Source organism: Enterobacter sp. A103 (genome assembly GCF_034427535.1).
Classification (GTDB): domain Bacteria; phylum Pseudomonadota; class Gammaproteobacteria; order Enterobacterales; family Enterobacteriaceae; genus Enterobacter; species Enterobacter asburiae_B.
On the sequence record NZ_JAXQPQ010000002.1, the window covers coordinates 624456 to 855141 of the forward strand.

General features: G+C 56.9%; 217 protein-coding genes, 5 tRNA genes, 1 other RNA gene, 4 pseudogenes and 1 other annotated feature (1 of these 228 running past the window's edge). Of the genes and pseudogenes, 135 read left to right on the forward strand and 92 right to left on the reverse strand.

Translation table 11 applies throughout. The annotated features are described in order from the left end of the window. From nagB to SPH27_RS08610, 9 genes are all read left to right on the forward strand, one after another. Window positions 1-580, forward strand: partial view of a glucosamine-6-phosphate deaminase gene (gene nagB, locus SPH27_RS08570; protein ID WP_023310765.1) — the 3' portion only. 221 nt of this gene lie to the left of the window's left edge; the window shows 580 of its 801 coding nt (coding positions 222-801); its start codon lies off the left edge, out of view; its stop codon occupies window positions 578-580. A gap of 55 nt (window positions 581-635) precedes the next feature. Further along, window positions 636-1784: an N-acetylglucosamine-6-phosphate deacetylase gene (gene nagA / locus SPH27_RS08575; RefSeq protein WP_029740146.1), complete on the forward strand. Its 1149-nt coding sequence runs from the start codon at window positions 636-638 to the stop codon at window positions 1782-1784. An 8-nt stretch (window positions 1785-1792) separates the two neighbouring features. Next, entirely contained in the window at window positions 1793-3013 is a 1221-nt protein-coding gene (gene nagC / locus SPH27_RS08580) for a DNA-binding transcriptional regulator NagC (protein WP_021242995.1), read from the forward strand. A gap of 45 nt (window positions 3014-3058) precedes the next feature. After that, a complete protein-coding gene (nagD, locus tag SPH27_RS08585) occupies window positions 3059-3811 on the forward strand; it encodes a ribonucleotide monophosphatase NagD (RefSeq protein WP_023310763.1) in 753 nt (250 codons plus the stop codon). Window positions 3812-4060: 249 nt separating this feature from the next. Then, window positions 4061-5725, forward strand: a complete 1665-nt coding sequence (gene asnB / locus SPH27_RS08590) for an asparagine synthase B (RefSeq protein ID WP_023310762.1) — start codon at window positions 4061-4063, stop codon at window positions 5723-5725. Between the two features lie 226 nt (window positions 5726-5951). Then, window positions 5952-6028 (forward strand) — tRNA-Met (locus tag SPH27_RS08595). An 8-nt stretch (window positions 6029-6036) separates the two neighbouring features. Further along, a tRNA-Leu gene (locus SPH27_RS08600) sits at window positions 6037-6121 on the forward strand. Between the two features lie 23 nt (window positions 6122-6144). Next, window positions 6145-6219 (forward strand) — tRNA-Gln (locus SPH27_RS08605). A gap of 32 nt (window positions 6220-6251) precedes the next feature. Further along, window positions 6252-6326, forward strand: a tRNA-Gln gene (locus tag SPH27_RS08610). Window positions 6327-6436: 110 nt separating this feature from the next. Here SPH27_RS08610 and ubiF read toward each other — a convergent pair. Next, complete coding sequence (gene ubiF, locus SPH27_RS08615; RefSeq protein WP_182072427.1) at window positions 6437-7612, reverse strand: 3-demethoxyubiquinol 3-hydroxylase; 1176 nt, start codon at window positions 7610-7612, stop codon at window positions 6437-6439. 135 nt (window positions 7613-7747) lie between these two features. On the opposite strand from ubiF, the gene miaB reads away from it, so the two are divergent. The 10 genes from miaB (at window position 7748) to rihA (ending at window position 17973) form a co-directional block, all read left to right on the forward strand. Then, entirely contained in the window at window positions 7748-9172 is a 1425-nt protein-coding gene (gene miaB / locus SPH27_RS08620) for a tRNA (N6-isopentenyl adenosine(37)-C2)-methylthiotransferase MiaB (RefSeq protein WP_033144935.1), read from the forward strand. 163 nt (window positions 9173-9335) lie between these two features. Then, window positions 9336-10382, forward strand: a complete 1047-nt coding sequence (locus SPH27_RS08625) for a PhoH family protein (RefSeq protein WP_008501053.1) — start codon at window positions 9336-9338, stop codon at window positions 10380-10382. Next, window positions 10379-10846 (forward strand): rRNA maturation RNase YbeY, encoded by a 468-nt coding sequence (gene ybeY, locus SPH27_RS08630; RefSeq protein WP_008501052.1) that lies wholly within the window; start codon window positions 10379-10381, stop codon window positions 10844-10846. Before SPH27_RS08625 ends, ybeY begins: the two co-directional genes overlap by 4 nt. A gap of 89 nt (window positions 10847-10935) precedes the next feature. Next, window positions 10936-11814, forward strand: a complete 879-nt coding sequence (gene corC, locus SPH27_RS08635; RefSeq protein ID WP_021242574.1) for a CNNM family magnesium/cobalt transport protein CorC — start codon at window positions 10936-10938, stop codon at window positions 11812-11814. Between the two features lie 5 nt (window positions 11815-11819). Then, window positions 11820-13358 (forward strand): apolipoprotein N-acyltransferase, encoded by a 1539-nt coding sequence (lnt, locus tag SPH27_RS08640; RefSeq protein ID WP_182072425.1) that lies wholly within the window; start codon window positions 11820-11822, stop codon window positions 13356-13358. Window positions 13359-13710: 352 nt separating this feature from the next. Further along, on the forward strand, window positions 13711-14616 hold the full coding sequence (locus tag SPH27_RS08645) for an amino acid ABC transporter substrate-binding protein (protein ID WP_008501049.1): 906 nt from the start codon (window positions 13711-13713) through the stop codon (window positions 14614-14616). Window positions 14617-14771: 155 nt separating this feature from the next. Then, complete coding sequence (locus SPH27_RS08650) at window positions 14772-15512, forward strand: amino acid ABC transporter permease (protein WP_023310756.1); 741 nt, start codon at window positions 14772-14774, stop codon at window positions 15510-15512. Continuing rightward, on the forward strand, window positions 15512-16186 hold the full coding sequence (gene gltK / locus SPH27_RS08655) for a glutamate/aspartate ABC transporter permease GltK (protein ID WP_014883002.1): 675 nt from the start codon (window positions 15512-15514) through the stop codon (window positions 16184-16186). Before SPH27_RS08650 ends, gltK begins: the two co-directional genes overlap by 1 nt. Further along, complete coding sequence (locus SPH27_RS08660) at window positions 16186-16911, forward strand: amino acid ABC transporter ATP-binding protein (RefSeq protein ID WP_014883001.1); 726 nt, start codon at window positions 16186-16188, stop codon at window positions 16909-16911. Before gltK ends, SPH27_RS08660 begins: the two co-directional genes overlap by 1 nt. Before the next feature lie 120 nt (window positions 16912-17031). Next, entirely contained in the window at window positions 17032-17973 is a 942-nt protein-coding gene (rihA, locus tag SPH27_RS08665; protein WP_045887719.1) for a pyrimidine-specific ribonucleoside hydrolase RihA, read from the forward strand. A gap of 55 nt (window positions 17974-18028) precedes the next feature. On the opposite strand, the gene SPH27_RS08670 is transcribed toward rihA, so the two are convergent. Further along, window positions 18029-18511: a zinc ribbon-containing protein gene (locus SPH27_RS08670; protein WP_032661386.1), complete on the reverse strand. Its 483-nt coding sequence runs from the start codon at window positions 18509-18511 to the stop codon at window positions 18029-18031. A 214-nt stretch (window positions 18512-18725) separates the two neighbouring features. On the opposite strand from SPH27_RS08670, the gene leuS reads away from it, so the two are divergent. The 14 genes from leuS to lipA all read left to right on the forward strand — a co-directional run bounded on the left by leuS (window position 18726) and on the right by lipA (window position 33688). Further along, window positions 18726-21308, forward strand: coding sequence for a leucine--tRNA ligase (leuS, locus tag SPH27_RS08675; RefSeq protein WP_033144930.1), 2583 nt, complete (start codon window positions 18726-18728; stop codon window positions 21306-21308). A gap of 14 nt (window positions 21309-21322) precedes the next feature. Beyond that, entirely contained in the window at window positions 21323-21892 is a 570-nt protein-coding gene (gene lptE, locus SPH27_RS08680; protein WP_039261260.1) for an LPS assembly lipoprotein LptE, read from the forward strand. Further along, window positions 21892-22923: a DNA polymerase III subunit delta gene (holA, locus tag SPH27_RS08685; RefSeq protein ID WP_182072433.1), complete on the forward strand. Its 1032-nt coding sequence runs from the start codon at window positions 21892-21894 to the stop codon at window positions 22921-22923. Before lptE ends, holA begins: the two co-directional genes overlap by 1 nt. Continuing rightward, window positions 22916-23581, forward strand: a complete 666-nt coding sequence (nadD, locus tag SPH27_RS08690; protein ID WP_029740134.1) for a nicotinate-nucleotide adenylyltransferase — start codon at window positions 22916-22918, stop codon at window positions 23579-23581. Before holA ends, nadD begins: the two co-directional genes overlap by 8 nt. Window positions 23582-23850: 269 nt before the next feature. Further along, on the forward strand, window positions 23851-24168 hold the full coding sequence (gene rsfS, locus SPH27_RS08695) for a ribosome silencing factor (protein WP_023334893.1): 318 nt from the start codon (window positions 23851-23853) through the stop codon (window positions 24166-24168). 3 nt (window positions 24169-24171) lie between these two features. Continuing rightward, the gene (gene rlmH, locus SPH27_RS08700) at window positions 24172-24639 is read left to right on the forward strand and encodes a 23S rRNA (pseudouridine(1915)-N(3))-methyltransferase RlmH (RefSeq protein WP_023310748.1); all 468 of its coding nucleotides are present in this window, start codon (window positions 24172-24174) and stop codon (window positions 24637-24639) included. A gap of 28 nt (window positions 24640-24667) precedes the next feature. Further along, on the forward strand, window positions 24668-26569 hold the full coding sequence (gene mrdA / locus SPH27_RS08705) for a peptidoglycan DD-transpeptidase MrdA (protein WP_032638848.1): 1902 nt from the start codon (window positions 24668-24670) through the stop codon (window positions 26567-26569). Window positions 26570-26571: 2 nt separating this feature from the next. After that, window positions 26572-27684, forward strand: a complete 1113-nt coding sequence (gene mrdB, locus SPH27_RS08710; protein WP_023310746.1) for a peptidoglycan glycosyltransferase MrdB — start codon at window positions 26572-26574, stop codon at window positions 27682-27684. 16 nt (window positions 27685-27700) lie between these two features. Next, window positions 27701-28813, forward strand: coding sequence for an endolytic peptidoglycan transglycosylase RlpA (gene rlpA, locus SPH27_RS08715; protein ID WP_182072423.1), 1113 nt, complete (start codon window positions 27701-27703; stop codon window positions 28811-28813). Window positions 28814-28952: 139 nt separating this feature from the next. Then, a complete protein-coding gene (dacA, locus tag SPH27_RS08720; protein ID WP_032638844.1) occupies window positions 28953-30164 on the forward strand; it encodes a D-alanyl-D-alanine carboxypeptidase DacA in 1212 nt (403 codons plus the stop codon). Between the two features lie 106 nt (window positions 30165-30270). Then, window positions 30271-30534, forward strand: coding sequence for a DUF493 family protein YbeD (ybeD, locus tag SPH27_RS08725; RefSeq protein WP_006177135.1), 264 nt, complete (start codon window positions 30271-30273; stop codon window positions 30532-30534). A 94-nt stretch (window positions 30535-30628) separates the two neighbouring features. Further along, window positions 30629-31270, forward strand: a complete 642-nt coding sequence (gene lipB, locus SPH27_RS08730) for a lipoyl(octanoyl) transferase LipB (protein WP_182072421.1) — start codon at window positions 30629-30631, stop codon at window positions 31268-31270. Between the two features lie 291 nt (window positions 31271-31561). Then, a complete protein-coding gene (locus SPH27_RS08735; protein ID WP_032665064.1) occupies window positions 31562-32515 on the forward strand; it encodes a YbeF family transcriptional regulator in 954 nt (317 codons plus the stop codon). 207 nt (window positions 32516-32722) lie between these two features. Next, on the forward strand, window positions 32723-33688 hold the full coding sequence (gene lipA, locus SPH27_RS08740; RefSeq protein ID WP_013097595.1) for a lipoyl synthase: 966 nt from the start codon (window positions 32723-32725) through the stop codon (window positions 33686-33688). A gap of 82 nt (window positions 33689-33770) precedes the next feature. On the opposite strand, the gene tatE is transcribed toward lipA, so the two are convergent. Next, on the reverse strand, window positions 33771-33974 hold the full coding sequence (gene tatE / locus SPH27_RS08745; RefSeq protein ID WP_023310742.1) for a twin-arginine translocase subunit TatE: 204 nt from the start codon (window positions 33972-33974) through the stop codon (window positions 33771-33773). A 125-nt stretch (window positions 33975-34099) separates the two neighbouring features. After that, window positions 34100-34888: a deaminated glutathione amidase gene (locus SPH27_RS08750; RefSeq protein WP_182072419.1), complete on the reverse strand. Its 789-nt coding sequence runs from the start codon at window positions 34886-34888 to the stop codon at window positions 34100-34102. Between the two features lie 67 nt (window positions 34889-34955). Between SPH27_RS08750 and crcB the strand changes: the two genes are divergently transcribed. After that, window positions 34956-35339: a fluoride efflux transporter CrcB gene (gene crcB, locus SPH27_RS08755; RefSeq protein WP_033144922.1), complete on the forward strand. Its 384-nt coding sequence runs from the start codon at window positions 34956-34958 to the stop codon at window positions 35337-35339. Window positions 35340-35558: 219 nt separating this feature from the next. Here the strand turns inward: crcB and cspE are convergent, their stop codons facing one another. Both cspE and pagP read right to left on the reverse strand, forming a co-directional pair. Then, window positions 35559-35768, reverse strand: a complete 210-nt coding sequence (cspE, locus tag SPH27_RS08760; RefSeq protein WP_002439184.1) for a transcription antiterminator/RNA stability regulator CspE — start codon at window positions 35766-35768, stop codon at window positions 35559-35561. A 190-nt stretch (window positions 35769-35958) separates the two neighbouring features. Continuing rightward, a complete protein-coding gene (gene pagP / locus SPH27_RS08765; RefSeq protein ID WP_045142917.1) occupies window positions 35959-36576 on the reverse strand; it encodes a lipid IV(A) palmitoyltransferase PagP in 618 nt (205 codons plus the stop codon). Between the two features lie 392 nt (window positions 36577-36968). Between pagP and dcuC the strand changes: the two genes are divergently transcribed. Further along, window positions 36969-38336, forward strand: coding sequence for an anaerobic C4-dicarboxylate transporter DcuC (dcuC, locus tag SPH27_RS08770; RefSeq protein ID WP_023310737.1), 1368 nt, complete (start codon window positions 36969-36971; stop codon window positions 38334-38336). A 94-nt stretch (window positions 38337-38430) separates the two neighbouring features. Next, complete coding sequence (gene rna, locus SPH27_RS08775) at window positions 38431-39240, forward strand: ribonuclease I (protein ID WP_045887730.1); 810 nt, start codon at window positions 38431-38433, stop codon at window positions 39238-39240. On the opposite strand, the gene SPH27_RS08780 is transcribed toward rna, so the two are convergent. Then, the gene (locus SPH27_RS08780) at window positions 39234-39851 is read right to left on the reverse strand and encodes a flavin reductase family protein (protein ID WP_023310735.1); all 618 of its coding nucleotides are present in this window, start codon (window positions 39849-39851) and stop codon (window positions 39234-39236) included. The two genes, rna and SPH27_RS08780, sit on opposite strands and share 7 nt — an antisense overlap. A 267-nt stretch (window positions 39852-40118) precedes the next feature. Between SPH27_RS08780 and rnk the strand changes: the two genes are divergently transcribed. Together rnk and yldA are read left to right on the forward strand one after the other, a co-directional pair. Then, complete coding sequence (rnk, locus tag SPH27_RS08785) at window positions 40119-40529, forward strand: nucleoside diphosphate kinase regulator (protein ID WP_033144918.1); 411 nt, start codon at window positions 40119-40121, stop codon at window positions 40527-40529. A 139-nt stretch (window positions 40530-40668) separates the two neighbouring features. Next, a complete protein-coding gene (gene yldA, locus SPH27_RS08790) occupies window positions 40669-40758 on the forward strand; it encodes a small membrane protein YldA (RefSeq protein ID WP_284593114.1) in 90 nt (29 codons plus the stop codon). An 8-nt stretch (window positions 40759-40766) separates the two neighbouring features. Here yldA and SPH27_RS08795 read toward each other — a convergent pair whose 3' ends face one another. Further along, a complete protein-coding gene (locus SPH27_RS08795) occupies window positions 40767-42005 on the reverse strand; it encodes a zinc-dependent alcohol dehydrogenase (protein WP_032661072.1) in 1239 nt (412 codons plus the stop codon). Window positions 42006-42185: 180 nt separating this feature from the next. Between SPH27_RS08795 and uspG the strand changes: the two genes are divergently transcribed. Then, window positions 42186-42614: a universal stress protein UspG gene (gene uspG, locus SPH27_RS08800; protein WP_182072417.1), complete on the forward strand. Its 429-nt coding sequence runs from the start codon at window positions 42186-42188 to the stop codon at window positions 42612-42614. A 60-nt stretch (window positions 42615-42674) separates the two neighbouring features. Here uspG and ahpF read toward each other — a convergent pair whose 3' ends face one another. Continuing rightward, complete coding sequence (gene ahpF / locus SPH27_RS08805; protein ID WP_048980748.1) at window positions 42675-44240, reverse strand: alkyl hydroperoxide reductase subunit F; 1566 nt, start codon at window positions 44238-44240, stop codon at window positions 42675-42677. 127 nt (window positions 44241-44367) lie between these two features. Then, entirely contained in the window at window positions 44368-44931 is a 564-nt protein-coding gene (gene ahpC, locus SPH27_RS08810) for an alkyl hydroperoxide reductase subunit C (RefSeq protein WP_008501015.1), read from the reverse strand. A 622-nt stretch (window positions 44932-45553) separates the two neighbouring features. Between ahpC and citR the strand changes: the two genes are divergently transcribed. The 3 genes from citR to SPH27_RS08825 all read left to right on the forward strand — a co-directional run bounded on the left by citR (window position 45554) and on the right by SPH27_RS08825 (window position 48460). After that, window positions 45554-46453: a DNA-binding transcriptional repressor CitR gene (citR, locus tag SPH27_RS08815; protein ID WP_039261223.1), complete on the forward strand. Its 900-nt coding sequence runs from the start codon at window positions 45554-45556 to the stop codon at window positions 46451-46453. 172 nt (window positions 46454-46625) lie between these two features. Further along, a complete protein-coding gene (locus SPH27_RS08820) occupies window positions 46626-47849 on the forward strand; it encodes a phosphoadenosine phosphosulfate reductase (RefSeq protein WP_182072415.1) in 1224 nt (407 codons plus the stop codon). Continuing rightward, window positions 47834-48460, forward strand: coding sequence for an IbrB-like domain-containing protein (locus SPH27_RS08825; protein WP_033144915.1), 627 nt, complete (start codon window positions 47834-47836; stop codon window positions 48458-48460). Before SPH27_RS08820 ends, SPH27_RS08825 begins: the two co-directional genes overlap by 16 nt. On the opposite strand, the gene SPH27_RS08830 is transcribed toward SPH27_RS08825, so the two are convergent. Further along, window positions 48461-49621 (reverse strand): pyridoxal phosphate-dependent aminotransferase, encoded by a 1161-nt coding sequence (locus tag SPH27_RS08830; RefSeq protein ID WP_182072413.1) that lies wholly within the window; start codon window positions 49619-49621, stop codon window positions 48461-48463. A 122-nt stretch (window positions 49622-49743) separates the two neighbouring features. Between SPH27_RS08830 and SPH27_RS08835 the strand changes: the two genes are divergently transcribed. Genes SPH27_RS08835 through SPH27_RS08845 form a run of 3 tightly spaced genes read left to right on the forward strand, consistent with a single transcriptional unit; the run spans window position 49744 to window position 51583 of the window. Then, on the forward strand, window positions 49744-50358 hold the full coding sequence (locus tag SPH27_RS08835; protein WP_033144913.1) for a methylthioribulose 1-phosphate dehydratase: 615 nt from the start codon (window positions 49744-49746) through the stop codon (window positions 50356-50358). Continuing rightward, a complete protein-coding gene (gene mtnC / locus SPH27_RS08840) occupies window positions 50355-51044 on the forward strand; it encodes an acireductone synthase (RefSeq protein WP_033144912.1) in 690 nt (229 codons plus the stop codon). Before SPH27_RS08835 ends, mtnC begins: the two co-directional genes overlap by 4 nt. After that, window positions 51041-51583, forward strand: a complete 543-nt coding sequence (locus SPH27_RS08845; protein WP_182072411.1) for a 1,2-dihydroxy-3-keto-5-methylthiopentene dioxygenase — start codon at window positions 51041-51043, stop codon at window positions 51581-51583. Before mtnC ends, SPH27_RS08845 begins: the two co-directional genes overlap by 4 nt. Before the next feature lie 96 nt (window positions 51584-51679). Here the strand turns inward: SPH27_RS08845 and SPH27_RS08850 are convergent, their stop codons facing one another. Together SPH27_RS08850 and mtnA are read right to left on the reverse strand one after the other, a co-directional pair. After that, window positions 51680-52150 (reverse strand): SRPBCC family protein, encoded by a 471-nt coding sequence (locus tag SPH27_RS08850; protein WP_033144910.1) that lies wholly within the window; start codon window positions 52148-52150, stop codon window positions 51680-51682. 42 nt (window positions 52151-52192) lie between these two features. After that, window positions 52193-53209, reverse strand: a complete 1017-nt coding sequence (gene mtnA / locus SPH27_RS08855) for an S-methyl-5-thioribose-1-phosphate isomerase (RefSeq protein ID WP_048975890.1) — start codon at window positions 53207-53209, stop codon at window positions 52193-52195. A 104-nt stretch (window positions 53210-53313) separates the two neighbouring features. Here mtnA and mtnK point away from each other — a divergent pair, with 104 nt between their 5' ends. Continuing rightward, on the forward strand, window positions 53314-54513 hold the full coding sequence (gene mtnK / locus SPH27_RS08860; protein WP_182072409.1) for an S-methyl-5-thioribose kinase: 1200 nt from the start codon (window positions 53314-53316) through the stop codon (window positions 54511-54513). 62 nt (window positions 54514-54575) lie between these two features. On the opposite strand, the gene SPH27_RS08865 is transcribed toward mtnK, so the two are convergent. The 4 genes from SPH27_RS08865 to SPH27_RS08880 all read right to left on the reverse strand — a co-directional run bounded on the left by SPH27_RS08865 (window position 54576) and on the right by SPH27_RS08880 (window position 59486). Next, a complete protein-coding gene (locus tag SPH27_RS08865) occupies window positions 54576-55817 on the reverse strand; it encodes an LVIVD repeat-containing protein (RefSeq protein ID WP_182072407.1) in 1242 nt (413 codons plus the stop codon). An 89-nt stretch (window positions 55818-55906) separates the two neighbouring features. Next, window positions 55907-56971, reverse strand: coding sequence for a sugar ABC transporter substrate-binding protein (locus SPH27_RS08870; protein ID WP_033144906.1), 1065 nt, complete (start codon window positions 56969-56971; stop codon window positions 55907-55909). Window positions 56972-56991: 20 nt separating this feature from the next. After that, on the reverse strand, window positions 56992-57987 hold the full coding sequence (locus SPH27_RS08875) for an ABC transporter permease (RefSeq protein WP_023334863.1): 996 nt from the start codon (window positions 57985-57987) through the stop codon (window positions 56992-56994). Beyond that, a complete protein-coding gene (locus SPH27_RS08880) occupies window positions 57984-59486 on the reverse strand; it encodes a sugar ABC transporter ATP-binding protein (RefSeq protein WP_182072405.1) in 1503 nt (500 codons plus the stop codon). Before SPH27_RS08880 ends, SPH27_RS08875 begins: the two co-directional genes overlap by 4 nt. A 160-nt stretch (window positions 59487-59646) precedes the next feature. On the opposite strand from SPH27_RS08880, the gene SPH27_RS08885 reads away from it, so the two are divergent. From SPH27_RS08885 to SPH27_RS08900, 4 genes are all read left to right on the forward strand, one after another. After that, window positions 59647-60735 (forward strand): oxidoreductase, encoded by a 1089-nt coding sequence (locus SPH27_RS08885; protein WP_182072403.1) that lies wholly within the window; start codon window positions 59647-59649, stop codon window positions 60733-60735. Between the two features lie 57 nt (window positions 60736-60792). Further along, window positions 60793-61536: an SDR family NAD(P)-dependent oxidoreductase gene (locus tag SPH27_RS08890; RefSeq protein WP_032661029.1), complete on the forward strand. Its 744-nt coding sequence runs from the start codon at window positions 60793-60795 to the stop codon at window positions 61534-61536. Between the two features lie 183 nt (window positions 61537-61719). Continuing rightward, a complete protein-coding gene (locus SPH27_RS08895; RefSeq protein WP_182072401.1) occupies window positions 61720-62025 on the forward strand; it encodes a type II toxin-antitoxin system RelE family toxin in 306 nt (101 codons plus the stop codon). Beyond that, complete coding sequence (locus SPH27_RS08900; RefSeq protein WP_029740113.1) at window positions 61997-62401, forward strand: helix-turn-helix domain-containing protein; 405 nt, start codon at window positions 61997-61999, stop codon at window positions 62399-62401. The genes SPH27_RS08895 and SPH27_RS08900 overlap by 29 nt, the downstream gene beginning before the upstream one ends. Here SPH27_RS08900 and SPH27_RS08905 read toward each other — a convergent pair. The 7 genes from SPH27_RS08905 to entC form a co-directional block, all read right to left on the reverse strand. Beyond that, on the reverse strand, window positions 62398-62595 hold the full coding sequence (locus SPH27_RS08905) for a YbdD/YjiX family protein (protein WP_006809671.1): 198 nt from the start codon (window positions 62593-62595) through the stop codon (window positions 62398-62400). The two genes, SPH27_RS08900 and SPH27_RS08905, sit on opposite strands and share 4 nt — an antisense overlap. 96 nt (window positions 62596-62691) lie before the next feature. Continuing rightward, window positions 62692-64797: a pyruvate/proton symporter CstA gene (gene cstA, locus SPH27_RS08910; RefSeq protein ID WP_182072399.1), complete on the reverse strand. Its 2106-nt coding sequence runs from the start codon at window positions 64795-64797 to the stop codon at window positions 62692-62694. Window positions 64798-64946: 149 nt separating this feature from the next. Next, window positions 64947-65360: a proofreading thioesterase EntH gene (gene entH, locus SPH27_RS08915; protein ID WP_023310710.1), complete on the reverse strand. Its 414-nt coding sequence runs from the start codon at window positions 65358-65360 to the stop codon at window positions 64947-64949. A gap of 1 nt (window position 65361) precedes the next feature. Next, a complete protein-coding gene (gene entA / locus SPH27_RS08920; protein WP_182072431.1) occupies window positions 65362-66117 on the reverse strand; it encodes a 2,3-dihydro-2,3-dihydroxybenzoate dehydrogenase EntA in 756 nt (251 codons plus the stop codon). Next, a complete protein-coding gene (locus SPH27_RS08925; protein WP_182072397.1) occupies window positions 66114-66968 on the reverse strand; it encodes an isochorismatase in 855 nt (284 codons plus the stop codon). The genes entA and SPH27_RS08925 overlap by 4 nt, the downstream gene beginning before the upstream one ends. A gap of 10 nt (window positions 66969-66978) precedes the next feature. After that, entirely contained in the window at window positions 66979-68589 is a 1611-nt protein-coding gene (gene entE / locus SPH27_RS08930) for a (2,3-dihydroxybenzoyl)adenylate synthase EntE (RefSeq protein ID WP_207168009.1), read from the reverse strand. A 9-nt stretch (window positions 68590-68598) separates the two neighbouring features. Next, the gene (entC, locus tag SPH27_RS08935; RefSeq protein ID WP_048975908.1) at window positions 68599-69774 is read right to left on the reverse strand and encodes an isochorismate synthase EntC; all 1176 of its coding nucleotides are present in this window, start codon (window positions 69772-69774) and stop codon (window positions 68599-68601) included. A 188-nt stretch (window positions 69775-69962) separates the two neighbouring features. On the opposite strand from entC, the gene fepB reads away from it, so the two are divergent. After that, window positions 69963-70922 (forward strand): Fe2+-enterobactin ABC transporter substrate-binding protein, encoded by a 960-nt coding sequence (gene fepB / locus SPH27_RS08940; protein ID WP_182072393.1) that lies wholly within the window; start codon window positions 69963-69965, stop codon window positions 70920-70922. Window positions 70923-70968: 46 nt separating this feature from the next. On the opposite strand, the gene entS is transcribed toward fepB, so the two are convergent. Then, entirely contained in the window at window positions 70969-72216 is a 1248-nt protein-coding gene (gene entS / locus SPH27_RS08945) for an enterobactin transporter EntS (RefSeq protein ID WP_048980771.1), read from the reverse strand. A gap of 108 nt (window positions 72217-72324) precedes the next feature. On the opposite strand from entS, the gene fepD reads away from it, so the two are divergent. Genes fepD through fepC form a run of 3 tightly spaced genes read left to right on the forward strand, consistent with a single transcriptional unit; the run spans window position 72325 to window position 75115 of the window. Further along, the gene (gene fepD / locus SPH27_RS08950) at window positions 72325-73329 is read left to right on the forward strand and encodes a Fe(3+)-siderophore ABC transporter permease (RefSeq protein ID WP_182072391.1); all 1005 of its coding nucleotides are present in this window, start codon (window positions 72325-72327) and stop codon (window positions 73327-73329) included. Beyond that, on the forward strand, window positions 73329-74318 hold the full coding sequence (gene fepG, locus SPH27_RS08955; RefSeq protein ID WP_182072429.1) for an iron-enterobactin ABC transporter permease: 990 nt from the start codon (window positions 73329-73331) through the stop codon (window positions 74316-74318). Before fepD ends, fepG begins: the two co-directional genes overlap by 1 nt. Continuing rightward, window positions 74315-75115 (forward strand): iron-enterobactin ABC transporter ATP-binding protein, encoded by an 801-nt coding sequence (fepC, locus tag SPH27_RS08960; protein WP_182072389.1) that lies wholly within the window; start codon window positions 74315-74317, stop codon window positions 75113-75115. The genes fepG and fepC overlap by 4 nt, the downstream gene beginning before the upstream one ends. 88 nt (window positions 75116-75203) lie before the next feature. Here fepC and entF read toward each other — a convergent pair whose 3' ends face one another. Genes entF through fes form a run of 3 tightly spaced genes read right to left on the reverse strand, consistent with a single transcriptional unit; the run spans window position 75204 to window position 80477 of the window. Continuing rightward, window positions 75204-79061 carry an enterobactin non-ribosomal peptide synthetase EntF gene (gene entF, locus SPH27_RS08965; protein WP_182072387.1) on the reverse strand — a complete coding sequence of 1286 codons (3858 nt, stop codon included), beginning with the start codon at window positions 79059-79061 and terminating at the stop codon, window positions 75204-75206. Beyond that, a complete protein-coding gene (locus SPH27_RS08970; RefSeq protein WP_032662857.1) occupies window positions 79058-79270 on the reverse strand; it encodes an MbtH family protein in 213 nt (70 codons plus the stop codon). Before SPH27_RS08970 ends, entF begins: the two co-directional genes overlap by 4 nt. Window positions 79271-79280: 10 nt before the next feature. Beyond that, window positions 79281-80477, reverse strand: a complete 1197-nt coding sequence (gene fes / locus SPH27_RS08975) for an enterochelin esterase (RefSeq protein ID WP_182072385.1) — start codon at window positions 80475-80477, stop codon at window positions 79281-79283. A 146-nt stretch (window positions 80478-80623) separates the two neighbouring features. Here fes and SPH27_RS08980 point away from each other — a divergent pair, with 146 nt between their 5' ends. The 5 genes from SPH27_RS08980 to SPH27_RS09000 all read left to right on the forward strand — a co-directional run bounded on the left by SPH27_RS08980 (window position 80624) and on the right by SPH27_RS09000 (window position 85169). Then, on the forward strand, window positions 80624-82864 hold the full coding sequence (locus SPH27_RS08980; protein ID WP_069303796.1) for a TonB-dependent siderophore receptor: 2241 nt from the start codon (window positions 80624-80626) through the stop codon (window positions 82862-82864). Window positions 82865-82945: 81 nt separating this feature from the next. Next, window positions 82946-83596 carry an enterobactin synthase subunit EntD gene (gene entD, locus SPH27_RS08985; RefSeq protein WP_182072383.1) on the forward strand — a complete coding sequence of 217 codons (651 nt, stop codon included), beginning with the start codon at window positions 82946-82948 and terminating at the stop codon, window positions 83594-83596. A 159-nt stretch (window positions 83597-83755) separates the two neighbouring features. Continuing rightward, window positions 83756-84316 (forward strand): type IV secretion protein Rhs, encoded by a 561-nt coding sequence (locus tag SPH27_RS08990; protein WP_182072381.1) that lies wholly within the window; start codon window positions 83756-83758, stop codon window positions 84314-84316. Continuing rightward, window positions 84313-84669, forward strand: coding sequence for a putative T6SS immunity periplasmic lipoprotein (locus SPH27_RS08995; RefSeq protein WP_182072379.1), 357 nt, complete (start codon window positions 84313-84315; stop codon window positions 84667-84669). The genes SPH27_RS08990 and SPH27_RS08995 overlap by 4 nt, the downstream gene beginning before the upstream one ends. Further along, window positions 84669-85169 carry an Hcp family type VI secretion system effector gene (locus SPH27_RS09000; protein WP_207168007.1) on the forward strand — a complete coding sequence of 167 codons (501 nt, stop codon included), beginning with the start codon at window positions 84669-84671 and terminating at the stop codon, window positions 85167-85169. Before SPH27_RS08995 ends, SPH27_RS09000 begins: the two co-directional genes overlap by 1 nt. Before the next feature lie 93 nt (window positions 85170-85262). Here the strand turns inward: SPH27_RS09000 and SPH27_RS23105 are convergent. Both SPH27_RS23105 and betT read right to left on the reverse strand, forming a co-directional pair. Beyond that, window positions 85263-85711, reverse strand: a pseudogene (locus tag SPH27_RS23105) (SymE family type I addiction module toxin). A 935-nt stretch (window positions 85712-86646) separates the two neighbouring features. Beyond that, window positions 86647-88680 (reverse strand): choline BCCT transporter BetT, encoded by a 2034-nt coding sequence (gene betT, locus SPH27_RS09015; protein ID WP_029741651.1) that lies wholly within the window; start codon window positions 88678-88680, stop codon window positions 86647-86649. A gap of 128 nt (window positions 88681-88808) precedes the next feature. Between betT and betI the strand changes: the two genes are divergently transcribed. The 8 genes from betI to SPH27_RS09055 all read left to right on the forward strand — a co-directional run bounded on the left by betI (window position 88809) and on the right by SPH27_RS09055 (window position 97746). Beyond that, the gene (betI, locus tag SPH27_RS09020; protein WP_024906969.1) at window positions 88809-89396 is read left to right on the forward strand and encodes a transcriptional regulator BetI; all 588 of its coding nucleotides are present in this window, start codon (window positions 88809-88811) and stop codon (window positions 89394-89396) included. Window positions 89397-89409: 13 nt separating this feature from the next. Beyond that, window positions 89410-90882 carry a betaine-aldehyde dehydrogenase gene (gene betB / locus SPH27_RS09025; protein WP_047061311.1) on the forward strand — a complete coding sequence of 491 codons (1473 nt, stop codon included), beginning with the start codon at window positions 89410-89412 and terminating at the stop codon, window positions 90880-90882. Between the two features lie 13 nt (window positions 90883-90895). Then, entirely contained in the window at window positions 90896-92560 is a 1665-nt protein-coding gene (gene betA / locus SPH27_RS09030; protein WP_182072793.1) for a choline dehydrogenase, read from the forward strand. 583 nt (window positions 92561-93143) lie between these two features. Further along, window positions 93144-93707 (forward strand): fasciclin domain-containing protein, encoded by a 564-nt coding sequence (locus tag SPH27_RS09035; protein ID WP_182072795.1) that lies wholly within the window; start codon window positions 93144-93146, stop codon window positions 93705-93707. 43 nt (window positions 93708-93750) lie between these two features. Beyond that, window positions 93751-94305, forward strand: coding sequence for an RNA polymerase sigma factor (locus SPH27_RS09040; RefSeq protein WP_182072797.1), 555 nt, complete (start codon window positions 93751-93753; stop codon window positions 94303-94305). Beyond that, a complete protein-coding gene (locus SPH27_RS09045; RefSeq protein WP_182072799.1) occupies window positions 94302-94949 on the forward strand; it encodes an anti-sigma factor domain-containing protein in 648 nt (215 codons plus the stop codon). Before SPH27_RS09040 ends, SPH27_RS09045 begins: the two co-directional genes overlap by 4 nt. Before the next feature lie 328 nt (window positions 94950-95277). Continuing rightward, a complete protein-coding gene (locus SPH27_RS09050; RefSeq protein ID WP_182072801.1) occupies window positions 95278-96018 on the forward strand; it encodes an SDR family oxidoreductase in 741 nt (246 codons plus the stop codon). A 33-nt stretch (window positions 96019-96051) separates the two neighbouring features. Further along, window positions 96052-97746, forward strand: a complete 1695-nt coding sequence (locus SPH27_RS09055; protein WP_167819105.1) for a thiamine pyrophosphate-binding protein — start codon at window positions 96052-96054, stop codon at window positions 97744-97746. A 33-nt stretch (window positions 97747-97779) separates the two neighbouring features. Here the strand turns inward: SPH27_RS09055 and SPH27_RS09060 are convergent, their stop codons facing one another. Next, window positions 97780-98478 carry a GNAT family N-acetyltransferase gene (locus tag SPH27_RS09060; RefSeq protein ID WP_048976652.1) on the reverse strand — a complete coding sequence of 233 codons (699 nt, stop codon included), beginning with the start codon at window positions 98476-98478 and terminating at the stop codon, window positions 97780-97782. A 201-nt stretch (window positions 98479-98679) separates the two neighbouring features. On the opposite strand from SPH27_RS09060, the gene SPH27_RS09065 reads away from it, so the two are divergent. From SPH27_RS09065 to SPH27_RS09085, 5 genes are all read left to right on the forward strand, one after another. Next, window positions 98680-100248 carry an ABC transporter substrate-binding protein gene (locus SPH27_RS09065; RefSeq protein ID WP_182072805.1) on the forward strand — a complete coding sequence of 523 codons (1569 nt, stop codon included), beginning with the start codon at window positions 98680-98682 and terminating at the stop codon, window positions 100246-100248. Window positions 100249-100349: 101 nt separating this feature from the next. Continuing rightward, entirely contained in the window at window positions 100350-101363 is a 1014-nt protein-coding gene (locus SPH27_RS09070; RefSeq protein WP_182072807.1) for an ABC transporter permease, read from the forward strand. Further along, window positions 101363-102196 carry an ABC transporter permease gene (locus SPH27_RS09075; RefSeq protein ID WP_207168004.1) on the forward strand — a complete coding sequence of 278 codons (834 nt, stop codon included), beginning with the start codon at window positions 101363-101365 and terminating at the stop codon, window positions 102194-102196. Before SPH27_RS09070 ends, SPH27_RS09075 begins: the two co-directional genes overlap by 1 nt. Beyond that, a complete protein-coding gene (locus tag SPH27_RS09080) occupies window positions 102189-103025 on the forward strand; it encodes an ABC transporter ATP-binding protein (RefSeq protein ID WP_182072811.1) in 837 nt (278 codons plus the stop codon). Before SPH27_RS09075 ends, SPH27_RS09080 begins: the two co-directional genes overlap by 8 nt. Then, on the forward strand, window positions 103012-103716 hold the full coding sequence (locus tag SPH27_RS09085) for an ABC transporter ATP-binding protein (RefSeq protein WP_033144872.1): 705 nt from the start codon (window positions 103012-103014) through the stop codon (window positions 103714-103716). The genes SPH27_RS09080 and SPH27_RS09085 overlap by 14 nt, the downstream gene beginning before the upstream one ends. Window positions 103717-103785: 69 nt before the next feature. On the opposite strand, the gene SPH27_RS09090 is transcribed toward SPH27_RS09085, so the two are convergent. From SPH27_RS09090 to budA, 4 genes are all read right to left on the reverse strand, one after another. Beyond that, window positions 103786-104259: a cold-shock protein gene (locus tag SPH27_RS09090; protein ID WP_023310683.1), complete on the reverse strand. Its 474-nt coding sequence runs from the start codon at window positions 104257-104259 to the stop codon at window positions 103786-103788. Between the two features lie 256 nt (window positions 104260-104515). Further along, a complete protein-coding gene (locus SPH27_RS09095) occupies window positions 104516-105286 on the reverse strand; it encodes a (S)-acetoin forming diacetyl reductase (RefSeq protein ID WP_182072813.1) in 771 nt (256 codons plus the stop codon). Window positions 105287-105306: 20 nt separating this feature from the next. Next, a complete protein-coding gene (alsS, locus tag SPH27_RS09100; protein ID WP_033144871.1) occupies window positions 105307-106986 on the reverse strand; it encodes an acetolactate synthase AlsS in 1680 nt (559 codons plus the stop codon). 13 nt (window positions 106987-106999) lie between these two features. After that, window positions 107000-107779, reverse strand: a complete 780-nt coding sequence (gene budA / locus SPH27_RS09105) for an acetolactate decarboxylase (RefSeq protein WP_058841238.1) — start codon at window positions 107777-107779, stop codon at window positions 107000-107002. Window positions 107780-107884: 105 nt separating this feature from the next. Between budA and SPH27_RS09110 the strand changes: the two genes are divergently transcribed. Both SPH27_RS09110 and SPH27_RS09115 read left to right on the forward strand, forming a co-directional pair. Then, window positions 107885-108766, forward strand: coding sequence for a LysR family transcriptional regulator (locus SPH27_RS09110; RefSeq protein ID WP_038417608.1), 882 nt, complete (start codon window positions 107885-107887; stop codon window positions 108764-108766). Window positions 108767-109015: 249 nt separating this feature from the next. Then, window positions 109016-109282: a hypothetical protein gene (locus tag SPH27_RS09115; protein WP_071993574.1), complete on the forward strand. Its 267-nt coding sequence runs from the start codon at window positions 109016-109018 to the stop codon at window positions 109280-109282. Between the two features lie 81 nt (window positions 109283-109363). On the opposite strand, the gene gstA is transcribed toward SPH27_RS09115, so the two are convergent. Next, complete coding sequence (gene gstA / locus SPH27_RS09120; RefSeq protein ID WP_182072815.1) at window positions 109364-109969, reverse strand: glutathione transferase GstA; 606 nt, start codon at window positions 109967-109969, stop codon at window positions 109364-109366. Window positions 109970-110078: 109 nt separating this feature from the next. Here gstA and SPH27_RS09125 point away from each other — a divergent pair, with 109 nt between their 5' ends. After that, window positions 110079-110963 carry a LysR family transcriptional regulator gene (locus SPH27_RS09125; protein ID WP_182072817.1) on the forward strand — a complete coding sequence of 295 codons (885 nt, stop codon included), beginning with the start codon at window positions 110079-110081 and terminating at the stop codon, window positions 110961-110963. 291 nt (window positions 110964-111254) lie between these two features. Further along, on the forward strand, window positions 111255-111710 hold the full coding sequence (locus SPH27_RS09130) for a hypothetical protein (protein ID WP_064673607.1): 456 nt from the start codon (window positions 111255-111257) through the stop codon (window positions 111708-111710). Between the two features lie 170 nt (window positions 111711-111880). Here the strand turns inward: SPH27_RS09130 and SPH27_RS09135 are convergent, their stop codons facing one another. Beyond that, entirely contained in the window at window positions 111881-112453 is a 573-nt protein-coding gene (locus SPH27_RS09135) for a flavin reductase family protein (RefSeq protein ID WP_032410512.1), read from the reverse strand. Window positions 112454-112581: 128 nt separating this feature from the next. Here SPH27_RS09135 and SPH27_RS09140 point away from each other — a divergent pair, with 128 nt between their 5' ends. The 6 genes and pseudogenes from SPH27_RS09140 to SPH27_RS09165 all read left to right on the forward strand — a co-directional run bounded on the left by SPH27_RS09140 (window position 112582) and on the right by SPH27_RS09165 (window position 115999). Continuing rightward, the gene (locus tag SPH27_RS09140; protein WP_182072819.1) at window positions 112582-113481 is read left to right on the forward strand and encodes a LysR family transcriptional regulator; all 900 of its coding nucleotides are present in this window, start codon (window positions 112582-112584) and stop codon (window positions 113479-113481) included. Between the two features lie 256 nt (window positions 113482-113737). Beyond that, a pseudogene (locus SPH27_RS09145) lies at window positions 113738-113971 on the forward strand (type II toxin-antitoxin system HigB family toxin). Then, entirely contained in the window at window positions 113968-114387 is a 420-nt protein-coding gene (locus tag SPH27_RS09150; RefSeq protein ID WP_182072821.1) for a helix-turn-helix domain-containing protein, read from the forward strand. Before SPH27_RS09145 ends, SPH27_RS09150 begins: the two are co-directional and overlap by 4 nt. Before the next feature lie 69 nt (window positions 114388-114456). Beyond that, a complete protein-coding gene (locus SPH27_RS09155; protein WP_112778332.1) occupies window positions 114457-114867 on the forward strand; it encodes an Imm63 family immunity protein in 411 nt (136 codons plus the stop codon). Window positions 114868-114978: 111 nt separating this feature from the next. After that, window positions 114979-115572, forward strand: a complete 594-nt coding sequence (locus SPH27_RS09160) for a hypothetical protein (protein WP_182072823.1) — start codon at window positions 114979-114981, stop codon at window positions 115570-115572. Window position 115573: 1 nt separating this feature from the next. Next, complete coding sequence (locus SPH27_RS09165; RefSeq protein WP_048978891.1) at window positions 115574-115999, forward strand: VOC family protein; 426 nt, start codon at window positions 115574-115576, stop codon at window positions 115997-115999. Window positions 116000-116015: 16 nt separating this feature from the next. On the opposite strand, the gene SPH27_RS09170 is transcribed toward SPH27_RS09165, so the two are convergent. The 3 genes from SPH27_RS09170 to SPH27_RS09180 are packed head-to-tail and all read right to left on the reverse strand — an operon-like array spanning window position 116016 to window position 119066. Then, the gene (locus tag SPH27_RS09170) at window positions 116016-116879 is read right to left on the reverse strand and encodes an HlyD family secretion protein (RefSeq protein ID WP_182072824.1); all 864 of its coding nucleotides are present in this window, start codon (window positions 116877-116879) and stop codon (window positions 116016-116018) included. Next, on the reverse strand, window positions 116876-117091 hold the full coding sequence (locus tag SPH27_RS09175) for a DUF1656 domain-containing protein (RefSeq protein ID WP_047650509.1): 216 nt from the start codon (window positions 117089-117091) through the stop codon (window positions 116876-116878). The genes SPH27_RS09170 and SPH27_RS09175 overlap by 4 nt, the downstream gene beginning before the upstream one ends. Further along, window positions 117084-119066 (reverse strand): FUSC family protein, encoded by a 1983-nt coding sequence (locus SPH27_RS09180; protein ID WP_182072826.1) that lies wholly within the window; start codon window positions 119064-119066, stop codon window positions 117084-117086. The genes SPH27_RS09175 and SPH27_RS09180 overlap by 8 nt, the downstream gene beginning before the upstream one ends. Window positions 119067-119142: 76 nt before the next feature. Between SPH27_RS09180 and SPH27_RS09185 the strand changes: the two genes are divergently transcribed. Next, entirely contained in the window at window positions 119143-119937 is a 795-nt protein-coding gene (locus tag SPH27_RS09185) for an AraC family transcriptional regulator (RefSeq protein WP_182072828.1), read from the forward strand. Here SPH27_RS09185 and SPH27_RS09190 read toward each other — a convergent pair. After that, window positions 119934-120824: an oxidoreductase gene (locus SPH27_RS09190; protein WP_047061293.1), complete on the reverse strand. Its 891-nt coding sequence runs from the start codon at window positions 120822-120824 to the stop codon at window positions 119934-119936. The genes SPH27_RS09185 and SPH27_RS09190 overlap by 4 nt on opposite strands. Before the next feature lie 105 nt (window positions 120825-120929). Between SPH27_RS09190 and SPH27_RS09195 the strand changes: the two genes are divergently transcribed. Then, window positions 120930-122051 carry a YbdK family carboxylate-amine ligase gene (locus SPH27_RS09195; protein ID WP_182072829.1) on the forward strand — a complete coding sequence of 374 codons (1122 nt, stop codon included), beginning with the start codon at window positions 120930-120932 and terminating at the stop codon, window positions 122049-122051. Here the strand turns inward: SPH27_RS09195 and SPH27_RS09200 are convergent. The 3 genes from SPH27_RS09200 to SPH27_RS09210 form a co-directional block, all read right to left on the reverse strand. Beyond that, the gene (locus SPH27_RS09200; RefSeq protein WP_182072830.1) at window positions 121981-125136 is read right to left on the reverse strand and encodes an efflux RND transporter permease subunit; all 3156 of its coding nucleotides are present in this window, start codon (window positions 125134-125136) and stop codon (window positions 121981-121983) included. The genes SPH27_RS09195 and SPH27_RS09200 overlap by 71 nt on opposite strands. A gap of 9 nt (window positions 125137-125145) precedes the next feature. After that, window positions 125146-126210 (reverse strand): efflux RND transporter periplasmic adaptor subunit, encoded by a 1065-nt coding sequence (locus tag SPH27_RS09205; RefSeq protein WP_322435682.1) that lies wholly within the window; start codon window positions 126208-126210, stop codon window positions 125146-125148. Window positions 126211-126317: 107 nt separating this feature from the next. Further along, window positions 126318-129026 (reverse strand): cation-transporting P-type ATPase, encoded by a 2709-nt coding sequence (locus tag SPH27_RS09210; protein WP_182072832.1) that lies wholly within the window; start codon window positions 129024-129026, stop codon window positions 126318-126320. 477 nt (window positions 129027-129503) lie between these two features. On the opposite strand from SPH27_RS09210, the gene SPH27_RS09215 reads away from it, so the two are divergent. Further along, entirely contained in the window at window positions 129504-129752 is a 249-nt protein-coding gene (locus SPH27_RS09215; RefSeq protein ID WP_013097677.1) for a DUF1158 domain-containing protein, read from the forward strand. Window positions 129753-129834: 82 nt separating this feature from the next. On the opposite strand, the gene SPH27_RS09220 is transcribed toward SPH27_RS09215, so the two are convergent. Both SPH27_RS09220 and SPH27_RS09225 read right to left on the reverse strand, forming a co-directional pair. Next, complete coding sequence (locus tag SPH27_RS09220) at window positions 129835-130176, reverse strand: RamA family antibiotic efflux transcriptional regulator (RefSeq protein WP_010428317.1); 342 nt, start codon at window positions 130174-130176, stop codon at window positions 129835-129837. A 32-nt stretch (window positions 130177-130208) separates the two neighbouring features. After that, complete coding sequence (locus tag SPH27_RS09225; protein ID WP_182072833.1) at window positions 130209-131312, reverse strand: MBL fold metallo-hydrolase; 1104 nt, start codon at window positions 131310-131312, stop codon at window positions 130209-130211. Window positions 131313-131502: 190 nt separating this feature from the next. Between SPH27_RS09225 and SPH27_RS09230 the strand changes: the two genes are divergently transcribed. From SPH27_RS09230 to SPH27_RS09260, 7 genes are all read left to right on the forward strand, one after another. Beyond that, window positions 131503-132093, forward strand: a complete 591-nt coding sequence (locus SPH27_RS09230) for a TetR/AcrR family transcriptional regulator (protein WP_039264021.1) — start codon at window positions 131503-131505, stop codon at window positions 132091-132093. Further along, the gene (locus SPH27_RS09235; RefSeq protein WP_033144850.1) at window positions 132083-132451 is read left to right on the forward strand and encodes an MmcQ/YjbR family DNA-binding protein; all 369 of its coding nucleotides are present in this window, start codon (window positions 132083-132085) and stop codon (window positions 132449-132451) included. The genes SPH27_RS09230 and SPH27_RS09235 overlap by 11 nt, the downstream gene beginning before the upstream one ends. 120 nt (window positions 132452-132571) lie before the next feature. After that, on the forward strand, window positions 132572-133225 hold the full coding sequence (gene nfsB, locus SPH27_RS09240; protein WP_182072834.1) for an oxygen-insensitive NAD(P)H nitroreductase: 654 nt from the start codon (window positions 132572-132574) through the stop codon (window positions 133223-133225). A gap of 404 nt (window positions 133226-133629) precedes the next feature. Beyond that, entirely contained in the window at window positions 133630-136239 is a 2610-nt protein-coding gene (locus SPH27_RS09245) for a filamentous hemagglutinin N-terminal domain-containing protein (RefSeq protein ID WP_322435683.1), read from the forward strand. 93 nt (window positions 136240-136332) lie between these two features. After that, window positions 136333-137991 carry a ShlB/FhaC/HecB family hemolysin secretion/activation protein gene (locus SPH27_RS09250; protein WP_182072836.1) on the forward strand — a complete coding sequence of 553 codons (1659 nt, stop codon included), beginning with the start codon at window positions 136333-136335 and terminating at the stop codon, window positions 137989-137991. 195 nt (window positions 137992-138186) lie between these two features. After that, window positions 138187-138675, forward strand: a complete 489-nt coding sequence (locus SPH27_RS09255) for a pilin glycosylation ligase domain-containing protein (protein WP_182072837.1) — start codon at window positions 138187-138189, stop codon at window positions 138673-138675. A 68-nt stretch (window positions 138676-138743) separates the two neighbouring features. Next, entirely contained in the window at window positions 138744-139175 is a 432-nt protein-coding gene (locus SPH27_RS09260) for a hypothetical protein (protein ID WP_182072838.1), read from the forward strand. A 514-nt stretch (window positions 139176-139689) separates the two neighbouring features. Here the strand turns inward: SPH27_RS09260 and SPH27_RS09265 are convergent. Further along, window positions 139690-139983: a hypothetical protein gene (locus SPH27_RS09265; RefSeq protein WP_182072839.1), complete on the reverse strand. Its 294-nt coding sequence runs from the start codon at window positions 139981-139983 to the stop codon at window positions 139690-139692. A gap of 253 nt (window positions 139984-140236) precedes the next feature. Here SPH27_RS09265 and SPH27_RS09270 point away from each other — a divergent pair, with 253 nt between their 5' ends. Both SPH27_RS09270 and SPH27_RS09275 read left to right on the forward strand, forming a co-directional pair. Then, the gene (locus SPH27_RS09270) at window positions 140237-140515 is read left to right on the forward strand and encodes a hypothetical protein (protein WP_048978903.1); all 279 of its coding nucleotides are present in this window, start codon (window positions 140237-140239) and stop codon (window positions 140513-140515) included. A gap of 38 nt (window positions 140516-140553) precedes the next feature. Further along, window positions 140554-141162, forward strand: a complete 609-nt coding sequence (locus SPH27_RS09275) for a helix-turn-helix domain-containing protein (protein ID WP_080973615.1) — start codon at window positions 140554-140556, stop codon at window positions 141160-141162. Between the two features lie 47 nt (window positions 141163-141209). Here the strand turns inward: SPH27_RS09275 and SPH27_RS09280 are convergent, their stop codons facing one another. Next, window positions 141210-142082 (reverse strand): helix-turn-helix transcriptional regulator, encoded by an 873-nt coding sequence (locus tag SPH27_RS09280; protein ID WP_048978904.1) that lies wholly within the window; start codon window positions 142080-142082, stop codon window positions 141210-141212. Between the two features lie 107 nt (window positions 142083-142189). On the opposite strand from SPH27_RS09280, the gene SPH27_RS09285 reads away from it, so the two are divergent. Both SPH27_RS09285 and SPH27_RS09290 read left to right on the forward strand, forming a co-directional pair. Further along, on the forward strand, window positions 142190-143626 hold the full coding sequence (locus SPH27_RS09285) for an MFS transporter (protein ID WP_182071757.1): 1437 nt from the start codon (window positions 142190-142192) through the stop codon (window positions 143624-143626). A gap of 65 nt (window positions 143627-143691) precedes the next feature. Beyond that, window positions 143692-144936 (forward strand): mechanosensitive ion channel family protein, encoded by a 1245-nt coding sequence (locus SPH27_RS09290; protein ID WP_182071759.1) that lies wholly within the window; start codon window positions 143692-143694, stop codon window positions 144934-144936. Window positions 144937-145045: 109 nt separating this feature from the next. Here SPH27_RS09290 and pheP read toward each other — a convergent pair whose 3' ends face one another. The 8 genes from pheP to SPH27_RS09330 all read right to left on the reverse strand — a co-directional run bounded on the left by pheP (window position 145046) and on the right by SPH27_RS09330 (window position 154342). Next, the gene (pheP, locus tag SPH27_RS09295) at window positions 145046-146434 is read right to left on the reverse strand and encodes a phenylalanine transporter (RefSeq protein WP_047061279.1); all 1389 of its coding nucleotides are present in this window, start codon (window positions 146432-146434) and stop codon (window positions 145046-145048) included. A 103-nt stretch (window positions 146435-146537) separates the two neighbouring features. After that, window positions 146538-148721: a TonB-dependent receptor gene (locus SPH27_RS09300; RefSeq protein ID WP_182071761.1), complete on the reverse strand. Its 2184-nt coding sequence runs from the start codon at window positions 148719-148721 to the stop codon at window positions 146538-146540. Between the two features lie 185 nt (window positions 148722-148906). Further along, a complete protein-coding gene (gene yahO, locus SPH27_RS09305) occupies window positions 148907-149182 on the reverse strand; it encodes a DUF1471 family periplasmic protein YahO (protein ID WP_096149928.1) in 276 nt (91 codons plus the stop codon). A gap of 149 nt (window positions 149183-149331) precedes the next feature. Continuing rightward, window positions 149332-150360: an ABC transporter ATP-binding protein gene (locus tag SPH27_RS09310; RefSeq protein ID WP_182071763.1), complete on the reverse strand. Its 1029-nt coding sequence runs from the start codon at window positions 150358-150360 to the stop codon at window positions 149332-149334. A 1-nt stretch (window position 150361) separates the two neighbouring features. Further along, complete coding sequence (locus SPH27_RS09315) at window positions 150362-151936, reverse strand: ABC transporter permease (protein WP_048976680.1); 1575 nt, start codon at window positions 151934-151936, stop codon at window positions 150362-150364. A gap of 24 nt (window positions 151937-151960) precedes the next feature. After that, the gene (locus SPH27_RS09320; protein WP_039263996.1) at window positions 151961-152977 is read right to left on the reverse strand and encodes an iron ABC transporter substrate-binding protein; all 1017 of its coding nucleotides are present in this window, start codon (window positions 152975-152977) and stop codon (window positions 151961-151963) included. 355 nt (window positions 152978-153332) lie between these two features. Beyond that, entirely contained in the window at window positions 153333-154163 is an 831-nt protein-coding gene (locus SPH27_RS09325) for a CPBP family intramembrane glutamic endopeptidase (RefSeq protein WP_182071765.1), read from the reverse strand. A gap of 102 nt (window positions 154164-154265) precedes the next feature. Further along, a tRNA-Arg gene (locus SPH27_RS09330) sits at window positions 154266-154342 on the reverse strand. A gap of 278 nt (window positions 154343-154620) precedes the next feature. Between SPH27_RS09330 and SPH27_RS09335 the strand changes: the two genes are divergently transcribed. From SPH27_RS09335 to fimZ, 3 genes are all read left to right on the forward strand, one after another. Further along, window positions 154621-155319, forward strand: coding sequence for an EAL domain-containing protein (locus SPH27_RS09335; RefSeq protein ID WP_182071767.1), 699 nt, complete (start codon window positions 154621-154623; stop codon window positions 155317-155319). Between the two features lie 24 nt (window positions 155320-155343). Then, the gene (locus SPH27_RS09340; RefSeq protein WP_048975481.1) at window positions 155344-156072 is read left to right on the forward strand and encodes a helix-turn-helix transcriptional regulator; all 729 of its coding nucleotides are present in this window, start codon (window positions 155344-155346) and stop codon (window positions 156070-156072) included. Between the two features lie 800 nt (window positions 156073-156872). Further along, window positions 156873-157505: a fimbria biosynthesis transcriptional regulator FimZ gene (gene fimZ / locus SPH27_RS09345; RefSeq protein ID WP_032661427.1), complete on the forward strand. Its 633-nt coding sequence runs from the start codon at window positions 156873-156875 to the stop codon at window positions 157503-157505. A gap of 51 nt (window positions 157506-157556) precedes the next feature. Here fimZ and sfmF read toward each other — a convergent pair whose 3' ends face one another. The 6 genes from sfmF to fimA all read right to left on the reverse strand — a co-directional run bounded on the left by sfmF (window position 157557) and on the right by fimA (window position 163568). Then, the gene (sfmF, locus tag SPH27_RS09350; protein WP_182071769.1) at window positions 157557-158078 is read right to left on the reverse strand and encodes a fimbria assembly protein; all 522 of its coding nucleotides are present in this window, start codon (window positions 158076-158078) and stop codon (window positions 157557-157559) included. A gap of 9 nt (window positions 158079-158087) precedes the next feature. Further along, window positions 158088-159095, reverse strand: a complete 1008-nt coding sequence (gene fimH, locus SPH27_RS09355; protein WP_404851814.1) for a type 1 fimbria D-mannose specific adhesin FimH — start codon at window positions 159093-159095, stop codon at window positions 158088-158090. Continuing rightward, the gene (locus SPH27_RS09360) at window positions 159088-161649 is read right to left on the reverse strand and encodes a fimbrial biogenesis usher protein (protein ID WP_182071771.1); all 2562 of its coding nucleotides are present in this window, start codon (window positions 161647-161649) and stop codon (window positions 159088-159090) included. Before SPH27_RS09360 ends, fimH begins: the two co-directional genes overlap by 8 nt. A 14-nt stretch (window positions 161650-161663) precedes the next feature. After that, window positions 161664-162356, reverse strand: a complete 693-nt coding sequence (fimC, locus tag SPH27_RS09365; RefSeq protein WP_182071773.1) for a type 1 fimbria chaperone FimC — start codon at window positions 162354-162356, stop codon at window positions 161664-161666. Between the two features lie 34 nt (window positions 162357-162390). Beyond that, a complete protein-coding gene (fimI, locus tag SPH27_RS09370; RefSeq protein WP_023310642.1) occupies window positions 162391-162936 on the reverse strand; it encodes a type 1 fimbrial protein subunit FimI in 546 nt (181 codons plus the stop codon). Between the two features lie 68 nt (window positions 162937-163004). After that, window positions 163005-163568, reverse strand: coding sequence for a type 1 fimbrial major subunit FimA (fimA, locus tag SPH27_RS09375; protein ID WP_023310641.1), 564 nt, complete (start codon window positions 163566-163568; stop codon window positions 163005-163007). Window positions 163569-163878: 310 nt separating this feature from the next. Between fimA and folD the strand changes: the two genes are divergently transcribed. From folD to SPH27_RS09400, 5 genes are all read left to right on the forward strand, one after another. Next, window positions 163879-164745, forward strand: a complete 867-nt coding sequence (gene folD, locus SPH27_RS09380; RefSeq protein ID WP_182071775.1) for a bifunctional methylenetetrahydrofolate dehydrogenase/methenyltetrahydrofolate cyclohydrolase FolD — start codon at window positions 163879-163881, stop codon at window positions 164743-164745. A 1-nt stretch (window position 164746) separates the two neighbouring features. Continuing rightward, entirely contained in the window at window positions 164747-164959 is a 213-nt protein-coding gene (gene ybcJ, locus SPH27_RS09385; RefSeq protein ID WP_023334767.1) for a ribosome-associated protein YbcJ, read from the forward strand. A 234-nt stretch (window positions 164960-165193) separates the two neighbouring features. Next, window positions 165194-166693 carry a PTS transporter subunit EIIC gene (locus SPH27_RS09390; protein WP_029741054.1) on the forward strand — a complete coding sequence of 500 codons (1500 nt, stop codon included), beginning with the start codon at window positions 165194-165196 and terminating at the stop codon, window positions 166691-166693. An 86-nt stretch (window positions 166694-166779) separates the two neighbouring features. Then, entirely contained in the window at window positions 166780-167796 is a 1017-nt protein-coding gene (gene malI, locus SPH27_RS09395; RefSeq protein ID WP_023310638.1) for a Mal regulon transcriptional regulator MalI, read from the forward strand. A gap of 74 nt (window positions 167797-167870) precedes the next feature. Further along, window positions 167871-168398, forward strand: coding sequence for a metal-dependent hydrolase (locus tag SPH27_RS09400; protein WP_182071777.1), 528 nt, complete (start codon window positions 167871-167873; stop codon window positions 168396-168398). 89 nt (window positions 168399-168487) lie between these two features. On the opposite strand, the gene cysS is transcribed toward SPH27_RS09400, so the two are convergent. Further along, window positions 168488-169873: a cysteine--tRNA ligase gene (gene cysS / locus SPH27_RS09405; protein WP_029741052.1), complete on the reverse strand. Its 1386-nt coding sequence runs from the start codon at window positions 169871-169873 to the stop codon at window positions 168488-168490. 174 nt (window positions 169874-170047) lie between these two features. On the opposite strand from cysS, the gene ppiB reads away from it, so the two are divergent. The 7 genes from ppiB (at window position 170048) to mnmH (ending at window position 174759) form a co-directional block, all read left to right on the forward strand. Then, the gene (ppiB, locus tag SPH27_RS09410) at window positions 170048-170542 is read left to right on the forward strand and encodes a peptidylprolyl isomerase B (protein WP_023310635.1); all 495 of its coding nucleotides are present in this window, start codon (window positions 170048-170050) and stop codon (window positions 170540-170542) included. A 3-nt stretch (window positions 170543-170545) separates the two neighbouring features. Next, window positions 170546-171268, forward strand: coding sequence for a UDP-2,3-diacylglucosamine diphosphatase (gene lpxH, locus SPH27_RS09415; RefSeq protein WP_045887961.1), 723 nt, complete (start codon window positions 170546-170548; stop codon window positions 171266-171268). A gap of 137 nt (window positions 171269-171405) precedes the next feature. Continuing rightward, on the forward strand, window positions 171406-171615 hold the full coding sequence (locus SPH27_RS09420) for a YdgH/BhsA/McbA-like domain containing protein (RefSeq protein ID WP_023310633.1): 210 nt from the start codon (window positions 171406-171408) through the stop codon (window positions 171613-171615). Between the two features lie 68 nt (window positions 171616-171683). Continuing rightward, window positions 171684-171869, forward strand: coding sequence for a hypothetical protein (locus SPH27_RS09425; RefSeq protein WP_029741050.1), 186 nt, complete (start codon window positions 171684-171686; stop codon window positions 171867-171869). 161 nt (window positions 171870-172030) lie between these two features. Continuing rightward, window positions 172031-172540, forward strand: a complete 510-nt coding sequence (gene purE, locus SPH27_RS09430) for a 5-(carboxyamino)imidazole ribonucleotide mutase (protein ID WP_023310631.1) — start codon at window positions 172031-172033, stop codon at window positions 172538-172540. Beyond that, window positions 172537-173604 (forward strand): 5-(carboxyamino)imidazole ribonucleotide synthase, encoded by a 1068-nt coding sequence (purK, locus tag SPH27_RS09435; RefSeq protein WP_032661448.1) that lies wholly within the window; start codon window positions 172537-172539, stop codon window positions 173602-173604. Before purE ends, purK begins: the two co-directional genes overlap by 4 nt. An 84-nt stretch (window positions 173605-173688) precedes the next feature. After that, the gene (gene mnmH / locus SPH27_RS09440) at window positions 173689-174759 is read left to right on the forward strand and encodes a tRNA 2-selenouridine(34) synthase MnmH (protein WP_182071779.1); all 1071 of its coding nucleotides are present in this window, start codon (window positions 173689-173691) and stop codon (window positions 174757-174759) included. 123 nt (window positions 174760-174882) lie between these two features. Here the strand turns inward: mnmH and SPH27_RS09445 are convergent, their stop codons facing one another. The 3 genes from SPH27_RS09445 to ybbA form a co-directional block, all read right to left on the reverse strand. Beyond that, window positions 174883-176028 carry a porin gene (locus SPH27_RS09445; protein WP_096149974.1) on the reverse strand — a complete coding sequence of 382 codons (1146 nt, stop codon included), beginning with the start codon at window positions 176026-176028 and terminating at the stop codon, window positions 174883-174885. Between the two features lie 183 nt (window positions 176029-176211). Beyond that, window positions 176212-178626: a putative ABC transporter permease subunit YbbP gene (gene ybbP, locus SPH27_RS09450; RefSeq protein ID WP_182071781.1), complete on the reverse strand. Its 2415-nt coding sequence runs from the start codon at window positions 178624-178626 to the stop codon at window positions 176212-176214. After that, window positions 178623-179309, reverse strand: coding sequence for a putative ABC transporter ATP-binding protein YbbA (gene ybbA, locus SPH27_RS09455; protein ID WP_023617272.1), 687 nt, complete (start codon window positions 179307-179309; stop codon window positions 178623-178625). The genes ybbP and ybbA overlap by 4 nt, the downstream gene beginning before the upstream one ends. Between ybbA and tesA the strand changes: the two genes are divergently transcribed. From tesA to SPH27_RS09470, 3 genes are read left to right on the forward strand one after another with little or no spacing between them, the layout of a single operon-like run. Then, complete coding sequence (tesA, locus tag SPH27_RS09460) at window positions 179280-179903, forward strand: multifunctional acyl-CoA thioesterase I/protease I/lysophospholipase L1 (RefSeq protein ID WP_032661743.1); 624 nt, start codon at window positions 179280-179282, stop codon at window positions 179901-179903. The two genes, ybbA and tesA, sit on opposite strands and share 30 nt — an antisense overlap. A gap of 28 nt (window positions 179904-179931) precedes the next feature. Next, entirely contained in the window at window positions 179932-180702 is a 771-nt protein-coding gene (locus SPH27_RS09465) for an SDR family oxidoreductase (protein ID WP_014882827.1), read from the forward strand. 58 nt (window positions 180703-180760) lie between these two features. Then, a complete protein-coding gene (locus SPH27_RS09470) occupies window positions 180761-181615 on the forward strand; it encodes a co-chaperone YbbN (protein WP_023310624.1) in 855 nt (284 codons plus the stop codon). A gap of 49 nt (window positions 181616-181664) precedes the next feature. On the opposite strand, the gene fetB is transcribed toward SPH27_RS09470, so the two are convergent. Next, the gene (gene fetB, locus SPH27_RS09475; protein ID WP_023310623.1) at window positions 181665-182447 is read right to left on the reverse strand and encodes an iron efflux ABC transporter permease subunit FetB; all 783 of its coding nucleotides are present in this window, start codon (window positions 182445-182447) and stop codon (window positions 181665-181667) included. Beyond that, entirely contained in the window at window positions 182440-183111 is a 672-nt protein-coding gene (gene fetA / locus SPH27_RS09480; RefSeq protein WP_048978920.1) for an iron efflux ABC transporter ATP-binding subunit FetA, read from the reverse strand. The genes fetB and fetA overlap by 8 nt, the downstream gene beginning before the upstream one ends. Before the next feature lie 143 nt (window positions 183112-183254). On the opposite strand from fetA, the gene SPH27_RS09485 reads away from it, so the two are divergent. From SPH27_RS09485 to SPH27_RS09495, 3 genes are read left to right on the forward strand one after another with little or no spacing between them, the layout of a single operon-like run. Further along, window positions 183255-184106 (forward strand): hypothetical protein, encoded by an 852-nt coding sequence (locus tag SPH27_RS09485; protein WP_048978921.1) that lies wholly within the window; start codon window positions 183255-183257, stop codon window positions 184104-184106. 44 nt (window positions 184107-184150) lie between these two features. Beyond that, window positions 184151-185065 carry an SPFH domain-containing protein gene (locus tag SPH27_RS09490; RefSeq protein WP_023310620.1) on the forward strand — a complete coding sequence of 305 codons (915 nt, stop codon included), beginning with the start codon at window positions 184151-184153 and terminating at the stop codon, window positions 185063-185065. Next, on the forward strand, window positions 185062-185514 hold the full coding sequence (locus SPH27_RS09495) for an NfeD family protein (protein ID WP_039263977.1): 453 nt from the start codon (window positions 185062-185064) through the stop codon (window positions 185512-185514). The genes SPH27_RS09490 and SPH27_RS09495 overlap by 4 nt, the downstream gene beginning before the upstream one ends. On the opposite strand, the gene cueR is transcribed toward SPH27_RS09495, so the two are convergent. Further along, window positions 185511-185921: a Cu(I)-responsive transcriptional regulator gene (cueR, locus tag SPH27_RS09500; RefSeq protein WP_039263976.1), complete on the reverse strand. Its 411-nt coding sequence runs from the start codon at window positions 185919-185921 to the stop codon at window positions 185511-185513. The two genes, SPH27_RS09495 and cueR, sit on opposite strands and share 4 nt — an antisense overlap. A gap of 108 nt (window positions 185922-186029) precedes the next feature. Between cueR and copA the strand changes: the two genes are divergently transcribed. From copA to ybaK, 3 genes are all read left to right on the forward strand, one after another. Continuing rightward, window positions 186030-188528 carry a copper-exporting P-type ATPase CopA gene (copA, locus tag SPH27_RS09505; protein WP_182071784.1) on the forward strand — a complete coding sequence of 833 codons (2499 nt, stop codon included), beginning with the start codon at window positions 186030-186032 and terminating at the stop codon, window positions 188526-188528. A gap of 50 nt (window positions 188529-188578) precedes the next feature. Then, the gene (locus SPH27_RS09510) at window positions 188579-189373 is read left to right on the forward strand and encodes a TraB/GumN family protein (protein WP_182071786.1); all 795 of its coding nucleotides are present in this window, start codon (window positions 188579-188581) and stop codon (window positions 189371-189373) included. Window positions 189374-189572: 199 nt separating this feature from the next. Continuing rightward, the gene (gene ybaK, locus SPH27_RS09515) at window positions 189573-190052 is read left to right on the forward strand and encodes a Cys-tRNA(Pro)/Cys-tRNA(Cys) deacylase YbaK (protein ID WP_023310615.1); all 480 of its coding nucleotides are present in this window, start codon (window positions 189573-189575) and stop codon (window positions 190050-190052) included. 121 nt (window positions 190053-190173) lie between these two features. Here the strand turns inward: ybaK and ushA are convergent, their stop codons facing one another. Then, the gene (ushA, locus tag SPH27_RS09520) at window positions 190174-191826 is read right to left on the reverse strand and encodes a bifunctional UDP-sugar hydrolase/5'-nucleotidase UshA (RefSeq protein WP_023310614.1); all 1653 of its coding nucleotides are present in this window, start codon (window positions 191824-191826) and stop codon (window positions 190174-190176) included. 169 nt (window positions 191827-191995) lie between these two features. Between ushA and SPH27_RS09525 the strand changes: the two genes are divergently transcribed. Both SPH27_RS09525 and ybaL read left to right on the forward strand, forming a co-directional pair. Beyond that, entirely contained in the window at window positions 191996-193204 is a 1209-nt protein-coding gene (locus tag SPH27_RS09525) for an MFS transporter (protein ID WP_182071788.1), read from the forward strand. A gap of 229 nt (window positions 193205-193433) precedes the next feature. Then, window positions 193434-195110 (forward strand): YbaL family putative K(+) efflux transporter, encoded by a 1677-nt coding sequence (ybaL, locus tag SPH27_RS09530; protein ID WP_032661465.1) that lies wholly within the window; start codon window positions 193434-193436, stop codon window positions 195108-195110. Window positions 195111-195228: 118 nt separating this feature from the next. Here ybaL and SPH27_RS09535 read toward each other — a convergent pair whose 3' ends face one another. The 9 genes from SPH27_RS09535 to SPH27_RS09575 form a co-directional block, all read right to left on the reverse strand. Next, window positions 195229-196533 (reverse strand): inosine/guanosine kinase, encoded by a 1305-nt coding sequence (locus SPH27_RS09535; protein ID WP_029741032.1) that lies wholly within the window; start codon window positions 196531-196533, stop codon window positions 195229-195231. Between the two features lie 62 nt (window positions 196534-196595). After that, on the reverse strand, window positions 196596-197558 hold the full coding sequence (hemH, locus tag SPH27_RS09540) for a ferrochelatase (protein ID WP_033144798.1): 963 nt from the start codon (window positions 197556-197558) through the stop codon (window positions 196596-196598). 124 nt (window positions 197559-197682) lie between these two features. Further along, a complete protein-coding gene (gene adk / locus SPH27_RS09545; protein WP_006809841.1) occupies window positions 197683-198327 on the reverse strand; it encodes an adenylate kinase in 645 nt (214 codons plus the stop codon). 228 nt (window positions 198328-198555) lie between these two features. Further along, window positions 198556-200430, reverse strand: a complete 1875-nt coding sequence (gene htpG / locus SPH27_RS09550; RefSeq protein WP_039263967.1) for a molecular chaperone HtpG — start codon at window positions 200428-200430, stop codon at window positions 198556-198558. Window positions 200431-200540: 110 nt separating this feature from the next. Further along, window positions 200541-201146, reverse strand: a complete 606-nt coding sequence (gene recR, locus SPH27_RS09555; protein WP_008499298.1) for a recombination mediator RecR — start codon at window positions 201144-201146, stop codon at window positions 200541-200543. Next, window positions 201146-201478, reverse strand: coding sequence for a YbaB/EbfC family nucleoid-associated protein (locus tag SPH27_RS09560; protein WP_003858972.1), 333 nt, complete (start codon window positions 201476-201478; stop codon window positions 201146-201148). The genes recR and SPH27_RS09560 overlap by 1 nt, the downstream gene beginning before the upstream one ends. A 54-nt stretch (window positions 201479-201532) precedes the next feature. Further along, window positions 201533-203461: a DNA polymerase III subunit gamma/tau gene (gene dnaX / locus SPH27_RS09565; RefSeq protein WP_322435684.1), complete on the reverse strand. Its 1929-nt coding sequence runs from the start codon at window positions 203459-203461 to the stop codon at window positions 201533-201535. Beyond that, window positions 202139-202203 (reverse strand) — a sequence feature (DnaX frameshifting element). It overlaps the preceding gene by 65 nt. 88 nt (window positions 203462-203549) lie before the next feature. Next, window positions 203550-204101 (reverse strand): adenine phosphoribosyltransferase, encoded by a 552-nt coding sequence (gene apt / locus SPH27_RS09570; protein WP_000127359.1) that lies wholly within the window; start codon window positions 204099-204101, stop codon window positions 203550-203552. Between the two features lie 150 nt (window positions 204102-204251). Beyond that, window positions 204252-204629: a DUF454 family protein gene (locus SPH27_RS09575; protein ID WP_033144794.1), complete on the reverse strand. Its 378-nt coding sequence runs from the start codon at window positions 204627-204629 to the stop codon at window positions 204252-204254. Window positions 204630-204679: 50 nt separating this feature from the next. Between SPH27_RS09575 and priC the strand changes: the two genes are divergently transcribed. Both priC and rsmS read left to right on the forward strand, forming a co-directional pair. After that, window positions 204680-205207, forward strand: coding sequence for a primosomal replication protein N'' (priC, locus tag SPH27_RS09580; protein ID WP_047061255.1), 528 nt, complete (start codon window positions 204680-204682; stop codon window positions 205205-205207). Between the two features lie 14 nt (window positions 205208-205221). Then, window positions 205222-205420, forward strand: a pseudogene (gene rsmS / locus SPH27_RS09585) (pleiotropic regulatory protein RsmS). 11 nt (window positions 205421-205431) lie between these two features. Here the strand turns inward: rsmS and mscK are convergent. Both mscK and acrR read right to left on the reverse strand, forming a co-directional pair. Beyond that, the gene (gene mscK / locus SPH27_RS09590; protein WP_047061253.1) at window positions 205432-208779 is read right to left on the reverse strand and encodes a mechanosensitive channel MscK; all 3348 of its coding nucleotides are present in this window, start codon (window positions 208777-208779) and stop codon (window positions 205432-205434) included. 113 nt (window positions 208780-208892) lie between these two features. Next, complete coding sequence (acrR, locus tag SPH27_RS09595; RefSeq protein ID WP_033144791.1) at window positions 208893-209546, reverse strand: multidrug efflux transporter transcriptional repressor AcrR; 654 nt, start codon at window positions 209544-209546, stop codon at window positions 208893-208895. A gap of 141 nt (window positions 209547-209687) precedes the next feature. Here acrR and acrA point away from each other — a divergent pair, with 141 nt between their 5' ends. The 6 genes from acrA to SPH27_RS09625 all read left to right on the forward strand — a co-directional run bounded on the left by acrA (window position 209688) and on the right by SPH27_RS09625 (window position 216524). Next, window positions 209688-210881, forward strand: a complete 1194-nt coding sequence (gene acrA, locus SPH27_RS09600) for a multidrug efflux RND transporter periplasmic adaptor subunit AcrA (protein WP_029741963.1) — start codon at window positions 209688-209690, stop codon at window positions 210879-210881. Window positions 210882-210903: 22 nt separating this feature from the next. Next, on the forward strand, window positions 210904-214050 hold the full coding sequence (gene acrB, locus SPH27_RS09605) for a multidrug efflux RND transporter permease subunit AcrB (RefSeq protein WP_029741964.1): 3147 nt from the start codon (window positions 210904-210906) through the stop codon (window positions 214048-214050). A gap of 511 nt (window positions 214051-214561) precedes the next feature. Further along, the gene (tomB, locus tag SPH27_RS09610) at window positions 214562-214936 is read left to right on the forward strand and encodes an Hha toxicity modulator TomB (RefSeq protein WP_008499288.1); all 375 of its coding nucleotides are present in this window, start codon (window positions 214562-214564) and stop codon (window positions 214934-214936) included. Between the two features lie 27 nt (window positions 214937-214963). Further along, the gene (locus tag SPH27_RS09615) at window positions 214964-215182 is read left to right on the forward strand and encodes an HHA domain-containing protein (RefSeq protein ID WP_008499287.1); all 219 of its coding nucleotides are present in this window, start codon (window positions 214964-214966) and stop codon (window positions 215180-215182) included. A 205-nt stretch (window positions 215183-215387) separates the two neighbouring features. Further along, window positions 215388-215939: a maltose O-acetyltransferase gene (gene maa, locus SPH27_RS09620; RefSeq protein ID WP_182071792.1), complete on the forward strand. Its 552-nt coding sequence runs from the start codon at window positions 215388-215390 to the stop codon at window positions 215937-215939. Window positions 215940-216056: 117 nt separating this feature from the next. Further along, window positions 216057-216524 (forward strand): YlaC family protein, encoded by a 468-nt coding sequence (locus SPH27_RS09625; RefSeq protein ID WP_045400719.1) that lies wholly within the window; start codon window positions 216057-216059, stop codon window positions 216522-216524. Here SPH27_RS09625 and SPH27_RS09630 read toward each other — a convergent pair. Next, on the reverse strand, window positions 216496-217956 hold the full coding sequence (locus SPH27_RS09630) for a PLP-dependent aminotransferase family protein (RefSeq protein ID WP_182071794.1): 1461 nt from the start codon (window positions 217954-217956) through the stop codon (window positions 216496-216498). The two genes, SPH27_RS09625 and SPH27_RS09630, sit on opposite strands and share 29 nt — an antisense overlap. A gap of 101 nt (window positions 217957-218057) precedes the next feature. On the opposite strand from SPH27_RS09630, the gene SPH27_RS09635 reads away from it, so the two are divergent. Continuing rightward, window positions 218058-218768, forward strand: coding sequence for a GNAT family N-acetyltransferase (locus tag SPH27_RS09635; RefSeq protein ID WP_182071796.1), 711 nt, complete (start codon window positions 218058-218060; stop codon window positions 218766-218768). Here the strand turns inward: SPH27_RS09635 and ykgO are convergent. Further along, window positions 218765-218905, reverse strand: a complete 141-nt coding sequence (ykgO, locus tag SPH27_RS09640; protein ID WP_003859006.1) for a type B 50S ribosomal protein L36 — start codon at window positions 218903-218905, stop codon at window positions 218765-218767. The genes SPH27_RS09635 and ykgO overlap by 4 nt on opposite strands. A 2-nt stretch (window positions 218906-218907) precedes the next feature. Then, complete coding sequence (locus tag SPH27_RS09645; protein WP_010428154.1) at window positions 218908-219168, reverse strand: type B 50S ribosomal protein L31; 261 nt, start codon at window positions 219166-219168, stop codon at window positions 218908-218910. Between the two features lie 219 nt (window positions 219169-219387). On the opposite strand from SPH27_RS09645, the gene SPH27_RS09650 reads away from it, so the two are divergent. After that, window positions 219388-220953, forward strand: a complete 1566-nt coding sequence (locus SPH27_RS09650; protein WP_047061248.1) for an EAL domain-containing protein — start codon at window positions 219388-219390, stop codon at window positions 220951-220953. Here the strand turns inward: SPH27_RS09650 and SPH27_RS09655 are convergent. After that, window positions 220946-221218, reverse strand: a complete 273-nt coding sequence (locus SPH27_RS09655; RefSeq protein ID WP_023310594.1) for a metal-sensing transcriptional repressor — start codon at window positions 221216-221218, stop codon at window positions 220946-220948. The two genes, SPH27_RS09650 and SPH27_RS09655, sit on opposite strands and share 8 nt — an antisense overlap. A gap of 134 nt (window positions 221219-221352) precedes the next feature. Between SPH27_RS09655 and SPH27_RS09660 the strand changes: the two genes are divergently transcribed. Beyond that, window positions 221353-222180 (forward strand): nickel/cobalt efflux protein RcnA, encoded by an 828-nt coding sequence (locus tag SPH27_RS09660; protein ID WP_048978930.1) that lies wholly within the window; start codon window positions 221353-221355, stop codon window positions 222178-222180. Window positions 222181-222219: 39 nt separating this feature from the next. Here SPH27_RS09660 and SPH27_RS09665 read toward each other — a convergent pair whose 3' ends face one another. The 3 genes from SPH27_RS09665 to SPH27_RS09675 all read right to left on the reverse strand — a co-directional run bounded on the left by SPH27_RS09665 (window position 222220) and on the right by SPH27_RS09675 (window position 227171). Beyond that, window positions 222220-225309: a beta-galactosidase gene (locus tag SPH27_RS09665; protein WP_182071798.1), complete on the reverse strand. Its 3090-nt coding sequence runs from the start codon at window positions 225307-225309 to the stop codon at window positions 222220-222222. Between the two features lie 102 nt (window positions 225310-225411). Further along, entirely contained in the window at window positions 225412-226482 is a 1071-nt protein-coding gene (locus SPH27_RS09670; RefSeq protein ID WP_182071800.1) for a LacI family DNA-binding transcriptional regulator, read from the reverse strand. Window positions 226483-226559: 77 nt separating this feature from the next. Then, on the reverse strand, window positions 226560-227171 hold the full coding sequence (locus SPH27_RS09675) for a YczE/YyaS/YitT family protein (protein WP_069303744.1): 612 nt from the start codon (window positions 227169-227171) through the stop codon (window positions 226560-226562). Window positions 227172-227257: 86 nt separating this feature from the next. Between SPH27_RS09675 and SPH27_RS09680 the strand changes: the two genes are divergently transcribed. Continuing rightward, window positions 227258-228679 carry a PLP-dependent aminotransferase family protein gene (locus tag SPH27_RS09680; protein ID WP_182071802.1) on the forward strand — a complete coding sequence of 474 codons (1422 nt, stop codon included), beginning with the start codon at window positions 227258-227260 and terminating at the stop codon, window positions 228677-228679. 81 nt (window positions 228680-228760) lie between these two features. On the opposite strand, the gene SPH27_RS09685 is transcribed toward SPH27_RS09680, so the two are convergent. The 3 genes from SPH27_RS09685 to ffs all read right to left on the reverse strand — a co-directional run bounded on the left by SPH27_RS09685 (window position 228761) and on the right by ffs (window position 229581). Next, a complete protein-coding gene (locus SPH27_RS09685) occupies window positions 228761-228976 on the reverse strand; it encodes a hypothetical protein (RefSeq protein WP_023310588.1) in 216 nt (71 codons plus the stop codon). Beyond that, the gene (locus SPH27_RS09690) at window positions 228973-229224 is read right to left on the reverse strand and encodes a hypothetical protein (protein ID WP_023310587.1); all 252 of its coding nucleotides are present in this window, start codon (window positions 229222-229224) and stop codon (window positions 228973-228975) included. Before SPH27_RS09690 ends, SPH27_RS09685 begins: the two co-directional genes overlap by 4 nt. Window positions 229225-229484: 260 nt before the next feature. After that, an RNA gene (gene ffs / locus SPH27_RS09695) (signal recognition particle sRNA small type) lies at window positions 229485-229581 on the reverse strand. An 84-nt stretch (window positions 229582-229665) separates the two neighbouring features. Here ffs and SPH27_RS09700 point away from each other — a divergent pair. After that, window positions 229666-230063 (forward strand): annotated as a pseudogene (locus SPH27_RS09700) (MGMT family protein). A gap of 33 nt (window positions 230064-230096) precedes the next feature. Here the strand turns inward: SPH27_RS09700 and SPH27_RS09705 are convergent. Continuing rightward, window positions 230097-230624 carry a YbaY family lipoprotein gene (locus SPH27_RS09705; RefSeq protein WP_008503301.1) on the reverse strand — a complete coding sequence of 176 codons (528 nt, stop codon included), beginning with the start codon at window positions 230622-230624 and terminating at the stop codon, window positions 230097-230099. Window positions 230625-230686 lie beyond the last annotated feature (62 nt).

The following is a 230686-nucleotide window of genomic DNA, read 5'->3' on the forward strand; positions in this document are numbered from 1 at the left end:
CGTTGGCTTACCGAAAGACCACCCGGAAAGCTACCATAGCTTTATGCACCGCAATTTCTTTGATCACGTTGATATTCCATCTGAAAATATTAACCTGCTGAATGGAAACGCGCCTGATATTGACGCAGAATGCCGTCAGTATGAAGAAAAAATCCGTTCTTACGGTAAGATCCACCTGTTCATGGGTGGTGTAGGTAATGATGGTCATATCGCGTTTAACGAACCGGCGTCATCTCTGGCTTCCCGCACCCGTATTAAAACGCTGACCCATGACACGCGCGTGGCAAACTCCCGCTTCTTTGACGGCGATGTTAACCAGGTTCCAAAATACGCCCTGACCGTAGGCGTAGGCACGCTGCTGGATGCCGAAGAAGTGATGATTCTGGTGCTGGGCGGCGTGAAAGCGCAAGCGCTCCAGGCTGCCGTTGAAGGCAACGTTAACCATATGTGGACCATCAGCTGCCTGCAGCTGCATCCTAAATCCGTCATCGTATGCGACGAACCGTCCACGATGGAACTGAAGGTTAAAACGTTGAAATACTTCAACGAGTTAGAAGCTGAGAACATCAAAGGTCTGTAATTGAATAACCGCCTCTTCAACAAGAGGCGGCCGCTTTTTTTAACCGGGGGTCGTTATGTACGCTTTAACCCACGGTCGGATTTATACCGGCCATGAAATTCTGGATGACCATGCGATTGTTATCGCTGATGGCCTGATTGAACGTGTTTGCCCGCTGGCAGAACTGCCGCCGGAGATTGAACAGCGCTCACTCAATGGAGCAGTAATCTCCCCCGGTTTCATCGACGTACAGCTCAACGGCTGCGGCGGTGTGCAATTCAATGACACCGCGGATGCGGTGACGGTCGAAACGCTGGAGATCATGCAGAAAGCCAACGAGAAATCGGGCTGCACCAGCTATTTGCCAACGCTCATCACCAGCAGTGATGACCTCATGAAGCAGGGTATCCGCGTGATGCGCGAATACCTGGCCAAACACCCTAACCAGGCGCTGGGTCTGCACCTTGAAGGGCCATGGCTGAATATGGTCAAGAAAGGAACGCATAACCCGAATTACGTGCGTAAACCTGATGCGGAGCTGGTTGACTACATGTGTGCGAACGCCGATGTGATCACCAAAGTGACGCTGGCACCTGAAATGACGGGTACGGATGTCATCAGCAAACTGGCTGGTGCCGGGATTATCGTTTCAGCAGGCCACTCAAACGCGACGCTGAAAGAAGCGAAAGCCGGTTTCCGCGCGGGCATTACTTTCGCAACGCACCTTTACAACGCTATGCCGTATATCACAGGCCGTGAACCGGGTCTGGTCGGGGCGATTCTGGATGAACCAGACGTCTACTGCGGCATTATTGCTGACGGCTTACATGTCGATTACACCAACATCCGCAACGCTAAGCGGCTGAAAGGTGACAAGCTTTGTCTGGTGACGGATGCCACCGCACCGGCAGGTGCAAATATTGAGCAGTTCATTTTTGCCGGTAAAACAATATACTACCGCAATGGACTGTGTGTGGATGAAAACGGTACGCTGAGCGGTTCCTCTTTAACCATGATTGAAGGGGTGCGTAACCTGGTTGAACATTGCGGGATTGCGCTTGATGAAGTCCTGCGTATGGCAACCCTTTATCCGGCTCGCGCAATGGGCGTAGATAAGCAGCTCGGCGGAATTGCACCAGGTATGGTTGCAAACCTGACGGCATTCACACACGATTATAAAATTATTAAGACCATCGTTAATGGTAACGAGGTCGTCACTGAGTAAGTAAAAGTATGACACCTGGCGGACAAGCTCAAATCGGTAATGTCGATCTCGTTAAACAACTTAACAGTGCGGCGGTATACCGCCTGATTGACCAGCACGGACCAATCTCGCGAATTCAGATAGCCGAACAGAGCCAGCTTGCTCCCGCCAGCGTGACAAAAATTACCCGCCAGCTCATTGAGCGCGGTCTGATCAAAGAAGTCGATCAGCAGGCCTCCACCGGGGGCCGCCGCGCCATCTCCATTATTACCGAAACCCGCAATTTTCAGGCCATTGGCGTCCGTCTGGGCCGCCATGACACCACGCTCACGCTGTACGATCTGAGCAGTAAAGCCATTGCGGAAGAGCACTACCCTCTTCCGGAGCGCACTCAGGAGACGCTGGAGCATGCGTTGCTGAATACCATCGCGCAGTTTATTGAAAGCTGTCAGCGCAAGATCCGTGAACTCATTGCCATCTCCGTGATTCTGCCCGGACTGGTCGACCCGGAAAGCGGCGTGATCCGCTATATGCCGCATATTCAGGTTGAAAACTGGGGGCTGGTCGACGCGCTGGAAAAGCGTTTTAAGGTGACCTGCTTTGTGGGTCACGACATTCGCTCTCTGGCGCTGGCAGAGCACTACTTTGGTGCGAGCCAGGACTGTGAAGACTCTATTCTGGTGCGCGTTCACCGCGGAACGGGCGCCGGTATTATCTCTAACGGCCGTATTTTTATTGGTCGCAACGGTAACGTCGGCGAGATCGGCCACATTCAGGTTGAACCCCTCGGGGAGCGCTGCCACTGCGGCAACTTCGGCTGCCTTGAAACGATTGCCGCCAACACGGCCATCGAGCAGCGCGTTCGCCATCTCCTTGAACAGGGTTACCAAAGCCGCGTCACGCTGGACGATTGCAAGATAGGCACCATCTGCAAAGCCGCCAATAAAGGCGACGCCCTGGCCTGTGAAGTGATTGAGCAGGTAGGCCGCCATCTGGGGAAAACCATCGCCATCGCCATTAACCTGTTTAACCCCCAGAAAGTGGTTATCGCCGGTGAAATTGTGGAGGCGGAAAAGGTGCTGCTCCCCGCCATTGAAGGCTGTATTAACACCCAGGCGCTGAAAGCATTCCGCCAGAACCTCCCGGTGGTTCGTTCAAAGCTTGACCATCGCTCGGCGATCGGCGCGTTCGCGCTGGTCAAACGCGCCATGCTCAACGGAATTCTGCTGCAGCATTTGCTGGAAAGTTGATCGGACCTTATAGTAACGCCTTCTTTTTTTGATGTCGGACTGTCCATGACCATTAAGAATGTAATTTGTGATATCGACGGCGTGCTGATGCACGACAACGTTGCCGTGCCGGGTGCTGCGGAGTTTCTTCACCGCATCATCGACAAAGGAATGCCTCTGGTTCTGCTCACGAACTACCCTTCCCAAACCGGTCAGGACCTGGCTAACCGCTTTGCCACAGCGGGCGTCGACGTTCCGGACAGCGTGTTTTATACCTCGGCAATGGCCACGGCAGATTTTCTGAAGCGTCAGGAAGGTAAAAAAGCCTACGTGGTGGGTGAAGGTGCGCTGATACACGAGCTGTACAAAGCTGGCTTTACCATCACTGACGTGAACCCGGACTTCGTGATTGTCGGCGAAACGCGCTCCTTTAACTGGGAGATGATGCATAAGGCAGCATACTTTGTCGCCAGCGGCGCGCGCTTTATCGCGACCAACCCGGATACGCACGGCCGTGGTTTTTATCCGGCCTGCGGCGCGCTGTGCGCCGGTATCGAAAAAATCTCAGGTCGTCAGCCGTTTGTAGTCGGTAAACCGAGCCCGTGGATCATTCGTGCCGCGCTCAACAAGATGCAGGCCCACTCTGAAGAAACCGTTATTGTCGGCGACAACCTGCGCACCGATATTCTGGCCGGATTCCAGGCGGGTCTGGAGACGATTCTGGTCCTCTCCGGCGTCTCTCAACTTGATGACATTGATTCGATGCCGTTCCGGCCAAGCTGGATTTACCCCTCCGTCGATGAAATCGACATCATCTGATACCGAACCACGCCTCAGGGCGTGGTTTTTCATTTATGGCCTACAAAAATAAAGTCTCATCTAACAAAAAGCACGTTTCATTGCATAATCATCAATAAAAGAATTTCTGGCGTGCTCTTTTTTCACTATTCCGCAATCACTGTTGCACTATTTCCGTTTTCACCCGTAAAACGCTTGCGCGCCCTGCCCCTTTGCGGCATTTTCATAAGCAAGCAACATTACAAAGCAACAGGGTTAACGGAGAAGGTTATGTGTTCAATTTTTGGCGTACTGGATATTAAAACTGACGCGGGCGAACTGCGTAAAAAGGCACTCGAACTGTCCCGCCTGATGCGCCATCGCGGACCAGACTGGTCAGGCGTTTACGCCAGTGATAAAGCGATTCTGGCTCACGAACGTCTGTCCATTGTTGACGTCAACGCCGGTGCACAGCCGCTGTATAACGAGAAAAAAACGCACGCGCTGGCTGTCAACGGTGAAATCTACAACCACCAGGCGCTGCGCGCCGAATACGGCGACCGCTACGCGTTCCAGACCGGTTCTGACTGTGAAGTGATCCTGGCGCTGTATCAGGAGAAAGGGCCCGAGTTCCTGGACGACCTGCAGGGCATGTTCGCCTTCGCCCTGTACGACAGCGAAAAAGACGCGTACCTGATTGGCCGTGACCACATCGGCATTATCCCGCTGTACATGGGCCACGATGAGCACGGCAACTTCTACGTTGCCTCTGAAATGAAAGCCCTGGTGCCGGTATGCCGCACCATTAAAGAATTCCCGGCGGGCAGCTATTTGTGGAGCAAAGACGGCGAGATCCGCTCCTATTACCAGCGTGACTGGTTCGACTATGATGCGGTAAAAGACAACGTCACGGACAAAGCCGAGCTGCGCCAGGCCCTTGAAGACTCCGTGAAAAGCCACCTGATGTCCGACGTGCCGTACGGCGTGCTGCTCTCCGGCGGTCTGGACTCCTCCGTGATCTCCGCGATCACCAAGAAATTCGCGGCCCGTCGCGTGGAAGATCAGGAGCGCTCAGAAGCCTGGTGGCCACAGCTGCACTCTTTTGCCGTTGGCCTGGAAGGGGCTCCTGACCTGAAAGCCGCGCAGGAAGTGGCGAACCACCTCGGCACCGTGCACCATGAGATTCACTTCACCGTGCAGGAAGGTCTGGATGCGATCCGCGATGTGATCTATCACATTGAAACCTATGACGTGACTACCATCCGCGCCTCAACGCCGATGTACCTGATGTCGCGTAAGATCAAAGCGATGGGCATCAAGATGGTGCTCTCCGGTGAAGGTTCTGACGAAGTGTTTGGCGGCTACCTGTACTTCCACAAAGCGCCGAACGCCAAAGAGCTGCACGAAGAGACCGTGCGTAAGCTGCAGGCGCTGCACATGTTCGACTGTGCGCGTGCCAACAAAGCGATGTCGGCCTGGGGCGTGGAAGCGCGCGTGCCGTTCCTGGATAAGAAATTCCTCGACGTGGCGATGCGCATCAACCCGCAGGACAAGATGTGCGGCAACGGCAAAATGGAAAAACATATCCTGCGTGAGTGTTTTGAATCCTACCTGCCGGCGAGCGTGGCATGGCGTCAGAAAGAGCAGTTCTCTGATGGCGTAGGTTATAGCTGGATCGACACCCTGAAAGAGGTCGCGGCGAAACAGGTTTCTGACCAACAGCTGGAAACCGCGAGCTTCCGCTTCCCGTACAACACGCCGGGCTCGAAAGAAGCCTATCTGTATCGTGAAATTTTTGAAGAGCTGTTCCCGGTACCGAGTGCCGCGGAGTGCGTACCGGGTGGCCCGTCCGTCGCCTGCTCTTCTGCCAAAGCGATTGAATGGGATGAATCTTTCAAATCCATGAACGATCCGTCAGGACGCGCGGTAGGCGTTCACCAGTCAGCCTACAAATAATCACTCAGATCGCAATCAGGCCCCTCAGGGGCCTGATTTTTTTGCCTCCCATTTCACCGTCTAAATCTGATTAATAACCAATAATTGCCGAATATTCGGCCACGCTGTTCGCAACCTAACCAAACAGTCACATTCCGGCTATTTTCGTTGAAAAAGGTGTTGACGCTGCAAGGGTCTATACGCATAATGCGCCCCGCAACGCCGATAAGGTAACGCGAAAAAAGATGGCTACGTAGCTCAGTTGGTTAGAGCACATCACTCATAATGATGGGGTCACAGGTTCGAATCCCGTCGTAGCCACCATCTTTTTTGCGGGAGTGGCGAAATTGGTAGACGCACCAGATTTAGGTTCTGGCGCCGCAAGGTGTGCGAGTTCAAGTCTCGCCTCCCGCACCATTCCCGGGTAAGCGTTGCACGGATGGGGTATCGCCAAGCGGTAAGGCACCGGTTTTTGATACCGGCATTCCCTGGTTCGAATCCAGGTACCCCAGCCATATTTCTTCGATTTTGCGGTTCTCCGCGGTATTGGGGTATCGCCAAGCGGTAAGGCTCTGGGTTCTGATACCAGCATTCCGGGGTTCGAATCCCTGCACCCCAGCCACTTAAGTAACAAAAAAGCCCGCTCTGCGGGCTTTTTTGTTTTTGTTGTTCAGGATGGTGCGGCCTGATGCCCTCACCCTGCCCCTCTCCCACTGGGAGAGGGGCAAAAGATTAGAGTCCCAGCGCGTATTTCAGCGCCTGTCGCTTCAGACCACCGGCACGTTCCGCTGCCATCAATCCAATATTACGCAGAATGCGCACCGGGGCTAAGTCATTGCTGAACCCGGCATAGAACAGATCCATCCCCGACTGCATAATAAAGTTATCCGCCATGCGTCGCGTCTGGTAACGCTTCAGAATCTGATGGCTGGCCCAGTTTTCCGCGTGCCCGCGGGCGCTGCCCAGCACATCCAGTAACGCATCGACATCACGGTACCCCAGATTCACGCCCTGCCCGGCCAGCGGATGAATGGTGTGTGCCGCATCGCCCACCAGCGCCAGCCCTTCACGGGCATACTGCAAAGCATGGCGGCGCGTGAGCGGAAATGCACCTGCAGCGACCGGCGTCACGTTGCCCAGACGGCCCGGGAAATGCAGGCGGATTTCCCGCTGCAATTGTTCCATTGTAAGCCCCTGCAGCTGGCGAATGCGTGCCGGTTTGTCGTACCAGACCAGCGATGCCCAGTTATCAAACAGCGGTAAAAAGGCATGCGGGCCATTCGGCGTAAAGTGCTGCCACGTGCTTTCTCCCGGCGCATTCTCGCACTCGACGGTAATCAGCATGCAGGACTGCTCATACTGCCAGGCATGAACGCCAATTCCCGCCATCTGTCTGACCTGCGAGTTAGCGCCGTCCGCTCCGACGACGAGCTTCACGGCCAGTTCATCGCCGCTGTCGAGCGTCAGCAAATACCCGCTCTCGTGAGGATGCAGTGCCTTAATCGACGCCGGAACGCGCAGCGTCACCTTCGGATGCGCCTCCAGCGCCAGCCAGAGCGCCTGCTGGAGCACATTGTTTTCCACCATATAACCCAGGCGCGGCAGCTTCAGCTCAGCGGCATCAAACGCGACGTGGGCATTTTCCCACTCCCAGGTTTCAAGACGGCTGTAAGGATGGGCGCGCATCGCCAGCACCGCCTCCCAGACGCCCAGCCCGCGCAGCAGATCGACGGACGCCGCGCTGATCGCGGAAATGCGCACATCCGGTTTGCTGGCGGGATCGAAGGCAGGCGGAGCAGCCTGTTCAATTACCGTTACCTCAAATCCCTGCTGCGCCAGCCCCAGCGCCAGCGCGCCGCCGACCATACCGCCGCCGACAACGGCAACTTCGGTGTGTAGGAGTGTCATGGTCAATTTTCCTTATTGGAGAATCCCTTAAGTTTACCGGATTTTTGCGGTCCTGAGACACATAACCTTCATACTGGTCACAACCCCACCAAAGCATTACAATACGCGGCTTGCAATCCTGAGCTGAGCAAGTCGATGACTAAAAAACTCCATATAAAAACCTGGGGCTGTCAGATGAACGAATACGATTCATCCAAGATGGCCGATCTGCTGGATTCTACCCACGGATACCAGCTGACTGAAAATGCGAAAGAAGCGGACGTGCTGCTGCTGAACACCTGTTCGATTCGTGAAAAAGCGCAGGAAAAAGTCTTTCACGTGTTAGGCCGCTGGAAGCTTCTCAAACGAAAAAATCCGGACCTGATCATCGGGGTGGGTGGCTGCGTCGCGTCGCAGGAAGGTAAGCTGATCCGCCAGAGAGCCCCGTATGTGGATATCGTCTTTGGCCCTCAGACCCTGCACCGCCTGCCGGAGATGATCAATCAGGTTCGCGGCAACCGTAGCCCGGTCGTTGACGTCAGCTTCCCGGAAATCGAAAAGTTTGACCGTCTGCCGGAGCCGCGCGCCGATGGCCCGACCGCCTTCGTCTCCATCATGGAAGGTTGCAACAAATATTGCACTTACTGCGTGGTGCCTTACACCCGTGGTGAAGAAGTCAGCCGTCCGGCAGACGATATTCTGTTTGAAATTGCGCAGCTTGCCGCGCAGGGCGTTCGCGAAGTGAACCTGCTGGGCCAGAACGTGAACGCCTGGCGCGGGGAAAACTACGACGGCACCACCGGCAGCTTTGCCGAACTGCTGCGTCTGGTGGCCGCGATTGACGGTATCGACCGCATTCGCTTTACCACCAGCCACCCGATGGAGTTTACCGACGACATCATTGACGTGTATCGCGATACGCCAGAGCTGGTGAGCTTCCTGCACCTGCCGATTCAGTGTGGCTCTGACCGCGTGCTGAACCTGATGGGCCGCCCGCATACGGTGCTGGAGTATAAGTCCACCATTCGCAAGCTGCGCGAAGCCCGTCCGGATATCCAGATCAGCTCCGACTTTATCGTCGGCTTCCCTGGCGAAACTGCTGATGACTTCGAGCGCACCATGAAGCTCATCGGTGAAGTGAATTTTGACGTCAGCTACAGCTTCATCTTCTCTGCGCGTCCTGGAACACCTGCGGCCGATATGGTTGACGATGTGCCGGAAGAAGAGAAAAAGCAGCGTCTGTATATTCTGCAGGAGCGTATTAACCAGCAGGCCAACGCGTGGAGCCGCCGTATGCTCGGCACCGTTCAGCGCATTCTGGTGGAAGGCACCTCCCGCAAGAGCATTATGGAACTCTCCGGTCGTACCGAAAATAACCGCGTGGTGAACTTTGAAGGCACCCCGGATATGATCGGTAAATTCGTGGACGTCGAGATTGTCGAAGTGCTGACCAACTCGCTGCGTGCGAAGCTGGTACGCACCGAGGACGAAATGGGCCTGCGTATTGCCGAGTCACCGGAATCCGTGATCTCTCGTACCCGTAAAGAAAACGATTCTGGCGTGGGGATTTACCAGCCTTAATCCTCCTGGCCTGCCTTTCCGGCAGGCCTTGTATTTCCTCTCATCGTCCCCAATATCTTCCGCAACGCTTGCGCCTTTATTCTGTGGCGTGAATAATTTCGGTAATGACCGTTTTATTACGTCCTATAGCAATGGGTCAGTTAACCAATTAAAGAGGAACAGTTTGAATATAGATACGCGTGAAATTAGCCTTGAGCCAGCAGACAACGCTCGCCTGCTGAGCCTGTGCGGGCCGTTTGATGACAACATCAAACAACTGGAGCGACGTCTGGGTATCGAAATCAATCGTCGCGATAATCATTTCAAACTTACCGGACGCCCTATCTGCGTCAACGCCGCTGCGGACATTCTGCGTAGCCTGTATGTGGATACATCACCCATGCGCGGCGAAATTCAGGATATCGAACCGGAACAAATTCACCTCGCCATTAAAGAGGCGCGCGTGCTTGAGCAAAGCGCGGAAAGCGTGCCGGACTACGGCAAGGCCATTAACATCAAGACCAAACGTGGCGTTATTAAGCCGCGTACGCCAAACCAGGCGCAGTACATCGCCAATATCCTCGACCACGACATCACCTTCGGGGTGGGCCCTGCGGGTACGGGTAAAACCTATCTGGCCGTTGCCGCTGCGGTAGATGCGCTGGAACGCCAGGAGATCCGTCGTATTCTGCTGACCCGTCCGGCCGTTGAAGCGGGCGAAAAGCTGGGCTTCCTGCCGGGCGATCTGAGCCAGAAGGTCGACCCGTATCTGCGCCCGTTATACGATGCGCTGTTCGAGATGCTCGGCTTTGAGAAGGTTGAGAAGCTCATTGAGCGTAACGTTATCGAAGTGGCCCCGCTCGCCTACATGCGCGGTCGTACGCTGAACGATGCGTTCATCATTCTCGATGAGAGCCAGAACACCACCATCGAACAGATGAAGATGTTCCTGACGCGTATCGGCTTTAACTCGAAAGCGGTCATTACCGGTGACGTCACCCAGATCGACCTGCCGCGCAGCACCAAATCCGGCCTGCGCCACGCCATTGAGGTGCTGGCCGAGGTCGACGAAATCAGCTTTAACTTCTTCCACAGTGAAGACGTGGTACGCCACCCGGTGGTCGCGCGTATCGTTAACGCCTATGAAGCCTGGGAAGAGGCGGATCAGAAGCGTAAGGCCGAACTGGCCGCAGAACGTAAGCGCGAAGCGCAGGAGCAAGAACAGAAATGAGTCAGGTGATCCTCGATTTACAGCTGGCCTGTGAAGACAATTCCGGCATGCCAGATGAGGCACAGTTTCAGAAATGGCTGGATGCCGTTATTCCTCAGTTTCAGGAAGAATCAGAAGTCACGATTCGCCTGGTGGATGAAGCAGAAAGCCATGAGCTTAACCTGACCTATCGCGGGAAAGATAAGCCGACCAACGTGCTCTCTTTCCCGTTCGAAGCGCCGCCGGGTATTGAGATGCCGCTGCTGGGCGATCTGATCATCTGCCGTCAGGTGGTTGAACAGGAAGCCAAAGAGCAGCAAAAGCCGCTTGAGGCCCACTGGGCGCATATGGTGGTACACGGCAGCCTGCACCTGCTCGGCTACGATCACATTGAAGATGACGAAGCGGAAGAGATGGAGTCCCTCGAGACAGAGATAATGCTTGCTCTGGGCTATGAGGATCCGTACATTGCCGAGAAAGAATAGTCCGTCACCTGACGGACTCACATGCCGCCACGAAAGGACATCGCGTGGCGGTAAACGTTGAACTAACAAGAGAACCCTTAACAAACGCCATGAGCGACGACAATTCACACAGTAGCGACACGACAACCAGTAAAAAGGGATTTTTCTCCCTCATTCTGAACCAGCTTTTCCACGGCGAACCCAAAAACCGTGATGAACTGCTGGAGCTGATTCGTGATTCCGGGCAGAACGACCTTATCGACGAAGATACGCGCGAAATGCTCGAAGGGGTTATGGACATCGCCGACCAGCGCGTTCGCGATATCATGATCCCCCGCTCGCAGATGATCACCCTGAAACGTAACCAGACCCTGGACGAGTGCCTCGATGTGATCATCGAATCCGCCCACTCGCGTTTCCCGGTCATCAGCGAAGACAAAGATCACATCGAAGGGATTTTGATGGCCAAAGATCTGCTGCCGTTTATGCGCAGCGATGCCGAAGCCTTCAGCATGGAAAAAGTGTTACGCCAGGCCGTGGTTGTGCCGGAGAGTAAACGTGTGGATCGGATGCTGAAAGAGTTTCGCTCTCAGCGTTACCACATGGCGATTGTTATTGATGAGTTTGGTGGCGTTTCCGGTCTGGTCACGATCGAGGATATTCTTGAGCTGATCGTGGGCGAAATCGAAGACGAGTACGACGAAGAAGAAGATATAGACTTCCGTCAGCTTAGCCGCCACACCTGGACCGTACGCGCGCTGGCCTCGATTGAGGACTTTAACGACGCCTTCGGTACCCACTTCAGCGATGAAGAGGTCGATACCATTGGCGGGCTGGTGATGCAGGCCTTTGGCCACCTCCCGGCGCGCGGTGAGACCGTTGACATTGACGGTTACCAGTTCAAAGTGGCAATGGCCGACAGCCGACGTATTATACAGGTTCACGTCAGAACGCCGGACGACTCACCGGTGCCAAAACTGGAAGATTAATGTAAATGGCATTTGCCCCACTGCTTGAACGCCAGCGCATCCGTTTGCTGCTGGCGCTGTTACTTGGAGCCAGCGGTACGCTGGCTTTTTCTCCTTACGATATCTGGCCCGCCGCCATTCTCTCCCTGATGGGGCTTCAGGGCCTGACCCTGAATCGTCGTCCGGTACAGGCTGGGGCCATTGGTTACTTCTGGGGACTGGGGCTGTTTGGCTCAGGTATCAACTGGGTTTATGTCAGCATCGCCCAGTTTGGTGGTATGCCTGGCCCGGTTAACGTCTTCCTGGTGGTATTGCTCGCCGCGTATCTCTCGCTCTATACCGGTCTGTTCGCCGGTATCCTTTCTCGCCTGTGGCCAAAAACCACCTGGCTGCGCGTCGCCATTGCCGCGCCGGTGGTCTGGCAGATAACCGAGTTCCTGCGCGGCTGGGTGCTGACGGGCTTCCCGTGGCTGCAGTTCGGCTACAGCCAGATTGACGGCCCCCTGAAGGGTCTGGCGCCGGTAATGGGCGTTGAGGCCATCAACTTCCTGCTGATGGTGGTCTGCGGCCTGCTGGTCCTGGCGCTGGTCCAGCGCTGCTGGAAGCCGCTGGCTGTGGCGCTGGTGCTGTTTGCCCTGCCCTTCCCGCTGCGCTATATCCAGTGGTTCACGCCTGAGCCAGAGCGCACCCTGCAGGTGTCCATGGTGCAGGGGAATATTCCGCAGTCTATGAAGTGGGATGAGAAAGAGCTGCTGAATACGCTGAAGATCTACGCCAACGCCACCGAAGAGGTGATGGGTAAATCCCAGCTGATTATCTGGCCGGAATCTGCGATCCCCGATCTGGAAATTAACCAGCAGCCGTTCCTCAACATGATGAACGACCTGCTGCTGGCGCACGGCAGCACGCTGATCACCGGGATTGTCGATGCGCGTCTGAATCAGCAGAACCGCTACGACACCTACAACAGCATCATTACGCTCGGGAAAGATAGCGAGTACAGCTACCACTCCACTGACCGGTACAACAAGAACCACCTGGTGCCGTTTGGTGAATTTGTCCCGCTGGAGTCGATTCTGCGCCCGCTGGCCCCGTTCTTTGACCTGCCGATGTCCTCTTTCAGCCGCGGCCCGTACGTACAGCCTCAGCTGCACGCGCACGGCCTGGCCCTGACGGCGGCCATCTGCTACGAAATCATTCTCGGCGAGCAGGTACGCGATAACTTCCGCCCGGATACTGACTATCTGCTGACCATCTCCAACGACGCCTGGTTTGGTAAGTCAATCGGCCCGTGGCAGCACTTCCAGATGGCACGTATGCGCTCTCTGGAGCTGGCGCGTCCGCTGCTGCGCAGCACCAACAACGGCATCACCGCCGTGATTGGTCCGCAGGGCGAGATTCAGGCGATGATCCCGCAGTTTACCCGTGAGGTACTGACCACTAAAGTCACGCCAACCACCGGGCTGACGCCATACGCGCGCACCGGCAACTGGCCGCTGTGGATACTGACCGTGCTGTTCGGCTTTGGCGCGGTGCTGATGAGCCTGCGTCAGCGTCGGAAGTAACCTTCCCTTCTGTTGTCGGGTGGCGTAGCCGCCATCCGGCAATTTTCTCCAGACTCCCATTCTGGCACGCCTATTGCTTTGTTTATTCAGGTAAACGCAGTTTGGCTTAACGTGCAACTTTGTCGCACCAGCGTAGATCATCGGTAGCACCGAAACGGTGCAACGGGAGATATTTGCCTCTGATTGGTGCGGCGCGCTTCGCAAAAATAAACAATAACGCAGCAAAATCTTTACATTAAGCCAGACTAAATGTTAACAAGCTTGCATAACACTGCACTCGCATTGCGCGAGATATAACAACATCACAATGGGTATCAATGCGTCGCTGGCGCTGATAAAAAAGGAGTTGGGTATGCAATTACGTAAACTGGCCACAGCAATGCTGGTTATGGGAATGTCTGCAGGCGTGGTTCACGCTGAAGATGCGCCTGCAGCAGGCAGCACTCTCGACAAGATTGCCAAAAACGGCGTCATCGTGGTCGGCCACCGTGAATCTTCTGTCCCGTTCTCTTACTACGACAACACGCAAAAAGTCGTGGGCTATTCACAGGATTACTCCAACGCCATCGTTGAAGCTGTGAAGAAAAAGCTGAACAAACCTGACCTGCAGGTGAAGCTGATCCCAATCACTTCACAGAACCGTATTCCACTGCTGCAAAACGGCACCTTTGACTTCGAGTGTGGCTCCACCACCAACAACCTCGAGCGTCAGAAACAGGCTGCCTTCTCTGACACCATCTTTGTCGTGGGCACTCGTCTGCTGACGAAGAAAGGCGGCGAGATCAAAGACTTCGCTGACCTGAAAGGCAAAGCGGTTGTTGTGACCTCCGGTACCACGTCAGAAGTGCTGCTGCATAAGCTGAACGACGAGAAGAAAATGGATATGCGCATCATCAGCGCGAAAGACCATGGCGACTCCTTCCGTACCCTGGAAAGCGGTCGTGCCGTCGCGTTTATGATGGATGACGCCCTGCTGGCGGGCGAACGTGCGAAAGCGAAGAAACCAGACAACTGGGATATCGTCGGTACCGCGCAGTCCAAAGAAGCCTACGGCTGTATGCTGCGTAAAGACGATCCGCAGTTCAAAAAGCTGATCGATGACACCATCGCTCAGGTGCAGACCTCCGGCGAAGCGGAAAAATGGTTCGACAAATGGTTCAAGAACCCGATTCCACCAAAAAACCTGAACATGAATTTTGAACTGTCTGACGACATGAAGGCGCTGTTCAAATCTCCAAATGACAAGGCTCTTAACTAATTAGAACTACAGGGGCGGGATCTCCTGCCCTCTCGATTGTCGGGAAGCATGGACAGACTATACGTTGAGTGGTCGTTCCCCACTCAGCGCGAAAAATGAGCTTCTCACCAATCTTCGAGGGTAGCGCTGCTACCCTTTTTTTTCTGGAGTTTATTATGTCAATAGACTGGAACTGGGGCATATTCCTGCAACAAGCCCCGTTCGGCAACACCACCTATCTTGGCTGGCTGTGGAGCGGCTTTCAGGTCACCGTGGCACTATCGATAACGGCGTGGATTATCGCGTTTCTTGTCGGTTCTCTGTTCGGTATTCTGCGCACCGTCCCTAACCGTTTTCTTTCAACGCTTGGCACCCTGTATGTGGAACTGTTCCGTAACGTTCCGCTGATCGTGCAATTCTTTACCTGGTATCTGGTCATCCCGGAACTGCTGCCGGAAAATATTGGCATGTGGTTCAAGTCGGAACTGGATCCGAACGTGCAGTTCTTTGTCTCCTCCATGATGTGTCTGGGGCTGTTTACCGCTGCGCGCGTTTGCGAGCAGGTGCGTGCCGCCATTCAGTCATTGCCGCGCGGACAAAAAAACGCGGGCCTGGCAATGGGCCTGACGCTGCCCCAAACCTACCGCTACGTGCTGCTGCCTAACGCCTACCGCGTTATCGTTCCACCGATGACCTCCGAGATGATGAACCTGGTGAAAAACTCGGCCATCGCCTCGACTATCGGCCTGGTCGACATGGCCGCGCAGGCGGGCAAGCTGCTGGATTATTCCGCTCACGCGTGGGAATCCTTCACCGCGATCACGCTCGCGTATGTTCTGATTAACGCTTTCATCATGCTGGTGATGAACCTGGTTGAACGCAAAATCCGCCTGCCGGGTAATCTGGGGGGCAAATAATGTACGAATTTGACTGGAGTTCTATCGTTCCATCCATGCCTTACCTGCTTGATGGCCTGGTGATTACCTTAAAAATCACCGTTATTGCCATCATCATTGGTATCGTCTGGGGCACCCTGCTGGCCGTCATGCGCCTGTCGAGCTTTAAGCCGCTCGCCTGGTTTGCGACCGCCTACGTTAACGTGTTCCGCTCCATCCCGCTGGTGATGGTGCTGCTGTGGTTTTACCTGATTGTGCCCGGCTTCCTGCAGAACGTGCTGGGGCTGTCGCCGAAAACCGATATCCGTCTGATCTCCGCCATGGTGGCGTTCTCAATGTTCGAGGCCGCTTACTACTCAGAAATTATCCGAGCGGGCATTCAGAGTATCTCCCGCGGGCAATCCAGCGCCGCGCTGGCACTGGGAATGACGCACTGGCAGTCCATGCAGCTTATTATTCTGCCGCAGGCGTTTCGCGCCATGGTTCCGCTCCTGCTGACCCAGGGTATCGTGCTGTTCCAGGATACCTCACTGGTCTATGTGCTGAGTCTGGCAGACTTCTTCCGTACCGCGTCAACCATCGGTGAACGTGATGGTACGCAGGTCGAGATGGTGCTCTTTGCGGGTGCGGTCTATTTTGTGATTAGTTTAAGCGCGTCGCTGTTGGTCAGCTGGCTGAAGAAAAGGACGGTATAATGATTTCCCTGAAAAATGTTTCTAAATGGTATGGGCACTTTCAGGTGCTGACCGACTGCTCCACCGAAGTCAAAAAAGGCGACGTGGTGGTGGTATGCGGGCCGTCCGGCTCCGGTAAATCGACGCTGATTAAAACCGTCAACGGACTGGAGCCGGTGCAGCAGGGTGAGATCGTTGTCAACGGCACCAAAGTCAACGATAAGAAAACCAACCTCGCCCAGCTTCGCTCTCACGTTGGCATGGTGTTCCAGCATTTTGAGCTGTTCCCTCACCTCTCCATTATTGAGAACCTGACGCTGGCGCAGGTAAAAGTGCTGAAGCGTGATAAAAAAGCGTCGCGCGAGAAAGGTCTGAAGCTCCTGGAACGCGTTGGGCTTTCGGCGCATGCCGATAAGTTCCCGGCACAGCTTTCTGGCGGCCAACAGCAGCGTGTGGCGATCGCCCGCGCGCTGTGTATGGATCCGGTGGCAATGCTGTTTGATGAGCCAACGTCGGCGCTCGATCCAGAGATGATCAACGAAGTGCTGGACGTAATGGTCGAACTGGCGCACGAAGGGATGACCATGATGGTGGTGACCCACGAAATGGGCTTTGCCCGTAAAGTGGCCAACCGCGTAATCTTTATGGACGAAGGGAAAATTGTCGAAGACTCACCGAAAGAAGAGTTCTTCGCTAACCCGAAATCAGAGCGTGCGAAAGATTTCCTCGCGAAAATCCTGCACTAATCTTCCCGGTGCGCAATCTGCGGATTGCGCACTGCTTCACGCTTTCACTCAGTTCCTCTCGTCGGCGTCACATTGCAGCGTTAACCTTGTCACAAAATAACGCTACGTATGGAGAACGCTATGGCACAGCCTATTATTCTCGATTGCGATCCGGGTCATGACGACGCGATCGCGCTCGTCCTCGCTCTTGCCTCCCCTGAACTCGAGGTAAAAGCCGTCACCTCGTCCGCCGGAAACCAGACGCCGGACAAAACCCTGCGCAACGTGCTGCGCATGCTCACGCTGCTCAAACGCACCGACATTCCTGTCGCCGGCGGGGCCGTGAAGCCGCTGATGCGCGAGCTGATTATTGCCGACAACGTTCATGGTGAAAGCGGGCTGGACGGTCCGGCACTGCCGGAGCCGGGTTTCACGCCGCAAAACTGTACCGCCGTGGAGCTGATGGCGAAGGTTCTACGTGAGAGTGCAGAACCGGTAACGCTGGTGGCAACCGGACCGCAAACCAACGTTGCGCTGCTGCTGAACAGCCATCCTGAGCTGCATAATAAAATTGCCCGAATTGTGATTATGGGCGGGGCCATGGGGCTGGGGAACTGGACGCCTGCGGCGGAGTTCAACATCTTTGTCGACCCGGAAGCCGCGGAAATCGTCTTCCAGTCCGGCTTACCAATTGTAATGGCGGGGCTGGACGTTACCCACCGCGCGCAGATTATGGCGGACGATATTGAGCGATTCCGCTCCGTGGGTAATACGGTCGCGACAACCGTGGCCGAGCTGCTCGACTTCTTTATGGAGTATCACAAAGCAGAGAAATGGGGCTTCCACGGCGCGCCGCTGCATGACCCGTGCACCATTGCCTGGCTACTGAAGCCGGAGATGTTCACTACGGTGGACAGATGGGTTGGTGTTGAGACGCAGGGAAAATACACCCAGGGAATGACGGTGGTGGATTACTACTCGCTGACGGGGAATAAACCGAATACCACGGTGATGGTGGACATCGACCGCGAGGCGTTTGTGGATTTGCTGGCGGAGAGACTGGCTTACTATTCTGCGGCCTGATGCCCTCACCCCCGCCCTCTCCCACGGGGAGAGGGAGCAGAGAGTTTTGCTTTTTTTATGGCTCAAACGGCCGACGCTGGAACTGATCGTGGCCGCATTTCGGACACAGCGGCAGGACATCCGGCGTATATACCGCAATATGATGGTGGCAATTCTCACATACCAGATTTCCCAAGCCGACCACCTCACCACTGTGATACACACCGTGATGGTTCAAATCCTGAAAGACCTCGCGCCACTCCAGCTGCGTTTTATCCGTGATGTCGGCCAGCTCTTGCCACAGGCTCTCTTTAATCACCCGCATAAAAACGCTGTCCGTGACCTCCTCCTGGCTCTCCTGGTAGCTGCGCGCGAACTCTTCCAGATCGCGACGCACGGCGCGCGTCACCTCTTCCACTTCGGTTCGCGTTAACTCACCCGTTTGCGTCACGCGGGCACGCGCCTGCTCCACCAGCGCGTCGATATCTCGCTCGCCGTTACGCAGCCGTTCCGTCAGTGTCGCCACCAGTTCGCGGTAAAATTGAGCAACCTTGTTCATCATTTTGCCTCCCGGGTAAGTAACTATTTCTAATAATAGACCTTATTTCATCGCCGCTTTGTCAGGTGAAGCACAGACCCGGTAAATTCCTGCAAAGCGCATTTGTGCGAAAGGCTGTTTTGACGCGGGCGTTTGGGCTATGCTATGCGGATCTGAATTACCACATCCATTGGCTACATTTGTAGCTGTATTGAAAACAGGACCACTGGCTGCCATGCAAGAGCAATACCGCCCGGAAGAGATAGAATCAAAAGTCCAGCAACACTGGGACGAGAAGCGCACCTTTGAAGTAACCGAAGACGAGAGCAAAGAGAAGTATTACTGCCTGTCGATGCTTCCCTATCCTTCTGGTCGACTACACATGGGCCATGTGCGTAACTACACCATCGGCGATGTGATTGCACGCTACCAGCGCATGCTGGGCAAAAACGTTCTGCAGCCTATCGGCTGGGATGCGTTCGGTCTGCCTGCGGAAGGCGCGGCGGTCAAAAACAACACCGCACCGGCACCGTGGACGTACGACAACATCGCGTACATGAAAAACCAGCTCAAAATGCTGGGCTTTGGCTATGACTGGAGCCGCGAGCTGGCAACCTGTACTCCGGAATACTATCGCTGGGAGCAGAAGTTCTTCACCGAGCTGTACAAAAAAGGCCTGGTATATAAGAAGACCTCTGCCGTTAACTGGTGTCCGAACGACCAGACCGTTCTCGCGAACGAACAGGTTATCGACGGCTGCTGCTGGCGCTGTGACACCAAAGTTGAGCGTAAAGAGATCCCACAGTGGTTTATCAAAATCACCGCTTACGCTGATGAGCTGCTGAACGATCTGGATAACCTCGACCACTGGCCAGATACCGTTAAGACCATGCAGCGCAACTGGATCGGCCGTTCTGAAGGCGTGGAGATTACCTTCAACGTTGAGAACTATGACCAGACCCTGACTGTCTACACCACCCGCCCGGACACCTTCATGGGCGCGACCTACCTGGCCGTAGCCGCAGGTCACCCGCTGGCGCAGAAAGCGGCAGAGAACAACCCGGAGCTGGCCACCTTCATCGACGAGTGCCGCAACACCAAAGTGGCCGAAGCCGACATGGCGACGATGGAGAAAAAAGGCGTCGCGACAGGCTTCTATGCGAAGCATCCACTGACTGGCGAAGCGATCCCTGTCTGGGCAGCGAACTTCGTGCTGATGGAGTACGGTACAGGCGCGGTAATGGCCGTTCCGGGCCACGATCAGCGCGACTACGAGTTTGCCACCAAATACAGCCTGCCGATTAAAGCCGTTATTCTGGCCGCCGATGGTTCTGAACCCGACCTGTCCGAACAAGCGCTGACCGAAAAAGGCACCCTGTTCAACTCCGGTGAATTCAGCGGCCTGAGCTTCGAAGAGGGCTTCAACGCCATCGCCGATAAGCTGGCCTCTCTGGGCGTAGGCGAGCGTAAAGTTAACTTCCGTCTGCGCGACTGGGGCGTGTCCCGTCAGCGTTACTGGGGCGCGCCAATCCCAATGGTGACGCTGGAAGATGGCACCGTGATGCCAACGCCGGAAGATCAGCTCCCGGTGATCCTGCCGGAAGACGTGGTCATGGACGGTATCACCAGCCCGATCAAAGCCGATCCTGAGTGGGCAAAAACCACCGTCAACGGTCAGCCTGCGCTGCGTGAAACCGACACCTTTGACACCTTTATGGAGTCATCCTGGTACTATGCGCGCTACACCTGCCCGCAGTATCAGGACGGTATGCTCGATTCCGATGCGGCAAACTACTGGCTGCCGGTTGATATCTATATCGGCGGCATCGAACACGCCATCATGCACCTGCTCTACTTCCGCTTCTTCCACAAACTGATGCGCGATGCAGGCATGGTGAACTCTGACGAACCAGCAAAACAGCTGCTGTGTCAGGGCATGGTACTGGCAGATGCGTTCTATTACGTCGGTGCCAACGGCGAGCGTAACTGGGTTTCTCCGGTTGATGCGATCGTCGAGCGCGACGAGAAAGGCCGTATCGTTAAGGCGAAAGACGCCGAAGGTCATGAACTGGTCTATACCGGCATGAGCAAGATGTCTAAGTCGAAAAACAACGGCATCGATCCGCAGGTAATGGTTGAGCGTTACGGTGCGGACACCGTGCGTCTGTTCATGATGTTTGCCTCTCCGGCCGACATGACCCTGGAATGGCAGGAGTCCGGCGTGGAAGGGGCGAACCGCTTCCTGAAACGCGTCTGGAAACTGGTTTACGAACACACTGCACTGGGCGATGCCCCGGCGCTGAACGCCGCCGCACTGACTGAAGATCAGCAGGCGCTGCGTCGCGATGTTCATAAAACGATTGCGAAAGTGACCGATGATATTGGTCGTCGTCAGACCTTCAATACCGCAATTGCGGCTATTATGGAACTGATGAACAAGCTGGCGAAGGCTCCGCAGGACGGCGAGCAGGATCGTGCCTTAATGCGTGAAGCGCTGCTGGCCGTCGTTCGCATGCTGAACCCGTTCACTCCGCACGTCAGCTTCACCCTGTGGCAGGAGCTGAAAGGCGAAGGCGATATTGACAACGCGCCGTGGCCGCAGGCTGACGAAGCCGCGATGGTGGAAAACACGACGCTGGTTGTGGTCCAGGTAAACGGCAAAGTCCGCGGTAAAATTACCGTGGCGGTCGATGCAACCGAAGAACAGGTTCGCGAGCGCGCGGGCCAGGAACCTCTGGTCGCAAAATATCTTGAGGGCGTTACCGTACGTAAAGTGATCTACGTACCGGGTAAACTGCTCAATCTGGTCGTTGGCTAAGCGCGGGAGGAAACGTGCGACAACTGGCAACAATACTCTTATCACTGGCGGTGCTTGTTACCGCTGGCTGTGGCTGGCACCTGCGCAATACCACGGCGGTGCCTGCTGAGATGAAAACGATGATTTTCGACTCATCGGATCCGAATGGTCCACTCAGCCGGGCAGTTCGTAATCAGCTGCGTCTGAACGGCGTTGAGCTTGTTGAGAAACAAACGCTGCGCCAGGATGTACCGTCTCTGCGTATCATCGGAGGAGGTCTGTCGAGAGATACGGCCTCAATCTTCCAGGACGGTCGTACAGCTGAATATCAGATGGTGCTGACGGTCAACGCAGCGGTCCTGATCCCGGGTAAAGACATCTATCCGATCAGCACGAAAGTGTTCCGTTCGTTCTTCGATAACCCGCAGACGGCGTTGGCAAAAGATGCCGAACAGCAGATTATCATCAACGAAATGTACGACAAGGCGGCGGAACAGCTGATCCGTAAACTGCCAGGTATTGCAGCGTCTACCCGACAAGGCTCTGACATTGTTGAAAAACCGGTTGCTGGCACGCTTCCTGCTGCTAACTCTCTGGGTAAATGATGATCAGGCTGTATCCTGAACAACTCCGCGCGCAGCTCAAAGAAGGGCTGCGCGCGGCGTATCTGCTTCTTGGAAACGATCCGTTATTGCTTCAGGAAAGCCTGGATGCCGTGCGGCATGAAGCCGCCTCTCAGGGCTTCGATGAACACCACACCGTCCAGCTGGATAACAACACCGACTGGAATGCCCTCTTCTCACTCTGTCAGGCGATGAGCCTTTTTGCGTCGCGCCAGACAATTCAGATCCTGCTGCCGGAGAACGGCCCTAACGCGGCCATCAATGAACAGCTGGCCACGCTGGTCAGCCTGCTTCACAGCGATCTGCTACTGATTGTGCGCGGCAACAAGCTCACCAAAGCGCAGGAAAATGCGGCGTGGTTCACCCAACTCGCAGCCCACGCGGTGCAGGTCACCTGTCAGACGCCTGAACAGGCGCATCTGCCCAAATGGGTGGCAGCGAGAGCGAAGCAGAACAACCTTCAGCTGGATGATGCGGCGAACCAACTGCTCTGCTACTGCTATGAAGGTAACCTGCTGGCCCTGGCGCAGGCGCTGGACAGACTCTCCCTGCTCTGGCCGGATGGCAAGCTGACCTTGCCGCGCGTCGAGCAGGCCGTTAACGACGCGGCGCACTTCACGCCGTTCCACTGGGTGGACGCGCTGCTGTCGGCGAAAAGCAAACGCGCCATGCATATTCTGCAACAGCTGCGTCTCGAAGGGAGCGAACCGGTTATTCTGCTGCGTACGCTGCAGCGCGAGTTGCTGCTGCTGATTACGCTCAAGCGTCAGTCTGCCCATACGCCGCTGCGTTCGCTGTTTGATAAACACCGCGTGTGGCAAAATCGCCGGGCTTTGATCACCGAAGCCGTCAACCGCCTGAGTCATGAACAGCTTCGTCAGGCAGTGCAGCTTCTGATGCGCGCTGAGCTCACGTTAAAACAAGATTATGGCCAGTCGGTCTGGGCGGAGCTGGAAAGTCTTTCTCTCCTGCTCTGCCACAAGGCGCTGGCAGACGTTTTTATTGATGGATAGCATGCATTCTTTACAGGCCTTATATGGCGGCACCTTCGACCCGGTACATTACGGGCATCTGAAGCCGGTTGAAATTCTGGCAAATCTGATCGGCCTTCAGCGCGTCACCATCATGCCCAACAATGTCCCGCCCCATCGTCCACAACCCGAGGCGACCAGCGAGCAGCGAAAAGAGATGCTTGCCCTTGCCATCGCAGATAAACCGCTATTCCGACTTGACGAGCGTGAGCTGCGTCGCGACACGCCCTCCTGGACGTCTCAGACGCTTCAGGAGTGGCGCGCCGAACAAGGGCCAGACCAGCCGCTTGCCTTTATCATCGGCCAGGATTCTCTGCTGAATTTCCCTACGTGGCATCAGTATGAAACCATCCTGGAGAACAGCCATCTGCTCGTCTGCCGCCGTCCCGGCTATCCGCTGACCATGCGCGAAGAGCAGTACCAGCAGTGGCTGGAAGACCACCTCACCGATAATGTTGAAGATCTTCACAACCAGCCTGCCGGGAAGATCTATCTGGCGGAAACGCCGTGGTTTGATATCTCTGCAACCCTCATTCGCGAGCGTTTACAGCAGGGTTTAGCGTGTGACGATCTGCTGCCGACCCCGGTGCTGGCCTATATCCATGCGCACGGTTTGTATCAGAAAAGCGCAGATGAATAGCCGGAGAGCATAAAAAGCGGCTTATTGTTTATCCCGCCTTGACAGGGTAAGCCATACTGTTATTCTCCGCTGCCAGACTTTCCCGCCGATCATTGCTTTACAGAAATTGTTTTACAAAAATGGCAATGCAATCTCAGGCGGAGGGTGGGATGATACCCGCCTTCAAAAGCCCGGCCGGAGACATTTGTCCCGACGCAGGCGTGAGTTCAGGTATACTGTCTGGCTACGAATTCAAAGTTTTACAATCTCATTCACCCCAGGGGGAAAACTTGCAGGGTAAAGCACTCCAGGATTTTGTTATTGACAAAATTGATGACCTGAAAGGTCAGGACATCATCGCTATCGACGTTAAGGGTAAATCCAGTATTACCGACTGCATGATCATCTGCACCGGTACATCGACGCGTCATGTTGTTTCAATTGCCGATCACGTGGTTCAGGAATCGCGTGCAGCAGGGCTGTTGCCGCTGGGTGTTGAAGGTGAAGCGACGGCTGACTGGGTGGTAGTCGACCTCGGCGATGTGATTGTCCACGTCATGCAGGACGAGAGCCGTCGCCTGTATGAGCTGGAAAAACTCTGGGGTTAATGCGTGAAGTTACAGCTGGTCGCCGTCGGCACCAAAATGCCGGACTGGGTACAAACCGGTTTTACTGAATATCTGCGTCGTTTTCCAAAAGACATGCCGTTCGAGCTGGTGGAAATTCCCGCCGGGAAGCGCGGCAAGAACGCTGATATCAAACGTATTCTCGATAAAGAGGGCGAACTGATGCTGGCTGCCGCTGGCAAAAACCGCATCGTCACCCTCGATATTCCAGGTAAACCCTGGGATACGCCGCAGCTGGCACAAGAACTGGAGCGCTGGAAGCAGGATGGCCGTGACGTCAGTCTGTTGATTGGCGGACCAGAAGGGTTATCCCCTGCCTGCAAAGCAGCGGCTGAACAAAGTTGGTCCCTCTCCGCGCTGACGCTTCCCCACCCGCTCGTTCGGGTACTGGTGGCAGAAAGCCTGTATCGCGCGTGGAGCATTACTACCAACCACCCCTATCACCGCGAGTAATGACTGACCAGGGTAGATTAAGCAGCGGATGAAACTACAGAATTCTTTTCGCGACTATACGGCTGAGTCCGCGCTGTTTGTGCGCCGGGCGCTGGTCGCCTTTACCGGGATTTTGCTGCTTACCGGCGTGCTGATCGCCAACCTCTATAATCTGCAAATTGTCCGCTTTACCGACTACCAGACGCGTTCAAACGAAAACCGCATTAAGCTGGTGCCTATCGCACCCAGCCGCGGCATTATTTACGATCGTAACGGCACCCCGCTGGCGTTGAACCGCACCATCTATCAAATCGAGATGATGCCGGAAAAAGTCGATAATGTTCAGGATACGCTGGAAGCGCTGAAAAGCGTTGTAGACCTTAACGATGACGATATCGCGGCGTTTAAAAAAGAGCGCGCCCGCTCTCACCGCTTCACCTCGATTCCGGTTAAAACCAATCTTACGGAAGTCCAGGTGGCCCGCTTTGCGGTGAATCAGTACCGTTTCCCCGGCGTGGAAGTGAAGGGATATAAGCGTCGCTACTATCCCTACGGCTCCGCGCTGACGCATGTGATTGGCTACGTTTCCAAGATTAATGACAAAGACGTCGACCGCCTTGATAAAGACGGCAAGCTGGCCAACTACGCTGCTACTCACGATATCGGTAAGCTGGGGATCGAACGTTACTACGAAGACGTTCTGCACGGGCAAACCGGCTATGAAGAGGTTGAGGTTAACAACCGCGGCCGCGTGATCCGTCAGCTAAAAGAAGTGCCGCCTCAGGCGGGGCATGACGTCTATCTGACGCTCGACCTCAAACTTCAGCAGTATATCGAAACCCTGCTGGCGGGTAGCCGTGCAGCCGTTGTGGTCACCGATCCTCGTACCGGCGGCATCCTGGCAATGGTCTCCATGCCTAGCTATGACCCGAACCTCTTTGTTGACGGCATTTCCAGTAAAGACTATTCCGGTCTGCTGAATGACCCTAACACGCCGCTGGTCAACCGCGCGACGCAAGGGGTTTACCCGCCGGCATCCACGGTTAAACCGTACGTGGCGGTCTCTGCGCTGAGTGCCGGCGTCATCAACCGTAATACCAGCCTGTTTGACCCGGGGTGGTGGCAGCTGCCGGGTTCAGATAAGCGCTATCGTGACTGGAAAAAATGGGGCCACGGTCATCTCAACGTCACCAAATCGCTGGAAGAATCTGCGGATACCTTCTTCTATCAGGTGGCGTATGACATGGGTATCGACCGCCTGTCAGAGTGGATGAGCAAATTCGGCTACGGGCATTACACCGGCGTGGACCTTTCAGAAGAACGTTCTGGCAACATGCCAACGCGTGAATGGAAGCTGAAGCGCTTTAAAAAACCGTGGTATCAGGGTGACACCATTCCGGTAGGTATCGGTCAGGGCTACTGGACGGCAACGCCGCTTCAGATGAACAAGGCCATGATGATCCTCATCAATGACGGCGTGGTAAAAGTGCCGCATCTGCTACAGAGCACGGTTGAAGACGGCAAAAAAGTACCGTGGAACCAGCCGCACGAGGCCCCGGTGGGTGACATCCATTCCGGCTTCTGGGAAATTGCGAAAGACGGTATGTACGGCGTGGCAAACCGCCCGAACGGTACCGCGCATAAGTACTTCGCCGGTACGCCGTACAAAGTGGCCGCGAAATCCGGTACTGCGCAGGTGTTTGGTCTGAAAGCCAACGAAACCTATAACGCGCACCGCATTGCTGAACGTCTTCGTGACCATAAGCTGATGACGGCGTTTGCCCCTTATGATAACCCGCAGGTCGCGGTGGCGATGATTCTGGAGAACGGCGGTGCCGGGCCAGCAGTAGGGACCATCATGCGCCAGATCCTTGACCACATTATGCTGGGTGATAACAACACCGAACTGCCGGCTGAAAACCCGGCCGCCGCTGCGGCGGAGGACCAATAATCATGACGGATAATCCAAATAAAAAATCGCTGTGGGATAAAATCCACATCGACCCAGCCATGCTGCTGATCCTGCTGGCTCTGCTGGTGTACAGCGCCCTGGTTATCTGGAGCGCCAGCGGCCAGGACATCGGCATGATGGAGCGCAAAATCGGCCAGATCGCCATGGGTCTGATCATCATGGTGGTGATGGCGCAAATCCCGCCGCGCGTCTACGAAGGCTGGGCGCCCTATCTCTACATCTTCTGTATTATTTTGCTGGTTGCGGTAGATGCGTTTGGTGCCATTTCAAAAGGGGCGCAGCGCTGGCTGGATCTGGGCGTTGTCCGCTTCCAGCCCTCGGAAATTGCCAAAATCGCCGTTCCATTGATGGTGGCACGCTTTATCAACCGCGACGTCTGTCCACCGTCGCTGAAAAACACCGCCATCGCGCTGGTGCTGATTTTCCTGCCGACGCTGCTGGTTGCGGCGCAGCCTGACCTTGGCACCTCAATTCTTATCGCCCTTTCCGGCCTGTTTGTCCTTTTCCTGTCGGGACTGAGCTGGCGCCTGATTGGTATCGCGGTGGTGCTGATTGCAGCGTTCATTCCTATCCTCTGGTTCTTCCTGATGCATGATTACCAGCGCCAGCGCGTCATGATGCTGCTCGATCCGGAAACCGATCCGCTGGGCGCGGGCTATCATATTATTCAGTCCAAGATTGCGATTGGCTCCGGCGGCCTGCGCGGTAAAGGCTGGCTGCACGGCACGCAGTCGCAGCTGGAATTTTTACCGGAACGCCACACCGACTTTATCTTCGCCGTACTGGCGGAAGAGCTGGGGCTGGTTGGCATCTTAATATTGCTGGCGCTGTACGTACTGCTGATCATGCGGGGATTGTGGATTGCAGCACGCGCGCAAACCACTTTTGGTCGCGTCATGGCTGGCGGGTTGATGCTGATTTTATTCGTTTATGTCTTCGTAAATATTGGTATGGTGAGTGGTATTCTGCCGGTGGTAGGCGTACCGCTGCCGCTGGTGAGTTACGGAGGCTCGGCACTGATCGTGTTGATGGCCGGGTTTGGTATCGTGATGTCGATCCATACCCACAGAAAAATGTTGTCAAAAAGCGTATAAAAATAAGGGGTTCGGAATGCGTAAGCAGTGGCTGGGGATCTGCATCGTGGCAAGTTTACTTGCGGCCTGCACAAGTGATGATGGTCAGCAACAGGCAACCGTCGCGCCGCCGCAGCCTGCGGTGTGTAATGGCCCGATCGTTGAAATCAGCGGTGCCGATCCCGTTTATGAACCGCTGAATGCCAGTGCCAATCAGGATTACCAGCGCGACGGCAAAAGCTATAAAATTGTTCAGGATCCTTCCCGTTTCAGTCAGGCGGGCTTTGCCGCCATTTATGATGCCGAGCCGGGCAGTAACCTGACGGCTTCCGGGGAAGCGTTCGACCCAATGCAGCTAACGGCAGCACACCCGACGCTGCCGATCCCGAGCTACGCTCGTATCACCAACCTGGCGAATGGCCGTATGATCGTCGTGCGTATCAACGACCGTGGTCCTTACGGGAATGACCGGGTGATTTCCCTCTCGCGCGCGTCTGCCGATCGCCTGAACACCTCAAACAACACCAAAGTCCGTATTGACCCGATTATCGTCGCACAGGATGGTTCGCTCTCCGGGCCGGGTACCGCGTGTACGACGGTGGCAAAACAGACCTATGCCCTTCCTGACCGCCCAAATCTTGACGGCGGAATGGGAAGCGTCTCGTCTCCGGCAGAGCCTGCTCAGCCGGGGGGAGAAATACGCCCGATCAGCAATGACACGCTGCAAAGCGAGGATTCTACCGGCGCGCCGGTAAAGAGTAGTGGCTTTCTTGGCGCACCGACGACCTTAGCCTCGGGCGTGCTGGAAGGCAGTGAGCCGACTCCAGCCCCTGCTCCCGTTGCGGCACCAGTAACCCAGCCGGCTCCCGTAACGGCGCCTGCAGCCACGCAAAGTGCGGTGGTAGCGGCTCCAGCAGCGGCCAGCGGCAGCTATGTGGTTCAGGTAGGCGCAGTGAGCGATCAGGCCCGTGCCAGGCAGTATCAACAGCGTCTGAGCCAGCAGTTTGGCGTACCGGGACGCGTTGAGCAGAACGGCGCGGTCTGGCGCATTCAGATGGGGCCGTTTGCCAGCAAATCGCAGGCCGCGTCCCTGCAGCAGCGTCTGCAGAATGAAGCTCAACTTCAGTCATTTATCGCTGTTGCGAAATAATTAACCGGCGGTATCCGAATTGTCAGTTAGTGTAAAACACATTCACAAACTCATGCTTAAAGTCGGATGCCTGCCTGAATAGCATTTGCTATAGTAAGGCACTTTTTTTAATTCCATCACGGATGTCGTAGTTCTGACCATGAAGACCACTTTTTCTGCTCGTTTTGTGCAGCGCATGGCGCTGACCACGGCCCTTTGCGCTGCTGCGCTCTCTGCAGCTCACGCCGATGACCTGAATATCAAGACCATGATCCCTGGCGTTCCGCAAATCGACGCGGAATCCTACATCCTGATCGATTACAACTCTGGCAAAGTGCTGGCAGAACAGAATGCCGATGCCCGCCGTGACCCGGCCAGCCTGACCAAAATGATGACCAGCTACGTTATCGGCCAGGCGATGAAGGCAGGTAAATTCAAAGAATCGGATCTGGTCACCATCGGTAACGATGCGTGGGCGACCGGGAACCCTGTTTTCAAAGGTTCCTCTCTGATGTTCCTGAAGCCGGGTATGCAGGTTCCTGTTTCCCAGCTGATTCGCGGTATCAACCTGCAGTCTGGTAACGATGCCTGCGTGGCGATGGCCGACTTCGCCGCCGGTAGCCAGGATGCCTTCGTGGGCCTGATGAACAGCTACGTTAACGCGCTGGGTCTGAAAAACAGCCATTTCCAGACCGTACACGGACTGGACGCAGACGGTCAGTACAGCTCCGCACGTGACATGGCCCTGATTGGTCAGGCGCTGATCCGCGATGTACCGAATGAATACTCTATCTATAAAGAAAAAGAGTTCACCTTCAACGGTATTCGTCAGACCAACCGTAACGGCCTGCTGTGGGATAACAGCCTGAACGTTGACGGCATCAAAACTGGCCACACCGATAAAGCGGGCTACAACCTGGTGGCCTCTGCCACTGAAGGTCAGATGCGTCTGATCTCTGCCGTGATGGGCGGCCGCACCTTTAAAGGTCGTGAAACAGAAAGCAAGAAACTGCTGACCTGGGGCTTCCGCTTCTTCGAAACCGTGAACCCACTGAAAGCAGGGAAAGAGTTTGCGTCTGAACCCGTCTGGTTCGGCGACAACGACCGTGCTTCTCTCGGCGTTGATAAAGATCTCTACCTGACCATTCCACGCGGTCGCATGAAGGATCTGAAAGCCAGCTACGTGCTGAACAGCACCGAGCTGCATGCCCCGCTGCAGAAAAACCAGGTTGTGGGTACGATCAACTTCCAGCTGGATGGAAAAACAATCGATCAGCGTCCGCTGGTTGTTCTGCAAGAAATTCCTGAAGGCAATTTCTTCGGCAAAATCATTGATTACATTAAATTGATGTTCCACCACTGGTTTGGTTAAAAATTGAACACTTGAAAGTGTGATTTTGATCCCCATATACTAAGTATCCTGATAACTCCCACCTGACGTGGGAGTTATTATTTTTTGACGTTACGCCGGAGCTGACATGAAAACCAAACTTAACGAACTGCTTGAATTCCCAACCTCATTTACCTACAAAGTAATGGGTCTGGCGAAACCTGAGCTGGTTGATCAGGTGGTTGAAGTGGTACAGCGCCATGCGCCGGGTGACTACTCTCCGTCAGTAAAACCAAGCAGCAAGGGCAACTACCACTCGGTTTCTATTACCATCACTGCGACACATATTGAGCAGGTGGAAACGCTGTACGAAGAGCTCGGCAATATCGAAATTGTTCGTATGGTGCTGTAGTCCCTTTGCGGTTACCCGGTTTGCCGGGTAACCCCTCTCCCCGCTGTGATATACTCCTCCACACCTTTTGTCCCTCGTCTTCGGAGACGCAGTTTTGTATCAGGATAAAATTCTGGTCCGTCACCTCGGGCTGCAACCTTATGAGCCTGTCTCCCAGGCTATGCATGACTTCACCGATTCACGCGATGACAGCACCCCAGATGAGATCTGGCTGGTCGAACACCTGCCGGTATTTACGCAGGGCCAGGCGGGTAAAGCAGAGCATTTGTTAATGACGGGAGATATCCCGGTTATTCAGAGCGATCGCGGCGGTCAGGTCACTTATCATGGGCCCGGTCAGCAGGTGATGTACGTCCTGCTCAATCTGAAGCGCAAAAAGCTGGGCGTGCGTGAACTGGTTACCTTACTGGAACAAACTGTCGTCAACACGCTGGCGGAATATGGTATTGACGCGCATCCACGCGCCGATGCGCCGGGCGTCTACGTTGGGGAAATGAAGATCTGCTCACTGGGGCTGCGTATTCGTAAAGGCTGCTCATTCCATGGCCTGGCCTTGAATATTAATATGGACCTTGCGCCTTTCCAGCGCATTAACCCCTGCGGCTACGCCGGCATGGAAATGACGCAAATGCGTCAGTGGGTTGAAACCGCTACGCCAGAACATATTCGTCCCGTGCTTTTAAAGCAGATGTTAGCGCTACTTAACAATCCCCCATACGAATATATCCCTGCTTAATACATCATACAACATGGCTCGATAATTTGGCGGGCCACTGTTTATTTACAGCTTTTGCACTTTACAATAATCCACAGATTCTATATTTTCGAAGCGCCCGAATATTACCGCCACATATTATTTAGCCTCCAGCAAGCATGGCAAACACGGCATAAGTAAGGTGAGCAATTATCACACAACCGTTTGCCCTTGATAAACAAGTGAAACAAAACCAACACTTTACGAATCTCTACAAGCATAATAAATAAATTCAACTATCATTCATATTGTGAATGTATACGGAGTGAAAGCGTGGAGTATAATAATTTACCAGCCAAACGACTGAATGAACCCGGTGGCGAAGACAAGCCGCAAATTTTTCGGACTTTACGTAATATTGATCTCAATTTACTGACTATTTTTGAGGCGGTATATGTCCATAAGGGTATCGTTAACGCTGCGAAAATTCTTAATCTCACGCCATCAGCAATAAGCCAGTCAATCCAAAAGCTTCGCGCTATATTTCCTGACCCATTATTTATCCGCAAGGGCCAGGGGGTAACGCCGACGGCTTATGCCACGCATCTCCACGAGTACATCAGCCAGGGGCTGGAGTCGATTCTGGGCGCACTGGATTTAACCGGGAGCTATGATAAGCAGCGAACCATCACCATCGGCTGTTCCCCTTCTGTCGGGGTGCTGGTGATGCCAGCGATCTTCCAGGCCGTAAAAGAGCATGCTCCGCAGCTCCTGCTTCGCAATGTGCCTCTCAATGAACCTGACATTCAGCTTGCCCAGTTCCAGACGGACCTGATTATTGAAAGCGGCAGCTTCAGTGCAAGAGCGCTGGGGCAAAATGTGCTTTATGCGGATAACCTGGTACTGGTTTGCCGCCAGCAGCATCCTGCTCTTAGCGAGCCGTTAACCATCGAAAACCTGCGCAACTACGACCACTCGTCTTTCATGACCGAAGGGCAATCTAATCATGCGCTTCGTCAGCGTATTGATGAAATTTTCCCGGAACGTCAGATCAGCTTCAGCAGTTACAATATGTTTACCACCGCATCCCTGATCGGCAGCAGCGATATGCTGTGCGTTATGCCATCACGCCTGTACAGCCTGCTACAAAAATGCTGGCCGCTGGAAAGCATCCCGCTCAGCCAGCTTAATGCGGAATCTATCGAGATTTCACTGCATTACAACAAGCTGAGTTTGCGCGATCCAGTCCTGGAAAACGTCATCCGCATCATCCGTCAGGCCTTCTGACAGGTTTAGCCAGCACAAGCCCCTGCAACTCGCAGGGCAAAAGGCACAAAACAACAACTATTTTACAAATTGGCGATCTGGCAGGCTGCTTTAACGACCGTTTCAATGATATACTGCCTGTCGTTCGTTCAAAAATAGTTGATAAATACGACATTCCCTTGAATTGAAACGCTTTCCTTCGATATTCGCAACTGGAACACGCACGCTATGAGTAAACCCATTGTGATGGAACGCGGTGTTAAATACCGCGATGCCGATAAAATGGCCCTTATCCCGGTTAAAAACGTGGCTACAGAGCGCGAGGCGCTGTTAAGAAAACCGGAATGGATGAAAATCAAACTTCCGGCCGACTCTTCGCGTATCCAGGGGATCAAAGCGGCGATGCGCAAGAATGGCCTTCACTCCGTGTGTGAAGAAGCCTCTTGTCCGAACCTTGCTGAATGTTTCAATCACGGTACCGCGACGTTTATGATTCTGGGTGCTATCTGTACCCGCCGCTGCCCGTTCTGCGATGTTGCTCATGGCCGTCCAGTCGCGCCTGATGCTAACGAACCCCAGAAACTGGCGCAGACCATCGCTGACATGGCGCTACGTTATGTGGTTATCACATCCGTTGACCGTGACGACCTGCGTGATGGTGGTGCTCAGCACTTCGCCGACTGTATTACGGCCATTCGCGAGAAAAGCCCTAACATCAAAATCGAGACGCTGGTGCCTGACTTCCGCGGCCGTATGGACCGCGCGCTGGATATCCTGACCGCGACGCCGCCAGATGTGTTTAACCACAACCTGGAGAACGTGCCGCGTCTTTACCGTCAGGTCCGTCCGGGCGCTGACTATAACTGGTCCCTGAAACTGCTGGAGCGTTTCAAAGAAGCGCATCCGCATATTCCGACCAAGTCTGGTCTGATGGTGGGTCTGGGTGAAACCAATGATGAAATCATCGAGGTGATGCGCGATCTTCGCCGCCACGGTGTGACCATGCTTACCCTCGGACAGTATCTGCAGCCAAGCCGTCACCACCTGCCGGTACAGCGCTACGTGAGCCCGGACGAGTTCGATGAAATGAAAGCCGAAGCGATGGCGATGGGCTTCACCCACGCTGCCTGCGGCCCATTCGTTCGCTCCTCATACCATGCCGATATGCAGGCTAAAGGCGAAGAAGTTAAATAATGCTGTAATATTCATTTACAGTAATACAAAAAAACCGGCCTCATGAGCCGGTTTTTTTTTCGCAAGCCCTCAGGCGTTGCTGTCACTCTTTGTGAGAAAGCTTGTCTGCCGGAACGTCATCCTCGGCGCTTTTCTTCGCCGCTGCATCATCATCGTTCATCGCTTTCTTAAAGCCTTTGATGGCAGCCCCCAGGTCACCACCCAGCGTGCGTAACTTCTTGGTACCAAACAGCAGGACGACCAGTGCGGCAACCACCAGCAGTTTGGTAATACTAATCTCACCCATAGATACCTTCTTTACTTAAAACAGGCTGCATTCAGCGCCAAAACCTGACTGTATTAACGGTCATTTCGCGCGTGCACACAATAGCAATCTGTAACAAGGTGAATCAAGCATTGTTGAAAAAAACATCACAATAATTGCGGTGGCGCAAACCGACGATTGCGAAGAACGGGTAATTGCTGACGCGCAAGCGCAATTCTTTCTGAGTTTATCTCCGCCACCAGCACATGCGGGGCTTCAGCGGCGGCGGCGATCGTCACCCCCAGCGGATCAACCACCCTGCTTTGCCCGATGTTTTTCGTGCCACATTCCCCTGCGGCAACGACATAGCAGGTTGTATCCAGCGCGCGTGCCGCAAGCAGCGTTGCCCAGTGATGCTCTTTTAACTGCCCTTTGACCCACGCGGCAGGCAGTACCAGTACGTCCGCCCCCTGCAGCGCCAGATGGAGCGCCAGCTCGGGAAAACGCAGGTCATAGCAGGTCATCAGCCCGATCTTAAATCCGTCAATCTCCAGCAGCGGAGGGATATTGTCTCCGGGGTCAACGCGTCGCGACTCCTGGATGCTGAACGCATCATAGAGATGAAGCTTGGCGTAGCGTGCGACGATGGTCCCGTTACGAATCGCCACGAGCGTATTGACTGCTCGACCCGGCGTGGAGGGAACATGGATCGTTAAGATCGTCGTCATCGTATTGCCTGTGCTCTGGGCAAGCAGCTGCTGCAAAAATTCGCCGTCCAGCGGCTGCGCGGACTTCACGGATAAATCCGGGTCGTTATCTGCTCTGGCCAGCAGCGCCTCGGGGAGAACCAACAGCGACGCGCCTTTCTGCCGGGCCTGCATCATCAGGTTGACGCATGTTCTCGCATTCTCATGCCAGTCAGGCGTGACGGCAAACTGCCCTACCGCTACATACATATTTGTCCCCTCATCATAAACGGCGTTAAACTCGCTACTCTTACACATCAAATAGCAGGTATTTAGCGTGTTACAACTACTTTTAGCCGTTTTTATTGGTGGGGGAACGGGTAGCGTTGCGCGATGGTTTCTGAGTATGCGGTTTAACCCCCTGCATCAGGCGATTCCTATGGGGACACTTGCCGCAAACCTGATTGGTGCCTTTATCATTGGTATGGGGCTGGCCTGGTTTAACCGAATGACGCACATTGACCCAATGTGGAAGGTATTGATTACCACCGGATTCTGCGGCGGTTTGACCACCTTCTCAACCTTTTCTGCGGAGACGGTTTTTCTCTTTCAGGAAGGCCGTATCGGCTGGGCGCTGATGAATGTGGCGATCAATATGCTCGGCTCCTTTGCGATGACGGGGATCGCATTTTGGCTATTTTCTTCCGCAAGCGCGCATTAACAGCCGAACCGTTAATGTTGGCTTAATTTTTCTCTGTCACTCTGAATGTAATACTGAACGAGGGTGACAGAATGAAACAGAGTCTGATGAGCGCAGGAATGGTGTTGTTGAGCGTGCTGATCGTTGCCAGCTTCCTGAAAATGTATCTGCTTGGCTGATTCAAAACGAAAAAAACCCGCTCAGTGAGCGGGTTTTGAAATTCTTGCTGACGCGTCTGAATTACAGAGCGATTACGTTAGCAGCAGAAGGGCCTTTGGCACCGTTAGTGATTTCGAACTCTACACGCTGACCTTCAGCCAGAGTTTTGAAACCATTAGACTGGATTGCAGAGAAGTGTACGAACACGTCTTTGCTGCCATCTTCAGGAGTAATGAAACCGAATCCTTTGGACTCATTAAACCACTTAACGTTACCTTTAATCTTAGACATCAAAATTACCTTTACATTAAAAAACGACACAAATGCTGTGTCGGTTATCAGTACATCAATTGTGGGACCTTTTGTCCAGCGGATCTTTGATAAAAAGTGACTAAAGTCGCGTTAATTTTCACTGACAGATTTTTATCGCTTATGAATCAACGCCTGCGCGTTTTTTCACCAGCATGTAACGTTTTGTCAGTTAAAACTGAAAACGCATCCAGGCGAAGTAAACGTTACCGTTGTTGTACGTACCCGGAATGTAGGTCATCTGGAACGTTGCGGGGCCATAGCCAATAGAGGCCAAAGGCAGCAGCACCGGGATTGGAATGTATTTCCAGTTGTCACGTGCAGTAACCCCGGCGGTATAGCCCAAACCGACGTGGAAGTTCTCGTCCGCTAGCGGGCGCCAGGTTTTTTCCCAACCATACCCCCCAATCGGCTCCCATTTATTAAACGAGTCTTTGAAGGCCATCAGATAGATGCCATGCCAGTTTCCCTTTTCATCCCAGCGCGACTGGCCAAAACCCGCGCCCCACGGACGCTCGTTGTATTTATCGGTTTTCTCTTTGTCATAAGCAAAACGCGCATGCCACGTTATTGCCGGGACATAGAGATCATAATGTTCAGGTGCCGTCCATGTCTGGGAAACATTATCCGTAAAGGTTGAGAACCAGCCTTTATCCGTCGCGTTGCCTTCTGCCTGAGCAACAGAACAAAACGTTAACTGCCCAAAAATAAACAACAAAATAGAGAAAAATGTATTACGTACAATCACAATGCAATTACCATTCTTAGTATTCGAGGCAAAGTTTACCATAAAGTAGTTGAATCAAAGCTTAACGACATCGGCTTTATTCCTAATTATTCAGCTTCTTTTCGGGAATATTCTTAAGGAAAGGCGGCGATGCGTTCAAAATAAACCCACAAGGGGTGTGACTTTACCCATTTAATGTTCTGAATCAGTGACATGTAAAACCACACAAAACATTAACAATTTGTTATCATTATTAGGACATGTTGCGCTATTTCTGACGGTCAAGACCCTCATGACATAAATGTATGGGCCATGGCAAAAAGACGGTTGTTCTGTTCTTTAGTCGTCTGTTTATTGATTTTAATCAGCAAGAACAGGCCAATTATTCGGCACATTTTCATCCTTCTTTTTTTTGATTTTTTGTGCTCCATTGCAGCAGAGATACAGGGGAAATCATGCTTACGTTATTCGAACTCCTTATTGGAGTCGTCGTCATTGTCGGCGTCGCACGCTACATCATTAAAGGCTACTCGGCCACGGGCGTATTATTTGTCGGCGGTCTAACGCTGCTGATTATCAGCGCAATAATGGGGCACCAGGTGTTACCTGCCAGCGCGACCAGCACCGGTTACACGGCTACAGATATTGTTGAATACATTAAAATATTGCTCATGAGCCGCGGCGGTGATCTGGGTATGATGATCATGATGCTGTGCGGTTTTGCAGCCTACATGACCCATATCGGCGCCAACGACATGGTCGTTAAGCTTGCCTCTAAACCCCTGCAATACATCAACTCGCCGTATCTGCTGATGGTCGCCGCCTATTTCCTCGCCTGCCTGATGTCACTGGCCGTTTCGTCGGCTACCGGGCTTGGCGTACTGCTCATGGCGACGCTGTTCCCGGTGATGGTGAACGTCGGTATCAGCCGTGGCGCGGCCGCGGCAATTTGCGCGTCTCCGGCAGCGATTATTCTCTCCCCGACCTCCGGCGACGTTGTGCTGGCGGCAAAGGCGGCGGAGATGTCACTCATCGACTTCGCCTTTAAAACCACGTTACCGATCTCAATTGTTGCCATCGTGGGCATGGGGATCGCGCATTTCTTCTGGCAGCGTTATCTCGATAAGAAAGAAAACATCAGCCATGAAATGATGGACGTGAGTGAAATCACCACGACCGCTCCCGCGTTCTATGCCATTCTGCCGTTCACCCCGATCGTCGGAGTGCTGATTTTTGACGGAAAATGGGGTCCACAGCTGCACATCATCACCATTCTGGTCATCTGTATGCTGCTGGCCGCCGTGCTGGAGTTTGTGCGCGGTTTTAACACGCAAAAAGTCTTCTCGGGTCTGGAAGTTGCGTATCGCGGTATGGCGGATGCCTTCGCTGGCGTGGTGATCCTGCTGGTTGCAGCGGGCGTTTTTGCCCAGGGTCTGAGCACGATCGGCTTTATCCAGAGCCTGATTTCTATCGCCACCTCGTTCGGCTCGGCCAGTATTATCCTGATGCTGGTTCTGGTGGTGCTCACCATGCTGGCGGCGATGACCACCGGTTCCGGTAATGCGCCTTTTTACGCTTTCGTTGAGATGATCCCGAAACTGGCTCACTCCTCCGGTATTAACCCGGCCTACCTTTCCATTCCCATGCTGCAGGCGTCAAACCTGGGCCGTACCATTTCGCCGGTGTCGGGTGTGGTCGTCGCCGTTGCCGGGATGGCGAAAATCTCGCCATTCGAAGTCGTCAAACGCACCTCAGTGCCCGTTATAGTTGGTCTGATTATCGTGATTATCGCCACGGAAGTGCTGGTACCCGGCGCGGCCTAAGCTAAATTAGGGATATCCAAAAAGCGCCTGCGGGCGCTTTTTGTGCTTTAATAACTTCCAGAAATTAATAGTACTCATTCGATCAGGAAATCATATGTTCAGGAAGGATATCGTCATCCCGTCTGGCGCAATCGCGCTTGCTCTCTGTCTCTTCTCCGCACAGGCGGAACCGCTGAAGGCAACACAGTATGGCGATTTCGATCGCTATGTGCTGGCTCTGTCCTGGCAAACCGGGTTTTGCCAGAGCATGGTCGAACGCAACCGCAATGAACCTGACGAATGTCGCCTGCAAAAAGAGCGCGATAATAAAGCCGATTTTCTGACCGTTCACGGTCTATGGCCTGGCCTGCCGAAATCTATTGCCGCACGCGGCGTGGATGAACGTCGGTGGATGCGTTTTGGCTGCGCCACGCGCCCCATTCCGAACATGCCGGAAGTAAAGGCTAGCCGCAAATGCGATGCCGCCGAAACCGGACTGTCGCTTTCCGCAGCCGCAAAGCTCAACGACGTGATGCCGGGCGCGGGCGGTAATTCCTGCCTGGAACGTTATGAATATGCCAAACATGGCGTCTGCTTTGGTTTCGATCCAGATGCCTATTTCGGCACGATGGTGCGGATGAATCAGGAAGTTAAAAACAGCGCGGTCGGTAAATTCCTCGCCGATAATTACGGGAAAACCGTCAATCGCAGCGACTTTGACGGTGCCGTTGCCAAAAGCTGGGGCAAAGAAAACATCAAAGCGATCAAGCTGACCTGCAACGGCAATCCGGCGTATCTGACCGAGATGCAGGTTTCGCTGAAGGCGGACACCATTAACAACCCGCTTTCTGCGGCGTCATTTGCCCCGCAGCCACATCCGGGTAACTGCGGAAAACAGTTCGTGATTGATAAAGCCGGCTACTGATCCGCGCCCGGGCGCACCATATCAAACCGGTTTTCATCACTGATGCCATAATACGCCGTCGGCCCTCCCGCACGCAGGATGGGCTGCGCTTTCGCCGTCTGGTAAATCCCCTCTTCCAGCAGCGTTTCGGCAATATGGATACCGACCACCTCCCCCAGCACCAGCCAGGTATCGACCGGTGTGCCGTCAGCACCGGTAAGCTGAATGCACTGCGACAGGCGGCACTCAAAGTTCACCGGGCTTTCTGCGACGCGGGGCGCGTTAACCAGCTGGCTCGCCGCTGGCGTAAGTCCGGCAAAGCTGAATTCATCCCGATCGTGCGGAAGCATCGCAGAGGTTTGGTTCATCGCTTGCGCGAGATCGCGCGTCGCAAGGTTCCAGACAAATTCCTTTGTTTCGGTAATATTACGCACGCTGTCCTTCCAGCCGTTGCTGGAAAAGCCGATGATCGGCGGGCGATAGTTAAAGCAGTTAAAGAAGCTATACGGTGCGAGGTTGAGCTGACCGGCCTTGTCGCATGAGGAGATCCAGCCGATCGGACGTGGACCAATAATGGCGTTCAGCGGATCGTGCGGCAGGCCGTGCCCCTGAGACGGTTGGTAGAAGTACATAGTTCTCTCTCGTTGGTGGGCTGACGCGAATAGCGCTTCGCGCAACGCCCGGGTTCAGGACACTCAGCGTAACGTATTCCGCCCGGAATGAAGACTGAATAAATTTCAGCGAAAATTCATATGGACCATGAATGTGACCTTCATCACTTCAAACTTGCGCGCTCAGCCAGTATCATCGGGAGAGTTAAACCCTCGCTGCCAGACGGCGAGGGTTTTCTTTTGGATTGGTTTCTGCGTTACGCGCAGCATTAACGACATGGAGTAAAAATGTCCAGACCTACAATTATCATCAACGAGCTCGACGCAGAACGTATCGACAGGCTGCTGGAAAAAGCGGAGTTTGCCTCACTTCCCGTGGCCGACGCCCTGAATGAGGAGCTCGACCGGGCGCAGATGTGCACGCCTGAGACGATGCCGCATGACGTGGTCACCATGAACAGCCAGGTAAAATTCCGCAACCTGACCACCGGTGAAGAGCTGACCCGCACGCTGGTTTACCCGGCTCAGATGACCGACAGCAGCACACAGCTTTCTGTTCTTGCGCCTGTGGGTGCCGCACTGCTGGGCCTGCGCACGGGCGATACCATCCACTGGGAGTTGCCGGGCGGCGCCTCTGCCCATCTTGAAGTGCTGGCGCTGCTCTACCAGCCAGAAGCCGCGGGCGATTACCTGCGTTAACCACTTCTGAACAAGCGCCCACCCGCTTTGCACAGAGGATGCAGCCGCATCCTCTTTCCGTAAATTCACCCCATTTTCTTATATCGCGCAAAAAGCCCTTAATCCACGCTTAATCTGTTTTGGTGCCGTGGGGACGGTCATGAGTGAGATACTGGTTATCACACTTATTTTTCTGATTATTGCGGCGATTATCGTCATAGCCGTGCTTTATCTTGAACGCCACAGCTAGGCGAGTACTTATGCAACCCCACCCGGGAAAGCGTTCACCAGGCCCTTAACTTTTTGCTCTGCGGCCTCGGGCGTTTCTGCGCCAGGGACCAGAATAACCTTCCGGCACTCTTCCTCCCGTTTTTCGAATACCTTATAGGCGCGTTCCGCATCGGCAAGGGGAAGATAATGGGTCACGATCTCTTCCGGGGTAAGCAGCCCTTTTTCGATCAGCGGCAGCAGCTCACCCAGCCAGGCATGGACGTGCGTCTGGCCCATCTTAAACGTCAGACCCTTATCAAAGGCATCGCCAAACAGGAAGCCATGAATAAACCCGGCGTACACGCCGGGTACGCTAACCACGCCACCGCGTCGAACGGCAGCAATGCACTGCCGCAGCGCTTTGCCGCTGCTGCCTTCAATTTTAAGATTGCTGAGGATCGTTTCCGTGGTGCTGCCTTTCGCTTCGAACCCAACCGCATCAATCACGGCGTCAACGCCGCGCTGGCCAGCGGTCTGCTCGATGATTTTTTCCGCCGCGTCGTTATCATCATCAAAGTTGATGGGGATTGCGCCGTAACGCGCCTCGGCAAATCGCAAACGGTACGGGTGGTGATCGATAACAAATATCTGCTCGGCCCCTAACAGCCGCGCGCAGGCAATGGTCAGGAGCCCCACCGGCCCGGCGCCGAAAACCGCAACGCTTGAGCCTTTTTCAATCTGCGCATTTTTTGCCGCCTGCCAGGCCGTGGGCAAAATATCGGACAGGAACAGTGCCTTATCATCAGAGAGGAGTTGCGGGACCTTAAACGGCCCGACGTTGCCTTTTGGCACGCGGACATATTCCGCCTGTCCCCCCGGCACGCCGCCGTAGAGATGGCTGTAGCCAAACAGCGCGGCCGGCGCGGGGATTTGCTTTTTGTTCAGCGCGGCGCCCTGCCCGGCATTGGTATTCTCACAGGCCGCGTATTGCTGCAACCGACAGAAGAAACAGTCCCCACAGGCAATGACAAAGGGGATCACCACGCGATCGCCTTTTTGCAAATTTTTCACCTCTGCGCCGCACTCGACGATTTCCCCCATAAACTCATGGCCAAAAATGTCGCCGTGCTGCACCTTCGGGATCTTTCCGCGATAGAGATGCAAATCGGAGCCGCAGATAGCCGTGGCCGTGACGCGCAGAATGATATCGTCGGGCTGTTCGATAATGGGATCGGGGACATTCTCGACGCGTACATGGTGCGGACCGTGATACGTAAGTGCTTTCATGCGACCTCCGAAAGGTTCCAGGTAAGTGTATAAGGGTAGCTACCCCTGAAGGTCTGCCCCGGAATACGGGCCTTTTGAGATTTATCCTGGCAACTTAAGAAAACTGACGGGGCGCTTACAGAAACCATTTTTATTTTATGGTTGAATGAGTTCAGCGTTTATAAACAAGGAGAAACGGGTATGTATCAGAGAATCATAATGCCGGTTGATGTTTTTGAGATGGAGCTGAGCGACAAAGCCGTACGCCATGCGGAGTTCCTGGCGCAGCAGGACGGTGTTATCCATCTTTTACACGTACTGCCGGGCTCCGCCAGCCTGAGCCTGCACCGCTTTGCCGCCGACGTGCGTCGCTTCGAGGAGCATTTGCAGCATGAAGCGGAAACTCGCCTGCAAACCATGGTCAGCCACTTCAGCATCGACCCTTCGCGCATCAAAACGCACATCAGATTCGGCAGCGTTCGTGATGCGGTAAACGAACTGGCGAACGAGCTGAAAGCAGACGTGGTGGTCATCGGTTCGCGCAACCCTTCCATTACCACGCATCTGCTGGGCTCTAACGCCTCCAGCGTGATCCGCCACACCCATATACCGGTGATGGTCGTAAGATAAAAAAAGAGGCCACCTTTCGGTGGCCTCTCGCTATTGCAGGTGTAGCCTTACTTTCTTCTGTTATGCGGTTTTGGTGCGAATCAGGTAGTCAAAGGAACTCAGAGACGCCTTCGCCCCTTCGCCCGTGGCGATAATGATCTGTTTGTACGGCACAGTGGTGCAGTCGCCCGCCGCAAACACGCCTTTCACGCTGGTTTCACATTTCGCATCAATGATGATTTCGCCCATGCGGTTGCGCTCAATCGCGCCTTCCAGCCAGGTGGTATTTGGCAGCAGACCAATCTGCACGAAGATCCCTGACAGCTGAACGCTGTGCACGTCGCCGCTCATGCGGTCGCGGTATTCCAGGCCGGTCACTTTGCTGCCGTCGCCCTTCACTTCCGTGGTCTGCGCGTTCAGTACGATGTCGACGTTTTTCAGGCTGCGAACTTTATCCTGCAGAACCTGGTCGGCCTTCATCTCTGGAGCGAACTCCAGAAGGGTAACGTGCTCAACAATCCCCGCCAGGTCGATAGCCGCTTCAACGCCGGAGTTACCGCCGCCGATCACCGCCACGCGTTTACCTTTAAACAGCGGGCCGTCGCAGTGCGGACAGTAGGTCACGCCTTTGGTACGGTACTGATCTTCGCCCGGAACGTTCATGTTGCGCCATTTCGCGCCGGTGGCAATGATAATGCTGCGCGCTTTCAGCACCGCGCCGGACGCGGTTTCAATCTGGTGTAAACCACCCTCGACCGCTGCCGGAACCAGCTTGCTGGCGCTCTGACTGTCGATCACGTCTACGTCATAGTCGCTGACGTGCGCCTTCAGCGCCCCCGCCAGCTTCTGGCCTTCGGTCTTCGGCACGGAAATGTAGTTTTCGATGTCCACGGTATCGAGCACCTGGCCGCCAAAGCGTTCACCCATCAGGCCGGTACGAATACCTTTACGCGCGGAGTACACCGCTGCCGCCGCGCCCGCAGGGCCGGAACCGACGATAAGCACGTCGTAAGCATCGCGTTTGTTCAGCTCTTCCGCCGCACGTTTTTCAGCACCGGTATCCACTTTGGCAACGATCTCAGTCAGCGTCATGCGGCCCTGGCCGAACTCTTTGCCGTTCATGTAGACCGCCGGAACGCCCATCACGTTGCGATCGGTGATTTCATTCTGGAAGGTACCGCCGTCAATCGCCGTGTGCTTGATGCGCGGGTTCAGAACCGACATCAGGTTCAGCGCCTGCACCACGTCCGGGCAGTTGTGGCAGGAGAGCGAGTAATAGGTTTCAAATTCGAAATCACCGTCGATATCGCGGATCTGCTCCAGCAGCGCCTGCGCTTCTTTTGACGGATGACCACCGGTCCACAGCAGCGCCAGCACCAGTGAGGTAAATTCGTGACCCAGCGGCGAGCCGGCAAAGCGCGGTCCCTGGTCGGAGCCTGGGTTGGTAATCAGGAAAGAGGGCTTACGGACCGGCAGCGCGTTGTCTTCTTTAAAGGTCACTTTCGGCGACAGCTCGGCGATCTCCGCCAGCAGTTCCTTGATTTCTGCCGATTTGGCGCTGTCGTCCAGCGTGGCAATCAGCTCAACGGGTTTGGTCAGTTTCTCAAGGTAGGCCTTGAGCTGGGTTTTCATGTTAGTGTCGAGCATTGTTCTTCCCTCTCTTAAGACGTCATCATGCAAGCTGCCTTATACGGGCGGCCTGAATGCAACTTGCATCATGGTGCTGGAATGAAATGGGCGCGGGTGCGCCCATTAATTACCGAATGGGCAAAACTTAGATTTTACCAACCAGATCTAAGGATGGAGCCAGCGTCGCTTCGCCTTCTTTCCATTTCGCCGGGCACACTTCGCCTGGGTGAGAAGCCACGTACTGAGCAGCTTTCACTTTACGCAGCAGGTCAGAAGCATCACGGCCGATACCTTCAGCGGTAACTTCGATAGCCTGGATAATGCCCTGCGGGTCAACAACGAAGGTGGCGCGGTCAGCCAGGCCTTCATCTTCACGCATGTTGTCGAAGTTACGGGTCAGGGCGCCAGTCGGGTCGCCGATCATCGCGTATTTGATTTTCGCGATGGTTTCGGAGCTGCTGTGCCATGCTTTGTGGGTGAAGTGGGTATCGGTAGAGACGGAGTAAACGTCTACGCCCAGCTTCTGCAGTTCATCGTAATGGTCTGCAACGTCACCCAGTTCAGTCGGGCAAACGAAGGTAAAGTCAGCCGGATAGAAGAAGAAGACGCTCCAGCGGCCTTCGGTATCTTTCTCGGTAACTTCGATGAACTCACCGTTTTTGAACGCCTGGTTTTTGAAAGGTTTAATTTTGGTGTTAATCAAAGACATCTGTACTTCCTCCGTGTTTTCGTTGAGATGTAAGGTAACCAACTTTATTCATCGGGGCTAATGCGTATGCTTTATCAAATCAATCAGCCAAACCTTACAACGTCGACAAGACAACAAGGTGAACCTTTTACAGGAAAGCCTGAAAGTAAAAAGGCCGCCTCAACGGGCGGCCCTGATACCTGAATTCCCCGCAGGTACATTCAGTGCCAGCCGAAACTGGCGTTGCGTTGCGCTCTACAACCCTTTATATCAAGGCGGTAACAGCCGTTTGATTACATCACCCGCGCAGGGATTGAGCAATCCATAAGAGAGGCATTCCTGCCTATGGCTGTGATAGGTTGTGCCGAACATCATTACGGTGCGTTATAAATTTATTTTTATTATAAAACTATCGCAATATATAAATGACAGTTGTCATTTAAAATGATTACTCCCTTTCTTAAGATAAAATTATCTTAATCGCTTTTGAAGCGCTATTTCAATAATCTGCCACCGTGATATATTAAGATGATTTAATTTAAAACTAAGAGAGCTAACCGAAAGAGTTATAAATGGTTAGCCTTAAACTATTGTTATCAGTTATATGATAACCACAGCAAACGCAGTACCCTCAGGACGAAACATGGCAAACCTGTATGACCTTAAAAAATTCGATCTTAATCTGTTAGTCATTTTCGAGTGCATTTACCAGCACCTTAGTATCAGTAAAGCCGCCGAGACGCTGTATATCACACCCTCTGCCGTGAGCCAGTCACTGCAGCGTCTGAGAGGACAACTCAACGATCCTCTGTTTATCCGTTCCGGTAAAGGGATCACGCCCACGACCGTCGGCGTCAATTTGCATCATCATCTGGAACAGAACCTGAACCAGCTGGAGCAGACTATCAATATCATGCACAGCAGCGGATTGAAGAAGAACTTTGTCATTTATTGCCCGCATTTTATGAGTACGAAAGCAACGCTTGACCCTATAAAACTGCTGATGGAAAACCATAACTATTCAATTGAATTACATGATGTTTTTCTTTCGTCTGATTCTGCAGAAGATCTCTTAGCCTACAGAAGAGCCGACCTGATATTTTCGTTTTCTTCTTCTAACAATCATTCTGTCGCCTGTAGCCTCTACCATAAACTTCCTTTCGTCCTCGTTTGTCGGGAGGGCCATCCCCGTCTCAGTGAAAATCCCACCCGTGAAGAAATTCTGAATGAAAACTTCACCGCCTACCTGAACGATGAAAACAGCTTCAAAGACTATCAGGAAAAGGCCGAAAACCTGTTAACCGAAAGAAATATTGTCTATCGCAGCGACTCTTTTATATCCCTTCTGTCGGTGATCGGTTCGTCCGACCTCATAGGATTAGTACCCGCGCCGGCCTTCGAACAATATGGGCCAGCCCTCAACCTGCGAAAAGTGGAAACTGACATTCAATTCCCCAGCATTGATATTTACATGATGTACAATCGTTCCGCGCTCAATAGCTCGGCATTCGCGAGTTTTATTGAAGAAATATCCTTACCGTGAGATATTGCTGTGGTTCTCGCACAAAATGGGAACCACACCGTTAAAACATACACCACCGTTATAGAATTACGCGGCATAACCGTTACATATCCAATTAATTATTGACTGATATAATCCTCTTATTAGTATTAACGCTACAGTCAGGTATTTATTCCTCAGGATGAGAATAAGCATGTCAATTTATAAATACCCTTTAAATCAGGATGTTCTTACCGCTGCTCGGGAGCGAATAAAATGGACGCTCGAAAACTTACCCAGAATCTGTGTTTCTTTTTCAGGAGGTAAAGACTCCACCGTCATGCTGCATCTGGTTGCCCAGCAGGCGCGACTGATGAACATCAAAATAGATGTGCTCTTTATCGACTGGGAAGCGCAGTTTTCCCATACCATTATCCATGTGGAACATATGCGCGAGTTGTACAGCGATGTCATCGACCATTTCTGGTGGGTCGCGCTCCCCCTGACAACGCAAAATTCACTGTCGCAATTCCAGCCGGAATGGCAATGCTGGGAACCCGGCACACAATGGGTCCGCCAGCCTCCTGACGATGCGATAACCGATCCCGCTTTTTTTCCCTTCTACCAGCCAGGCATGACGTTTGAAACCTTTGTCCGCGGTTTCTCCGACTGGTTCTCTCGCAATCGCCCGGCGGCGGTACTGATTGGCATCCGCGCCGATGAGTCATACAACCGTTTTCTGGCTGTCGCGTCGGCGCGTAAACAGCGGTTTGCCGACGATAAACCCTGGACAACCGTCGCACCGGGAGGACATGCCTGGTATATCTACCCTCTCTACGACTGGAAAACCGCCGATATATGGACCTGGTTCGCCAAATCAGGGTGTTGCTATAACCCACTCTATGACCTGATGTTTCAGGCCGGCGTGCCGCTACGCTACATGCGGATTTGTGAACCCTTTGGTCCGGAACAGCGCCAGGGATTATGGCTCTACCACGTTGTTGAGCCCGATCGCTGGGCGGCCATGTGTGAGCGCGTGAGCGGTGCGCGCAGCGGGGGGATGTACGCCGGACACGATAACCATTTTTATGGTCACCGAAAAATTCTGAAACCCGAACACCTGTGCTGGCGCGAATATGCCATGCTGCTCCTCGACAGCATGCCGCAAAATACGGCTGAGCATTACCGCAATAAAATCGCCATTTATCTGCACTGGTATCAGAAGAGAGGCACAGAGGAGATTCCCGATACGCAGGACGGTGATATCGGTGCCAAAGATGTTCCCTCATGGCGCCGTATTTGTAAGGTTCTCCTGAATAACGACTACTGGTGCAGGGCGCTATCGTTCAGCCCAAATAAACCCAAACATTATCAGCGCTACAGCGACAGAGTGAAGGCGAAACGCAAGGAGTGGGGCATATTATGCGACAAAAACTAATCAACGAGATGGAAACGTACCTTCAGTCACTTCCCGAAGAGGAACGCATTAACGCCATAAATGCCTTTCGTGAAGCGATCCATAAACACAGTCCGTTTCGTGCACAACCGATAGACTGCGTCCTCTGGATCAGACAGGACGCTATTACCGCTAACGACTACAACCCCAATAATGTTGCCCCGCCAGAAAAAAGGCTGCTCAGTAAGTCGCTGGAACTCGATGGATTCACCCAACCTATCGTTGTGACAGAAAGTGAACCGCAACACTACGAAATTGTGGATGGTTTTCATCGCCATGAAATCGGTACAAATCGGGCGGCACTGAAGCACCAGCTCAAGGGTTATCTCCCTGTGACCTTCCTGCGCCAGGACCGACAGGATAAACATGACCGTATGGCTGCCACTATTCGTCACAACCGGGCGCGGGGTCGACACCAGATTAACGCTATGTCGGAGATCGTTCGCGAGCTGGTGCAGCTTGGCTGGAATGACGAGAGAATAAGCAAGGAGCTGGGAATGGACGGCGATGAAGTCTTGCGCCTCAAGCAAATCAACGGTCTGCTGGAGCTGTTTGCAGACCGTCGTTACTCAGAAGCCTGGACGGTGAAATAATCAGAGCGTGTTCAGGCGCTCTGCCGCCGCCAGCAGCGTCGATTCCTGCTTCGCAAAGCAAAGACGAATCAGCTTATGCGGGAAGGGATCGGCGCAGAATACCGACAGCGGAATGGCGGCTACGCCCACCTCTTTCGTCAGCCACTGGCAGAAACTCACGTCGTCCAGTTCCGATATCGCGCTGTAGTCGGCGAGCAGGAAATAGGTCCCTTCTGAGGGCAAAATCTCCAGACGGCTTTTGCTGAGCGCCGACACAAACAGATCCCGACGTTCACGATAGAAGTGCGGCAGCTCGCGATAGTGCTCCGGCTCGGCGCGCAGCATATCCGCCAGCGCCAGCTGAGCCGGCGTGTTCACGGCAAAGGTCAGGTACTGGTGCACCTTGCGCAGCTCGGCGCTGATAGCCGCCGGTGCGACGCAGTAGCCCACTTTCCAGCCGGTCATATGGTAAGTCTTACCGAATGACGAGACGGCGATAGCACGCTCGCGAAGCTGCGGATGGGCCAGCACGCTGGCGTGTCCTTCTTCTGCAAAGCAGATGTGCTCGTAGACTTCATCGCTGAGCACGTAAATTTCACGTTCCGCAATCGCCTGCCACAGCGCGGCGAAATCGGCCTTTTGCCACACCGTCGCCGACGGGTTGTGCGGGGTATTCAGGATCACCAGGCGGGTTTTGTCGCTCAGCAGCGCAGCAAACGCCTGCCAGTCAGGGCGAAAATGCGGCGGCTGGAGCGCCACGCGTTTCACCACGCCGCCGGAGAGTTCAACCGCAGGCGCATAGCTGTCGTAGCTCGGATCAAAGCAGATAACTTCATCGCCCGTACGCACCAGCGCGGTGATTGCCGCATACAGCGCTTCGGTCGCCCCTGCCGTCACCGTAATGTCGCTGTTCGCATCGGGCTTATGGCCGTACAGCTCCGCCGTTTTATCCGCAATGGCTTCCCGCAGCGCCTGCACGCCCGTCATCGGGGCATACTGATTCGCCCCCTGCGCCACGTGGTACGCCAGGCGCTCCTGCAGATAGGTCGGGCCGTCGAAATCCGGGAATCCCTGCGAAAGGTTAATGGCGTTGTGCTGCTGCGCCAGAGCGCTCATCTGCGTAAAGATGGTAGTACCGAGATTGGGAAGTTTACTCTTAGGAATCAATGCGTTATTTCTCATTGTGTCATGCCTGCTTGTAATACTTATGTTGCTGCCACTATAACACGATGTTAGTCTTTGGCAATCAAGACGCTTAGACGTCTAAACCATATGAATATTCCTGGCCGCGAGGGTAAAAGGAAATGACAGACAACCTGCAACTCACACATCTTGTCGACGCCTGCCGCTGGATTGGCGCCAAAGGCTGGGCACCCGCCACCGGCGGCAACATGTCGGTGCGTCAGGACGAGCGCCTCTGCTGGCTCAGCGAATCCGGCAAAGACAAAGGCAGCCTGACAACGGCGGATTTTCTGCAGGTTGAAATTGCCACCAACCGCGCGCCGTCTGGCCGCAGGCCGTCGGCGGAAACCGGTCTTCACACGCTGATTTATCGCCTGTTCCCGGAAGCCAACGCCGTCCTGCACGTTCATACCGTCAACGCCACGGTGCTGTCGCGTCTGGTCAAAGAAGCCGAGCTCAACATCAGCGGCTTTGAGATGCAAAAATCCCTCACCGGGCAGACCACGCATCTGGATACGGTGGCTATCCCGGTCTTCGATAACGACCAGGATATTGACGCCCTCGCCTCCCGAATCGCCCATTACGCACAGGAACGCCCGCTTAATTATGGTTTTCTTCTGCGCGGTCATGGCTTAACCTGCTGGGGACGCGACGTGGCCGAGGCCCGCCGTCATCTGGAAGGACTAGAATTCTTATTTGAATGCGAAATGCGTTTACGACAACTGGAGAGAGTATGATTCGCGCGATTGTGACGGATATTGAAGGGACCACCAGCGATATCCGTTTTGTCCATGACGTTTTGTTCCCCTACGCGCGTGAGCGGCTGGCGGCCTTCGTGACCGCGCAGCAGTACGCCGAGCCGGTCAAATCCATTCTGGACAACCTGCGTGATGAAATCGGTAACCCGCACGCCAGCGTCAGCGAGCTTATCGACGCCCTGTTTGCCTTTATGGATGAAGACCGCAAATCCACGGCGCTCAAAGCCCTGCAGGGGATCATCTGGCATGACGGCTACGTGAACGGCGACTTTACCGGCCACCTCTACCCGGACGTACTGCCTGCGCTGGAAAAGTGGAAAGCGCAAGGGATTGATCTCTATGTTTATTCCTCTGGCTCCGTCGCCGCGCAGAAACTGTTATTTGGCTACAGCGACGAAGGTGATATTACTCATCTGTTCAGCGGCTATTTTGATACCCACATCGGCGCCAAGCGCGAGGTGCAGTCCTATCAGAACATTGCGGCACAAACGGGCATCGCCCCGTCGCAGATCCTGTTCCTGTCCGATATTCATCAGGAGCTGGACGCGGCTGAACAGGCAGGTTTTCGCACCCTGCAGCTGATTCGCGGTGATGATGACGGCGCAAGCCATCACCATCAGGTCCACCAGTTTGACGAGATTAATCCGGAGCAGATCCCTTCATGAGCGCATTGACCATTTATTCCGATAAAGACGCCAGTCAACACCAGTGGCACAGCACCGACGCCGCCGAGATCGCCCAGCAGCTCAACGCCAAAGGCGTGCGGTTTGAACGCTGGGCGGCGGATCGCGATTTAGGACACGATCCCGCACCTGAAGCCGTGATCGCGGCGTATCAGCATGCGATCGACAAGCTGGTGGCGGAAAAAGGCTACCAAAGCTGGGACGTGATCAGCCTGCGCGCCGACAACCCGCAGAAAGAGGCGCTGCGCGCGAAGTTCCTGAACGAACACACCCACGGCGAAGACGAAGTGCGCTTCTTCGTGGAAGGCGCGGGAATGTTCTGCCTGCACATTGGCGATGAGGTGTATCAGGTGCTGTGCGAGAAAAACGATCTGATTTCCGTACCCGCGGGCACGCCGCACTGGTTTGATATGGGCTCAGAGCCGAACTTTACCGCGATTCGTATTTTCGATAACCCGGAAGGCTGGGTGGCGCAGTTTACGGGCGATGCCATCGCGGATGCGTATCCACGGTTGGCATAGGTAAAAGCAAAACGGCAGCTAGAGCTGCCGTTTTTAGTGTTTGCTCCCTCTCCCTGTGGGAGAGGGTCGGGGTGAGGGCATCAGGCCGCTCGAGCTTCAACGCTCCAGTCCTTTCACATAACCCACCAGCTGATCCAGCACAATCCCCCACCCTTCGTGGAAGCCCATCTGTTCATGCTGCTCGCGGATTTCCTTCGTCGGATGACGCGCAATCGCCGTGTAGCGGGTCTTGCCCTCGCCCACATCCTCCAGCAGCAGGATCGCCGTCATAAACGGCTTCTCAGCCGGTTTCCAGCCTTCGGTATAGCCGTCGGTAAAGACCAGCTTTTGACCGGGATCGATTTCCAGGAAGACGCCCCGGTTATCCATCCGCTGCCCGTCCACCTCAAACACGGTGTTGAACCGCCCGCCCACGCGGAGATCGAGATCGCATTCGGTCACCTTATGGGGGGCAGGAATGAAGAAGTTTTTGATGTGTTCCGGCGTGGTCCAGCAGAGCCACAGCAGGTCGCGCGGTGCGTCCACCACGCGCTCCAGTTTTAAGTCAGTTTCAGGATCGAGCGTCACGATATTGTCCTCTCAGGGGAACCCCTTAAAGGATAGCCGGACTCAGGCGAATTTCCCGTTTGCCACCGCTTCCGGCGTGACTACGCCCGTATCCAGCACCCAGCCGCTGATCAGCGAGGCAGGGGTAACGTCAAACGCCGGGTTATAGACCTGCGCGTTTTCCGGCGCCCACTGCACCGCGCCAAAGCTTCCGGCCACGCCCGTCACCTCGCTGGCGGCGCGCTGCTCAATCGGGATCGCGTCCCCGTTCGGGCAGTCCGGATCGAGGGTCGTTTGCGGGGCGGCAACGTAGAACGGAATGCCGTGGAACTTCGCCAGCACCGCCAGGGAATAGGTGCCGATCTTGTTCGCCACGTCCCCGTTGGCGGCAATGCGGTCTGCGCCCACCCACACGGCGTCCACCAGCCCTTTTGCCATCAGGCTGGCGGCCATGGAATCGGTAATCAGCTGATACGGCACGCCCAGCTCGCCAAGCTCCCACGCGGTCAATCTGCCGCCCTGCAGCAGCGGACGGGTTTCATCCACCCAGACGTTGCTGACGTTACCCTCCTGATGCGCGCGGGCAATCACGCCCAATGCGGTGCCAACGCCCGCCGTTGCCAGCCCGCCGGTGTTGCAGTGGGTCAGCAGACGGCTGCCGGGCTTCACCAGCGCGCTGCCGGCTTTGGCGATCGCGTCGCAAAGACGTTTGTCTTCGTCAATCAGGCGCAGCGCTTCGGCCACCAGCGCCGGTACAAAATCTTCCTGCCACAGGGCGAGCTTCATGCGGTCAAGATTGTTCATGAGGTTCACCGCCGTCGGGCGGGAGGCGCGCAGGGTTTCCAGCGCCGCCGCCAGCTCGTCGCGGCTTTTGCCGTTTTCCGCCAGCAGCGCCAGCAGCAGGCTTGCAGAGAGACCAATTAGCGGCGCGCCGCGCACGCGCAGGGCGTGGATATGTCCGACCAGCGCCTCTACCGTCGAGGCATCCAGCCAGCGTTTCTCCTGCGGAAGCGCCTGCTGATCGAGAATAAAGAGCTGATTATCCGCCACCCGCAGGCTGGTCGTCTGTAATGTCTGCATGTCGTTAATTCCCTGTTGCGTTGTTGTAGCACATTGTGTCAGGATGAAATCCAGATGTATAGACGTCTACATGTCTTAATTAGAAAACTCGTGAGGAGCAGGCCATGTCGCAATACCGTACCTTTACCGCTCAGGACGCCGTGGAGTATGCCAGGCAGTTTGGCGGACTTGACGATCCTTCATCGCTGGTAGAGGCGCAGGAAGTAGGCGACGGCAACCTCAATCTGGTATTCAAAATTTTCGACGGCGCGGGCGTGAGCCGCATCGTCGTTAAGCAGGCGCTGCCCTACGTGCGCTGCGTCGGCGAGTCCTGGCCGCTGACGCTGGACCGCGCCCGCCTTGAAGCACAAACCCTGGTCGAGCACTACCAGCACAGCCCGCAGCACACCGTGAAAATCAACCACTTTGACCCGGAGCTGGCGGTGATGGTGATGGAAGACCTCTCCAGCCATCGCATCTGGCGCGGCGAGCTGATTAAAAACAATTACTACCCGCAGGCGGCCCGTCAGCTGGGCGAATACCTCGCGCACGCGCTGTTCCACACCAGCGATTTCTACCTGCACCCGCACGCGAAAAAAGCGCAGGTGGCGAAATTCATCAACCCGGAGATGTGCGAGATCACCGAAGATCTGTTCTTCAACGATCCGTACCAGATCCACGAACGCAACAGCTACCCGGCCGAGCTGGAAAATGACGTCGCGGCCCTGCGCGACGACGCTCAGCTTAAAATTGCCGTAGCTTCCCTGAAGCACCGCTTCTTCTCGCACGCCGAAGCGCTCCTGCACGGCGATATTCACAGCGGCTCGATTTTTGTGGCTGACGGCAGCCTGAAGGCCATCGACGCCGAGTTCGGCTACTTTGGCCCGATTGGCTTTGACGTCGGCACCGCCATCGGCAACCTGCTGCTGAACTTCTGCGGCCTGCCGGGGCATCTGGGCATTCGCGATGCCGCCGCCGCGCGCGAGCAGCGCCTGACCGATATTCAGGAGCTGTGGAACACCTTCGCGGAACGCTTCCAGGCGCTGGCAAACGAGAAAACGCGCGACGCCGCGCTCGGCGCGCCGGGCTATGCCTCCGCGTTCCTGAAAAAGGTCTGGCATGACGCCATCGGCTTCTGCGGCACCGAGCTCATTCGCCGCAGCGTCGGGCTTTCCCACGTCGCGGATATCGACACCATCCAGGACGAGGCGATGCGCCACGAGTGCCTGCGCCACGCGATAACGCTCGGTAAAGCGCTGATTGTCATTGCCGACCGCATCGACAGCGCCGAAGATCTGGTGGCACGGGTGCGTCAGTACAGCTGATTACATTTGGTTTTCTCCCTCTCCCTGTGGGAGAGGGACGGGATGAGGGCATCAAACCGCACTCATCCCAGATACTCAATCACCGACAGCCCGCCGTTATAATCCGTGCTGTAAATTATCCCCTGCGCATCCACAAACACGTCGCACGACTGGATCACCTGCGGGCGATTCGGCCTCGTGTCCATCATTCTCTCCGGCGCGGCGGGCACCAGCGCACCGGTTTCCACCGGTCGATACGGATTGGAAATGTCATATGCGCGCACGCCCGCGTTCTGATAGGTCGCAAAAATCAGCGTCGAGCTGATAAAGCTCCCCGGCCGGTTCTCATGCAGATTATGCGGCCCGAAGTGCGCCCCTTTCGCCACGTAGTCGGTTTCATCCGGCTGCGGGAAGGTCGAGATGCTGACCGGGTTCGACGGCTCGCGGATATCAAACAGCCAGATCAGCTTTTCGCCGTCCTCCTGGTTATCGAGCACCGCTTCGTCCAGCACCACCAGCAAATCGCGGTCCGGCAGCGGCAGCGCGGTGTGCGTCCCGCCGCCAAACGGCGGACTCCAGTTGCGGTGGCTAATCAGCTTCGGCCGGGTGCGGTCCTTCACGTCCAGCAGCGTCAGGCCGCCGTCGCGCCAGCTGCCGTAGGCGGTATCGCCCGCGATAATCGCGTGATGCAGCGCGTAGCGTTTCCCTTCCGGCCAGTTCGGCTTCTCCCCTTCGGCCTGGTTCATCCCCGGCAGCCACCAGCGCCCCGCCACTTCAGGCTTACGCGGATCGGCCAGATCGATGGTCAGGAAAATGTAGTCGGTAAAGCCGTCGATCAGCGCTGACACATACGCCCAGCGGCCGCCGACGTACCAGATGCGGTGGATGCCGATGCCGCTCAGCGACAGAAAGCCGATTTCGCGCGGCCTGTCGGGCGTGGAGATATCAAACACCCGCAGCCCGGCGCTCCAGCCTTTGTCCTGCACATCGCTGACGGTCTCCCCCACCTGGCGGGTGTAGTAGACCTTCTCGTCGGCAAAGCGGGCATCGGCAAACAGATCCCGGGCGTTAATCACCAGCAGCAGGTCGTCATGCGCCTGCAGGTGCACGTTCCAGGTGCCGGGCGGCGCGGGCACGTAGCCCGCCGCTTTCGGGTTTTTCGGGTCGCGCACGTCGACAATCGAAAAGCCCTGCGACACCATATGGCCGATATAGGCGAAACCGCGATGCACCATCAGCTGCACGCCGTCCGGGCGACCGCCCTGATCGCTATGGCCAATCAGCCGCATATTGCGGCTGTATTCTGGAAGGGGTACTTGCGTCACCGTTAGCTCCTTTGGGTTTTCCCCCTCTCCCTGCGGGAGAGGGCCGGGGTGAGGGCATCAGGCCGCACCTGACGCCACCCGGCCTGGTTTTATTTATTCTTCGCTTCCAGCGTCGCAAACCACGGCGCGATAAAATCTTCCGTCTGGCCCCAGCCCGGAATGATTTTCCCCAGCGACGCCACGTTCACCGGGCCCGGCTGAGCGGTCAGCAGCGCCTGAGGAATGGCCGCCGCTTTGAAATCGTAGGTCGCAGGCGTGGCTTCCCCGGCAATCTTGTTCGCCACCAGACGCACGTTAGTTGCGCCAATCAGCTTCGGATCCACCGCCACGCTCACCTTCCACGCGCTGCCCGGCTCGCGCATCAGCTGCAGATCCTGGTTAGAGATGTCGATGCTGTAGAGCTTAATCTCGGTGCGGCCGTTCTCTTTCAGCGCCTTATACGCGCCCTGGCTGAAGGCGTCCCAGGTTCCCCAGATGGCGTCGATTTTGCCTTTCGGGTATTTCGCCAGGATCGCACCCACCTTGTTGGCGGTATCGCCCTGCACGTCAGAGGACACGGCGCCGATAGACTCCAGCTCTTTGATGTCCGGATACTGCTTTTGCAGCTCTTTATAGGCCGCCTGACGACGCTCCATCGGCGGGAAGCCCGCCACCCACAGCTTGACGATATTGGCCTTGCCGTTAAAATCTTTCGCCAGCTGGCCGAAGGAGAGGTTCGTCAGGGAGGCATCGTCCTGCTGGGTGACGGTCACGCCCGGGATCTCACCGTTAACGGCGGTATCAAAGACGGCGACTTTGATCCCGGCATCCACCGCTTTCTTCACCAGCGCGGTGGAGTACGGATCGCGCCCCTGAGAGAGAATAATCCCGTCATACTTCTGGCTGATGGCCTGGTTCACGAAGTCCTGGAATTTGGCGTCGTCCCCGTTGCTTAAAAAGGTGCTGACCTTAAAGCCGAGCTTCTTCCCTTCCTGAATTGCGCCAGCAATAAACTGCGTGGTGTTGTCATCTGAGCCGAGGTTACGGATCACCGCGATGCGGATCGGGCCGTCATGGTTCGCAATGGCTGCCGGAAGCGGCGCGGGCGTGGCCGCGAAGCCTGGCAGAGCCGTGAGCAACCCAAGTGCCACCAAAGAGAGTGCAATCTTTTTCATTTTTTTATCCCGTTGTGTTGTCAGCGTTTTTGTATGTAGGTAATCGCCAGCGCTACCGCGAGCACCAGCCCTTTTATAATGTCCATGGCGTAATACGGCACGGAGAGCATCACCAGCCCGTTCGACAGCACGCCGAGAATGACCGCCCCAACCAGGGTTCCCAGCGCGTTCGGCTTGCCGGATCCGGCCAGCGAGAAGCCAATCCACGCCGCCGCCACCGCATCCATCAGGTATCCGCCGCCCGCATTCACCTGCGACGAGCCGATGCGCGAAGCCAGCAAAATCCCGCCCAGACCCGCCAGCAGCGAGGCAATCACGTAGGCCGCCACCTTGTAGCGCGTGGTGCGAATGCCGGAGAGGCGCGCGGCTTCGGGGTTACCGCCGATGGCGTACATGCGTCGGCCATGCGTAGTGAGCGACAGGCCCAGCTGCGCCAGCACGGTCACCACCAGCATGACGATCACGATGGTCGGCACCTGCCCCAGCAGGCTGAACGCCGCCGGAATGGTCCCTTCCGCCATGTCGCCGCTCGGCAGCACCATGTTCTCGGTAATCGACCCGCCGTAGCTGTAGGTCATCGCCACGCCCTGGATCACAAACAGGCTGGCAAGCGTCGCCAGCATGTCCGGAATACGCAGGATGACGATCAGGAAGGCGTTAAACAGACCCACCAGCGTGCAGAGCGCGAGGGTGATCAGAATCGACTCGGTGGTGCCAAAACCGTGCCAGACGAAAAGCGAAATCACCAGCGCGTTCGCCAGCGAGGCGGTGGATCCCACGGAGAGATCGAACCCGCCGATGGTCAACGAGATCGACACGCCAATGGCAATCACCGTCACGATGGCAATCGAGCGCAGAATGTTGATGATGTTGTTCGGATCGAGGAAGCTGTCCGACGCCAGGCCAAAGACGGCCACCAGCGCGACGACGGTTAACAGCATGCCCCACCTGTAGAGAAAATCGAAAATCTGCTGGCGGCCAGACGCCGCCGCGTTCACTGAAAGGGCCTTGCTCACGGCGCCGTTCCTCCGGTTGAATAATAAAGTAGTGTCTCTTCGCGGGCCTCGGCCCCGGCGATTTCCGCCACGATGCGCCCGTCCCACAGCACGCAGATGCGGTCGCACAGCCCGACCAGTTCGGCAAATTCGCCCGAGGCGTAAATCACCCCTTTGCCCTCGCGCGCCAGGCCGTCAATCAGCTGGAACAGGTCGGTTTTGGCCTTCACGTCCACGCCTTTGGTCGGCTCGTCGAATATCAGCACGCTGGCGTCATTGCGCAGCCATTTACCGATGGCGACCTTCTGCTGGTTGCCGCCGGAGAGACGGCGCAGCACCTGCCCCGGCCCACGCGCGCGCACGCCGACGCGGGCGATGACCTCTTCCGCCCAGCGCCACGCCTGACGATGGCCAAACAGGCTCCAGCGCGAAAAGCTGTTATCGGCGCACACGGCGAGGTTCATGCTCACCGGCTCGTCGATAAAAATGCCCTCTTTCCGCCTCTCCTCCGGCACCAGCGCCAGACCGCGCAGCACGGAGTCGGCCGGGTCGCGCGGCTGCCAGGATTGATGATTCAGCTCACCGCGCGCCACGCGGCTCTTGGTGGCGCCAAACAGCGCCTTGCAGAGTTCGGTTTTCCCCGCCCCCGCCAGCCCGGCAATCCCGAGAATTTCGCCTTTGCGCAGGTGCAGGGAGATATCTTTCAGCAGCGCGTCGTCGTGAAGCCCCTCAACGCGTAACAGCGTTTCGTCGCCGTGCGGCGGCCGCGCGGGCGGATAGATATCGCTCAGCACGTGGCCGAGCATCTTCTCGACGATCGCTTCGCCGCTAAGATCGGCCATCGGGCCGGACTCGATCAGCTTGCCGTCGCGCAGCACCGTCAGGGTGTCGCAGATGGCCTTCAGCTCGTGAATGCGGTGAGAGATAAACACCACGCCGATGCCCTGCTGCTTTAAACGTCTCACTACCGCAAACAGGCGCTCGCTCTCGTGCGCGTCCAGCGGCGCGGTGGGTTCATCAAGAATCAAAAAACGGCAGTGGTGGGACAGCGCCCGCGCCAGCAAAATCTGCTGCTTTTCGGCCAGCGAACAGCCGTCGATGGAACGGCGAACGTCCAGCGTCACGTCGAGCTGCGCCAGCGCCTGTCTCGCCTGATGGCGGATCGCGCGCCAGCTGAAGCGATGCCCCGGCTGCGCCAGCTGGTCGAGCATGATGTTTTCGGCGATGCTTAACCCCGGGATCAGCGCCACGTCCACCTCCTGCTGAACGAGATGGATCCCCAGCCGTTTGGCATCAAGCGGTTCGCGGATGCTCACCGGCTGGTTGTTGATGCTGATCTCGCCCTCATAGTGGTCGTGCGTGCCGCACAGCACCGCCATCAGCGTCGATTTCCCCGCGCCGTTGGCGCCGGTCAGCGCGTGTACGGATCCGCCGGTTAAGGTGAAATTCACGCGCGACAGCGCCTGAAAGCCGGAAAAGGCCAGGCTGATACCGCGCATCTCAAGGCGACTGGAAACCATCCGCGTAAATCCTTCATTACTCTTCTGATTTATCGAATTTTTCACAGCTCTGGTTGACTGACAACGACGGAAAAGGCATAAGTTAAAGCGAAATATTATTAGCCATCCGGATGTCCAGACATAACATCGGGTTAGCGCTTCGGCAAAAAAGGACACCATCATGAGCAACACCGATATCCGCGTCGTGCCTGGCCCGGCGAACTACTTCTCTCATCCCGGAAGCCTTGCGCAGCTGGATAACTTCTTTACCCCGGAACAGCTTTCCCGCGCGGTGTGGATTTACGGCGAGCGCGCTATCGAAGGCGCGCGCCCTTTCCTGCCGGCGAGCTTTAACGCGCCGGGAGCGAAACGCCTGCTGTTTAAAGGCCACTGCAGCGAGCGCGACGTCACCCATCTGGTGAATGAATCCGGCAGCGACGCCAGCGTGGTGATTGGCGTCGGCGGCGGCGCGGTGATGGATACCGTCAAGGCCGTGGCGCGCCGCTTAGGGGTGCCGTTTGTGGGCATCCCCACCATTGCCGCCACCTGTGCGGCGTGGACCCCGCTCTCCGTCTGGTATAACGATGCCGGTCAGGCGCTGCATTTTGAGATCTTCGACGACGCCAACTTCCTGGTGCTGGTGGAGCCGCAGATCGTCCTTAACGCCCCGGCGGAGTACCTGCTGGCGGGCATCGGCGATACGCTGGCGAAGTGGTACGAAGCGGTGGTATTGGCACCTGAGCCTGAGAACCTGCCACTGACGGTGCGGCTGGGCATCAACGGCGCGCTGGCGATCCGCGACGTGCTGCTGGCGCGCAGCGAAGAGGCGCTGGCCGACCAGCAGCGCGGCGAACAGACGCAGGCGTTCCGGGACGTGGTGGATGCAATCATCGCCGGCGGCGGGATGGTCGGCGGCCTGGGCGAACGCTATACGCGCGTGGCGGCGGCGCATGCGGTACACAACGGCTTAACCGTGCTGCCACAGACGGAGAAATACCTGCACGGCACCAAGGTGGCCTACGGCATTCTGGTGCAGAGCGCCCTGCTCGGCCAGGACGACGTGCTGGCGCAGCTGGTGACGGCTTACCAGCGTTTTAACCTGCCGACCACGCTTCGCGAGCTGGACGTCGACATCACTAACCGCGACGAGCTGGATAAGGTCATTGCCCACACCCTGCGCCCGGTGGAGTCGATTCACTATTTACCTGTTACGTTAACGCCTGACGTTCTGCGCGCCGCGTTTGAGAAAGTGGAATCCTTCAGCCGTTAATCGCGCCGACAGGCTATACCTAATGATGATTCTTACCACTCTCGTAACGAGGTCATCATGCAGATCGATTTAACAGGTAAAAAGGCGCTGGTTACCGGTGCCAGCCGCGGATTGGGTCGTGCGATTGCCCTGTCGCTGGCGCGCGCCGGTGCGGATGTGATTATTACGTATGAAAAATCTGCCGATAAGGCCCAGGCGGTCGCCGATGAGATTAAGGCGCTGGGGCGCCACAGCGAAGCCGTGCAGGCCGACAGCGCCAGCGCGCAGGCGATTCAGGATGCCGTCACCCATGCGGCGCGTTCTCTTGGCGGGCTGGACATTCTGGTCAACAACGCCGGGATCGCGCGCGGCGGTCCGCTGGAGTCCATGACGCTGGCGGACATTGACGCCCTTATCAACGTCAACATTCGCGGCGTGGTGATCGCCATTCAGGAAGCGCTGGTGCACATGTCAGACGGCGGGCGCATTATCAACATCGGCAGCTGTCTGGCAAACCGCGTGGCGCAGCCGGGCATTGCCGTTTACTCGATGACCAAATCGGCGCTGAATTCCCTCACCCGCGGGCTGGCCCGTGATTTAGGGCCGCGCGGCATTACCGTTAACCTGGTACATCCCGGGCCCACCAACAGCGATATGAACCCGGAAGACGGGGAACAGGCTGACTCTCAGCGTCAGCTTATTGCTTTGGGTCATTACGGTCAGCCGGAAGACGTCGCGGCGGCGGTCACGTTTCTTGCCAGTCCGGCGGCCGGGCAGATCTCCGGTACCGGCCTGGACGTGGACGGCGGTTTGAACGCCTGATCGCAATCTCACTGCAAGCCTCTGTCGTCCGGCAGAGGCGTTTCCGAGCGCCCTCGACGGTTCGCGTTTTGCCGCTTTCTCCGGTTATTTCCCCGCTCTACAGCACCCCATTAGAAATTCGGAATTTATCTAATAGCCTTATTATTTCCTTATACTTTGTGTGGGCGTACAGTGGAGGTACGGATGAAGATTGTCTGGTCCAATGGTGCAAAAAAGGCATTTTCCAGAATTGACGAGCGGTATCAGCGTCGAATTGAGGTAAAGCTCTCCGAGCTGGATGACCGCTCGGCTCCCCGGCCCGATATCAAAAAAATATCGACAACAGAAAATCATTTCCGGCTTCGCGTAGGCGATTACCGCATCGTCTATACGCTTCGGGACGATCCCGATGACCATTGTTATGTTTTGGCCGTCAAGCGCAGAACTTCAAAGACTTACCTGCATGAGGAGAGTGCCAACTATGGCTGTACAGCTAATCAAGGACGATAACGGGAAAACGCAGTACGTCGTTATTCCCTATCACGAATATTTTCGTATGCTCTTACAGATGGCAGAAATTGACGACGAAACCGACGACGATCTGGAGGATATTGAAGTCGAACACGATAGTCTGGATGACGTGGAATTGCCGGGAGAAGTATGCAGCATCATGACCTGGCAGAACGTCAGCCTGCAGGCCGCGTGGCGTATCCTGCGCGGCATGTCCCAGCAGGAGGTGGCTGAGAAACTCGGCATCACCCAGTCCGCCGTGTCACAGCTGGAAGCGCTGGACTCCCGTCCGCAAAAGCGCACCCGCGAAAAGCTGGCTGCTATCTACGGCTGCAAGCAGGAACAGATCAGCCTCTATTTACCGAAAGAGGGTTAACAGCACTTCGCCCCGCCCTTGCCGCCGTAGCGGGCGTCCTGGCGGTCGCGGAAAAATTCTTCGTAGGTCATGGGCGTCTGGTCCGGATGGTTGACGCGCATATGCTCGACGTAGTTGTCGTAGTCCGGCACGCCAATCATCATTTTGGCGGCCTGGCCCAGGTATTTACCTGCTTTGGATAGAGTGTCGAACATAATCAGTTTCTCGTTTGTTTCCGGCCCTCTCCCGGAGGGAGAGGGCGGAGAAGAAATGTAGGCCGGGTAAGGCGAAGCCGCCACCCGGCACACAGGTTAGTGCGCCCCTTTCGCCTGGGTCACAATCTCTTCCAGGTTTTCAGGCATCGGCTCGTACGGCGTCTCTTTCGCCGTTGGCTGATCGTTTTTCAACGCCGCCAGCGCGGTCTTGAGAGAATACAACGCCAGCACCACGACCACCACCATAAAGAAGATAGTCAGCCCGGCATCCAGACGGTTGTTAAACACCAGCTGGGACAGCTGCGACTCGGTGTACTGCGCCGGGATCTTGCCGCTGTCGATCATCGCCTGGAACTTGTTGGCGATCGCCAGGAAGCCCACCTTGTTGTCCGGGCTGAAGGCCTTCTGCCAGCCCGCCGTCAGGGTACAGATCAGCAGCCACGCGGTTGGCACCAGTGCCACCCAGGCGTAACGCTGGCGCTTCATCTTGAACAGCACCACCGCGCAGAGCATCAGCGCCATGCCTGCCAGCATCTGGTTGGCGATACCAAACAGCGGCCACAGGGTGTTAATCCCGCCGAGCGGATCGACCACGCCCTGGTGCAGGAAGTAGCCCCACGCCAGCACGCACAGCGCCGTCGCCAGCAGGTTAGCCGGGAGCGAATCGGTACGCTTCAGGTTCGGGGAGATCACCCCCAGCAGGTCCTGCAGCATAAAGCGCGCCGCACGAGTTCCCGCATCCACCGCCGTCAGGATAAACAGCGCCTCGAACAGGATGGCGAAGTGATACCAGAACGACACGTCCATCAGCCCGCCCAGCGCGCCGTGAAGAATATACGCCATGCCGACCGCCAGCGTCGGCGCTCCGCCCGCACGGGAGATAATCGACTGCTCGCCCACTTCACTGGCGATGCTCGTCAACGTATCAGGGGTAATCGCAAAGCCCCAGCCGCTCACCACCTGCGCGGCGGACGCCACCACGTCAACGGTGCCAGCCGGTGCCAGTACCGCCATCGGGCTGTTCATCGCGAAGTACACGCCCGGGTCGATGATACAGGCCGAGACCAGCGCCATGATGGCGACAAAGGATTCCATCAGCATGCCGCCGTAGCCGATCAGGCAGGCCTGATTTTCATTCGCCAGCATCTTCGGCGTGGTTCCGGATGCGATCAGCGCGTGGAAGCCCGACACCGCGCCGCAGGCGATGGTGATAAACAGGAACGGGAACAGGTTACCGGTCCAGACCGGGCCGGTACCGTCGATGAATTTGGTTAACGCAGGCATGGTCAGGGTCGGACGCATAATCAGAATGCCAATCGCCAGCCCGACGATGGTGCCGATTTTCAGGAACGTAGAGAGATAGTCACGCGGAGCCAGCAGCAGCCATATCGGCAGCACCGCCGCCACAAAGCCGTAGCCCACCAGCATCCAGGTCAGCTGGACGCCGGTAAAGTCGAAGAACGGCGCCCAGGTCGGGCTTTCCGCCACCCAGCCGCCGGAGATAATGGCGAACACCAGGAATACCAGGCCAATTACCGACACCTCACCAATGCGGCCCGGGCGCAGGTAGCGAATATAAATCCCCATAAACAGCGCCAGCGGAATGGTGAAGGCAACGGTATAGGTCCCCCACGGGCTGTGGGTCAGCGCTTTCACCACGATCATCGCCAGCACCGCGAGGATGATCACCATAATCATAAAGGTTGCCACCAGCGCAATCACCCCGGCGGTTGCCCCCATCTCCTCTTTCACCAGCTCACCCAGCGAACGCCCGTCGCGGCGGGTCGAAACGAACAGCACCATAAAGTCCTGCACCGCGCCCGCCAGCACCACGCCCGCAAGGATCCAGATCATCCCCGGCAGGTAGCCCATCTGCGCCGCCAGCACCGGCCCCACCAGCGGACCCGCCCCGGCAATCGCCGCAAAATGGTGACCGAACAGCACTTTTTTGTCGGTCGGCACGTAGTCCAGCCCGTCGTTATGGCGGACGGCAGGCGTCATGCGCGTCGCGTCAACGCCCAGAACGTTCTTCGCGATATAGCGGCCATAAAAACGGTAGGCGATCAGATAAATGCAGACGGAGGCGACGACGATCCAGAGCGCATTGATCTGTTCCCCCCGGTTGAGGGCGATATAGCCCAGGGCAAAGGCTCCCACAACGGAGAGCCCTGCCCATGTAAGGTATTTCCCTGAGTTGTTCATAGTTGTTGTCCGTTGTTGTGAAACAGTGAGATGTTACATTTTGTTTCTAGAACAACCGGAAAAATTTAACAACTTTGAAACGCAATAATGCGTGGTCAAACCAGAGATTTACACCACAGTGTTAAGCCGATCACTTTGATCTGCCTGGCTTAGCCCAACACCATCGTGCTCAACCGACAGGTGCAGCACCGCCGCCCCTGCTCGTCGAATACCACAATCTCCCAGCTCTGGCTCGACCGCCCCAGATGCAGCGGCTGACATACCCCGCGCACTTTGCCGTGAGAGACCGCACGATGGTGCGTGGCGTTAAGCTCCGTCCCCACCACGCTCTGACCGTCACGGGTCATCAGAAAGCCGGCCATCGATCCCAGGGTTTCCGCCAGCGCCGCCGACGCGCCGCCGTGCAGCAGGCCAAACGGCTGATGGGTACGCGCATCCACCGGCATCTCCGCTTCCAGCGTGTCGTCGCCGAGGCGGGTATAGACGATGCCGAGATGCGCCACCAGGGTGTTCAGGCTGGTCGCGTTCAGCTCCTCGAGCGGTAAATGACGTTTCCAGATCATCTTACGCCCCCAGCGTGGAGCCGCCGTCCACCACGATATCCTGCAGGGTGATATGGCTGGCGGCCTCGGAAGCAAGGAACAGCACCGTGCTGGCTATCTCCTGCGGGCGAGCGATTTTGCCCAGCGGAATGCCGAGCTTGAACTGCTCGCCAAAACCGCGAATACGCTGCTGCTCCGCGTCGTCGCTTTTCCACAGGGTGCGCTGCATATCGGTATCCGTTGAGCCCGGCGACACCAGGTTACAGCGCACGCCGCTGCCCGCCAGCTCCAGCCCGACGGTCAGGGCCAGGCTTTTCAGCGCCGCCTTCGACGCGCCGTAGGCGCTCATGCCGATGCGCGGCGCGTGCGCCGCGTCGGACGCCACGGTGACTATCGCCCCGCCCTGCTGGCGACGGAACTGGCCCATCGTCTGCTGGAACAGGTTGAACGCGCCGCCGACGTTGACCGCGAAGGTCTGCTGCCAGTCCTCCTGCGAAAGCTGGTCCGTCGCCCCCATGCGCAGAATGCCCGCCGCGTTGACCAGCACGTCCAGCCGTTCAAGCGACGCCAGCGCGCGTCCGCACACTTCATGCACCTGCGCGGCATCCGCCACGTCCAGGGTTTCAGTGGCGAACGGATAATCCCCCAGCGGAAAAGCCAGATCGAAGCCGGTCACCCGTGCGCCCGCCTCCACAAACGCCAGCGCCGTCGCGTAGCCAATCCCCTTACCCGCGCCCGTCACCCAGACGGTTTTACCGGTGAAATCCAGCCCCATCACTTCACCTCGCGGGACAGCAGCGCCCACCAGGCGTCGATGGTTGGATTTTTGGCCAGCATCACGAAGTCAATGTCGCCGTGCACTTTGCGCCAGCGGGCGGCCAGCGCCATCATGCGCACCGAGTCCAGACCGTAGTCGATCAGGTTTTCGTCATCCATCGGCTCGTCGGACTCGTCCAGCAGCGGCAGGATCAGCTCACGCAGCGCGGCTTTGGTCGCCGGAACGGACGGCAGCAGCTCGTCGGTCATCACCACGCGGCCCGAGCGTCCGGCAACGTAGGTGAGCGACATCAGGTGCTCGTCACGGGTGAAATCCGCCAGCGCGTCGGCGATAAAGAACGGCTTGATGTCGCGCATAAAGGCATCGGTGGCGGTGGTCATACAGCCGATGTGGGCGTAAACGCCGGTAATCAGCAGCTGGTTGCGGCCGGTTTCTTTCAGCATCTGCTCCAGCGGCGAGCGGTGAAACGCGCTGTAGCGCCACTTCACCAGCACCGTGTCCGCTTCGTCCGGGGTCAGTTCGCGGACAATGCGCTGCTGCTCCGGCGAGCGGGTCAGGCCCGGCCCCCACATGTCGTTCAGCAGGGCGCGGTCTTCGTCGCTCTGCTCTTTCGGCTGAGCGGTGTAGTACACGGGAATATTGTGCGCTTTGCAGTAAGCGCGCAGTCTGGCGATATTCGCCACCACCTGCTGCATCATCGCGCTGTTTTCACCCCAGAAGTTCAGGAAATACTCCTGCATATCGTGGATCAACAGCGCGGCACGTTCAGGCTCAAACGCCCAGTTTACTTTACTGGTCGGCAACTCTGCGGCGGTCGGCAGCGCGTAAGCGGTTAATTTTGGAATGGCCATACTCTGTTCCTCAGCCCCGGGCGCGTTCAGCAAGCCACAGGCGCAACTGTTTCTTATCGACTTTGCCGACCGGCGTCAGCGGGAGCGCATCCACGCTCTCCACGCGGTCCGGCAGCTTGAATTCGGCAACGCCCTGCTCGCGCAGGAAGCGGCGCACCTCGACCGCGCGCAGGGGCTGTTTCACCACCAGATACGCACAGCTTTTTTCGCCCAGCAGGCTGTCCTCCATGCTCACCAGCGCGGCGTGGATCACCGCCTCGTGGCGCAGCAGCAGGTTTTCAATCTCTTCGGCGGCGATCTTCTCGCCGCCGCGGTTGATCTGATCCTTCTCGCGCCCCTGCACGGTGATGTAGCCCTGCTCGTCGATGGCGATCAGATCGCCAGAGCAGTAAAAGCCGTCGGCGTCAAAGGCGCTGGCGTTGTGTTCCGGGCTGTTGAAATAGCCGCGGAAGGTATACGGCCCGCGCGTCATCAGACGCCCGACCTCACCGCGCGGCAGCGGGTTGCCGTGTTCGTCCGCCACCCACACTTCGTCGTCCGGGCACATCGGGCGACCCTGAGTGTTGATGATGCGCTCCGGTAAGTCGTCGAGCGCGGTGTAGTTCACCAGCCCTTCCGCCATGCCGAACACCTGCTGAAGCTGGCAGCCGATTTCCGCCGGAATGCGCGCCGCGAGCGTGGCGGAGAGGCGTGCGCCACCCACCTGCAGCAGCCTGAGGGATTTGAGCTGCGCGTTGCCCGCGCCGTCGGCAATCGCCTGCAGCCAGAGGCTTACCGCCGGAGGAACCAGCGAGGTGACGTTAATCTGATGCCGTTCAATCAGCGGGAAGCAGAGCGTGGCGCTCGGATCGTTCGCCAGCACCACGCAGCCGCCGGCGGTGAAGACGCCTAACGATCCCGGCGAGCTCATGGCGTAGTTATGCGCCGCGGGCAGCGCGTTCAGATAACGGGTGTGTGCATTGATTCCGCAGATCTCGTTGCTGCGGCGGATGCTGTAGTCGTAGTCGTTATGCGTGCGCGGGATCAGCTTCGGCGTGCCGGTGCTGCCGCCGGAAAGCTGGAAAAACGCCACTTCGTCAGCGGGCGTCGGGTTCGGAATGAAGTTATCCGCCGGACGCGCAATCGCCGCTTCCAGGGCGTGTTCGTCCTTATCGCCGCGCAGCAGTACAAGGCGTACCGAGCGATGCGCATCCACAAAGGCGTTGAGGAAATCATCGCCCGCAAACAGCGCGTGGTCGCGATCGCCAATCAGCACGGCGGGTTTGATCTGCTCCGCGTAGGCGTTCAGCTCGCTGCGCTGATGGCTAAAGAGCGCGTTAACCGGCGCGACGCCAATTTGCAGCAGCGCAAAGAAAGTGACGTAGAACTCGGCCACGTTACCGAGCTGCACCAGCGCGGTCTCGCCGCGCTGCAGCCCGCGCACCTGAAGAGCGGACGCCAGGTTGTTCACCGCCTGATTAAACGCGCGGTAGGTGATGTGCCGCTCGCCGTCGACAATCGCCACGGCATCGCTTTCAGCGCGATCCGTCAGGATGTGGGTCAGCGGCAGATCCTGCCAGTAGCCTTTTTCGCGGTAGCGGCGGGCGAATTCCTCAGGCCAGCGGGTAAAGGGAATGGTCATGAGCGATCCTTAGTGCAAGCCAAACACGTTGAGCATGGTGGAGAGCTTCACGCCCGTTTCGCGCCATTCGCCCACCGGCGAAGAGGCAGGCACAATGCCCGCGCCGGCAAACAGGCGAACGCTATTTTCGCGAAGACGCGCGCAGCGGATGGTCACCACCCACTCGCCGTTGCCTTCGCTGTCGCACCAGCCGACGATGCCGCCGAACAGCTCGCGGTCGAACGGCTCCAGCTCGGCGATCAGCTCTTTTGCCGCCTCATGCGGGAAGCCGCTCAGCGCCGGGGTCGGGTGCAGCAGGCAGGCCAGAGTCAGGGCGTTTTCGTTTTCACGCGCGTCACCTTCAACCGGCGTCGCCAGATGCCACAGCGTCGGCGTGGTGATGAGCTGCGGGGAAGACGGCATGCTCAGGTGGTGGCTTCGCGGTGCCAGAATGGCCTTCATCGCCTGGGTTACGAGATCGTGCTCGTGACGGTCCTTTTCGGAGGCCAGCAGCTTATTGCCCGCTTCGCGATCTAATACGTCGTCCGGCTGACGGCGCGCCGAGCCTGCCAGCGGCAGCGAGCTAAAGTGCGCGCCCTCTTTACGCAGCAGCAGTTCGGGGCTGGCGCCGAGCAGCACGCCGCCGTCTTCCAGCGGCACGTGGAAGTTAAAGCTCGCCGGGTTCTGGGCGATCAGCCTCTCCATCAGCGCGCCGCTGTCCATGTGTTTGTCGGTCGCGATATCAATCAGACGCGACAGCACCACCTTGTTCACCTGCGGCGTGGCGGTAAGCGACGCGGCGCGAGCGACCATCTCTTCGAACACGGGCTGCGGCGGGATCTCGGTGCGTTGTTCCACCTTCAGCGCCTGCGAGCCGGAAAAATAGCGTGCGGACTGCTGACGTGCCGGACGGGAAAAGGTCTGCCAGCGCTGCGGAATAAACAGAGAAGATGGCTTGCGGGTATCGAACGGAATAGCCCCTACCATCACCGGATGAGCGATACCGTTAGCTTTCGCATTCCGGAAGGCCTGGGCTAATTTTTGCTGAAATTGCCCGGCCGGATCGTCACCGCCGACGGCGGGTTCAGAGAAGCGGGCAAAACAGCCTGAGGTAGTAAAACTGCGGTAAGGCGACATAAAGAAAAAGCTGTCTGATTGCAGCGTGGTCGCGGTGTGCTGAACTTCCTCAGCCAGGGACGTGTCCATATCATCCTCCTCAAAATGATAAAAGAAGCAATAATGATTATCATTTATATTTTCGTCGGCTAACCTAATCCCACATCGCTTCGCTGTCAACCGTCGGAGAAATAACTTATGCGACAAAAGCTTGCATCCCTTCGCATCAACCATGAAAATGAGAAGCATTATCTTCAACAAAAACAGGATGTCGCGCTGTGAAATTCCCTGCCCTATTCCGTAATACCCTGCTTTTATCTGGACTTTTTGTTTTAGGACTTGCCTCAGCCGTTGCCGCCGACTGGCCGCGTCAGGTGACCGACAGCCGTGGCGTTCACACGCTTGAGAGCAAACCGACGCGCATTGTCTCCACCAGCGTGACCTTAACCGGCTCCCTGCTGGCGATTGACGCGCCGGTCGTTGCCAGCGGCGCGACCACGCCGAACAACCGCGTGGCGGATGCACAGGGCTTTTTGCGTCAGTGGGGCGATATTGCGAAACAGCGCAAGGTTGCGCGACTGTACATTGGCGAGCCGAGCGCCGAAGCGGTCGCCGCGCAAATGCCGGATCTGATTTTGATCAGCGCTACCGGCGGGGATTCCGCGCTGGCGCTGTACGATCAGCTCTCCGCCATCGCCCCAACGCTTATCATCAACTACGACGACAAAAGCTGGCAGGAACTGCTGACGCAGCTGGGCAGCCTCACCGGGCAGGAAAAACAGGCCGCAGAGCGCATTGCCGCGTTTGATAAACAGCTCGCGCAGGTGAAACAGCAGATGAAGCTGCCGCCGCAGCCGGTGAACGCCATCGTCTACACCGCCGCCGCGCACAGCGCCAACCTGTGGACTGCGGAATCCGCTCAGGGCAAGCTGCTGCACCAGCTGGGCTTTACGCTGGCGGATCTACCCGCCGGGCTGCAGACCTCTAAAAGCCAGGGCAAACGCCACGACATTATTCAGCTGGGCGGTGAAAACCTGGCGACGGGGCTAAACGGCGAAGGGCTGTTTGTGTTTGCCGGCGATCGGAAAGACGTGGATGCGATTTACGCCAACCCGCTGCTGGCGCATTTGCCGTCGGTGAAAAACAAACGGGTCTGGGCATTGGGAACCGAGACGTTCCGCCTGGATTATTACAGCGCAATGTTAGTATTAAACAGATTGAATACGTTGTTTAAGTAGGCATTTTCCCTCCCTCTCCCTGTGGGAGAGGGCCGGGGTGAGGGCATCAGGCCGCACCGTCGTTCAACACACTCTCCTGCCTGAATCGGCGCAATTCTGCCAACGACATGAATAAAACCACGCCAATAATTGCCAGTACAAACCCGCCGCAGCTCGCTGAGGCCACCGGAGTCATCATCGCCCCCAGCCCGCCGAGGATCGCCGCACCAATCGCATCCCCCGTGACGTTCTGCGCCGTCCACAGGCCGTTAATGCGCCCGAGCATCCCTTCCGGCGTCTGGGTCTGGATCAGGGTGTACTGCAGCAGCGAACTGATGGCGCTCAGCCAGCCGAAAATCACGAGGCACAACGCGCCCAGCGCCCACACCGGCATCAGGCTGAAGAAGCCGATGGCGATAAACGAGGCCAGCGTGGCAAGCAGCATAATCAGCCCCGGACGCGCGTTCTGCGCCAGGTTGCCGCTGGTCAGCGCTCCGCACGCCGCGCCGAGCGGAATGGCAGCGTAGAGAATGCCAATCTCCGAGGCGCTCATCTGCCACTCTCCCGCCAGCGCCGGGTAGAGCACGCGCACGGCGCTCGCCATGGTCAGCAGGCCGCCGAGCAGCGCAATCCCGCCAATCAGCGGGTTGCTGAACAGGAAACGAATCGCGGCCATCAGCGATTTCAGCGGATGCTCGCGCGGCTGCGGCGGAGGCGGCAGCAGCGGCAGGCGCAGCAGCGTCAGCGTGGTGATAAAGGTTCCCGCCGCCGCAAGCCCGTAGTTCCAGGCCACGTTGCCGGTCGCCAGCAGCAGGCCGCCCACCATCGGCGAAATCACCGAGCCCAGACGCACGGTGAGCATGGTGATCGCCCCCGCCTGCATCAGGTTCTCGCGCCCGACCAGCGCGGGCGTCGCCGCCAGCAGCGCCGTCACGCCCAGTGAGGCAAAGAAACCGTCCCACAGCCCCAGGGCATAAATCGCGATCAGCGACGGCTCCGGCAGCATCGCGTTCAGACACAGCCCAATAAAGCCCACGCCGCAGGTGCCGCGCGCCAGCAGGATCAGCTTTTTACGCTCGTAGCGGTCCGCCAGCACGCCGCCGACCATCAGGCCGATGAACATCGCCCCGCCGGTTAAGGTGACGGATAACCCCACCAGCCAGCTGGAGTGCGTCATGGTCTGGATCTGGACCGGCACGGCGACGCCGAGCAGCCCGAGGGACAAAATGGAGATAAAGCGAGCGATAAAAACGGCGCGATACGCCGGGTGCGTTTTAAGCAGGCTGAGATTGAGCAGCCAGGATTTTTGATTCATGACAAAGCCTTGAGTCTATTTCTACCCATTCCATGGGCGCACATGCTAACATAGCCAAATAAGATAGATAACGATAATCACTATCATTATCAAATCATGGATGTTGCTATGTCGTTTTCCTCTTCTTCGATGCGCGCCGTTGCCGTGCCCGTTTTATTGCTGCTGTTGATCCTTGCGACTGCACTCAGCCTGCTGGTCGGCGCGAAGCCGCTGCCCGCGTCCGTTATCGTTGATGCGCTCTCCGGCACCTGCCAGAGCGCCGACTGCGTCATCGTGCTCGACGCCCGACTGCCCCGCACGCTTGCCGGACTGCTGGCCGGTGGCGCGCTCGGCCTTGCCGGTGCCCTGATGCAAACCCTTACCCGTAACCCGCTGGCGGACCCCGGCATTCTCGGCGTTAACTCCGGCGCCAGCTTTGCCATCGTGCTCGGCGCGGCGCTGTTCGGGTTGACGTCACCCTCCGAGCAGCTGGTGATGGCCTTCTGCGGCGCGCTGGCCGCCTCGCTGGTGGTCGCCTTTACCGGCAGCCAGGGCGGCGGGCAGCTGAGCCCGGTACGCCTGACGCTTGCGGGCGTGGCGCTCGCGGCGGTGCTGGAAGGCTTGTCCAACGGTATCGCCCTGCTCAACCCGGACGTCTACGACCAGCTGCGCTTCTGGCAGGCCGGTTCGCTGGATATCCGCACCCTCGAAACCCTAAAAGTTGTGGCGATCCCGGTCATTATCGCCGCCGCCGTGGCGCTGTTTTTAAGCCGGTCGCTCAACAGCCTGAGCCTCGGCAGCGACACCGCGACCGCCCTCGGCAACCGCGTGGCGCGCACGCAGCTGATTGGTCTGTTCGCCATCACCGTGCTGTGCGGCAGCGCGACCGCCGTGGTCGGCCCGATCGCCTTTATTGGCCTGATGATGCCGCACATGGCGCGCTGGCTGGTGGGGGCGGATCACCGCTGGTCGCTGCCGGTGACGCTGCTGGCCACCCCTGCCCTGCTGCTGTTTGCCGATGTGCTGGGCCGCCTGCTGGTGCCCGGCGAGCTGCGCGTCTCGGTGGTCAGCGCCTTTATCGGCGCGCCGGTGCTGATTTTCCTGGTACGCCGTAAACGCGGAGGTGGCGCATGATGGCCCCGTCCCGTCGTTTACTCACCAGCGTATGCCTGCTGACTATCGCCATTCTGCTGCTGGCGGTCTGGAGCCTGCGCAGCGGCGCGGTGACGCTCGACTTTGCGCAGGTGCTTAACGCCCTGCTCGGCAGCGCGCCGCGCAACATCACCATGGTGGTGACGGAGTGGCGTCTCCCGCGCGTGGCGATGGCGATTCTGGTCGGCGCGGCGCTCGGCGTGAGCGGTGCGATATTCCAGTCGCTGATGCGCAACCCGCTCGGCAGCCCGGACGTGATGGGCCTCAACACCGGGGCCTGGAGCGGCGTGCTGGTGGCGATGGTGCTGTTTGGTCAGCACCTGACGGCCATTACCTTTACGGCGATGGCGGGCGGCATTCTGACGTCATTACTGATCTGGGCGCTGGCCTGGCGCAACGGTATCGACACCTTTCGCCTGATCATCATCGGGATCGGCATCCGCGCCATGCTGATGGCCTTTAACACCTGGCTTTTACTGCAGGCCTCGCTGGAAACCGCGCTCTCCGCCGGGCTGTGGTACGCCGGATCGCTCAACGGCCTGACATGGGGCAAAACCTGGCCCGCCGCGCCGCTGATTTTGCTGATGTTTATCGGCGCGCTGCTGCTGGTGCGGCGCATGCGTCTGCTGGAGATGGGCGACGACACCTCCTGCGCGCTGGGCGTGGGCGTCGAGCGCTCGCGCCTGATGCTGATGCTGGTCGCCGTACTGCTGACCGCCGCCTCCACAGCGATTGCCGGGCCAATCTCGTTTATCGCCCTCGTGGCACCGCACATCGCCCGGCGACTTAGCGGCACGGCGCGCTGGGGATTAACCCAGGCGGCGCTGTGCGGCGCGCTGCTGCTATTGGCCGCCGATCTCTGCGCCCAGCGGCTGTTTATGCCTTATCAACTGCCGGTGGGCGTGGTGACCGTCAGCCTCGGCGGGATTTACCTCATCGTCTTGCTCGTTCAGGAGTCACGCAGGAAATGACTGATTCAACCACCCGCTTGCGCGGCGAAAACTTAACCCTCGGCTACGGCAAAAAAATCATTACCCGTGACTTATCCGTCGCCATTCCGGACGGCCATTTCACCGCGATTATCGGCCCGAACGGCTGCGGCAAATCGACCCTGCTGCGCACCCTGAGCCGCCTGATGACGCCGGCTGAAGGCAGCGTGTTCCTCGACGGGGAGCAGATCCAGCGCTTCGCCAGCAAAGAGGTAGCACGGCGCATCGGTCTGCTGGCGCAAAACGCCACCACGCCGGGCGACATCACGGTGCAGGAGCTGGTCTCGCGCGGGCGCTACCCGCACCAGCCGCTGTTTACCCGCTGGCGCAAAGAGGATGACGAGGCGGTGAACCGCGCGATGCAGGCGACGGGCATCACCGATCTTGCCCAGCAGAGCGTGGACACCCTCTCCGGCGGGCAGCGTCAGCGGGCGTGGATCGCGATGGTGCTGGCACAGGAAACGTCGATCATGCTGCTGGACGAGCCGACAACCTGGCTCGACATCAGCCATCAGATTGACCTGCTGGAGCTGCTGAGCGAGCTGAACCGCACTCAGGGGTATACCCTGGCGGCGGTGCTGCACGACTTAAACCAGGCGTGCCGCTATGCGACGCATCTGATTGCGCTTCGCGACGGTGAGATCGTGGCGCAGGGTGCGCCGAAGGAGATTGTGACGCCGGAGCTGATCGAGCGGATCTACGGCATGCGCTGCATGATTATTGACGATCCGGTGGCGGGTACGCCGCTGGTGGTGCCGCTTGGCAAGCGTGCGGTCTGATGCCCTCACCCCGGCCCTCTCCCACAGGGAGAGGGAGCAAAGCATCCCCTCGCCCCGTTGGGGAGAGGGTTAGGGTGAGGGGAAATCACTACCCCAAAATCTCCCTCAACACCGGCCCTATCTTCTCAAACGCTTGCGGTGAAATGATATCCACGTGGGCGCAGTCCTGGCTGTACACCTCAAGCTCCGCCACCCACGGCGCCCAGGCGACCTGCGGATCCATCGTTCGCGTGCGCTCGGCGACAAACAGCGTCGCTTTGCCGTCAAAGCGCGCGCTGCGCGCCGTGGTGAGCAGCCGCACCGCGTCGGCGTAGTTGCCCTCGATAGCGTTAAACAGCTCGCTGGAGCCCTGACCCTGCTGGGCGGCGATAAACGCCTGACGCTCGCGCTCGATTTCCGCCAGCACCTCGGGGTCGAGGCCGTTGGCCTCTTTCTCCGACCAGTTCTGGGTTTCCGGCGGCCAGGTGTCCAGCAGGCCGAGGAAGGCTACCGCTTCACCCTGTTCGCGCAGACGGGCGGCAATACCCTGCGCCAGCGTGCCGCCGAGGGAATAGCCGAACAGGTAATACGGCCCCTGCGGCTGCTGCTTACGCAGCGTAGCCAGGTGATGCTCAATCACCCCATCCAGATCCGCACGCTGCTGCATTGGACCGTCCGGACGCGGCGACTGAATGCCGACGATGGACCAGCGCGAGCTGAGGTAGCGTGCCAGGACGCTAAACTGCCAGGCAAAGCCGGACGCCGGATGGAAACAGAACAGCGTCGGGCCGTCGCTTTCGCGCAGCGGAAGAAGTGTTTCATACCCCAGTCGCTGCGCCTGCTCGTCGCTCATCTGCGAGTCCAGCAGCGCGCTGAGCTTGCTCACCGTGGAGGCGACCATAATCTGCCCCGGCGTAACCTTGCGCTCGAACTCGCGGCTAAGCTGTGCCGCCAGGCGCATCGCCAGCAGCGAGTGTCCGCCGAGGGCAAAGAAGTCGGCCTCAATGTCGTTGACCTCGCAGCCCAGCAGGGCGGAAAACGCCTGCGCGACGGCGACTTCGGTTTCCGTCTCCGGCGCACGGCCGGAGGATTTACTCGTCAGCTCCGGCAGCGGCAGCGCCTTGCGGTCAAGCTTGCCGTTCGCGCTGAGCGGCAGCGCGCTGATTTGCAGCAGCACCACCGGCACCATATGCGGCGGCAGCTGTGCTTTTAGTGCTTCCATCAGCGCGTCGCGATCCAGCGGTAAGCCGGATTCGGAAACCACATACCCCACCAGCTGGCGGGCATCGCCGCCGGTGGCTGCCGCCTGGTTGAACACGCAGGCGTGCGCCACGGCCTGGGCCACGTCCGGCAGCGACAGCATCGCCCGGTCGATTTCGCCCAGCTCGATGCGCTGTCCGCGGATTTTTAACTGGTCATCGCTGCGGCCGAGATATTCCACCGCGCCGTTGTCCAGCCAGCGGGCAACGTCGCCGGTGCGGTACATCCGCTCGCCCGGGGCGAACGGGTCGGCAATAAAGCGGCTGGCGGTGAGGTCCGGACGGCCCAGATACCCCTGCGCCAGCTGAATGCCGGTGAGATACAGATCGCCCGCCACGCCGAACGGCACCGGGCGCATCATCGCATCCAGAATGCGCAGCCCCGTGTTCCACACCGGGAAGCCGATCGGCACGCTGTTGCCTTCCACCGCCGCCAGCTCGGGGCCAAACGCCGGATACCAGCTGACGTCCACCGCCGCTTCGGTTGGGCCATAGAGGTTGTGCAGCGGCGCACGGGTGAGCTGCTCCCACTCGCGGCACAGCTCGGTCGGCAGCGCTTCGCCGCTGCAGAACACCTGCTTAAGCGTCCTGCAGCAGTCGACGTTTTCCGGCGTCAGCGAGGCGACAAACGCCGCCAGCATCGACGGCACAAAGTGGGTAGTAGTCACGCCGTACTGCGCGAAGAAGCTCTGCATCGCCTGCGGGTCGCGGTGCGCGTCCGGCTCGGCCATCACCAGCTTCGCCCCGGCGATAAACGGCCACCAGAACTCCCACACCGACACGTCAAAGCTGCACGGCGTTTTCTGCGCCACCACGTCAGTCGCGTCCAGCGGGTAGTGGTCCTGCATCCACTTCAGGCGGTTGACGATGGCGGTATGGCCGACCATCACTCCTTTCGGACGCCCCGTCGAACCGGAAGTAAAGATGATGTACGCCGTCTGCTCCGGCTTCGCCAGGCGCAGCGGTTTTGCATCCGCAGCCGGTAAAAGGGTGTTGTAACTAAACGCCGTAATCGACAGATCGCTAAAGCGCGGAAGCTGCTCGTCGGTGGTAATGAGCAGGGATGGCTTCGCGTCTTCCAGCATCATCCTCAGGCGGTCGTCCGGGTAGCCGGTATCAAGCGGCAGCCACGCGGCACCTGCCTCGACGATGCCGTGCAGCGCCAGCGTCAGGAACACCGAGCGCGGCAGGGCCACCGCCACGCTGTCGCCCGGCTTCACGCCGCGCGCGCGCAGCAGGTTTGCCAGCGCGACCACCTGCTCGCGCATCTGGCGGTAGCTGAGCTCAATATGCGCGTCCGCCAGCGCGGGGGCGTCCGGCGTTTTGCTCGCCTGCTCCGCCACCAGATCCGCCAGCGTGGTGGCCGGCAGCGCCAGCCCGGTATCGTTGATGCGCGCAAGCCTCTGGTATTCCTGCTCTGAAACGGTTTCCACGTCGCCGCAGCGCAGGTCCGGGTTAGACGCAAACTGCATCAGCATCGCGTTCAGGCGCGCGACGTGACGGGAAAGCGTCGCCTCATCGTAACGCTGCTTACTGGCGAGGATCTCAATGCTCAATCCGCCCTGTTCGTCCGGGAACAGCGCCAGCTCAAGGTCGTTCACCGGGCCGGTTGCCAGCGTGTGGGTGATGGCCTCCACGCCGTCAATATCCAGCTGATAATCGAACATCTTCACATTCAGCACCGGACCAAACAGGGCTTCGTCGCCTGCGGCACGCCCGCTGTCGCGCACGACCTGCTCGGCGTCGTAGCGCTGGTGGCGTCGCATTTTTTTCAGCTGGTTGGCCAGGCGCAGCGCCAGCGCCGGCAGGCTCTCCTGCGGGTTGATATTCACCCCCAGCGGCAGGACGTTGAGCACCGGCCCGGTCGCGGTCAGCGCGGCGGAGCCCATGCGTCGCATAAAGATAAACCCGGCGGCGTAGTCCAGCCGTCCGGTCAGACGGCCCAGCCACAGCGCCACCAGCGCAAGGGCCAGCTCAGTACGCTGCGCCTGTCCTGCCGCCTGTGCAAGCTGGCTAAAGGCGCGACCGTCGGCGGTGATTTTCAGGCGCAGAATATCGGTAGTAGCGGCGCGTCCCGGCAGCGGCGCGGAAGAGAGCGAGACCGGAGAAGGAAGCTGCCTGCGCTGCTCCGCCCAGAAGGCGCCGTCGCGCTGATACGCCTCGCTGTCGCGATAGCGCTGATACTCATCCACCACTTCGGCAAACGGCGTAAACGGGGAGGCGGGCATCGGCTCCCCCTTCTTCCACGCGGCGTAAATCGCGGCGATCTGGCGGGTAATGGCCGGGAAGCTGAAGCCATCCACCACCAGATGGTGATAGCGCTGATACCAGTACCAGTGGCTTTCTCCCACCTGAATCAGCTGGTGAAACGCCAGCGGCTGCCCGCTGTCGACGCGCAGGTTCTGGTTAAGATCGGCCTCCATCAGCGCCACGGCGTCGTCGTGAGACGCAACGCGAACGATGGACGGCTCCGGCAGAATGAGGGTGTCATCCACCCACTGCCACACCTCGCCGCTCTCCTCGGCAAAACGCATCCGCAGGGTATCGGCCTGCATCATGCCTTCAGCAATCGCTTTTGCCAGCAGCGGCGCGTCGATGTCGCCTTTTAGCTCGGTGTAGTGCGCCACGCTCCAGGCGTTTGGCAGGGAAGAAAGCTGTTCCGCCATCCAGATACCCGGCTGGGCGGCGACGAGAGGAAGACGGTTCATGCGCTCCCCTCCGCAAAATGGGACGGTTCAAGCGTGCGCCAGTGCCCGGCCAGCCACTGCTGGCACGCCTCCTGAGACTGCGCTTCGCACACCACGCGCCACCCCGCCGGCAGTTCGCACTGCTGCGGCCACAGGCTGTACTGCCCCTGGTCGTTTTGCAAAATGGCGAACTGTCCCTGCGGATTATCGAAAGGATTGCTGAATTCCATACAGACTCCGTTATTGAATGAGCGGCTGCCAGAGGGTCATCAGCCCCTGCGTCAGCCCACCGCGCCAGCAAAGCGCATCGTGTCCGCCGTCAACCTGACGCCAGGTAACCTGCTGCGCGGGTAGTTCGGCATAAATCGCCTGATTGGCATTGAAAATCAGCGGCTCGTTGCGCCCGGCCTCGAGGACGATACGCAGTCCGCTCGCGGCCAGCTCACCGGCTCTGAGCTGTTCGATGAGGCGCCCTTCCTGCTGCCCGCCGCGGTGCGGCCACCAGTACGAGCCGGACTGGCTCAGCACGCAGCCAAACCGCTGCGGCCAGCTGAGGCCAGCATAAAGCGAAGAGAGTCCGCCAAAGCTCTGGCCCGCCACCACGGTACGGTCGGCGCGGTCGCTGAAGGGGGCGAGATGTTTAACAAGAGGGAGAAGTTCTTCCTGTACCGCCAGCCAGAAATCGGGGTTACAGGGCAATTCGCGGCTGCGGTGTTCCATGTCGATCGCATCGATCAATACATAGACCGCAGGGGGCAGTTTGCACCCGGTGGTGAGCAACGCCAGCGCAGGCCAGACGGGCATGCTTTCGGCCCAGAACTGCCCGTCGAGCAGCACCGCCAGCGGGCGCTCGGGGCCGTCGTCCCCGGTGGTAAAAATCCACACGCGGCGACGGTTGTTGAGACGCTCGCTGTTCCACTCAATGCAGACCGGCTGGTGATACGGCGTATCGGGACGGTCCCAACCGGGCTGAACGGGCGCGTCCGGCATCTCAAGCGCCGAGACGGCATGACCGCGCCCGCCGCGCCAGCTCTGCGGATTCAGCGGGTCGGACACCGCGTGCGGCAGCAGCCTGCGCCAGCCTTCGCGCAGCGCCATGCGGTCCGGCAGCTCGCCTTCAAACACGGTATCGGCAAAATCGTTTTCATTTACAGAAGGGATAAAACAGTAGCTCCCGCGCCACTCGGGGCTGAATTCGCCCTGCCACTGCCAGACGTCGGTATCCGGGATGCGCTCGAGGGACTGCGGGCGGGCATTTTGATGGTGATCGGTCACGCCGGTAACGTAGAGCCAGACGCGTTTGACCGATGAGGTTTTCTGCGTTCCTGCAGGATCCCGCCACCAGAAGGTGACGCGACAGTTCTCCTTCTGACGTTCCCATTCAGGTCCGTTTTTCGACTGCCACCACGCTTCACTTCCGGTTGTTAACGTCGTCACCCTTATAACCCCATGTTTCACAGTCTTTTTTGTTTCAGAGCAAATTTTATTGATAATATTATTGATAACTATTTGCATTTGCAATAGCGTAATGCCCGCGCTGTGGGAAGCGCGCTCATTAAATAACCATAAAAGCGGGACGTACAATGAATAAGAAGATTCACTCTCTGGCCTTGCTGGTCAATTTAGGGATTTATGGTGTCGCGCTGCCCGCCATGGCAGACGACAACACCGCCTCTGCGCAGCACGAAGATACGATGGTGATCACCGCCGCCGAGCAGAATTTACAGGCGCCGGGCGTGTCGACCATCACCGCCGACGAGATCCGCAAAAACCCGCCCGCGCGCGACGTGGCGGAAATCATCCGCACCATGCCGGGCGTTAACCTGACCGGGAACTCCACCAGCGGCCAGCGCGGAAACAACCGTCAGATTGACATTCGCGGCATGGGTCCGGAAAACACCCTGATCCTGATCGACGGCAAGCCGGTCACCAGCCGCAACTCTATTCGTCTGGGCTGGCGCGGCGAGCGTGACACCCGCGGCGATACCGGCTGGGTGCCGCCGGAGATGATCGAGCGTATCGAAGTGATCCGCGGTCCGGCAGCCGCGCGCTACGGCAACGGTGCGGCAGGTGGCGTGGTGAACATCATCACCAAAAAATTCGACGACCAGTGGCACGGCTCCTGGAACACCTATCTGAACGCGCCAGAACACAAGGACGAAGGTTCCACCAGGCGCACCAACTTCAGCCTGAGCGGCCCCCTGGGCGGCGACTTCAGCTTCCGCATGTTCGGTAACCTCGATAAAACCCAGGCCGACGCGTGGGATATCAACCAGGGCCACCAGTCCGATCGTACCGGTACCTACGCCAACACCCTGCCGGCTGGCCGTGAGGGCGTGGAAAACAAAGACATCAACGGCGTGGTGCGCTGGGACTTCGCGCCTATGCAGTCCCTGGAGTTCGAAGCGGGCTACAGCCGCCAGAACAACCTCTACGCGGGCGACACGCAGAACACCAACAACGACAGCGCGCTGGTGAAGAAGAATTACGGCAAAGAGACTAACCGTATCTACCGCCAGAACTTCGCGGTGACCTGGAACGGCGGCTGGGATAACGGCATCACCACCAGCAGCTGGGCGCAGTACGAACACACCCGCAACTCCCGCCTGGGCGAAGGTCTGGCGGGCGGGACGGAAGGCTTGTTCAACAGCAATAAATTCACCGACACCGACCTGGCCGACGTGATGCTGCACAGCGAGATCAACCTGCCGATTGATTTCCTCGTCAACCAGAACCTGACCCTGGGCACCGAGTGGAACCAGCAGCGCATGAAGGACTCCACCTCCTTTACGCAAACCCTGCAGGGCGGCACCGTTCCGGGCATGAGCAACGACCGCAGCCCGTACACCTCGGCGGAGATTTTCTCCCTTTTCGCCGAAAACAACATGGAGCTGACCGACAGCACCATGCTAACCCCTGCCCTGCGCTTCGATCACCACACTATCGTCGGCAACAACTGGAGCCCGTCCCTGAACCTTTCGCAAGGTCTGGGCGATGACTTCACGCTGAAGATGGGGATCGCGCGCGCCTATAAAGCGCCGAGCCTGTACCAGACCAACCCGAACTACCTGCTCTACAGCAAAGGCCAGGGCTGCTACGCCAGCTCGGACGGCGTGGGCTGCTACATGATGGGCAACGACGACCTGAAAGCCGAAACCAGCATCAACAAAGAGATTGGTCTGGAGTGGAAACGCGACGGCTGGCTGGCGGGCGTGACCTGGTTCCGCAACGACTATCGTGACAAGATTGAAGCGGGCTACGCGCCGATCGGTCACACCTCTTCCGGTAAAGTGCAGACGGATATCTACCAGTGGGAAAACGTTCCGAAAGCGGTCGTCGAAGGGCTGGAAGGCTCCCTGAACGTGCCGGTCAGCGACACAATCAACTGGACCAACAACATCACCTGGATGCTGCAGAGCAAGAACAAGGAGACCGGTGACCGTCTGTCGATCATTCCGGAGTACACGCTGAACTCGACCCTGAGCTGGCAGGTTCATCAGGACGTGTCGCTCCAGTCGACCTTTACCTGGTACGGCAAGCAGCAGCCGAAGAAGTACAACTACAAAGGTCAGCCGGTGACCGGGTCTGAGAAAGACGAAATCAGTCCGTACAGCATCGTTGGCCTGAGCGCGACCTGGGACATGACCAAAAACGTCAGCCTGACCGGCGGCGTGGATAACGTCTTCGACAAACGCCAGTGGCGCGCGGGTAATGCCCAGACCACGGGCAACGCCACCACCGGTGCGTATATGTACGGTGCGGGAGCGTATACGTATAATGAGCCGGGTCGCACCTGGTACATGAGCGTGAATACGCGTTTCTGATTCAGGCAGTAACTCCCCCCTCTCCCCGTGGGAGAGGGCCGGGGTGAGGGCATCAGGCCGCACAATTCTGAAGGGAAAAACATGCACACAACCCACACCACGTTCATTATTGCCGGCCACACCGTCCACAACGTCACCTTCGACCCCACCACCTTCACCGACGCCGACCTTCTCTGGCTCCCCCACTACGCTGAGCTTGCAAACGCCGGACGCAAACGCAAAGCCGAGCATCTGGCAGGCCGCATCGCCGCCGCACATGCGCTCGGCGCGATACATGAACGCGCGATCCCCGGCGTCGGCCCCAGCGGCGAACCACTCTGGCCGGAAGGGGTTTCGGGAAGCATTACTCATAGCGGCACGCAGGCGATGGCGGTTGTCGTCCGTCATCAAGATGCGCTCGTAGGTATTGATTGCGAAGCCATTCTTCCAGACCGGGAAGCCCGCGAAATCCAGGACGGCATTATTGATGCGCAGGAGGCGATATGCCTGACGCACTCGGGCTACCCTTTTGCGCTGGCGCTGACGCTGGCATTTAGCGCAAAAGAGAGTTTGTTTAAGGCGCTCTTTCCGCAGGCGAGGACTTACATGGGTTTTGACTGCGCTCGTATTATGACACTCGATGAAAGAACACTTACGCTGGCCCTGACCCGCCCACAGGCTGAGTTTAAAGAAAATACGCTATTTACAGTTCACTGGTTACTTGAGGGTAATCAAGTCATCACTTTGCTGTAACGCGCGTCAGGCATCGAAAATCCTTTATTCAGCCACTCTTTCACTTCTTTTATTTCTCGCAATCCAAAAAACACTTTTTAGGAATATATCAATCTTCTTTTCCATTTCTGCAGGAGTAGGATAAAACCCCGATAACCATAATATTTAAATGGATTTATAATGCCGGTAAATGAACTCATAATTCCCACCTCAGGAACCCCGATTAACCCAGGCGGTATCCGACAACTCACCATCGGTGAGATAGCCCTCGCGAAGACGCTTTACGGTTACAGTATCAATTATCATCTGGTGTGGGTGCACAGGGAAGGTTATCTTCCTTTTAATCTCCAGCCTGTCGATATAGCGATGAGTCCCAATGGTGAAATGTGGTACAGAGAGGAAACGTATTCACCAGATTTTTCGTTAGAGAAAAGCCTCCGAAAAAAGCATCGATTCATGCATGAAATGATGCACGTCTGGCAGACACAAAAAGGAATGTTTGTCAGAACCAGGGGATTATTTTCTGGCATTGCTGATTATTCATACAGCTTAGATAAAGCAGATCTATTGCATTATGGTTTAGAGCAACAGGCATCAATAGTAAGTGACTATTGGTTATTGAAATTCCATGGATTAACAAACAATGAGCATTTGTTTGAATATCGTGATTTTAACCAGAATGAGACTATTTATTTCCTTCTTCAGAAATACCAAGCAATTTTGAGAGGTTTTCCTGGATGAAAAAAATAATTACCTTGCTTAGTTTATGCATTTTACTGACGGGCTGTCCAGGAGGCAAACGTGCACCACATCCCAGAGCCACGTACATCAATGGAGATTATCTTTGTTTTAGCGTAAATAAAAAAGACAAACTTAATTACTATACAATTTACTCTAGTGAAGATAGCGATATAACTATCGTGACGGGCTCCGGAAGAGAACATTTGAATCTTAACTACCCTGATAATTGCATACATATCAATTGGAAATATGGATATACCTACGTAATTAACTATGGACTGAATGGTGAAGATTATGAATATGAGTTTTTTATCGATAACGACGGGCAACTAACTAATCTGGGAGGATTATAATGTCACTACCCGCTTACCTATTTCTCTACGATGAGCACGGGATGCTCGTACAGGGTGACTGTATGATGCCAGGACGCGAAGGTGCAATCGAGATCATGAACAGCAGCTATAGTGTAAAACAAGCCGTCGACAGCCATACCGGAAATATGACCGGAACAAGACAGCATGGTCCGGTTACTCTGCATAAGCAATTAGATAAAGTGAGTCCTTATCTTGCTATTGTCGCTTGCGAAGGAAGACGCCTGCAAAAAGCCATTATCAAATATTATGAAATTGTTGAAGCGGGAGCGGAAAGAGAGATCTACACTATTACGCTTGATAGCGTGGTAATCTCATCTTTAGATTTTACACATGTATACTATCCAGGTAGTTCTGCGCCTAACATGCATGAAGTCGTAGGCATGCGATTCCGTGGTATTCAATGGAACTATGTGAAAGGAAATATCAGATATGACGATGCATGGATAAAACCTGCGCAGAAAGAAAAAACCAGCACATAACTATCCTGATTCATCTCATTAATAAACATTAATGTATGTGGCTGCGCAGAAATGCGATTCTGGCATTCCCAGGATCGCCCGTGATATTTACCGCTACCCTTTTCCACTTTCGTTCACTGGCAAATCCCCCGTATCAATTAACGCTCCCGGAAACGTCTCCAGCCACTTCATCAGCTTCAGCTTATTTGTATACGTTGCGCTGACGCCTTCCAGACAGCCCCACAGCTCACGGGAATTTTGCGGCCTAATCACAATACAATCCGGCATCACGCGGATCTTCACGGCTATTCCTGCTTTAAACCCTGCGCGGGTTACCACGCGCCGGTTAACGGCAGATAGTTGCGCTCCATTCGGGTATAAAGTTCAACACAGGCGGAACCCGCCTCTCCTCTTTCATGAAGATACGCAGAGTGAACCGGCTCATCATGCAACGCCCGGATGCGTTTTTTGCGTAGCTTCTCGCGATTTTCTTGCTGAATCTCTAGATCTGCATTTTCTGTTTGGGCAATAGCCCGCTCTGGCATAGAATTCTTCGCAGCCATAATCAACTCCCTTTTAGTTGTTTGTGGTTAGCGGTATGGAGGTGGTCGCACACCTTTGTACCGCGATTCCTTTTTGTTGCCTTTTTACATATCTTTCCAGATCTCAGTGCTGGGTTAATTTCGGCCATTATACTTCCATGTATAAATACACAGGGAATTAAAATAAGAGGAATTTGATAAATGCGAGGGAACTCGAGGAATAATAATCTTGAGGTGAAAATCTTTTTAAATATTATGTAAATAAATTAGTCAATACAACACCATTCATGAATGATATAGTTAGATGCGTTAAGAGGGCAAAAATCGCCCTCTTGCGTTAGACTAACGATACTTTTGCGAGAAATTAGACTTAACAACACGACTTATGTAGCTATTAAGTCCATGACCAGCATGAGCTAATTGCTGCATCTTTGCCACTACAGCGAGCCCGGGCTTACTGGTATCGTAAACATATTTCCATCCATCTCTGAAGTGAACAGTGATTGAATCGTTAGTTGTTTCATAAAAAACGACTCCAGAATCGCCACCCTTGTTTGCATAAACTGGCAATTTGTTATCCTCATTTAATTGCAGTGAAATTTACTGCCAGTCAGTTATATGCTTTATGCTAATGATATTTATTGTAGTTGATCGCACTTTCTGTTTTTTAATGCTATAAGCAATAAGCGTTCATTAATTATTCAAAAAGCCCCTTCCGGATAACTATTTAAAAACTCCAATTAATTATGAGGTCCCCCCCCCCCCCAAAAAAAAAAAAAAAAAAAAAAAAAAAAAAAAAAACAAATTCATTCCCATAAAAAATGAGTTATGCCATCAATATAAATTATTGATATAAATACACCAATACAAACTTTTCACACATTTTCAAAAATAACGGGGCCAAAGTTTAAACACTCAGCCCCCGCTACCTAACCTTTATGATGCTCATCTAGACATCAAACATCCGGGAACATCACGCTATTCCCCGGCGCTTCCCTGTGCAGATGGATAAAGTTCAGGTGCCGTTCATACTGGTCCAGAATGTCCGTAATCACCTGCTCCTTGCTGTAGTCCATCAAATCATTCCCCTGGCTCCCTTCCAGCAGGAAGGTCTCAAGCCGGTAGTAGGTCGATTTCCCGCTGCGCGCCCGGTAGGTAAACCCGGGTACCGAATACTGCTGCGGCCAGATCTGATAAACAAAGTTCTGCTCGTCGCCCATGTGCACCAGCAGATCCAGGTGCCCCAGGGTCTCGCCCTCCTCCGGCGGCAGGTTTTTCAGCTCCACGTAGGCTCCACGCAGCTTCAGCTCCTGCGCAACCTCTTCCATCGCCGGGAAGCAGACCGTCTCCATCATCTGTTTGGTGTAGCGCGTGCCCGGGTAATTCATCAGGCGCGAGAGACGTTTTTTCCAGCTCAGCCGGTCCTGCGCGCCCATCGGACGCGGCGCGGTGTCGCGGCTGGCGCTGACGCGGCGATAGTCTTCCACCTTGAGCGATTTATACAGCCCGGCCATCACGAAGAAGATGACGAAGCTGAACGGCAGGCCCATGATCACCGTGGTGTTCTGCAACGCCGAAATGCCGTTGGTCATCAGCATGCCGAGCGTCAGCAGGCCGATGGCGACGGACCAGAAGATGCGCAGCCAGTTCGGCGCATCGCTGTTGATATCTTTGAGCTTCGAGGTGAAGTTACCCAGCACCAGCGCGCCGGAATCCGCCGAGGTGACGTAGAACAGCAGGCCGGTGATGGTCGCCACGGAGGCGCTAAAGGTAAACGCCGGGTACTGCGCCAGCAGGCTGTAGAAGCCGCGCTCCGGGTGCGCCATCGCTTCCTGCGCGAAGGTGGCATTGCCGTGGATGATCTCATGCAGCGCGCTGTTGCCGAAAATCGACAGCCACAGCAGGGTAAAGGTGAACGGGATAATCAGCGTGCCCATCACAAACTGGCGGATGGTGCGGCCACGCGAAATACGCGCCAGGAACAGGCCGACAAACGGCGACCACGCCACCCACCACGCCCAGAAGAACAGCGTCCAGTTGTTCATCCACTCCACCGGACGGTCAAAGGCGAAGCTGTTCAGCGTCATGCCCATAAAGCGGTTTACGTAGTCGCCCACGTTGAGCACTAGGGCATTGAGCAGGAACGAGGTATCGCCCATAAACAGCACGAACAGGATCAGACCCAGCGCCAGCGCCACGTTCAGCTCGGAGAGCACGCGGATGCCTTTATCGACGCCCGACGTCACCGAGATGGTGGCGATAATGACGGAGAGCGCTATCAGCGCCGCTTTGGCCGCCATCGAATCCGGGATATCAAACAGCACGCTCAGCCCGTAGTTGAGCTGCACCACGCCAATCCCAAGCGTCGTCGCAATACCAAAGATGGTGCCGATCACCGCCGCGATATCGACGCTGTGGCCAATCGGGCCGTTAATCTTTTTACCGAAGATCGGGTACAGCGCGGAGCGGATGGTGAGAGGCAAATTATAACGATAGCTAAAGTATCCGAGCGCCATGCCCATCAGGGCGTACATCGACCAGCCCGTCAGGCCGTAGTGGAACAGCGTCCAGACCATCGCCTGGCGCGCGGCCTCCATCGTCTGCCCCGCCCCTTCCGGCGGCTGCATATACTGCGTGACCGGTTCGGCCACGGAGAAGAACATCAGGTCAATGCCGATGCCGGCGGCAAACAGCATCGCGGCCCAGCTCAGCAGGCTGAATTCGGGCTTGGACTGCTCAGGCCCGAGCTTCACGGAACCAAAGCGCGAGCAGGCAATGCAGACCACGAAGACGATATAGAGCGTCGCGGCCAGCAGATAGTACCAGCCGAAGGTCTTCGACACCCAGTTCAGGGTGCGCCCAATCCACTCGGCAGAAAAATCACGAAAGAAGATGGTCGTCAGGGAAAACAACAAAATCAGCCCGGCGGACGTATAAAAAACGACCGGGTTGATTTTGTCTTTTTCTCTGTCTTGTGAAAGGTCTGTCATCCAGTATCCCCACTGTTTTTGTAACTATTGAAATCCAAATCCGCAACAATTAAGACACATTTTATATTGAACGTCCAATCAAAAACCGCTTTAATGTATTACCAACGCTGATGAATGGAGTGGCAAAAATGCCCAAAGTGGGGATGCAGCCGATCCGGCGCAGGCAGCTTATCGACGCCACGCTGGAAGCAATAAATGAAGTGGGAATGCACGACGCGACGATCGCGCAGATCGCCCGTCGGGCGGGCGTTTCCACGGGGATCATCAGTCACTACTTCAAAGACAAAAACGGTCTGCTGGAAGCGACCATGCGCGACATTACCGGCCAGCTGCGCGACGCGGTTTTGAGCCGCTTACGCGCCCTGCCGGACGCCAGCGCGGAGCAACGCCTGCAGGCCATTGTCGGCGGCAATTTTGATGAAACCCAGACCAGCGGCGCGGCAATGAAGGCCTGGCTGGCCTTCTGGGCGAGCAGCATGCACCAGCCAATGCTCTACCGCCTGCAGCAGGTGAGCAGCCGTCGTTTATTGTCAAACCTGGTGTACGAGTTCCGCCGTGAGCTGCCGCGCGAACAGGCAGAAGAGGCGGGCTACGGCCTGGCGGCCCTGATCGACGGGCTGTGGCTGCGCGCCGCGCTGAGCGGCAAGCCGCTGGATAAAACTCTGGCGCAATCGCTCACCAGCCACTTTATCAGCCAGCATTTACCGACCGAATAACCGAGGAGAATTTATGTCCCGAATGGCAGAACAGCAGCTTTATATCAATGGTGGTTATACCTCCGCCACCAGCGGTCGCACCTTCGAGACCATCAACCCGGCCAACGGTGAAGTTCTGGCGAGCGTACAGGCCGCCGGACGCGAAGACGTCGACCGTGCCGTGGAAAGCGCAAAACGCGGGCAAAAAATCTGGGCGGCGATGACCGCCATGGAGCGCTCGCGCGTTCTGCGTCGCGCCGTCGATATCCTGCGCGAGCGCAACGACGAGCTGGCGAAGCTGGAAACCCTCGACACCGGTAAAGCGTATTCCGAAACCTCCACCGTCGACATCGTCACCGGCGCGGACGTGCTGGAGTACTACGCGGGGCTGATCCCGGCGCTGGAAGGCAGCCAGATCCCGCTGCGTGAGACCTCATTCGTCTACACCCGCCGCGAGCCGCTGGGCGTGGTGGCGGGCATCGGGGCGTGGAACTACCCGATCCAGATCGCCCTGTGGAAATCCGCCCCGGCGCTGGCGGCGGGCAACGCGATGATCTTCAAGCCGAGCGAGGTCACCCCGCTTACCGCCCTGAAGCTTGCGGAGATCTACACCGAAGCGGGCCTGCCGGACGGCGTATTTAACGTCCTGCCGGGCGTAGGCGCGGAGACCGGCCAGTACCTGACCGAGCATCCGGGTATCGCCAAAGTCTCCTTCACCGGCGGCGTCGCCAGCGGCAAAAAGGTGATGGCCAACTCGGCTGCCTCCTCCCTGAAAGAGGTGACGATGGAGCTGGGCGGCAAATCCCCGCTGATTATTTTCGACGACGCCGATCTGGATCTCGCGGCGGACATCGCCATGATGGCGAACTTCTTCAGCTCCGGCCAGGTGTGCACCAACGGAACCCGCGTGTTCGTACCCGCGAAATTCAAGGCCGCGTTTGAGCAGAAAATCGTCGAGCGCGTGGGTCGCATCCGCGCGGGCGATCTGTTCGATGAACGCACCAACTTTGGCCCGATGGTCAGCTTCCCGCACCGCGACAGCGTGATGCGCTATATCGCCAAAGGCAAAGAAGAAGGCGCGCGCGTGCTGTGCGGCGGCGACGCGCTGAAGGGCGAAGGCTTTGACAACGGCGCGTGGGTCGCCCCGACCGTGTTCACCGACTGCACCGATGAGATGACCATCGTACGCGAAGAGATCTTCGGCCCGGTGATGTCCATCCTCACCTATGAAAGCGAAGAAGAAGCCATTCGCCGCGCCAACGATACCGACTACGGTCTGGCGGCGGGCATCGTCACTGCCGACCTGAACCGCGCGCACGGCGCCATTCATCAGCTCGAAGCGGGCATCTGCTGGATCAACACCTGGGGTGAATCCGCCGCAGAGATGCCGGTCGGCGGCTACAAACACTCCGGCATTGGCCGCGAGAACGGCGTGATGACGCTGCAGAGCTACACCCAGGTGAAGTCCATCCAGGTTGAGATGGGTAAATTCCAGTCCATATTTTAACCGGGAGGTTTATTTGCAATTTGACTACATCATTATCGGGGCCGGCTCTGCCGGCAACGTACTGGCAACGCGACTGACTGAAGATCCGAATACCACCGTTCTGCTGCTTGAGGCGGGCGGGCCGGATTACCGCTTTGACTTCCGCACCCAAATGCCCGCCGCGCTGGCGTTCCCGCTGCAGGGCAAGCGCTACAACTGGGCGTATGAAACCGAGCCAGAGCCGTACATGAACAACCGCCGCATGGAGTGCGGGCGCGGCAAAGGGCTGGGCGGCTCGTCGCTGATCAACGGCATGTGCTACATCCGCGGTAACGCGATGGACCTCGACAACTGGGCGAAAGAATCTGGCCTTGAGCACTGGAGCTACCTCAACTGCCTGCCCTACTACCGCAAGGCGGAGACGCGCGACGTGGGGCCGAACGACTACCACGGCGGCGACGGCCCGGTGAGCGTTACCACCTCGAAACCGGGCGTGAACCCGCTGTTTGAGGCGATGGTGGAAGCGGGCGTGCAGGCGGGCTACCCGCGCACAGACGATCTCAACGGCTATCAGCAGGAAGGCTTCGGCCCGATGGACCGCACGGTCACGCCGCAGGGCCGACGCGCCAGCACCGCGCGCGGCTATCTTGACCAGGCCAAAAAGCGCCCGAACCTGACCATCCGCACTCACGCCATGACCGATCATATTATTTTTGACGGCAAGCGCGCGGTAGGCGTCGAGTGGCTGGAGGGCGAAAGCACTATCCCGTCCAGAGCGACGGCGAATAAAGAGGTGCTGCTGTGCGCGGGCGCGATTGCCTCCCCGCAGATCCTCCAGCGCTCCGGCGTGGGCAACGCGGAGCTGCTGAAGCAGTTCGATATCCCACTGGTGCACGACCTGCCCGGCGTGGGCGAAAACCTGCAGGATCACCTGGAGATGTACCTCCAGTACGAATGCAAAGAGCCGGTCTCCCTCTACCCTGCCCTGCAGTGGTGGAACCAGCCGAAGATTGGCGCCGAGTGGCTGTTTGGCGGCACCGGCGTGGGCGCGAGCAACCATTTCGAAGCGGGCGGTTTTATCCGCAGCCGTGAAGAGTTCGAATGGCCAAACATTCAGTACCACTTCCTGCCGGTAGCGATTAACTATAACGGTTCGAACGCGGTAAAAGAGCACGGCTTCCAGTGCCACGTCGGCTCCATGCGCTCCCCGAGCCGCGGCCACGTGCGCATCAAGTCGCGCGATCCGCACCAGCATCCGGCGATCCTGTTCAACTATATGTCTCACGAGCAGGACTGGCAGGAGTTCCGCGACGCTATCCGCATCACCCGCGAGATCATGCACCAGCCCGCGCTGGACAAATATCGCGGTCGCGAAATCAGCCCGGGCGTCGAATGCGAGACCGACGAGCAGCTCGACGAGTTCGTGCGCAATCACGCCGAAACCGCCTTCCACCCGTGCGGCACCTGCAAGATGGGTTACGACGAGATGGCGGTGGTCGACGGCGAAGGCCGCGTTCACGGGCTGGAAGGGCTGCGCGTCGTGGATGCGTCGATCATGCCGCGGATCATCACCGGCAACCTGAACGCCACCACTATTATGATTGGCGAAAAAATTGCCGACGCTATCCGCGGGCGCGAGCCGCTGGCGAAGAGCACGGCGGCGTATTATGTGGCGAACGGGGCGCCGGTTCGACGCTGAAAATATTTCCCCTTACCCTGCATAGACTGAGGGATCCCCAGTAATTTTTAAGCAGCAGCAATAACGTTGTTTAAGAACGACTGAAGCCTTTCAGCGATGCCCTGGTCCGGCTGTAAATCGCTGAGGCGTTTGCCTTCCGGCCGGGGCGAGGCGCATGGATGCGCCGAGAGGGCGGGCTTTACAGGGACGTTACCTCCGCCCGTCCCCGATAAGCCGGAGGGAATACGCCGAGGGCACCGCGAAGCGGCGATTTACCGCCGGGAGCCCGGGTCGCCAGGGTGGTGGCGACTGAGCCACCCTGGCACGTTCACTGGTTAAGGAGTTACAGAGTAGCAAGGAACATAAAGTGAACGGAATGACCACTACAGCCTTATGTTCCACTCACCCTAACCCTCTCCCCGGAGGGGCGAGGGGACTGTTCCGTGCTGGCATTACTTTGTGGAGCCCCCTCAGCCCCATAGGGGAGAGGGGATTAACCTACCCCACCAAAAATTTATTTTCATTTGCCTGCATCCAGTTTCCATCCTGCCCTCGTATGTGAGTATGTGAGCAACGCCTTTGCTCCTTAATCCGAGGATAAATGATGAAAAAGCTACTCAGTGTTGCATTCGTATCCAGCGCTTTACTCTTCTGTGCAGGCGCATCAGCGGCCATGACGTCTGGCTCCGTGATGGTGGGCGGAGCGGAAATGTTCCCGAACAAAAATATTGTTGAAAACGCCGTGAACTCTAAAGATCACACCACGCTGGTGGCGGCGGTTAAAGCGGCCGGGCTGGTGGATACGCTGCAGAGCAAAGGGCCCTTCACCGTTTTTGCGCCCACCGATGCGGCGTTTGCAAAATTGCCTGCGGGTACGGTCGACAATCTGGTGAAGCCGGAAAATAAAGCGCTGCTCACCAGTATCCTGACCTATCACGTGGTTGCGGGTAATTACGATATGAAAGCGCTGGAGCAGAAAATTAAACAGGGCGGCGGCCACGCGGAGCTGAAAACCGTTAACGGTCAACCTCTGTGGATCATGAGTAACGGCCCGCACAATATTCAGCTCAAGGATGGTAAAGGTAACGTGGCGAATATCAGCACCTATGACGTCCATCAGAAAAATGGCGTGATCGATGTGATCGATACCGTCCTGATGCCTAAGTAGTTGTCTATACTTCGGAAGTGTGACGTTGCCTTCCGGGAAAAACATGGATAACGCGCTGGCTCAACAGCAGTTGAAATTAATGCAGGCGGTCGCAAACGGCGATCGCCGCGCATTTGAACAACTTTACCGACTCACATCGCCTCACCTGTTTGCCGTCGCGCTGCGCATGCTACGCCATCGCGCCTGGGCAGAAGAGATCCTTCACGACTGTTTTGTCACCGTCTGGAGTAAAGCCGACACCTATAACGCCGCCCTGAGCTCTCCGATGACCTGGCTTACGCATATTGTTCGCAACCGCTGTATTGACTGGCTGCGCAGCGGGCAAACCCGGGCTGCCGCCCGCGAGGAGTCGTATTCCGAAGAGAGTCTGCTGAGCGAAAGCGATGAGCAAAACAACTGGCACGACGACGCGCAGGCAGCACGGCTCAGGCATTGTCTGGATCATTTGAGTCACGAACAGCGCCAGAGCATTACGCTCGCCTACTATCAGGGCATGTCCCACAGCGACATTGCCGACTGGCTCCAGCAGCCCGTGGGCTCGGTAAAAAGCTGGATCCGCCGCGCGATGGATCATCTTCGGGAGTGCGTGGGCCTATGAATGACAGCGAAAAACGCGATGACATGCTGGCTGCGGAATATGCCCTCGGCACTCTGCGCGGAGGGGCGCGGCTTCAGTTCCAGAAAAGGCTTACCGCGGAGCCCCGCCTGACAGCGCGCGTGGCGTACTGGCAGGAGACGTTCAGCACGCTCGACAGTCATCTCGCGCCCGTTCACCCACCCGAGACGGTGTGGAAGAGGATCGCCCTCGATCTGCCACCGAAAAAGCCTTTGCGCCAAAGCCGGCCCTATCTCGGCTGGGTGGTCGCGGCCGGCCTCGCCGCCGTTACCGTCGTGACCTGGTATTCCACCCGAACGCCGGAACTCGCACCGCTGATGGTGCTCAACGATGCCCAACAGCACGGGCAATGGATCGTCAGTGCGGACAGCCGCCGCCAGTATCTGAGCATCACCCCTCTCAGACCGAACGCTGTCGCGGCGCAAAACAGCCTGCAGCTTTGGCTTATTCCTGCCGGGAAGGCCCCGATATCCCTTGGGCTGCTGCAAAGTGATATACCGACTCATGTTGCCCTCGGGAACAACACCCTTACCCCTGACGCGATGATAGCCATAAGCCTCGAGCCCGAAGGTGGGTCACCCACCGGTCAACCCACCGGCCCCGTGCTGTACAGCGGCAAGATTTAATCCTCTGGCCTTGTTCGCAGGGCCGCGAGCATCTTAATCTGCCTTCTACGGATTTACGCCCGAACGATAAGAAAAGAGAGATTTTTCAATACTCAATCCTGTACATAATATTGGCTGTTAGATATAAGAATTAAATATTAGCACCGCAATGAATTTTATTATTTGAAACTTTATTGACACTCTCCCTGCAACTCCATTAAGTTTAAATCGAATGCTATTTAATTCGATATATACAATATATTTTTAAAAAGGGTTAAAGAATTCGTCATCATTCTTTAATCCTTCTCTGCATTTTATTTTTTGAATCACACAACAGTGAGATAAGATCATGAATAATAGTGCAAACAAAGTTGTTGTTATCACCGGTGCCAGCAGCGGTATTGGTGAGGCCATTGCCCTTCATCTGGCAAATAAACCGTTTTCACTGGTGCTGGTTGCCCGTCGTCTGGAGAGAATTAACGCCCTGGTGGATCGCATTATTCAGCAGGGCGGCCGGGCGATTGCCGTGAAGGCGGACGTGACCCGACAGGAGGAGGTTCAGCGCGCGATTGACGCTGCCGTTGCCGCATACCAGCGCGTCGACGTGCTGATCAACAACGCGGGCTTTATGGCGATAGCCCCCCTCAGCGAGCTGAAAACCGACGAGTGGGACCGGATGATCGATACCAATATCAAAGGCGTGCTGTACGGTATCGCAGCGGCATTTCCGGTATTCCAGCGTCAGGGGAGCGGACACTTTATTAACGTGGCCTCCGTGGCGGGTATCAAGATTCTTGCCCCCGGCGGCGTGGTGTACAGCGCCACGAAATTCGCCGTCCGCGCCCTGAGTGAAGGCTTACGTCAGGAAGCGGGGAAAACCCTTCGGACGACCCTTATTTCCCCCGGCGCCGTTGAAAGCGAGCTGCAGTTTGGCAGCTCAGATGCCCCGAGCAAACAGTTCCTGCATGAATTTTATAAGCAGGCTATTCCGGCAGAGTCGATTGCCAGAGCCGTATTATTTGCTATCGAACAGCCTGGCGACGTTGATGTAAATGAAATAATAGTCCGTCCTACGCAGGAAGAATTTTAGCATGAGTTAAATAACGCTGAATGAGGTGTCATTATGATTAAATCATTAACATCCCTGTCAGACTTAAATATGCGATCGGGTGCCGATATTCTCCTTGAAGTGCTGGAGAGTGAAGGTGTGGAATATATTTTTGGCAACCCCGGCACCACCGAACTTCCGCTCATTGATGCCCTTCTTCGCCATGAAAATATTCACTATATTCTGGCACTCCAGGAGAGCAGCGTGGTCGCCATTGCCGACGGCTACGCGAAAGCCTCCGGCAAGACCGGTTTTATCAATTTGCATACCGCCAGCGGTCTCGGACACGGGATGGGGAATCTCATTAACTCGCGGATCATGAAAACGCCGCTGGTTGTCACCGTCGGGCAACAGGATACCCGCCACTACGTGCGCGACCCGCTCCTGTATGATGACATAGTCTCCATTGGGTCGCCGGTGGTGAAATGGGCGCAGGAGGTCACCAGCGCCGACCAGCTACCGGTTCTTGTGCGCCGGGCCTTTCATGCCGCCAGCTACCCTCCCGCGGGTCCGGTGCTGCTATCCCTGCCAATGAACGTGATGGAAGAGCTCAGCGACGCCGGGATACAAACGGCCTCTAAAGTGAACTACCACACCGTAGCGGGCTCGCTGGACGAGCTGGCGCAGGCGCTAAGCGAAGTCACCCCCGGCAGGATCATGATTGTGGCGGGGGATGAAGTTCACTCCAGCGGCTCGACGCAGGAGATTGTCCAGCTTGCTGAAGCCCTGGGTGCCCACGTCTACGGCTCCTCCTGGCCGCTGAATTTACCCTTCCCCACGCAGCACGCGCTCTGGCGAGGCAATATGCCCACCACCGCAAAGGAAATCGCCAGCGTCGTTAACGCCTACGATGCGGTGTTTATCATCGGCGGCAGAAGCCTGATTACCATTTTGTATAGCGAGGGCGAGGCCATTCCGGAAACCTGCGCGGTGTATCAGCTCTCGGCGGATATGAACGAGCTGGGACGCACCTACGCCACCCGTCTCTCGGTGATGGGGGATATAAAACTCTCCCTGAAGGAACTGTTGCCGAAGCTTGAGCAACGCCGGGTGGCAAGCAAATTGACGCATCAGCGGCTGCTCAAAGCGGCACGCGCTGAACGTGAAAAAGAGTGGCAACTGCAGGAAGAACGTCTTGCAGCCGAGCGGCTGCGCCCGGCGATTTCGCCGATGGTCGCGGCCTACGAGGTGATAAAGTCCGTTCCGCCGGGCACCACGATTGTCGACGAAGCGATTGCAACGGCCAGACACGTTCGCCGGTTTATCTCCGACCAGCAGCACCCGCGCTACTACTTTATGCGCGGCGGCGGTCTGGGCTGGGGAATGCCTGCAGCAGTAGGTCACTCGCTGGGGCTGGGGCGCGAGCCGGTTGTGTGTCTGGTTGGCGACGGCGCCTCCCTGTACTCGCCGCAGGCGCTCTGGACGGCGGCGCACGAAAATCTGCCCGTCACCTTTATCGTGATGAATAACCTGGAGTACAACATCCTGAAAAACTTCATGAAAGGACAGCCGGGCTACAGTTCGACAAAGCTGGGGCGTTTTATCGGGATGGATCTGATTAACCCGCGAATTGATTTCCAGTCGCTGGGCACCGCGATGGGTATCCGCTGCTGCCGGGTGACCCAGGCCGCGGATATCGCCACGGCGGTGACGCAGGGGCTACAGTCCGGAAAAACCAATTTGATTGAAATTGCCATTTCCGCAGATTGATCGACCGTTTCAGATGTACCCTACATAAAACACTTATAACCGAAACGCCTCAAGCCGCTTAATCTGCCGCCCTTCCCCGTCAAAATTCTCCGCCGCCAGCCAGGCGCGCAGTTCGGCATCGCGCTGCGGCCACTCGCCGTCAATAATAGAAAGCATATCGCTGTCGCGGTTGCGCCCTTTGCGCACCAGCTTCTGGCGCAGGCGTCCTTCCCAGACAAACCCCAGCCGCTCCGCCGCATTTCGTGACGCAACGTTCATGGAATCGCACTTCCACTCGACGCGCCGGTAGCCGTGCTCAAACGCATTTTTCAGCAGCAGCCACACCGTTTCGGTGCCCATCCGGGTTCCTTTCATCCTGCGCGACCAGGTCACGTGCCCGATCTCCACCGACCCCAGCAGCCGCTCGTCAGCCATATAGCTCACCAGCCCCACCGCGCGTTCGGTGCGTAAATCAATGACGGCAAACGGCACCAGCTCATCGTCCATCACCTTACCCACGATCCAGTGCGCGGTGGCTTCCACGCTCGCTGGCTGCGTGCTGGCAAGCCACGTCCAGTCGCTGTCGTCGCCCAGCGCATAGGCCTCGTAGAGATCGGCCGCGTGGCGATCGGCATCCAGCGGCTCCAGGCGGCAATACTGGCCGAACAGCGGCGTGCGGGTTAATACGCGCGCGCCTCTCCAGTCGGGAACGATATCGTTAACGGTTTGACCATGTTGATTGATTTCGGGCACGGCGGTGACTCCCTGAAAGGTAAGGAGTTTGTTATAGCAGGTTAAAAAGCGGGCGAAAAGCAGCGTATTTTAATAGCCCGAACGCATGCGATATTCCCGAAAGGCATAAGCAAAGCTGAATTTCGACTTTGCGTAATGTCAGAGTCGCCCTAACGTAGCGGAGCATAAAACAATCACAATATATTCTTCTCAGGGATCGCTATGACGAAAAAACTGTTGCCGTTACTGGTGCTGGCTGCGCTCTCAGGCGCTGTCCACGCCGCTACTCCGCCCACCACGCTGGTTGTTGCCCAGGGGCTGGATGACATCGTGAGCCTCGACCCGGCCGAAGCCAACGAGCTTTCCAGCATCCAGACCGTGCCGAGCCTGTATCAGCGTCTGGTACAGCCGGACCGCGATAACCCGGAAAAAATCACCCCGATTCTGGCAGACAGCTGGGAAGCGGACGCGGCAGCCAAAACCCTGACGATTAAGCTCAAGCCCGATGCCAGATTCGCCTCCGGCAACCCGCTGCGCCCGGAAGACGTGATTTTCTCTTACACCCGCGCCGTGACGCTGAACAAATCCCCGGCCTTTATCCTCAACGTGCTGGGCTGGGACGCGAGCAACATCGCCAGCCAGCTGAAAAAGGTGGACGACCATACCCTCCAGCTTCACTGGACGGCGGACGTTAGCCCGTCGGTGGCGCTGAATATTCTCTCCACGCCGATTGCCTCCATCGTGGATGAAAAGCAGGTCGCGGCAAACGTGAAGGATAACGACTTCGGCAACGCCTGGCTGAAAATGCACTCGGCGGGCAGCGGCGCGTTCAAAATGCGCGTCTATCAGCCGCATCAGGCTATCGTGCTGGAAGCTAACGAATCAGCGCCCGGCGGCGCGCCGAAGCTCAAAAGCATCATCATTAAAAACGTCCCCGATCCGGCCTCACGCCGCCTGCTGATCCAGCAGGGTGATGCGGATGTGGCGCGCGATCTCGGTGCAGATCAGATAAGCGCCCTGGACGGCAAGCCGGGCGTGAAGGTGCTGAGCATTCCGTCCGCCGAGCAAAATTACCTGGTGTTTAACACCGGCAACAGCGCCAACCCGCTGCTGAACAACCCGGCGTTCTGGGAAGCCTCGCGCTGGCTGGTCGATTATGAAGGCATCACCAAAAATCTGCTGAAAGGCCAGTACTTTGTTCATCAGAGCTTCCTGCCGGTCGGCCTGCCGGGCGCGCTGGAAGACAACCCGTTTAAATTTGACCCGGCAAAAGCGAAAGCCATTCTCGCCAAAGCGGGCATTAAAGACGCGCACTTCACGCTGGACGTGGAGAACAAGCCGCCGTTTATCACCATCGCCCAGTCGATGCAGGCGAGCTTTGCCCAGGGTGGCGTGAAGGTCGATCTGCTGCCTGCCGCCGGGAGCCAGGTCTATGCCCGCGTGCGCGCAAAGCAGCATCAGGCGGCGATTCGTCTGTGGATCCCGGACTACTTCGACGCGCACTCAAACGCCAGCGCCTTCGCGTGGAACGACGGCAATTCCAGCACCGTGGCCGGGCTTAACGGCTGGAAAATTCCCGAGCTGAACAAAGCCACGCTGGCGGCGGTAGCCGAGCCGGATCCGGCGAAGCGTCTTGATCTCTACAAAAAGATGCAGGGACAGCTGCAGCAGAATTCGCCGTACGTGTTCGTCGATCAGGGGAAAACCCAGATCGTGGTGCGCGATAACGTGAAGGGGTATCAGCAGGGGCTGAACGCGGATATGGTCTGGTACGATCGCGTCACGAAGTAGCCCTTCTCCCTCTCCCGTGGGAGAGGGGGTCGTCCGTGCATATTTTCAGTTTTTGTAGGCCGGGTAAGGCGAAGCCGCCACCCGGCATGAAGAGATTTCCAATGCCACATCTTTCCACCCGCGTGCTCCAGGGTCTGCTGACCCTGCTGCTCACGCTCTTCGGGCTGCTGCTCGTCACGTTTGCGCTGTCGGCGTTTTCACCTGTCGATCGCGTGCTGCAGATCGTCGGCGATCGCGCCAGCCAGTCAACCTACGATCAGGTTCGCCACCAGCTTGGGCTGGATCGGTCTCTGCCCGTGCAGTTCTGGCACTACCTGCAAAACCTTGCCCACGGGGATTTAGGCACCGCCAGCGCCACCGGGCAGCCGGTGCTGCAGGATCTGCTGCACGCGTTTCCCGCCACGCTGGAGCTGGCGACTTTGGCGTTAATCATCGGCGCCGTGCTCGGCGTGATTGCCGGGGTGCTGTGCGCCCGCTACGCCGGTTCGCCGCTCGATTTAGCCATCAGAACGCTCACCCTGCTCGGCAACTCGGTACCGATTTTCTGGCTCGGCCTGCTAATGCTGGCCCTGTTCTACGCGAAGCTGCAGTGGAGCGCGGGTCCCGGCAGGCTGGATGATATCTGGCAGTTCACCGTCGAGCCGCGTACCGGCTTTGCGCTGGTAGATACCTGGCTTTCCGGCGACCGCGAGGCGTTCCGCAACGCCCTCAGCCACCTGGTGCTGCCGGTGCTGCTGCTGGCCTATTACTCGCTGGCGAGCATCACGCGCCTGACGCGCTCCGCCTGCCTGAGCGAAATGAACAAAGAGTACATCCTGCTTGCCCGCGCCAAGGGCGCCGGGGAGATGACCATTCTGCTGCGCCACGTGCTGCCGAACATTCGCGGTACCCTGCTGACGGTGATCGCCCTCGCCTACACCAGCATGCTGGAAGGCTCGGTACTGACTGAAACCGTCTTCTCCTGGCCGGGGATCGGGCGCTACCTCACCACCGCCCTGTTCGCCGGAGACACCACCGCCGTCATGGGCGGCACGCTGCTGATTGGCGTCTGCTTTGTACTGATCAATAACCTTACCGACCTGCTCGTGCGGGCGACCGACCCCAGGGTGCGCTGATGCCGTTTTATCTTTTCTTACGCCGCCTGCGCCGCTTCCCCGCCGCGTTTTGCGGGCTGGCTGCCATCGCGCTGCTGGTGGTTATCGCCCTGTTCGCGCCGTGGCTCGCGCCGCTTGACCCGAACTGGCAGGACGCCGCCGCGCGCCTGCAGGCACCGAACAGCCAGCACTGGCTGGGCACCGACAGCTACGGGCGCGACCTGCTTTCGCGCCTGATTTACGGCACCCGTCCGGCGCTCGGGCTGGTGGCGTTAGTCACCGTAATCACCCTGCCCGCCGGGCTGCTGGTGGGGATTTTGTCCGGCTACTACGGCGGCTGGCTGGAGCGCATCCTGATGCGTTTTACCGACGTGGTGATGTCGATGCCGCGCCTGATCCTCGCCTTCGCGTTTGTGGCGATGCTTGGCCCGGGGCTGGTCAACGGCGCGCTGGCGCTGGCCTTAACCACATGGCCCGCCTACGCGCGTCAGGCGCGGAGTGAAATTCAGCGTCTGCGCCACAGCGATTATCTGGCCGCCGCCGAGATGATGGGCATTCGCGGCCCGCGCCTGCTGGTCGGCCATATTCTGCCCCTGTGCCTGCCGTCCGCGATTGTGCGGCTGGCGCTGGATCTGGCGGGCATTATTCTGGCGGCCGCCGGTCTGGGCTTCCTCGGCCTTGGCGCGCGTCCGCCGATGGCCGAATGGGGCGCGATGATCGCCGACGGTATGCAGGTCATTTTCGACCAGTGGTGGATTGCCGCCATTCCGGGAGGGGCGATTCTGTTTGCCAGCCTCGCCTTTAACCTCCTGGGCGACGGCCTGCGCGACGTACTGGAGCCACAGCATGACTGAACAACGCGTCATCGTCGATGCGCTGAACATCGACTATCCCGCCGCGCGCGTGGTCAACAACCTCAGCTTCACGCTGGGCAACGAGCGGCTGGCGCTGGTGGGGGAATCCGGCTCGGGCAAATCAATGTCCGCCCGCGCCCTGATGGGGCTGGTGCGTAAGCCCGGCATCGTGAGCGCGAACCGGCTTAACGTGCTCGGCAACGACCTGCTGACCCTGAGCACCCGCCGCTGGCAGGCGCTGCGCGGCAACGGGATTGCGATGGTCCTGCAGGACCCGCGCTACGCGCTGAATCCGGCGAAAAACGTCGCCGCTCAGCTCGATGAAGCGCTGACCCTGCACCAGCGCCTGCCCCGCGCCGAGCGCCTGGCGCGCATTCACGACATCATCCGCGCCGTCGGGCTCAACGAACACGTCCTCCAGCGCTACCCCGGCGAGCTCTCCGGGGGCATGGGCCAGCGGGTGATGATCGCCATTGCGCTGATCAACAACCCGCAGGTGCTGATTGCCGACGAACCCACCTCCGCGCTGGACGCCCGCCTGCGCAACCAGATCCTCGAACTGCTGGTGCAGCAGAGCGAAGAGCGCCAGATGGCGATGCTGTTAATCAGCCACGATCTGCCGCTGGTGGCGGAGCACTGCGACCGCGTGCTGGTGATGTATCAGGGCGAGAAGGTCGATGAGATGGCGGCAAGCCGACTTCCGCAGGCGACGCACCCTTATACGCGAACCCTGTGGACCTGCCGACCCAATGCGCAAACGTTCGGCCAGATGCTGCCGACGCTGGACCGCACGCAGCCGTGGAAGGAGGCCGATAATGGCGCTCGTTGAGGTTAAGGATCTCCAGGTGAGATTCGGGGAGAAAACGGCGGTGTCCGCCGCCAGCTTTGCCATTGAAAAAGGCGAAACCTTCAGCCTGATCGGCGAATCCGGCTGCGGGAAATCAACTATTCTGCGCGTGCTGGCGGGATTGCAGCGCGAGTGGAACGGGCGCATTTCGATCCTGGGAGACGCGCTACGGCCAGGACGGCGTTTTGAAGGCGAGCTTCGCCGCAACGTGCAGATGGTGTTTCAGGATCCGTGGGCGTCGCTGCACCCGAACCACACCGTTGCGCGCACCCTGTCGGAGCCGTTAAACATCCACGGCGAAACGCGGATTGCCGAAAAGGTAGCGGATGCGCTGCTGCAGGTGGGGCTTTCCGCCGACGCGGGCAGGCGTTATCCGCACCAGCTTTCCGGCGGCCAGCGTCAGCGCGTGGCCATTGCCCGCGCGCTGCTGCTGCGCCCGCAGCTTCTGCTGCTGGACGAGCCGACTTCGGCGCTGGATATGTCGGTGCAGGCGGAAATTCTGAACCTGCTCAACCGCCTGAAAGCCGAGCACGGCATGACCTACCTGCTGGTGAGCCACGATGCGGACGTGATTGCCCATATGTCCGACCGGGCGGCATTTATGGCGCACGGGGAGATCCAGAGGATGTTTGACCGTGAGGCGATGTTGCGGGGCGAGCACAGGATGGGGTAAACCGCGTGGCGGCGAGCGCCGCGCGGGTTTTCCAGGCCGGGTAAGGCGTAGCCGCCACCCGGCAAAACCTTACTTCAGCAGCTTCACCGTGGCGTCGATGTCGATCTCATCTTCGGTGAAGATCAGCGTCGTATTCTGGAAGGTGGTGATCGCCAGCTTCTTCACCGTGCGCATTTCGCCCGGCTTTTTCTCGGATTTAGGCTTGATGCTGTTCATCAGCAGCCCAACCGACAGCACCGCGTTCTCTTTGTCGATTTTGGTATCAGCCGGCTCTTCTTCGTTAAACACCACGAAGGATTTGATGGAGGAGAGCTTCACGCGCTCGCCGGCAATAAAGAGATGTTTGCTTTCGGGGATCACCTTCACCGCGTAGGCGGAAAGGCCTTTGTTGTTGGTGGTTGGCTCAAAGGTCACCGCGGCATCTTTCTTAATCAGATCGGGGTTCGCGACCTTAATCACATGAAAATAGCGGTTGTCGCCGTTTTCATCTTTGATAAATCCAAAGCCTTTATCTTTAAACCACGTTGTGATTGTACCGTTCATCGCTGTTACCGCCTGTCAGATCGTAATGACTAAAGTTTTGCAGCGCGCAGTGTAATGCACAATGACGGAGGAGACAAAAAAAAGCCCCTGCACGGGTGCAGGGGAAAACTCATGTCAGAGCTTTTACCCTAAATAATTCGAGTTGCATGAAGGCGGCGACGCAGCGAATCCCCGGGAGCGTACATCAGTACGTGACTGGGGTGAGCGAGGAAAGCCAACGCACAGGCAACTTGAAGTATGACGGGTATATTAGTATTTAGTTGAACACCATCCCTCCATCGATTAAGAGCGACTGGCCGGTCATGTAGTCGGAATCCGGGCCTGCCAGGTATGAGACGCAGGCGGCGACATCTTCCGGCTCGGACAGGCGGCCAAGCGTAATGCGTTTGGCAAAGGTTTCAGTCCCGTAGCCGAGCGGTTTACCCGCCGCCTCGGAGACCTGACGGTCGATCTCCGCCCACATCGGCGTTTTGACGATGCCAGGACAGTAGGCGTTAACGGTGATCCCCAGCGGCGCGAGATCCCGTGCCGCGGTCTGGGTTAAGCCGCGCACCGCGAACTTGCTGGAACTGTAGACCGCCAGTTCCGGGTTGCCGGTGTGTCCCGCCTGGGAGCAGGCGTTGATGATCTTGCCGCCGTGTCCCTCTTTGCGGAAGGCGTCAATCGCGGCCTGGATCCCCCAGATCACCCCTTTCACGTTGATGTTGTAGACCTTGTCGACAATGTCCGGCGTGATGGATTCGATAGGGGTAGACGGCGCAATCCCGGCGTTATTCACGATCGCGTTAAAGCCGCCCAGCGCGGTGCGCGCTTTCTCCACCGCCGCAAATACCTGTTCGCGGTCAGAGACATCGACCTTCACGGCGACGGCGTTACCGCCGTTACGGATAATTTCATCGGCGACGGCTCTTGCCGTCTCAACGTTATAGTCGGCGATGGCGACGGCAAAGCCATCTTTCACCAGGCGAAGCGCGATCGCTTTACCAATCCCCTGGCCTGAGCCTGTTACGAGAGCAACTTTTTGCATTTCTCTGTCCTTATATTGAGTCACAAAATCTGGCTGAGATGGAGCTGACCCATCAGCAGCGGGTTATCGCTGTAGTCGACGGGAATGGCCACCACGGCCGGGCCATCCACATCCATCGCCGCACGCAGCGTCGGCTCAAGCGCCTCGGCGCTCTCCACGGCAAAGCCTTTCGCGCCGAAGGCGTCGGCATACGCTTTGAAATCGACCGGGCCGAACTCCACGCCGGAAAGCCGCTGGTATTTTTTCTCTTCCTGAATCGCCACCATGTTGTAGGCGTTATCCACCCAGATGATGTGCAGCACGTTGGCGTTGAGGCGCACCGCGGTTTCCAGCTCCATGCTCGACTGCAGGAAGCCGCCGTCACCGGAGACTGAAACCACCTTGCGGCCCGGGTTCACCAGCCACGCGCCAATCGCCCACGGCAGGGCAACGCCCATGGTCTGCTGACCGTTGGAGATCATCACCTGACGCGCCCGGAAGCTGTAGAGGTAGCGGGCGATCCAGATGTGGAAGCTGCCCATGTCGACGGTGAGCGTCACGTCGTTGTTCACAATGTCCTGCATGGCGCGCACGATGCGCAGCGGGTGCAGGGCAAACTGGTTGAGCGAGGCGCCGCGGCGGTCGAGCAGATCGCGCTGATGCTGGCGATCGACCAGAATTTCGGAGGCCCGCTGGCTCAGCTCGAGCTTACGGTCGATCCGGTTAGCAAGCAGGTTCAGCGTTTCGGCGATATCCCCCACCAGCTCCAGATCCGGCACGTAGTTACGCTCTTCATAGGCGGGCAGCACGTCGATGTGTACCAGCGTCGCGTCGCCGCTGTTCCACATGGACGGCTCGTACTCCACCGGACTGTAACCGATGCAGATAATCAGGTCCGCCAGATGCAGCAGCCGGTCACCCGCCTGGTTATTGAACAGGCCGACGCGGCCGGCAAAGCGGGTGAAGTGCTCCTGGTTTACCGCCCCGGCGGCCTGATAGGTGCTGGTGACCGGAATGCGGCTTTTCTCCAGCAGCTTGCGCAGCGCGGCGCTGTTCGCGGGCTGGCTGGCCATCAGGCCGAGTAAGATAACCGGGTTTTTGGCGTTTTCGATAAGCTTCGCCACGTCGTTAATCGCTGACTCCGGTGCCGGGCCCATCAGCGCCGGGCCGCTGGCGGGTAAAATCGCCCCCGTGGCGGGCTGGTCGACAATATCCTGCGGCAGGCTGACGAACGCGCCCCCCGGCCTGCCGTGCTCGGCGGCGCGAAACGCGTTCGATACCACCTCGGCAATCGCGTCTGGCGAACTGACCTCCACGGCGTATTTAGTGACAGGGCTGAACATGGCGACGGTGTCCATGCTCTGGTGCACCAGCTTGGCTTTATCCGCCCGCTTCACCGCCCCGCCCAGCGCTACTACCGGGTCGCCTTCGCTGTTGGCGGTGGCGATGCCGGTGATCAGGTTAGAACAGCCCGGCCCGGAGGTGACCAGCGCCACCCCGGCCTTGCCGGTCAGCCGCCCGACCGCCGCCGCCATAAACGCCGCGTTGGCCTCGTGGCGTACCGGGATGATCTCGATGGAGGAGTCCAGCAGGGAGTCAAAGACCTTGTCGATTTTCGCACCCGGGATCCCGAACACCTGCTTCACGCCCTGCGCTTCCAGCTGGCCGACAACCATATCGGCGCCGTGCGCCCACTGACGTGACTGTTTCTCACTGTTCACGGTAGTTCTCCTGTTAGTTTTCGACGGAACGGATCGCTGCATCAAGATTGCTGGGGTGAAGGTTGGCCTGTAAGAACGCGCTGTCGGCGGGCAGGTCAATCATCAGCTTGTGGATTTCACCGAAGGTGAGCACGCCGCTCTCCAGCTGATAGTCGAGCAGATGGCCCCCGCCCTGACGGTCGTCGGTGATGAAATGCTCGTGATAGCCGGCCACGTTGATGCCCTGCATGTGCTGCGGCGTGCGGAATCCGACCAGCACCCCTTCGCGCTGGTTAAAGCGGAACACCGGCTGGTCGTCCAGCACGTCGGTCATCGCGCGGTACGGCGGCTTCTGGCGCGGTACGGTGCGGGTGTGGGCGTGGCGGAAGTTGCCGTCGATGCGTAGCGCGCAGAACAGGTTGTCGGAGGGGATCTGCTGGTCGATGACGTCGTGGATCTGCTGACGGCTGACCGGCGCATCGAAGGTTTTGCGGTACTGCGGCTGGAACCAGGTCATCACCGCGAACGGCGTTTTCTGTTCTGGCTTCGCGGCCCGGGCGCTGCCGTCGGCGCGCAGCTGGTACACCTGGCTGCTGAAGGCAATCATTTCACCGTCCAGCTCGTTGAAGGTGCCTAAACCAAAATCACCGTGTGCCAGCAGATCGGCGATGGTGGTCTCTCCTTCGTACACGCCGCTTAGCAGGGCGCTCATTAGCGATGTCTGATAGATCACGCTGTCAGGATGCCGGGCGGAGAACCCCCGCAGGGTCTCGCACAGGCTGGCCTCACAGTCGCAGGCAGATGAATGCATCATCGTGCTCGTCCTCTTCAACTTTATTTAGAAAGGTTAAATAAATGTTGACCCGATTCAGCAGAGAGTTCCAATATAGAAACCATGCTGGTTTGAGACGTTTTAGATATGGAACTTCGTTATCTGCGGTATTTTGTCGCGGTTGCACGCGAGCGACACTTCACCAGGGCGGCCGAAGCGCTGGGTATTTCACAGCCTCCTCTGAGTCAGCAGATCAAACGGCTCGAAGAGGAAGTAGGCACGCCGCTGTTCAGACGCCTGACGCGGGGCGTGGAGCTGACCGAGGCGGGAGAAGCCTTCTACGAGGACGCTTGCAAAATTCTGGCGCTGAGCGATGCCGCGCTGGAAAAAGCCCGCGGCATCGCGCGCGGGCTGAACGGCAACCTGTCGATTGGCATCACCAGCTCCGACGCTTTTCATCCCAAAATTTTCGCGCTGATTCGCCAGTTTCAGGTGCAGAACATGGCGGTGCAGGTTCACCAGGTAGAAGCCAATATGTCGTCGCTGACGACGATGCTGGCGGAGGGTGAGCTGGATATTGCCTTCGTGCGTCTGCCGTGCGAGAGCAGCAAGGCGTTCGAGTTAAAAATCCTCGACCGGGAGCCGATGGTGGTGGCGCTGCATCGCGATCATCCGCTGGCGGCGTGCGATTCGCTGGCGTTAGAGCAGCTTCGGGATACGCCGGTGGTACTGTTCCCACAGGAGGTCGCGCCGGGGCTGTACGAACGGGTTCACGGCTGCTGCGAGCGGGCCGGGATTGACGTGCAGCACGCGCTGCAGTCGTCGCAGCTTTCCTCCTCCCTGAGCATGGTCTCCGCGGGCGGCGGGTTCGCGCTTGTACCCAAATCCATGGCGGCCATTTCACCGCCGAATGTCACCTATCACGCGCTGAGCTCGCCGGAGCTTTATACCGATATCGCGCTCTGCTGGCGGCGCTTTGAACGCTCGCGAACGGTGAAGCGGTTTTTGATGATGATGAGCGAGGGGTAGCGGCAGTACAGGGGGTTTGGTTTTTTGTAGGCCGGGTAAAGCGCAGCCGCCACCCGGCAATGCCAGCCTCTGTCGGTTCCTGGAACGGTAAAGGTCATGTTGATGCACGCTTCGGTACTACGTTTTCCTGGTAATTGTCTGCCGCAAACCATCTGTTACTCTGGCTGCACTCAAGGGATGACAAGGAAGAGAGGTGCTGAATCCAGGCTGGCAAGATGCCTTGAAATACCCTGAACAATGGAGGTTTTGATGACTACACGAGTTATTGCATTTTTGCTCCTACTGGGCGCATTTGCTGTAAATGCTGCCGATGGCGGTAATGGTGGGGATGGCGGAAACGGTTCTGATGGAGGAAACGGTTCGGATGGCACCGTCTCAGCTCCGGGCCGTGCGGGTTGTCCGGGCGGAACAGAGCCGGACGCGTCGGGAAAATTTTATCTTCCAGGAACAAAACAGCAGTGCAATCCGGGGAAGCAGGATGCCGTGAAAAGCGCCAGGCAATCAGATGCAGAGTGACAGTAAGCTAACGCATCCTGGCTCCACATCCTCACTTGCCTCCTGCTTCAGGCATTAATATATGCGGCGGAATACGCAGACCTAGACTTTCGCCTCCGCACGTAATGCGGCCTGCACCGCGGGTCGGGCACTGATTTTATCCCTGTACGCCAGTAGCGCGGGCCAGTCGTTGAGTTCAATTGAGAAGAACGTGCACCATCCCAGCACGGTGAAAAGATAGGCATCCGCCACGCTGAAAGATGCTCCCGTCAGATAAGCGCTTGCGGAGAGCGTTTCCTGAAGAAAATCGAACCGCCTGAACAGCTTCTCACGAAAAATAGATTTGGCCTCTTCGGGCAGCACGCGGTTGAAAAGAGGTGCCGATCCCGCGTGTATTTCGCTGGTGATAAAGTTTAGCCATTCCTGAAGCCGCACCCGCTCCCAGCCGTCTGCTCGCGGTGCCAGCCCACTTTCTGGCTTGAGGTCTGCCAGGTACTGCAAAATGGCTGGCCCCTCGGTCAGGATTTTCCCGTCATCCAGCTCAAGCGCAGCGACATAACCTTTGGGGTTGATGGTCAGGAAGTCGCGCCCGTCAGCGGTAATCTTGCTCCTGTTGTCCACTTTAACCAGTTCAAACTCAATCGCCAGTTCGCGAAGCACGATATGGGGTGAGAGTGAACAGGTGTCCGGGGCGTAATAGAGTTTCATAATCTCTCCGTTAAAGCGGTTGTGTGATTTACATACACTGTGCTTAAAGCCATTCTCACTGTAAAATTAATGATTCATAAAATAGCTATTAGCTGAGCTACTGATATCCATGATGAATCTTTTACACTGGCGCTTGCTGGTTGCAGTGGCCGATGCCAGTAATATTTCCCGTGCCGCTGAAGAGGTCGGTATGACGCAGTCGGGCGCCAGCCAGGCGATCGCTCAGTTAGAGGCCTCATTAGGATTTGCGGTATTCACGCGAGAGCGACGCCACATCGGCGTGACTGCCCTGGGCGAGCGGGTTGTCAAAGAAGCAAGGAGTATGCTGGCGCGGCTGGATGCCATCCGTGCACTGGCGGATGAGAGCCGGGGGCTGAGCGGCGGGCGCATTCGTCTTGCCAGTTTTCCTTCGGTGACATCCACGTTTTTGCCCGGACTGCTGCGGGATTTTAAGCGCCTGCATCCTGAAATCGAGGTGGTCGTACTGGAAGGTACGGACCAGGAGGTCGAAGAGTGGCTGGCGGCAGATACGGTTGATGTGGGCGTGGTCATGAACCCTGTTCCCGGGCGTGCTGAAGCGATCTTAGGGCAGGATGCATGGGTCGCGGTGCTGCCAGCCAGCCACCGTCAGGCTCGTTATGCACGTACGCGCGGCATCACCCTTGAGGAACTGGCAGACCAGCCCTTCGTGCTCGCAACGGGCGGTTGTGCCGTCAATGGAAAAAGCCTGATGGAACAGGCTGGCTTGCAGCTGTCTGACGTGCGGGTGACCGTCCGCGACTGGATCAGCGCCTGCCTGCTGGTACGCGAAGGCATGGGCGTCGCGCTTATACCTGAATCCGCCCTGCCGGGTGAATTACGCGGCTTGTGCGTCGTGCCCGTGACGCCTTCGCTGTACCGGGAGTTTGGGCTGGTTTGTTCGCAGGCTGGCAAATCCTCCCGCGCGACGCAGGCGTTATTAGAAGGATTGCTCAAAATGAAAAGGTCTGCGTGAAGGAGTAACCGTGGTTCAAACCGTGCCCGGCGGCACTGCGCTTGCGCGGGCCTACGGTTCGTGTCGCGGGTTGGTTGACGGTTTTGCCGGCCGGGTAAGGCGTAGCCGCCTCCCGGCAATGCCCTTCTGGAAGCCGCCTCGCAAACTTTCAAGAAACCTTATGTAATTCAGGGTGATCCCTTTCCTTCCCTTTTTCGCCGCCGTAAAGTGCCTGCGTTACGGTACATCCGTAACCGGGCGTAGGAACCCGTTAGCATAACATGACGTTTTTTTGGACAAAGAGGATGCTAAATGGCGACTACCCCTGGATTTTCTTACGCGCTTTCTGAGGAAAGCGCAGTTCATCACCTCATCAACACTTCAATTTCCGATTCTGCGGATCTCTTCGAACTGGCCGATGCCTGCACTGCGTATGTCAGCGTGCTGGTGGAAACTGACGACGCGGTGACATTTGCCACGCTCTGTAAGAGATTGCTGGTTGCGCTTAAGCGACTGCGGGAGTGCTGTGACTCGGAACTTCCGCCGTACCTGGTTGAACAGTTGATTGCGGGTGAAAAGATAACCTCGTGTGTACCGGACTGCTGGCAGGAGACGACGCTGCAGGTGGATTATGCCGTAGCGTTAACGCTGGCGGTGATGGGCGGGACACTGCCTGCGAGCGTGGCGAAAGAACTCACCGGGCTGCTGCATGATATGGTTTGGTTGCTGGCGGAATTTGTAAAGGAGCCTTATATTTCGGCACATTGAGGTGGGTGATAGGTGGCCGGAATCCTGCTGGATAGAAGCAGGATTTCGACCTTACGCTAACGTTGAATGTCTGTTAAGAGCGAAAAGCGGACATCTTAAGTAGGTTGTTTTTTTATGCTACTACCTCTATGTAGCAATGTTATATGGCTACATTTATACAGAAGTAAGGATTAGTCTTTTCCCGGGCCATAATTGAATTTTGTACCTTTACCAATGGCGTAAAACTGTCCGCCAGCTACGTAATGGACAGTACGTAATTCATCTGGCGCATCATCAAAAATCCAGTGCCCATTTCTGAAAACGCGGTCATCACTCCATGCTCCGACAATTTCCCCCATGAACAAGTTGTGCTGCTTTTCATTTTCTTCATTGGGTATGACCTTACATACTAACCAGCCAGCGCAACCTTCAACTAAAGGCAGATCAAACTCTTTTTGATAAAATAGTGGAATTTTACTGTTTTTATCGGGTGTGTCGGAATAACTGTGGCCTCCAGCATATAAGACCATATCCATCTGATTTACTACTGGGATCTGTACAACGTAATATCCGCTTTTTTCTACAAGCCCGCGAGTAAATGCCTGTGGACCTATAAAAGCCATCACTTTGTTATTGCCTACTAATCCCACCCAGGCCGCTGCCATGACATTTTCAATGCCATCATTTTTAGCCGATATCATCGTCGTTGGCCCGATCTGTAATAGCCGATAGGCTTTGTTTAACTCTACTGGTTGAATTGACATAATTTACTCTTTTGAGTTCTGATAAAAAGTAAGACAGGTTACTTATTTTATTGTTCGATTATATGACTGGAATAGTTGCAAATTAATTGCTATTATCAAAATATATTAATGCAAATTTCACAACAATCATGAACAAACTTGATGCTCTAAAATTTTTCATCATCGCCTCTGAGACCTTGAACTTCCGCGAAGCAGCAATCAAGCTGTCGGTTTCACCATCAGTAGTAAGCCGAACAGTCGCTGAGCTGGAGAAACAACTTGGTGAACCTCTATTCAAACGCAATACGCGTTCGATCTTTCTCACCAGTTTCGGTGAACTATTTTTACCCCAAGCGAAGCGACTGCTGGAGGATTCAGAAAAACTATTTCAGACGGCAAAAGATGATAATGAAATGAAGGGCATTGTTCGTATCACATTACTTCGATTTCCAAATCATGAACAAATCTTGTATGAACTATTGACTGCACTACGTCCCTATCCTGATTTATTTATCGACTGGCGTTTAGATATGATGAAACTTGATACTATCGAGCATCGTATTGATATAGGTATACGCGTAGGGCGAGAACCTAATCCAAACTTTATCATTAAAAACATTGGGCAAGTTGAACATATTTTAGTCGCATCCCCTGAACTCATTGCGCGCCTGGGGGCACCTACTGATTTAGAAGATCTTCGACAGCGTTATCCATTTAGTGGTTTAATTAATCCTGAGACGGGAAAATCATTTGAGTTTATGAGTGACGCAGTAAATACTTTTGTACCTCGTCATATTGAGTTTTATACTACAGATCCATATGCCGAAATTCAGGCCGCATTGGCCGGGAAAACGGTTGTACAGTCCAGCGACTTTATCTGTAGAGAGTACTTAGCAAGCGGCCAACTTGTTCCCCCACTGCCAGAACTGCGACAGGAGAAATGGCAATTTTATTTATACCGGCCTTACCAGCTGATTACTCCAAAAAGGGTGACGGTCGTTTTCTCGCTATTAGAAAAGATATTACGCAAATATTTCGAATCAAATTAACATTCTCCTCCACGTCCGCTTCTGGCACAAAGCGGACATTTTTTTCACAGTCACCTCATACAGTGTTCACACTCATTAAATGACCGCCGTCAGCACGAGCATTTGAAAACTGTACTCCATCACTGTTTCCATATTATCAACCCACCAACTATCACCTATTATATTTCCAATATGGAAACACGAGGCAAGGATGCACGTAGTCTCAAGAGCGCCTTTCGAAGCGGCTACCAGACAATTTCCTAATTAAGCACAAGCCCTGGACGATCTTTTCCGAGTACTAAAGAGGAACACTACCCGTCACCGGACGATATGCGAAAGCGATACCCCAGCCTGGACAGGATGAAATACCGGGTGAAATGGTGGGTCATTGATGTGGGCAGCGGTGATGTTTTTTGCTGATTTTGAGCGTGGAAAGATTTTCATCAAACACATCAGCACACACGCAGAATATGACAAGCTCACGGACCTCTACCGGAGAACGAAAGAATGAATTATGCAGCAGCCATCAAAGCGGCAAAGGATCTGACAAACGCGCTCCCTTTCCTGGGCTCAAGCCCGTCGCGGCATGATTACGAGGATGCGCTGGCGTTGGTGGAGTATCTGGTCGAACACGAACCCGATAGCCCGCTGGTAGATATGCTCACCGCAAAAATCGATAAGTACGAAAACGAGTCTCCGGAGTTTGCGGAATTTAACGCGCGTGTTGCCCGCATTCCGTCAGGCGTTGCGTTATTGCGAACGCTGATGGATCAATACCAACTCACTCAGAGCGACTTCGAGAACGAAATTGGCAAGAAGTCTCTGGTGAGTCGAATCCTTAATGGACAGCGCACGTTAACGCTGGATCATATGCGTGCGCTGGCGAAGGGTTTTGGTTTGCCGGTGAGTGCGTTTGTGGGGAAGTGATCGAGAGCAGGCGCTTTGTACCCAATCCGCGATAATGCGTCGTTTACATACAAGAACAAAGAGCTATTTATGAAAACAATTGAAGAACTACGAAACGAGCTTCTAAAAATAGGTGAGCAACTAGGGGGAGGCACAAGGCCAAACCATTACTTCTTTATCCCTGACCAACCCGATGGGGTTGCAACTCCCTATCTTGAAATTCATGGCAAAGAATATCATTTTATCGTCAGTGAAAGAGGTCTTGAAATACAGCGGAAAGTAACGCTCAGTGACGATGAAATTCTGTATTGGTTTGTGGAGAGTGCCGTGGCGGGGCTCGCCTCAACGTATGCAGCAAGCCATTCATCTGAACGAGAATTTAGAGAGGTTTATTTCAGAAGGCAATACAGTTTAATGCTCTCTATCAAACCTGAATGGGCAACAAGAAAGCGCAAAGAAATCACTGAGCTCCTCCATTCGCAAAGAAGCGAACGTGGTTAACCCAACCGGCTCGTTACATTTACTTCCCTGTTGCCCTCTCTTTTCCTGGTAATTGCCTGCAACACACCATCTGTTACTCTGGCAGGACGCAAGGGATGACAAGGAAGAGAGATGCTAAACCCTGGATTCGTTACCCGCAAAGCGCTTGCTCAGTGGAAGGATGTTCCCGCTTTTCTCCCCCAGTTCCAGTTTCATGAAAAACACCTGACGGTCATTCACACTAGCCGCCCTGAAAATATTCTGCCAATGATTGCCAGCTTTGACATCCGGCAAGATGCCGTGATTCGGCGGTTAATGTCATTGCGTCAAATACCGCAAAAATTTCTGCGCAACCAGAAGCCACAGTCGATCGGCAACTTTGGTTTGCACAGTTTTACCCTTTTGAAAAATTCAGCTTCAGAAATCTGTTACGGCTTAAGAGGACAATTCTGGCGTACCGATTTCGGTCTGGAAAACGTGCCGGATGCCAGTGCTTTTCAGACCCCAGCCGAGCCGGGCAGCGCGAAACTGTTGCTGCGCTACAAGGTAACGGAGCTGGCGCCCGGCAAACATGAGCTCTCTACGGAAACATTCATCTATTGTCCGGACAGACGCACTCGACTAAAAATGTCGGCTTACTGGCTGATAATACGGGCGGGAAGCGGCTGGATCCGTAAAAGGACGCTGAAGGCTGTTAAATCGAATATTGAAGGACGGGAGTCATAAGATGCTGGCTTATATCACAATAGGTACAAACAACTTTCAGCGCTCCGTGAATTTTTATGACGCTGTTTTTAACGTTCTGGGCTACTCGCGTCTGCCGGCATGGACTGAAAGCTGGGCAATGTGGGGAGATGAAAATAATCCCGGCGAGGGGTTCAGCTTCTGTCTTTGTCCTCCTTTTGACCAGCAGCCCGCGACGGCGGGAAACGGGACAATGTTCGCATTCAGTGCAGATAATGCGGATCTTGTCAGACGGTTCCATGCAGCTGGCCTCCTTGCGGGAGGAACGGATGAAGGCGAGCCTGGTACGCGAAGCGCGTACGGCCCCGACTTTTATGTTGCCTATCTTCGCGATCCTGACGGGCATAAGCTCGCATGCGTTTATCAGCATTACTCTTCTGAAGCCAACAAGTTTGTAGACAAGGAATAGTCGCTTCAATCCTTATCTACCGCCCCACCGCCACGCTCGCCGACAGCCCTGCCACCAGCTCAACGCCCTGCGGTAACCTGTCGATATGAATGCGCACCGGCACGCGCTGTGCCAGCCGGACCCAGCTAAAGGTGGGCTCGACGTCGGGCAGCCCCAGCCCGCCCGTTTCGTCGTTGCTGTCCCCAATCCCATGCCCGATGCTCTCCACGTGACCCGTGATGACCGGCTCGTAACCCATCAGCACCACCTGCGCGGCATCCCCGACGCGAATATGGCGCAGCTTGGTCTCCTCAAAGTACCCCACCACCCAGAAGCTGTGGGCATCAACAATGGCGACCTTCGTCTCCCCCGCCGTCGCGTAGTCTCCGGGGCGAAGCCGCAGGTGCGTGACGTACCCCGAAACCGGCGCGCGCACGGTGGCGTGCGCCAGATTCAGCTCTGCCAGATCCAGCGCGGCCAGCGCGCCGTGATAATTGGCCGCCGCGACGTTCGCCGCGCTGCCGGTTTGCTGTAAATCCTCGCTCGAGATGGCGTTTTTAATCAGCGTGCGGCGATGGGCCGCGTCCTGGCGCATCAGCATCTCATGGCGTTTCGACTCGACGTCCGCCTGCGCGCTGACCACCGCCAGCTTAAGCCAGCGCGGATCGATGACGTAAAGCACATCGCCCCGATTCACCCACTGATTGTCCCGCACGGCCACGCTGATGACCGGCCCGGAGACGTCCGGCGCAATCTGCACCACATCCGCCCGCACGCGGCCGTCGCGGGTCCACGGCGTTTGCGCGTAGTGTTTCCACATCATAAAGGCCAGAAGCGTGGCCGCCGCGGCCGCGCTCAACGTCAGCGCATAGCGAGCCAGTAAAGAGAGCAGTGATTTCATGACAATAACCCCAACGCGGTCAGACCCTGCATCAGCAGGAAAAAGGTGACAATCCAGGTTGAAACATCCATCAGCGGGCGAAACGGCAAGCGACGGTAGAGCCTGCTGAGAGAGAAAAGCGCGACGAGGCCCAGCGTGCAGACCAGCGCCGCGAGGGCGACCGTCAGCAGCCCAGGAATAAAAACCCCGCCGATATTGAGATCGTTAACCATGGTCTGGCCCCCGTAATGCACAGTGCAGATCCACCAGCCTGAAGACAAACTGCCGCGCGTGTTCATCTGCCGCAGGCAGTTGGCTCTCGATAATAGCGGCAATGCGTTCGCGCAAGGCGTGGCGGTCCGCGGCGTTTATCCGATGAAAAAGCGCATCAACCTCCCTGCCGGGCGGTGCGTCACTGCACCGTAAATGCATAATCGACAGCCCCAGACGCAGCGCGTGCAGCAGCCGATCGAGCGCCTGCTCCGGCGCGCGCGCGCTGCGCTGCAAACGCGGCAGCAACAGGGCGGTTCGGTCCATCATCAGGTTGATCCAGTGCGTTTCATCAACCCGCAGCGTGCCCTTCACGCTGCGGTGAATGTCGCGCTGGCAGAGGTTCAGCAGACGCGTGATGGCGCCGTCCGCCTGCACGGTTTGCAGCAGGCTCATGCTGACGACGGCAAAGCCGGTGGCGGCAAAGAGCGCGATGGCGGTGTTGGCCGCAACGGCGAAGTCTCCGCTGTAGTGCGCCCCCAGCTCGCACAGAATGGGCAGCGTCAGGGTGATGCCCATCGCCATAAACGTGGTGGGCGGGCGCGCCTGAAGCGACCCGGCCAGCAGATACGCCGGGGCAAGCACCGCCACCAGCACCGGGAAATCGCTCACCAGCGGCAGCAGCGCAAAGCTGTAGAAGAGGCTTATCAGCACGCCCCAGAACGAGCCAATGATGTATTTCACGATGTGCGGCGCCGGGGTATCGAAGCTGCCAAACAGCGTGCAGCAGACGCCGAGTATCGAAACCGCCGTACCGCCATCCGGCCACGCTGAGAAGATCCAGACCAGACAGCCGCTCAGGATGATGGCGAAAGCCCCCAGCGCCGTGCGGGCGGCAGTAAGAGGATCGCGGTGGAAAACGTAGCCTTTCGCCGCGCGGCTTTGCATCTCCCCAAACACGGGTTTTGCACGGTGGATGGCCCCGGAAAGACGTTCGCACTGCTGCAGAAGCGCGATCGCCTCCGAGAGGTAGCGGATAAAACTGACCTGCAGCGCGTCGTCAAACGTCTGCGCCTGCGCGGCATACCGATCGATGAGAAGCGCACAGCGGAGCCGCAGCGACTCTGCCGTACTGCCGGCATCAGCGCCTTCAGCGGCAAGCCAGGCCTGAACGTCGCCCATCAACGCCTGCACGTCGGCGGGCAGGGTTCCGCTCGCTGGCAGGCGATCGTGTAGTTCACAGTTGACGATAACCAGCCGCGCAAGCCGGTCGTGGATCGCTTTTCTGGCCTGCCGCACCGGGGCTGAAAGGGCAAAGTCATACGGAATATGGTGGCTGATGCCCTGCAGGAACTGCAGCGCCAGAGCCAGATGCAGGGGGCCGGAAGCCGCGTCGGGTTTGCCTGATAGGGTGTCCGCCACCCGCCCGCGCGCGGCCTGTAGCGTCTGGGATAATTTAGCGTTGAACTGGCCCGATACGCGCGCGGGCAGCACGTAGCGGTGGATCAGCGCCGCGCAGAAAATCCCAATCGCGATCTCCTGTACGCGGACGATGGCGACGTTAAAAATGCCGCCGGGATCGGACACCGCCGGAAAACCAATCAGGCTCGCGGTGTAGCCCGCCAGCACAAACGCGTAAGCCCGGGGCGTGCGTTCCAGCAGGGAGAGCCACAGGCAGAAAGCGATCCAGCCCGTCAGCACCGCGCTGCACAGGACTGGCGTATTCGCGAAGGCAGGCACAATCACAACGGTCGCGCTGGCACCTACCGCGGTGCCGGCCAGCCGGTAGAGGCTTCTGCTCAGCGATGCGCCGACCGACGTCTGCGACACGATGTAAACCGTAATAATGGCCCACGAGGGACGCTCAAGACCGATCGACAGCGCGAGGTAATAAGCCAGCATCGCCGCGGCAAAGCTCTTCGCAGAGTAGATCAGCGCGCCCGCATCGTTTCGCAGCGCGGCGGGGAGACGCACGGGATGAGAGAAAATGTTTTTCATGCCGGGATTATTACCGGCTTGCAGATCCGCTTAAATACTCTATTCTGTCAAAAAATACCTAAATGTTGCCAGAATCGTGAAGCCTCAACCCGCTACTACGCTGTATGACCCCGACTCTACCGCCAGCCCGGCGGTGGCGCGTCATCTGGACTTCGTGGACTACGCCGCGGAAGTGCCGCTGCATACCCACCGCAAGGGCCAGCTGATTATTGCCCGATACGGTGCGGTCAGCTGTTACGCGGAGAATGATATCTGGATCGTGCCGCCGGACTGCGCCGTCTGGATCCCCGGCGGGATCCCGCACAGCGCCAAAGCGACCTGGAACGCGCATCTTAACTATCTGTTTATTGAGCCCGGCGCGGCGGCGCTGCCGGAGAGATGCTGCACCCTGGCGATCTCGCCGCTGATTAAGGAGCTGGTCGATCGTCTGACGCGCGAAGGCGTGGATTATCCCCCCGACGGCCACGTCGCCAGATTGACCCGGGTCACGCTTGACGAGCTCGCCAGCATGCCGCAGCAGAAGCTAAGCCTGCCGGTCTCAACCGATCCGAAAATTCGCGCCATGGCGGACGCGCTGGTCAGCCGTCCTGAGGACAGAAGCACCCTGAAGGACTGGGCGAAACGGCTCGCCCTCAGCGAGCGCTCGTTTGCCCGCCTGATGCAGCGCGAGACCGGGCTGAGCTTCGGGCGCTGGCGTCAGCAGCTGCATTTGATTATTGCCCTGCGGGAGCTGGCCAGCGGCGTGCCCGTCCAGAACGTGGCGGCAACGCTCGGGTATGAATCGGTGAATGCATTTATCACCATGTTCAGAAAAGCGATGGGCAGCACGCCCGCCCACTACTTTGCCGAACGGAAAAACAGCGACCGTTAGCCCGGCCCCTCGCTCCCCGCCGCCAGCAGCGGCACCACCACATCGCTGATGGGCACCGCAATCCCGTGCTTGCGGCCGTAGCGCTGGATCACGCCGTTGCGGATATCCCACTCCATCGGGCGATCGGCCTGGCGGTCGGCCAGGATCGACGTGCCCAGATCTACTGGCGCACGCTGGAAGTTCGCCAGGATCTCCTGCGCCACGTCATCGTCCAGCTTCGCCCCTTCGGCGCGGGCAACGGCAAGCCCCTCGCGCAGGTAGGCCAGCGCAAGCTCGCTGATATCTTCGCGCCTGAACATCCCGGCGCGGCGGTTAGAAAGCACCATCAGCCCGGCGACCGCGTTTTGCAGCAGCTTGCGCCAGGCGACGGAGGCGAAATCTGTCGAGAGCTCAACCGCGCAGCGCGTACCGCGAAGCGCCTCCACCACCCGCTGCGCCTGCGGCACGTCCGGCAAGGTCAGACGCGGTTTGGCGCGCAGCCAGACGGAGGCATCCGGCTCGCGCTGGGCCGGGAACCAGACCACCGACGGCAGCACCGTCGCGCCGTTAACCCACGGCTCAAGCTGGGCTTTTTGCTCCACGCCGTTTTGCAGCGCGCAGACCACGGTGTTTTCATCGCACAGCGCGCGCAGCCACCCGGCGCTGTCGGCATTTTGCGTCGTTTTTACCGCCACAAAAACGAGATCGACGGGGCGCGTGATGACGGCCGGATCGGTCAATACCGGGCCGGGCACCACGGTTTCACCCTCGTCGTGGCGCAGGCGTAATTCCGGGTGCGCGGTGCGCCCGCACAGCAGCGGCGTGCGGCCAACGTCATGCAGCACCGCGGCGATGGTGGTACCAATTGCGCCAGGCCCAATCAGCGCAATCACTGGATTGTCAGACATGGTTATTTCCCCTTTTCGCTAAGCCTGCTAACAGTTATACCACCCTGAAAAGTGAGCGCCACGTCGTTGTCTATACTCAACACACTACAGACAACGGAGTGCGCCATGCCTTTACCCGATTTTAAGTCCTCTGAACCTTTCACCCTCGGCATCGAACTCGAACTGCAGGTGGTTAACCCGCCGGGCTACGATCTGAGCCAGGACTCCTCCGCGCTCATCGCCGCCGTCAAAGACGACATCAAAGGCGGCGAGGTCAAACACGACATCACCGAAAGCATGCTCGAAATCGCCACCGGCGTATGCCAGAACATCGACCAGGCGGCGGCGCAGTTCTCGGTGATGCAGCAGAGCATCCTGCGCGCGGCGGCGGAGCAGCATATCCAGATCTGCGGCGGCGGGACGCACCCGTTCCAGAAGTGGCAGCGGCAGGAGGTGTGCGACGACGAGCGCTATAACGTCACGCTGGAGCGCTTTGGCTACCTGATTTTGCAGGCGACGGTGTTCGGCCAGCACGTGCACGTCGGCTGCCGAACCGGGGACGACGCGATTTACCTGCTGCACGGCCTGTCGCGATTCGTGCCGCACTTTATCGCCCTGGCGGCCACCTCGCCGTATATGCAGGGCACGGACACGAAGTTCTCCTCGTCGCGGCTCAACATCTTCTCGGGATTTCCGGATAACGGCCAGATGCCGTGGGTCAACAGCTGGCAGGAGTTCGAGGGGCTGTTCCGCCGCCTGAGTTCGACCAGCATGATCGACAGCATTAAGGATCTGCACTGGGATATTCGCCCCAGCCCGCACTTCGGCACCGTCGAGGTGCGGGTGATGGATACGCCGCTGACGCTCGGCCACGCCATTAACATCGCCGGGCTTATCCAGGCGACGTCGCACTGGCTGCTGACCGCGCGGCCCTATAAGCATCAGGAAAAAGATTTTCTGCTGTACCGCTTTAACCGTTTTCAGGCCTGTCGCTACGGGCTAGAGGGGATCCTGACGGACGTGCATACCGGCGAGCACAAAACCGTGGCGGAAGATATTGCGTGGCTGCTGGAGCAGGTTGCGCCGTCGGCCGAGAAGCTCGGCGCGACGAGCGCAATCAATGAAATTGCCCTGCTGTTAAAGCAGGGCAAGAGCGAGGCGCAGCGCATGCGGGAGTTTATCGCCGACGGCGGCTCGCTGATTTCTCTGGTTCAGAAGCACTGCGAGCTGTGGGCGACGAGTCCGTAAGACCGTGACCCCACTCGCGCAGGCGCTGGAACAGCACGAACAGCGCGGGGATAAATACAATCCCCACCACGGTCGCTACCAGCATGCCGCTGAACACCGTGGTGCCGATGATCCGGCGGCTCTGGGCCCCCGCCCCGGTCGCCAGCATCATCGGCAATACGCCGATAATGAACGACACGGCGGTCATCATCACCGCGCGGAAGCGGCGCGAGGCCCCTTCCCGTGCGGCATCGACAATCGCCATCCCGTCCATGCGCCGCGCGCGGGCGAACTCCACGATAAGAATTGCGTTCTTGGCGGCCAGCGCTATCAATAGCACCAGACCAATCTGCACGTACACGTCGTTGGCGTAGCCCGCCATCCACAGCCAGACCAGCGCCCCGCCGATGGCGAAAAGCACCGAGAGCATCACGCTCGCCGGGAGCGTCCAGCTCTCGTACTGGGCGACGAGGAACAGCCACGCCATCACCACCGCCGCCAGCACGATCCATATCGCCTGATTGCCGGTCTGCTGCTCCTGGTACGATATGCCGCTCCAGGCGTAGTCGTATCCCGCTGGCAAATTCTGCGCCAGAAGCTCGCCCATCGCCGCCATCGCGGTGCTGCTGCTCACCCCGTCCGCCGCCGAGCCGCTCACCGACACGGACGGGAACTGGTTGTACTGCTGCAGGAACGGCGCCCCGACGGTCGGCGTGATGGTGACGAGGTTGCTCAGGCGCACCCGCTCGCCGCTGTTGCTGCGCACGAACAGCTCGCTGATTTGCCCGGCGCGCTCGCGCCACTGCATCTCGTTCTGCATCACCACGTGGTAGACGCGGTTGTTGACGCTGAAATCCCCGGCGCGCGTGCCGCCAAAGGCGGTTTGCAGGCTGCTGAAGATGCGCGACACCGGCACGTCGAGTCGGGCCGCGCGCTCGCGGTCAACGGTCAGCGTCAGCTGCGGCACGTTGCTGCTCCAGGTGGTGAACACGCGGCTCAGCTGCGGGTGCTGGTTGGCTTTCGCCAGCACCTCACGCGTCACGCGCTCCAGCTCTGCCGGGCTCTGCCCCGCCTGCGCCTGGATGCGCAGGTCGAAGCCGGAGGCGTTGCCCAGCCCCGGCAGCGTCGGCGGGGCGAAGGTCATGATGGTCGCTTCCGGCAGGGCCAGCAGCTGGCGCTGCAGGGTACCCATCACCTCGTCCAGCGGCGGGCGCTCGCTCCAGTCCTTGAGCATGATGGAGATAAACCCGCCGTTGGAGGCGCTGGTGCCGTTGAGAATGTTAAATCCGGAGACCTGAATCACGTCCTCCACCGCCGGATTTTTTGCGATGAGTTCGCGTGCCGTGGTCATCACCGCTTCGGTGCGCTCCAGCGAGGCCGCCTCCGGCAGCTGGACGCTGGCAAAGAAGTAGCCCTGATCCTCCTGCGGCAGGAAGCCTTTAGGCATCGACGTAAAGCTGAACGCCACCACGGCCGCCGCGCCTGCGGTGGCCAGCAGCGCCAGCCACGGGCGAAGGTTGAAGACAGTCACGATGCGGGTGTAGACGCCACGCGTGGCCTCCAGCCCCCGGTTGAACCCACGGAAAATCGCTGCGGGCTGCGCCGGGCGCGGGCGCAGCAGCATCGCGCACAGGGCGGGCGTCAGGGTCAGCGCCACGAGGCTTGAGAGCGTGACGGCCGTCGAGAGCGTCACCGCAAACTGGCGGTACAGCTCGCCGACAATCCCCGGCAGGAGCGCTACCGGCACAAACACCGCCAGCAGCACCAGCGTCGTGGCGATGACCGGCCCGGCGATCTGGCGCAGCGCCAGCGCGGTCGCCGCCGTGCGGCTCTGCCCTTCCGCCATCAGCGTTTCGACGCTCTCCACCACCACGATGGCGTCATCCACCACCATGGTCAGCGCCAGAATAATGGCGAACAGGCTGAGCGTGTTGGCGGAGTAGCCGAGCGCGTAGAGCACCGCGAAGGTGCCCACCAGCGATACCGGAATGGCGAGCGCGACAATCAGCGTCGCACGCCAGCTTTGCAGGAACAGGGACACCACGACCACCACCGCCAGCATCGTCAGCGCCAGCGAGACGCCGATCTCTTTAATGGTGGCGGCAACAAAGGAGGTGGTGTCGAATTTCACCTCGTAGACCAGGTCGTCCGGGAAGCGCGTCGAGAGGCGATCCAGCTCCGCGCGCACCGCGTCGGCCACGCGCAGGGCGTTGGCGGACGGCGTCGGGTAGATGCCGAGGTAGGCGGAATCGTGCCCGTTCAGCTGCGCGCCGGAGCTGTAGCTGCGCGAGCCGAGCTCGATGGTGGCGACGTCCTTCAGGCGCACCAGCTGGCCCATCTCGCCCGCGCGGATGATGATGTCGGCAAAGTCTTCGGCCTGGCTTAAGCGCCCCAGGCCGTTGATGGTCAGGGTCTGCTGCTGGCCGTTAAACACCGGCGGCGTGCCGACCTGGCCTGCCGCCCCCTGCACGTTCTGCTCGCGCAGCGCCTGCGCCACGTCGTCGGTGGTGACGTTCAGGGCGTTCATGCGGTCCGGACGCAGCCAGATGCGCATGCTGTAGTCGCGCGCGCCAAACATCTGCACCTGCCCGACGCCCGGCAGGCGTGACAGCGCCTCGCGCACCTGGGTGCTGGCGTAGTTACTCACAAACAGCGGCGTGTGGGTGTTGTCCGGTGAGTAAAGACTTACCCCCATCATCAGGTTGGTGGCGCGCTTGCGCACCTGCACGCCGTTTTGCTGCGCTTCGGTCGGGAGCTGCGCCACGGCTTGCGAGACGCGGTTTTGCACGTCGATGGCGGCGAGGTCCGGATCGGTGCCCGCCGCGAAGGTGATGTTCAGGCTATACGTGCCTTCGTCCGAGCTGGTGGACTCCATGTAGAGCATGTGATCCACGCCGTTCAGCTGGGTCTCCAGCGGCGTGGCGATAGCCTCCGCCACGTCAGCCGAGCTGGCGCCCGGCCAGCTGGCAGATACATTCACCACCGGCGGCGCGATCTGCGGGTACTGCTCCACCGGGATAATCCTCAGCGCAATGGCCCCCAGCAGGGTGATGACCAGCGCAATCACCATCGCGAAGCGCGGGCGTTTGATGAAAAACGTCAGCATGATGGCTCCTTAATTGAGTATCTGGACGGCCGCACCGGGCTGTACGCGCTGTGCGCCGTCAGTAATCGCTCGCTCACCGGACTTCACGCCGGATGAAATCCGGAAGTGCTGGCCGATCTGTCCGGCGACCTTCAGCGGGCGCATTTCGGCTTTGCCGTCGGCGTTAACCACCCAGGCAAAGAACCCGTCGCCGTTCTGCTGGACCGCCGCGGCGGGCAGGGTCAGGACCGGCTGCTCGCTGGCCGGGCGCAGCGTCACGTTCACGCTGCCGCCGGGCAGCAGCTGATGGCGCGGGTTGGCAAACTCGGCGCGCAGCATCACGCTGGCGGTGCGCGGATCGATGCGGTTGTCAACGGACGTCAGCTCGCCTCTGACGCGCTGGCCGTTGCTGTCAATGAACGTCTGCCAGGCCTGCTTCATGGCGCTGATATCCGCATGCTGTCCGGCTTTGGTGGCAAACGCGCCCTCTTCCAGCGCAAAGGCGATGCGGATGGGATCGAGCTGCACCACCTCCACCAGCACGCCGCTGGCAGGGTTGACCAGGCTGCCGACGTGGAACTGGCTGTGCCCCACGCGACCGTCGATCGGCGAGGTGATGCGGGTGTAGTTCAGGGTGACATTACGGGTTTCGAGCCGGGCTTTGGCCTGCTCCAGCGCCGCGCTGGCGACGTCCCTTTGCATGCGGGCGTTGTCCACGTCGTGACGGCTGATGGCGTTGCTGCTGCCCAGGCTTTCAAAGCGGGACAGCTGCTGCTGCGCCTGGCGCAGCGTGGCTTCGGCGCTTTTCACCTCAGCCTGCGCCAGACGCAGGTCGGCGCGCGGCTCGGCGTCGTCCAGTTCGAACAGCAGGTCGCCTTTTTTCACGTACTGCCCGTCGCGGAAGTGGATTTTGGCGATCGCGCCTTCGGTACGCGCGCGCAGCTCAACGGTGTGGATGGCTTCGATGCGGCCCGGGATCTGGCGCTCGGCGGCGTAGGCGGTCTGCTCCACGGTGGCGACGCGAACGGGGATGGCGGCAGCGCATACGGGTTGCAGGGTGCAGGCGAGGAGCGCGAACAGGCGTGGGAGTTTCATTAAGAGGTACCTCAGATGTGTTCCCCTCACCCCGGCCCTCTCCCACGGGGAGAGGGAGGTCAGAGTCCCCTCTCCCTGCGGGAGAGGGTTAGGGTGAGGGCAAAAGGTTATGCAGCCTTACGGAACCTGCGGGTCAGTCGCTTCTCGATTTCGACGACGAAGAACATCACGCCCGCTACCGCCAGGGTCACAAACCAGTAGCGCAGCGGCAGGGCTTCGGTGCCGAACAGCATCTGCATCAACGGCAGGTAGATAATCGCCGCCTGGAGCAGGAACAGCACGCCCGTCACCAGCCAGATCCCTTTGTTCGCCAGCAGGCCGCGGTTCAGGGAGAACCCTTCGGTGTTGCGGCAGTTAATCATGTAAACCCACTGGGCGCAGACCAGCATCTGCAGCAGCACGGTGCGGATAAACTCCGCGCTGTGGCCGCGCGGGGCCAGCCAGGCTTCCAGCGCAAAGGCGGCGATGGCAATCATGGTGCCGACGAAGGCCACGCGCCAGACGGCGTAGGCATCCATCACGTGCTGCCCGGTCTGACGCGGCGGACGACGCATGATGTTGCGCTCGGCGGCTTCGAAGGCCAGACCGAAGGAGAGCGTGGCGGAAGTGGCCATGTTCATCCACAGGATCAGCACCGGCGTCAGCGGAATGATGTTCCCCGCCAGCAGCGCAATCACAATCAGCAGCCCCTGCGCGAGGTTGGTCGGCATGATGAACAGAATGGTCTTCTTCAGGTTGTCGTAAACGCGACGCCCCTCTTTCACCGCGCTGGCGATGGTGGCGAAGTTATCGTCCGTCAGGACCATGTCCGCCGCCTCTTTGGTCACTTCCGTGCCCTTGATGCCCATCGCGATGCCCACGTCCGCCTGACGCAGCGCCGGGGCATCGTTCACGCCGTCACCGGTCATGCCGACGATTTCGCCTTTGTCCTGCAGCGCTTTCACCAGGCGCAGCTTATGCTCCGGGCTGGTACGGGCGAAGATGTCATACTTCACCGCCGCTTCCGCCAGCGCGGCGTCGTCCATTTTCTCCAGCTCGTAGCCGGTGACCGCCTGCTCGCTGTTGGCGATCCCCAGCATCTGGCCAATGCTCATCGCCGTCTGCGGGTGATCCCCGGTGATCATCTTCACGCGGATCCCCGCCTGCTGGCAGGCGTTAATCGCATCAATGGCTTCCGGACGCGGCGGATCCATCATCCCGGCGATGCCGAGGAAGATCAGGCCGTGGCTCAGGTCATCGTGCGTCAGTTCCTGCTCGCCGTTCGCCGGCTTGAACGCCGCGGCGACCATGCGCAGCCCCTGACGCGCATAGCGCTCCATCTCGCTTTCCCAGTACGCGCGGTTGAAGGCTTCCGCACCGTTGCGGGTCTGCTGCTGCGCGCACAGGGCGAAAATGACGTCCGGCGCGCCGGTGATCAGGATCTGCTCCTCACCGCCAATCTGGTAGTGGGTGCTCATGTACTTGTACTGCGAGTCGAACGGGATCTTGTTAACCAGCGTGGTCATGACCGGCTCAAGGCTGGCCTTCGCCGCCAGCACCTTCAGCGCGCCCTCGGTTGGACCACCGGTGATGCCCCACAGGCCGCGCTCGTCCTGGATCAGCTGGCTGTCGTTGCACAGGTCGATGGTGCGCAGGTAGTGCTCCAGCACGGTGCCCGGCTGGATGTGGACCGGCTCATCGCTGCCTTCCAGGTAGATGTTGCCCACCGGCTCGTAGCTGTTGCCGTCCACGTGGTAGCAGGCGTCAGCGGTGATAATGGCTTTAACCGTCATCTCGTTCATGGTCAGGGTGCCGGTTTTATCCGAACAGACCACGGTCATCGCGCCGAGCGTTTCCACCGTCGGCAGCTTGCGGATAATCGCCCGCTTGCGCGCCATCGCCTGCACGCCCAGCGAGAGGATGATGGAGATAATCGCCGGCAGACCTTCCGGCACGGAGGCCACCGCCAGGCTAATCAGGGAGAGCAGCAGCTCGCCCATCGGGATCTCGCGGAACACCAGGCTGAAGACAAACAGCGCGGCCATCATCGCCAGAATAATCGCGAAGATCGCTTTACCCAGCTTGTCCATCTGAACCAGCAGCGGCGTGCGGTGCTTTTCGATACCCGCCATCATCTGGTTGATGTGGCCGAGTTCCGTATCCTTACCGGTCGCGGTGACCACGCCGACGCCGCCGCCCGCGCTTACGGTCGTCCCGGAGAAGACCATATTGGTGCGATCGCCCAGCGGCAGTTCGCCGCTCAGCGGATTAATATGTTTATCCACCACGGTGGATTCACCGGTCAGAATCGCCTCTTCCACGCGTAAATTATGCGCTTCGATTAAACGCATATCCGCCGGAATACGATCTCCCGCGCGTAATACAATAATATCGCCCGGGACTATTTCAGTTGTGGGTAGAGTTTCGTGATTGCCGTTACGAATAACGCGCGCCTCGCTGGAGAGCATATTGCGAATACTCTTCAGGGATTTTTCCGCGTTGCTTTCCTGAATATGGCCAATTAAAGCATTGATTACCGCCACGCCCAGAATTACCAGCGTATCAACCCAGTGGCCCATTACTGCCGTTAATACGGCAGCGGCCAGCAGGACATAAATCAGCACATCATTAAAATGGGCCAGGAAACGCAGCCAGGCGGGTTTGCCTTTTTTCTCCGGCAGCGCGTTCGGCCCTGTTTTTTGCAGACGCGCCTGCGCCTCTGCACGATCCAGACCGCTGGCCTGGCTCTGCGTGTGGGTAAGCACCTGCTCTACGGTCTGCTGGTATGCCAGCCCGCCGGAAGGCGGCACGTTTGGGGACAATTTTTTTTCGGTCATCGTATTTTTCCTTCAATATCCGGTGAACAGAAGCCTGAATTCCTTTCTGGCTAAATAAATTCATTTTTAAGTCTTGCGGGTAAAATTGATCTACCGCAATATAATGACTTCTCGGTTATTCAAAACTGATTAAAACTATTTCGACGGCCTGATTTTTACAAAATATTTCTAAACCAACACTAAACGAGGGGGAACCATGTGGGGTATTTATCGCGGACGCCGACTGGTGTTATACGTTATCGCGGCCATTGTTATTGCCACGTTAATTGGTTATAGCACTTATACATTTGTAAAATTATTTTCCTGACAAAGACATTTATTTACATAACGCGATATTAATATAAATGCCGGGTCGTATTTTGTTATTTATTCCCCAAATAATATCTTCGTTTTATTCAATAACGTCTTAGTCGCTGATATTGCTTTACGTTACAGGATGCCGGACAATGACATTTTTAACTGACGATTAACATTACGATGAAACACCCGTTAGAATCGCTGCTTACGGCAGGCGGCATTTTATTGCTGGCCCTGCTCTCCTGTCTGCTGTTGCCCGCGCCGTCGCTGGGTCTGGTGCTGGCGCAGAAGCTGGTTCAGACCTTTCACATGGTCGATCTGAACCAGCTTTACACCATTTTGTTCTGCGTGTGGTTTTTACTGCTGGGTGCCATCGAATTCTTCGTGCTGCGTTTCGTCTGGCGCCGCTGGTTTTCACTGGCGTCGTAAGCCAATAAAAAAGCCGGGTGGCGACTTCGCCTTACCCGGCCTGTGATGGCAATTTTCCAGACCCGCCAGGGCTGAAAACAGCTCAGTGCGTCTGACTGTGGTTCTCCTTGCGGTACGCACCAGGCGGCTGGTTGAACGTCCGGGTGAAGATACGGGTAAACGTCTGCTGCGAGTCAAACCCGTAACGCAGGCAGATGTCGTAGACCCGAGCGTCGGATTCACGCAGATCGCGCGCCGCCAGCAGCAGCTTGCGCTCACGGATATAACGCCCCAGGCTCTCCCCTTTGTACTGCATAAACAACCGCTGCAGGTGCCACTTCGAGTAACCCGCGTGGCGGGCAATCTCTTCTATACGTAATGGCTGGTGCAGATTGTCGTCGATCCATTCGACGATAGTGTCGATGACTTGAGCGGAAATGGTCATGCTGCTGTCCCCCTCTGCTTCTCGCTTAAACATTATTCCCACCACGCGCGAAAGGTTTGCGCGGCGTCATTCACCCGGACGGGCTCGCCCAGCGCCGGTGTCAGTAGCCGATAGTTTTTATCCTTGCTGGCTTTAGCCAGCTGGATCAGCGGATCGTTCCACGTATGTTTCGCCAGCACGAAGCGTCCGTTATGCCCGGGCACCACGGCTTTCGCGTTCAGATCCACCGAGGCCTGCGCCGTTTCCTCCGGCAGCATGTGGATGTACTTCCAGTCCTGGTCGTACTGGCCGTTTTCCATGATGGCGACATCCACGCCATCAAACTGCTCGCCGATGGCCTTAAAGTGCGGGCCGTAGCCGGAGTCCCCGCTGTAATAAACCTTCCGCTCTGGCGTGACGAACATAAAGCTGCCCCACAGGGTTCGATCGCGCTTGATGCCGCGCCCGGAGAAGTGGCGCGCCGGCAGAACATGCACCGTCAGTTCATCGCTGATGCGTACCGACTGGTTCCAGTCGCGCTCGTCAATAATCTCAGGCTTCATCCCCCAGTAGCGCAGGTGGGAGCCCACGCCCAGCGGCGTCACCACGCGCTTCACCTTCGGCAGTAGCGCCCTGATGGTGGCGTAATCCAGATGATCGTAGTGATCGTGCGAGATAATCAGCAGGTCGATTTCCGGCATGCTTTCAGCGCGCCACGGATACTCCCCGGCAAAGGCTTTATTCAGGAACGAGAACGGCGCGGCGTAGTTGCCGAGCACCGGGTCGATCAGGATGCGTTTGCCCGCGAGCTGCAGGTACCACGAGGAGTGACCGAGCCACACCAGGGTGTCCTGCTCCAGCGGCAGGCTCGCAAGATCGGTTTTCACCAGCGGCAGCGGCTGGGCCGGGCGCGCGTTTTCGGTTTTTTTGGTCAGAAAATCCCACGTCGCGACCAGCATGTTTTTGTCGCCGTTATAGCCCGGCGTCGGCAGCGTATTGTGGAATTTCCCGTCGCGATACTGGGGAGAGGCCTCCACTTCGGTGAGCTGCTCACCCTGCGGTGGCTGGCCGAATCCGGCATTCAGTACAAACGGTAAACTCGCAGCTGAAGCAATAATCATGATTAACACCACGCAGTTGAAGAGAGGTTTTTTCATATCCAGACCCGAAAACGCGCCCCATCCGATAGTTTGCGCGGGGTAAACTTGATTATGAGTGAGTAAGCACTCATTATAGATATGATGATAAAGTCGTCAAGACGTTTTCGATCTTTGACATTCCGCGTTGCAGCGTGTCAAAGCACGTGTTTCAATCAGGGTTTTTATAATTGACAGGGGGAAAAATTTAGTGGCACGTCCGAAGAGTGAAGATAAAAAACAGGCCTTACTGGAAGCCGCAACGGTGGCGTTTGCACAGTCAGGTATTGCCGCCTCAACATCGTTAATCGCCCGTAACGCGGGCGTCGCCGAAGGGACCCTGTTTCGCTACTTTCCCACTAAAGACGATCTGCTGAATGCCCTCTATCTGCACCTGAAGCAGGATCTCTGCCAGGCCATGCTGGCAAACCTCGATCGCACCATCACGCTGCCCAAAGAACATACCCGCAATATCTGGAACAGCTACGTGGACTGGGGTATTCGTAACCCCGTTTCTCATGCGGCTATCCGCCAGATCGGCGTCAGTGAAAAGCTGAGCGCCGAAACGGAACAGGCGGTGAAAGAGATGTTCCCGGAGCTCCATGAGCTGTGCCGCCGCTCGGTGCGTCAGGTGTTTATGTCAGATGAATTTAAAACGTTTGGCGATGCGCTTTTCTTATCGCTGGCCGAATCCACGATGGAATTTGCCACTCGCGACCCTTCCCGCGCCGTTGATTTTAAAGCGCTCGGTTTTGAAGTGATGTGGCGCGGGCTAGCCCAGGAAGAGAGCGATGGACAGTAAATCCTTGCAGGAGCACGCAATGCGCGTGGCCCTTGAGTTGCCCTTCACCGAACACTGCTGGCCGTTTGGTCCGGAGTTTGACGTGTTTAAAGTGGGCGGAAAGATTTTCATGATCGTTGCGGTCGCGCACGGGCGACCGCACGTCAGCCTGAAGTCAGACCCGGAGAAATCGCTCTTAAATCAGCAGATCTATCGCGGGATCGAGCCAGGCTACCATCTGAGTAAAAAGCACTGGATCTCCCTTTACGGCACCGACGACGTGACGCCGGAACTGGTTACCGACCTCATCCGTGACTCCTGGAATCTGGTAGTGGATAAGCTGCCGAAAAAAGACCAGAAGTGGATCCGTCCGGTCTGATTGTTCGTCTGAGACGAACAGATTAAGCGCTCGAATTGCACTTATCTTTTTCCGCGTCCCGCTGTAATCTGCTTTCCTTTCGCGCCCGCGAGCGGGCGAATTTCATCACCAGGAGTTGTTATGGATATCATTTCTGTCGCCCTGAAACGCCACTCTACCAAGGCGTTCGACGCAAGCAAAAAACTGACCGCGGAAGAAGCGGAAAAAATCAAAACCCTGCTGCAGTACAGCCCGTCCAGCACTAACTCCCAGCCGTGGCACTTCATTGTGGCCAGCACCGAGGAAGGAAAAGCGCGCGTGGCGAAATCCGCCGCGGGCACCTATGTGTTCAACGAACGCAAAATGCTGGATGCTTCTCACGTGGTGGTGTTCTGCGCGAAAACCGCGCTGGATGACGCCTGGCTGGAGCGCGTTGTCGATCAGGAAGAGGCCGATGGCCGCTTCAGCACGCCGGAAGCCAAAGCCGCAAACCACAAGGGCCGCACCTACTTCGCCGACATGCACCGCGTGGATCTGAAGGATGACGACCAGTGGATGGCGAAACAGGTTTACCTGAACGTCGGCAACTTCCTGCTGGGCGTAGGCGCGATGGGTCTGGACGCGGTACCGATTGAAGGTTTCGACGCCGCTATTCTCGACGAAGAGTTTGGCCTGAAAGAAAAAGGCTTTACCAGCCTGGTGGTAGTACCGGTTGGGCACCACAGCGTGGAAGATTTTAACGCCACGCTGCCGAAGTCTCGCCTGCCGCTGAGCACGATCGTCACTGAGTGCTGATCTCCTCTGGCACGCTGGGATCCGGCGTGCCTGTTTTCAATACCGCATACTCCCGTTGTGTATAGATGCATCCGTTAGCAGGCAAATTATTTGTAACAGCACAGAAATACTTATATCGGAAATTTCGCATACAATTTTATAATTAATAATTACGTTCTTTTATGTGATATCAACCAGTTACAGCCTCTCAGCACTCCAATCAATAACCCTCAAAAATATATCCATTTATTTTTTGTCACGCTCACATTAATTATTCCATTCTGGTTCAGCATTAATTAATGCGCATTTTGTATGAATTGTTACATGTCTATTTTTGGAATCGAGATTCTGCATGTTTTTATATGCTTCCATTTCGCATGAAGAGAGATGGGAACACTTTTTCAAGGAATTACAAGGATAGATATATGAAAAATAAAAGTGCAGTAAGCACAAAGGCTAATTCAAAGGTATTGCACGCCAAACTGGCGCCCACCTGCTTTGCGACCATGCTTGCGCTGGGCATGATTATACCAGCTCAGGCTGCCATCGTGGCAGGTAATACCGATAAACCGGCCATTCATACGGATGCAAGTGGCGCAACCATCGTTGATATCAATAAGGCGAGCGCAGGTGGGGTTTCCCATAACGTTTATTCCGAATTTAACGTCGACAGCAACGGCGTGATCCTGAATAACAGCGGCACAGCAACCAACACCCAATTAGCAGGCCAGATCAATGGCAACGCTAATATGGCCGGCGGCAGCGCTAAAGTGATCCTGAACGAAGTGCGTTCATCCGATCCAAGCCAGCTGAACGGCATGGTCGAAGTGGCAGGCCAGTCCGCGCAGGTGGTTATCGCCAACCCATCAGGCATCACCTGTGACGGTTGCGGCTTTATCAATACCAACCACGCTACGCTGACCACCGGTACTGCCACCTACGATAACAAGGGTAATGTTAGCGGTCTGGATGTGAGCAAAGGTCAGGTGACCATCACCGGTAAAGGGATGGATACCCGTTCTACGCAGTACACCGACATTATTGCCCGTTCAGTGAAGGTCAATGCGAAACTTCAGGCTAACGAACTGAATATCGTCACGGGTAATAACCACATTGATAAATATGGCCGTGTGCAGAAGAGGTATGACAGCAGCAATGCCCCAGACGTAGCGCTGGATGTGTCTGCGCTGGGCTCCATGTACGCGAATAAAATCTATATGGAAGGCACTGACGCCGGCGTTGGCGTGCATATCGATCGTGCTGACCTGACGGCATCCGACACGCTGTCAATCAACGTTGAGGGTGTGGTCGAAAACAACGGCGGACGTATCAGCGGTAAAAATTCAGCTACCGTGATGGGAAGTGATGTCCTGAACCATAACGGTCAGATTACCTCTGAGGGTATGGTGTCCGTTACCGCAGACAACACGCTGGACAACACTAACGGCGTCATTAAAGCTGCGATGGTGAATGTTTCCGGCAAAAATACCGTTAACAGCCATGGTTCCATTCAGGGCAGCCAGAATACCTTTATTACCGCTGACTCGCTGGACAACAGCGACGGTGAAATTCTCAGCAATGGCGATTTGACGATCGGCCGCGCCTCCTGGAATTACAACGCACAGGGCGTGAATAATACCCATGGCCGCATTGTTGCTAAGGGTGCCCTCAGCGTTGACGCTGCCAGCCTGAACAACTCCGCTGGCCGCGTAGAAACCAACGGTGCGATGAGCGTCAATGTCGACACGCTGACGAACGACAACGGTCTCATTTCCGCCGGGAACGGCTGGAACATGATTAGCGCCTCCATGCTGAATAACGATAACGGTGTGATTCAGTCTCTGGGATCTGACAGCCAGCTTCAGGTGAGCGGCAACAACATGCTCTCTAACCGCAATGGATCAATCCACAGCGACGGCTCTGTTTCAATCAATGGCGCGCTGGATAATATGTCCGGCACCATCGCAGCCGAAAAAGACCTCTTTATGTACGGCACGTCCTACTATTCTGACCTTGCCAGTAAGATGGAAGCAGGCGGCAATATCGACATGACCGTGACCGGTACGTTCCAGAACGCCGGAACCCTTAAAGCGGGTCAGGATATGATGTTAACCATCGGTTCTAATGGCTGGAATAACTATGGCGGCCCGGTGCAGAACAGCGGTTCCATCGCGGCTGGCGGTCGCCTGGCGCTGCAGATGAACAGCAGTCAGTTCGACAACAGCGGTGACATTACCGCTAATCAGATGGATCTTCAGCTGGCAGACCTGTCCAACAGCGGCTCGATCGTCAGCAAGAATGATATCAACCTGAACACCACTAGCCTGGAAAACCGGGGTAACGGTACGCTCGTCGCAGACCATAACATCAACATTACCGCCTCTTATCTGATGACCGATGCAGGCAGCCAGATCAACGCGGGTTCTGATGCCATGCTGTTTGTCATGAACAATCTGGACAACAGCGGTGACATCCGCGCGGCGCATGACATTAATCTCGACGTAATGGGCAGCTACGGCTGGTCTCAAAGCACCGCGTATAACTACGGCACGATTGTGGCGGGTAATACCCTGAACGCACAGATGGACCGCGTAACCCTCATCAACGGCGGTACGCTGTCTGCTGATAACGGTATTACCCTGGTCAGCAACTACCTGACCAACAGCGGTAACATCACCAGTGCAAGCGGTATTACGCTGAACACGGCTAACGGCATTAACAACGAAGCCAGCGGTAATATTACCGGCGATCGCGTGTACACCATGGGTTACGTCAATAACATGGGTGTGATTAACGAGACCGGTACAGCAAATCAAGACAACGGTAGTAACACTGCTGATAACAATAATACCAACCCAGATTCAGATACCACGGCGAATAATAGTGGAAATACCACCGTTAAGCCAAACGGTACACCTGAAGGTAATGGCGTTTGGGAAAACGGCGTTGTCTATTATCCGGGCGATCTGTATTACGGGTATCCCATTCAGGATATCGTTTATTACCCAGGCGGCTACTCCATTTATACCGCGTAATCGTTTGAAATAAACCAAAGCCCCATTCCTGGAATGGGGCTATCTATTTTTTCGTTATATTCAGGATCCTTCGCGGTCCATAAAGTTATTTACATGACTAATTATCGATCTGGCCTCGTTCTGCTATCACTGCTCGCGTCACTTCCCGACACTGTACATGCTGAACCGGCCACCACTCAGCAGCAGGATCAGGCGAGGCACGAACAGCTTGCACCGCCTGGGAAGTCAGTCCTTTCATCAGAAGGCATGCTCGTAACTGATGCGCTTGCACTGCCACATGAGACAGTGTGCTACGACATTCAGCATCTGAACATCGACAATACGCAGTCGCTTCCTCACTGGCTCACTTTTCGCGATATCATTCGTCAGGCTGAGAATAACTGTATCGGCGTGAAGGGAATTAAAGCCATACATACGGCCGTGCAGAATCGATTAATATCCCACGGATTTATTACTACCCGCGTATTAATACCGGAGCAAAATTTGCACAAGGGAACGTTAACCCTGCGAATTCTGCCTGGACGCGTCAGTGATGTCATTATTCAGGATGAAAGCGGCCTCCCCGTTCATAGCTGGAATAACGTCCCACAAGGGCCGGACGATCTCCTCGATTTACGCGGTCTGGAACAGGGGCTGGAAAACCTGCAGCGTATTCCCGGTTCGCAGGCCAGTATTCGTCTGGTGCCGGGGGAAAATCCTGGCGATACCCGCATTGAGATCAAGCGCGACCAGCGTAAAGCCTGGCGACTGGGCAGCTGGTTTGATGATTCCGGTAGTAAATACACCGGACGGTACCAGGGGGGCCTGGCGCTGTATCTGGATAACCCCACCTCGCTCAACGATATGTTTTATGCAGCGTATGGCGGTGGCTTCAAAAATGAAAACGGCAAGCGTAACGATAATACCTCGGCGTTTTACTCCGTTCCCTGGGGATACTGGGCGCTGGAACTTTATGCCAGCCAGTACAGAACGACGCAGACTCTCCATAGCGGTGATTTTAACTACCGGTACAGTAGCGATGAAAAGTTAATGACCGCCGCGCTTAACCGCGTGGTTTACCGCAGCGCGAGCCAGAAAACCACGCTGGGCTTTAAAGGGATCAAGCGGGATTCCCGCTACGATCTTAACGACGTGGAAGTGGAGGTTCAGCACCGGGACACCAGCAGCTGGCAGCTCAACCTGGAACATTTAGCCTATCTTCCCTTCGGTCAGCTTACGGCAAGCCTCGGTTATCAACATGCCGCACCGTGGTTTGGTGAAGAACCCGATGCTGAAGAGATAGTGGGCAGTGCCGACGCGCAGGCGCGCATCATTACGCTGAGTGCAGACGGTACTTTCCCGTTCAAACTGGGCAAGTTTTCCCTCAGCTATGAACCGCATTTCAAGCAACAGACCACTCCGGACAGGCTGACCCAGCCCGATAAGTTCACCATCGGCAACCGCTGGACGGTGCGCGGCTTTGACGGAGAGTCCTCATTGTATGCCGACAAAGGCTGGTATCTGCGCAACGATATCAACCTGAATCTGCCGGTATGGGGAATGCAGCCGTACATTGGCGCAGACTATGGCGAAGTCAGCGGCTCAGAAAATGATTACTGGAGCGGGGCGCACATTGCCGGTGCGGTCGCAGGCGTGCGCGGGATCAAAGGCCATCTGGGGTATGACCTTTTTGCGGGTGTGCCTCTGGCAAAACCGGATGAGATGCATACCAGTCCCGTCACGCTTGGGTTTTCGGTGCAATGGCAGTACTGACACTGAAAGCCTCAGAATGGACGCAGGTGCGTTAGCCCCTGTCGGAGGGGGTAAATACAATCATGATTTACCCTCTTCAGGCGCAAATGAACATGCAGATGTCTTCTTTGATCACTCCAGCAAACACGCTGCCGCAGACCCGCACGATACGCATGCTAAATACTGTCTATTATTAGTCTTTACTGGCTGGTACTGATGCATCTTCCCTGGCCAAACAGCGGCGATTACGGCATGAACCTGCTGAGGTTGGGAATTATCTCGCTCCTGGGGCCCATCGTGTGGCTGTGCCTGAGAGCAAAAACGGTGAGTATCACCCCCACTTGTTTACTATTATTTGCAAGCGCAGTGCTGTTTACTCTTCCGGCATTTTGGAGGGAGTTTTCGCTTATCTTACGCTCCTGCAGCAACCCATCAGGGAAAAGGAAACGGTTGCCCTTTTTTTATCTACTTGCCGCCGCAGCTGTTATTGAGTGCGCACTCTCTTTGGCCGGGTTTTACTGTCCGCAATATCTACCCAATTCACTGGCCGAAAAATACTCCGGCTACGCGCCCGGCATCTTTCAACAGGTAAACGTGACCGCCTCGTTTCTTGCGACCGGGCTTGCCGCCCTGCTCGGCACGGTGATACTTCAGCCGTCGGTTGTGGCATCGCTCCAGCATAAAGGCTCTAACCAACAGCGCTGACTGACCCTGGCGTACACGCTGCGCATGATCGGCGTTCACCCCTGGCAGGGCTGGGGCTGGGTGGTACTGTGCCGCCGACGCAAAAACCTCTGGCAGTGGGCGGCGTTGCTAACCACGCTGCCGATCCTGCTGCATACGCAGGTGGAGTTTCCGCTTTACTATTCTGTGCGCATTTCTTCGCCGTGCTGCTGTTGCTGGCCGCCTCAGAAGGGAATGCTCCTGTCGTCACCCTGCGCCTTGCTCTGTTCCGCTTGCCGTTGGTGGCGATTGCTTTATACGGCATCGTGCTCTCATTCCAGCTCTTTTGCGCCAGCATCACGCTGGGCAATTTTGAAACTGCCCGGCTTGCGGATCGGCAGAGCATTACTCGTCTGCATGTTCCCTGGCTGATGCAGATGCGCTATCAGCGCGATATTACACTGTTGCATCTGGCGAATTTCAATGAACACGGGAATTTGGGAAGCTGGAAATATTCATGCGTAGTAACGCCCAGTGGATAAAGCTGCATATGGAAGAAGATGCGTATAACGTTCAGATCAATATTCTTTATTTTTTAAAACGGCATACAGAAGCGGAAAAATTAAAAATGGAGGCCCATCGGTTAATGCCGTGGAACGACAGATTTAAACCGTGAGAGAAAACCCATGAATATTAAGCTATAATTTAAATACAAATTTTAGTATTTCTAAACGGACTCTACCCCGCCAGCTGGATCTGTAGTATTCATCTGTATTTAGGTCGTAGTGGAAAACGGACAGAGGTGATAACGGCGCAGCTTAAGCCAGAGACGTTCGTGGTAAAAGAAGTGATATTAGCTCTGGCGGTGCGAGAGACGAGGGAATTGAAAAGAAGCGCGGGTGAAGAATGCGAGGCCGGGCATCCTGCCCGGTTTATCTCAAATGAATTTACTGATAGGTTAGGTTCAGCGTTGCAATCCCGTTAGCGGTGCCAGGTTTTACTTGGCTCTTCGTTTAATAATAATAGGCGGTTATTGGGAGGATTTACTGTCCTCCATTAGATCGCATAAGGTTTATGCAGTTTATTTAATTCCAGAGGCTGACCATCATACACTATTTCAATACCCACACCATCCGCCACTCCGGGCTGACCTTGATTACTTAAAGACAACACTGAATCTTTAGATGAGTCAGGATTTTTAACCCCAGTCAACACAATATTAATATTTGAATTTGCATCACAGTTAAGTACCCTATTTTGAATGGCACTCTTGTACGGTGAAAAACCTGTTTGCGATGAAAATTTATCAATGTCAATATTTTGAAAATCAAACAACAACTTATCATTCATCAACGTACATTTATTTTATGTCCTGGCAAGCGATCCGGTAACGCTGAACATTACAGGTAATGTGATTGCCTCTCCATGTGAAGTGAGCGCTGCCAGCGCAAATATAACAATTGGCCTGGGGGGCGGTAAAGACCTGCAAACTGCGGATCTGAATGCTTCAGGCAGCAGTTCGCCTTGGGTGCCAATTACCGTCTCACTGGGAAATTGCCCGGCAGGAACATCTGCATGACAGCTACTTTCCACGGCACCTCTGATGCTGCTGTTGCATACCCCTGGTACGGCAACCAACGTAGCTGTTCAACTGGAAGGGAAGTCCGAAGAGCCGTACGGTAACGGTAAGACGTCAACCATTAATATTGCTGATGCCACCGACGGCAAACCAACCTGGGATCTACAGACGCGAGCATTCAGCAAATCAGGTGGTGTGACTCCGGTAACAATCAGCTCAGTGATTACGATGTCCTTTGCCTACAACTCATCCTGTTTTGTTTCACCCGTTTACAGCCAGAACATGATATTGTTTTACTTCTGATATACTTTTGATACCTCTCATTGGGATCGTTAGACATCATGAAACCAATACATGACATAAATAAAATTATTTCCGTTGTCTCAGAACCGTCTCTTATCCGCACGGCGAAAATGCGCCAGATTATCTCATTGGCTTCCTTTCCGGAGCCTATGGTTATCGTGATTCATGAAGGTCTTGTAGCGGCATACAGAAACTCCGATCAGTTGTTATTAAGCTATTTTCAGGGGCCATTGATTGTTGGCATCAATGAATTTAGCGAGTTAAATAATTTTTTCCTTTACAAAGCGTATAGCGAAGTGCGGTATGAAATACAGCCGCGAAAAGAAGTGCTCGAAAAAATCGATAATGCTTCCATCTGGCGTGAAACTGCTTATCTCTATATGTATGCCCTGAAGCGTTTTTCTGAGGTGTACCAAAACTCTGCGGGTCTGTCGACGTACGAACTGATTCGCATCAACCTTAACGCGCTCATGGAAGAGGAGGAAGAGCTCCGTCTTTCAATTAACGTCAGTGATTATATTCAGGATAAAACAAGGCTCTCGCGCAGTCGGGTAATGAAAATTCTTAGCGATCTGCGCGAAGGCGATTTTATTGAGGTCAAAAGAGGCATTTTATTGAAGGTGAACAAACTGCCGGCAAATTACTGATCGGCGATCGTTACCCGGCGGCGCTTCGCTCGCCGGGACGACAAATCTCACACAGCCCCGCGCTCCGCCAGCCATTCCATCGCCCGCTCCCCCGCCTCATCCACCGGTAAATACACCAGCAGCCGCGACCCGTTTCGCGGCGCTGAGTACCAGTACATCTGCTGCAGCGTAAAATCCCCCAGCTCGGGATGGGTGAACAGCTTGAGCTGGTTCTCCACGCCGCGCACGTCGTTGCGCTGGTGCCACAGGGTTTTAAACTCTTCCGACACCGCAAAGAAGCGCGCCAGTTTGGCCTCCCACAGCGGATCGCCCCGGTGCTCGGCCATCGCTGCCCGGAAATAGGAGACAAATATCGGCAGCACATCGTCACGTCTGCCGAGACGCGCGCGCCACGCCGGATGGGTGAGGAACAGGTAAATACAGTTGCGGTCTTCCGGCGGGATTTCATTGAAATCGACGCCCATCAGGTGCCCGAAGCTGTCGTTCCACGCCACGATGTCGAAATTCGGTTTCTGAATGCTGGCGGGTTTAGGCATCAGCGTATCCAGCAGGCGGCGCGTGCCCTCGCTGATACCCTCGCAGCAAACCGCCTGCGGCGCTTCACCCGGCGGCAGCCCGGCTAACACAAACAGGTGTCGGGCCTCGGTCGGGGTGCATTGCAGCGCTCTTGCCACAGCAGCCATCACCGCGCTGGACGGATTGACGTCCCTGCCCTGCTCAAGCCAGGTGTACCAGGTCACTCCCACGTCCGCGAGCATCGCCACCTCTTCCCGGCGCAGACCCGGCGTGCGGCGACGACCGCTGCGCGGCAGGCCAAGACGCTGCGGATCGAGGCTTTCGCGTCGCGCGCGTAAAAATGCCCCCAGCTGTTTTCGGGTGTCATCCTGAAGTGAGACGACGGGTTCAGACATCAAGGCCATAAATCCCCCTGCATGGTAGTGCCAGTACCAGTATAAGCAAGAACTGGTACCCGTTTATCAGATGGTTGATGCTACGACCATCTGTTGAATGACGCAATGGAGTTACCATGAATACGTCAGTTGTTTCACCCGGCCGCGCTGGCCTGATATTGCTGCTAACCGGCCAGATGCTGCCGATGATTGATACCTCAATCACCAACGTCGCGCTGGACGCCATCACCCATTCGCTGAACGCCACCGCCACCGAGCTGGAGCTAATCGTCGCCCTCTACGGCGTGGCCTTCGCCGTCTGCCTCGCGCTCGGCAGCAAGCTGGGGGATAACTTTGGCCGTCGGCGTCTGTTCATGTGGGGCGTCGTGAGCTTTGGCCTGGCCTCGCTGCTCTGCGGGATGGCGGGGAACATTGAACAGCTGCTGGCCGCGCGCATCGTTCAGGGGGCGGGAGCCGCGCTGATCGTGCCGCAAATTCTTGCTACCCTGCACGTGACGCTGAAAGGTACGGCGCACGCTAAAGCCATCAGCCTGTTTGGCGGCATCGGTGGGATTGCGTTTATCGTCGGCCAGATGGGCGGCGGCTGGCTGGTGTCGGCGGATATCGCCGGGCTGGGCTGGCGTAACGCCTTCTTCATCAACGTGCCGATTTGTCTGGTGGTGCTGGCACTGAGTCGCCATTTCGTACCCGAAACCCGTCGCGAGACGCCGTCACGCATCGACTGGACCGGAACCGTGCTGCTGGCGATCATTCTTTGCTGCCTGCTGTTCCCGATGGCGCTCGGCCCACAGTGGCACTGGTCGTGGCCGCTGAAGGTTATGCTTCTCGCCATTATTCCTTTGGGCTGGCTGACGGCGCTGAATGCGCGCAAAAAAGAGCGAGAGAATGCCCACCCGCTGATCCCGCCGCGCCTGCTGCAGCTTCGCAGCGTTCGCTTTGGCATTCTGATTGCGATGCTCTTTTTCAGCGTCTGGTCCGGGTTTATGTTCTGTATGGCGCTGACCATGCAAACCGGTCTGGGGATGGCACCGTGGCAGTCCGGAAACAGTTTTATCGCGCTGGGAGTAACTTACTTTATTTCGGCGTGGTTCGCGCCGCGGCTGATTGCTCGCTACAGCACCAGTACCATTCTGCTGACGGGTCTGACGATCCAGATTGCCGGCCTGCTGGCGCTGATCGCTACGTTCCGCGTCTGGGGAATGGAGAATACCGCCCTGACGCTGGCGCCCGCGACCGGGCTGGTCGGCTACGGGCAGGCGCTGATCGTGAACAGCTTCTACCGCATCGGGATGCGCGATATTCAGCCTGACGACGCGGGGGCCGCGAGCGCCATTCTCAGCACGCTACAGCAGGCCGCGCTGGGGCTTGGCCCGGCCATTTTTGGCGCGATTTTGCTGCACGCGCTGCAAAACCATCACGGGGATTACACCCAGGCGGTGAACGTCTTCCTGATGGTGGAAACGGCGATGATGGTGGTGCTTGCCCTGGCGACGCTGCGCATCCGCCATCGCCTGTGCCTGCCGGTGGTGAAGGTCTGCCAGGCCACCAAATAAGCCCGGGAATTTGCATAATAGATCCGCAGCCGCCATTATGGGGCTGCATCAATACAGGAGACGTTATGCAGGAATTAATTGCTCAGGTTGAAGAGTTAGGCATTGAAATTAATCACACCACCTCTTTAGTGATTATCTTTGGTATTATTTTTCTTACCGCCATCATCGTTCATTTTATTCTGCACAAAGTGGTGCTTCGCGCTTTCGAAAAACGCGCGCAGGCCAGCAGCCATTTATGGCTGCAGATCATCACCCAGAATAAATTATTTCACCGTCTGGCCTTCACCCTTCAGGGGATAATCGTCAACGTTCAGGCGGTACTGTGGCTGCAAAAGGGCAGCGAAGCGGCGGAAATTCTCACTACCTGCGCAAAGCTGTGGGTCATGGTGTATGCCCTGCTCTCCTTCTTCTCGCTGCTGGACGTAATTTTTAATCTGTCGCAGAAAATGGCCACCGCGTCACAGCTGCCGCTGAAGGGGATCTTCCAGGGCATCAAGCTGGTGAGCGCCATCCTGGTGGGGATAATGATTATCTCCCTGCTGATCGGCCAGTCCCCGGCAATTCTGATAAGCGGTCTGGGCGCCATGGCCGCCGTTCTGATGCTGGTGTTTAAGGACCCGATACTCGGACTTGTGGCCGGGATCCAGCTTTCCGCCAACGACATGCTCAAGCTCGGCGACTGGCTGGAGATGCCAAAATACGGTGCCAACGGCACGGTAACGGACATCGGTCTGACCACCGTTAAAGTGCGCAATTTTGATAACACCATCACCACCATTCCGACGTGGGCCCTGGTGTCCGACGCCTTTATCAACTGGAGCGGCATGTCCGCCTCCGGCGGGCGACGCATTAAGCGCAGCCTGAATATTGATACCACCAGCATTCATTTTCTCGACGAGCAGGAGCAGCAGAAACTCATTCAGGCGAAGCTGCTGAAGCCCTATCTGGCCGCGCGACATGAGGAAATTAGCCTGTGGAATCAGAAGAACGGTGAAGGGGAATCGGTATTAAATCTGCGTAAGATGACCAATATTGGTACCTTCCGCGCCTACCTGAATGAATATCTGCGCAACCATCCGCGTATTCGCAAAGATATGACGCTGATGGTGCGCCAGCTAGCGCCTGACGCGAATGGTTTGCCGATTGAAATATATGCCTTCACCAACACGGTGGTCTGGGCAGAATATGAGGAGATTCAGGCCGACATCTTCGACCATATATTCGCGGTGGTGGATGAATTTGGGCTGCGTATTCATCAGTCCCCGACCGGGAACGATATTCGATCCCTGGCGGGCGTTATCGCCAGATAATCCGTTTGTAGGCCCGGTAAGCGAAGCGCCACCGGGCGTGAAGGCAGGTGCGGTTTGGTGTGGTGCCCTCACCCCGGCCCTCTCCCACGGGGAGAGGGAGAAAAGCGGATCACTTTTTGCGGGAAAGCTTAAACGCCACAAACAGGAAGATAACCCACACCGGCAGCAGCATCGCCGAAAGACGCATCTCATCCATAGTGCACATCAGCACCAGAATCAGCCCGAGGAAAGCGATACAGATGTAGTTCCCCGCCGGGTAAAGCAGCGCTTTGAACTGCGTCTCGCGTCCCTTGCGGCGCATCGCGGCGCGAAAGCGCAGGTGCGCCAGGCAGATCATGATCCAGTTCAGCAGCAGCGTAGCGACAACCAGCGCCATCAGCAGGCCAAAAGCCTCTTTCGGCAGCAGATAGTTAATCAACACCACCAGCGAGGTGATAGCGCCAGAAAGTAACAAGGAATTCACCGGCACGCCGCGACGGCTGACGCGGGTGAGGAACTTCGGCGCGTTGCCCTGCACGGAGAGGCCGAACAGCATGCGGCTGTTGGAGTAAACGCCGCTGTTATAGACCGACAGAGATGCCACCAGAATGACGAAGTTCAGCGCCGAGGCCACCACGTTGCTGTTCAGATCGTGGAAAATCATCACGAACGGGCTGCTGTCGGACTTCACTTCCACCCACGGATAGAGCGCCAGCAGCACCACCAGCGAGCCGATGTAGAACAGCAGAATCCGGTACACGACCTGGTTGACCGCTTTGGGAATGCTTTTATGCGGGTCGCGCGCTTCCGCGGCGGTAATGCCGATCAGCTCTAGTCCACCGAAGGAGAACATGATCACTGCCAGGGAGAGGATCAGCCCTTTCCAGCCGGTCGCAAGGAAGCCGCCGTGCTGCCACAGGTTGTCGATCGTGGCGCGCTCGCCGCCGTGGCCAGAGAACAGCAGCCACAGGCCAAAGCCGATCATCCCGATAATCGCCAGCACCTTGATCAGCGCAAACCAGAACTCGGTTTCGCCATACAGGCGCACGTTGACGAGGTTAACGGCGTTAATAATGATGAAGAAGGCCGCCGCCCAGATCCACGTCGGAACATCCGGCAGCCAGTACTGCATGTAAATGCCCGCGGCGGTCAGCTCCGCCATCCCCACCAGCACGAACATCACCCAGTAGTTCCAGCCGGACAGGAAGCCTGCAAACGGGCCCCAGTATTTATAAGCAAAGTGCGCGAAGGAGCCTGAAACCGGCTCTTCAACGACCATTTCGCCAAGCTGGCGCATGATCAGGAAGGCGATAATCCCGGCGATACCGTAACCCAGCAGCACCGCCGGGCCCGCCATCTGAATAGCGGGGCCGATGCCGAGAAACAGCCCGGTACCGATCGCGCCGCCAAGGGCAATTAACTGAATATGTCGATTTTGCAAACCACGTTGCAGCGTCGGATTCTGATCCGACGAGGCTTCAGCGCTACCATGGCCTGAAGCGGATGACGCGTCTTTCACGTCCTACCCCTGTCTCTTTTTTAGAAGGGGCACGTTTTAACACTTCATGCTGGAGGTAGCAAGGGATTGGGGCATCCCTGCCCCGGATAACGAGATGGAACGCTTAAAACGCGTAGCCAACCGAGACCTTAAAGGTGCGCGGTTCGCCCTGCGTAATATAGGTACCGGAATCGTCCACGCTGGCCCAGTAGTTTTCATTGGTCACGTTGTCGATGCCCGCACGAACCGTCATCTGGTTTTCATTGTGGTTCACCGCGAAGCGATAGCGCATGCCCAGATCCAGCGTGGTGTAGCTGTCCAGCTTTTTGGTGTTTGCCAGGTCAGCGTACTGCGCGCCGGAATGATTCACGCGGGCGGTCGCGGTCAGGCCGTCAATCGGCTTGATGTCGTACTCTGCGCCCAGCACGGCGTAAAAGTTCGGAATCCCGATCGCATCATTACCCTGATTCACGCCATTTTTGGTTTTGGTCAGCTCGGCCTGCAGCCAGGTGGCGCTGGCGTTCAGGCGCATCCCCAGCGCGGGCTCGCCGAAGACGTTCAGCTCCACGCCACGGTTTCGCTGCTCGGCATCCAGGCCGTAATGGCCGCTGTCGTCGAGGATCGCCGACGGCATTTTGATCTCAAACAGCGCAAGCGATCCGCCCACGCGGCCGAAGTCCGCCTTCACGCCCACTTCGTTCTGCTTAGAGTGAACGATACCGGTGCTCTGGCCGTAGTTGGTGGCGGTGTTAGGTGCAGTTTTGCCCGGCTGCAGCGCTTCGGTGTGGTTTGCATAGAGTGAGATCGCCTCCCACGGCTTGTAGACCACGCCGTAGGTGGGCATCCAGCGGCTGCCGTCGAAGCCGTCCGCCGCGTTTTCCGCACCGGTAACTTTGTTATACCCGCGAATAACCACCTTCTGATGGCGGGCGCCTGCGGTGAACAGCAGCTTGTCGTCCAGCACGCCCAGCGTATCGCTCAGCAGCCAGCCCTGGGTACGGGTGCGCCCGCTGGTCAGCGGATCGCTGTACTTTCCGCCGGAACCGTTGAAGTTGGTGCTGTCCGGCATATCGACGCCGGTGTTGTGGTAGATGTTGGTGGTCGGGTTATCCTTCGCCGCCGACATTTTCCACGCGATTTTTTCATTTTTGGTCATCGCCGAATAGCCAACGTTGACCTTGTGCGAGACGAAGCCTGTATTGAAATTACCGCGAACGCCCGCCATGCCGCTGACGGAATCGCTGATGCGGTTGGTATCAAGACGGCTGACCGTTGCCTTGCCGCTTTTATCCACCAGCTTCGGCGCGCTGTAGATGCCTTCCTCATGCGCGTGCTGCGCGCCAAGACCGGTATAGGCGGTCCAGCCGTCGGTGATGTCATACTCGCTGCGCCACATCCCAAATTCGTTTTCGATGTTGCTGTAGGCCCACTTCTGCGAGAAGTTGCGATCGTTTTTCGGCGGCTCGGGCACGAAGTCCACCCCTGAAATATTGACGCTGGTCGGGCTGCCGTGGAAGGTTTTCTTCTGATAGCCGAGATCCAGCGAGGTGCGGAAGCGGTCGCCCGCGTAATCCAGGCCGGTAGAGAGTAGCGTGGTGCGGCGGCGGTCATTCGGTATGCCGGTTTCCCCTTCGCGATGGACCAGGTTCACCCGCGCGCCGAACTGGTCGCTGTCGCCGTAGCGACGGCCCGCATCCAGCGTGGTGCCAATCTGGGAATCCGAGGTGTAGTCCACGCCGACTTTCGCCTGCGGGAGTTCGCCCGCGTGTTTTGGCTCAAGGTTGATCATCCCGCCTACGCCGGAGCTTGCCGCGCCGTTCATCAGCGAGTTGGCCCCTTTGAAGATCTCGATGCGGTCAACCATCTGGGTATCCACCACCTGGCGCGGCAGCACGCCGGACAGGCCGCCAAAGGTCATGTCGTCGCCGTCGAACTTCAGGCCACGGATGCGGTAGGTCTCCGCGCTGTTGCCGTACCCCTGAACGAACTGCACGCCCGCGTCGTTCGCGACGACATCGGCAATGGTTTTCGCCTGCTGATCTTCCACCAGCTTCGAGGTGTAGCTGATGATGTTGAACGGCACGTCCATGGCGTTTTGCTGGCCCAGCATACCCATGCGCCCGCCGTTCGCCACCTGTCCGTCAAGGAAGGCCGGTACCAATTGGTCGCCGCCGGGTTTGAAATCGCTGGCTGGTGCAGCCTGGACAACGAGGGTGTCCTCTTTTTGATTGTCCGCCGCAAAGGCGGAATGTGTCGCCGCGCCAACGGCGAGCGCCAGCAGCGTCTTGTGTATTTTGGTGTTGTTCATCGTTAACTCATTTTAAAGTGCGCGCAAAAATGACCCGTTGTCGGGCCTTAGAATGTATTGAATGCAATGCAAATGAGAACTATACGCATTATCCATGCGTTAGCAAGTGTAACCGCGTTCATAAGGAGATTTGGCGAGAAAAGAGGGGGAACAGCCACCCCGTTTCGGGGATGGCTGCAATAACATTATTTTTTCTTGTAGATATTGGCCGTACCGTGAATTTTATTGTTGGTGTTCCCTGAAGTGAGCACCAGGACATCCGCGCCTTGCTTATCGGCTTTCTCAATCAGTTCTTTTTTCGCATCATCCACCGATACTTCATTCGAGGTGTTTACCGTACCGATTTTTTTATATTGAGACGCAACTTTCTTGAACTCATTTTTTGTCAGCAGCTGGGCAGCAAAAGCATTGGTCGTAAACAGTAACGCCGTTCCCAACAAAATAGCAGTCGTCTTTTTCATAACCTTTTTCCTTGAGATTAATCAGCAACTACGAAAAACCTCACGCATTGTGGTGAGGTTTTATGAGCATGGTAGAGAATCTCAGGAATTGCCATGCGTTCGGGAAAAATCTTTTATAACAACCCGTTGCATGAAATTACTAACGAATATTAAGAATATTCGAATACCCGCGCGGTGCCAGCAATATCAATGCGTACCGCCGTGCCCGGGTTCCATCCTGGCTGGCTTACGGTCTTCAGAATCACCGGCTGCTGCCCGGCTAATCCCAGGGTGAGCGTTGACAGCTGGCCGGTGAAGTCCACGTCGAGAATCGAGATCGGGCTTTCATGCGCTGCACATGCCGTCACGCGTAATTGTTCAGGGCGCATCATTACCCTGCCCTGTCCTGTCGCATGCGCGTTGTCCGTCGGCACTTCACCCAGCGCGCACACGGCATACCCGGCAGCGAGCTGAGCAGGGAGGATCACGGCATCGCCAAGAAACAGCGCCGTCTCTTCGTCAACCGGACGGGTGTAGACGTCATAAGGCGTACCGACCTGCGTGAAGCGTCCGGAGCGCATGACGGCGACCTGCGTAGCAAAGGACAACGCTTCGTTCTGGTCGTGGGTGACCAGAATCGAGGCCACGCCCGCTTCGGCCAGCAGATCGGCCGTTGCCTTACGCGTCATCGCGCGCAGGCCGGTATCCAGAGCCGAGAACGGTTCATCCAGCAGCATCAGTGAAGGTCGCTGGGCCAGCGCACGGGCAAGCGCCACGCGCTGCTGCTGTCCGCCGGAAATCTCGTGGGGCCAGTGCGTTGCGAGCTGCCTGTCCAGAGAAACCATCTCCATCAGCGCCTCAACGCGCTGGCGCTTCTCGTGGCGAGTGCCGTCCAGCCCCCAGGCGATGTTGTCTGCCACATTGAGGTGCGGGAACAGCGCACCCTCCTGAGGCACAAAACCGATCCGGCGCAGGTGGGCGGGAACAAAACTATTTTCATCGAACAGCGTTCTCCCCTGCATGACAATGCGCCCGGTGTCAGGCGTTTCGAACCCGGCCAGAATACGCAGCAGCGTGGTTTTCCCCGACCCGGACGGCCCGACAATCGCCGTCCTGCTCCCCGGCGCCACGCTCAGGTTTAAGCTGTCGAGCACCTGCACATCAGAAAACGATTTAGAAATGGCGGTTAATTCAAGCATGTCATAGCCCTGCAATTTTTTTCGACTGCATATAGAGAATGGCGGTCAGCGGGAGTGAAATCAGGATCATCAGCATCGCGTAAGGCGCGGCGGCAACATAGTCAATTTCACTGGTCAGCGCCCAGAATCCGGTGGAGAGCGTGCGCGTGCCCAGCGGAGAGAGCAGCAGCGTGGCGGTCAACTCGTTGCTGACGCCGAGGAAAACCAGCGCGGCCCCCGCCGCCGCACCCGGCGCGGCCAGCCGCATCGTGACGCTCCAGAGCGCCTTCGCGGGCGTGCTGCCCAGGCTGCGCGCCACGTTCTCCAGTTCGACCGGCGCCTGCGCAATCCCCGCCCGCAGGTTGATGAGCGCACGGGGCATAAACATCAGCAGGTAGGCAAGGAACAGGGTAATTTCCGTCTGGTAAATGGGACGGGCGTAGTGAATGGTGACGGTGACCAGCGCCAGCGCCGTGACGATGCCCGGCAGCGAGCTGGTGATATAGATGCACCCTTCCAGCATCCGGAAGATGCGGTGCGGATAGCGGATACCGAGCCACGCGATGGGGATCACGCACGCGGTCGTCAGAAGCGCGCCGCCCACGCCGAGCATCAGCGTCTGGCGCAGGGAGTGCCAGAGATCGGCACTCATCCAGTTTTGCACGCCGCCGAGCCAAATCCAGCGACACAGGACAATTAACGGCACGCCCAGCGCCAGCACGATCAGCACGATGAAAAACAGCTGGCCCAGCGCGGCGGCCGCAGGCTTCAGCGGCCAGCGTTTCTGCTCGCGCGCGGCCCCGGCGCCAATGCGCGCGTAGCGTGCTTTTCCGCGCGTCACGCCCTCCAGCATTAATATAGCCAGACAGCACAAGGCCAGCACGCCCGCCAGCATGTTCGCCGCCGGGCCGCTGAAGGTAGACTGGAACTGGTCATAAATTGCCGTGGTGAAGGTATCAAAGCGGATCATCACGTACAGGCCATATTCCGCCAGCAGGTGCAGCGCCACCAGCAGCGCGCCGCCACAGATAGCCAGCTTGAGCTGGGGCAACACCACGCGGAAAAAGACCCGCCAAGGCGGCGTACCCAGCGAAGCGGCGACATCTTCAAGCGTCGGGTCAAGGCGACGCAGCACCGCCGCAACCGGCATATAGATAAACGGATAGTAGGCAAGAACCGAGAGAAACACGCCCGCGGAGAGCCCGTGCATGGAAGGGACAGCGCTCACCCAGGCATAGCTTTGCACAAACGCGGGGATCGCCAGCGGGGCGACCGCCAGTGCGGACCAGATCCCTCGCCCGGCAAGCTGCGTGCGCTCCGTGAGCCAGGCGATTGCCACGCCCGTCACGATACACAGCGGAACCGCTAAAGCCGTCAGCCACAGCGTGTTGCTGAGCAGCTCAGCAACACGCGGGCGAAACACCAGCGCCTTAATGGTTTCCCAGCCGGTCTCAATGCCAATGGCAATGATAAAACCCAAAGGCAGAAGCGCCATTAATGAAAACAACACAGCTAACGCAACCATCGGCAGTGCAGGACGCCTGCGGGCAGGCTCCTGCACTCTGTTTTTTCCGATGTCGAGACTCAGACCAGACATAAGACGTTCACTTCACTCTCAGGATCACAGCAGGCCGGCTTGCGTCATCAGCTCGATAACTTTTTTACTGTTGAGCGTTGAAGGTTCAACTTTCGGCGCATCAAGATCTTTCAGCGGGACCAGTTTCGGGTTTGAGGCCGCGTTCACGCCCACGGCATATTCAAAGGCGTTGTTGGTCCGCAGGCTTTCCTGGCCTTCTTTACCGGTAATGTATTTGATGAAGGCCTGCGCCTGCGCTTTGTGTTTGCTGGACGCCAGCACGCCGCCGCCAGAGAGGCTCACGAACGCGCCCGGATCCTGGTGTTTGAAGTAGTAAAGCTGGGTATTTTTGCTGTTTTCACCGGTTTTGGACTGATCGACAAAACGGTAGTAGTGATAAATCACGCCGCCATCAATCTGACCGGCATTGACCGCTTTCATCACGGTGCTATTGCCTTTATAGGCAACGAAATTGGCTTTCATCGCCTTGAGCCATTCCAGCGTGGCCTTTTCGCCTTTCAGCGCCAGCATCGCGCTCACGATGGCCTGGAAATCCGCGCCTGACGGTGATGCCGCCCAGCGGCCTTTCCACTCGGGTTTTGCCAGATCCATCAGCGATTCAGGCAGCTGCTTTTCGTTCAGCTTTTCCGGGTTATACACAAACACCGTGCTGCGGGCCGCGATGCCAATCCAGCGGCCGTGCGCCGGACGATATTCTGCCGGTACCTGCTTCAGGGTGTCTGCATCCAATGGCGCAAACAGGTTGGCATTATCCACCAGCACCATTGACGGCGAGTTCTCCGTCAGGAACACGTCTGCCGGTGACGCGCTGCCTTCCTGAACCAGCTGGTTACCCAGCTCGCTGTCATCGCCATTACGCAGAGTGACTTTAATGCCGGTTTCTTTGGTAAAACCGTCAACCCACGACTTCACCAGGTTTTCGTGCTGCGCGTTATAAACAACGATACCTTCGTTGTTATCGGCGGCAACCGCTTGTGTGGAAAGGAAAAGGGATGAAGACAACAAGGCAAGCGAGAAGCAGGACAGCAGGCGAGAATTCATGAACATATCCTTTATAGACCAACGGGATTAACGACTCATAGCTTTGTGGGACAGGATTAAAGCATACAACAACGCTAATGATAATTAGTATCAATCGAGTTTAGTCGTAAAAGTGTAAAATTTCTTTTTAGCAGATTTTAGAATGATAAAAATCCAAATTTTAATGAGAGATAATTTTTAGATTAAGAAAACCTTAAGCCTGCCTACAGTGAAATTCATTAGCCTTCTATTCATTATGACGCGAAGGTAAATCTGTTATTCATGCGCCCGGCAGATATAAAAGCCCCGATCTTGCGGGGCTTTTTATGCTTATCCGGAGGTCGCTAAATTTATAAGGCGACTAATTTTAAAAGCATCACATAACCGCATGAGGGGCATACATAGGATAGGTGAAGAACAATAAATGCACGCAGTTAAGCCCAAAATGGAATAACGTTGCAACCCAGAGCCTGCCGCTCCACATCCACGCCAGGCCGTAAATAATGCCGGAGAGGCTGGCAAAAATAATCAGTAGTAAACCGCCGCTATAATGCATCAGTCCAAAGATGACTGAGGCAATCAACAGCGCGACAACAGGATGAATAATCCGGGACAAGCGTTGCTGCAGGTAGCCTCTGAACAAGGCTTCCTCAGCCAAAGAGACGAAAAAAATATTCGCAAGGGCAAATTGAGCGAACCATTCAGGCGCATGCGGCTCAATTCTAAGTCCGCCCAACGCAACAGCCAGAAGTAACAGCGCGGGTATCGCAAGAACCAATATTCCCCAGCCGACCTTGCCCGCTTTATAGAGGGGTTTTGCGACGAATAACGTTGGCATGCACGTAATTAAAAAGAACGGCACCACTGCCTTGTCCATATTAAAGTACATACTGAACGGTATGCTTTGCGGACCAACGACGACAGCATCCAGCACTTTGGGGTTATGAAAACCCGGGATCAGATGCAAAACCAGGGCAACGGCGATGGCCACGCACAGGCCTTCGACCAGATACGTATATTTATTATTTTTATTCCGTAGCCATTCAACAACAGACCAGCCAACAACGATTGATGCAATAACCAGCAGCGCCGGGGCGTCAAGAATACTCTGTTTCCAGCCGAGAAATGCCGTTAATCCCAGCATCAGGTAAGCCAGGCTTTTATTAAGGGAGAGTGCGGCAAGCGAAGTTGCGAGTAGATACCACATAAATGTCCTTCATGACCGGTAAATTTTAGGGGCGATGTCCCAAATATGTCCCACAGCGGAAATCAGGAGGATGTGAAAGAGGCGTAACTCTATGAAATGAAATGGCACGCCCTGTAGGATTCGAACCTACGACCTACGGCTTAGAAGGCCGTTGCTCTATCCAACTGAGCTAAGGGCGCACTGATATGCGTGTACTTCGCGGTGGTGAAACGCGAAGAATTATACGGTCAATGGCAGGTGAGTCAATGCCTTTTCCGTTTTCAGGGCCAATTACCGCTAGCCGATTGTAAATACGGCTATTTTCTCAACATTTCGCCCTGTTTCACCGTAAAATTTAGCGCTGCGAAAAGGCTTAGTTGCATTTAAGTAACGCCTGCTGTTTTCCTGACCGTCAGCTCGTCACACTAGAGTCAGGTATCCCGGCCGCCTGGAGGCTGACAGACAACAGGACAATGGAGTGACAGCGCAAAACCTGATCGATACGCCCCCCCGGTTACAGTACATTTCTCAGGACATCGTCGGCATTAAGCTTGAGCCCATCGTCGCCCTTTCCTCCTTACGCCAGGTTGGCGTGGAGGTCCTTAGCGTTCTTTCCGACACGCGGGACAGCGAGAACTTTTTTTGCGATCGCTCCGCAGAGTGGTCGATAACGCTGCTTGAAGCGCAGCTTGCCGCGTTAAAAAATACGCCGCACGGTCATAATCTTTTTATTAATCTGCCGATAACCGTCCTGACAGAGCCCGCGTCTTTTCAGCGACTTATCCGGTTGCCAGGCGTGCCGCTCAATATTGAGATTGTCGACCTCGCGTCCTTTTTGGCGCTTTCCCTCGTAGAGAAGCAGCATGTCGTTCAAAATTTGCGGCAACTTTGCAGACAGGGACACGCAATCTGGCTTGATGACGTGGATGACGTCACAGTGCAGTCGTTTTTATCCTGCCGACTCCCGTTAAGCGGCATCAAAATAGATAAGGAAGCATTCTGGCGTTTACGCGACACCCCTGCGCTGAGGCAACTGGTTTCCCTTTGCTTTCAGCTTGCCGGGAAAGTGCTTATTGAAGGTATTGAGACTGAACGCGATCGTACCTGGGCACTGCAGGCAGGCGCAGACCTCGGCCAGGGATATTACTGGCCGTCCTGGACATGGCCGGAGGATTAAAAAGCCATTTCCAGGAGGGAGACCATGCGAATGACAGTGCGCCGTTACCGGCGGCGGCGTACAGGAAGTGATGCACTGGGATTTACGCGCTCACCTTTTGCTCCCCCCTTTTTCGACCGGCTCGAATTTTTGAGCCAGTCCATCAGCCAGCCCCGCAAAACAGACGCCCCGTTTATCCTTCTGGTGACGGAGGATCACTACCTGCGCACCGGTTTTCTCCACGGGCAGTTTCCCCTGAGCAGCTGCTGCGACTACGCCACGCTGGACGACGCCCTTATCGCTCAGACGCAGTGGCCCTCAGCCCGTCTGGTCGTGGATATTGAAAGCCGATCCACGGGGCTTCTGGAGAAACTGGATCAGTTGAGACGGCATAGCCTGTTTCCTCCGTTCCTGACGCCCTGGCTGTTGGTCCGGGCCGATAATTACGACACCCGCCTCTTCTGTAAAGCGGCAGGTCCCTTTCATGTGCTCGAACGTCAGCTGAACGCCGCCGCGCTCCAGCACAGCCTGCAGGATCCCCTCCCTCCGCCGGGAACCGAGAAAGACTGGTTCTCACGCAACGAATGGCCCATTCTGCAGGAGCTTTCCCGGGGCAAGACATTGCGTCAGATTGCCCTTATGCAGAATCGCCCCTATAGCCGTATTATCTATCGTCTCAGCTGCATCCTCCTAAAGCTGGGGCTAAGCCATCGCCAGGAATTGCTGCATCTTCTTAATAACCTCTCAGACTGCACGTTTTCACTCACCTCCTAACCCCTTATTTCCTAAAGCGGTTTAAGAATTTACTTACCACTCGCGTTGCGAAAATGTTAATTTTTAACAATATAATCGAATTTATAACTATTCCTAATTTATGGGCGCGAACCTTGTGAAATGCCACAGATTAGCGGAACGGCAGCACTTTCCTCCATCGGTTAAGCGAATGCAGAAGGCGTTAACAAGATGATAATGATGTAAAAACAAGCAGCTTAGCGACAACTGCCAGGAGTAAAAAGCAAAGCGGGCAGCACGTTCTCCTGTGCACCAGACGCCGTTATCCGGATCGGCGTAAGCACTTTCAGATGAAGGTCAGACGGCCTGCGAGGGCAATTTTTAACCTCACTTTTGCGGGTTCGTCCCTTTCAAAGAGGCGTATTATTGTTAACAATTAATCAACATACAGAGATATCTGTTATTTTTTGTTATTACATAAAGATGAAAATATGCGGTAAATGAGATAACAGGATATTTCCGCTAAATTTAAAAAAATAGCGATTCAGATCCAGAAGATAATACAAACCAATACCCTCATATTAATTTACAGGGTTTTCGGAAAAAACTTACCCTGTATAATAAGATGCGTATCAAATATGAATAAGAAAAACCTTTTTGCCAACACCAGCCTAATGAGATGACCGCGCTGAGGCATAGTTCTTTTCATTACGTAAACAAGGATGCTTTCGCTCTTTCCAGGGAAATACTACGGTATAGGGATCTGCACATTATATCCTTCCGGCATTTCGAGAGTTTTACCAAACTCTGCATAACGCTTTTAACAATCTGAGGCATTAAAAATGAAACCGGCATCCGTTATCATTATGGACGAACATCCTATCGTCAGAATGTCGATAGAAGTCCTGCTACAGAAAAATAAGAATATCACAGTCAAGCTCAAGTCTGGCGATAGCCATGAAGTCCTTGACTGTATCCGCAATCACCCTATCGATCTGGTGATCCTTGACATTGAACTCACGGGCACGGATGCCTTCTCTTTACTGAAGAGAATCAGGAACTTAAACAAAAACATTAAGGTTCTGTTCCTCTCGTCTAAATCAGAGTTGTTTTACGCAGGTCGCGCCATTCGCGCCGGGGCAAATGGCTTCGTCAGTAAACGAAAAGATTTGGGTGAGATCTACAACGCCGTAGAAATGATTCTGATGGGCTATTCCTTTTTCCCGTCAGAGACGTTGAACTTTATAAACCATTTGGGTTCCGGGAAAGGGATGGCAGTAGATATGCCATTATCGAATCGCGAGGTCACGGTATTACGGTATCTGGCGAATGGATTATCCAACAAGGAAATAGCTGAACAGCTACTATTAAGCAACAAGACCATTAGCGCGCATAAATCCAATATTTATTCCAAGCTGGGTGTGCAAAGCATCGTGGAATTAATTGATTACGCCAAAGCCCACGAGCTGCTATAACCTGAATTCACTCCCTGCAGCTTATCTGAGCTGCAGGGAGTGCGGTCAGTGCTAATTATAATTAATCATGAAGGTGGCATCCGCATCAGCCCGTCCGGGCTGAGGGTTATCGGCAGTGGCAATATAATTGGCATAAAATGACAGAATCGCATTTCCCTGCGCATCAACCGAGACCGGCTGGCTGGCCTGCTGAAGCGCCAGCCGCGTTTTATCCGCATCCCTGATCTCAACGGCGACATGGCTTGCAGTACTGGCGTCATTCAGCGCCAGCAAGCCGCTATTGCTTCCGTCGGCTTTACCCGAAAACGTAATGGACGCCGCGCCCGGCGGGCAGCCGGTCAGCTTCAGCGTAAACGGCATCGGCTGCGTGCGGCTCCCGGTGGTACTGAGCTGTTTCGTGGGCCAGGTGCCCAGCGGGACGGCCTTGTCGCTGTCGCTGCCCTCGGCAACGCAGGTAAAATCGACGATATTGCCGTAGAGCCGAATGTTAATCTCGCCCAACGCGGTGTCCGCCTGAGCCTGCGCGCAAAGCGCAAAGAGCGCTACGGTGAGAAAACGGATCCTGTTTCGCATATCGGCTCCTTAGTCGTAATCCACGCGCAAATACCCGCGCGAGGTGAAGCGCCCTTCCGCTGGCTTATTGCCCGTCACGCTCACCGGCCAGACCCGGATCCCCACCTGCGCCTGCGCGCTGTCGTCGAGACGGAACGGAATTTTGCTCGTCAGGTTGTTGGGCGTCAGCGGCGCCCCGCTCTCGCTGGCAATGATGAACCCCACATCCGGGTTATCCGACACCAGTACATTATCAGAGACCTTTTCCGCCTCGACGCGCATCGTCAGCATGGCGTTTGCCTCCACGTTGGTGCATTTAATGGCGATGGTTTTGCTTTGCGATGAGACCCCCTCCGGCTTGTTACCCACGCCCGCCTTGCTGAACAAGGAGGCGCCAATGTCGCCGAAATCAAACTCCACCACGTTACCGGCATTAATGGCGCAGCTTTGCGGCACCTGAATGGTTCCGCTGTAGCTGATGGTATAGACCGGCGTGGTTAACGGATCGGAAGAGGTAGTGGTGACGTAAACGCGGAACATGGTGGCGCGCGGGATCACCACCATGTTGATAAAACGCCGGGTCACCTTAAGACGGAAGACCAGGCTGGAGTCCTGAACGCCAAACGGTTTGTTTTTGGAGACGTTAGGATGGCTCCCCATCTGGATATAGCTTTTTGGCGGGTAAAACACGCCAGCATAGCTGTCCGTGATTTTCATCGCCCCGTCCAGATAGTCGTTAAGCTTCAGATACTGATAGCCATCGCTCGTTCCCGTGACCGGATAATCGGTGACATAGCTGCGCTTGGTGGTATTCCCGGTCGTGCCCTTCGGGCAGACGGCATTCACCCCTACCCACTGCGATTTCTCGCTGAGCGTCACGACCTGCCCAATCTGGTTATTCGAGCTGTTGAATTTATCCGTCAGGTCGTAATGCACTTCCGTCGGCACGCCTTTTTCATTGACGCACACGGTCGCTAATACGTTTGTCGCGGGCAGTAGCGCCAGCAGCGACAAGGCAAAGAGTTGAGTTTTAATCACAGCCGATCCCCTTAAGTGTGATTGCCTGTTGCAGGCTCTGTTCAGACAAGCTGTAAGGTGCGCGACACTGGGACTGCGCCCCGTCGCCCCACTGGATCAGCAGTTCGCCCTCCAGCGGCAGCCCACTCAGGTAAATTTGTCCGTCATCCCCCACCATGCTGGTGACGCCGCTTTTGGTCTCACGCACCACCGCGCCGAACGGCACCGGCTGGTTGCCGCGCGTTACCGTCAGCAGGGCGCGCACGCCAATGCGGGTATCAAAGCTGGCGCGCACCAGCGCGCCTTTGGTCGGCACCACGCTGCTCACGTTGTTTTCGATATCGGTGTTGTTGCTCATGGTGTTGGTATCCAGCGCCACGCGGTTGTAGCGATAGACGGTGGCATACGGCATCACCGCGTAGCCTCGCCAGTCGGTTTTCACGCCGGTCTGGTTTTCAATACTGACGCCCGATGCCCCCGGCGCTTTGATCAGCACGTTGGTGTCGCCCAGCGGCTGGCTGAAGGTCACGCCGTCGGCGTGGCCGACCACCCCGCCGGAGAGCTGCCAGTTGAGATCGTGCTGGTCGCGGGAATAGTTGTAGCCCACGCCCAGCGTGCCGTAGGTCGCCTGCCAGTTGGCGCTGGCGCTTCCGCTTGCGCCGTTGGTGCTGGCGTGTCCCTGGGTCACGCTGTAGTTCAGGTTGCGATCCTCCAGCAGCGTTCCGCTGACGCCGGTTTGCCAGCTTGTGTCGCCATCGCTGTTTCGACTGGCGGATGCCGTAGCGTAGGCGCGGTCAATCGCGCTGTCCCGGCGATAGCCCTGACGGGTAAAGAGGCTGAACGGCACGGAGACGTTAAACGACGCGATCCGATCGGTGCCGTCTATCCCAACGGATTTGTTCCACGACCACGAGACAGAGTAGTTGATCCCCTTCACGCCGCCCGCATAGCCCAGCTGGTACCAGAGGTTCGTCTCGTCTGTTCCCCAGTAGGTCTGCTCGCTACCGGAGATATAGACCGAGCCGTAGTCCCCCAGCGACTGAGAAACGTTGAGCTGGAAGCGGCCTTTTTTATTCCACGTCAGGTTGTGATAGCTCTGCACGTCCGGCACATCGTTATCGTTCTGGCTATCGGCATACTGATAGCCCTCCATTGAGCGCCAGGCGACATCGTCGAGGGTGTAAAACCCTTTTGTGGAGTAGCGGTAGCCCAGCAGCTGGAAGTTAGTGCCGAAGCCGTTAAGAGATTTCGCGTAGAGGAAGCGCAGAGACTGCCCTTCGTGCCTGCTGTCGTCCGCGAGCTGGCTGCGGGCGTGGGTGATATCGAGCGAGACCGCGCCCCAGTCGCCCAGGTTTTTCCCGGCCCCGACGGCCACCGCGGTATAGCGTGACGCCAGCTGCGTCCCGCCGTAGAGCGTGTAACCGTTGGCAAGACCGGTAATCAGGGTGCCCTGAGTGAAGAACGGCGTATCCTGATCGCTGTTACCGCTGCGGTAATCCCCCGCAACGAGGTCATACTTCCAGCGCCCTTCACGCTGCAGGAGCGGCACGGTGGAGTACGGCACGGTATAGCGCTGCTGGGTGCCGTCTTTCTCTTCAACCGTGACTTCCAGGTCACCGCTTGAGGAGGTCGGGTTAAGATCGGTAATCGCAAATGCGCCCGGCTGGACATAGCTTTGATAGATAACGTAGCCGTTCTGGCGAACCACCACTTTGGCGGGCGTACGGGCGATCCCCCGCACGGTCGGCGCGTAGCCCTGCAGGCTGTCCGGGTACATGCTGTCAGACGAGAAGAGCCGCCCACCTCGAAAACCCATGCTGTCGAAGACGTCATTCCCGGTATTGCTGTCGCCCAGCACCAGTTCGCTTTTGAGCGGGATGACGGTGCGCTGCGCCCAGGTGCCAATATTCTGCCACTCGCTGTGCCGCTGCCCGTTATTCTGCGTGTACCGCCATGCGCCGTTGTTACGTAAACGCCAGGCGCCATAGTTCAACCCGCTCTGCAGGTTCAGATAATAGCTGTCGTCTTCGCTTCCCCGGTTACCGGTGAAGCTGTAGTTCACCAGCGCGGCGGGAATGCCTTCATCCCACTGTTCAGGCGGAATGTAGCCCCGGGCGCTGTTTTGCAACGCCACCTGCGGCAGGCTGACGTCCAGACGCTGAGAGGCAAAATTGAATACCGTTTCGCTGCCGGGTATGGCCGTGGTCAACGGAACGCAGGTGTCGCCCTGCACCTTAGCCAGCTCGGGAAACGCCGCGACGTTGACGCCAAAGCGATCGAGCATCGCGCGCGTAATGCACGCCGACAAACCGCCCGCCACCGGCGGCGTGTTCTCGGCCTGCTCGAAACGCACGTCCTGGGTACCGATAAACTCATCGTTACGCCAGATATCCACGCGATAAACGCCGGGTGCCTGCTGGTGTCCTTGTTCAAAACGCGACAAATCCGCCACGCTGGCGGTGTCGTCCGACAAGAAGGCCGGGTTGAAATAACTTTCGCTCCAGCCAGCCTGCGGGCAGAGCGCAGCCATCAGCGCCAGTGCAACCGGGCAGTAACGTCCCTGGTGGTTTTTCATCGCCCTGACTCTGCTCACAGGTTGACGCTACGCGCCGGGGTGATGGCACCGTAGTCATTCACGCTCTGCCAGGAAAGCGTGCCGCTGGCACCGGCTGGCAGCACCTGCTGTGCCGAGCTTTTCGGCGCAACCATCAGGTTATCCAGCTGCTGCCTGCCCAGCTTCAGGTTGACGAGGGTGATGTAATACGGGGAAGCGTTGCTGACTTTGAGATGGCTGCCCGCGCGCTCAAACCGCAGCTGGGAAAGCGCCTCTTCCGGCTGCATCGCCAGGTTGTTCGGGCGCACAAACAGCTTGATGCGTGAGAGGATCGCCAGCTGCAGCACGTTATTGTTTTCCGTTTTCGCTTTATTCACCGACGGGATCGCCTTCACGTTCATGTAAAAGAGCGATTCGCGATCGGCTGGCAGCGCTGGCCCGGCGTAAATAATACGCAGCGTGTTTTCACTGTTCGGCTCGCTGACAAACAGGGGCGGAGTGACGGCAAAGGTTTTTTCTTTTTGCCCGCTCGCATTTTCGATCCACGCGTTAATTAAATAGCGTTCCTGTTTGTTGCTGTTGGTGATCGCCAGCGACGTTTGCTTTGCCTCTGCGGGATAAATAACGCGCGTGGCCCCCAGCGCAATACCGCCGGAAGCATTTGCGCAGGCAGAAACCATCATCAAAATAAACGATAAAAAAAGTCCTGGTTTAATTAGGGTATTCATCACAACCGTACCTTTAATAATGTGTTCGCAGGTGTTATGGATAAATCAACGTAAACCAGACATCCGACTGAATTTTGCCTGGCTCGAGGTGTTCGGAAATAGCCCGATAGCGGGCGCTAAAATGGAACGCGAGCTCGCGGGTATCGATCGGCAGCCAGCTGACGGCCGTGGCGTTTGGGATAATCTGACGCTGCTGTTCGTCAAAAAGCGCCAGCCCCACGCCGCTGCTGACGGGCGTTTCACCCGGCCGCGAGGTCGCCAGAAAGACCTGCGGATCTTCTGCGGGCGTCACGCCCTGAAACTGGATCCCCACGGTGCGCGAAACATCAACGCTGCAGTCCAGCAGCCGCACGGTAAAAGGCACGTTAACCGTGGAAAAACTGCCCACACCGGAAAATGAATTGGTTCGGTACTGCCCCATGTCGATGCGCATATTCTGGCTGTCGGGCGCCACGGCGCAGCCGCCGTTCACCAGTTCACCCCGGAGATGAACCTTGCCACCTTCGATCACCACGGTATGCGCCGATGCCGGGCAAGCCATCGCAAGGGTTAACAGCAGTAGTGTTCCAGTCCTTGTCATCCTTCGTTCCTGGCATTAGCGTATGACGGGCCTCGTCCGTGAGGCCTGAACATCCCTGTGCGGAGGAATTACTCGTATTTCATTACGAAGGTGGCGTCAGCGTTTGCCTGGCCTGGCTCAGTGGTGGCAGCCGTTGATTTGTAACGTGCGGTGAACTTCAGGGTGTTGGTCCCTTCGATCAGCGTCTGCGCAGCAGAGAAGGTCGCGCCGTCTGGGGTCAGAACGCTGGATTTGCTGTCGAGGATCTCGATACCCACGCCTTTTGCGGTGTTGTCGTTGTTACCGGAAGTCACGGCCAGCAGGGTTTTGTCGGTTGGGTCGATCTGACCGGTGAACGCAACAGCGGCAGTTTTGGCAACCAGCGGATCGCAATCATTCAGTTCAATGTTGAATGGAATATTAGAGGTGGTGTCGCCCACTTTGGTAAATTTCGCGGTACGATACTGACCCAGATTAACGGTCTGCTCGGAAGAATCAGTATTTACTGAACAAGCCGCATTAACCAGCTCACCTTTAAAATGTACGGTACCGCCATTTACGGAAACCGGCGCAGCAGGATCTGCTGCATTTGCGGCACCTGCAACCAGGGCCAAAGTAGCAATAACAGTAGAAGCAATGTTGCTGAGTTTCATGTCTATTCCTTTAAAATGTAAATAACCCTTCCCGCGAATAATCGGGAATAAGAAATACGTTCAATTGATTAATTGAAAGCTTATTTCGGAGGAGACAAAGTAGCTCAGGACGCGTTTTTTAAATATGTCAAAACGCTGCCATTTCGCCAGGTCACATCCTAATCCCGCCTAAGAAATTGACCATCTCTTAAGAAGGGTTTTTTCGTCTCACTGATAAAAACGCGTAAAGGGTGACTGACAGCGACGCTCGCTTCTGACAAAATACACGCCATCCCCCCTTTCAAACGTTACAGACGGAATCTTCTCTCTGATGGCAGCAAAGATTATTGACGGTAAAACGATTGCGCAGCAGGTGCGCTCTGAGGTCGCGGAAAAAGTGAAGGCGCGTAAAGCTGCCGGAAAACGCGCCCCCGGGCTGGCCGTTGTGCTGGTTGGCAGCAACCCGGCATCGCAGATTTATGTCGGCAGCAAGCGCAAAGCGTGTGAAGAGGTGGGCTTCGTCTCCCGCTCTTACGATTTGCCGGAAACCACCAGCGAAGCAGAACTGCTGGAACTTATTGACACCCTGAATACCGATAAAGAGATCGACGGTATTCTGGTTCAGCTGCCGCTGCCGGCGGGTATCGACAACGTGAAGGTGCTGGAGCGTATCGCGCCGGATAAAGACGTGGACGGTTTCCATCCGTACAACGTTGGCCGCCTGTGCCAGCGCGCGCCGCGTCTGCGCCCGTGCACGCCGCGCGGCATTGTGACGCTGCTGGAGCGCTATAACATCGACACCTACGGTCTGAACGCCGTGGTTATCGGTGCCTCCAACATCGTGGGCCGCCCGATGAGCATGGAGCTGCTGCTGGCGGGCTGCACCACCACCGTGACCCACCGCTTCACCAAAAACCTGCGTCACCACGTCGAAAACGCCGATCTGCTGATCGTCGCGGTCGGCAAGCCGGGCTTTATTCCGGGCGAGTGGATCAAAGAGGGCGCGATTGTCGTGGACGTCGGGATTAACCGTCTGGAAAACGGCAAAGTGGTCGGCGACGTGGTGTACGAAGATGCCGCCGCGCGCGCGTCTTACATCACCCCCGTACCGGGCGGCGTAGGCCCGATGACCGTAGCAACGCTGATTCAGAACACGCTGCAGGCGTGCGAAGAATATCACGACGTAGAGGACGCGTAAGATGGCGACTTTTTCATTAGGTAAACACCCGCACGTTGAGCTGTGCGATCTGCTGAAGCTGGAAGGCTGGAGCGAAAGCGGCGCGCAGGCGAAAATCGTTATCGCCGACGGGCTGGTAAAAGTCGACGGCGTGGTAGAAACGCGCAAGCGCTGCAAGATTGTCGCGGGTCAGACCGTGAGCTTTGAAGGGCAGAGCGTAACCGTTACGGCCTGAGCCGTTTTATGCCCTTACCCTAACCCTCTCCCACAGGGAGAGGGGATATAAAATCCCCTCACACCCATCGCGGTTATTTATCGATCAACTTCAAATAATCACTATTTCATCTGTTGAAACATGAAAATTCTGTTGCGCGTTTTTCACTCTTTGCCCACGATAAGTAGAACGTTCTACTAAAACGTTATACTTACAATAACAGCGCCAGAAAAGCGCTACTCGGGGGAAATCAGCATGAGTCTGATATCAGGGTTTGTTAAATCGCTGTCTAAGTTATCGATGATTGGTCGCGCCTTAATGCTGCCAATTTCACTGCTTCCCGCTGCGGGCCTGCTGCTGGCCTTCGGCGATAAGTTCCATCTGCCGCTGATGATGAACGCGGGCGGGGTTATTTTTGATAACCTGCCGATGCTGTTTGCCATTGGCTCCGCCGTGGGTCTGGCGTCAGAATCCGGCATCGCGGCGCTGTCTGCGGCGGTGTCGGTGTTTGTCACGAATATCACCATCAGCACCGTGCTGAGCATCACGCCGGAAATGGCCTCCCAGGGTGGGAAATACGCCATGGTGGTCGGCATCCCGACGCTGCAGATGGGCGTCTTCGGCGGCCTGATCTGCGGTATTCTCGCGGCCTGGTGCTATAACCGCTTCCACACCATGCAGCTGCCAGAGTTCCTGGGCTTCTTCTCCGGCAAGCGCTTCGTGGCCATTGCAACGGCGTTTCTGTCGTTCCTGATGGGGCTGCTGCTGCCGTACGTATGGCAGCATATCCAGGCCGGTATCGACGCGCTCTCCGTGGTGGTTAACGGCGATAATCAGGCGGCGTCGACCTTTATCTTCGGTCTGGTAGAGCGCGCGCTGATCCCGCTCGGCCTGCACCACATCTGGTATCCGTCCTTCTGGTACTCGTTCGGGGATTACACCACCCAGGCTGGACAGGTGATCCACGGCGACCAGACGATCTGGTTCAAGATGCTGGAAGAAGGAGTGAAGTCCTTCAGCAGCGACACCTACCAGAATGCCGGTAAATTCATGCAGGGCGAATTCCCGCTGATGCTGTTCGCGCTGCCCGCCGCGTGCCTGGCGATGTATCACGAAGCCCATACGAAGAATAAGAAAATCGCGGCCGGTATTCTGTTCTCTGCGGCGCTGACCTGCTTCCTGACGGGGATCACCGAACCGGTCGAGTTTACCTTTATCTTCGTGGCGCCGATCCTGTACGTCTTTAACGCCATCATGGCGGGCCTGGCCTACATGACCATGTATCTGCTGCATGCGCATATCGCCAAGTCGTTCTCCGCGGGCTTTATCGACTATCTGTCATTCGGGATCCTGCCGTCCTTTAACGGCTACAAGACCAACTTCCTGAATGCGATTATCATCGGCATTCCAATGGGCCTGATTTATTACTTCACGTTCCGCTTTGTGATCCGTCGTTTCGACGTGAAAACGCCGGGCCGCACTGAAGTGACCGCCAACGCGGATGATAAGTCTGATTCAGAACTCGCGACCGAGATCATCACCCTGCTGGGCGGGGCGCACAACATCGACTCCGTCGGCGCCTGTATCACCCGCCTTCGCCTGGAAGTGGCAAAAAGCGAGGTGGTCGATAAGGATGGCCTGAACGGACTGGGTGCGCGCGGCGTGGTCTTCGTCGGCGACAACGGTATTCAGGTGATTTTCGGTGCCAGAGCACAGTTTATCGCCCAGACCATGTCCACCATGATCGGCAAATAATAAGATGCCTGAACGACGCGTCTCCTGTAGTCTGGGAGACGCATTGTCGTATCTGACTGATAATCGGTGAATTTCAGGGAGCGGTTTTGAAGAAAGTCAGCATTATTGATGTCGCAAAGCACGCGGGCGTATCGGTCTCAACCGTCTCGCTGGTTTTGCGCCAGAAAGGGAAAATCTCAGAGGCAACGATCGAGAAGGTCAACGCTGCCATCAATACGCTGGGCTATGTTCATAACGTTGCCGCTGCCAACCTCCGCGCCAATACGTCCAATCTGATTGGCCTGATCCTCCGCGACTTTAGCGACAGTTTCTCCATCAAGGTGATGGCGAGCATCGTCCAGGATCTTGAAAAACAGGGGTATATGGTTTTTCTCGGCCAGCCCCAGAACGACCATGACCATCTAGAGCGCTGCCTGCTGTCGTTTAAGCAGCAGGGCGTCGCCGGGGTTATCTATCTGGCCTCGGATACCCGCACCTCCACCCTGCCGGAGCAAATTCGCCGCTGCCCGCTGCCGCTGGTGGTGGTTTCTCAGTCGCTGCTGGATGAAAAATGCAATCTGGTGATGCGCGATAACCGTCAGGCGGCAAATCTGGCGGTGCGTTATCTTATCGAGCGCGGCCATCGCAATATTGCCTACATTGGCGGGCGTGAAGGCTGCCTCATCCGCGAGCAGCGCCTGCTCGGTTTTCGCAGCGCGATGACGCAGAACGGGCTGGTCTGGCGCGATGAATACTCTCCGGCCTGCAGCGATGACACCCTGGCAGCGGGTTTCGCCACCCGCCAGCTGCTGGAAAAAAACAACACCATCACCGCCCTGCTCTGCCACTCGCCGGATGCCATGATCGGCTCCATCTCCGGTATTCATCAGGTTGGACGAACGGTGGGTAAAGATGTGTTTTTGACGCAGCAGGTCGCGCTGGTCGGTTTCGAAGATATGCTCCACGTTAATCTCACCTCGCCGTCCTTTACCTACGTGTCGTCCGCCAGCGAAGAGACCGGGCGTCAGGCTGCCGGGCTGATTATTCGTACGCTGAAGGAGCCGACGCTGCAAACCCAGCGCATTACGCTTTCCGGACAGCTTATCGCGCGCGAGTCGGCGTAAAAATAAGAATTTGACGCGGGTCTGCCGGCGCGGGATTGCTGCTATATTTCCATGATTTGCCATGGATAATCGTAATGCCTACCGTTATTACACACGCTGCTGTTCCGCTTTGTCTGGGCTTAGGCCTCGGAACCAAAGTGATTCCTCCCCGCCTGCTGTTTGCCGGGATTGTCCTCGCCATGCTGCCGGATGCCGACGTGCTGGCGTTCAAGTTCGGCGTCGCGTACGGCAATGTTTTCGGCCATCGCGGCTTTACCCACTCCCTGCTGTTCGCCTTTGTGGTGCCGATACTCTGCGTGCTGACTGGACGACGGTGGTTCCGGGCCAGCCTGACGCGGTGCTGGCTGTTTTTAACCGCGTCATTGCTTTCGCACAGCCTGCTGGATTCGATTACCACGGGCGGGAAAGGCATCGGCTGGCTGTGGCCGTGGTCAGATGAACGCTTCTTCGCGCCGTGGCAGGTGATTAAGGTCGCGCCGTTTGCGCTGTCGCGCTACACCACGCCGTACGGGCATCAGGTGATCGTGTCGGAGCTGCTGTGGGTGTGGCTGCCGGGAGTCGTGCTGATGGGGTTGCTGTGGTGGAGAAAACGTGGGCGCTGATGCCCTCACCCCGGCCCTCTCCCACGGGGAGAGGGAGAAAACCTAATAATTCCCTCTCCCTTCGGGAGAGGGTTAGGGTGAGGGGAAAATTACTTACGGCGCCAGGTAGTCCCCTGCGGGCCATCTTCCAGAATGATGCCCATCTCGGTCAGACGGTTACGCGCCGCATCTGCCGCCGCCCAGTCTTTTGCCTGACGCGCTTCCAGACGCGCTTTGATCAACGCTTCAATTTCCGCCACTTCACCGTCGTCCGCCTGCGCACCGCTCTGCAGGAACGCGTCCGGGTCCTGCTCCAGCAGGCCGAGCACGGAGGAGAGCTTACGCAGATGGGACGCCAGCGCATTCGCCGCGGCCATATCTTCTGACTTCAGGCGGTTCACTTCGCGCGCCATGTCGAACAGCACGGAGTACGCTTCCGGGGTGTTGAAGTCGTCGTTCATCACCTCAACAAAGCGTGCTTCGAACGCTTCGCCGCCTGCAGCAGGAACAGACCTGTCGGTACCGCGCAGCGCGGTATACAGACGCTCCAGCGCAGAGCGCGCCTGTTTCAGGTTCTCTTCGCTGTAGTTCAGCTGGCTGCGATAGTGGCCGGACATCAGGAAGTAGCGCACGGTTTCCGCGTCGTAATACTTCAGCACGTCGCGCACGGTGAAGAAGTTACCCAGCGATTTAGACATCTTCTCGCGGTCAACCATTACCATGCCGGAGTGCATCCAGTAGTTCACGTACTCGCCGCCGTGGGCGCAGGTGGACTGCGCGATTTCGTTTTCGTGGTGCGGGAACATCAGGTCTGAACCGCCGCCGTGGATATCGAAGTGCTTGCCCAGCTGCTTGCAGTTCATCGCGGAACATTCAATGTGCCAGCCCGGACGGCCTTCGCCCCACGGTGATGGCCAGCTTGGCTCGCCCTCTTTGGACATTTTCCACAGCACGAAGTCCATCGGGTTACGCTTCACGTCAACCACGTCAACGCGCGCGCCGGCCTGGAGCTGGTCCAGATCCTGACGGGAAAGCGAACCGTAGGTTGGGTCCGTCGGCACCGAGAACATCACGTCACCGTTGTCCGCAACGTAGGCATGACCGCGAGCGATCAGCTTTTCGGTGATCTCGATGATTTCGTGAATATGGTGGGTCGCGCGCGGCTCGCTGTCCGGGCGCTGAATATTCAGGGCGTCGAAATCTTTGTGCATTTCGACGATCATGCGATCGACCAGCGCAACAAAGCTTTCGCCGTTTTCATTAGCGCGCTTGATGATTTTGTCGTCGATGTCGGTGATATTACGCACGTATTTCAGGGTGTAGCCCAGAAAACGCAGGTAGCGTGACACCACGTCAAAAGCGACAAAGGTACGGCCATGGCCAATGTGACAGAGATCGTAAACCGTAATACCACACACGTACATGCCGACTTCCCCGGCATGGATAGGTTTAAATTCCTCTTTCTGGCGCGTCATTGTATTAAAGATTTTTAACATCGAAGATTCCATGTAAACACGTGTGTGGTTGAAAACCGGCTATTCTACCCGTAATTCAAACCCGAAGCAGCACACAATGCAAGGTGATCGCATCCTGTGGTTATGCTATAACAAGCCCCTATAGATGACCCGAACGCGGGTCGACGTACCACAATAACGGAACAGGATGCAAAAATGGTTACTTTCCACACTAATCATGGCGATATCGTAATCAAAACCTTTGATGACAAAGCGCCTGAAACAGTTAAAAACTTCCTGGACTACTGCCGCGAAGGTTTCTACAACAACACCATTTTCCACCGCGTGATCAACGGTTTTATGATCCAGGGCGGCGGTTTCGAACCTGGCATGAACCAGAAAGAGACCAAAGAAGCGATTAAAAACGAAGCGAACAACGGTCTGAAAAACACCCGCGGTACGCTGGCAATGGCCCGTACTCAGGCGCCACACTCTGCCACCGCGCAGTTCTTCATCAACGTGGCGGACAACGACTTCCTGAACTTCTCCGGCGAAAGCCTGCAGGGTTGGGGCTACTGCGTATTCGCAGAAGTGGTTGAAGGTATGGACGTGGTTGACAAGATCAAAGCCGTCGCTACTGGCCGCAGCGGTATGCACCAGGACGTTCCTAAAGAAGACGTTGTGATTACAAGCGTGACCGTCAGCGAGTAATTCGTGGCGACACTCTTTATTGCAGATCTGCATCTGCAAACAGAAGAACCGGCGATAACCGCCGGTTTTCTGCGTTTTTTACGCGGTGAAGCGAAAAGCGCCGATGCGCTGTACATCCTGGGCGACCTCTTTGAAGCCTGGATTGGCGACGACGACCCTAACCCGCTGCACCGTGAAATGGCCGCCGCCATTCACGCGCTCGTGGATTCCGGCGTCCCCTGCTACTTCATTCACGGCAACCGTGATTTCCTGATCGGCAAGCGCTACGCCCGCGAAAGCGGCATGACGCTGCTGCCGGAAGAGCAGGTGCTCGACCTCTATGGCCGCAGGGTTCTGATCATGCACGGCGACACGCTCTGCACCGACGATACCGGCTACCTGGCGTTTCGCGCCAAAGTCCACACCCCATGGATCCAAAAGGTGTTCCTTGCGCTGCCGCTGTTTATCCGTAACCGCATAGCTGCCAGAATGCGCGCGGGCAGTAAAGCCGCCAACAGCAGCAAATCCATGACCATCATGGACGTGAACCCGCAGGCCGTGGTGAGCGTGATGGAAAAGCATGGCGTTCAGTGGTTGATCCACGGTCATACCCATCGTCCTGACGTCCATTCCCTTATCGCCAACGGCGAACCGGCCCATCGCGTGGTATTAGGTGCCTGGCACACCGAAGGCTCCATGGTCAAAGTCACGCCAGAGGGCGTGGAGCCGATCGCCTTTCCGTTTTAACCCCTCGCACCATCATTCTATTTTTTTGAACAATATCGGCAAATTGTTTCGATTTTAATCAGCCCGTGGTCGGCCTATTATTTATCACATCAGGGCAATACGCCCTATCCCAGATAAAATACTTAAGGAATACGACCATGAAATCTATCAAAACTTTCGTTGCAGTTGCCGCTCTTTCCCTGGTTTCTTTCGGTTCTTTCGCTCAAAGCGTGAGCGCAACCGCCTCTACCCTTGACCGCGCAGAAGCGAAAATTGCCGCGCAGGCCGCCGAGCAGAATGCCTCTTATAAAATCACGAGCGCGAAGGTCAACAACCGCGTGTACATGACCGCAGAACTGACTAAATAAAAACCCTGATTGCCGTGCCGCCAGCGAAGACGTGCGACAGCGACAATACGATGAGGAAGGAACAGAGAATGAAAAACATCAGCATCGTAAGTACCCTGCTGCTGGCAGTCGTGGTGTCCACTGGCGCACAGGCCGCGGAGAATCGCTTCTCCGTGCCAAAATCGGGCTCGAATGCCGACACCAGCATGGTGAATCATATCGATGTCAGCCGCGCGTTCGACAACGAGAACCTGTCCGCAGGGGATCTTCAGTAACATCACATAAAAGACCGCCATCGTGCGGTCTTTTTTGTTATCGCTTTCTCGCCATAACTGCTCGCCTTTTAACCGCGCAACCGTTTTCCTTGCCCGTATAACATGCTATTCTCTGTGCCCTCGAAAGCAGTGTGTTTCGCACCACAGGAGTTTTAAGACGCATGTCTTCCCGCAATAATCCGGCGCGTGTCGCCATCGTGATGGGGTCCAAAAGCGACTGGGCTACCATGCAGTTCGCCGCCGAAATCTTTGAAATCCTGAATGTTCCGCACCACGTTGAAGTGGTCTCCGCGCACCGTACACCGGACAAACTGTTCAGCTTCGCCGAAAGCGCCGAAGAGAACGGTTATGAGGTGATCGTTGCCGGCGCGGGCGGCGCAGCACATCTGCCAGGCATGATTGCCGCTAAAACCCTGGTGCCGGTACTGGGCGTTCCGGTCCAAAGCGCCGCGTTAAGCGGTGTGGATAGCCTCTACTCCATCGTCCAGATGCCGCGCGGTATTCCTGTCGGCACGCTGGCGATTGGTAAAGCGGGTGCGGCGAACGCAGCCCTGCTGGCGGCGCAAATTCTTGCGACGCACGATAAAGCATTACACCAGCGTCTGGCGGAGTGGCGTAAAGCCCAGACCGACGAGGTGCTGGACAATCCGGACCCGCGGGGTGCGGCATGAAGCAGGTTTGCGTCCTCGGTAACGGCCAGCTAGGCCGCATGCTGCGTCAGGCCGGTGAGCCGCTGGGTATTGCCGTCTGGCCCGTCGGGCTGGACGCCGAACCGGAAGCCGTACCGTTCCACCAGAGCGTGATCACCGCCGAGATCGAACGCTGGCCGGAAACGGCTCTGACCCGCGAGCTGGCGCGTCATAACGCCTTCGTTAACCGCGACGTGTTCCCGATCATCGCCGACCGTCTGACGCAAAAGCAGCTGTTCGACAAGCTCGGTCTGCCGACCGCGCCGTGGCAGCTCCTGTCCGATAAAAGCGAGTGGAATGACGTTTTCGCGATGCTGGGCGAGCTGGCAATCGTGAAGCGCCGCGTGGGCGGTTACGACGGCCGCGGCCAGTGGCGCCTGCGTGCAGATGAAACGGCAGAACTGCCGGACGACTGCTACGGCGAGTGCATCGTTGAGCAGGGCATTAACTTCAGCGGTGAAGTGTCGCTGGTTGGCGCGCGCGGGCACGACGGGCATACCGTCTTTTATCCGCTGACGCATAACCTGCATCAGGACGGCATTCTGCGCACCAGCGTCGCCTTCCCGCACGCCAATGCTGACCAGCAGGCGCAGGCGGAAGATATGCTCTCTGCCATCATGCACGAACTCGGGTATGTGGGCGTCATGGCGATGGAGTGCTTTATCACCCCGTCCGGTCTGCTGATCAACGAACTTGCGCCGCGCGTGCACAACAGCGGCCACTGGACGCAAAACGGCGCGTCCATCAGCCAGTTCGAGCTGCACCTGCGTGCAATCACCGACCTGCCGCTGCCGCAGCCGGTGGTGAACAGCCCGTCGGTGATGATCAACCTGATCGGCACCGATCTGAACTACGACTGGCTGAAGCTGCCGCTCGTGCATCTGCACTGGTATGACAAAGAGGTACGCGCGGGTCGTAAGGTCGGTCACCTGAACCTGAACGACAGCGACACGGGCCGCCTGAGCGCCACCCTGGAAGCGATGATCCCGCTCCTGCCGCCGGAATATGCGAGCGGTATTGTCTGGGCACAGTCTAAGCTCAAGTAAGACATCTGCGCCGGGGAGTTGATCTTCCCCTTCCCCGGCGTACAATCCCCGCCCATTGCTGCTGAGTTTTCTTCTGGAACAACCATGAACGATGGAACGGACTATCGCGCGATCCTCGCGTCTGATACCCCTTTAATCGACGTTCGCGCGCCGATCGAATTTGCCCAGGGCGCGATGCCTGCGGCGATCAACCTGCCCTTAATGAACGACGACGAGCGCGCCGCCGTCGGCACCTGCTATAAACGCCAGGGTCCCGAGGCCGCGCTGGCGCTCGGCCATCAGCTGGTGAGCGGCGAGACGCGTGAGGTACGCATCAACGCCTGGCGGGAAGCCAGCCTTACCCATCCTGAGGGCTTTCTCTGCTGCGCGCGCGGCGGCCAGCGCTCGCATATCTCGCAGGCCTGGCTGAAAGAGGCGGGCATCGACTACCCGCTGATCCGCGGCGGCTATAAGGCCCTGCGTCAGACGGCGATTCAGGTGACTATCGAGCAGTCGCAAAAGCCGATGGTGCTGATTGGCGGCTGCACCGGAAACGGCAAAACCCTGCTGGTGAAGCAGCACGCGCAGGGTATCGATCTGGAAGGGCTGGCGCACCACCGCGGTTCGTCGTTTGGCCGCACGCTCACGCCGCAGCTTTCCCAGGCCAGCTTTGAAAATCACCTTGCGGCTGAGCTCCTGAAAAAAGACGCCGCGCGCTGGGTGCTGGAAGATGAAGGCCGGATGATTGGCTCCAACCACCTGCCGGAGTGCCTGCGCGACCGCATGGCTGAAGCCCCTATCGTTGTCGTCGAAGACCCGTTTGACGTCCGCCTTGAGCGCCTGCGCGAAGAGTATTTCGACCACATGTGGGCGGACTTTTCTGCCGCATACGGCGAGGAAGCGGGCTGGAAAGAATACAGCGAGTATCTGCACCACGGCCTGTTCGCCATTCGCCGCCGTCTGGGGCTGCAGCGGTATGCAGAATTCACCGCGCTGTTAGATTCCGCGCTGCTGGAACAGCAACGCTCCGGCAGCACGGACGCGCACTTCAGCTGGCTTGCGCCGCTGCTGAAGGACTATTACGACCCGATGTACGGCTATCAGCTGGAGAAAAAGGCGGAGAAGATTGTGTATCGCGGGACGTATGAAGAGGTCGCTGACTGGCTTAATCGCTAAAACAAAGCCGGGTGGCGAGGTAAAAGCAAAACGGCAACCAGGGTTGCCGTTTTTAATGTTTGTTCCCTCTCCCAGTGGGAGAGGGTCAGGGTGAGGGCATCAGGCCGCACCCTACAAGACGACCTAGAAGTCGTAACGCAGACGCACCAGGTTCATGTCGCCCAGGTTGTCGGTGCTGGAGGTGAACACGTGTTCGTAATCCACGCGGAAACCGTAATCCAGCTGGAAGCTGATACCCACGCCGTTGTCGATGCGCTGGTAGTTACGGCCGTTCACGTACTCAATACGGTCGCCCATGAAGTAAGGCTGAATAGATTTAACCGCGTACTGACCGACTGGGAACTTGTAGCCCGCAAAGTATTCAATACCCCATGCATCACCCGCAAAGTAGTCGTTAACCGACACTTTTTTGGTGGTCATGAAGTTCTGGTACCAGCCGCCGCCTGCGGAGAAGGTCCAGTTGTCCGGGGTCCAGCTCAGCGCGGTACCGAGAATGTTCTGGTCGTAGGTTTTGCTGTCGCCGTTGTCCGGGTTACGCATGTCCGCGCGGGTGTAGTTCCACGCCGCGCCCCAGGTCAGGTCGGTAGTCAGGTGGTAATCCAGACCCAGCGAGCCGCCGCCTTTACGCTTGTAGCGCAGGCCGTTGCCCGGCAGGTATTCGCTGTCTTCAAACAGGTAAGATGCGTAGATGTCGGCATCGCCCACGGTTTTCTTATATTTCAGCATCTGGCGTGAACGGTAAGAACCGTCGTAATCGCCGTTGATCCCGTTACCCGGAGCCTGACCAATCATGTCGTAGTCCCAGATATCGGTTTTCGCGCCCACCACATCATAGTAAACGCTGTTCTGTTGACCGAAGGTCAGCGTACCCCAGGTATCGCTCTTCAGACCGGTGTAGAGCATACGACGCGTGGTGTCGTGTGCGCCGTCGGCGTAGTGGTGATCCCAGTTAAACTGCGCAGGAATATTGACACCCAGCTCGTAGTAGCTGATCCAGCTGATGTCATCAAACAGGTAGTAATCAGCCGCGAAACGGAAACGGGTGCCGCCGTCAAAGCCGTTACGCTTGTAGCTGTTTTTACCGTCGTCGCCGGTCATGTTCTGGAACTGAGGACGGATACTGCCGCCAACGGTGAAGTTCAGGCGGCTCAGCGGGTTACCCGCCTGAGGATCCTGCTTAAGAACGGTGATTTCCGCCTGAGAAGCGAAGGTAGTCAATGCCACTGCCGCGCCGATCGTTGCCGCCAGCGCTGATTTTTTTATAGTCATTATTTTTCCTTAATAGACACGCTGCTAAATATTTAGCGGGTGAATATTAACTGGAAATAATCGGGCCGTGTGGTCGGGTTTTTAATGTTTTGTGCTACTAAATGAGTGGGTATTATCACTTTGTGCTATTTAAACGCTGCGCACCGGCATTAAAACCCGGCGCGCAACTATCACGGCTCTAAATCAACTCGCAAACTGACGGAACAGGGCTTTCCCCTTTAACAGCCGCGTGCCGAGCCAGCCTCCGCAAAGAGAAAGCAGCACCGCGCCGCTGAGAGGCAGGATCAGCCAGAGGCGCCAGTCAGGCTCCCACGGGAAGTCGAAGACCTTTGTCTGCAGCACCGCCAGCGCCGTTTCCGCGCCAATGGCCGCTACCAGACCCGCCACCAGCCCCAGCAGCGCAAACTCGCTCCAGAGCGTCATCCGCAGCAGCCGCTTTCCAGCCCCCAGCGTGCGGTAGACCACCAGCTCCTGATGGCGCTGGCGCATCCCCACCTGCACCTGGGCCAGCAGCAACAGCACGCCGCAGATCGTCACCAGCACCACCATGACCTCCAGCGCGCGGCTCACCTGCTCCAGCACCTGCCCTACCTGCTTCAGGATCGCGCCAATATCCAGCAGGCTGACCGTCGGAAACTCCCGGTTGAGCTGGGTCAGCATGCCGTTGCCGTTTTCCCAGCGGAAGCTTGTCAGCCAGCTCTGCGGCTGCCCGTCCAGCGCGCCCGGCGGGAAGATAAAGAAGAAGTTTGGCCGCAGGCTTTCCCAGTCCACTTTACGCAGGCTGGTGACTTTCGCGGTAAAATCCTGGGTATCGCCGGTAAAGGTGACGCTGTCTCCCAGCTTCACGTTCAGCCGCGTCGCCAGCCCCTCTTCCATCGAGACTTCCCCCGCTTTCGGCGGCCAGGTGCCGGCGGTTATCGGGTTATGGTCAGGGCGTTTCTCCTGCCAGGTCAGGTTCAGTTCGCGGTTCAGCGACTCGTCCTTATTCCCCTCCGCTGGCTGGCCGTTGATCTGCGTCAGACGCGCGCGAACGATGGGATAGAACGACTCAGGGATAATGTGATGCTCCGCCAGGAAGCCCTTCAGCGGCGTGACCTGCTCAGGGGCAATGTTGATCAGGAAATAGTTCGGGCTTTCCGGGGGAAGCTGCTGCTGCCAGCGATCGAGCAGATCGCCGCGCAACACTAACAGCAGCGCCAGCAGCATAAACGACAGCGAAAACGCCGACAGCTGGCTGAGCGTTGACCACGGCTGATGCAGCAGGCGGTTGACCGCCAGGCGCACGGGCAGCGATTTCACCGTGAGCCGCTTCAGGACGTTGAGCAGTATCCAGCCCAGCACGCCGCACAGCAGCGCCAGCACAACCGCGCCGGCCAGAACCGCCCACAGCAGCGTGCTGCCCCCCATCAGCCACGCCAGCAGCCCCACCGCCACGGCAATAATCACCGGAAGGTAGAACTTCAGCGGCCAGACGTTCGCCACCACATCGTTGCGAAGCACGCGCAGCGGCTGCGTCGCGAGCAGCAGGCGGTAGGGGCGTAGCCCCACCAGCAGCGAAATCACCGTCATCGCGCCCATCGCCCACAGCCACGGCCAGAGGCTGGCCGGCGGCAAGGCGGCCGGGAGCACCGGCTTCAGCATCACCATCAGCAGTTTTTCAAACAGCAGCCCGATTATTCCGCCAGTAATCGCGGAGAGGACCAGCAGCATCAGCCACTGGCCGACAATCAGCTTGCGCAGCTGCGCCCTGCCCGCCCCCAGGGTTTTGAGGATCGCCACCAGGTCGTAACGGCTGCGGCAGTAATGCCCCATCGCCACGGCAACCGCCGCCACCGCCAGCAGCAGGGTCAACAGTGCCGAAAGCAGCAGGAACTGCTGAGAACGCTCAAGTGATTTACCGAGCGCCCCTTCGTCCTGCTCCAGCCCGTACCAGCGGTGCTCCGGCTCGAGCTGCGGCAGAAGCCATTTTTCGTACGCGTCAAGCTGGGCAGACGTGCCGCCAAACTTATAGCGCCAGGTGACGCGGCTGCCCGGCTGTACCGCATGGGTTGCCGCAACATCCGCGGTGTTCATCAGCAGGCGCGGCGCGAGCTGGAAGGGGTTAAAGCCGGAATCGGGCTCCTGCACCACTTCCCCGGCAATGTTGAGAGTGGCGTCGCCGACGTCGATGCTATCGCCGGGTTTCAGGTTCAGAAGCGCCATCAGACGTGATGCCAGCAGCACCGTGCCGGGCTTTGGCTTCAGCCCTGGCGGGTTGGTCTGCAGTTCGCCGTACATCGGGTAGATATCATCGACGGCTTTAACGCTGGCGAGCTGCGGCGTATCGCCCGCAAAGGTCATGGTCTGGAAGCTTATCTGCTCCCCCACCTTCAGCCCTTGTTTACGCGCTTCGTCAATCCAGCCCGACGGCACCGGGCGGGAGCTTTGCAGCGCCCGGTCACCCGCCATAAACTCCCGGCTCTGCTGGCTAAGCCCTTTTTCCATGCGGTCGCTGACGCTGCCGAGCGCCAGCACGCAGGCCACCGCCAGGCTTAGCGCCAGCCAGACAATCAGCAGCGAGGGCGAGCGCCACTCGCGCCAGAACCAGCGGGTAATCATGCCTCCTCCTGAAGAATACCGTTCACCAGCCGCAGGCGGCGGTCGCAGCGGGCGGCGAGCTGCGGATCGTGGGTTACGAGGATCAGCGTGGTGCCGTGCTCGCGGTTGAGCGAAAACAGCAGGTCGGCAATCCGGTCACCGGTTTTACGGTCAAGGTTACCGGTGGGCTCATCGGCAAACAGGACTTCGGGACGACCGTTAAACGCCCGCGCCAGCGCCACGCGCTGCTGCTCACCGCCGGAAAGCTGTGCGGGAAGGTGGTCGAGACGCTTGCCCAGACCGAGCTGCTCCAGCAGCGCCTTCGCGTGCGCCCGGCTTTCACGGCTGTTTTCACCGCGCAACAGCGCCGGGAGTTCGACGTTTTCCAGCGCGTTCAGGGTGGGGATCAGCATGAAGGACTGGAAGACAAAACCAACGTGACGCGCGCGCAGCGCGGCCCGCGCCTCTTCATCAAGCTGATGCAGCGGTTGCCCGACAAGATGGACCTCGCCGCTGCTGCCGTCGTCCAGACCGGCCAAAATCGCCAGCAGCGTGGACTTGCCGGAGCCGGATTCGCCAATCAGCGCGATGGTTTCAGCGCGTTTGACAACGAGTTCAACTCCAGTAAGGATGGAAAGCTCGTGTTCCCCCTGACCGACGGACTTCTTAAGATGATGAACTTCAACACTGTTTTCCGCTGGCATTTGCCCTTCCTGTTTTTGATTCTGATGACCTTCCGCGCGGCAGCAGCGGACACGTTACTGGTTCTCGGCGACAGCCTGAGCGCAGGCTATCGCATGGCGGCCAGCGCGGCCTGGCCTGCTCTGCTCAACGACAAATGGCAGAGCAAGACGTCGGTAATTAACGCCAGCATCAGCGGCGATACCTCGCAGCAGGGCCTGTCGCGCCTGCCTGCACTGCTCAAACAGCATCAGCCGCGCTGGGTGCTGGTGGAGCTTGGCGGTAACGATGGATTGCGCGGTTTTCAGCCTCAGCAAACCGAGCAAACGCTGCGCACCATTTTGCAGGATATCAAAGCGGCAAACGCCCAGCCGCTGCTGATGCAAATTCGCCTGCCCGCCAACTACGGTCGTCGGTATAATGAAGCCTTTAGCGCGATCTACCCTAAGCTTGCCAAAGAGTTTGATATTCCGCTGCTGCCATTTTTCATGGAAGAGGTCTATCTCAAACCCCAGTGGATGCAAGACGACGGGATCCACCCCAATCGCGATGCTCAGCCGTTTATTGCCGACTGGATGGCAACGCGGCTGGCTCCTTTAGTTAAACATGACTCCTGATTAAGCGGAGATCCTGACAGGTAAAGTTATGCAAAAATCGGTCTTAATTACAGGATGTTCCAGTGGAATCGGCCTGGAAAGCGCGCTCGAACTGAAGCGCCAGGGGTTTCGGGTGCTGGCGGCGTGTCGCAAACCCGACGATGTCGAACGCATGAACGGGCTGGGCTTTACCGGCGTGCTGCTGGATATGGACTCGCCGGAGAGCGTTGAACGCGCCGCCGATGAGGTGATCGCGCTGACCGACAATCGTCTCTACGGGCTCTTTAACAATGCCGGCTACGGCGTGTATGGCCCGCTGGATACACTCTCCCGCGAAACGCTGGAGAAACAGTTTTCGACCAACTTCTTCGGCGTGCATCAGCTCACCATGCGCCTGCTCCCCGCGATGCTGCCGCACGGTGAAGGGCGCATCGTGATGACATCGTCAGTGATGGGGCTGATTTCCACCCCGGGCCGCGGCGCCTACGCCGCCAGCAAATATGCGCTGGAGGCCTGGTCCGACGCCCTGCGCATGGAGCTGCGCCACAGCGGCATCAAGGTCAGCCTGATTGAGCCCGGCCCGATCCGCACCCGCTTTACCGAAAACGTGAACCAGACCCAGGCGGATAAACCGGTCGAGAACCCCGGCATTGCCGCACGTTTTACCCTCGGGCCAGAGGCGGTGGTGGCCAAAGTGCGCCATGCTTTTGAGAGCGAACATCCTAAAATGCGCTATCCGGTGACGCTGGTCACCCATGCCGTAGGCTGGTTAAAACGCCTGCTGCCGGGCCGGATGATGGACAAAATTTTGCACGGTTGAGTTGAAGCGACGACGCTCATCCCCATGTAAAGAACAAACCGACAAAAGAGAAAGCCGCATGTCCGTACAGAATATCGTCAATATTACAGAAGCTAACCTGCAACAGACCCTTGAACAGTCGATGACCAAACCGGTCCTGTTCTACTTCTGGTCTGAACGCAGCCAACACTGCCTGCAGCTGACGCCGGTGCTGGAAAGCCTTGCCGCGCAGTACAACGGTCAGTTCATTCTCGCCAAGCTGGACTGTGACGCCGAGCCGATGGTGGCGTCTCAGTTTGGTCTGCGCGCCATCCCAACCGTCTATCTGTTCCAGAACGGCCAGCCCGTTGACGGTTTCCAGGGGCCGCAGCCGGAAGAGGCTATCCGCGCCCTGCTGGATAAAGTGCTGCCGCGTGAAGAAGAGCTGAAAGCGCAGGAAGGCATGGCGCTGATGCAGGAAGGTAAATACGACGAGGCGCTGCCGCTGCTCAAAGAGGCGTGGCAGCTGTCGAATCAGAACAGCCAGATTGGCCTGCTGCTGGCGGAAACGCAGATCGCCCTGCACCGTTCAGAAGACGCGGAAGCCGTACTCAAGACGGTTCCGCTGCAGGATCAGGACACCCGCTATCAGGGTCTGGTCGCGCAGATTGAGCTGCTGAAACAGGCCGCGGACACCCCGGAAATTCAGCAGCTGCAGCAGCAGGTTGCCGACAACCCGGCCGATGCCGCGCTGGCAAGCCAGCTGGCGCTGCAGCTGCACCAGGTGGGGCGTAACGAAGAGGCGCTGGAGCTGCTGTTCAGCCACCTGCAAAAAGACCTGGCAGCAGCAGACGGTCAGGCGCGCAAGATGTTCCAGGAAATTCTGGCCGCGCTGGGCACCGGAGACGCGCTGGCGTCGAAGTATCGTCGTCAGCTGTACGCGTTGCTCTACTAACAAAAAAATGCCCGGTGGCGCTAACGCTTACCGGGCCTACAAAACAGGCTTAACCCGTTTTCTTTAATTGCGTCACCACCAGCTGGTGACGCGCGTTGTAGAACTTCCGATAGGTCAGGTAACAGGCAATGATGGTTGACAGGCTTGCCGTGGAGAGCAGCATAAACGTCACCATGATCTGATACTTAATCGCTTTGACCGGATCGATACCGGCAAAAATCAGCCCCGACATCATGCCCGGCAGGCTCACCAGCCCCACCGTTTTGGCTGAATCTACCGTTGGGATCAGCGATGAGCGAATGCTCTCACGGATCAGCCGCGCCGAGGCCACTTTAGGCGTCGCTCCCAGGCTTAATTTCTCCTGCAGCTGCTGCTGTTCACTGCTGAAGCGCTGGCCGAGATTGTTATAACAGAGCCCAACGGCCACCATGGCGTTCCCCGCAATCATCCCGGAGATAGGGATAACCTGCATCGGCGTAAAGGCAATCGAGCCGGAGAGCACCAGCACCGCCAGCGTGAGCGCCGTCCCGGTGGTAATGGCGATAAACGACGAGATAAAGGCCTTATCTATGTATTTACTGCGCTTTTTCGCATTCCACGCCGCGTTGAAACAGATAAAGAGCACCATCAGCAGCGTCAGCACCGCGTGGTTGACGTTGAAAATATACTTCAGCACATAACCGACGATGATGAGCTGAACCACCGCGCGGCAGATACTCCACACAATATCTTTTTCCAGCCCCAGCTTTTCCCGATAGCTGACTACAATCGCAATCAGCACCAGCACCATCGAAAACGCCAGTGATTCATTGGTAATGTTATGCTCACCCACAGTTAGCCTCCTGCATTTTCCCACCGTGCGGCTGAAGCGTAATCACGTCATCCGCATGGGTTATTTCGCTAGCGTCGTGCGTCACCCATAGCACGGCAATATTCTGCTCCCGGGCGTAGCGATGAATAATCTCGTTAACGTTGCGCTTGTTGACGTCATCGAGCGCGCTGGTGATTTCGTCCAGCAAAAGCACCTTCGGTAAAAACTGCAGGTTGCGGATCAGCGAGACGCGCTGCTTTTCTCCGCCCGACAGCGCGGTGATGGATTTGGTTAACGTCTCCTGCGCCAGGCCAAAGCGGGCCAGATCGCTGATAAACTTTTCCGGCTCCGGCGTTTTATTGCGGATTTGCCACGGGAAAATCAGGTTGTCATAAACCGTATCGCCAAACAGCGCGGGGGTTTGCACGCAGTAGGAGACCTGCTGGCGGTAGTTTTCCGGGGACAGGGTTGAGATATCCTGTCCTTCAAACAGAATGGTGCCCTCCGTCGGGCTGAGGAGTGAGGCCACAATTTTCAGCAGCGTGCTTTTACCGCAGCCCGAAGGTCCCGTGATTAATTTAAACTCGCCCGGCGACAGGCTAAACCCGACGTGCTGAAGAATAATGTTTTCTCCAACACGAAATCCAATATCCCTGAGATGTAATAGTTCTTTTTTATCGTTCATTACGCTTCCGTTAACCGCTTCGTGTAATAACCGCCTGTAGCATAATCCTTTCGTGCGCACAGAGCGAATAGCCTCACGCTAAAGCAAGTGTTAAACTTTTTGTTTGTTATTTGTCTCCACCATCACTACAGGAAGTAAGCAGCATGGCACATATCTTTTATGAGTTTCCTTCCCTGAAGCCTGGTGTTCCTGATGTCGAAACATTAATGGAAGTCATCAAATCGTCGGAACTCACGCGTTTTGTCATCGGTGCAGAGGTGGTGGATTTTGTTAAGAAGGCGCTTATCGTGAACACCACGATCGGCAGTTTCAAAAATTGCTATTTCGCCTTCGACAACGGGACACACTTCCTGGAATTTGACGGCAAGGGAAAATCCAAACGTTTCAATGAGGTACCCGACTGGTTCGTCTCTCCGGCTGAATTTTCTCGTACCCAGTGGCTTATCAACCACGATCTTGCGGATGTAAAGGCCACCCAATTCATTGACGTGCTGATGTCCTATCCGCTGAAAGAGCGCCGTGCGCACTGTAATTTGTTATTCGGGCTGGAGCTGGAAAAGGTGAATGCGGTTCCGGCCCCAGCGTCAGCCGCAGGGAAAATCGGCAATAAAAACGGCAAAACGACCAAACCACGCGTGACCGATCTGGGATCGTTTGAATTGTTCAGCCAGTTCTTTGTGCGCATGAAAACCGCCGTGCTGGCCGATGAGTTTCCCACCCTGCAGGTTCTGACGGGCATGGATAACCTGACTAAAGCGCCGCATAATTTAAAGCAGGGTATCAGAACGTGGTTCAAGGCCATCGCGGGCGACCTTCCCCCTAATAACAAGCGCGTTGAAGCGGGGAATGCCGTTCTGTTCTGCGCCCCCATTCGCGAACAGATCCAGCGTATCGAAGCGCTGGGGCTGGAGAAGTATTACCAGGGATTATCCAAAGCCATTGCCGAAGCGGGTGATGGATTCATCTCTGACTTTACCTATACTTACGAGCAATAAACACACACTTTCACTCATCACAGCATGCAAAACAGGAGGTTTTTATGCTTATCGTTGTTCCTGTCCTTATTTTCGTTGCGCTGGTTATTGTGGGCGCAGGCGTCAAAATTGTCCCTCAGGGCTATCAGTGGACCGTCGAGCGTTTCGGTCGATATACCAATACCCTCCAGCCAGGCTTAAGCCTGATTGTTCCGTTCATGGATCGGATTGGACGCAAGATCAACATGATGGAGCAGGTACTGGACATTCCTTCTCAGGAGATCATCTCCAAGGATAACGCCAACGTCACCATCGACGCCGTCTGCTTTATTCAGGTGATTGATGCGCCGAAAGCGGCCTATGAGGTCAGCAACCTGGAGCTGGCGATCGTCAACCTGACGATGACCAACATCCGTACCGTGCTCGGCTCGATGGAGCTGGACGAAATGCTTTCCCAGCGCGACAGCATCAACACCCGCCTGCTGCACATTGTCGATGAGGCAACGAACCCGTGGGGGATCAAAGTCACCCGTATTGAGATCCGCGACGTGCGTCCGCCGGCTGAGCTGATCGCCTCCATGAACGCCCAGATGAAGGCCGAGCGAACCAAGCGTGCCTACATTCTGGAAGCCGAAGGGGTGCGTCAGGCGGAGATCCTCAAAGCGGAAGGGGAAAAACAGTCGCAGATCCTGAAAGCGGAAGGCGATCGTCAGTCCGCTTTCTTACAGGCGGAAGCGCGTGAACGTTCAGCCGAGGCGGAAGCCCGCGCCACCCAGATGGTGTCCGAGGCGATTGCCGCCGGTGATATCCAGGCCGTGAACTACTTTGTCGCGCAAAAATATACCGACGCGCTAAAACAGATCGGATCGGCGAACAACAGCAAAGTGGTGATGATGCCGCTGGAGGCCAGCAGCCTGATGGGCTCTATCGCCGGTATTGCCGAACTGATTAAAGACAGCGGAAACGAGCGTAAAAAATGATTGAGCTGATCGCTGCACATCCTCATGCCTTCTGGCTAAGCCTCGGCGGCTTATTGCTGGCGGCGGAGATGCTGGGCGGCAACGGCTACCTGCTCTGGAGCGGTGTTGCCGCCGTCATTACGGGCCTTCTGGTCTGGATCCTTCCCCTGGACTGGGCGTGGCAGGGTGCGCTATTTGCCGTGCTCACGCTGGTGGCCGCGTGGCTGTGGTGGCGCTGGCTAAACCGGCGGGTTACCGAGCAAAAGCCGCTGGACGCGCACCTCAACCAGCGCGGACAGCAGATTGTCGGCAAGCGTTTTACGCTCGACACCGCGCTGGTAAACGGACGCGGGCACATGCGCGTGGGCGACAGCTCGTGGCCGGTAGTCGCCGACGACGACCTCAGCGCCGGCACGCGGGTTGAGGTCATTGCGGTGGAAGGCATTACCCTGCGGGTGAAGGCCTGTTAGACAGAGGCCTTACGATGACAGCAGCCGGCAAGATTATCGATAATCGGGCAGTCGGCGCTGTCATCCCCCGGACAGGATTCCGCGAGCTGCAGCAGCTGTTCGCGCATCGCCTGCAGCTCGATGATGTGGCGTTCAATTTCGGCCACTTTTTCCAGCGTGCGTTTTTTCACGTCGGCGCTGTGACGCTTCGGATCGTTAAACAGGTTCACCAGCTCGCCGCACTCTTCCAGATTAAACCCCACCTGTCTTGCCTGGCGCAGCAGCGTCAGTTCATCCAGATGCAGCTGCGTGTAGCTGCGGTAGCCGTTTTCACTGCGCAGCGGTGGCGTTACCAGCCCCTTCTCTTCATAAAAGCGGATTGCCTTGCTGGTTAAGCCGGTTTTTTTTGCCACGTCACTGATATTCACATTTCCCCCTTGACCTTCCCCTTGATGGAAGGTTTAACCTTTATAACAGTCAGTGAAAAGCACTGTATCGGTCAACAACTGACCAGATCATTATACGGGAGTTTTGTTATGTCTCACACTATCGACCTGACGCTGGACGGCCTCTCCTGCGGCCACTGCGTCAAACGCGTTAAAGAAAGCCTGGAACAGCGCCCTGACGTTGAAAGCGCTGACGTGACTATCGATCATGCCGCCGTCACCGGCAGCGCCAGCGCGGATGCGCTGATTGATACCATCAAGCAGGCCGGTTACGGGGCGGAGTTAAGCCACCCAAAGGCTAAACCGCTGGCAGAGTCATCATCCCCGTCGGAAGCACTGACAGCGGCCACTCCTGAGCTTCCGGCAGCTGATGATATTGATGACAGCCAACAGCTGCTGATCAACGGCATGAGCTGCGCCAGCTGCGTCTCCCGGGTACAAAACGCCTTGCAGGCCGTACCGGGCGTCGCGCAGGCACGGGTAAACCTCGCGGAGCGCACTGCGCTGGTAATGGGCAGCGCCTCCGCCGCAGAATTAGTGCAGGCCGTTGAGAAAGCGGGCTACGGCGCAGAGGCCATCGAAGATGATGCCGAGCGCCGCGAGCGCCAGCAGGAAACGGCTATCGCCACCATGAAACGCTTCCGCTGGCAGGCGATTGTCGCCCTGCTGGTGGGTATTCCGGTGATGGTGTGGGGCATGATGGGTGACAACATGATGGTCACCGACGACAACCGCACGCTGTGGCTGGTGATTGGTCTGATTACCCTTGCGGTGATGGTGTTTGCAGGCGGGCATTTCTATACCAGCGCCTGGAAGAGCCTGAAAAACCGCACCGCGACGATGGATACGCTGGTGGCGCTCGGAACCGGCGCGGCGTGGCTCTATTCGATGAGCGTGAACGTCTGGCCGCAGTGGTTCCCGATGGAGGCGCGCCATCTCTACTATGAAGCCAGCGCGATGATTATCGGCCTGATTAACCTGGGCCACATGCTGGAAGCCCGCGCCCGTCAGCGCTCCTCGAAAGCGCTGGAAAGGTTGCTTGATTTAACCCCGCCGACGGCGCGCGTGGTCACGGATGAGGGGGAGAAAAGCGTCCCGCTGGCGGAAGTTCAGCCCGGCATGACGCTGCGCCTGACGACGGGCGATCGCGTTCCCGTTGACGGCAAGATAACCCAGGGCGAAGCCTGGCTGGATGAAGCGATGCTGACCGGCGAGCCTATCCCCCAGCAGAAATCAGACGGCGACGCCGTTCATGCGGGTACGGTGGTGCAGGACGGCAGCGTGCTGTTTACCGCCAGCGCCGTCGGCAGCCACACGACGCTGTCGCGTATTATCCGCATGGTGCGCCAGGCGCAGAGCAGCAAGCCGGAAATTGGCCAGCTTGCTGACAGGATCTCCGCCGTTTTTGTGCCGGTAGTGGTCGGCATTGCCCTGCTGAGCGCGGCGATCTGGTATTTCTTCGGCCCGGCACCGCAGATTGTTTACACCCTGGTGATCGCCACCACGGTGCTGATCATCGCCTGTCCTTGCGCCCTTGGCCTGGCGACCCCAATGTCGATTATCTCCGGCGTAGGCCGCGCGGCCGAATTTGGCGTACTGGTGCGGGATGCGGACGCGCTGCAGCGGGCCAGCACCCTCGACACGCTGGTGTTTGATAAAACCGGCACGCTGACCGAAGGCAAACCGCAGGTGGTGGCCGTCACTACCGCAGGCATTGCGCAAGAGGAGGCGCTGCGCCTCGCCGCCGCGCTGGAGCAAGGATCCAGCCATCCGCTGGCGCGCGCCATTCTCGATAAAGCGAATGCTTCTGCCCTGCCGCAGGTCAGCAATTTCCGCACCCTGCGCGGGCTCGGCGTCAGCGGTGAAGCAGAAGGCCACGCGCTGCTGCTGGGCAACCAGGCATTGCTCAATGAAAATGGTATTGATACCGCCGCGCTGGAAAGCGAGCTGAAGGCGCAGGCGTCTCAGGGCGCTACGCCGGTTCTGCTGGCGGTGGATGGCAAAGCCGCCGCGCTGCTGGCCGTGCGCGATCCGCTTCGCCAGGACAGCGTGGACGCCCTGCAGCGTCTGCACCGTGCCGGCTATCGTCTGGTGATGCTGACCGGGGACAATCCGACAACGGCCAACGCCATCGCGAAAGAAGCCGGAATTGATGAGGTCATTGCAGGCGTACTGCCGGACGGTAAAGCGGACGCCATCAAGAAACTGCAAAGTCAGGGCCGTCAGGTGGCGATGGTCGGCGACGGCATCAACGATGCCCCGGCGCTGGCCCAAGCGGACGTCGGGATTGCCATGGGCGGCGGGAGCGATGTCGCCATCGAAACCGCTGCCATTACGCTGATGCGCCATAGCCTGATGGGCGTTGCCGACGCGCTGGCCATTTCAAAAGCCACGCTGCGCAACATGAAGCAGAACCTGCTGGGAGCGTTCGTCTATAACACCCTCGGTATCCCAATCGCGGCCGGTATTCTGTGGCCGCTGACCGGCACGCTGCTTAACCCGGTGGTCGCGGGCGCGGCGATGGCGCTCTCCTCCATTACCGTGGTGAGCAACGCCAACCGCCTGCTGCGCTTTAAACCGAAGGATTGAACCTTGTACCCGTACGCGCTAGCATGAACCTTTCCATTCATGGAGCGCGTATGGGTCTGTTTAATCGTATAAAAGCATCGTTTCGCGCCCTCTTTCCCCGCCGTTATGCCTGGCCCGGTCTGGATATCTCTCTCCCCGGCGGGCAGCACCTGCATCTGGTCGGCAGTATTCATATGGGTACGCAGGATATGTCTCCCCTGCCACCCGGGCTGATTAAACTGCTAAAACGCGCCGACGCGCTGGTCGTTGAGGCGGACATTTCGGGTCAGGAGTCGCCGTTTGCCGGGCTGGAAAGCGATCTCAGCCTGGCGGAACGTCTGGATGATGCCCGGCTTGCCGAACTGACGCGCGTCGCGGATGAAACCGGCGTGTCGCTCTCCATGATTGACACCCTGCCGCTCTGGCAAATTGCGATGGTGCTGCAGGCCACGCAGGCGCAGCGTCTGGGACTGCGCGGTGACTACGGCATTGATTACCAGCTGCTGAACGCGGCAAGGGCGCGCAGCCTGCCCATCATCGAGCTGGAAGGGACGGACAGCCAGATTGCGCTTCTGCGCCAGCTTCCCGACGACGGCCTGATGCTGCTGGATGATACGTTGACCCACTGGCACACCAACGCGCGCCTGCTGCAGACCATGATTGGCTGGTGGCTGGACGCGCCGCCTGAGGACGGTAAGCTGGCATTGCCCTCGACGTTCAGCGAATCGCTGTATGATGTGCTGATGAATGCGCGCAACAAAGCCTGGCGGCAGACGCTGCATGCTTTGCCCGCGGGGCATTACGTGGTGGCGGTTGGGGCGTTACATTTGTACGGAGAAGGGAATTTGCCGTCACTGTTGAAATAAAAAAATGGCCAATATTTCTATTGGCCCGTCAAAGAGGAATTTCATCGTTTTTATTATGCCGAAGGAGACCTTCGGTTGAGCCGATTGTCGCTCAAAGTGACCATCACTGCCAATACTATTGCGCAAGATGGTGCTATTTTTTAGACAAACGTCAGGCGTATGCTGATGGCATGATTTGTCTGTCGTAAGAAGGATAGCTATGACTCCCGCCGTTAAATTACTCGAAAAAAACAACATTTCTTTCCGGATCCACACTTACGATCACGATCCGAATGAAACTAACTTTGGTGATGAAGTGGTGCGCAAGCTGGGGCTGAATGCTGACCAGGTTTATAAAACGCTGCTGGTGGCGGTGAATGGCGATATGAAACACCTCGCCGTCGCGGTTACTCCGGTGGCGGGACAGCTGGATCTGAAGAAAGTCGCCAAAGCGCTGGGGGCGAAGAAGGTGGATATGGCGGATCCGATGGTGGCGCAACGCACCACGGGCTATCTGGTGGGCGGGATCAGTCCGCTCGGGCAGAAAAAACGCCTGCCGACGCTGATTGATGCCCCTTCGCAGGAGTTTGAAACCATCTTTATATCCGGCGGCAAACGCGGGCTGGATATCGAGCTGGCGGCGGGCGACCTGGCGAAAATGCTGGACGCGAAGTTTGCGGATATTGCGCGCCGGGATTGAGAAAATTGCCCGGTGGCGGCTGCGAGGTAAAAGCAAAACGGTAACAGGCGTTACCGTTTTTTGTGTTCGCGCCCTCTCCCGGTGGGAGAGGGTTGGGGTGAGGGCATCAGGCCGCACACCACTACTGCCAGCTCACCTCACCTTTCGGCTCGTACGCATTCACGTCAATCGGCGAATTCTGCTCGATGAACTGCTTCAGCACTTCCGCGTCGATAAAGCCGGTATTCACGTATCCCGGTTTGTTATCAATATGCGGATAGCCGTCGCCGCCGGTGGCGTTAAAGCTTAACGTCGCCAGACGGTAGGTCTTAGCCGGATCAACCGGTTCGCCTTTGATCTTCAGGTCGTTAAGCTTGCCGTCTTTCGCCACAAAGCTGACGTTGGCAAACTGCGGATAGGCCCCGGAATCCGGCTTCATCTGCGCCACGGCGGTCAGGTAGTCAATCACCTCTTTCCCGCTCATGTCCGCATAGACCACCACGTTGCCGAACGGCTGCACCTTCAGGACGTCCTTATAGGTAATGTTTCCGCCCTCGATGGAATCACGAATACCGCCGCCGCTCATCACGCCGAAGTCAGCGCCGGTGCGCGCCATTTGCGCCGCCAGCACCAGGTGGCCCATGTTGGTCTGCACGAAGCGAACTTTGCTGCGGTCCCCCTCCAGACGACCGTTCAGCGTGCCGATTTTCACGTCCAGCTGCGCCTTGCCTTTGTTCTGGAACGGCGTCAGCAGGGAGAGCATCTGCTGGTTTTCAGCGATCTCTGGCGTGTAGAGTACGCGCTCGCTTTTCCCGTCCGGGTAGGTGACTTTCTTCTTCAGGTTGACCGGGATGAGCTGATAGTGCACCAGCTTCATCTCGCCGTTACGGAACTCGAAATCCGCCCGGCCAACGTATTTGCCCCACTCGTGCGCCTGAACAATCCAGATACCGTTCTGACGGTCAGGCGCGCACGGCGTGCCCGGCACGTAGTCGACCTGCTTTTTGTTCTCCGAGGCCATACACACCGGATCCTGTGAGTGACCACCCACAATCATCGCCAGCGAGCCCGCAGGCAGGCTGCGCGCCATTTCCACGTCGCCGGGCGCGTTAGAGCCGTGCTCGCCGTTGTCGTAGTGCCCCATGTGCGTGGTGGCGATAATCACGTCCGGCTTCTCGTTTTGCTGCAGCTCCTGAATCACCAGCTTCGCTTCGTCTGCCGGTTTGCGGAATTCGATATCGGTAAAGAACTCGGGGTTGCCAATTTTCGCCGTGTCGTCAGTGGTTAAGCCGATGACCGCAATTTTCAGATCCTGGCGCTTAAACAGCGCCCACGGCTTAAACAGGCGTTCGCCGGTGCTTTTCTGGTAAATATTGGCGGAGAGGAAGGGGAATTTGGCCCATTTTTCCTGCTGACGCAGCACGGTCAGCGGATTATCGAACTCGTGGTTACCCACGGCCATCGCGTCGTAGCCAATCAGGTTCATGCCGCGAAAATCAGGTTCCGCGTCCTGTAAATCGGATTCCGGCACGCCGGTATTGATATCGCCACCCGACAGCAGCAGCACGCTGCCGCCCTGGGCAGCCACCTCTTTACGAATGCCGTCCACCAGCGTTTTTTGCGCCGACAGGCCATATTCGCCGTATTCGCTGCGCCAGAAATGACCGTGGTGATCGTTGGTATGCAGAATGGTGATTTTATAGGTTTTGTCTTTTTCATACGCCTGCGCGGGCAGGCTTACCAGGCCCCATGCGGCGATGAGCGCCAGCGCGACGCCCCGCTTCATTAACTTCATCTTCTCTCTCCCTGACCAATAGACAAAGGCAAAAATTACAGTGACTAATAAGAATAGACAAATAAGTTTTCAGAATTGCGACTTTCTTCAAATGTCCCGGACGGGTATGTTAGTCGGATAATAATTACATCCTGCATCTCTAATAACGAAAAACGTGGTACTTCTCTCTATGGCAATCAGTGAATCAACCCAGCCCGTTCCGGGCGCGCCGGCGTCGCGGACCTCCTTTAAAGTCTTAGGCGCAATCAGTCTCTCGCACCTGCTCAACGACATGATCCAGTCGTTGATTCTGGCCATTTATCCGCTGCTGCAGTCCGAGTTTTCGTTAACGTTCGTGCAGATCGGGACGATCACCCTGACCTTCCAGCTGGCTTCCTCACTGCTGCAGCCGGTGGTGGGCTACTGGACGGATAAATACCCGATGCCGTGGTCGCTGCCGATCGGCATGTGCTTCACCCTAAGCGGGCTGGTGCTGCTGGCCATGGCGGGGAGCTTTGAAGCGGTGTTGGTTGCCGCCGCGCTGGTAGGCACCGGCTCGTCCGTTTTCCATCCGGAGTCCTCCCGCGTAGCGCGCATGGCCTCCGGGGGACGTCACGGTCTGGCGCAGTCGCTCTTCCAGGTAGGCGGTAACTTTGGTAGCTCTCTCGGCCCGCTGCTGGCCGCGGTGATTATTGCCCCTTACGGCAAAGGCAACGTGGCATGGTTTGTACTGGCCGCGCTGCTGGCCATTATCGTGCTAGCGCAGATCAGCCGCTGGTATGCCGCTCAGCATCGCGTGAATAAAGGTAAACCTAAAGCGAAGGTTATCAATCCCCTGCCGCGCAACAAGGTTATCCTGGCGGTTTCCGTGCTGCTGGTACTGATTTTTTCGAAATACTTCTATATGGCGAGCATCAGCAGCTATTACACCTTTTATCTGATGCAAAAATTCGGATTATCGATACAGAATGCGCAGATCCACCTGTTTGCCTTCCTGTTCGCCGTTGCGGCCGGCACGGTCATTGGCGGGCCTGTGGGTGATAAGATTGGGCGTAAATACGTCATTTGGGGCTCTATCCTCGGCGTGGCGCCGTTTACCCTTATTTTGCCGTACGCGAGCCTTGAATGGACGGGGATTTTAACCGTGATCATTGGTTTTATTCTCGCATCCGCGTTTTCCGCCATTCTGGTCTATGCCCAGGAGCTGCTGCCTGGCCGTATCGGTATGGTTTCCGGGCTCTTTTTCGGTTTCGCCTTCGGCATGGGCGGGCTTGGCGCGGCAGTGTTGGGGATGGTGGCGGATCACACCAGCATCTTCCTGGTTTATAAAATCTGCGCTTTCCTGCCACTTCTTGGGATGTTGACCATATTCCTGCCTGATAACCGTCATAAAGCGTAAATTACGGGTAGCCAAAGTTTTACTTTGGCTACCTGATACCCTGATGCCATAAGGGTTTCTTCTTCTTCCCCTCGCTGAATTTATCAAAACGCGCTTTTTTACGTGCATATTGCTGTTTTATTCAAACTTCAACAATAATTCATAAACATAAGGGTAAAAATTGTCATAAACTATTACTCGGTTTTTTGGTTTTCGCCAAAAAGGAACACCCACAACGAAAGGAGACGGAATGCACCACGCCACACCGCTTATCACCACCATTGTTGGTGGACTTGTGCTCGCTTTTATCCTCGGCATGATTGCCAATAAGCTGCGTATTTCTCCTCTTGTCGGCTATCTGTTAGCGGGTGTACTGGCGGGACCGTTTACGCCAGGCTTCGTGGCGGATACCAAGCTGGCCCCTGAGCTGGCGGAATTGGGCGTGATTCTGCTGATGTTTGGCGTCGGCCTGCACTTCTCCCTGAAGGATCTGATGGCGGTAAAGTCGATCGCCATACCGGGAGCGATCGCCCAGATTGGGGTGGCGACGCTGCTGGGGATGGCGCTTTCGGCGGTACTGGGCTGGTCGTTAATGACCGGCATCGTATTTGGACTGTGTCTCTCAACCGCCAGTACCGTGGTGCTGCTGCGCGCGCTTGAAGAGAGACAGCTGATAGACAGCCAGCGCGGGCAAATCGCGATAGGCTGGCTGATTGTTGAAGACCTGGTGATGGTCCTGACGCTGGTGCTGCTGCCTGCCGTCGCCGGGATGATGGAAAAAGACAACGTCGGCTTTGCCTCGCTGGCGCTGGATATGAGTATAACCATCGGTAAGGTGGTGGCGTTTATCGCCATCATGATGCTGGTGGGACGCCGTCTGGTGCCGTGGATCATGTCCCGCAGCGCGGCAACCGGCTCGCGCGAGCTGTTTACCCTCTCCGTGCTGGCGCTGGCGCTGGGTATCGCTTTTGGTGCCGTAGAGCTGTTTGATGTCTCCTTTGCCCTGGGCGCGTTCTTCGCCGGGATGGTGCTGAACGAGTCCGAGCTGAGCCACCGCGCGGCGCATGACACTCTGCCGCTGCGCGATGCCTTCGCCGTGCTGTTCTTCGTCTCCGTCGGGATGCTGTTTGATCCGATGGTTCTGATTCACCAGCCGCTGGCCGTGCTGGGCACGCTGGCGATCATCATCTTTGGTAAGTCGCTTGCCGCCTTCTTCCTGGTGAGAATGTTCGGCCACTCCCCGCGCACGGCGTTGACCATCGCCGCCAGCCTGGCGCAGATCGGTGAGTTTGCCTTTATTCTGGCCGGTCTGGGCATGGCCCTGAACCTGCTGCCGCAGGCGGGGCAAAACCTGGTGCTGGCGGGAGCGATCCTGTCGATTATGCTGAACCCGGTGCTGTTTGCCCTGCTGGAAAAATACCTCGATAAAACCGAAACGCTGGAAGAACAGACGCTGGAAGAGGCCATCGAAGAAGAGAAGCAGATCCCGGTGGATATTTGCAATCACGCCCTGCTGGTCGGCTTTGGCCGCGTGGGCAGCCTGCTCGGTGAGAAGCTGATGGCGCAGGGCATTCCGCTGGTGGTGATTGAGACCTCACGCACCCGCGTCGACGAGCTGCGCGAGCGCGGTATTCGTGCGGTGCTGGGCAATGCGGCAAACGAAGAGATCATGAATCTGGCGCATCTGGACTGCGCCCGCTGGCTGCTGCTGACCATCCCTAACGGCTATGAAGCGGGCGAGATTGTGGCTTCCGCGCGCGAGAAGTGCCCAACGATTGAGATTATCGCCCGGGCGCACTATGACGACGAGGTCGAGTACATTACCGAGCGCGGGGCGAATAAGGTGGTGATGGGCGAGCGCGAGATTGCGAATACGATGCTGACGCTGCTGGAGAAACCGCCGGTTGAAGAGGCTGTGACGGGGTAAGTTTGGTGCGGCCTGATGCCCTCACCCCGGCCTCTCCCCATAGGGGCGAGGGAGAAAAGACGGCTTCGTGCTATCCCCTCTCCCCTAAGGGGAGAGGGTTAGGGTGAGGGGTTTTCTTTTACCTGTCCCAGTAAGCCTCTTCGAGGCTGTCTTCTCTTTCAGGCAGACCGCGCGTTAAGCGCGGAGAATGCTGGTTCAGTACCTGATAGCTCACGCGGTTGGCATATTTACACACCTGCGCCAGCGAGGAATAGGTCAGCCAGCTGAACTTATGCTTGCTGGAGTTCGGCACGTTGGTTTTATGGTAGGCGTTAGCGGTGATGTCGTGCAGCAGTGCGGCCAGCGCGCCGTCGCCCGCACCGTTGGTGTTCATGATCTTCTCCGGCCCGCCCATGTATGGCGCGATATGAGAGTAGATTCGCAGCGGATTCACGCAATCTTTGTAGCGCATGCCGCGGCTGAACTCGTACTGGTTGAACTCGGCAATCGCACCGGGCAGCAGCGGGTGCTGGGTTTTGCGCTTGCTCTCTTCTTCCGTGAAGCCCGCCATGTACAGCCCAACCGGGCCGGCGGTACAGAGCACCAGATCCACCCAGTCCAGCGCTTTGTCAGACGCCAGCAGCGGATCGCTTTCGCCGGTCAGCGCTTCGGCCTCTTCTTCGTTCATCGCCAGAATCGAGACGTGCTCTTTCAGGAACGCCTGCCACCACTCCGGGTTATCGGCGATAACGAATTTTGTGCCCAGCGTCAGAACGACCGGCACGTTGTATTTCTTCGCGTACTCGATCGCTTTCATGGTCGCTTCCGGCATCGGCTCGCCCGGCTTACAGCGCACCAGGTAGGAGGTCAGCACCAGCGCCGAGGCGCCCGCGATCACCTCTTCCGGAATACTCTCGGCGCGCAGCTTGTTCATATGACCCGGGCTGATGGCAAAAGTACGCTCGCCGGAATCGCTAATCAGCGTAAAGCAGCGGCCAATAGGCCCGTCGACGCCCTGAAGGTAGTTCAGATCGGTACGGCTGGAGGTGTTGCAGAGATAGCGGTAGGCATAGCCACCGATTTCGATATTGCTGCACATCACGCCGAGCAGCACCGAGCGGTCGTCGGCCAGCACGGAGTAGTTGTGCATGGTATTGCCGATGGTGCCACCGGCGAACTGATGGGTAATCAGGTTTTCGCGCACCAGCTCCTGATACAGCGCTTCGGCAACGTCGTCCTCAATCACCAGCGAGTGACCGGCGCTCAGACCGTAACGGGCGACAAACGCATCATCCACTTTCGCTTCAATGTCCACCAGCGTCTGATCGATACCGACGACCCATGCCGCGCTGGTTTCGTTTTCTGGCTGGATTTGCTGCAGGAGCGGGTCGCGGGCATCGACGGGGAAGTAGTGTTTGGATTTGCGTTTACCGGGAAATTTCATGGTCTGAACTGTACGAAGAATATGGGCCGGGAATGGTAGCACAAACCCGGCCCGGAGTGCGATCAGCGGCTGTTCGTTACCAGCGAGACCATCATGTCGATATGCTCAGGCGAGTCGTTAAGCGCCGGAATGTACTCATACTTTTCGCCGCCAGCCTCAAGGAAAAATTCCCGGTTTTGCACCGCGATCTCCTCCAGCGTTTCCAGACAGTCTGCCGAGAAGCCCGGCGACATCACCTGAATGTGCTTCACGCCCTTCTCACCCAGCATTTTGAGGGTTTCATCGGTATAAGGCGTCAGCCACGGCTCGCGACCGAAGCGCGACTGGAAGGTCATCATCACCTTCTCCGGCGGCAGGCCAAGGGCGGAAACCAGCTCGCGCGTGGTATCGCGGCAGCGCTGCGGATAATCATCCCCTTCATTGGCGAAACGCTGCGGGATCCCGTGATAGGAGAGCAGCAGCAGATCCGGCTCGCCGTGCTTTTCAAACGACGCGCGCGCGCTGTTGGCAAGCGCCTGGATGTAGAGATCGTTATCCGCGTAGTCGCGAATAAAGGTCACGCCCGGAATGCGGCGGCGGGTCGCCAGAATGCGGGCCAGCTCGTCCCAGACGGCGGCCACCGTCGAGCAGGAGTACTGCGGGTAGAGCGCCAGCACGACGATATGGTCCACGCCCTGCGCCAGCAGTGATTCCACCGCGCTTTGCAGGGACGGTTTTCCGTAGCTCATGCCGAGCGCGACGGGCATATCCGGCAGTCGGGCGGCCAGCGCTTTTTCCTGGCGACGGCTGTAAACCATCAGCGGCGAGCCCTCTTCCATCCAGACGGACTGATAGAGTTTGGCAACGCGCGGAGAACGAATCGGCAGAATGACGCCACGCAGCAGCGGCCACCACAGCAGTCTCGGGAAATCCACGACGCGCGTGTCGCTTAAAAATTGTCGCAGGTAGCGTTTTACCGCGTCTGATGTAGGTGCTTCTGGAGTGCCCAGATTGGCAAGCAGGATGCCGGTTTTCGCCTGACTCATTCACGCCTCTTAACCATTTGATAGGTTGTCAATTGTAGCGGAAATGCGTTTAAACGAAACCCATTGCTGTAATAGGTAAGATGAGAATATTTCTCACCCGGGAGCCCGGGTGAGAGGCGCGCGATTAGCCGAGGATTTTTTCCAGCTCTGCACGTACGTCAGCCACGGCTTTGGTGCCGTCAACTTTGGCGTATTTGGTGTTACCCGCCTGCGCTTCTTTGGTGTAGTAGCCGATCAGCGGCGCGGTCATCTGATGGTATTCCACCAGGCGTTTACGCACGGTCTCTTCCTGATCGTCTTTACGGGTAGTCAGCTCTTCGCCGGTCACGTCGTCTTTGCCTTCAACCTTAGGCGGGTTGAATTTGATGTGGTAAACGCGGCCAGAAGCAGCGTGTACGCGACGGCCAACGATACGGTCAACGATCAGCTCGTCCGGTACGTCGAACTCCAGAACGTAATCCACGTTGATGCCCGCTTCTTTCATGGCGTCAGCCTGAGGAATGGTGCGTGGGAAGCCGTCCAGCAGGAAACCGTTACGGCAGTCTTCCTGCGCAATGCGCTCTTTGACCAGAGCAATAACCAGCTCGTCGGTCACCAGCTTGCCTGCGTCCATGATGTCTTTCGCTTGTTTACCCAGCTCGGAGCCAGATTTTACAGCGGCGCGCAGCATGTCACCGGTGGAGATTTGCGGAATACCGTATTTCTCCATGATGAACTGAGCCTGAGTTCCTTTACCCGCGCCCGGAGCGCCAAGCAGAATAATACGCATTGCGAAAATCCCCTCAAAAGTCGTTTCAATTTTTCAAAAGCGCTAAACAATACCACCAGAACGGGCATCGCTCAAGGAAGGCGGGAAGGCTGAAACGGTTAACGGGGGGAGATTATTTGCATTAGTGCGGTTGTTTCCCCTCACCTTAACCCTCTCCCCAAAGGGGAGAGGGAATTTGAACACCCTCTCCCCTTTGGGGAGAGGGCAGGGTGAGGGGCAGGTGTTTAATTACGCCAGCAGCAGCGCATTCACACGTTTAATGAACAGGTTAGGATCTTCCAGCGTGCCGCGCTCGGCCAGCAGGGACTGATCCAGCAGCAGTTCAACCCACTCGGCAAAGCGGGCGTCGTCCTGGGTATCCGCCGCGCGTTTCACCAGTGGATGATCCGGATTAAGCTCAAAGATATATTTCACTTCCGGCATCGCCTGGCCCGCCGCCGCGAACAGTTTCGCCATCTGGGTGCTCATTTCGTCCGCATCGGTGGTGACAATGGCCGGGGTGTCGGTCAGACGGTGCGTGAAGCGCACCTCTTTCACGCGCTCGCCCAGCAGGGTTTTCACGCGCTCAACGAACGGCTCCAGCGCCTTCTCGGCTTCTTTCGCGCTTTCGTCCACTTCATCCGCCAGCTTGTCGATGGACTCGTCGGCTTTGGCTACGGACTGGAAGGATTTACCGTCGAACTCGGTCAGGTAGTTCATCATCCACTCGTCGATGCGGTCAGAAAGCAGCAGCACTTCGATGCCTTTCTTGCGCAGCAGCTCCAGGTGCGGGCTGCTCTTCGCCGCCGCGTAGCTGTCGGCAGTGATGTAGTAGATCTTCTCCTGCCCTTCTTTCATGCGGGAGACGTACTCTTCCAGCGACACGGTCTGCGCGGAGGAGTCGGTGTGCGTAGAGGCGAAGCGCAGCAGTTTGGCGATCGTTTCAACGTTCGCGGTGTCTTCTGCCGGGCCTTCTTTCAGCACCAGGCCAAACTGTTTCCAGAAGGTCTGATATTTTTCCGCATCGTCTTTCGCTAGTTTTTCCAGCATCTGCAGCGCACGTTTGGTCAGGGCGTTGCGCAGGTTACGGGTGACGGTGCTGTCCTGAAGGATCTCACGGGAGACGTTCAGCGGCAGATCGTTGGAATCGATCAGACCGCGCACAAAGCGCAGGTAGTTCGGCATGAACTGCTCGGCGTCGTCCATGATGAATACGCGCTGCACGTACAGCTTCAGGCCGTGCTTGTGATCGCGGTTCCACATGTCCCACGGCGCCTGTGCCGGGATGTACAGCAGGCTGGTGTACTCCTGCTTACCTTCCACGCGGTTGTGGCTCCAGGTCAGCGGGTCGGTAAAGTCGTGGGCGATGTGCTTGTAGAACTCGTTGTATTCGTCGTCTTTAATTTCAGACTTATTGCGCGTCCACAGCGCCTGCGCCTTGTTGATCTTCTCCCAGGAAACCACGGTTTCACCGTCTTTCTCTTCCTGTTTTTCAATCTCTACCGGCAGGGCGATGTGATCGGAATATTTGCTGATGATGGAGCGCACGCGCCAGTCGTTCAGGAAATCGTCTTCCCCTTCACGCAGGTGCAGGGTGATTTCGGTACCGCGATCCGCTTTGGTGATGTCATCAACGGTGTATTCGCCTTCCCCTTTGGATTCCCACAGGACGCCGTTCTCGGCGCTGTCGCCTGCAGCACGGGTACGGACGGTAACTTTGTCGGCCACGATAAACGCCGAGTAGAAACCGACGCCGAACTGGCCGATCAGCTGGCTGTCTTTCGCCTGGTCAGAGCCCATGGACTCAAGGAACGCTTTGGTGCCGGATTTGGCGATGGTGCCGAGGTGGTCGATCACCTCGTCGCGGTTCATCCCGATGCCGTTATCGGCGATGGTCAGGGTGCGGTTCTCTTTATTGAACGAGACGCGCACGCGCAGCTCGCCGTCGCCTTCATACAGGTCCGGGTTGGACAGCGCGCGGAAGCGCAGCTTGTCCGCCGCGTCCGAGGCGTTGGAAATCAGCTCACGCAGGAAAATTTCTTTGTTGGAATACAGGGAATGGATCATCAGGTGCAGAAGCTGTTTTACTTCTGACTGGAAACCACGGGTTTCTTGTCCTTTCATCTATGTCGACCTCAACAATGCCATTTAATGGGGTTTTAAAACGTTGAGTGAGAGATGGGGATAAGGGGGGAAATTTTCAAGCGGAGGCCGCGCGCGCAGCCTCCGTTTGGTCAGAAAATAATCTTGTGACGCCCTGCCAGAGAGTGCGACAGCGTGGTGCCGTCGACCATTTCCAGCTCGCCGCCCACCGGCACGCCGTGGGCGATGCGGCTGGCGTCAACGCCGTACTGCGAGCACAGTTCGGCGATGTAGTTGGCGGTTGCCTCCCCTTCCACCGTTGGGTTGGTGGCGAGGATCACCTCTTTGATGGTTTCGGACTCAAGACGCTGTTCAAGGCGGTCAAGACCGATATCATCCGGGCCAATACCGTCCAGCGGGGAAAGATGCCCCATCAGCACGAAGTAGCGGCCGGAAAACTGCCCGGTTTGTTCGATGGCGTAGATGTCCGCCGGACTCTCCACCACGCAAATCTGACCGTTTTCCTGACGACGCGGGTTCGTACAGATGTTACACACGTCCTGCTCGGTAAAGGTGCGGCAATCCGCACAGTGACCAATTTCTGACATGGCGCGGGTTAAAGCCTGCGCCAGGCGCATCCCGCCGCTGCGGTCGCGCTGCAATAGCGTAAACGCCATGCGCTGCGCCGACTTCGGGCCAACGCCCGGCAGGCAGCGCAGTGCTTCCATTAACTGCGTGAGCAGCGGACTGGTTTGCATCAGAATGGCATCTTGAAGCCAGGCGGCAGCTGCATACCGCTGGAAACAGAGGCCATTTTCTCTTTCTGAGTTTCGTCGATACGGCGAGCGGCATCGTTAAACGCGGCTGCAACCAGATCTTCCAGCATCTCTTTGTCGTCTTCGAGCAGGCTCGGGTCGATTTCCACGCGACGGCAGTTGTGCGCACCGTTGATGGTCACTTTGACCAGACCGGCACCGGACTCACCCGTGACTTCCAGCTGAGCGATCTCTTCCTGCATCTTCTGCATTTTTTCCTGCATCTGCTGAGCCTGCTTCATCAGGCCACCCAGACCGCCTTTTCCACCAAACATAGGCTTCTCTCTTCTTTCACGTTTAAGGATTACAACCGTAAGTCAGACTCACGATCAAATGGGGCGAATACTCTCTTCATCCAGATCGGCGTCGAAGAACCGGCGCAGGGTCTGAATGTTGTTATCCGCAATAATCGCCTCGCGCGCCTGCGCGAGCTTTTCTTCATAAATGGCCTGGCGCCACTCGAGCGGCGTTTTCACTGCCGGATTATCATCTTCAATGATAGTCAATTCAACCGGCGCACCCTGTAATGCGGTGAGCGCCTCGGCCAGCGCCTTTTGCGCGCCAGGGGAATTGAGGTGCCGCTGGCCCGGACGCAGGTGCAAACGCACCTGATTGCCGTCCTGCTCTTTCCAGGCATTCAGCGCGACCTGCTCGACCAGCTTCGGCAGCTGGAGTTTGCTGACCTCGGCGGCCCAGGCGTCGCGCGCAATGGACTCTTCGGCAAGCTTCGCGGAAAGCTCCGGCGTTTTCGCATGCTCCAGCGCCTTTTTCAGCGCTTTCGGCGTGGCGACCTCTTCCTCCACCTCTTCGGTGACGGTGGTTGCCTTCCAGCGGTAAGCCTCTTCTTTCACCGGGGCTTTCTGCTCGCGCGCGGACGGTGCCGGACGCGACTGTACGCGCTCCGTTACCGAGGCCAGTCGTTCAAGCGCGGCGTTGTTCACCGGCCGCGCTCTTCCTGGCGCTGCCGGTTCACTCTTTTTTGGTTTGGTTACTCCCTGCGCACGCTGCAGCTGGCTGCGTGCGGCAAGCACCGAACTGGTGGCATCCGACAGCGGCACGTTTTGCGGCGGCGGCGGTGTCGGCTGCGGTGGCACCTGCTGCGGCGACATCACCGCCGTAGGGGCGACCGGCGCGAAAGACTGCCGCGGCGCTTCCGGCTCCGGCAATGGCATGCGCGGGTGGAACGCCAGCGCGCGCAGCAGCGTCATTTCAACGCCCATACGTGGATCCGGCGCGAACGGTAACTCTTTGCGGCCAATCAGCAGCGTCTGGTAGTACAGCTGCACGTCGGCAGGCGGCACGGTGCGGGCAAGCTCACGCATCCGCTGTTCAATGGCGGCCATATCCGCTCCGATGGCGGACGGAGAAAGCTGCAGCATCGCCACGCGGTGCAGCAGGCTGAGCATCTCAACCAGCAGTCCTTCCCATTCGATACCCCGGGCAGCGGCCGCGTTCACCTGCGACATCACGCGTTCGCCGTTGGCGGCGATCATCGCCTCGATAAGCGACAGCGCCTGATCGTCATCCAGCGTGCCGAGCATGGTGCTGACCGCCTCGGTGGAGAGCTTGCCGTCACCGCTGGCAATCGCCTGGTCGGTCAGGCTGAGCGCATCACGCAGGCTGCCGTCCGCCGCGCGGGCCAGCAGCTGCAGGGCGCGCGGTTCGTGGACAATTTTCTCTTCATCAAGAATGTGCTCAAGCTGCGCGCGGATCTGCTCAACGTCCAGCGCCTTCAGGTGGAACTGAAGGCAGCGCGACAAAATCGTGACCGGCAGCTTTTGCGGATCGGTGGTCGCCAGCAGGAACTTCACGTGCGCGGGCGGCTCTTCCAGCGTTTTCAGCAGGGCGTTGAAACTGTGGCGCGACAGCATGTGCACTTCATCGATCAGGTAGACCTTGAAGCGGCCACGCGCCGGGGCGTACTGCACGTTATCGAGCAGATCGCGGGTATCTTCCACTTTGGTACGCGAGGCGGCGTCGATCTCGATCAGATCGACAAAACGCCCCTGCTCGATCTCCCGGCAGTTATCACATACGCCGCACGGCGTGGCGGTGATCCCGGTTTCGCAGTTGAGACCTTTTGCCAGCAAACGGGCAATAGAGGTCTTACCGACGCCGCGGGTGCCGGAGAAAAGATAGGCGTGATGGATGCGACCTAGCGACAAGCCGTTCGCCAGGGCCGTCAGCACATGTTCCTGACCGACAACGTCAGCAAAGGTTTGTGGTCGCCATTTACGGGCTAACACCTGATAACTCATGGGCAGGCTCTGCAACGCTGGAAGGTGAATTTATGGAGGGGAATGCTATCACAACCTCACCCATTGAGCGAGGTTGTGAAAACCGGGATTAATGACCCGGGAAAGGCACCAGGCTGTAGCTGGTGATGCCCTGTTTTTCCAGGCGCTGTTCACCGCCGAGATCGAACAGGTTGATGATGAATGCCGCGTCGGTCACTTCACCACCCAGACGACGGATCAATTTCACGGTCGCTTCAATGGTACCGCCGGTTGCCAGCAGATCGTCCACCACCAGCACTTTGTCGCCAGGCTTGATCGCATCAACGTGGATCTCCAGCTGATCGGTGCCGTACTCCAGCTCATAGCTCTCAGCAATGGTTTCACGCGGCAGTTTGCGCGGCTTACGCACCGGCACAAAACCCACGCCCATTGCCAGCGCAACCGGTGCGCCAAACAGGAAGCCACGGGCTTCGGTACCTACTACTTTGGTGATCCCGGCGTTTTTATAACGCTCGACCAGCAGTTCAATGCTGAGCGCGTACGCTTTCGGGTCTTCCAGCAAGCTGGTGACATCACGGAAAAGAATGCCAGGCTTTGGATAGTCCTGGATGCTTTTGATGCTGTTTTTCAGATATTCAAGCTGCTGTGCAGTTGCGGTCATCGGTTTTGCCTAAATGAAACAGTGTTACTCACAGCGCGCAACGAGTCGGCCAAGGCAACAATTGTTTAACCTTTGACCAGGCGCACCTGTGCTCGAAAACGGTCGAATTTACTGGCTGCGCGTGATAATTGCAACAGCCATGATGAGGCTTCAGTGCTTTTGTTGCTTTTCATCAACCACGGGGATCCGCCACATGAAGAAAAGCAGGCAGGAGAGGATCGCCAGCAGCAGAATACGTACCCACATCATTTTCACCAGCCATAATGAAATAGCGAAGGTGATGAGGATCACCGCGATCGCGCGCGGCTTCGCGCCTGGCGGCATGGCCCGGTGTTTTTGCCAGTGCCGCAGATAGCCGCCAAACCACGAGCGATAGAGCAGCCAGTGGTGAAAACGCGGCGATGAGCGGGCGAAGCACCAGGCCGCCAGCAGGATAAACGGGGTGGTCGGCAGCAAGGGTAAAAACACACCCAGCGTGCCAAGCACTACCGCGAGCCAGCCAATGATGATTAAAATAGTACGCTTCATAATGCGAATCGTTATCAAACTGAACGGCTACTTTACCACTGGAGAGCGCCTTGAAAACAGCACTGCTTCTTGAGAGGCTGCAAAATCAGCTTAGTGCTCTGCGGGAGCAGGCTACACCGCTGATGGGCCACGCCACGCTGAAACCGCGCTTTGACCGGCAGCTTTTTCGTACCCGCAGCACCGTCATTCAGGATTACCTGGCGGAAGCGCAGACCAACCTCGACGAGCTTCGCCATGCGGTTGAGAGTGAACAGCAGGAACAGGTGGCGTGGCTCGCAGAGCATCTCACAGAGCAGATCACCGCTCTGCATCGCGAAATCGCCGCCTGGCCGCTGCGCGCCTGGGACAGCGCCTCGCCGGGGCTCGGTAAATGGCAGCGCAAGCGGCTGGAGAACCAGGAGTTTGAGCGCAGGCTCTTTGAGATGAAGCGCGAGCGCGAGACGCGGCTAAACAACAGCGAGACGCTGGAAGAGCAGCAGCTATTGATGCGCGAGATTAGCGCGCTGGAAGGACGTATCGTCCGCTGCCGTCAGGCGCGGGACGAGATTGAGCGCGTCATAGAACGTTTGACCCGTTAACAGGAGCCACACCCATGTCACTGGAAAATGCACCCGATGAGGTCAAGCTGGCCGTCGATTTGATTATGCTGCTGGAGAATCATGAGATCCCGGCGGAGACGGTGCTTAAGGCGCTGGAGATTGTGCGGCGGGATTTTGAAGGTAAATTACCCTCACCCCAGCCCTCTCCCTGAGGGAGAGGGGGAAAATCGTTCCCTCGCCCCTGAGGGCTGAGAGAAAATAGATTAAGCAGGTGTAGGATCGTCACCCTTAATGTCGCGCTTCACTTCCGTATGCTCATCACCTTTCTCGTTGCGCAGGTGAACCTCGAGCTGGTTGAAGGCGATATTAATATCGTTTTCACGGCACAGACGATCGATAGAACGGTTGAGTTCATCCACCGTGTAGCTGCGGTCACGCAGCTCGCGCACGTATAAACGCAGCTCGTGATCCAGCGTGCTCGGCCCAAAGGTGGTGAAGAAGACCGCCGGCGCCGGATCGTGCATCACTTTCGGATGTTCTGACGCCGCCTTGAGCAGCACCTCTTTCACCTTCTCCAGATCCGATCCGTAGGCTACGCCCAGGCGGATCACCACGCGCGTCACCGTATCGGAGAGCGACCAGTTGATCAGGCGCTCGGTCACGAACGCTTTGTTCGGGATGATCACCTCTTTGCGATCGAAGTCGGTGATGGTGGTGGCACGAATGCGGATCTTGCTGACCGTACCGGAGAAGGTGCCGATGGTGACGGTATCGCCGATTCGTACCGGACGTTCGAACAGGATGATCAGGCCGGACACGAAGTTACCGAAGATCTCCTGCAGGCCAAAACCAAGACCGACCGAGAGGGCGGCCGCCAGCCACTGCAGTTTATCCCACGAGACGCCAAGCGAGCCAAAGACCGTCATCGCCCCAACAATAATGATCACGTAGTTGAGGATCGTGGTAATGGCGTAGGACGCCCCCTGGCGGAGATTCAGACGTGACAGGAGCAGCACTTCGAGCAGGCCTGGCAGGTTGCGAATCAGCGCCCAGGCCACCACCGACGACACCAGCGCAAACAGCAGGCTGCCCATGGTCACGCTTTTCATGACCGCCGCGCCCGCTTCGGTACCGTTGTATTGCCAGAGGGTAATACTGTCGAGATAGGCGAAAACGGTAATAAGATCGGACCAGATGGCCCAGAACATCACCGCAAACAGGGCGATCATCACCAGCATGGTGATGCGCAGCGTCTGCTGGTTAACCTGCTCCAGGGCGATGGTCGGCTCTTCCTGCGGCTCCGCGCCTTCGGCCCCCTCTTTCACCTGATGCTGACGACGCGCGATAGCACGGCGATAGGCAATGCGGCGAGCCGCCACGCTCAGGCCGCGCAGCACGGTCTGATAGAGCAGGTTCCAGACGATCACCAGATAGACCGTTTCAATCCAGCGCCCGGACAGGCGCAGCGTGGTATAGAAGTAGCCCGTTGCCGTCAGCACCATTAGCGCCAGCGGAATGATCGCCAGCACCGTCACGGTGGCCAGGCGAATATTGTGGGACTCTTTATCACGCCAGCTGTCGCGGCACATCGGCCACATCAGGATCGCAATCAGCAGCAGGTTCAGCAGGATAACCAGCTGGCCCAGCACGTCATCCATCAGGTGCAGCGGAGAAAGCTCAGAGACAACCGACCAGAAGTGCAGCGGCAGGAGCGCCAGGCTGATGCGCACAATCTGACGACGCCAGTGGCTGGTAAGCTGCGCAGGCATGTTGAAATGACGCACCGCCACGCCGTCTTTTTCCAGCACCTTCCAGCACACGCCAAAGACCAGCCAGAACAGCGCCAGTTTTTTACTGAACGCCCACAGCAGATCGCTGACGTTGAGCTGCATGGTAAGCAGAATCAGGCCCACGGCCAGAATAATCAGGCACACCGGCAGGGCGCGGATGAGATCGATCAGAATCGCTTTAGGCGTATGGAGCTGGCTATCGTTGCGCAGCTGCCCCACTTCGGAGGCCAGCTTCGCCTGATATTTTTTCAGCCAGCCCAGACGCCAGCGGATCAGGCCGGCAATCAGCAGCAGCGGTAATCCCGCCAGCAAGGCAATCGTCACCGCAGGCCAGGCTTTCTCCCAGTTTACGGTGATCTTCATGCTCTTAATCTGCGTTTTCAGCGTCTCCGGGAAGGATTTGACCCAGTCCCAGTCCATCGGCTTGTTGCTGTTCACCCAGAAAATCTGCTGGGTCAGGATCTCCTGCAGACTTTTCGAGACGCTCACCAGCTGCTGCTGGTTGATTTGCAGGTTAATGGCCATCATCAGCTGGTTGCCCAGCTGTTTGTTGAGCTGGTCCAGCAGCTCGCGACGCATATCGACGACCTGGAGCAGCGCGTCGTGCACTTCCGGGTTCACGTCGCTGGAATGCCCCTCTTCAATTTTGGCGACAAAGGCATCGCTCTGGAAAAGGGCATCGCGCTGCTGGTTGACGTCAAACTGTTCCAGACGTAAATCCGCAATGCGGTTGGTCATGTCCTCCAGCTCATCGGCGGACGGGAGCGTCTGCTGCTGCTGGTAGAGAATACGCGACAGCAGGAGGCTGCCCTTCAGGACCGCAATCTGCTCTTTGATGTTGCGCTCAGCCTGCAGCGCGCGATCCAGCCAGTTCTTCACTTTGATATTTTGCTGAACCAGCGAGTTGCCGTTTTCCGTCGCCAGTATCAGGCGCTGGCTAAGCTGGTGGTTGGCCTCGAGCTCCTGTTTCACCAGCGGATTCGCCTGAATGCGGGCGGTTTCGTCAGGCGATACGGCCTCCTGGGCGGTTTTTTCCGTCAGGGTCAGGCGTTTGCTGTTTACCGCCTCCTGCAACAGCTGAAGCTGGTGTTCCAGGCGGTTAATATTCGCGGTGACGTAATCACGCTGTTTCTGAAGCGTGTCCTGTAGCACCGTATTCCCTTCCAGGCTTTTACGCTGCTGTTCAATCTGTGCATTGAGCAAGGTCTGCTGAACCAGCAGCAGGGTTTGCTGCGTCGGGCGCAGCGTGCCTTCGCCGACCGTCGTGCCGTTCAGACGGTTGCGGATCTGCTGCAGCTGCTGAGACGCGGCGTACATCGCGTTTTGCACGCGCTCGGGCTGGGTCTGCAGCGAGACAAGCTGGCTGTTATAGGTTGCGAGATCCGACTGCGCGGTTTGCAGGTCGTCGAGCAGTTGCGCGACGCGGGACTCCAGCTGGCGTAAAGAGAGCGTCGAGAGCGTCTTGCGCGTCTCGTCGTCGTTATCCACATCGCTGAGGGCATTCAGCGCGTCGGTGGCCTTACGCATGTTTTCAGGCGCCTGCGCCACCTTCTGACGAAGCTGGACGGTTTCCGCTTTGATGCGTTCAATTTTATCCAGCGTTTCCAGCGTTTCCGTCAGATCCTGCTGGACGAGTTTCTCCTGAGGGGAGAGATCTTTTTGTTTGTTCAGCGTGTCGAGCTGCGACTGAACATCGCTGCGCGAGGGAATATCATTGCTGTTATCGGCGCGGGCCCAGGTCAGCGGCGCCGTGGCGAAGAAAAACAGCATCGCAAAGAGCAATGCAAAAACAGGATGTTGCGAGCGATTGATGGGCAGCATAGTTGTGAATGATGTCAGAAGATGACCGAAAATAGTCCGGCGTGAAGAATATCACGCTCGCTGAAAGCAGAATAGCGCGAACGTTATCCTCTGAGATAAATCCTGGAAAGGGATCAGGCCGTTAGCGAAGGCGCGTCGCTGCGCAGCGTGGGGCAGAGCTGTAGCATTTCCAGTAAAATCGCCACGTAGCTGCGGGCTTCCTCTTTGAGGTCAAAGGATTGCGGCGAGAAAAGCCAGTTTTCCATCAGACCTGAAATGTAGCTGCGCATCAGGATTGCCGCCCGTCGGGTCAAGAGATTGGCCGGTAAGAGTTTTGCCTGCATACACAGGTTCAGGTTCTGTTCAATACGATCATAGCTCTCCAGGCTAAGGCTGCGTTGCGCCTGCTGCACCACCGCCATCTCGCCCACGAACTCGCATTTATGAAAAATAATCTCCATCATTAATCTGCGACGTTCTTCAACTACCGTTGCTTCAAGGATATATACTAATATTTCTCTCAATACTGAGAGTGGATCGTCAGGGAATTTTGCCCGATACTCACTCTCGAGATCGCTAATGCTGGACTCTGAAAGCTCCCAGATTTCACTGAACAGATCTGACTTATCTTTAAAATGCCAGTAAATCGCTCCTCGCGTCACACCGGCAGCCTGAGCAATCTGCGCCAGCGAGGTGGATGAAACACCCTGCTGCGAGAACAAACGTATTGCCACATCCAGAATGTGTTGTCGGGTTTCCAGCGCTTGTTGTTTAGTTTTTCGTGCCATAGGTGGGTGAATTTACAGGAGTCAGATTTACATACATTTGTGAATGTATGTACCATAGCATGACGATAATATAAACGCAGCAATGGGTTTTTAGACTCAGGACCCTTGATCAATTTGAAATCGGACACTCGAGGTTTACATATGAACAAAAACAGAGGGTTAACGCCTCTGGCGGTCGTTCTGATGCTCTCAGGCAGCTTAGCGCTAACAGGATGTGACGACAAACCAGCTCAACAAGGAGCTCAGCAGGCGCCAGAAGTAGGCGTCGTGACGCTCAAATCTGAACCTCTACAAATCACCACCGAATTACCAGGCCGTACCAATGCTTACCGCATTGCGGAAGTGCGTCCTCAGGTCAGCGGCATTATCCTGAAGCGTAACTTCACCGAAGGTGGTGATGTGAAAGCCGGTGAGTCTCTGTATCAGATTGATCCAGCAACCTATCAGGCCTCTTATGAAAGTGCGAAAGGCGACCTGGCGAAAGCACAAGCCGCGGCCAAAATTGCTCAGCTGACGTTGAACCGCTACCAAAAGCTGCTCGGCACCAAGTACATCAGCCAACAGGATTACGATACCGCTCTGGCCGATGCACAGCAGGCTAACGCGGCCGTGGTGGCAGCCAAAGCGGCCGTCGAAACCGCGCGCATTAACCTGGCCTATACCAAAGTGACCTCTCCTATCAGCGGTCGTATTGGTAAATCTTCCGTCACGGAAGGAGCGCTGGTGCAGAACGGTCAGACCAATGCGCTGGCAACCGTGCAGCAGCTTGATCCGATCTACGTTGACGTGACGCAGTCCAGCAACGATTTCCTGCGCCTGAAACAGGAGCTGGCTAACGGCACCCTGAAACAGGAAAACGGCAAAGCCAAAGTGGAACTGATTACCAATGACGGTATCAAGTTCCCGCAGGAAGGAACCCTGGAATTCTCTGACGTGACGGTCGACCAGACTACCGGTTCCATCACCTTACGTGCGATTTTCCCGAACCCTGACAAAAATCTGCTGCCAGGTATGTTCGTTCGCGCGCGTCTGGAAGAAGGAACGAATCCAACCGCACTTCTGGTTCCACAGCAGGGTGTGACCCGTACGCCACGCGGCGATGCGAGCGCGCTGGTTGTTGGGGCTGATGACAAAGTCGAAACGCGCAATATCACCGCCACTCAGGCGATTGGCGATAAATGGCTGGTGACGGAAGGTCTAAAAGATGGCGATCGCGTGATTGTTACTGGTTTGCAAAAAGTTCGTCCTGGCGCGCAGGTTAAAGCACAGGAAGTGAAATCTGACGATAAACAACAAGCTTCGGCCGCTGGCCAGTCAGAACAAACCAAGTCTTAACTTAAACAGGAGCCGTTAAGACATGCCTAATTTCTTTATCGATCGCCCCATATTTGCGTGGGTGATCGCCATAATCATCATGCTGGCCGGGGGACTTGCGATCCTGAAGCTGCCTGTTGCGCAATATCCAACGATTGCGCCACCGGCGGTGACAATTTCCGCAACCTACCCGGGGGCTGATGCGAAAACGGTGCAGGACACCGTCACCCAGGTTATCGAACAGAACATGAACGGTATCGATAACCTGATGTACATGTCCTCAAACAGTGACTCCACCGGTACGGTGCAGATCACCCTGACCTTCCAGTCAGGTACGGATGCTGACATTGCGCAGGTTCAGGTGCAGAACAAACTGCAGCTGGCTATGCCTTTGCTGCCGCAGGAAGTACAACAGCAGGGTGTGAGCGTCGAGAAATCGTCCAGTAGCTTCCTGATGGTTGTCGGCGTTATCAACACCAACGGCACCATGACGCAGGAGGATATTTCCGACTACGTGGGCGCCAACATGAAGGACGCCATCAGCCGTACTTCCGGTGTGGGTGACGTGCAGCTGTTCGGTTCCCAGTACGCGATGCGTATCTGGATGGATCCGAACAAGCTGAACAACTTCCAACTGACCCCGGTTGACGTGATCAGCGCGATTAAAGCGCAGAACGCCCAGGTAGCGGCAGGTCAGTTAGGCGGTACGCCGCCGGTGAAAGGCCAGCAGCTTAACGCCTCGATCATCGCGCAGACCCGTCTGACCTCTGCCGATGAATTCAGCAAAATTCTGCTGAAGGTGAATCAGGACGGTTCGCAGGTTCGCCTGCGCGACGTGGCGAAAGTTGAGCTGGGCGGTGAGAACTACGACATCATCGCGAAGTTCAACGGTAAACCGGCTTCCGGTCTGGGTATCAAACTGGCGACCGGCGCTAACGCCCTGGACACCGCCACGGCGATCCGCGCAGAGCTGAAGAAGATGGAACCGTTCTTCCCGTCAGGTCTGAAAATCGTTTACCCGTACGACACCACGCCGTTCGTCAAAATCTCGATTCATGAAGTGGTTAAGACGCTGGTTGAGGCGATCATCCTGGTATTCCTGGTGATGTACCTGTTCCTGCAAAACTTCCGCGCGACGCTTATCCCAACGATTGCCGTGCCGGTGGTATTGCTCGGGACCTTTGCGATCCTGTCGATATTCGGCTACTCAATAAACACCCTGACGATGTTCGGGATGGTGCTCGCCATCGGCCTGCTGGTGGATGACGCCATCGTCGTGGTCGAGAACGTCGAACGCGTGATGGCGGAAGAAGGTTTGCCGCCGAAGGAAGCGACCCGTAAATCAATGGGCCAGATCCAGGGCGCGCTGGTCGGTATCGCGATGGTGCTGTCTGCGGTATTTATCCCGATGGCCTTCTTCGGAGGCTCTACCGGTGCGATTTACCGCCAGTTCTCCATTACCATCGTTTCCGCGATGGCGCTGTCGGTACTGGTCGCGTTGATCCTGACCCCTGCCCTGTGTGCCACCATGCTGAAGCCAATTCAGAAAGGCGGTCACGGCGAGCACAAAGGGTTCTTCGGCTGGTTTAACCGCATGTTCGATAAGAGCACGCATCACTACACCGACAGCGTGGGCAACATCCTGCGCAGCACCGGTCGTTACCTGCTGCTCTATATCATCATCGTGGTGGGCATGGCCTTCCTGTTCGTTCGTCTGCCAAGCTCGTTCCTGCCAGATGAAGACCAGGGCGTGTTCCTGACGATGGCACAGCTTCCGGCGGGTGCCTCGCAAGAGCGTACCCAGAAAGTGTTGGATGAAGTGACGGACTACTATCTCACCAAAGAGAAAGACAACGTTGAGTCCGTGTTTGCGGTTAACGGCTTTGGCTTTGCGGGTCGTGGTCAGAACACCGGTATTGCCTTCGTTTCTCTTAAAGACTGGTCTGAACGTCCAGGCGAAAAGAACAAGGTTGAAGCCATCACCGGCCGTGCAATGGGCACCTTCTCGCAGATTAAAGATGCGATGGTCTTTGCCTTTAACCTGCCAGCGATTGTTGAACTGGGTACGGCGACCGGTTTCGACTTCCAGCTGATTGACCAGGGCGGTCTGGGTCACGAGAAACTGACTCAGGCGCGTAACCAGCTGTTTGGTGAAGTCGCTAAACATCCTGACCTGCTGGTTGGCGTGCGTCCAAACGGCCTGGAAGATACGCCGCAGTACAAGATCGATATCGACCAGGAGAAAGCCCAGGCGCTGGGCGTATCCATCAGTGACATCAACACCACGCTGGGCGCTGCCTGGGGCGGTAGCTACGTTAACGACTTCATCGACCGCGGTCGTGTGAAGAAAGTGTACGTGATGTCCGAGGCGCAGTACCGTATGTTGCCTAACGATATCAACAGCTGGTTCGTGCGCGGAAGCAATGGTCAGATGGTACCGTTCTCGGCGTTCTCAACCTCACGCTGGGAATACGGTTCGCCGCGTCTGGAACGCTATAACGGTCTGCCATCGATGGAGATCCTGGGTCAGGCTGCTCCGGGCCGAAGCACCGGTGAAGCCATGAACCTGATGGAAGAACTGGCAAGCAAACTGCCTGCGGGTATCGGCTATGACTGGACCGGTATGTCCTATCAGGAACGTCTGTCCGGTAACCAGGCTCCAGCCCTGTACGCCATTTCACTGATTGTGGTCTTCCTGTGTCTGGCGGCACTGTACGAGAGCTGGTCGATTCCGTTCTCCGTTATGCTGGTGGTTCCGCTCGGGGTTATCGGTGCGCTGCTTGCGGCAACGTTCCGTGGACTGACCAACGACGTTTACTTCCAGGTAGGCCTGCTGACAACCATTGGCTTGTCGGCGAAGAACGCGATACTTATCGTTGAATTCGCCAAAGATCTGATGGAGAAAGAAGGCAAAGGTCTTATTGAGGCGACGCTTGAAGCGGTTCGTATGCGTCTGCGCCCAATCCTGATGACGTCGCTGGCGTTCATCCTCGGCGTACTGCCGCTGGTTATCAGCTCCGGTGCGGGCTCCGGCGCGCAGAACGCGGTAGGTACAGGCGTGATGGGCGGTATGGTTACCGCGACCGTACTGGCTATCTTCTTCGTACCGGTGTTCTTCGTGGTGGTTCGCCGCCGCTTTAGCCGCAAGAATGAAGATGTTGAACACAGTCATTCGGTAGAACCTCACTGATACCGGTTCCACATGATAAAAAGGCCGCATTAGCGGCCTTTTTCATTTTCAGAAAAAATCATAAATTACGCTTATTGTGGCTCTATTTATTTTCTGCCATCTTAAATAGACATATCATAATTAACTGATACCTTAATCGGTGAATTCAGGATTTTTTTAATTTCATTTCCCCGCTTAAGCTATTAGGAATATTCCTAATAAGAAGTTCTTACAAAGATAAGTCTGAATCTGAACTTTTCTCATCATTTTTGCTAAGCCGATGAAACGTAAGGAAGCGATAAAACCCCGTCGTTAATTTGGATAAAAACGTTGAGACCAGGGTGACCATTTGCGTGCATGCTCCCAGCCTGCGGTTTTTATTTGTAATTTTTCGTAATAGCGCGGTGAAATCCAGGAAGGAGTGGCTTATAGTTAGGTTATCAGGAACACAGCACTCATGTAGCTAAGTCAGTTGTATCCATCCCGACAATGATGTTCGGTGAGTAAGAAATCACTCAGAAGGGGATGCGCTATGGACGAGTACTCGCCAAAAAGGCATGATATCGCGCAGTTGAAATTTCTCTGCGAATCCTTGTACCATGACTGCCTTGCCAATCTTGATGAAAGTAACCATGGCTGGGTAAACGACCCAACGTCTGCCATCAATTTACAGTTGAATGAGCTGATAGAGCATATCGCAACCTTCGCACTTAATTATAAAATTAAGTACAATGAAGATAATAAGCTCATTGAGCAAATTGATGAATACCTGGACGACACCTTTATGTTGTTCAGCAGTTACGGCATTAACGCTCAGGATTTGCAAAAATGGCGTAAATCGGGAAATCGGCTATTCCGCTGTTTCGTCAACGTGAGCAGAGCTAACCCGGTGAGTCTTTCCTGTTAAAATTATTACAATTACTAAGGTGAATTTATGTCTGATAAACCACTCACAAAAATCGATTATTTGATGCGCTTACGACGTTGTCAGTCAATTGACACGCTTGAGCGCGTCATTGAAAAGAATAAATACGAGCTTTCTGATAATGAACTGGCGGTATTTTATTCAGCCGCTGACCATCGTCTTGCTGAACTGACAATGAATAAACTGTATGACAAAATCCCTACTTCTGTGTGGAAATTTGTCCGTTAATCTTTGAAGGGTGTCTGTAGAGTTCTACGCCTCGTTCTGAGTATTTACCTGTCCCGTTATGCTCCCTGTGCCCAGGCCAGGTCTCCGTGTAAAACGTGTTCATCAGCAGCAATGTTGTGACGTCAGTCACACCGGCTTTTCGGGAACGTTCCCCTTCCGGCCTGTTCCGATTACCCTTCGGTAATAACATCCAAAGAGGTTTCCAATGAGCTTAGAAAAACAGAAAATGATTGCCGGTGAACATTACCGCCCCGGCGATGAGACGTTACGGGCTGACCGACTGCGGGCCCGACATCTGGTTTACCGCTATAACCACACCGCGCCTGATGAAAAAACAGAACGCCAGAACATTCTGGCGGAACTTCTGGGACAAAGCGCAGACGCTTACATTGAGCCGAGCTTCCGCTGCGACTACGGATATAACATTTATCTGGGCAAAAACTTTTACGCTAACTTCGACTGCGTGATGCTGGATGTCTGCCCTGTTCATATTGGCGATAACTGTATGCTCGCACCGGGTGTTCATATTTATACGGCTACCCATCCCCTGGACGCGGAAGAACGAAACAGCGGCGTGGAGTTTGGAAAACCCGTCAATATTGGCAATAACGTCTGGATTGGCGGCCGGGCTGTCATTAACCCTGGCGTCACCATTGGTGATAATGTGGTGGTGGCCTCCGGCGCCGTCGTGACGAAAGACGTCCCGGCTAACGTCGTCGTTGGCGGCAATCCGGCAAAAATCATCAAAACGCTGTGAGGTTGCGGGGAGTCAACTGTTATAGTCTTTTAGCGCCAGACTGTTACTTTTTTCAGCCTGATGGCTCCCCTAAAATTGGCAGACCCCCTGTATTGTCAACTCTTATGAAGGCAAAAAATGACCGAGATACAGCGCCTGCTTACCGCCACCATCGACGATCTTAACCTCCGCGAAAAGCGCGACAATCGCCCGCGCTTTAGCATTAGCTTTATTCGCAAACATCCTGGACTGTTTGTCGCCATGTATGCCGCCTGGCTGGCGACGCTTGTTGTGATGCTGAAGTCAGAAACGCTGGTGGACTCCGTCTGGCTGCTGGTTGTACTGTTTGTCGTCTTTAACGCCTTTTTCTTTTTCGACGTGAATCCGCGCTACCGTTACGAAGATATCGACGTGCTCGATTTCCGGGTCTGCTATAACGGCGAATGGTACAACACGCGTTACGTGCCAGAAGAGCTGATCGAAAACATCATGCACTCTCCGGCGGTTGAAGCCGGGCAAAAAGAGAAGCTGCAGAAAATGGTCTCCACCAAAGGTCAGCTCTCTTTCTATGATGTCTTTACCCTTTCCCGCCCTGCTGCTGCGTAATTAACGCCTGCAGGCGTCGGATCCCCGGCGCAAACTGAGAAGCAGAGGTATTGCCGTAACCTAAAACCAGACCGGTTTGCCCCTGCTTCGCCTCCAGGTAGTACCCGCTCAGCGCAGCGGGTGCCAGCTGAAACGCCCTCGCCTGCTCCACCAGCTTCTGGTCGTCAATACCGTCTATCGCCAGCGTCAGATGCATTCCCCCTTCGCCTGCCAGAATGCGGTGCGGAGAATAAAGCTCTGCGCCCAGCACCTCACGCAGCTGGCGGTAGCGTTTACGGTAGAGCCGACGCATGGCGGCAAGATGACGGGCGTAATAACCTTCTTCAATAAACAGCGCCAGGGTACGCTGCTCCGCACGATGTCCTCCGCGCAACAGCGAGCCGATGGCCGGGCGAGCCGCTTTCGCCAGCGCTGGCGGTAGCACCATGAACCCCATTCTGAGCGAGGGAAACAGCGTTTTACTGAACGTCCCCAGATACACAACGGGCGCATTGTTGACCATTCCCAGCATCGCCGGTACGGGCTCACCGGCATAGCGGAACTCGCTGTCGTAATCGTCTTCAATGATCCACGCGTTATGCTGCCGGGCCAGCTCCAGCAGCGCCAGCCGCCGCCGCGCGCTGAGCACGCTCCCGTAAGGGAACTGATGCGAAGGTGAGGTAAAAATCATTGAGGGCGCAGGCGCATCCAGCCCTTCCCAGCACATTCCCTCGTCATCTACCGGTATTCCCGTCATTGCCAGGCCAGTTTTAACAAACGCACTCTTTGCCCCGCTATAGCCGGGGTTTTCTACCCAGGCGACATCGGCAGGCTCGCTTAACAGCATCGTGCAGAGGTTGACGCCTTCAAGCGCCCCTTCGGTTATCACAATCTGGCTGGCGTCGCAGTCGATACCGCGGGACAGGGCGAGATGCCGGGCAATCGCGGCGCGCAGCGACGGCTCGCCGGCCGGGTCGCCATAGCCTAACAGGGCGCTTCCCTCCTCGCGCAGGACGCGATCGTACAATCGCCGCCACAGCGGCAAGGGGAAATAGTTAATGGCAGGCGTTCCCGGCGTAAACGCCATCACCGGGGTGTCGCGCGGCCCGGGCGCGGGCAGCAGGGCGACACGTTTTGTCAGCCTGACGTCAGGATCCGGCAATGTCCGGGCAATCGTACGATGAGCGAATTGCCCCACCCGCGTCCCCTGACGGTTACGCAGCAAATAGCCTTCGAGCGTGAGCTGGTCCAGCGCCGCATTGACCGTGTTTCGGGAAACCGAGATCTGCTGCGCCAGCGTTCGCGAACCGGGCAGCTGGCTGCCGGACAGAAGCCTTCCGCTCAGTATGGCCTCCCGCAAAGCGAGATAGAGCGCGCGCTGAAGCGTCTCCTGCCCACGCTTTTTCAGCGCAGCATGGAGCAAAGTGTAAAGCTCATCACCTGGTATATTCATCTCCCCTCCTTGTGGTATCAGAAAAACATAGCCTGGTGGTTCTTTTTAAGGAACCAGCAATTCACTAATCTGGAGATCTTTTCAACGTCATGGAAATAAAGATGAATACATTCAACGAGTTTGGACAGCCTGTAGGCGAAGCCCTTATCGACTGGCAGCCTCGTCAGCACCCGTCCCGGGTGGTCCTTCAGGGTCACTATTGTCGGCTTGAGCCGCTGCGCGTGGAGCATGCCCACGCGTTGTTCTCCGCCTATTCACTGGCCGAAGATACCCGCAGCTGGACGTGGCTGCTGCGTGAACCCGATGCCACCGCAGAGGAGTTTGCCGACTGGGTGGCGAGCGTAAGTGAGTTATCCGATCCCATCCACTTTACCGTTATGGACAACCGGACCCAGTCTCCTGTCGGGACGCTGTCCCTGATGCGGATCGATCCTAAAAACGGGGTCGTGGAAGTGGGGCACGTTCACTTCTCTCCTCTGTTAAGCCGCACGCCAGGGTCGACAGAAGCGCAGTATCTGCTGATGCGGTACGTATTCGATACCCTGGGGTACCGGCGTTATGAATGGAAGTGCAATAGCCTGAACGAGCCTTCCCGTAAAGCGGCGCTGCGTCTGGGCTTTCAGTTTGAAGGACGCTTTCGCCAGGCGCTGGTCATAAAAGGCCGTAACCGGGATACCGACTGGTTTTCGATTCTCGACAAAGAGTGGCCTGCGCTGGCGATCGCCTTTGAAAGCTGGCTTGCCACCGACAATTTTACCGCCGATGGCAAACAGAAAAGATCCCTGGAAAGCTGGCGAGAAACGCGCGTTTAGCGTCTTTTTTTACGTCCCTGAACCGCCTTAAAGCGCGGATTAGATTTGCAAATCACGTATAAGCGTCCCTTGCGTTTGACTATCTGGCAATCCGGGTGACGCTGCTTTGCACTGCGTAATGAGTTAAGTACCTGCATGGTTAGCCCCGCTTCGCATTGAGAAAACCGCCAAAACGCTTGCGGAAGCGCGCTGCGCTGCCGTCCGTGGAGAACGTTTTCTGCTTACCGGTATAAAACGGGTGCGATTTTGAAGAAACCTCGATGGTGATGTACGGATACGTTTCACCGTCGAGTTCAATTTCGCGGTCGGTTTTAATGGTTGAGCCGACTTTAAAGTATTCATTAGCGCTGGTGTCGTGGAATACCACGGTGCGATAGGCTGGGTGAATATCGGGTTTCATCGTAAATCCTTTATGTTTTGTTATAACATAACAAAATAATATCCAGGCGAGGTTGAAAAAACAACCCCTCTCTTCTGACGATAATTTCTCGTATGCCTGAGATAAAATGAAAACCATGCCAACCACGTGCTATAACTATATCATTTCGCGGTAAAATCTTTCTCTTCAGGCAGGGAACTCAATGCCCAGGAACGGGCATACGAGGAAGGACACGACAGCATGAAAACCCGACATCTGGTCAGTCTGGTGACTGGCGTACTTATCTTTTCTGTGCTGGTCCCCATTTGCCTGAGCATCTGGCTGGCCCATCGCCAGGCGGAAGATAAATTCGCCGATGCGCTGGATAACTATGCCTCCCGCGTGCTGGTTCGCACCGACAGGGTTGTGGATCAGGCAAAAGAAGCGCTCGATCACCTGCAGGCCTTTGAGGGAGTGCCGTGTAGCCCCTTGCAATTGCGGGAAATGCGCCGGGTCGCTTTCTCGTGGCGATATGTCCAGGAAGTGATTTATATTGACAATCTTCGACCGCTCTGCTCCTCCCTGGAGCAAACCAGCCATGCGTCCCCTTTCCCTCCTCCAATGCGCATTACCGAAGATGGTTACAGCGCGTGGCTGACCACGCAAAACGATCTTGGGTTTAACCGCTACATGACGGTGCTGGGAAAAGGCCACTACCTTGTCATGATCGATCCTGCCTCGCTGGTGGACGTGATCCCTTTCGGCGAGATAGCGATTGATGCCGCCCTGGTAGGAAGCGCAACGCACCGCATATTTGCCAGCAGCAGCAAGCTCGACTCTCACATCCGCGACATGGTTCAGGAGCGGGGTGTGAAAAGCGTGCAGTACAACGGTTCAATGTACGTCATGAAGTCTGTACCTGAGCTTGGATTTACCGTCGTCGCATGGGCAACGCTCAAACCGCTGGCTGAAACCTGGCACCGGCAGCTTCTTTTCTGGTTACCGTTCGGCATGTTGATAAGCCTGCTCGCCGCACTGTTTGTCCTGCGGATCCTGCGGCGTATCCAGTCGCCGCGCAATCGCCTGCTTGACGCCATTAACAGCCGGGATTTTGTGGTGCACTATCAGCCCATCGTGGCGCTCTGTAGCGGAAAAATTGTGGGCGCTGAGGCGCTAACGCGCTGGCCGCAGCCAGACGGAAGCTGCCTCTCGCCGGATATTTTTGTCCCCCTTGCCGAGCAAACGGGGCTCATCTCGAAGCTGACACAGTTAGTCATCGAAAAGGTGTTTGAAGATATGGGCCACTGGCTGCAACGCTATCCGGATCAGCATATCTCCATTAACCTCGCCCCTGCCGATTTAACCTCCGGCATCCTGCCGCCTCTGCTGAGCCAGCTCCTGAACAAGTGGCAGATCCACCCCCGGCAAATCGCCCTGGAGCTCACCGAGCGCGGCTTTGCCGATCCCAAAATTAGCGCACCGGCTATCGCCGCATTTCGCCGTTCAGGCCACCCTGTCTATATTGATGATTTTGGCACGGGCTATTCCAGCCTGAGCTATCTGCAGGATCTGGACGTCGATACGCTAAAAATTGATAAATCGTTCGTGGATGCGCTGGAATATAAAAACGTGACGCCGCACATCATTGAAATAGCGAAGTCGCTGAAGCTGGCGATGGTGGCGGAGGGCGTCGAAACCGCAGGGCAACTCGCCTGGCTACACCAACACGGCGTGCAGTACGGGCAGGGGTGGTACTACAGCAAAGCGCTGCCAAAAACGGAATTTATTCTTTGGGCAGAAAATAACCTCGGCACGCACGCTACTTGAGATAGGATTTCATCACCCGCAATACCACGCCAAGATCGGCTTCACGCTGCGCTTCTTCAGGCTCTTTCACCACATGATCGGTTAAATGCCCTTCGATCACCTGCATCATCATGCCATTGACCGCCCCGCGGATCGCCGCCAGCTGCTGTAACACCTCGGCGCATTCGTGATCGCTGTTGAGCATTTTCTCCAGCGCGGTGCTCTGCCCCTGAATTTTCTTCAGGCGAGTCAGTAACATCTTCTTGTCTCGAACGGTATGTGACATCTCTGTATCCCTTATTTTTTGGCTTTTAAAGCATATCACGCTCTACTCCCCCTGAGTATTTTTCTACTGGGGGGTAGTATTGAACTACTGGGGGGGAGTAGTATCTTCACACGCTTTCCACTCCGGAATTTCCCATGACCGATTTTGCTTCACTCCTTCAGCAGGGCAACGCCTGGCTGTTTGTTCCCAGCGCTATCCTGCTCGGTGCGCTACATGGCCTGGAACCGGGCCATTCAAAAACAATGATGGCCGCCTTTATCGTGGCCATCCGAGGCACGCTGAAACAGGCGGTGCTGCTCGGCCTGGCGGCCACGCTCTCCCATACGGCGGTGGTCTGGCTCGTTGCGATGGCGGGATTATGGTTTGGTCGGGGCTGGGATGCACACACGTCCGAACCCTGGTTCCAGCTGATTTCCGGGGGGCTGATCGTTGCGATCGCCCTGTGGATGGCGTGGCGAACCTGGAAAGAGAGCCAGCCGCACGATCATCATCATCACGACCATGATCACCACCACAATGACCATGACCACCATCATGATCATCACCACCACCACCACGAACACTCGCTGGTTGAAGAAGAGTGGCAGGACGCCCACCAGCGCGCTCACGCGCAGGATATTAACCGGCGCTTCAGCGGTCAAAACGTCACCACCGGCCAGATCGTGATGTTTGGCCTGACCGGCGGGCTTATCCCCTGTCCGGCGTCCATCACCGTGCTGCTGATCTGCCTGCAGCTGAAGCATTTCGCCCTCGGCGCGACGCTGGTGTTCAGCTTCAGCATTGGTCTGGCGTTAACGCTGGTCGCTTCCGGCGCGATTGCGGCCTTAAGCCTCAAGCACGCGACCAAACGCTGGCCCGGGTTTAGCGAATTATCCCGTAAAGCGCCGTGGATCTCCGCTGCGCTGATTACCGTAGTAGGGATTTACATGAGCCTGCATGGCCTGAGCGGCATTCTGGCGTAAGACTGCGGCCACGCTCTGTGGCCGCATCTTCATGGTCAGCTAAGGGTTCTGCTGCCAGCTGAAGGTATAGCGAAGCTGGCGTGTCTGCAGGATGAACTCCGGAGAGACGCTGGGGCTCCAGGAGTCGTCGCCGCCCACGCCCATATGGAACGCATCGAGATTGAGCCAGCATCCCGGCTCTTCGCGCAGCAGATGATGATGGGTTGTCTCACGCAGCTGCTGCTGGCCGTAGCGGCTCACCGAGAAATGGAACCGGCCGTTCAGCTGATGCGTTCCCACCACAAGTTCCCGGGTATCGCAGCGCAAACCATTTTCCGTCGGGAAGATATACGGCGTGTGCATGGCCTCGAGAGGTAATGTCCAGCGACCCTGCTGCGCCGCCAGCTTTCTGTCCGGGTAGTTTTCATGCGGCCCCAGCCCCAGCCAGTGAACGTTTTCCGGCGTTTCGGCAAGATGAACGCTCAGGCCAACGCGCGCGGGTTCAGGGATATCAGATGCCATATCGACCTGAATATCGCCATGCAGAACGCCACGATCGTCCACCCGCCAGACTTTACGGCTCATGAACAGGGCTTTGCCGCGATACTCAAGCACGTGCTGGGTTGTGACCACCACGTCGCCTGCGTGCTGCCGTGCCTCACAGTGCAGAACGCGCGAGGTGAGTTCGTACATGCCCGCCGCTTTCCAGCGTTCAACCCAGGCGTTCGGATCGATCTGCGTCGCTTCACTCACGCCAATGTCGTTATCCAGCGGCGCGCGGCTGACGTTATCCGTCAGAGGTGAAAGCAGCGTTTCAACGCCGTTTCGCCACCATTGGGACAGGTTTCCGGTTGCGCGATCGAACTGCCAGCGCTGTTGACGATGGGCGATCTCCAGAATGCGATCGCTTTGCGTTAACACCGGCGGCTCGCCCGCCGGGACTGGCGGAGCAATAAAGAGGGGAGCCGGAAGCGGCCACTGCTCCCACGCGCAGCGATGGTCAGCCGGAGACCACGGCGTTGCCCGCGGCTGGCGTACTTCAACGTTCAGCCAGATCTCACCCGGCCCGGCGTTCAGCGCCGGCAGGTCAATCTCCAGACGCTGGGTGCCTTCAGGCGCCATCGAGAGCGTCACCTCGCCCGCGGCCAGCACGTCCCCGTCCCGGGCAACCGTCCAGTTCAGCACTTCGTTATCGGTGTGGCGGAACAGGTAGCCGCTTTGCACCTCAATCACCAGCGGAGAAGTGCTGACCTGCGTAAAGGTAAAGAACTGCTGGGCGCGCTGCGCCTCGAACAGCGCCGGGTGCGGCGAGCGATCGGGGAACACCAGCCCGTTAAGACAGAACTGCCGATCGTTCGGCTTATCGCCGAAGTCTCCGCCGTAGGCCCAGAACAAGTTGCCCTTTTCGTCCCGTTTCGTCAGGGCCTGATCGACCCAGTCCCAGACAAACCCACCCTGCAGGCGAGGATGGCTGCGAAACGCTTCCCAGTATTTCGCAAACCCGCCAAAGCTATTTCCCATCGCGTGGGCGTATTCACAGAGGATCAGCGGGCGCGTTTCGTCCGGCATGCCGATCCATTTCTTGATTGACCATTTAGGCACTGCCGGGAAGGGCTGATCCCGATCGACCCGGGCGTACATCGGACAGACAATATCGGTCGCCGCCGTGTTCGCGCCGCCGCCTTCATACTGCACCGGACGCGTAGGATCGGTGGTTTTCAGCCAGCGGTACAGCGCATCGTGATTCGCGCCGTGGCCCGACTCATTGCCCAGAGACCAGATGATAACCGAGGGATGATTACGATCGCGCTGCACCATGCGGGTCACGCGTTCGCTCATGGCGGGCAGCCAGCGCGGATCGTCAGCAAGGCGGCTCATCGGCACCATGCCGTGCGTTTCGATATTGGCTTCGTCAACGACGTACAGCCCGTAGCGGTCGCAAAGCCGGTACCACATGGGATGGTTCGGATAGTGCGAGCAGCGCACGGCGTTGAAGTTGTGCTGCTTCATGATTTCGATATCGCGGCGCATGGTCGCTTCGTCCATCACCTGGCCGTTTTCCGGGTGATGCTCGTGCCGGTTAACCCCGCGGATCAGCAGCGGTTTACCGTTAAGCTTCAGTAGGCCATTGCCGATCTCAACGCGGCGGAAGCCCACGTCACACGCCTCAACCTCCAGCACCTCACCCTGCGGGTTAAGAAGCGCAATCGTCAGGCGATACAGTTCTGGCGTTTCAGCGCTCCAGAGCGCGGGCTGGTCAACAGGGATCGCCGCCGTTAGCCGCTCTGCCCAGCTGCCGCGCTCGTCGACGATGGCAGATCCTGGACGCCGGGAAACGCTGGCGCATTTTTCACCCGTGCGCCACAGGGTCATGACCACCTCGCAGTCTGCAAAGCCAGCGCCTGCCAGCGCGACATCCACCTTCAGCACCGCGCGGTCCAGCTCCGCATTCAGATCCGTCACCACGTGATAATCGGCAATCTGCGTCTCGGGTTTATGCAGCAGCGCCACATCGCGGAAGATGCCGCTCATGCGCCACATGTCCTGATCTTCCAGATAGCTGCCGTCGCACCAGCGCAATACCATGACCGCCAGCCGGTTCTGCCCGGGGCGCAAGGCCGCCGAGAGGTCAAATTCGGCGGGCAATCGGCTGTCCTGGGAATAGCCCATCCACTGCCCGTTGCACCAGAGATGGAACGCCGAGTTCACGCCGTCGAAGATGATGCGGGTCTGCCCGCTTCGAAGCCAGGCGTCATCCACCTCAAATGTGAGCGAGTAACAACCGGTCGGGTTTTCCTGCGGCACGAAAGGCGGGTTAACGGGAATAGGATAGGTGACATTGGTATAGATGGGCGTGTCGAACCCCTGCATCTGCCAGTTAGACGGCACGGGCATCGCAACGGCATCCGCGCAATCTTCGGTTACCCATGCCTGAGGAACCCGTTCCGGCGCGGTAAAGAAGCTAAACTGCCACACTCCGTTCAGATAGTGCCTGCTGGTCGATCCAGCGTCCTCTCTGGCAGAGGGCTCATTGCGCCAGCTGTGTAACGGCGCGTGTGCGGCCAGACGGTTCCACTGGGTGACGCCAGGATTTTCCCAGTCCCGACGGGCCAGAATGGCGCTGAGGGTCAGCGGTGAAGTGGTGGACATAGTAACCTCTTTGCGAAGCGCTCACAATTTTGGTTAACATGCCCTGGCACCCGACAACGGTAAAGCGTTCAATCGCGGGGTAGCGAGTCCGATCACAAAGTTTTATTTGCGGGCAATCTGCTCGGCAAGGAGTGCCAGGCTTCTGAGCTGCTGCGCCAGATCCTCGCGTTCGGCCTGCTTCGGATTGCGGCGCGCGCTGGAATGACGGGTAACCAGCGTCACCGGCAGCTGAACCTGCCGGCACGCTTCGCCCCCGGAAGGTGCCAGCAGCCACTCCACGCTGCGTTCGCCCGCCTCGCGAAACGCCTGACGAATGGTTGTCAGCGGCGGGGAAAACCAGGCGCTGTCAGCGGTATCGTCAAACCCAACCACCGAAAGCTGGCCAGGGATCGCGATCCCTTTTTCCGCGCAGGCGCGCATCACCCCGAGCGCCATCTGATCGTTCGCCACCAGAATCGCGTCCGGTAATGCCGCACCCGACAGCAGCACGTGTCCCTTCTCATAACCGCTGGCCGCGCTCCAGTCACCGTAGGCCACAGCCGTCGCGTTAAGACCCGCCAGCGCCAGCGTCGCTTTCCAGCCCGCCAGGCGCGCCCGCGCAGAGACCGAGCTTTCCGGCCCGCTCAGCAGGGCAATGCGCTGATGCCCCAGAGAAAGCAGATGCTCAACGCCCAGACGCGCCCCCTGCTCCGCGTTAAACACGAGGCTGTTTACCCGCGCTGAGGGCGCCACATCGAGGAACAGCACCGGGACGGGCGACGCCAGCGCCCCGAGCTCTTCGGCGTGCGGATCGTCAAGCGGCACATTCACCAGCAGCGCGTCCACCCGCTGTGCCAGCAGCGCCTGAAGCGCGGCCTGACACTGCTGGGGTTGCTCCACCATGGAGATAAGGACGCTCGCCCCCTGTTCCGCCGCACGCGATTTGACTGCCGACACAATTTGCGAAGGCGCGTGCAGGGCCAGGTCGGTGGTGATGAGGCCCAGCGTACGGGTGCGTTTCCCCGCCAGCTGCTGCGCCCGAAGGTTAGGAACGTAGTGCAGCTCCACCATCGCCTGCTGCACCTTTTCTCGCGTGCGGGCAGACACATGTTCCGCGTCGTTAATGACGCGGGAAACGGTCTGATAAGAAACCCCCGCAAGGAGGGCGACATCATAGAGAGTGATTGCTTTCATGCTTTCTGGCATCGCGATTTTCGAAGCGTCTATTCTGGCACAGCGACGCCGTTAAAACATGTGAGCGCTTCGCAAAATTAAACAACCCGCTCCGGCTGGACTATTTCCGCAATGCGCGGCTTCTGGCGGAACCAGGGCAGGCAGAGCTGGATAAGCGGGCCAATGGTCAGTGCATACAGTACGGTTCCCACCCCAAACGTGCCGCCAAGCACGCACCCAATCAGCAGAACGGACACCTCAATTGAGGTACGCACGCTGCGAATGGACCACCCCAGCCGGGCGTGAATGCCGGTCATCAGGCCGTCGCGCGGGCCTGGCCCGAAACCGGCCCCGATGTACATGCTGGTCGCAATCGCGTTCATCACGATGCCCGACACCAGGAAAGCAATTCGAACGGGTAACGAATCCAGCTCCGGGATAAGCGCCATGCTGGCGTCCGCCGCCAGGCCGATACAAATCACGTTGCTGATCGTGCCAAGGCCCGGCATCTGGCGCAGCGGGATCCACAGCAGCAGCACCGCCGCGCCGGTCACAATGATCACCGTCCCGATAGTCATCCCCAGCTGCATCCCCACCCCGAGGTGAAAAACATCCCAGGGATCGACCCCCAAATCGGAACGAATAAACATCGCGGTGGAAAGGCCATACAGTCCTAAACCGACATAGAGTTGTAGCAGACGACGTACCATTTTTATCTTCTCCAGTGAACCAGGCTTTCATCCTGACCTAAAATGGCACTATGATTAATGTCCAGTTTTCAAATAGTGGACTGCATATGTCATCACGTCGCTTCGGAAGCCAGTCTCTGGTACGCCTTTTAGGCCACTGGCAGCAAGCCTCATCCCGCACCCCGCTCTGGCGACAGCTGGCCGACGCGCTGCGTTTGTTAATTCTTGATGGGCGTCTGGCACTGAATACGCGGCTGCCGGGCGAGCGTGAGCTGGCCACGGCGCTGGACGTGAGCCGAACCACCATCAGCAGCGCGCTCGCCCACCTGCGTGAAGAGGGGTACCTTGAAAGCCGCCACGGCAGCGGGTCACGGGTCATTCTCCCTGACACGCGCGCCGTTCCCACCCTTTCCGCGGCGAGCGCCGCACTGGATCTCTCCACTGCCGCCCTGAATGCCGGGCCGGAGATCCATCAGGCTTATGCCCATGCGCTCACGGCCATTACCCCGCATCTCTCGCTGACGGGCTACGATCAGCTGGGGCTACCGACGCTGCGGGAGGCCATCGCTGCGCGCTATACCGCGCGGGGCCTTCCCACCCGCGCAGACGAAGTGATGGTGGTTAATGGCGCCGTCAGCGGCTTTGCGCTGATACTGCGGATGATGACCGGGCCGGGGGACCGCGTCGTGGTCGATCATCCCACCTATCCGCTGGCGATTGCCGCCATTCAGGGGGCGCAGTGTCGGCCAGTCGGGGTGTCGCTGCCGGAAACCGGCTGGGATACGGATGGCTTTGCCGCAACGCTTGCCCAGACGGCGCCGCGCCTGGCCTACCTGATGCCAGATTTTCATAATCCGACCGGGCGCTGTATGGATATCCCCACCCGTCAGGCCATCACGGATATTGCAGCCCAAACCCGCACGGCGCTGGTGGTGGATGAAACGATGGTGGATCTCTGGTTTGATGCGCCTCCCCCGCCACCGCTGGCCGCCTTTAACCCGCAGGCCACCGTCATCACCTTAGGCTCTGCCGGAAAAAGCTTCTGGGGCGGGCTGCGTCTCGGCTGGATCCGTGCCTCATCGCGCATCATCGCCACCCTTGCCCAGACGCGGGATACCCTGGATTTAGGCTCGCCGCTGCTCGAACAGCTGGCAATGCAGTGGCTCATTAACAACAGCGAGACGTTTCTGCCCGCACGCCGGAAGATGCTGGCGGAACGGCGCGATCGATGTGGTGACCTGCTGCGCGAACATTTCCCTGAGTGGAAATTCCACGAGGCGGAAGGCGGGCTCTCTTACTGGATAGAGCTCCCGGGCATGCTGGCGACACAGCTTGCCGCACGGGCAGAAATAATCGGGATTAACCTGGGAACCGGGACGCGGTTTGGTTTATCGGGGGCGTTTGACCGCTATTTACGGATGCCCTTCTCGCTCGAATCGACAGAGCTTGAGCAGGCGTTGCTGAGGATCAAACCGTTATGGCTCGCTCTGAATAAAAACGTGCCATCGTTAAAACGCAGCGTGATCTAATATTAAAATATTTGAAGCAGATCATAAAATAAAAACTGCTGACTGTAATATATGCAGTCAGCAGTTTTCACTGGTCAGGATTTAATGCTGAGGAGGAATAGGAAAGCCTTTTAGTGAAATAACGAAGTTATCACCGTCTTTCTTTATTTTTGCACCGGTATCACACCAGTCAGACGCAATACGAAAGAACTCATCGCTTCCAACATTCCAGCCAAGACGTACATGCTTCACGTAGCCTGAACGCAACAAATCGCAGGCCTCGTTGTAGTCACTGGCGGTTGACAGTTGTTGTTTCATTTTCTCTTCTTCAGAAGTTTACGTAGAGCCTTGATTTCTTTAGGAGTAAAAGGAGAAACACTCTCTTCTTCCGTATGCTGATTATCAATATCCTCTTCCGATACTCCCGCCTCTTCTACTGCTTCGAACGCCAGCAGCAGCAGTTTCTCTGTCGTCACGCTTAAATTCTCGTTATTGACTTCCGCATAGTGGCGAAGCCTTTCTTTTAGCGCGTCATCAATCTTAACGTTTAATACCGCTGTAGCCATGTTTGTCACTTCCCTTCGGAATAAGTACTTTATTTAATACACGAACTTAACAATGTTATCCAGATATATATTTTTTTGAGTTATGGAACAAAATAACCGTCCGATTATAAAATGACAGTCTATTATTACAGGTTTATGACAATAATATTTCAGTGCAATGAAATATATATTACACGATACAGGCGTAGTTTTATTGTGGAGTAATGCTTTGAGGGAGAGGTGAAGCTGAAGAATCTTATGAGGCTACAAATGGGTGGGGGCCCTGCCAGCTACATCCCGGCACACACGTCGTCTGCCCTGGCTGCTTCCTTCCGGACCTGACCTGGTGAACAGAGTAGCGTTGCGGGAGAACCAACAGAGCCCCCATTGAGAGCGTTGATAACCAACGCGCTGGCGCATTATCCCTGTGCTAAAGCCCAATTGCAAGCGACCAGCAACCGGATGCTGGTTTCTTGCGCAAACAGGCGCAGCAATCATGAAGATCTTCGTTTACCATAGCTTTCCAGAAACTCCCCACAGGTAAAGGTATGGACGAACACGACTCCTTTCCACAGCGCGTATGGCAAATCGTGGCCTCAATCCCGGAAGGCTACGTCACCACCTATGGTGATGTCGCGCGTCTGGCCGGTTCCCCGCGCGCGGCGCGACAGGTTGGAGGCGTCCTGAAACGGCTGCCGGAAGGCAGTACGCTGCCCTGGCATCGGGTGGTGAACCGTCATGGCGCCATTTCACTCACCGGGCCGGATCTTCAGCGTCAGCGTCAGGCGTTACTTTCAGAGGGTGTGCAGGTGTCAGGGTCGGGTCAGATCGATTTGCAGAAGTTTCGCTGGGTATATTGACCCCTCTCCCGGAGGAGAGGGGAAATGCAGAAATTACATCTGAGTCGGTGGAGTTGGCAGAGACGGCTGATTGGTCTGCGGTGCGACCGGCACTTCGGTCTGCTGCACCGGCACCAGGTTCAGATCGATTTTTGTCCCACCGTTGTTGATCGCTTCCTGGACCGTATCGGTGATAAAGACCAGCTTGCCGTTGATGGTTACCGCTGCGCTCAGCAGGATACGGGCGTTAGGCTGCACGTCCGACGGGTTATACGGCAATACGAAGCTAAACGGCGCCTGCTTGCCTTCAGTACGAACGGCACGCTGGGCAACGACTTTCGACGGCGCGTCGGCCAGAGAAGCATCAGACAGCGTTACGGTTAATACCGCATCCGGCGGCAACGCCACTTTCTGTTTAATCCAGATGGTACCGGAAACATTAGGCTGCTGAATGGATTGCTGTGAAAGGGTATTAATCCCGTTCGGGTCGGCTGCTGGTACTGGCACTTGGGCACTTTTACCGGCACAGGCGGACAACGCCACCGCAATAGCTACACCACTTAGCATGGGCACGAGTTTCATTGAAGTCTCCTTATCAATGCACCAGCGGGATCGATCCCATCCGATGTCGTTTCAATCACATA

Coding starts and splice junctions, on each gene's coding strand:
- betI (WP_024906969.1), top strand. CDS start 88,809: ATGCCCAAAGTGGGGATGCAGCCGATCCGGCGCAGGCAGCTTATCGAC.
- SPH27_RS09470 (WP_023310624.1), top strand. CDS start 180,761: ATGTCCGTACAGAATATCGTCAATATTACAGAAGCTAACCTGCAACAG.
- ppiB (WP_023310635.1), top strand. CDS start 170,048: ATGGTTACTTTCCACACTAATCATGGCGATATCGTAATCAAAACCTTT.
- SPH27_RS08845 (WP_182072411.1), top strand. CDS start 51,041: ATGAGCGCATTGACCATTTATTCCGATAAAGACGCCAGTCAACACCAG.
- SPH27_RS08660 (WP_014883001.1), top strand. CDS start 16,186: ATGATTTCCCTGAAAAATGTTTCTAAATGGTATGGGCACTTTCAGGTG.
- SPH27_RS09130 (WP_064673607.1), top strand. CDS start 111,255: ATGGCGACTACCCCTGGATTTTCTTACGCGCTTTCTGAGGAAAGCGCA.
- acrB (WP_029741964.1), top strand. CDS start 210,904: ATGCCTAATTTCTTTATCGATCGCCCCATATTTGCGTGGGTGATCGCC.
- betT (WP_029741651.1), bottom strand. CDS start 88,680: ATGACAGACCTTTCACAAGACAGAGAAAAAGACAAAATCAACCCGGTC.
- maa (WP_182071792.1), top strand. CDS start 215,388: ATGAGCTTAGAAAAACAGAAAATGATTGCCGGTGAACATTACCGCCCC.
- SPH27_RS09285 (WP_182071757.1), top strand. CDS start 142,190: ATGAATACGTCAGTTGTTTCACCCGGCCGCGCTGGCCTGATATTGCTG.
- SPH27_RS09575 (WP_033144794.1), bottom strand. CDS start 204,629: ATGAAGCGTACTATTTTAATCATCATTGGCTGGCTCGCGGTAGTGCTT.
- SPH27_RS09560 (WP_003858972.1), bottom strand. CDS start 201,478: ATGTTTGGTGGAAAAGGCGGTCTGGGTGGCCTGATGAAGCAGGCTCAG.
- SPH27_RS09040 (WP_182072797.1), top strand. CDS start 93,751: ATGGATAACGCGCTGGCTCAACAGCAGTTGAAATTAATGCAGGCGGTC.
- SPH27_RS09655 (WP_023310594.1), bottom strand. CDS start 221,218: ATGTCACATACCGTTCGAGACAAGAAGATGTTACTGACTCGCCTGAAG.
- SPH27_RS09050 (WP_182072801.1), top strand. CDS start 95,278: ATGAATAATAGTGCAAACAAAGTTGTTGTTATCACCGGTGCCAGCAGC.
- SPH27_RS08825 (WP_033144915.1), top strand. CDS start 47,834: ATGCGACAAAAACTAATCAACGAGATGGAAACGTACCTTCAGTCACTT.
- SPH27_RS09135 (WP_032410512.1), bottom strand. CDS start 112,453: ATGTCAATTCAACCAGTAGAGTTAAACAAAGCCTATCGGCTATTACAG.
- SPH27_RS08645 (WP_008501049.1), top strand. CDS start 13,711: ATGCAATTACGTAAACTGGCCACAGCAATGCTGGTTATGGGAATGTCT.
- SPH27_RS09510 (WP_182071786.1), top strand. CDS start 188,579: ATGGGTCTGTTTAATCGTATAAAAGCATCGTTTCGCGCCCTCTTTCCC.
- SPH27_RS09535 (WP_029741032.1), bottom strand. CDS start 196,533: ATGAAATTTCCCGGTAAACGCAAATCCAAACACTACTTCCCCGTCGAT.
- nadD (WP_029740134.1), top strand. CDS start 22,916: ATGGATAGCATGCATTCTTTACAGGCCTTATATGGCGGCACCTTCGAC.
- SPH27_RS09400 (WP_182071777.1), top strand. CDS start 167,871: ATGCCTACCGTTATTACACACGCTGCTGTTCCGCTTTGTCTGGGCTTA.
- SPH27_RS09115 (WP_071993574.1), top strand. CDS start 109,016: ATGACTACACGAGTTATTGCATTTTTGCTCCTACTGGGCGCATTTGCT.
- SPH27_RS09635 (WP_182071796.1), top strand. CDS start 218,058: ATGAATACATTCAACGAGTTTGGACAGCCTGTAGGCGAAGCCCTTATC.
- SPH27_RS09110 (WP_038417608.1), top strand. CDS start 107,885: ATGGAACTTCGTTATCTGCGGTATTTTGTCGCGGTTGCACGCGAGCGA.
- mtnK (WP_182072409.1), top strand. CDS start 53,314: ATGTCGCAATACCGTACCTTTACCGCTCAGGACGCCGTGGAGTATGCC.
- SPH27_RS09210 (WP_182072832.1), bottom strand. CDS start 129,026: ATGACCGAAAAAAAATTGTCCCCAAACGTGCCGCCTTCCGGCGGGCTG.
- ahpC (WP_008501015.1), bottom strand. CDS start 44,931: ATGTCTTTGATTAACACCAAAATTAAACCTTTCAAAAACCAGGCGTTC.
- ybbA (WP_023617272.1), bottom strand. CDS start 179,309: ATGCCAGCGGAAAACAGTGTTGAAGTTCATCATCTTAAGAAGTCCGTC.
- SPH27_RS09165 (WP_048978891.1), top strand. CDS start 115,574: ATGCTGGCTTATATCACAATAGGTACAAACAACTTTCAGCGCTCCGTG.
- entS (WP_048980771.1), bottom strand. CDS start 72,216: ATGAATCAAAAATCCTGGCTGCTCAATCTCAGCCTGCTTAAAACGCAC.
- SPH27_RS08820 (WP_182072415.1), top strand. CDS start 46,626: ATGTCAATTTATAAATACCCTTTAAATCAGGATGTTCTTACCGCTGCT.
- budA (WP_058841238.1), bottom strand. CDS start 107,779: ATGATGCATTCATCTGCCTGCGACTGTGAGGCCAGCCTGTGCGAGACC.
- SPH27_RS09705 (WP_008503301.1), bottom strand. CDS start 230,624: ATGAAACTCGTGCCCATGCTAAGTGGTGTAGCTATTGCGGTGGCGTTG.
- SPH27_RS09275 (WP_080973615.1), top strand. CDS start 140,554: ATGAAACCAATACATGACATAAATAAAATTATTTCCGTTGTCTCAGAA.
- SPH27_RS09080 (WP_182072811.1), top strand. CDS start 102,189: ATGACTGAACAACGCGTCATCGTCGATGCGCTGAACATCGACTATCCC.
- gstA (WP_182072815.1), bottom strand. CDS start 109,969: ATGAAACTCTATTACGCCCCGGACACCTGTTCACTCTCACCCCATATC.
- ybaK (WP_023310615.1), top strand. CDS start 189,573: ATGACTCCCGCCGTTAAATTACTCGAAAAAAACAACATTTCTTTCCGG.
- htpG (WP_039263967.1), bottom strand. CDS start 200,430: ATGAAAGGACAAGAAACCCGTGGTTTCCAGTCAGAAGTAAAACAGCTT.
- SPH27_RS09255 (WP_182072837.1), top strand. CDS start 138,187: ATGCATCTTCCCTGGCCAAACAGCGGCGATTACGGCATGAACCTGCTG.
- uspG (WP_182072417.1), top strand. CDS start 42,186: ATGTATCAGAGAATCATAATGCCGGTTGATGTTTTTGAGATGGAGCTG.
- SPH27_RS08750 (WP_182072419.1), bottom strand. CDS start 34,888: ATGTATGTAGCGGTAGGGCAGTTTGCCGTCACGCCTGACTGGCATGAG.
- SPH27_RS09000 (WP_207168007.1), top strand. CDS start 84,669: ATGTCACTACCCGCTTACCTATTTCTCTACGATGAGCACGGGATGCTC.
- purE (WP_023310631.1), top strand. CDS start 172,031: ATGTCTTCCCGCAATAATCCGGCGCGTGTCGCCATCGTGATGGGGTCC.
- SPH27_RS09095 (WP_182072813.1), bottom strand. CDS start 105,286: ATGCAAAAAGTTGCTCTCGTAACAGGCTCAGGCCAGGGGATTGGTAAA.
- SPH27_RS09625 (WP_045400719.1), top strand. CDS start 216,057: ATGACCGAGATACAGCGCCTGCTTACCGCCACCATCGACGATCTTAAC.
- SPH27_RS08670 (WP_032661386.1), bottom strand. CDS start 18,511: ATGAACAAGGTTGCTCAATTTTACCGCGAACTGGTGGCGACACTGACG.
- corC (WP_021242574.1), top strand. CDS start 10,936: ATGAGCGACGACAATTCACACAGTAGCGACACGACAACCAGTAAAAAG.
- ybeD (WP_006177135.1), top strand. CDS start 30,271: ATGAAAACCAAACTTAACGAACTGCTTGAATTCCCAACCTCATTTACC.
- SPH27_RS08870 (WP_033144906.1), bottom strand. CDS start 56,971: ATGAAAAAGATTGCACTCTCTTTGGTGGCACTTGGGTTGCTCACGGCT.
- SPH27_RS08890 (WP_032661029.1), top strand. CDS start 60,793: ATGCAGATCGATTTAACAGGTAAAAAGGCGCTGGTTACCGGTGCCAGC.
- tesA (WP_032661743.1), top strand. CDS start 179,280: ATGAACTTCAACACTGTTTTCCGCTGGCATTTGCCCTTCCTGTTTTTG.
- fepC (WP_182072389.1), top strand. CDS start 74,315: ATGACTGATTCAACCACCCGCTTGCGCGGCGAAAACTTAACCCTCGGC.
- SPH27_RS09200 (WP_182072830.1), bottom strand. CDS start 125,136: ATGCTGACGTTTTTCATCAAACGCCCGCGCTTCGCGATGGTGATTGCG.
- SPH27_RS09205 (WP_322435682.1), bottom strand. CDS start 126,210: ATGAAACTCCCACGCCTGTTCGCGCTCCTCGCCTGCACCCTGCAACCC.
- SPH27_RS09280 (WP_048978904.1), bottom strand. CDS start 142,082: ATGGCCTTGATGTCTGAACCCGTCGTCTCACTTCAGGATGACACCCGA.
- dacA (WP_032638844.1), top strand. CDS start 28,953: ATGAAGACCACTTTTTCTGCTCGTTTTGTGCAGCGCATGGCGCTGACC.
- SPH27_RS09270 (WP_048978903.1), top strand. CDS start 140,237: ATGCTGCTGTTGCATACCCCTGGTACGGCAACCAACGTAGCTGTTCAA.
- entF (WP_182072387.1), bottom strand. CDS start 79,061: ATGAACCGTCTTCCTCTCGTCGCCGCCCAGCCGGGTATCTGGATGGCG.
- SPH27_RS09225 (WP_182072833.1), bottom strand. CDS start 131,312: ATGAAAAAACCTCTCTTCAACTGCGTGGTGTTAATCATGATTATTGCT.
- SPH27_RS09320 (WP_039263996.1), bottom strand. CDS start 152,977: ATGAATTCTCGCCTGCTGTCCTGCTTCTCGCTTGCCTTGTTGTCTTCA.
- SPH27_RS09665 (WP_182071798.1), bottom strand. CDS start 225,309: ATGTCCACCACTTCACCGCTGACCCTCAGCGCCATTCTGGCCCGTCGG.
- mrdA (WP_032638848.1), top strand. CDS start 24,668: ATGAAACTACAGAATTCTTTTCGCGACTATACGGCTGAGTCCGCGCTG.
- betB (WP_047061311.1), top strand. CDS start 89,410: ATGTCCCGAATGGCAGAACAGCAGCTTTATATCAATGGTGGTTATACC.
- SPH27_RS09175 (WP_047650509.1), bottom strand. CDS start 117,091: ATGGTTAACGATCTCAATATCGGCGGGGTTTTTATTCCTGGGCTGCTG.
- SPH27_RS09445 (WP_096149974.1), bottom strand. CDS start 176,028: ATGACTATAAAAAAATCAGCGCTGGCGGCAACGATCGGCGCGGCAGTG.
- SPH27_RS08925 (WP_182072397.1), bottom strand. CDS start 66,968: ATGGCCATTCCAAAATTAACCGCTTACGCGCTGCCGACCGCCGCAGAG.
- entH (WP_023310710.1), bottom strand. CDS start 65,360: ATGATCTGGAAACGTCATTTACCGCTCGAGGAGCTGAACGCGACCAGC.
- SPH27_RS09150 (WP_182072821.1), top strand. CDS start 113,968: ATGAATTATGCAGCAGCCATCAAAGCGGCAAAGGATCTGACAAACGCG.
- lnt (WP_182072425.1), top strand. CDS start 11,820: ATGGCATTTGCCCCACTGCTTGAACGCCAGCGCATCCGTTTGCTGCTG.
- sfmF (WP_182071769.1), bottom strand. CDS start 158,078: ATGCGAAACAGGATCCGTTTTCTCACCGTAGCGCTCTTTGCGCTTTGC.
- nagA (WP_029740146.1), top strand. CDS start 636: ATGTACGCTTTAACCCACGGTCGGATTTATACCGGCCATGAAATTCTG.
- fimC (WP_182071773.1), bottom strand. CDS start 162,356: ATGAATACCCTAATTAAACCAGGACTTTTTTTATCGTTTATTTTGATG.
- entE (WP_207168009.1), bottom strand. CDS start 68,589: ATGACCATTCCCTTTACCCGCTGGCCTGAGGAATTCGCCCGCCGCTAC.
- cspE (WP_002439184.1), bottom strand. CDS start 35,768: ATGTCTAAGATTAAAGGTAACGTTAAGTGGTTTAATGAGTCCAAAGGA.
- SPH27_RS09085 (WP_033144872.1), top strand. CDS start 103,012: ATGGCGCTCGTTGAGGTTAAGGATCTCCAGGTGAGATTCGGGGAGAAA.
- nfsB (WP_182072834.1), top strand. CDS start 132,572: ATGGATATCATTTCTGTCGCCCTGAAACGCCACTCTACCAAGGCGTTC.
- mtnC (WP_033144912.1), top strand. CDS start 50,355: ATGATTCGCGCGATTGTGACGGATATTGAAGGGACCACCAGCGATATC.
- SPH27_RS09155 (WP_112778332.1), top strand. CDS start 114,457: ATGAAAACAATTGAAGAACTACGAAACGAGCTTCTAAAAATAGGTGAG.
- SPH27_RS09090 (WP_023310683.1), bottom strand. CDS start 104,259: ATGAACGGTACAATCACAACGTGGTTTAAAGATAAAGGCTTTGGATTT.
- fimI (WP_023310642.1), bottom strand. CDS start 162,936: ATGACAAGGACTGGAACACTACTGCTGTTAACCCTTGCGATGGCTTGC.
- mrdB (WP_023310746.1), top strand. CDS start 26,572: ATGACGGATAATCCAAATAAAAAATCGCTGTGGGATAAAATCCACATC.
- SPH27_RS09180 (WP_182072826.1), bottom strand. CDS start 119,066: ATGAAAAACATTTTCTCTCATCCCGTGCGTCTCCCCGCCGCGCTGCGA.
- SPH27_RS09525 (WP_182071788.1), top strand. CDS start 191,996: ATGGCAATCAGTGAATCAACCCAGCCCGTTCCGGGCGCGCCGGCGTCG.
- SPH27_RS09310 (WP_182071763.1), bottom strand. CDS start 150,360: ATGCTTGAATTAACCGCCATTTCTAAATCGTTTTCTGATGTGCAGGTG.
- apt (WP_000127359.1), bottom strand. CDS start 204,101: ATGACCGCAACTGCACAGCAGCTTGAATATCTGAAAAACAGCATCAAA.
- ybaL (WP_032661465.1), top strand. CDS start 193,434: ATGCACCACGCCACACCGCTTATCACCACCATTGTTGGTGGACTTGTG.
- asnB (WP_023310762.1), top strand. CDS start 4,061: ATGTGTTCAATTTTTGGCGTACTGGATATTAAAACTGACGCGGGCGAA.
- SPH27_RS09645 (WP_010428154.1), bottom strand. CDS start 219,168: ATGAAACCCGATATTCACCCAGCCTATCGCACCGTGGTATTCCACGAC.
- ushA (WP_023310614.1), bottom strand. CDS start 191,826: ATGAAGTTAATGAAGCGGGGCGTCGCGCTGGCGCTCATCGCCGCATGG.
- SPH27_RS08995 (WP_182072379.1), top strand. CDS start 84,313: ATGAAAAAAATAATTACCTTGCTTAGTTTATGCATTTTACTGACGGGC.
- SPH27_RS09245 (WP_322435683.1), top strand. CDS start 133,630: ATGAAAAATAAAAGTGCAGTAAGCACAAAGGCTAATTCAAAGGTATTG.
- SPH27_RS09300 (WP_182071761.1), bottom strand. CDS start 148,721: ATGAACAACACCAAAATACACAAGACGCTGCTGGCGCTCGCCGTTGGC.
- SPH27_RS09465 (WP_014882827.1), top strand. CDS start 179,932: ATGCAAAAATCGGTCTTAATTACAGGATGTTCCAGTGGAATCGGCCTG.
- mtnA (WP_048975890.1), bottom strand. CDS start 53,209: ATGCAGACATTACAGACGACCAGCCTGCGGGTGGCGGATAATCAGCTC.
- SPH27_RS09490 (WP_023310620.1), top strand. CDS start 184,151: ATGCTTATCGTTGTTCCTGTCCTTATTTTCGTTGCGCTGGTTATTGTG.
- SPH27_RS09235 (WP_033144850.1), top strand. CDS start 132,083: ATGGACAGTAAATCCTTGCAGGAGCACGCAATGCGCGTGGCCCTTGAG.
- tomB (WP_008499288.1), top strand. CDS start 214,562: ATGGACGAGTACTCGCCAAAAAGGCATGATATCGCGCAGTTGAAATTT.
- ybbP (WP_182071781.1), bottom strand. CDS start 178,626: ATGATTACCCGCTGGTTCTGGCGCGAGTGGCGCTCGCCCTCGCTGCTG.
- SPH27_RS09140 (WP_182072819.1), top strand. CDS start 112,582: ATGAACAAACTTGATGCTCTAAAATTTTTCATCATCGCCTCTGAGACC.
- SPH27_RS09660 (WP_048978930.1), top strand. CDS start 221,353: ATGACCGATTTTGCTTCACTCCTTCAGCAGGGCAACGCCTGGCTGTTT.
- SPH27_RS09265 (WP_182072839.1), bottom strand. CDS start 139,983: ATGAATGATAAGTTGTTGTTTGATTTTCAAAATATTGACATTGATAAA.
- ybeY (WP_008501052.1), top strand. CDS start 10,379: ATGAGTCAGGTGATCCTCGATTTACAGCTGGCCTGTGAAGACAATTCC.
- SPH27_RS08835 (WP_033144913.1), top strand. CDS start 49,744: ATGACAGACAACCTGCAACTCACACATCTTGTCGACGCCTGCCGCTGG.
- adk (WP_006809841.1), bottom strand. CDS start 198,327: ATGCGTATTATTCTGCTTGGCGCTCCGGGCGCGGGTAAAGGAACTCAG.
- holA (WP_182072433.1), top strand. CDS start 21,892: ATGATCAGGCTGTATCCTGAACAACTCCGCGCGCAGCTCAAAGAAGGG.
- recR (WP_008499298.1), bottom strand. CDS start 201,146: ATGCAAACCAGTCCGCTGCTCACGCAGTTAATGGAAGCACTGCGCTGC.
- ybcJ (WP_023334767.1), top strand. CDS start 164,747: ATGGCGACTTTTTCATTAGGTAAACACCCGCACGTTGAGCTGTGCGAT.
- citR (WP_039261223.1), top strand. CDS start 45,554: ATGGCAAACCTGTATGACCTTAAAAAATTCGATCTTAATCTGTTAGTC.
- SPH27_RS09615 (WP_008499287.1), top strand. CDS start 214,964: ATGTCTGATAAACCACTCACAAAAATCGATTATTTGATGCGCTTACGA.
- SPH27_RS09195 (WP_182072829.1), top strand. CDS start 120,930: ATGCCTTTACCCGATTTTAAGTCCTCTGAACCTTTCACCCTCGGCATC.
- ubiF (WP_182072427.1), bottom strand. CDS start 7,612: ATGACACTCCTACACACCGAAGTTGCCGTTGTCGGCGGCGGTATGGTC.
- nagD (WP_023310763.1), top strand. CDS start 3,059: ATGACCATTAAGAATGTAATTTGTGATATCGACGGCGTGCTGATGCAC.
- SPH27_RS08905 (WP_006809671.1), bottom strand. CDS start 62,595: ATGTTCGACACTCTATCCAAAGCAGGTAAATACCTGGGCCAGGCCGCC.
- mnmH (WP_182071779.1), top strand. CDS start 173,689: ATGAACGATGGAACGGACTATCGCGCGATCCTCGCGTCTGATACCCCT.
- SPH27_RS09360 (WP_182071771.1), bottom strand. CDS start 161,649: ATGAAAAACCACCAGGGACGTTACTGCCCGGTTGCACTGGCGCTGATG.
- SPH27_RS09340 (WP_048975481.1), top strand. CDS start 155,344: ATGCGAATGACAGTGCGCCGTTACCGGCGGCGGCGTACAGGAAGTGAT.
- SPH27_RS09070 (WP_182072807.1), top strand. CDS start 100,350: ATGCCACATCTTTCCACCCGCGTGCTCCAGGGTCTGCTGACCCTGCTG.
- ahpF (WP_048980748.1), bottom strand. CDS start 44,240: ATGCTCGACACTAACATGAAAACCCAGCTCAAGGCCTACCTTGAGAAA.
- SPH27_RS09215 (WP_013097677.1), top strand. CDS start 129,504: ATGAAACACCCGTTAGAATCGCTGCTTACGGCAGGCGGCATTTTATTG.
- hemH (WP_033144798.1), bottom strand. CDS start 197,558: ATGAGTCAGGCGAAAACCGGCATCCTGCTTGCCAATCTGGGCACTCCA.
- tatE (WP_023310742.1), bottom strand. CDS start 33,974: ATGGGTGAGATTAGTATTACCAAACTGCTGGTGGTTGCCGCACTGGTC.
- SPH27_RS09290 (WP_182071759.1), top strand. CDS start 143,692: ATGCAGGAATTAATTGCTCAGGTTGAAGAGTTAGGCATTGAAATTAAT.
- SPH27_RS09485 (WP_048978921.1), top strand. CDS start 183,255: ATGGCACATATCTTTTATGAGTTTCCTTCCCTGAAGCCTGGTGTTCCT.
- SPH27_RS09685 (WP_023310588.1), bottom strand. CDS start 228,976: ATGAAACAACAACTGTCAACCGCCAGTGACTACAACGAGGCCTGCGAT.
- SPH27_RS08970 (WP_032662857.1), bottom strand. CDS start 79,270: ATGGAATTCAGCAATCCTTTCGATAATCCGCAGGGACAGTTCGCCATT.
- lipA (WP_013097595.1), top strand. CDS start 32,723: ATGAGTAAACCCATTGTGATGGAACGCGGTGTTAAATACCGCGATGCC.
- SPH27_RS08830 (WP_182072413.1), bottom strand. CDS start 49,621: ATGAGAAATAACGCATTGATTCCTAAGAGTAAACTTCCCAATCTCGGT.
- SPH27_RS08795 (WP_032661072.1), bottom strand. CDS start 42,005: ATGAAAGCACTTACGTATCACGGTCCGCACCATGTACGCGTCGAGAAT.
- SPH27_RS09495 (WP_039263977.1), top strand. CDS start 185,062: ATGATTGAGCTGATCGCTGCACATCCTCATGCCTTCTGGCTAAGCCTC.
- SPH27_RS09325 (WP_182071765.1), bottom strand. CDS start 154,163: ATGTGGTATCTACTCGCAACTTCGCTTGCCGCACTCTCCCTTAATAAA.
- leuS (WP_033144930.1), top strand. CDS start 18,726: ATGCAAGAGCAATACCGCCCGGAAGAGATAGAATCAAAAGTCCAGCAA.
- SPH27_RS09425 (WP_029741050.1), top strand. CDS start 171,684: ATGAAAAACATCAGCATCGTAAGTACCCTGCTGCTGGCAGTCGTGGTG.
- yahO (WP_096149928.1), bottom strand. CDS start 149,182: ATGAAAAAGACGACTGCTATTTTGTTGGGAACGGCGTTACTGTTTACG.
- cstA (WP_182072399.1), bottom strand. CDS start 64,797: ATGAACAACTCAGGGAAATACCTTACATGGGCAGGGCTCTCCGTTGTG.
- dnaX (WP_322435684.1), bottom strand. CDS start 203,461: ATGAGTTATCAGGTGTTAGCCCGTAAATGGCGACCACAAACCTTTGCT.
- fetA (WP_048978920.1), bottom strand. CDS start 183,111: ATGAACGATAAAAAAGAACTATTACATCTCAGGGATATTGGATTTCGT.
- cysS (WP_029741052.1), bottom strand. CDS start 169,873: ATGTTAAAAATCTTTAATACAATGACGCGCCAGAAAGAGGAATTTAAA.
- SPH27_RS09035 (WP_182072795.1), top strand. CDS start 93,144: ATGAAAAAGCTACTCAGTGTTGCATTCGTATCCAGCGCTTTACTCTTC.
- SPH27_RS09390 (WP_029741054.1), top strand. CDS start 165,194: ATGAGTCTGATATCAGGGTTTGTTAAATCGCTGTCTAAGTTATCGATG.
- SPH27_RS08900 (WP_029740113.1), top strand. CDS start 61,997: ATGGCTGTACAGCTAATCAAGGACGATAACGGGAAAACGCAGTACGTC.
- SPH27_RS09650 (WP_047061248.1), top strand. CDS start 219,388: ATGAAAACCCGACATCTGGTCAGTCTGGTGACTGGCGTACTTATCTTT.
- SPH27_RS09055 (WP_167819105.1), top strand. CDS start 96,052: ATGATTAAATCATTAACATCCCTGTCAGACTTAAATATGCGATCGGGT.
- rlpA (WP_182072423.1), top strand. CDS start 27,701: ATGCGTAAGCAGTGGCTGGGGATCTGCATCGTGGCAAGTTTACTTGCG.
- rnk (WP_033144918.1), top strand. CDS start 40,119: ATGTCCAGACCTACAATTATCATCAACGAGCTCGACGCAGAACGTATC.
- acrA (WP_029741963.1), top strand. CDS start 209,688: ATGAACAAAAACAGAGGGTTAACGCCTCTGGCGGTCGTTCTGATGCTC.
- SPH27_RS08885 (WP_182072403.1), top strand. CDS start 59,647: ATGAGCAACACCGATATCCGCGTCGTGCCTGGCCCGGCGAACTACTTC.
- SPH27_RS08990 (WP_182072381.1), top strand. CDS start 83,756: ATGCCGGTAAATGAACTCATAATTCCCACCTCAGGAACCCCGATTAAC.
- SPH27_RS09675 (WP_069303744.1), bottom strand. CDS start 227,171: ATGGTACGTCGTCTGCTACAACTCTATGTCGGTTTAGGACTGTATGGC.
- SPH27_RS09045 (WP_182072799.1), top strand. CDS start 94,302: ATGAATGACAGCGAAAAACGCGATGACATGCTGGCTGCGGAATATGCC.
- SPH27_RS09065 (WP_182072805.1), top strand. CDS start 98,680: ATGACGAAAAAACTGTTGCCGTTACTGGTGCTGGCTGCGCTCTCAGGC.
- SPH27_RS08780 (WP_023310735.1), bottom strand. CDS start 39,851: ATGTACTTCTACCAACCGTCTCAGGGGCACGGCCTGCCGCACGATCCG.
- gltK (WP_014883002.1), top strand. CDS start 15,512: ATGTACGAATTTGACTGGAGTTCTATCGTTCCATCCATGCCTTACCTG.
- yldA (WP_284593114.1), top strand. CDS start 40,669: ATGAGTGAGATACTGGTTATCACACTTATTTTTCTGATTATTGCGGCG.
- acrR (WP_033144791.1), bottom strand. CDS start 209,546: ATGGCACGAAAAACTAAACAACAAGCGCTGGAAACCCGACAACACATT.
- fimZ (WP_032661427.1), top strand. CDS start 156,873: ATGAAACCGGCATCCGTTATCATTATGGACGAACATCCTATCGTCAGA.
- SPH27_RS08895 (WP_182072401.1), top strand. CDS start 61,720: ATGAAGATTGTCTGGTCCAATGGTGCAAAAAAGGCATTTTCCAGAATT.
- SPH27_RS09315 (WP_048976680.1), bottom strand. CDS start 151,936: ATGTCTGGTCTGAGTCTCGACATCGGAAAAAACAGAGTGCAGGAGCCT.
- fimA (WP_023310641.1), bottom strand. CDS start 163,568: ATGAAACTCAGCAACATTGCTTCTACTGTTATTGCTACTTTGGCCCTG.
- SPH27_RS09680 (WP_182071802.1), top strand. CDS start 227,258: ATGTCATCACGTCGCTTCGGAAGCCAGTCTCTGGTACGCCTTTTAGGC.
- pagP (WP_045142917.1), bottom strand. CDS start 36,576: ATGGTAAACTTTGCCTCGAATACTAAGAATGGTAATTGCATTGTGATT.
- mscK (WP_047061253.1), bottom strand. CDS start 208,779: ATGCTGCCCATCAATCGCTCGCAACATCCTGTTTTTGCATTGCTCTTT.
- fepD (WP_182072391.1), top strand. CDS start 72,325: ATGTCGTTTTCCTCTTCTTCGATGCGCGCCGTTGCCGTGCCCGTTTTA.
- entD (WP_182072383.1), top strand. CDS start 82,946: ATGCACACAACCCACACCACGTTCATTATTGCCGGCCACACCGTCCAC.
- rna (WP_045887730.1), top strand. CDS start 38,431: ATGTTCAGGAAGGATATCGTCATCCCGTCTGGCGCAATCGCGCTTGCT.
- entC (WP_048975908.1), bottom strand. CDS start 69,774: ATGGACACGTCCCTGGCTGAGGAAGTTCAGCACACCGCGACCACGCTG.
- SPH27_RS09420 (WP_023310633.1), top strand. CDS start 171,406: ATGAAATCTATCAAAACTTTCGTTGCAGTTGCCGCTCTTTCCCTGGTT.
- copA (WP_182071784.1), top strand. CDS start 186,030: ATGTCTCACACTATCGACCTGACGCTGGACGGCCTCTCCTGCGGCCAC.
- rihA (WP_045887719.1), top strand. CDS start 17,032: ATGGCACAGCCTATTATTCTCGATTGCGATCCGGGTCATGACGACGCG.
- SPH27_RS09690 (WP_023310587.1), bottom strand. CDS start 229,224: ATGGCTACAGCGGTATTAAACGTTAAGATTGATGACGCGCTAAAAGAA.
- SPH27_RS09160 (WP_182072823.1), top strand. CDS start 114,979: ATGCTAAACCCTGGATTCGTTACCCGCAAAGCGCTTGCTCAGTGGAAG.
- nagC (WP_021242995.1), top strand. CDS start 1,793: ATGACACCTGGCGGACAAGCTCAAATCGGTAATGTCGATCTCGTTAAA.
- SPH27_RS09220 (WP_010428317.1), bottom strand. CDS start 130,176: ATGACCATTTCCGCTCAAGTCATCGACACTATCGTCGAATGGATCGAC.
- ykgO (WP_003859006.1), bottom strand. CDS start 218,905: ATGCAGGTACTTAACTCATTACGCAGTGCAAAGCAGCGTCACCCGGAT.
- folD (WP_182071775.1), top strand. CDS start 163,879: ATGGCAGCAAAGATTATTGACGGTAAAACGATTGCGCAGCAGGTGCGC.
- SPH27_RS08980 (WP_069303796.1), top strand. CDS start 80,624: ATGAATAAGAAGATTCACTCTCTGGCCTTGCTGGTCAATTTAGGGATT.
- SPH27_RS09170 (WP_182072824.1), bottom strand. CDS start 116,879: ATGAAATCACTGCTCTCTTTACTGGCTCGCTATGCGCTGACGTTGAGC.
- SPH27_RS09630 (WP_182071794.1), bottom strand. CDS start 217,956: ATGAATATACCAGGTGATGAGCTTTACACTTTGCTCCATGCTGCGCTG.
- SPH27_RS09190 (WP_047061293.1), bottom strand. CDS start 120,824: ATGTCTGACAATCCAGTGATTGCGCTGATTGGGCCTGGCGCAATTGGT.
- SPH27_RS08650 (WP_023310756.1), top strand. CDS start 14,772: ATGTCAATAGACTGGAACTGGGGCATATTCCTGCAACAAGCCCCGTTC.
- SPH27_RS09670 (WP_182071800.1), bottom strand. CDS start 226,482: ATGAAAGCAATCACTCTCTATGATGTCGCCCTCCTTGCGGGGGTTTCT.
- fepG (WP_182072429.1), top strand. CDS start 73,329: ATGGCCCCGTCCCGTCGTTTACTCACCAGCGTATGCCTGCTGACTATC.
- purK (WP_032661448.1), top strand. CDS start 172,537: ATGAAGCAGGTTTGCGTCCTCGGTAACGGCCAGCTAGGCCGCATGCTG.
- SPH27_RS09125 (WP_182072817.1), top strand. CDS start 110,079: ATGATGAATCTTTTACACTGGCGCTTGCTGGTTGCAGTGGCCGATGCC.
- miaB (WP_033144935.1), top strand. CDS start 7,748: ATGACTAAAAAACTCCATATAAAAACCTGGGGCTGTCAGATGAACGAA.
- dcuC (WP_023310737.1), top strand. CDS start 36,969: ATGCTTACGTTATTCGAACTCCTTATTGGAGTCGTCGTCATTGTCGGC.
- SPH27_RS09250 (WP_182072836.1), top strand. CDS start 136,333: ATGACTAATTATCGATCTGGCCTCGTTCTGCTATCACTGCTCGCGTCA.
- SPH27_RS09075 (WP_207168004.1), top strand. CDS start 101,363: ATGCCGTTTTATCTTTTCTTACGCCGCCTGCGCCGCTTCCCCGCCGCG.
- SPH27_RS08880 (WP_182072405.1), bottom strand. CDS start 59,486: ATGGTTTCCAGTCGCCTTGAGATGCGCGGTATCAGCCTGGCCTTTTCC.